At 71.8% G+C, this 230,686-nt stretch carries 199 protein-coding genes, 7 tRNA genes, 3 rRNA genes, 4 pseudogenes and 1 riboswitch (2 of these 214 cut by a window edge); of the genes and pseudogenes, 148 read left to right on the top strand and 65 right to left on the bottom strand.

Features of this window, described 5'->3' with window-relative positions; genetic code table 11:
* The 3 genes and pseudogenes from pheT to ABR738_RS08770 all read left to right on the top strand — a co-directional run.
* Nucleotides 1–1,438 carry the 3' portion of a phenylalanine--tRNA ligase subunit beta gene (gene pheT / locus ABR738_RS08780; RefSeq protein ID WP_350229408.1) on the top strand. The gene continues 1,091 nt to the left of window position 1, outside the view, so only the last 1,438 of its 2,529 coding nucleotides appear in the window; its start codon lies off the left edge, out of view; it ends in the stop codon at nt 1,436–1,438.
* A gap of 322 nt (nt 1,439–1,760) precedes the next feature.
* Complete coding sequence (locus ABR738_RS08775) at nt 1,761–3,101, top strand: NsdA family TPR-like regulatory protein (RefSeq protein WP_350229407.1); 1,341 nt, start codon at nt 1,761–1,763, stop codon at nt 3,099–3,101.
* Between the two features lie 51 nt (nt 3,102–3,152).
* Nucleotides 3,153–3,688, top strand: a pseudogene (locus ABR738_RS08770) (NUDIX domain-containing protein).
* Between the two features lie 16 nt (nt 3,689–3,704).
* Here the strand turns inward: ABR738_RS08770 and ABR738_RS08765 are convergent.
* Both ABR738_RS08765 and ABR738_RS08760 read right to left on the bottom strand, forming a co-directional pair.
* Nucleotides 3,705–3,962, bottom strand: a complete 258-nt coding sequence (locus tag ABR738_RS08765) for a hypothetical protein (RefSeq protein WP_350229406.1) — start codon at nt 3,960–3,962, stop codon at nt 3,705–3,707.
* Nucleotides 3,963–4,153: 191 nt separating this feature from the next.
* Nucleotides 4,154–5,014 (bottom strand): 3-hydroxybutyryl-CoA dehydrogenase, encoded by an 861-nt coding sequence (locus tag ABR738_RS08760; RefSeq protein ID WP_120725057.1) that lies wholly within the window; start codon nt 5,012–5,014, stop codon nt 4,154–4,156.
* A 163-nt stretch (nt 5,015–5,177) separates the two neighbouring features.
* On the opposite strand from ABR738_RS08760, the gene ABR738_RS08755 reads away from it, so the two are divergent.
* Entirely contained in the window at nt 5,178–6,389 is a 1,212-nt protein-coding gene (locus ABR738_RS08755) for a glycoside hydrolase family 10-like protein (RefSeq protein WP_502964053.1), read from the top strand.
* A 9-nt stretch (nt 6,390–6,398) separates the two neighbouring features.
* Here the strand turns inward: ABR738_RS08755 and ABR738_RS08750 are convergent, their stop codons facing one another.
* Nucleotides 6,399–7,328: a DMT family transporter gene (locus tag ABR738_RS08750; RefSeq protein ID WP_350229404.1), complete on the bottom strand. Its 930-nt coding sequence runs from the start codon at nt 7,326–7,328 to the stop codon at nt 6,399–6,401.
* On the opposite strand from ABR738_RS08750, the gene ABR738_RS08745 reads away from it, so the two are divergent.
* Entirely contained in the window at nt 7,327–8,763 is a 1,437-nt protein-coding gene (locus ABR738_RS08745) for an aminotransferase-like domain-containing protein (RefSeq protein ID WP_350229403.1), read from the top strand. The two genes, ABR738_RS08750 and ABR738_RS08745, sit on opposite strands and share 2 nt — an antisense overlap.
* Before the next feature lie 109 nt (nt 8,764–8,872).
* Complete coding sequence (locus tag ABR738_RS08740; protein ID WP_350229402.1) at nt 8,873–9,304, top strand: GNAT family N-acetyltransferase; 432 nt, start codon at nt 8,873–8,875, stop codon at nt 9,302–9,304.
* A 91-nt stretch (nt 9,305–9,395) separates the two neighbouring features.
* On the opposite strand, the gene ABR738_RS08735 is transcribed toward ABR738_RS08740, so the two are convergent.
* Together ABR738_RS08735 and ABR738_RS08730 are read right to left on the bottom strand one after the other, a co-directional pair.
* On the bottom strand, nt 9,396–9,836 hold the full coding sequence (locus ABR738_RS08735) for a VOC family protein (RefSeq protein WP_350229401.1): 441 nt from the start codon (nt 9,834–9,836) through the stop codon (nt 9,396–9,398).
* A 203-nt stretch (nt 9,837–10,039) separates the two neighbouring features.
* Entirely contained in the window at nt 10,040–10,630 is a 591-nt protein-coding gene (locus ABR738_RS08730; RefSeq protein ID WP_350229400.1) for a TetR/AcrR family transcriptional regulator, read from the bottom strand.
* A gap of 69 nt (nt 10,631–10,699) precedes the next feature.
* On the opposite strand from ABR738_RS08730, the gene ABR738_RS08725 reads away from it, so the two are divergent.
* From ABR738_RS08725 to ABR738_RS08715, 3 genes are all read left to right on the top strand, one after another.
* On the top strand, nt 10,700–11,593 hold the full coding sequence (locus ABR738_RS08725; RefSeq protein ID WP_350229399.1) for an NADP-dependent oxidoreductase: 894 nt from the start codon (nt 10,700–10,702) through the stop codon (nt 11,591–11,593).
* Between the two features lie 184 nt (nt 11,594–11,777).
* The gene (locus ABR738_RS08720; RefSeq protein WP_350229398.1) at nt 11,778–12,911 is read left to right on the top strand and encodes a serine hydrolase domain-containing protein; all 1,134 of its coding nucleotides are present in this window, start codon (nt 11,778–11,780) and stop codon (nt 12,909–12,911) included.
* Complete coding sequence (locus tag ABR738_RS08715; protein WP_350229397.1) at nt 12,908–13,684, top strand: MerR family transcriptional regulator; 777 nt, start codon at nt 12,908–12,910, stop codon at nt 13,682–13,684. Before ABR738_RS08720 ends, ABR738_RS08715 begins: the two co-directional genes overlap by 4 nt.
* 30 nt (nt 13,685–13,714) lie before the next feature.
* On the opposite strand, the gene ABR738_RS08710 is transcribed toward ABR738_RS08715, so the two are convergent.
* Together ABR738_RS08710 and ABR738_RS08705 are read right to left on the bottom strand one after the other, a co-directional pair.
* Nucleotides 13,715–14,245, bottom strand: a complete 531-nt coding sequence (locus ABR738_RS08710; protein WP_350229396.1) for a VOC family protein — start codon at nt 14,243–14,245, stop codon at nt 13,715–13,717.
* Between the two features lie 305 nt (nt 14,246–14,550).
* Nucleotides 14,551–15,399 (bottom strand): helix-turn-helix domain-containing protein, encoded by an 849-nt coding sequence (locus tag ABR738_RS08705; protein WP_350229395.1) that lies wholly within the window; start codon nt 15,397–15,399, stop codon nt 14,551–14,553.
* A 125-nt stretch (nt 15,400–15,524) separates the two neighbouring features.
* Here ABR738_RS08705 and ABR738_RS08700 point away from each other — a divergent pair, with 125 nt between their 5' ends.
* On the top strand, nt 15,525–16,526 hold the full coding sequence (locus ABR738_RS08700; RefSeq protein ID WP_350229394.1) for an alpha/beta fold hydrolase: 1,002 nt from the start codon (nt 15,525–15,527) through the stop codon (nt 16,524–16,526).
* A 183-nt stretch (nt 16,527–16,709) separates the two neighbouring features.
* Here the strand turns inward: ABR738_RS08700 and ABR738_RS08695 are convergent, their stop codons facing one another.
* On the bottom strand, nt 16,710–16,931 hold the full coding sequence (locus tag ABR738_RS08695) for a hypothetical protein (RefSeq protein ID WP_350229393.1): 222 nt from the start codon (nt 16,929–16,931) through the stop codon (nt 16,710–16,712).
* 504 nt (nt 16,932–17,435) lie between these two features.
* On the opposite strand from ABR738_RS08695, the gene argC reads away from it, so the two are divergent.
* The 5 genes from argC (at nt 17,436) to ABR738_RS08670 (ending at nt 22,522) form a co-directional block, all read left to right on the top strand.
* Nucleotides 17,436–18,467: an N-acetyl-gamma-glutamyl-phosphate reductase gene (gene argC / locus ABR738_RS08690; protein ID WP_350229392.1), complete on the top strand. Its 1,032-nt coding sequence runs from the start codon at nt 17,436–17,438 to the stop codon at nt 18,465–18,467.
* A 178-nt stretch (nt 18,468–18,645) separates the two neighbouring features.
* Complete coding sequence (gene argJ, locus ABR738_RS08685; RefSeq protein ID WP_350229391.1) at nt 18,646–19,818, top strand: bifunctional glutamate N-acetyltransferase/amino-acid acetyltransferase ArgJ; 1,173 nt, start codon at nt 18,646–18,648, stop codon at nt 19,816–19,818.
* Between the two features lie 49 nt (nt 19,819–19,867).
* Nucleotides 19,868–20,779 (top strand): acetylglutamate kinase, encoded by a 912-nt coding sequence (gene argB / locus ABR738_RS08680; RefSeq protein ID WP_350229390.1) that lies wholly within the window; start codon nt 19,868–19,870, stop codon nt 20,777–20,779.
* A 35-nt stretch (nt 20,780–20,814) separates the two neighbouring features.
* The gene (locus ABR738_RS08675) at nt 20,815–21,972 is read left to right on the top strand and encodes an acetylornithine transaminase (protein WP_350234484.1); all 1,158 of its coding nucleotides are present in this window, start codon (nt 20,815–20,817) and stop codon (nt 21,970–21,972) included.
* 7 nt (nt 21,973–21,979) lie between these two features.
* On the top strand, nt 21,980–22,522 hold the full coding sequence (locus ABR738_RS08670; RefSeq protein WP_350229389.1) for an arginine repressor: 543 nt from the start codon (nt 21,980–21,982) through the stop codon (nt 22,520–22,522).
* A gap of 47 nt (nt 22,523–22,569) precedes the next feature.
* Here ABR738_RS08670 and ABR738_RS08665 read toward each other — a convergent pair whose 3' ends face one another.
* Nucleotides 22,570–23,259: a L,D-transpeptidase family protein gene (locus tag ABR738_RS08665; protein ID WP_350229388.1), complete on the bottom strand. Its 690-nt coding sequence runs from the start codon at nt 23,257–23,259 to the stop codon at nt 22,570–22,572.
* A 93-nt stretch (nt 23,260–23,352) separates the two neighbouring features.
* The gene (locus ABR738_RS08660; protein WP_350229387.1) at nt 23,353–23,940 is read right to left on the bottom strand and encodes a pyridoxamine 5'-phosphate oxidase family protein; all 588 of its coding nucleotides are present in this window, start codon (nt 23,938–23,940) and stop codon (nt 23,353–23,355) included.
* Between the two features lie 172 nt (nt 23,941–24,112).
* Here ABR738_RS08660 and argH point away from each other — a divergent pair, with 172 nt between their 5' ends.
* The 3 genes from argH (at nt 24,113) to ABR738_RS08645 (ending at nt 27,695) form a co-directional block, all read left to right on the top strand.
* Nucleotides 24,113–25,540 carry an argininosuccinate lyase gene (gene argH / locus ABR738_RS08655; protein WP_350229386.1) on the top strand — a complete coding sequence of 476 codons (1,428 nt, stop codon included), beginning with the start codon at nt 24,113–24,115 and terminating at the stop codon, nt 25,538–25,540.
* Nucleotides 25,541–25,608: 68 nt separating this feature from the next.
* Complete coding sequence (locus ABR738_RS08650; protein WP_350229385.1) at nt 25,609–26,160, top strand: TetR/AcrR family transcriptional regulator; 552 nt, start codon at nt 25,609–25,611, stop codon at nt 26,158–26,160.
* Complete coding sequence (locus ABR738_RS08645) at nt 26,157–27,695, top strand: MFS transporter (RefSeq protein WP_350229384.1); 1,539 nt, start codon at nt 26,157–26,159, stop codon at nt 27,693–27,695. Before ABR738_RS08650 ends, ABR738_RS08645 begins: the two co-directional genes overlap by 4 nt.
* Nucleotides 27,696–28,003: 308 nt before the next feature.
* Here ABR738_RS08645 and ABR738_RS08640 read toward each other — a convergent pair whose 3' ends face one another.
* Nucleotides 28,004–28,624 (bottom strand): lysophospholipid acyltransferase family protein, encoded by a 621-nt coding sequence (locus ABR738_RS08640; protein ID WP_246033685.1) that lies wholly within the window; start codon nt 28,622–28,624, stop codon nt 28,004–28,006.
* A gap of 313 nt (nt 28,625–28,937) precedes the next feature.
* Here ABR738_RS08640 and ABR738_RS08635 point away from each other — a divergent pair, with 313 nt between their 5' ends.
* Genes ABR738_RS08635 through ABR738_RS08625 form a run of 3 tightly spaced genes read left to right on the top strand, consistent with a single transcriptional unit; the run spans nt 28,938 to nt 31,230 of the window.
* Nucleotides 28,938–30,107 carry a glycerophosphodiester phosphodiesterase gene (locus ABR738_RS08635; protein WP_350229383.1) on the top strand — a complete coding sequence of 390 codons (1,170 nt, stop codon included), beginning with the start codon at nt 28,938–28,940 and terminating at the stop codon, nt 30,105–30,107.
* A 23-nt stretch (nt 30,108–30,130) separates the two neighbouring features.
* Nucleotides 30,131–30,682 carry a sigma-70 RNA polymerase sigma factor region 4 domain-containing protein gene (locus ABR738_RS08630; protein ID WP_502964052.1) on the top strand — a complete coding sequence of 184 codons (552 nt, stop codon included), beginning with the start codon at nt 30,131–30,133 and terminating at the stop codon, nt 30,680–30,682.
* Nucleotides 30,683–30,726: 44 nt separating this feature from the next.
* The gene (locus ABR738_RS08625) at nt 30,727–31,230 is read left to right on the top strand and encodes a GNAT family N-acetyltransferase (RefSeq protein WP_350234482.1); all 504 of its coding nucleotides are present in this window, start codon (nt 30,727–30,729) and stop codon (nt 31,228–31,230) included.
* Here the strand turns inward: ABR738_RS08625 and ABR738_RS08620 are convergent, their stop codons facing one another.
* Complete coding sequence (locus ABR738_RS08620) at nt 31,231–31,668, bottom strand: hypothetical protein (protein WP_350229382.1); 438 nt, start codon at nt 31,666–31,668, stop codon at nt 31,231–31,233.
* A gap of 2 nt (nt 31,669–31,670) precedes the next feature.
* Nucleotides 31,671–32,030: a hypothetical protein gene (locus ABR738_RS08615; protein WP_350229381.1), complete on the bottom strand. Its 360-nt coding sequence runs from the start codon at nt 32,028–32,030 to the stop codon at nt 31,671–31,673.
* Nucleotides 32,031–32,626: 596 nt separating this feature from the next.
* On the opposite strand from ABR738_RS08615, the gene ABR738_RS08610 reads away from it, so the two are divergent.
* From ABR738_RS08610 to ABR738_RS08575, 8 genes are all read left to right on the top strand, one after another.
* A complete protein-coding gene (locus ABR738_RS08610; protein WP_350229380.1) occupies nt 32,627–33,682 on the top strand; it encodes a methionine ABC transporter ATP-binding protein in 1,056 nt (351 codons plus the stop codon).
* Complete coding sequence (locus ABR738_RS08605) at nt 33,679–34,347, top strand: methionine ABC transporter permease (RefSeq protein WP_350229379.1); 669 nt, start codon at nt 33,679–33,681, stop codon at nt 34,345–34,347. Before ABR738_RS08610 ends, ABR738_RS08605 begins: the two co-directional genes overlap by 4 nt.
* Before the next feature lie 73 nt (nt 34,348–34,420).
* A complete protein-coding gene (locus ABR738_RS08600; protein ID WP_350229378.1) occupies nt 34,421–35,269 on the top strand; it encodes a MetQ/NlpA family ABC transporter substrate-binding protein in 849 nt (282 codons plus the stop codon).
* A gap of 184 nt (nt 35,270–35,453) precedes the next feature.
* Nucleotides 35,454–36,110 (top strand): GNAT family N-acetyltransferase, encoded by a 657-nt coding sequence (locus ABR738_RS08595; protein ID WP_350229377.1) that lies wholly within the window; start codon nt 35,454–35,456, stop codon nt 36,108–36,110.
* A 96-nt stretch (nt 36,111–36,206) separates the two neighbouring features.
* Entirely contained in the window at nt 36,207–37,421 is a 1,215-nt protein-coding gene (cbiE, locus tag ABR738_RS08590; protein WP_350229376.1) for a precorrin-6y C5,15-methyltransferase (decarboxylating) subunit CbiE, read from the top strand.
* 340 nt (nt 37,422–37,761) lie between these two features.
* The gene (cobT, locus tag ABR738_RS08585; RefSeq protein ID WP_350229375.1) at nt 37,762–41,670 is read left to right on the top strand and encodes a nicotinate-nucleotide--dimethylbenzimidazole phosphoribosyltransferase; all 3,909 of its coding nucleotides are present in this window, start codon (nt 37,762–37,764) and stop codon (nt 41,668–41,670) included.
* 159 nt (nt 41,671–41,829) lie between these two features.
* A complete protein-coding gene (gene cobA / locus ABR738_RS08580) occupies nt 41,830–43,050 on the top strand; it encodes a uroporphyrinogen-III C-methyltransferase (protein ID WP_350229374.1) in 1,221 nt (406 codons plus the stop codon).
* 113 nt (nt 43,051–43,163) lie between these two features.
* Nucleotides 43,164–43,982 carry a TrmH family RNA methyltransferase gene (locus ABR738_RS08575; protein WP_350229373.1) on the top strand — a complete coding sequence of 273 codons (819 nt, stop codon included), beginning with the start codon at nt 43,164–43,166 and terminating at the stop codon, nt 43,980–43,982.
* Between the two features lie 32 nt (nt 43,983–44,014).
* On the opposite strand, the gene ABR738_RS08570 is transcribed toward ABR738_RS08575, so the two are convergent.
* Nucleotides 44,015–44,617 (bottom strand): TetR/AcrR family transcriptional regulator, encoded by a 603-nt coding sequence (locus tag ABR738_RS08570; RefSeq protein WP_350229372.1) that lies wholly within the window; start codon nt 44,615–44,617, stop codon nt 44,015–44,017.
* 184 nt (nt 44,618–44,801) lie between these two features.
* On the opposite strand from ABR738_RS08570, the gene ABR738_RS08565 reads away from it, so the two are divergent.
* Nucleotides 44,802–45,743 (top strand): alpha/beta hydrolase family protein, encoded by a 942-nt coding sequence (locus ABR738_RS08565; RefSeq protein ID WP_350229371.1) that lies wholly within the window; start codon nt 44,802–44,804, stop codon nt 45,741–45,743.
* A 55-nt stretch (nt 45,744–45,798) separates the two neighbouring features.
* On the opposite strand, the gene ABR738_RS08560 is transcribed toward ABR738_RS08565, so the two are convergent.
* A complete protein-coding gene (locus ABR738_RS08560) occupies nt 45,799–47,106 on the bottom strand; it encodes a serine/threonine-protein kinase (RefSeq protein ID WP_350229370.1) in 1,308 nt (435 codons plus the stop codon).
* 194 nt (nt 47,107–47,300) lie between these two features.
* On the opposite strand from ABR738_RS08560, the gene ABR738_RS08555 reads away from it, so the two are divergent.
* Together ABR738_RS08555 and ABR738_RS08550 are read left to right on the top strand one after the other, a co-directional pair.
* The gene (locus ABR738_RS08555) at nt 47,301–47,606 is read left to right on the top strand and encodes a DUF8836 family protein (protein ID WP_350229369.1); all 306 of its coding nucleotides are present in this window, start codon (nt 47,301–47,303) and stop codon (nt 47,604–47,606) included.
* Nucleotides 47,607–47,804: 198 nt separating this feature from the next.
* The gene (locus ABR738_RS08550; protein WP_350229368.1) at nt 47,805–48,014 is read left to right on the top strand and encodes a hypothetical protein; all 210 of its coding nucleotides are present in this window, start codon (nt 47,805–47,807) and stop codon (nt 48,012–48,014) included.
* A gap of 287 nt (nt 48,015–48,301) precedes the next feature.
* Here the strand turns inward: ABR738_RS08550 and ABR738_RS08545 are convergent.
* The 5 genes from ABR738_RS08545 to ABR738_RS08525 form a co-directional block, all read right to left on the bottom strand.
* Nucleotides 48,302–48,376, bottom strand: a tRNA-Val gene (locus ABR738_RS08545).
* 47 nt (nt 48,377–48,423) lie between these two features.
* Nucleotides 48,424–48,495 (bottom strand) — tRNA-Val (locus tag ABR738_RS08540).
* A gap of 47 nt (nt 48,496–48,542) precedes the next feature.
* A tRNA-Val gene (locus ABR738_RS08535) sits at nt 48,543–48,614 on the bottom strand.
* Between the two features lies 1 nt (nt 48,615).
* A tRNA-Cys gene (locus ABR738_RS08530) sits at nt 48,616–48,689 on the bottom strand.
* Between the two features lie 38 nt (nt 48,690–48,727).
* A tRNA-Gly gene (locus ABR738_RS08525) sits at nt 48,728–48,800 on the bottom strand.
* Between the two features lie 192 nt (nt 48,801–48,992).
* On the opposite strand from ABR738_RS08525, the gene ABR738_RS08520 reads away from it, so the two are divergent.
* Genes ABR738_RS08520 through ABR738_RS08510 form a run of 3 tightly spaced genes read left to right on the top strand, consistent with a single transcriptional unit; the run spans nt 48,993 to nt 51,781 of the window.
* On the top strand, nt 48,993–50,048 hold the full coding sequence (locus ABR738_RS08520; RefSeq protein WP_350229367.1) for a chorismate-binding protein: 1,056 nt from the start codon (nt 48,993–48,995) through the stop codon (nt 50,046–50,048).
* Nucleotides 50,049–50,870: an aminotransferase class IV gene (locus tag ABR738_RS08515; RefSeq protein WP_350229366.1), complete on the top strand. Its 822-nt coding sequence runs from the start codon at nt 50,049–50,051 to the stop codon at nt 50,868–50,870.
* 41 nt (nt 50,871–50,911) lie between these two features.
* On the top strand, nt 50,912–51,781 hold the full coding sequence (locus ABR738_RS08510) for a GNAT family N-acetyltransferase (protein WP_350229365.1): 870 nt from the start codon (nt 50,912–50,914) through the stop codon (nt 51,779–51,781).
* A 1-nt stretch (nt 51,782) separates the two neighbouring features.
* On the opposite strand, the gene ABR738_RS08505 is transcribed toward ABR738_RS08510, so the two are convergent.
* Complete coding sequence (locus ABR738_RS08505) at nt 51,783–52,310, bottom strand: DsbA family protein (protein WP_350229364.1); 528 nt, start codon at nt 52,308–52,310, stop codon at nt 51,783–51,785.
* A gap of 208 nt (nt 52,311–52,518) precedes the next feature.
* Between ABR738_RS08505 and ABR738_RS08500 the strand changes: the two genes are divergently transcribed.
* Entirely contained in the window at nt 52,519–52,962 is a 444-nt protein-coding gene (locus tag ABR738_RS08500; RefSeq protein ID WP_350229363.1) for a hypothetical protein, read from the top strand.
* Between the two features lie 141 nt (nt 52,963–53,103).
* Nucleotides 53,104–53,277 carry a hypothetical protein gene (locus ABR738_RS08495; RefSeq protein ID WP_350229362.1) on the top strand — a complete coding sequence of 58 codons (174 nt, stop codon included), beginning with the start codon at nt 53,104–53,106 and terminating at the stop codon, nt 53,275–53,277.
* A gap of 19 nt (nt 53,278–53,296) precedes the next feature.
* On the opposite strand, the gene ABR738_RS08490 is transcribed toward ABR738_RS08495, so the two are convergent.
* Both ABR738_RS08490 and ABR738_RS08485 read right to left on the bottom strand, forming a co-directional pair.
* Nucleotides 53,297–53,854 (bottom strand): CGNR zinc finger domain-containing protein, encoded by a 558-nt coding sequence (locus ABR738_RS08490; protein WP_350229361.1) that lies wholly within the window; start codon nt 53,852–53,854, stop codon nt 53,297–53,299.
* Nucleotides 53,855–54,048: 194 nt separating this feature from the next.
* On the bottom strand, nt 54,049–54,465 hold the full coding sequence (locus ABR738_RS08485) for an SsgA family sporulation/cell division regulator (protein WP_053723613.1): 417 nt from the start codon (nt 54,463–54,465) through the stop codon (nt 54,049–54,051).
* A gap of 199 nt (nt 54,466–54,664) precedes the next feature.
* Between ABR738_RS08485 and ABR738_RS08480 the strand changes: the two genes are divergently transcribed.
* The 4 genes from ABR738_RS08480 to ABR738_RS08465 all read left to right on the top strand — a co-directional run bounded on the left by ABR738_RS08480 (nt 54,665) and on the right by ABR738_RS08465 (nt 55,851).
* Nucleotides 54,665–55,066, top strand: a complete 402-nt coding sequence (locus ABR738_RS08480) for a TIGR02611 family protein (protein WP_350229360.1) — start codon at nt 54,665–54,667, stop codon at nt 55,064–55,066.
* 52 nt (nt 55,067–55,118) lie between these two features.
* Nucleotides 55,119–55,190, top strand: a tRNA-Val gene (locus tag ABR738_RS08475).
* Nucleotides 55,191–55,293: 103 nt separating this feature from the next.
* Complete coding sequence (locus tag ABR738_RS08470) at nt 55,294–55,740, top strand: SRPBCC family protein (protein WP_350229359.1); 447 nt, start codon at nt 55,294–55,296, stop codon at nt 55,738–55,740.
* 39 nt (nt 55,741–55,779) lie between these two features.
* Nucleotides 55,780–55,851, top strand: a tRNA-Val gene (locus ABR738_RS08465).
* A gap of 72 nt (nt 55,852–55,923) precedes the next feature.
* On the opposite strand, the gene ABR738_RS08460 is transcribed toward ABR738_RS08465, so the two are convergent.
* The gene (locus ABR738_RS08460) at nt 55,924–56,649 is read right to left on the bottom strand and encodes a 3'-5' exonuclease (protein ID WP_350229358.1); all 726 of its coding nucleotides are present in this window, start codon (nt 56,647–56,649) and stop codon (nt 55,924–55,926) included.
* 191 nt (nt 56,650–56,840) lie between these two features.
* On the opposite strand from ABR738_RS08460, the gene ABR738_RS08455 reads away from it, so the two are divergent.
* From ABR738_RS08455 to ABR738_RS08435, 5 genes and pseudogenes are all read left to right on the top strand, one after another.
* Entirely contained in the window at nt 56,841–57,419 is a 579-nt protein-coding gene (locus tag ABR738_RS08455) for a DUF4365 domain-containing protein (RefSeq protein WP_350229357.1), read from the top strand.
* Nucleotides 57,419–58,612, top strand: coding sequence for a hypothetical protein (locus tag ABR738_RS08450; RefSeq protein ID WP_350229356.1), 1,194 nt, complete (start codon nt 57,419–57,421; stop codon nt 58,610–58,612). The genes ABR738_RS08455 and ABR738_RS08450 overlap by 1 nt, the downstream gene beginning before the upstream one ends.
* A gap of 99 nt (nt 58,613–58,711) precedes the next feature.
* Nucleotides 58,712–60,694 (top strand): threonine--tRNA ligase, encoded by a 1,983-nt coding sequence (gene thrS, locus ABR738_RS08445; RefSeq protein WP_350229355.1) that lies wholly within the window; start codon nt 58,712–58,714, stop codon nt 60,692–60,694.
* Nucleotides 60,695–60,797: 103 nt separating this feature from the next.
* Nucleotides 60,798–61,355 (top strand): HIT family protein, encoded by a 558-nt coding sequence (locus tag ABR738_RS08440; protein WP_350229354.1) that lies wholly within the window; start codon nt 60,798–60,800, stop codon nt 61,353–61,355.
* A 123-nt stretch (nt 61,356–61,478) separates the two neighbouring features.
* Nucleotides 61,479–61,961 (top strand): annotated as a pseudogene (locus ABR738_RS08435) (GNAT family N-acetyltransferase).
* Here ABR738_RS08435 and ABR738_RS08430 read toward each other — a convergent pair.
* Nucleotides 61,945–62,553: a TetR/AcrR family transcriptional regulator gene (locus ABR738_RS08430; protein ID WP_350229353.1), complete on the bottom strand. Its 609-nt coding sequence runs from the start codon at nt 62,551–62,553 to the stop codon at nt 61,945–61,947. The pseudogene ABR738_RS08435 and the gene ABR738_RS08430 sit on opposite strands and share 17 nt — an antisense overlap.
* 91 nt (nt 62,554–62,644) lie before the next feature.
* On the opposite strand from ABR738_RS08430, the gene ABR738_RS08425 reads away from it, so the two are divergent.
* Nucleotides 62,645–63,091, top strand: a complete 447-nt coding sequence (locus tag ABR738_RS08425; protein WP_350229352.1) for an anthrone oxygenase family protein — start codon at nt 62,645–62,647, stop codon at nt 63,089–63,091.
* Nucleotides 63,092–63,109: 18 nt separating this feature from the next.
* Complete coding sequence (locus ABR738_RS08420) at nt 63,110–63,670, top strand: nucleoside/nucleotide kinase family protein (RefSeq protein ID WP_350229351.1); 561 nt, start codon at nt 63,110–63,112, stop codon at nt 63,668–63,670.
* Nucleotides 63,671–63,685: 15 nt separating this feature from the next.
* On the opposite strand, the gene ABR738_RS08415 is transcribed toward ABR738_RS08420, so the two are convergent.
* Both ABR738_RS08415 and ABR738_RS08410 read right to left on the bottom strand, forming a co-directional pair.
* The gene (locus tag ABR738_RS08415) at nt 63,686–65,359 is read right to left on the bottom strand and encodes an AbeC-like domain-containing protein (RefSeq protein ID WP_350229350.1); all 1,674 of its coding nucleotides are present in this window, start codon (nt 65,357–65,359) and stop codon (nt 63,686–63,688) included.
* Nucleotides 65,360–65,555: 196 nt separating this feature from the next.
* Entirely contained in the window at nt 65,556–67,751 is a 2,196-nt protein-coding gene (locus tag ABR738_RS08410) for an elongation factor G-like protein EF-G2 (RefSeq protein ID WP_350229349.1), read from the bottom strand.
* Between the two features lie 274 nt (nt 67,752–68,025).
* Between ABR738_RS08410 and pgsA the strand changes: the two genes are divergently transcribed.
* The 15 genes from pgsA to ABR738_RS08335 all read left to right on the top strand — a co-directional run bounded on the left by pgsA (nt 68,026) and on the right by ABR738_RS08335 (nt 83,671).
* A complete protein-coding gene (pgsA, locus tag ABR738_RS08405) occupies nt 68,026–68,691 on the top strand; it encodes a phosphatidylinositol phosphate synthase (protein WP_350229348.1) in 666 nt (221 codons plus the stop codon).
* Entirely contained in the window at nt 68,688–69,584 is an 897-nt protein-coding gene (locus tag ABR738_RS08400) for a phosphatidylinositol mannoside acyltransferase (protein ID WP_350229347.1), read from the top strand. The genes pgsA and ABR738_RS08400 overlap by 4 nt, the downstream gene beginning before the upstream one ends.
* A complete protein-coding gene (locus tag ABR738_RS08395; protein WP_350229346.1) occupies nt 69,581–70,741 on the top strand; it encodes a glycosyltransferase family 4 protein in 1,161 nt (386 codons plus the stop codon). Before ABR738_RS08400 ends, ABR738_RS08395 begins: the two co-directional genes overlap by 4 nt.
* A 443-nt stretch (nt 70,742–71,184) precedes the next feature.
* Nucleotides 71,185–71,730: a LemA family protein gene (locus tag ABR738_RS08390; protein WP_350229345.1), complete on the top strand. Its 546-nt coding sequence runs from the start codon at nt 71,185–71,187 to the stop codon at nt 71,728–71,730.
* Nucleotides 71,731–71,897: 167 nt separating this feature from the next.
* Nucleotides 71,898–72,818: a pyridoxal 5'-phosphate synthase lyase subunit PdxS gene (gene pdxS / locus ABR738_RS08385; protein ID WP_350229344.1), complete on the top strand. Its 921-nt coding sequence runs from the start codon at nt 71,898–71,900 to the stop codon at nt 72,816–72,818.
* A 6-nt stretch (nt 72,819–72,824) separates the two neighbouring features.
* On the top strand, nt 72,825–73,412 hold the full coding sequence (pdxT, locus tag ABR738_RS08380) for a pyridoxal 5'-phosphate synthase glutaminase subunit PdxT (protein WP_350229343.1): 588 nt from the start codon (nt 72,825–72,827) through the stop codon (nt 73,410–73,412).
* A gap of 110 nt (nt 73,413–73,522) precedes the next feature.
* Complete coding sequence (locus tag ABR738_RS08375; RefSeq protein ID WP_350229342.1) at nt 73,523–74,275, top strand: YebC/PmpR family DNA-binding transcriptional regulator; 753 nt, start codon at nt 73,523–73,525, stop codon at nt 74,273–74,275.
* Between the two features lie 119 nt (nt 74,276–74,394).
* The gene (gene ruvC / locus ABR738_RS08370; protein WP_350229341.1) at nt 74,395–74,925 is read left to right on the top strand and encodes a crossover junction endodeoxyribonuclease RuvC; all 531 of its coding nucleotides are present in this window, start codon (nt 74,395–74,397) and stop codon (nt 74,923–74,925) included.
* Complete coding sequence (gene ruvA, locus ABR738_RS08365; protein ID WP_350229340.1) at nt 74,922–75,527, top strand: Holliday junction branch migration protein RuvA; 606 nt, start codon at nt 74,922–74,924, stop codon at nt 75,525–75,527. The genes ruvC and ruvA overlap by 4 nt, the downstream gene beginning before the upstream one ends.
* A 104-nt stretch (nt 75,528–75,631) precedes the next feature.
* Nucleotides 75,632–76,732, top strand: coding sequence for a Holliday junction branch migration DNA helicase RuvB (gene ruvB / locus ABR738_RS08360; protein ID WP_350229339.1), 1,101 nt, complete (start codon nt 75,632–75,634; stop codon nt 76,730–76,732).
* Nucleotides 76,733–76,895: 163 nt separating this feature from the next.
* A complete protein-coding gene (yajC, locus tag ABR738_RS08355; protein WP_350229338.1) occupies nt 76,896–77,384 on the top strand; it encodes a preprotein translocase subunit YajC in 489 nt (162 codons plus the stop codon).
* A gap of 144 nt (nt 77,385–77,528) precedes the next feature.
* Nucleotides 77,529–79,292 (top strand): protein translocase subunit SecD, encoded by a 1,764-nt coding sequence (gene secD, locus ABR738_RS08350; RefSeq protein WP_350229337.1) that lies wholly within the window; start codon nt 77,529–77,531, stop codon nt 79,290–79,292.
* 1 nt (nt 79,293) lies between these two features.
* Nucleotides 79,294–80,421, top strand: a complete 1,128-nt coding sequence (gene secF, locus ABR738_RS08345; RefSeq protein ID WP_350229336.1) for a protein translocase subunit SecF — start codon at nt 79,294–79,296, stop codon at nt 80,419–80,421.
* Nucleotides 80,418–80,969: an adenine phosphoribosyltransferase gene (locus ABR738_RS08340; protein WP_350229335.1), complete on the top strand. Its 552-nt coding sequence runs from the start codon at nt 80,418–80,420 to the stop codon at nt 80,967–80,969. Before secF ends, ABR738_RS08340 begins: the two co-directional genes overlap by 4 nt.
* Before the next feature lie 194 nt (nt 80,970–81,163).
* Nucleotides 81,164–83,671, top strand: coding sequence for a RelA/SpoT family protein (locus tag ABR738_RS08335; protein WP_350229334.1), 2,508 nt, complete (start codon nt 81,164–81,166; stop codon nt 83,669–83,671).
* A 363-nt stretch (nt 83,672–84,034) separates the two neighbouring features.
* Here ABR738_RS08335 and ABR738_RS08330 read toward each other — a convergent pair whose 3' ends face one another.
* Together ABR738_RS08330 and ABR738_RS08325 are read right to left on the bottom strand one after the other, a co-directional pair.
* A complete protein-coding gene (locus tag ABR738_RS08330) occupies nt 84,035–85,264 on the bottom strand; it encodes a DUF349 domain-containing protein (RefSeq protein WP_350229333.1) in 1,230 nt (409 codons plus the stop codon).
* Nucleotides 85,265–85,478: 214 nt separating this feature from the next.
* Entirely contained in the window at nt 85,479–86,261 is a 783-nt protein-coding gene (locus ABR738_RS08325; protein WP_350229332.1) for a peptidylprolyl isomerase, read from the bottom strand.
* 153 nt (nt 86,262–86,414) lie between these two features.
* Here ABR738_RS08325 and ABR738_RS08320 point away from each other — a divergent pair, with 153 nt between their 5' ends.
* From ABR738_RS08320 to ABR738_RS08305, 4 genes are all read left to right on the top strand, one after another.
* Nucleotides 86,415–87,125 (top strand): MBL fold metallo-hydrolase, encoded by a 711-nt coding sequence (locus tag ABR738_RS08320; RefSeq protein WP_350229331.1) that lies wholly within the window; start codon nt 86,415–86,417, stop codon nt 87,123–87,125.
* A gap of 14 nt (nt 87,126–87,139) precedes the next feature.
* Nucleotides 87,140–88,402: a histidine--tRNA ligase gene (hisS, locus tag ABR738_RS08315; protein ID WP_350229330.1), complete on the top strand. Its 1,263-nt coding sequence runs from the start codon at nt 87,140–87,142 to the stop codon at nt 88,400–88,402.
* A gap of 169 nt (nt 88,403–88,571) precedes the next feature.
* Nucleotides 88,572–89,210 carry a vitamin K epoxide reductase family protein gene (locus ABR738_RS08310; RefSeq protein WP_350229329.1) on the top strand — a complete coding sequence of 213 codons (639 nt, stop codon included), beginning with the start codon at nt 88,572–88,574 and terminating at the stop codon, nt 89,208–89,210.
* A 55-nt stretch (nt 89,211–89,265) separates the two neighbouring features.
* Entirely contained in the window at nt 89,266–90,621 is a 1,356-nt protein-coding gene (locus ABR738_RS08305) for a replication-associated recombination protein A (RefSeq protein ID WP_350229328.1), read from the top strand.
* A 165-nt stretch (nt 90,622–90,786) separates the two neighbouring features.
* On the opposite strand, the gene ABR738_RS08300 is transcribed toward ABR738_RS08305, so the two are convergent.
* Nucleotides 90,787–91,467 carry a DUF2470 domain-containing protein gene (locus ABR738_RS08300; RefSeq protein WP_350229327.1) on the bottom strand — a complete coding sequence of 227 codons (681 nt, stop codon included), beginning with the start codon at nt 91,465–91,467 and terminating at the stop codon, nt 90,787–90,789.
* A 231-nt stretch (nt 91,468–91,698) separates the two neighbouring features.
* On the opposite strand from ABR738_RS08300, the gene rpsD reads away from it, so the two are divergent.
* Nucleotides 91,699–92,313: a 30S ribosomal protein S4 gene (gene rpsD / locus ABR738_RS08295; RefSeq protein WP_053723667.1), complete on the top strand. Its 615-nt coding sequence runs from the start codon at nt 91,699–91,701 to the stop codon at nt 92,311–92,313.
* Between the two features lie 21 nt (nt 92,314–92,334).
* Here the strand turns inward: rpsD and ABR738_RS08290 are convergent, their stop codons facing one another.
* Nucleotides 92,335–94,605: an ATP-binding protein gene (locus ABR738_RS08290; protein ID WP_350229326.1), complete on the bottom strand. Its 2,271-nt coding sequence runs from the start codon at nt 94,603–94,605 to the stop codon at nt 92,335–92,337.
* A gap of 175 nt (nt 94,606–94,780) precedes the next feature.
* Between ABR738_RS08290 and ABR738_RS08285 the strand changes: the two genes are divergently transcribed.
* The 14 genes from ABR738_RS08285 to nusB all read left to right on the top strand — a co-directional run bounded on the left by ABR738_RS08285 (nt 94,781) and on the right by nusB (nt 108,798).
* Nucleotides 94,781–95,218 (top strand): DUF948 domain-containing protein, encoded by a 438-nt coding sequence (locus tag ABR738_RS08285; protein ID WP_350229325.1) that lies wholly within the window; start codon nt 94,781–94,783, stop codon nt 95,216–95,218.
* A gap of 7 nt (nt 95,219–95,225) precedes the next feature.
* Nucleotides 95,226–95,597 carry a DUF6167 family protein gene (locus ABR738_RS08280; protein WP_350229324.1) on the top strand — a complete coding sequence of 124 codons (372 nt, stop codon included), beginning with the start codon at nt 95,226–95,228 and terminating at the stop codon, nt 95,595–95,597.
* Complete coding sequence (alaS, locus tag ABR738_RS08275) at nt 95,597–98,266, top strand: alanine--tRNA ligase (RefSeq protein WP_350229323.1); 2,670 nt, start codon at nt 95,597–95,599, stop codon at nt 98,264–98,266. Before ABR738_RS08280 ends, alaS begins: the two co-directional genes overlap by 1 nt.
* Nucleotides 98,266–98,730 carry a Holliday junction resolvase RuvX gene (gene ruvX / locus ABR738_RS08270; RefSeq protein WP_350229322.1) on the top strand — a complete coding sequence of 155 codons (465 nt, stop codon included), beginning with the start codon at nt 98,266–98,268 and terminating at the stop codon, nt 98,728–98,730. Before alaS ends, ruvX begins: the two co-directional genes overlap by 1 nt.
* Before the next feature lie 101 nt (nt 98,731–98,831).
* On the top strand, nt 98,832–100,637 hold the full coding sequence (gene mltG, locus ABR738_RS08265; RefSeq protein ID WP_350229321.1) for an endolytic transglycosylase MltG: 1,806 nt from the start codon (nt 98,832–98,834) through the stop codon (nt 100,635–100,637).
* Nucleotides 100,618–101,460 (top strand): shikimate dehydrogenase, encoded by an 843-nt coding sequence (locus tag ABR738_RS08260; protein ID WP_350229320.1) that lies wholly within the window; start codon nt 100,618–100,620, stop codon nt 101,458–101,460. The genes mltG and ABR738_RS08260 overlap by 20 nt, the downstream gene beginning before the upstream one ends.
* A 352-nt stretch (nt 101,461–101,812) precedes the next feature.
* A complete protein-coding gene (aroC, locus tag ABR738_RS08255) occupies nt 101,813–102,997 on the top strand; it encodes a chorismate synthase (RefSeq protein ID WP_350229319.1) in 1,185 nt (394 codons plus the stop codon).
* A gap of 35 nt (nt 102,998–103,032) precedes the next feature.
* Nucleotides 103,033–103,515, top strand: a complete 483-nt coding sequence (locus ABR738_RS08250) for a shikimate kinase (RefSeq protein WP_350234481.1) — start codon at nt 103,033–103,035, stop codon at nt 103,513–103,515.
* Nucleotides 103,512–104,606 carry a 3-dehydroquinate synthase gene (aroB, locus tag ABR738_RS08245; RefSeq protein WP_350229318.1) on the top strand — a complete coding sequence of 365 codons (1,095 nt, stop codon included), beginning with the start codon at nt 103,512–103,514 and terminating at the stop codon, nt 104,604–104,606. The genes ABR738_RS08250 and aroB overlap by 4 nt, the downstream gene beginning before the upstream one ends.
* Nucleotides 104,603–105,052, top strand: a complete 450-nt coding sequence (aroQ, locus tag ABR738_RS08240; RefSeq protein ID WP_350229317.1) for a type II 3-dehydroquinate dehydratase — start codon at nt 104,603–104,605, stop codon at nt 105,050–105,052. The genes aroB and aroQ overlap by 4 nt, the downstream gene beginning before the upstream one ends.
* A gap of 132 nt (nt 105,053–105,184) precedes the next feature.
* Nucleotides 105,185–106,111, top strand: coding sequence for a Pro-rich N-terminal domain-containing protein (locus tag ABR738_RS08235; protein WP_350229316.1), 927 nt, complete (start codon nt 105,185–105,187; stop codon nt 106,109–106,111).
* Between the two features lie 513 nt (nt 106,112–106,624).
* On the top strand, nt 106,625–107,731 hold the full coding sequence (locus ABR738_RS08230; RefSeq protein WP_350229315.1) for a M24 family metallopeptidase: 1,107 nt from the start codon (nt 106,625–106,627) through the stop codon (nt 107,729–107,731).
* A gap of 69 nt (nt 107,732–107,800) precedes the next feature.
* Entirely contained in the window at nt 107,801–108,367 is a 567-nt protein-coding gene (gene efp / locus ABR738_RS08225; protein WP_350229314.1) for an elongation factor P, read from the top strand.
* A gap of 2 nt (nt 108,368–108,369) precedes the next feature.
* Nucleotides 108,370–108,798: a transcription antitermination factor NusB gene (nusB, locus tag ABR738_RS08220; RefSeq protein WP_350229313.1), complete on the top strand. Its 429-nt coding sequence runs from the start codon at nt 108,370–108,372 to the stop codon at nt 108,796–108,798.
* A 1,084-nt stretch (nt 108,799–109,882) separates the two neighbouring features.
* Here nusB and bldD read toward each other — a convergent pair.
* On the bottom strand, nt 109,883–110,383 hold the full coding sequence (gene bldD / locus ABR738_RS08215; protein WP_093894511.1) for a transcriptional regulator BldD: 501 nt from the start codon (nt 110,381–110,383) through the stop codon (nt 109,883–109,885).
* Nucleotides 110,384–110,679: 296 nt separating this feature from the next.
* Here bldD and pyrR point away from each other — a divergent pair, with 296 nt between their 5' ends.
* The 14 genes and pseudogenes from pyrR to ABR738_RS08145 all read left to right on the top strand — a co-directional run bounded on the left by pyrR (nt 110,680) and on the right by ABR738_RS08145 (nt 127,533).
* A complete protein-coding gene (gene pyrR, locus ABR738_RS08210) occupies nt 110,680–111,282 on the top strand; it encodes a bifunctional pyr operon transcriptional regulator/uracil phosphoribosyltransferase PyrR (RefSeq protein WP_350229312.1) in 603 nt (200 codons plus the stop codon).
* A 94-nt stretch (nt 111,283–111,376) separates the two neighbouring features.
* Nucleotides 111,377–112,360 carry an aspartate carbamoyltransferase catalytic subunit gene (locus ABR738_RS08205; protein ID WP_350229311.1) on the top strand — a complete coding sequence of 328 codons (984 nt, stop codon included), beginning with the start codon at nt 111,377–111,379 and terminating at the stop codon, nt 112,358–112,360.
* Nucleotides 112,361–112,362: 2 nt separating this feature from the next.
* The gene (locus tag ABR738_RS08200) at nt 112,363–113,649 is read left to right on the top strand and encodes a dihydroorotase (protein ID WP_350229310.1); all 1,287 of its coding nucleotides are present in this window, start codon (nt 112,363–112,365) and stop codon (nt 113,647–113,649) included.
* Nucleotides 113,646–114,272, top strand: coding sequence for a PH-like domain-containing protein (locus tag ABR738_RS08195; RefSeq protein ID WP_350229309.1), 627 nt, complete (start codon nt 113,646–113,648; stop codon nt 114,270–114,272). Before ABR738_RS08200 ends, ABR738_RS08195 begins: the two co-directional genes overlap by 4 nt.
* A complete protein-coding gene (gene carA, locus ABR738_RS08190) occupies nt 114,269–115,423 on the top strand; it encodes a glutamine-hydrolyzing carbamoyl-phosphate synthase small subunit (protein WP_350229308.1) in 1,155 nt (384 codons plus the stop codon). The genes ABR738_RS08195 and carA overlap by 4 nt, the downstream gene beginning before the upstream one ends.
* Complete coding sequence (gene carB, locus ABR738_RS08185) at nt 115,416–118,724, top strand: carbamoyl-phosphate synthase large subunit (protein ID WP_350229307.1); 3,309 nt, start codon at nt 115,416–115,418, stop codon at nt 118,722–118,724. The genes carA and carB overlap by 8 nt, the downstream gene beginning before the upstream one ends.
* Before the next feature lie 81 nt (nt 118,725–118,805).
* The gene (locus ABR738_RS08180) at nt 118,806–119,918 is read left to right on the top strand and encodes a quinone-dependent dihydroorotate dehydrogenase (protein ID WP_350229306.1); all 1,113 of its coding nucleotides are present in this window, start codon (nt 118,806–118,808) and stop codon (nt 119,916–119,918) included.
* Nucleotides 119,915–120,748, top strand: coding sequence for an orotidine-5'-phosphate decarboxylase (gene pyrF / locus ABR738_RS08175; protein WP_350229305.1), 834 nt, complete (start codon nt 119,915–119,917; stop codon nt 120,746–120,748). Before ABR738_RS08180 ends, pyrF begins: the two co-directional genes overlap by 4 nt.
* Nucleotides 120,749–121,116: 368 nt before the next feature.
* The gene (locus ABR738_RS08170; protein WP_053724505.1) at nt 121,117–121,440 is read left to right on the top strand and encodes an integration host factor; all 324 of its coding nucleotides are present in this window, start codon (nt 121,117–121,119) and stop codon (nt 121,438–121,440) included.
* Between the two features lie 38 nt (nt 121,441–121,478).
* Nucleotides 121,479–122,072 (top strand): guanylate kinase, encoded by a 594-nt coding sequence (gmk, locus tag ABR738_RS08165; RefSeq protein ID WP_350229304.1) that lies wholly within the window; start codon nt 121,479–121,481, stop codon nt 122,070–122,072.
* An 82-nt stretch (nt 122,073–122,154) separates the two neighbouring features.
* Nucleotides 122,155–122,427 (top strand): DNA-directed RNA polymerase subunit omega, encoded by a 273-nt coding sequence (gene rpoZ / locus ABR738_RS08160; RefSeq protein WP_005319902.1) that lies wholly within the window; start codon nt 122,155–122,157, stop codon nt 122,425–122,427.
* 123 nt (nt 122,428–122,550) lie between these two features.
* Nucleotides 122,551–123,750 (top strand): annotated as a pseudogene (gene coaBC / locus ABR738_RS08155) (bifunctional phosphopantothenoylcysteine decarboxylase/phosphopantothenate--cysteine ligase CoaBC); the annotation flags it as partial.
* Between the two features lie 263 nt (nt 123,751–124,013).
* Nucleotides 124,014–125,222 carry a methionine adenosyltransferase gene (gene metK / locus ABR738_RS08150; RefSeq protein WP_350229303.1) on the top strand — a complete coding sequence of 403 codons (1,209 nt, stop codon included), beginning with the start codon at nt 124,014–124,016 and terminating at the stop codon, nt 125,220–125,222.
* A gap of 172 nt (nt 125,223–125,394) precedes the next feature.
* Complete coding sequence (locus tag ABR738_RS08145; protein WP_350229302.1) at nt 125,395–127,533, top strand: primosomal protein N'; 2,139 nt, start codon at nt 125,395–125,397, stop codon at nt 127,531–127,533.
* Nucleotides 127,534–127,722: 189 nt separating this feature from the next.
* Here the strand turns inward: ABR738_RS08145 and ABR738_RS08140 are convergent, their stop codons facing one another.
* Complete coding sequence (locus tag ABR738_RS08140; RefSeq protein ID WP_350229301.1) at nt 127,723–128,271, bottom strand: hypothetical protein; 549 nt, start codon at nt 128,269–128,271, stop codon at nt 127,723–127,725.
* 402 nt (nt 128,272–128,673) lie between these two features.
* Between ABR738_RS08140 and fmt the strand changes: the two genes are divergently transcribed.
* The 4 genes from fmt to ABR738_RS08120 all read left to right on the top strand — a co-directional run bounded on the left by fmt (nt 128,674) and on the right by ABR738_RS08120 (nt 133,156).
* A complete protein-coding gene (gene fmt, locus ABR738_RS08135) occupies nt 128,674–129,618 on the top strand; it encodes a methionyl-tRNA formyltransferase (protein WP_350229300.1) in 945 nt (314 codons plus the stop codon).
* 38 nt (nt 129,619–129,656) lie between these two features.
* Complete coding sequence (locus ABR738_RS08130) at nt 129,657–131,123, top strand: RsmB/NOP family class I SAM-dependent RNA methyltransferase (protein WP_350229299.1); 1,467 nt, start codon at nt 129,657–129,659, stop codon at nt 131,121–131,123.
* A 207-nt stretch (nt 131,124–131,330) separates the two neighbouring features.
* Complete coding sequence (rpe, locus tag ABR738_RS08125) at nt 131,331–132,014, top strand: ribulose-phosphate 3-epimerase (protein ID WP_350229298.1); 684 nt, start codon at nt 131,331–131,333, stop codon at nt 132,012–132,014.
* A 92-nt stretch (nt 132,015–132,106) separates the two neighbouring features.
* Nucleotides 132,107–133,156: a sugar-binding transcriptional regulator gene (locus ABR738_RS08120; protein WP_350229297.1), complete on the top strand. Its 1,050-nt coding sequence runs from the start codon at nt 132,107–132,109 to the stop codon at nt 133,154–133,156.
* Between the two features lie 52 nt (nt 133,157–133,208).
* Here the strand turns inward: ABR738_RS08120 and ABR738_RS08115 are convergent, their stop codons facing one another.
* From ABR738_RS08115 to ABR738_RS08105, 3 genes are read right to left on the bottom strand one after another with little or no spacing between them, the layout of a single operon-like run.
* Nucleotides 133,209–134,297: an amidohydrolase family protein gene (locus ABR738_RS08115; RefSeq protein WP_350229296.1), complete on the bottom strand. Its 1,089-nt coding sequence runs from the start codon at nt 134,295–134,297 to the stop codon at nt 133,209–133,211.
* Nucleotides 134,298–135,647 carry a type I glutamate--ammonia ligase gene (locus ABR738_RS08110; protein WP_350229295.1) on the bottom strand — a complete coding sequence of 450 codons (1,350 nt, stop codon included), beginning with the start codon at nt 135,645–135,647 and terminating at the stop codon, nt 134,298–134,300.
* A gap of 4 nt (nt 135,648–135,651) precedes the next feature.
* Nucleotides 135,652–137,235: an ATP-dependent DNA ligase gene (locus ABR738_RS08105; protein WP_350229294.1), complete on the bottom strand. Its 1,584-nt coding sequence runs from the start codon at nt 137,233–137,235 to the stop codon at nt 135,652–135,654.
* 71 nt (nt 137,236–137,306) lie between these two features.
* Here ABR738_RS08105 and ABR738_RS08100 point away from each other — a divergent pair, with 71 nt between their 5' ends.
* The 3 genes from ABR738_RS08100 to ABR738_RS08090 all read left to right on the top strand — a co-directional run bounded on the left by ABR738_RS08100 (nt 137,307) and on the right by ABR738_RS08090 (nt 139,656).
* Nucleotides 137,307–137,735 carry a guanyl-specific ribonuclease gene (locus ABR738_RS08100; protein ID WP_350229293.1) on the top strand — a complete coding sequence of 143 codons (429 nt, stop codon included), beginning with the start codon at nt 137,307–137,309 and terminating at the stop codon, nt 137,733–137,735.
* Nucleotides 137,732–138,109, top strand: a complete 378-nt coding sequence (locus ABR738_RS08095) for a barstar family protein (protein ID WP_350229292.1) — start codon at nt 137,732–137,734, stop codon at nt 138,107–138,109. The genes ABR738_RS08100 and ABR738_RS08095 overlap by 4 nt, the downstream gene beginning before the upstream one ends.
* 65 nt (nt 138,110–138,174) lie before the next feature.
* Nucleotides 138,175–139,656, top strand: coding sequence for a GuaB1 family IMP dehydrogenase-related protein (locus ABR738_RS08090; RefSeq protein WP_350229291.1), 1,482 nt, complete (start codon nt 138,175–138,177; stop codon nt 139,654–139,656).
* A 59-nt stretch (nt 139,657–139,715) separates the two neighbouring features.
* Here ABR738_RS08090 and ABR738_RS08085 read toward each other — a convergent pair whose 3' ends face one another.
* Nucleotides 139,716–140,756, bottom strand: coding sequence for a GDSL-type esterase/lipase family protein (locus ABR738_RS08085; RefSeq protein WP_350229290.1), 1,041 nt, complete (start codon nt 140,754–140,756; stop codon nt 139,716–139,718).
* A gap of 361 nt (nt 140,757–141,117) precedes the next feature.
* On the opposite strand from ABR738_RS08085, the gene ABR738_RS08080 reads away from it, so the two are divergent.
* The 4 genes and pseudogenes from ABR738_RS08080 to ABR738_RS08065 all read left to right on the top strand — a co-directional run bounded on the left by ABR738_RS08080 (nt 141,118) and on the right by ABR738_RS08065 (nt 146,198).
* Entirely contained in the window at nt 141,118–142,611 is a 1,494-nt protein-coding gene (locus ABR738_RS08080; RefSeq protein WP_350229289.1) for an amino acid permease, read from the top strand.
* Nucleotides 142,598–143,052, top strand: a pseudogene (locus tag ABR738_RS08075) (Lrp/AsnC family transcriptional regulator). Before ABR738_RS08080 ends, ABR738_RS08075 begins: the two are co-directional and overlap by 14 nt.
* A 587-nt stretch (nt 143,053–143,639) precedes the next feature.
* On the top strand, nt 143,640–144,437 hold the full coding sequence (locus ABR738_RS08070; protein WP_350229288.1) for a carbon-nitrogen hydrolase family protein: 798 nt from the start codon (nt 143,640–143,642) through the stop codon (nt 144,435–144,437).
* A 69-nt stretch (nt 144,438–144,506) separates the two neighbouring features.
* A complete protein-coding gene (locus ABR738_RS08065; RefSeq protein ID WP_350229287.1) occupies nt 144,507–146,198 on the top strand; it encodes a flavin monoamine oxidase family protein in 1,692 nt (563 codons plus the stop codon).
* Between the two features lie 6 nt (nt 146,199–146,204).
* On the opposite strand, the gene ABR738_RS08060 is transcribed toward ABR738_RS08065, so the two are convergent.
* The 3 genes from ABR738_RS08060 to ABR738_RS08050 form a co-directional block, all read right to left on the bottom strand.
* On the bottom strand, nt 146,205–146,846 hold the full coding sequence (locus ABR738_RS08060) for a DUF5995 family protein (RefSeq protein ID WP_350234480.1): 642 nt from the start codon (nt 146,844–146,846) through the stop codon (nt 146,205–146,207).
* Nucleotides 146,847–147,081: 235 nt separating this feature from the next.
* Nucleotides 147,082–148,470, bottom strand: coding sequence for a uracil-xanthine permease family protein (locus ABR738_RS08055; RefSeq protein WP_350229286.1), 1,389 nt, complete (start codon nt 148,468–148,470; stop codon nt 147,082–147,084).
* Nucleotides 148,471–148,678: 208 nt separating this feature from the next.
* A complete protein-coding gene (locus tag ABR738_RS08050) occupies nt 148,679–149,881 on the bottom strand; it encodes an MFS transporter (RefSeq protein ID WP_350229285.1) in 1,203 nt (400 codons plus the stop codon).
* 124 nt (nt 149,882–150,005) lie between these two features.
* Here ABR738_RS08050 and ABR738_RS08045 point away from each other — a divergent pair, with 124 nt between their 5' ends.
* Nucleotides 150,006–151,145, top strand: a complete 1,140-nt coding sequence (locus ABR738_RS08045; protein WP_350229284.1) for an ROK family transcriptional regulator — start codon at nt 150,006–150,008, stop codon at nt 151,143–151,145.
* Between the two features lie 94 nt (nt 151,146–151,239).
* On the opposite strand, the gene ABR738_RS08040 is transcribed toward ABR738_RS08045, so the two are convergent.
* Nucleotides 151,240–153,648 (bottom strand): chitinase C-terminal domain-containing protein, encoded by a 2,409-nt coding sequence (locus tag ABR738_RS08040; protein ID WP_350234479.1) that lies wholly within the window; start codon nt 153,646–153,648, stop codon nt 151,240–151,242.
* Between the two features lie 265 nt (nt 153,649–153,913).
* Nucleotides 153,914–154,044, top strand: a riboswitch (FMN riboswitch).
* Nucleotides 154,045–154,208: 164 nt separating this feature from the next.
* Between ABR738_RS08040 and ribD the strand changes: the two genes are divergently transcribed.
* The 10 genes from ribD to ABR738_RS07990 all read left to right on the top strand — a co-directional run bounded on the left by ribD (nt 154,209) and on the right by ABR738_RS07990 (nt 162,789).
* Nucleotides 154,209–155,297, top strand: coding sequence for a bifunctional diaminohydroxyphosphoribosylaminopyrimidine deaminase/5-amino-6-(5-phosphoribosylamino)uracil reductase RibD (gene ribD / locus ABR738_RS08035; protein WP_350229283.1), 1,089 nt, complete (start codon nt 154,209–154,211; stop codon nt 155,295–155,297).
* Nucleotides 155,298–155,299: 2 nt separating this feature from the next.
* Nucleotides 155,300–155,908: a riboflavin synthase gene (locus ABR738_RS08030; protein ID WP_350229282.1), complete on the top strand. Its 609-nt coding sequence runs from the start codon at nt 155,300–155,302 to the stop codon at nt 155,906–155,908.
* 5 nt (nt 155,909–155,913) lie between these two features.
* Nucleotides 155,914–156,558 carry a nicotinamide mononucleotide transporter family protein gene (locus ABR738_RS08025; RefSeq protein ID WP_350234477.1) on the top strand — a complete coding sequence of 215 codons (645 nt, stop codon included), beginning with the start codon at nt 155,914–155,916 and terminating at the stop codon, nt 156,556–156,558.
* The gene (locus ABR738_RS08020; RefSeq protein WP_350229281.1) at nt 156,555–157,853 is read left to right on the top strand and encodes a bifunctional 3,4-dihydroxy-2-butanone-4-phosphate synthase/GTP cyclohydrolase II; all 1,299 of its coding nucleotides are present in this window, start codon (nt 156,555–156,557) and stop codon (nt 157,851–157,853) included. The genes ABR738_RS08025 and ABR738_RS08020 overlap by 4 nt, the downstream gene beginning before the upstream one ends.
* Nucleotides 157,854–157,902: 49 nt before the next feature.
* Nucleotides 157,903–158,388 carry a 6,7-dimethyl-8-ribityllumazine synthase gene (ribH, locus tag ABR738_RS08015; RefSeq protein WP_350229280.1) on the top strand — a complete coding sequence of 162 codons (486 nt, stop codon included), beginning with the start codon at nt 157,903–157,905 and terminating at the stop codon, nt 158,386–158,388.
* A 35-nt stretch (nt 158,389–158,423) separates the two neighbouring features.
* Nucleotides 158,424–158,714 (top strand): phosphoribosyl-ATP diphosphatase, encoded by a 291-nt coding sequence (locus tag ABR738_RS08010; protein WP_350229279.1) that lies wholly within the window; start codon nt 158,424–158,426, stop codon nt 158,712–158,714.
* A gap of 61 nt (nt 158,715–158,775) precedes the next feature.
* Nucleotides 158,776–159,633 carry an ATP phosphoribosyltransferase gene (gene hisG, locus ABR738_RS08005; protein WP_350229278.1) on the top strand — a complete coding sequence of 286 codons (858 nt, stop codon included), beginning with the start codon at nt 158,776–158,778 and terminating at the stop codon, nt 159,631–159,633.
* A gap of 46 nt (nt 159,634–159,679) precedes the next feature.
* Nucleotides 159,680–160,159, top strand: coding sequence for a PH domain-containing protein (locus tag ABR738_RS08000; protein WP_350229277.1), 480 nt, complete (start codon nt 159,680–159,682; stop codon nt 160,157–160,159).
* Between the two features lie 183 nt (nt 160,160–160,342).
* Nucleotides 160,343–161,680: a hemolysin family protein gene (locus ABR738_RS07995; protein ID WP_350229276.1), complete on the top strand. Its 1,338-nt coding sequence runs from the start codon at nt 160,343–160,345 to the stop codon at nt 161,678–161,680.
* A complete protein-coding gene (locus ABR738_RS07990) occupies nt 161,677–162,789 on the top strand; it encodes a hemolysin family protein (protein ID WP_350229275.1) in 1,113 nt (370 codons plus the stop codon). Before ABR738_RS07995 ends, ABR738_RS07990 begins: the two co-directional genes overlap by 4 nt.
* 3 nt (nt 162,790–162,792) lie before the next feature.
* Here ABR738_RS07990 and ABR738_RS07985 read toward each other — a convergent pair whose 3' ends face one another.
* Together ABR738_RS07985 and ABR738_RS07980 are read right to left on the bottom strand one after the other, a co-directional pair.
* On the bottom strand, nt 162,793–164,679 hold the full coding sequence (locus ABR738_RS07985; RefSeq protein WP_350229274.1) for an AAA family ATPase: 1,887 nt from the start codon (nt 164,677–164,679) through the stop codon (nt 162,793–162,795).
* A 332-nt stretch (nt 164,680–165,011) separates the two neighbouring features.
* Nucleotides 165,012–165,671 (bottom strand): uridine kinase family protein, encoded by a 660-nt coding sequence (locus tag ABR738_RS07980; RefSeq protein ID WP_350229273.1) that lies wholly within the window; start codon nt 165,669–165,671, stop codon nt 165,012–165,014.
* Nucleotides 165,672–165,962: 291 nt separating this feature from the next.
* Here ABR738_RS07980 and ABR738_RS07975 point away from each other — a divergent pair, with 291 nt between their 5' ends.
* Nucleotides 165,963–167,348, top strand: a complete 1,386-nt coding sequence (locus tag ABR738_RS07975) for a C39 family peptidase (protein ID WP_350229272.1) — start codon at nt 165,963–165,965, stop codon at nt 167,346–167,348.
* A 118-nt stretch (nt 167,349–167,466) separates the two neighbouring features.
* A complete protein-coding gene (locus tag ABR738_RS07970) occupies nt 167,467–167,631 on the top strand; it encodes an SCO1431 family membrane protein (protein WP_267054282.1) in 165 nt (54 codons plus the stop codon).
* Nucleotides 167,632–167,647: 16 nt separating this feature from the next.
* Here ABR738_RS07970 and ABR738_RS07965 read toward each other — a convergent pair whose 3' ends face one another.
* Nucleotides 167,648–168,922: a DUF6114 domain-containing protein gene (locus ABR738_RS07965; protein WP_350229271.1), complete on the bottom strand. Its 1,275-nt coding sequence runs from the start codon at nt 168,920–168,922 to the stop codon at nt 167,648–167,650.
* On the bottom strand, nt 168,913–169,527 hold the full coding sequence (locus ABR738_RS07960) for a DUF6230 family protein (protein WP_350229270.1): 615 nt from the start codon (nt 169,525–169,527) through the stop codon (nt 168,913–168,915). Before ABR738_RS07960 ends, ABR738_RS07965 begins: the two co-directional genes overlap by 10 nt.
* Nucleotides 169,528–169,646: 119 nt before the next feature.
* On the opposite strand from ABR738_RS07960, the gene ABR738_RS07955 reads away from it, so the two are divergent.
* From ABR738_RS07955 to ABR738_RS07940, 4 genes are all read left to right on the top strand, one after another.
* Nucleotides 169,647–170,273 (top strand): TetR/AcrR family transcriptional regulator, encoded by a 627-nt coding sequence (locus ABR738_RS07955; RefSeq protein ID WP_350229269.1) that lies wholly within the window; start codon nt 169,647–169,649, stop codon nt 170,271–170,273.
* 248 nt (nt 170,274–170,521) lie between these two features.
* On the top strand, nt 170,522–171,694 hold the full coding sequence (locus ABR738_RS07950) for an acyl-CoA dehydrogenase family protein (protein ID WP_350229268.1): 1,173 nt from the start codon (nt 170,522–170,524) through the stop codon (nt 171,692–171,694).
* A gap of 554 nt (nt 171,695–172,248) precedes the next feature.
* On the top strand, nt 172,249–173,370 hold the full coding sequence (locus ABR738_RS07945; protein ID WP_350229267.1) for an Rv3169 family protein: 1,122 nt from the start codon (nt 172,249–172,251) through the stop codon (nt 173,368–173,370).
* Nucleotides 173,371–173,426: 56 nt separating this feature from the next.
* Nucleotides 173,427–174,521 (top strand): phosphotransferase family protein, encoded by a 1,095-nt coding sequence (locus ABR738_RS07940; RefSeq protein WP_350229266.1) that lies wholly within the window; start codon nt 173,427–173,429, stop codon nt 174,519–174,521.
* A gap of 79 nt (nt 174,522–174,600) precedes the next feature.
* Here ABR738_RS07940 and ABR738_RS07935 read toward each other — a convergent pair whose 3' ends face one another.
* Nucleotides 174,601–175,023 carry a hypothetical protein gene (locus tag ABR738_RS07935; RefSeq protein WP_350229265.1) on the bottom strand — a complete coding sequence of 141 codons (423 nt, stop codon included), beginning with the start codon at nt 175,021–175,023 and terminating at the stop codon, nt 174,601–174,603.
* A 203-nt stretch (nt 175,024–175,226) separates the two neighbouring features.
* Between ABR738_RS07935 and ABR738_RS07930 the strand changes: the two genes are divergently transcribed.
* The 4 genes from ABR738_RS07930 (at nt 175,227) to fxsA (ending at nt 179,380) form a co-directional block, all read left to right on the top strand.
* On the top strand, nt 175,227–175,667 hold the full coding sequence (locus tag ABR738_RS07930) for an Lrp/AsnC family transcriptional regulator (protein WP_350229264.1): 441 nt from the start codon (nt 175,227–175,229) through the stop codon (nt 175,665–175,667).
* A gap of 10 nt (nt 175,668–175,677) precedes the next feature.
* Entirely contained in the window at nt 175,678–177,324 is a 1,647-nt protein-coding gene (locus ABR738_RS07925; protein ID WP_350229263.1) for an amidohydrolase, read from the top strand.
* A gap of 577 nt (nt 177,325–177,901) precedes the next feature.
* Entirely contained in the window at nt 177,902–178,669 is a 768-nt protein-coding gene (locus ABR738_RS07920; RefSeq protein WP_350229262.1) for a polyprenol monophosphomannose synthase, read from the top strand.
* 126 nt (nt 178,670–178,795) lie between these two features.
* Complete coding sequence (gene fxsA, locus ABR738_RS07915) at nt 178,796–179,380, top strand: FxsA family membrane protein (RefSeq protein WP_350229261.1); 585 nt, start codon at nt 178,796–178,798, stop codon at nt 179,378–179,380.
* 154 nt (nt 179,381–179,534) lie between these two features.
* On the opposite strand, the gene ABR738_RS07910 is transcribed toward fxsA, so the two are convergent.
* From ABR738_RS07910 to yczE, 4 genes are all read right to left on the bottom strand, one after another.
* Nucleotides 179,535–179,909, bottom strand: coding sequence for an RNA polymerase-binding protein RbpA (locus tag ABR738_RS07910; protein WP_053724453.1), 375 nt, complete (start codon nt 179,907–179,909; stop codon nt 179,535–179,537).
* Between the two features lie 254 nt (nt 179,910–180,163).
* On the bottom strand, nt 180,164–181,585 hold the full coding sequence (locus ABR738_RS07905) for an MFS transporter (RefSeq protein ID WP_350229260.1): 1,422 nt from the start codon (nt 181,583–181,585) through the stop codon (nt 180,164–180,166).
* Nucleotides 181,586–181,633: 48 nt separating this feature from the next.
* Nucleotides 181,634–182,398 (bottom strand): glycerophosphodiester phosphodiesterase family protein, encoded by a 765-nt coding sequence (locus ABR738_RS07900; RefSeq protein ID WP_350229259.1) that lies wholly within the window; start codon nt 182,396–182,398, stop codon nt 181,634–181,636.
* Nucleotides 182,395–183,093 carry a membrane protein YczE gene (gene yczE / locus ABR738_RS07895; RefSeq protein WP_350229258.1) on the bottom strand — a complete coding sequence of 233 codons (699 nt, stop codon included), beginning with the start codon at nt 183,091–183,093 and terminating at the stop codon, nt 182,395–182,397. The genes ABR738_RS07900 and yczE overlap by 4 nt, the downstream gene beginning before the upstream one ends.
* A gap of 100 nt (nt 183,094–183,193) precedes the next feature.
* On the opposite strand from yczE, the gene ABR738_RS07890 reads away from it, so the two are divergent.
* Complete coding sequence (locus ABR738_RS07890) at nt 183,194–184,696, top strand: SCO1417 family PLP biosynthesis transcription factor (protein ID WP_350229257.1); 1,503 nt, start codon at nt 183,194–183,196, stop codon at nt 184,694–184,696.
* Between the two features lie 213 nt (nt 184,697–184,909).
* Here ABR738_RS07890 and ABR738_RS07885 read toward each other — a convergent pair whose 3' ends face one another.
* Nucleotides 184,910–186,514: a hypothetical protein gene (locus ABR738_RS07885; protein ID WP_502964051.1), complete on the bottom strand. Its 1,605-nt coding sequence runs from the start codon at nt 186,512–186,514 to the stop codon at nt 184,910–184,912.
* A 72-nt stretch (nt 186,515–186,586) separates the two neighbouring features.
* Nucleotides 186,587–186,781, bottom strand: coding sequence for a hypothetical protein (locus ABR738_RS07880; RefSeq protein WP_328314020.1), 195 nt, complete (start codon nt 186,779–186,781; stop codon nt 186,587–186,589).
* 308 nt (nt 186,782–187,089) lie between these two features.
* Here ABR738_RS07880 and ABR738_RS07875 point away from each other — a divergent pair, with 308 nt between their 5' ends.
* Nucleotides 187,090–187,482, top strand: coding sequence for an ankyrin repeat domain-containing protein (locus ABR738_RS07875; RefSeq protein WP_350229256.1), 393 nt, complete (start codon nt 187,090–187,092; stop codon nt 187,480–187,482).
* A 266-nt stretch (nt 187,483–187,748) separates the two neighbouring features.
* A complete protein-coding gene (locus ABR738_RS07870) occupies nt 187,749–189,176 on the top strand; it encodes a HEAT repeat domain-containing protein (protein WP_350229255.1) in 1,428 nt (475 codons plus the stop codon).
* A gap of 530 nt (nt 189,177–189,706) precedes the next feature.
* Here the strand turns inward: ABR738_RS07870 and ABR738_RS07865 are convergent.
* From ABR738_RS07865 to ABR738_RS07850, 4 genes are all read right to left on the bottom strand, one after another.
* The gene (locus ABR738_RS07865; RefSeq protein WP_350229254.1) at nt 189,707–190,609 is read right to left on the bottom strand and encodes a 5-oxoprolinase subunit C family protein; all 903 of its coding nucleotides are present in this window, start codon (nt 190,607–190,609) and stop codon (nt 189,707–189,709) included.
* Entirely contained in the window at nt 190,606–191,235 is a 630-nt protein-coding gene (gene pxpB / locus ABR738_RS07860) for a 5-oxoprolinase subunit PxpB (protein ID WP_350229253.1), read from the bottom strand. Before pxpB ends, ABR738_RS07865 begins: the two co-directional genes overlap by 4 nt.
* Nucleotides 191,232–192,005 (bottom strand): LamB/YcsF family protein, encoded by a 774-nt coding sequence (locus tag ABR738_RS07855; protein ID WP_350229252.1) that lies wholly within the window; start codon nt 192,003–192,005, stop codon nt 191,232–191,234. The genes pxpB and ABR738_RS07855 overlap by 4 nt, the downstream gene beginning before the upstream one ends.
* A gap of 95 nt (nt 192,006–192,100) precedes the next feature.
* Nucleotides 192,101–193,390 carry an MFS transporter gene (locus ABR738_RS07850; protein WP_350229251.1) on the bottom strand — a complete coding sequence of 430 codons (1,290 nt, stop codon included), beginning with the start codon at nt 193,388–193,390 and terminating at the stop codon, nt 192,101–192,103.
* Between the two features lie 192 nt (nt 193,391–193,582).
* Here ABR738_RS07850 and ABR738_RS07845 point away from each other — a divergent pair, with 192 nt between their 5' ends.
* The 4 genes from ABR738_RS07845 (at nt 193,583) to ABR738_RS07830 (ending at nt 202,044) form a co-directional block, all read left to right on the top strand.
* The gene (locus ABR738_RS07845) at nt 193,583–194,320 is read left to right on the top strand and encodes a GntR family transcriptional regulator (RefSeq protein WP_502964050.1); all 738 of its coding nucleotides are present in this window, start codon (nt 193,583–193,585) and stop codon (nt 194,318–194,320) included.
* A 79-nt stretch (nt 194,321–194,399) separates the two neighbouring features.
* Nucleotides 194,400–195,926 carry a hypothetical protein gene (locus tag ABR738_RS07840; RefSeq protein WP_350229250.1) on the top strand — a complete coding sequence of 509 codons (1,527 nt, stop codon included), beginning with the start codon at nt 194,400–194,402 and terminating at the stop codon, nt 195,924–195,926.
* Nucleotides 195,927–196,485: 559 nt separating this feature from the next.
* A complete protein-coding gene (locus tag ABR738_RS07835) occupies nt 196,486–197,343 on the top strand; it encodes a hypothetical protein (protein WP_350234475.1) in 858 nt (285 codons plus the stop codon).
* Nucleotides 197,344–197,406: 63 nt separating this feature from the next.
* The gene (locus tag ABR738_RS07830) at nt 197,407–202,044 is read left to right on the top strand and encodes a hypothetical protein (RefSeq protein ID WP_350229249.1); all 4,638 of its coding nucleotides are present in this window, start codon (nt 197,407–197,409) and stop codon (nt 202,042–202,044) included.
* Between the two features lie 150 nt (nt 202,045–202,194).
* On the opposite strand, the gene ABR738_RS07825 is transcribed toward ABR738_RS07830, so the two are convergent.
* Entirely contained in the window at nt 202,195–202,617 is a 423-nt protein-coding gene (locus tag ABR738_RS07825) for a hypothetical protein (protein ID WP_502964049.1), read from the bottom strand.
* A gap of 395 nt (nt 202,618–203,012) precedes the next feature.
* Between ABR738_RS07825 and ABR738_RS07820 the strand changes: the two genes are divergently transcribed.
* Genes ABR738_RS07820 through ABR738_RS07805 form a run of 4 tightly spaced genes read left to right on the top strand, consistent with a single transcriptional unit; the run spans nt 203,013 to nt 207,358 of the window.
* Nucleotides 203,013–205,865 (top strand): nitrate- and nitrite sensing domain-containing protein, encoded by a 2,853-nt coding sequence (locus ABR738_RS07820; RefSeq protein ID WP_350229247.1) that lies wholly within the window; start codon nt 203,013–203,015, stop codon nt 205,863–205,865.
* Nucleotides 205,862–206,308: a roadblock/LC7 domain-containing protein gene (locus ABR738_RS07815; protein ID WP_350229246.1), complete on the top strand. Its 447-nt coding sequence runs from the start codon at nt 205,862–205,864 to the stop codon at nt 206,306–206,308. The genes ABR738_RS07820 and ABR738_RS07815 overlap by 4 nt, the downstream gene beginning before the upstream one ends.
* An 11-nt stretch (nt 206,309–206,319) precedes the next feature.
* On the top strand, nt 206,320–206,772 hold the full coding sequence (locus ABR738_RS07810; RefSeq protein ID WP_502964210.1) for a DUF742 domain-containing protein: 453 nt from the start codon (nt 206,320–206,322) through the stop codon (nt 206,770–206,772).
* Nucleotides 206,753–207,358: a GTP-binding protein gene (locus ABR738_RS07805; RefSeq protein WP_350229244.1), complete on the top strand. Its 606-nt coding sequence runs from the start codon at nt 206,753–206,755 to the stop codon at nt 207,356–207,358. Before ABR738_RS07810 ends, ABR738_RS07805 begins: the two co-directional genes overlap by 20 nt.
* Nucleotides 207,359–207,443: 85 nt before the next feature.
* On the opposite strand, the gene ABR738_RS07800 is transcribed toward ABR738_RS07805, so the two are convergent.
* The 4 genes from ABR738_RS07800 to ABR738_RS07785 all read right to left on the bottom strand — a co-directional run bounded on the left by ABR738_RS07800 (nt 207,444) and on the right by ABR738_RS07785 (nt 210,584).
* Nucleotides 207,444–208,634: a lipid-transfer protein gene (locus ABR738_RS07800; RefSeq protein WP_350229243.1), complete on the bottom strand. Its 1,191-nt coding sequence runs from the start codon at nt 208,632–208,634 to the stop codon at nt 207,444–207,446.
* Nucleotides 208,631–209,059 (bottom strand): Zn-ribbon domain-containing OB-fold protein, encoded by a 429-nt coding sequence (locus tag ABR738_RS07795; protein WP_350234474.1) that lies wholly within the window; start codon nt 209,057–209,059, stop codon nt 208,631–208,633. Before ABR738_RS07795 ends, ABR738_RS07800 begins: the two co-directional genes overlap by 4 nt.
* 138 nt (nt 209,060–209,197) lie before the next feature.
* Nucleotides 209,198–209,545, bottom strand: coding sequence for an Mpo1-like protein (locus ABR738_RS07790; RefSeq protein WP_350229242.1), 348 nt, complete (start codon nt 209,543–209,545; stop codon nt 209,198–209,200).
* A 199-nt stretch (nt 209,546–209,744) separates the two neighbouring features.
* Nucleotides 209,745–210,584, bottom strand: coding sequence for a M15 family metallopeptidase (locus tag ABR738_RS07785; protein ID WP_350229241.1), 840 nt, complete (start codon nt 210,582–210,584; stop codon nt 209,745–209,747).
* A gap of 107 nt (nt 210,585–210,691) precedes the next feature.
* Here ABR738_RS07785 and ABR738_RS07780 point away from each other — a divergent pair, with 107 nt between their 5' ends.
* The gene (locus tag ABR738_RS07780; RefSeq protein WP_350229240.1) at nt 210,692–211,240 is read left to right on the top strand and encodes an NUDIX domain-containing protein; all 549 of its coding nucleotides are present in this window, start codon (nt 210,692–210,694) and stop codon (nt 211,238–211,240) included.
* A gap of 19 nt (nt 211,241–211,259) precedes the next feature.
* Here ABR738_RS07780 and ABR738_RS07775 read toward each other — a convergent pair whose 3' ends face one another.
* Nucleotides 211,260–213,614: a glycoside hydrolase family 31 protein gene (locus tag ABR738_RS07775; protein WP_350229239.1), complete on the bottom strand. Its 2,355-nt coding sequence runs from the start codon at nt 213,612–213,614 to the stop codon at nt 211,260–211,262.
* Nucleotides 213,615–214,201: 587 nt separating this feature from the next.
* On the opposite strand from ABR738_RS07775, the gene ABR738_RS07770 reads away from it, so the two are divergent.
* Nucleotides 214,202–216,190 (top strand): acetoacetate--CoA ligase, encoded by a 1,989-nt coding sequence (locus tag ABR738_RS07770; RefSeq protein WP_350229238.1) that lies wholly within the window; start codon nt 214,202–214,204, stop codon nt 216,188–216,190.
* Here the strand turns inward: ABR738_RS07770 and ABR738_RS07765 are convergent, their stop codons facing one another.
* Nucleotides 216,191–217,510 (bottom strand): aminotransferase class I/II-fold pyridoxal phosphate-dependent enzyme, encoded by a 1,320-nt coding sequence (locus tag ABR738_RS07765; protein ID WP_350229237.1) that lies wholly within the window; start codon nt 217,508–217,510, stop codon nt 216,191–216,193.
* A gap of 45 nt (nt 217,511–217,555) precedes the next feature.
* Between ABR738_RS07765 and ABR738_RS07760 the strand changes: the two genes are divergently transcribed.
* Complete coding sequence (locus ABR738_RS07760; protein WP_350229236.1) at nt 217,556–218,824, top strand: MFS transporter; 1,269 nt, start codon at nt 217,556–217,558, stop codon at nt 218,822–218,824.
* 24 nt (nt 218,825–218,848) lie between these two features.
* Nucleotides 218,849–219,733, top strand: a complete 885-nt coding sequence (locus tag ABR738_RS07755) for a DUF8829 domain-containing protein (RefSeq protein ID WP_350229235.1) — start codon at nt 218,849–218,851, stop codon at nt 219,731–219,733.
* Between the two features lie 146 nt (nt 219,734–219,879).
* Here ABR738_RS07755 and ptsP read toward each other — a convergent pair whose 3' ends face one another.
* The gene (gene ptsP / locus ABR738_RS07750; protein ID WP_350229234.1) at nt 219,880–221,550 is read right to left on the bottom strand and encodes a phosphoenolpyruvate--protein phosphotransferase; all 1,671 of its coding nucleotides are present in this window, start codon (nt 221,548–221,550) and stop codon (nt 219,880–219,882) included.
* A gap of 80 nt (nt 221,551–221,630) precedes the next feature.
* Nucleotides 221,631–222,080 (bottom strand): PTS sugar transporter subunit IIA, encoded by a 450-nt coding sequence (locus tag ABR738_RS07745; RefSeq protein WP_350229233.1) that lies wholly within the window; start codon nt 222,078–222,080, stop codon nt 221,631–221,633.
* A 678-nt stretch (nt 222,081–222,758) separates the two neighbouring features.
* Between ABR738_RS07745 and ABR738_RS07740 the strand changes: the two genes are divergently transcribed.
* From ABR738_RS07740 to ABR738_RS07720, 5 genes are all read left to right on the top strand, one after another.
* A 16S ribosomal RNA gene (locus ABR738_RS07740) occupies nt 222,759–224,284 on the top strand.
* A 288-nt stretch (nt 224,285–224,572) separates the two neighbouring features.
* Nucleotides 224,573–227,696 (top strand): 23S ribosomal RNA (locus ABR738_RS07735).
* 90 nt (nt 227,697–227,786) lie between these two features.
* Nucleotides 227,787–227,903 (top strand): 5S ribosomal RNA (rrf, locus tag ABR738_RS07730).
* The 16S, 23S and 5S rRNA genes sit together here, the layout of an rRNA operon.
* Nucleotides 227,904–228,102: 199 nt before the next feature.
* Nucleotides 228,103–228,711 carry a cardiolipin synthase ClsA gene (clsA, locus tag ABR738_RS07725; RefSeq protein ID WP_350229232.1) on the top strand — a complete coding sequence of 203 codons (609 nt, stop codon included), beginning with the start codon at nt 228,103–228,105 and terminating at the stop codon, nt 228,709–228,711.
* Between the two features lie 114 nt (nt 228,712–228,825).
* Nucleotides 228,826–230,686: the 5' portion of a sugar phosphate nucleotidyltransferase gene (locus ABR738_RS07720; protein WP_350229231.1), read on the top strand. It continues 635 nt past the right edge of the window; only the first 1,861 of its 2,496 coding nucleotides appear in the window; its start codon is at nt 228,826–228,828; its stop codon lies off the right edge, out of view.

Below are 230,686 nucleotides of genomic sequence, written 5' to 3'. Positions count from 1 at the left end.
CCGCACCGCCCGGCGCCACAAGCTGTCCTCCGAGGCGTCCAAGCGCTTCGAGCGCGGCGTCGACCCGCAGGCCGCGGCCGCCGCCGCCCAGCGCACCGTCGATCTGCTCGTGCTGCTCGCGGGCGGCACGGCCGAGGCCGGCGTCACCGAGCTCGTCTCGCCGTCCGCGCCGCGCACCATCAAGATGGCGGCCGATCACCCGGACCGCGTCGCGGGCATCGCGTACGGCCGCGAGACCGTCGTGCGCCGCCTCCAAGAGGTGGGCTGCGACGCGTACGGGCAGGACGAGCTCGTCGTGACCGTGCCGTCCTGGCGCCCCGACCTGACCGAGCCGAACGACCTGGCCGAAGAGGTCATCCGCCTGGAGGGCTACGCCAACCTGCCCTCCACGCTGCCCAGGCCGCCGGCCGGGCAGGGTCTGACGGAGCGTCAGCGACTGCACCGCAGGGTCGGCCGCGCGCTCGCCGGGGCCGGATTCACCGAGGCGCCGAGCTACCCGTTCGTCGCCGAGTCGGTCTTCGACCAGCTCGGTCTGGACGCGGACGACGCCAACCGCTCCGTGGTGACGCTGGTCAACCCGCTCAGCGACGAGGAGCCGGCGCTGCGCACCACGCTCCTGCCGGGCCTGCTGGCCACGCTGCGCCGCAACGCCGGGCGCGGCAGTCACGACCTGGCGCTCTTCGAGACGGGTCTGGTCTTCCACCCCTCGACGACGCCGGGTGTCGCCGCCCGGCTGCCCGTCGACCGCCGCCCCACCGACGAGGAGATCGCCGCCCTGGACGCCGTGCTGCCCGCGCAGCCGCGGCACGTGGGCGCCGTCCTCGCCGGCGCGCGCGAGCAGGCCGGCTGGTGGGGCAAGGGCCGCCCGGCCGACTGGGCCGACGCGGTGGAGGCCGCGCGGACCGTGGCCCACGAGGCGGGGCTCGAACTCGCCGTGGAACAGGGCCAGTACGGCCCCTGGCACCCGGGCCGCTGCGCCGAGCTGTATGTGTTCCCCGAGGGCGTCAAGACCCTCGTCGGACACGCAGGTGAGCTGCACCCGCGCGTCGTCAAGTCGTTCGGCCTGCCCGCCCGCAGCTGCGCGATGGAGCTGAACCTCGACGTCCTTGAGCGGGCCGGCGAGGGCGTCGTGCGGGCGCCGTCGATCTCCACCTTCCCGGTGGCCACCCAGGACGTGGCGCTCGTCGTCGACGCCGGGGTACCGGCCGCCGCCGTGGAGAACGCGCTGCGTGTCGGCGCCGGTGAACTCCTTGAGTCCATCCGCCTGTTCGACGTCTACAGCGGCGAGCAGACCGGCGAGGGCAAGAAGTCGCTCGCCTACGCGCTGCGCTTCCGCGCCGCCGACCGCACCCTGACCGTCGAGGAGGCATCGGCCGCCCGCGACGCGGCGGTGGCCCACGCGGCCGACGTCACGGGCGCGGTGCTGCGCGGGGCGTAGCCCGCGGCAGAACGCACCGGGAGGGGCGCACCGGGAATCCCGGCGCGCCCCTCTCGTCGTATGCCGTCATGGACGCCGAGGGCGCCGCCGCCCTGCCGGGAGTGCCGGGCGGCGCGGACAGGGCGGCGGCGCCGGGAACGAGCCGCCGCACTGTGTCGTGGGGGGCCGGCGGCCCGGTTGCCTCGGGGAGAGGCGTCAATGAGTCAACCGAGCGCGGGCGCCGGTGGGCAGAGGGCGCGGCGCACCAATGCGGGTACTCGCTTCACACCCCGTGTGAACCGGGCTCGCTTACGCTGGTGCCACCGAGCCAACGGAGGGCCCCATGCAGCCCAATACCCTGCTCGACGCCCTGGTGGACGAAGCGGGGATCTCACACGCCGGGCTCGCGGCCCGGGTCAATCAGGCGGGGCGGGCCAGAGGCGTCGCCCTCAGATATGAACACACCGCCGTGGCGCGGTGGTTGAAGGGCCAGCGCCCGCGTGGCCAGGTGCCCGACCTGATCTGCGAGGTGCTGGCCGGGCGGCTGCGGCGCCGGGTCACCCTGGACGACATCGGCCTCGGCGTGCCGGGCGAGCCGGCGCCGGCGCACGGCTCGCCGCTCGCCGGATTCGTCGAGCGGGCCACCGCCCTGTGGCGCTCCGACGAACAGCAGCGAACCCACATCCTCGACGCCCCGGCCGTCACCGGCACCCCGGCCGTCATGCCCGTATGGGAGTGGGAGAACCCGCCGGAGGACACCGATGTCTCCCGCGACGGGCAGACGGCGGTGGGGGAGTGCGACATCGAGATGCTGCGCTCGGCGCGCGAGCACTACGAGCTGATGTACCGCAAGGCGGGCGGCATCGCGACGCGCTCGCGAGTCGTCGGCTTCCTCAACGCCGAGACCGCCCCGCTGCTGCGCGGCGGCTACACGGACGCGACCGGCCGCCAACTGCACCGTGCCACGGGCGGGTTGGTGGCCATCGCGGGCATCTGCGCCTACGACTCCAACGCCCAGGGCCTGGCCCAGCGCTACTTCCACCAGGCGCTGCGGCTCGCGAAGGCCAGTGGCGACAGGGGACTTGGCGCCTATGTCATAGCCCTCCTGGTCAACCAGTCGCTGTTCATGCGCGACTACCGCCAGTCGGTCGCCTTCGCTGAGGCGGCGCTGCGGGCCGCGGGCGCCCGGCTGAGTCCGGCGCTCGCATCCGATCTGCACGCCATGCAGGCCAAGGCCTACGCGCATCTGGGCGACGGCCAGAGCGCGTTGTCCTCGATTCTGAGCGCCGAGGCGGCCGCCGGACGCGTCCGGCCGGGCCAGGAGCCGGCCGAGACCGGCTACGTCCAGCCCGGTCTCGTCAATGTGCAGGTGGCCGAGGCCCTGCTGAGCCTCGGTGATCTGACGGCGGCGCGCGAACAGGCCGCGCTCGCGGCCGACGAGCCCTCCCACGACCGGGGCAGGGTGCACCGCCTCGCGATGCTCGCGCAGATCGAGCTGCGTCAGGGCGACGCCGACCGGGCCGTGGCCACCGCGGTCGAAATGACGGAGCGGGCCCGGGGGATGGAGTCGCAGCGATTGCGTGACCGGTTGCGCGTGGTGCGCGAGCACCTGGTCGCGTCCGGCTGCGCCGGCGCGGCCGAAGCCGCCGCACTGATCGACGGGGCGCTCCGCGTTCCCCTGTGACCGTCAGCCTGCTGCGATATTGCCATCTACTTGTCGGAAGGTGGCAGAAACGTGCAGTGGACGAACCTGAGCGAACAAACGGTGTACGAGAATCGCTGGTTCCGGGTCAACCTCGCGGACGTGGTGCTCCCGGACGGGCGGCACCTGGACCACTTCCTGATCAGGCTGCGGCCGGTCGCCGTGGCCACCGTCGTCAACACCGCCAACGAGGTGCTGCTGCTGTGGCGGCACCGCTTCATCACCGACAGCTGGGGCTGGGAGCTGGCCGCCGGAGTCGTCGAGGACGGCGAGGACATCGAGGCGGCGGCCGCCCGTGAGATGGAGGAGGAGACCGGCTGGCGGCCGGGACCGCTCAAACCGCTGCTCACCGTCGAGCCGGCCAACGGGCTCATCGACGCCCGGCACCATCTGTTCTGGTCCGAGTCGGCCGAGTACATCGGCCACCCCGAGGACGACTTCGAGTCCTCGCGCCGCGAGTGGATCCCCCTCAAGCTGGTGCCCGACCTGGTCGCCAGGGGGAGGTCCCGGCCGCCAACATGGCGGCCGGACTCCTGCTCCTGCACCATCTCCGCCTGGGCGAGGGCTGACCCGCCCGGCGCGAAGTCAGCGACCGAGTGCCTGCCACGCGGCGAGCGTCAGCGCGCCGAGCGCCGTCAGCGCGGTGAGGGCGGGGAGCGGCCATCGCAGATGTTCCAGGGCCGCGACCCGTCCCACCACCTCGGTCACTTCTCGCTCGGTCTGCTCACCCCGCAGGGCGAGCAGCGCGAGCTGCCCGTCCACGCGGGCCATGGCGACGTCCACTTGGCGGCGTAACTCCGCCAGTTCGTCGACGGTGGTCGGATGTCCCGGGTCCCTGGACACGGTTGGCTCCTTATCCCTGTTCCGGAGGTGCCACTGATGTGTTGGCGCAGAGTCAACTCGTCGTGTTCCAGGGGCGGGAGCGTGTGCGATGGGCATATGCGGGCTCGCCGCGCACACCCGGTGTGCGCGGCACGAGCCCGGCTCATGCCTTTCAGACGTACGCCCGCGTATACAGACGTACGCCTTTTTACTCAGGCGTACGAGTAGAAACCGGACCCGGTCTTGCGGCCCAGGCGTCCCGCGTCGACCATGCGCTGGAGCAGCGGGGGAGCGGCGTACAGGGGCTCCTTGTACTCGTCGTACATCGAGTCGGCGACCGAGGCGACCGTGTCGAGACCGATGAGGTCGGACAGCTTCAGCGGGCCCATCGGGTGGGCGCAGCCGAGCTCCATGCCGTTGTCGATGTCCTCACGGCTCGCGATGCCCGACTCGAACATCCGGATCGCCGAGAGGAGATACGGGATCAGCAGCGCGTTGACCACGAAGCCCGAGCGGTCCTGGGCGCGGATCGCGTGCTTGCCGAGCACCTTCTCGACCAGGACCTGGGCGCGGCTGATGGTGCCCTCGGAGGTGGTGAGGGCGGGGATCAGCTCGACCAGCTTCTGCACCGGCGCGGGGTTGAAGAAGTGGATGCCGATGACCTGGTCGGGGCGCGAGGTGGCGACCGCGAGCTTGACCAGCGGGATCGAGGAGGTGTTGGACGCCAAGATCGCGTCCGGGCGGGTCACCACTTGGTCGAGGATCTGGAAGATCTCCGTCTTGACCTGCTCGTTCTCCACGACGGCCTCGATCACGAGATCGCGGTCCGCGAACTCGCCGAGGTCGGTGGTGAAGCTCAGGCGGGCGAGCGTCGCGTCGCGCTCCTCCTCGGAGATCTTGCCGCGCTCGGCGGCCTTCGAGAGGGAGTTGTGCAGCCGGGTGCGGCCGATCTCCAGGGCCTCGCCGGTGGTCTCGGCGACCATGACGTCCAGGCCGCTGCGGGCGCACACCTCCGCGATGCCCGCGCCCATCTGGCCACAGCCCACAATTCCGACGCGTTCGATGTCGGTCACATCGTGCCTTTCGCTCTACAGCAGTCCCCGGCAGGCCCCCCGTGTGATTCCGGCGCCCGCCTCCGGCCCCAGACGTTACTCCGAACGCGCGCGTGCTCGTGGGGGCGGGGCGGGCACGCTGTCCGGTAGACCTGGGCGCATGCGACCTGAGCGAGGGGCGAACGTGGGACGAATCACGCGGCGGGGCTTCGTGGCGGGCACGGCGGGGGCGCTGAGCGGGCTGATCACGGCGGCCCCCGCGTCCGCAGGGCGCGGCCGCGGTCATGGACGGGACTTCCGGGGCGTGTGGCTGGCCACCGTCGCCAACCGGGACTGGCCCTCGCGCCCGGGCCTCGGCGCCGCCGAGCAGCGCGCGGAGCTCCTGGCCCACCTGGACAAGGCCGTCGAGCGGCGGCTGAACACCGTGGTCCTCCAGGTCCGCCCGACCGCCGACGCGCTCTGGGACTCGCCGTACGAGCCGTGGTCCCAGTGGCTGACGGGGACGCAGGGCCAGGACCCGGGCTGGGATCCGCTGGGCACCGCCGTCGAGGAGGCGCACCGGCGCGGTCTCGCCCTGCACGCCTGGTTCAACCCCTACCGGGTCGCCAACCACACCGACCCCACGCGCCTCGTGCCCACCCACCCCGCCCGCATCCACCCGGACTGGGTGGTCCCCTACGGCGGGAAGCTCTACTACAACCCCGGCCTGCCGCAGGTCCGGCACTTCGTCGAGGACGCCATGCTGGACGCGGTACGCCGCTACGACGTCGACGGCGTCCACTGGGACGACTACTTCTACCCCTATCCGGTGGCGGGCGAGAGCTTCGACGACGACGACGCCTACGCCCGGTACGGCGGTGACTTCCCCGACCGTGCCGCCTGGCGGCGCGACAACATCGACCTCCTGGTCCGCGAGACGGGAGCGCGGATCAAGGAGATCAGGCCCCGCGTCCGGTTCGGGATCAGCCCCTTCGGGGTGTGGCGCAACGAGGCGAGCGACGCGCGGGGCTCGGCGACCACGGCCGGCGCCCAGACCTACGACGACCTGTACGCCGACACCCGCGGCTGGGTGCGCGAGGCGCTGATCGACTACATCTGCCCGCAGCTGTACTGGAACATCGGGCTCGCCGCCGCCGACTACGCCGTCCTGGTGCCGTGGTGGGACGAGGTGGCCCGGGGCACCGGCGTCGATCTCTACATCGGCGAGGCCCTGTACAAGGCGGGCGACCCCGCCCAGCCCGCCGCCTGGCAGGACCCGGCGGAACTCTCGCGCCATCTGACCCTGGCGCACCGGTACGCCACCGTACGCGGCCACTGCTTCTTCGCCGCGAAAGAGGTCACCGAGGACCGTATCGGAGCCATGGCGCGTGTCGTGGCCGACCACTGGGGCGGATGAGCGAGGGCGTCACGACCGGGCGCGCTGGGTCACCGCGATGCACACCAGGACGCCCGCGGCGGCCACCGGGGCGGCCGGGCTCAGATGTTCGCCGAGCAGCAGCACCGACCAGACGAGCGTCGCGAGCGGCTGCGCCAGCTGGAGCTGACTGGCCCGGGCGACGCCGATCGCGGCCATGCCCCGGTACCAGAGGTAGAGGCCGAGGAAGGTCGAGGCCGAGGCCACCCAGAGCAGCCCGGCGACGCCGTGGACGGTGAGGTGCCAGGGTTCGAGGCTCAGGCCGAGCAGCGCGCCCACCAGGGCGAGCGGGACACAGAGCACCAGGGCCCAGCCGACCACGTGCCAGCCCGGCATCAGGCCCGAGAGCCGCCCGCCCTCGGTGTATCCGGCCGCGCACAGGAGCAGCGCCCCGAACAGGTAGAGGTCCGCCCGCGTGAGCGCGCCGCCGCTCTGCTGGACCGTGAAGGCGACGACCACGGCGGCGCCGGCGAGCGCGGCCGCCCAGAACGCGCGCGAGGGCCGGCGCCGGGTGCGCACGGCGGCGAAGACGGCGGTGGTGAGCGGCAGCAGACCCACCACGACGGCCGCGTGGGAGGTGGTCGCGGTTCCGAGCGCCAGCGTGGTCAGGACCGGGAAGCCGATCATCACGCCCCCGATCACCACGGCGAACCCGGCCCAGTGCGCGCGGTCGGGGAAGGGCACCCGGCCCCGCCACAGGAAGACCCCGGCCAGGAGGGCGGCGACGAGCAGCCGCAGCGACACCATCGACCACGGGCCGAAGCTCTCCAGAGCCCACGCGGTGCTGGGAAAGGTCAGCGAGAAGGAGAGCACCCCGAGCGCGGCGAAGAGGGTTCCGCGCGGGGACGGGGCGCCGGCGCGGCGGACCGGGGCGCCGACCGTTATCGAGGTGGGAGCAGTAGCGCTATCCTGTGCTGTCATGCATGAGCGTAGCAGTGTGGCCGAGCTGGCGGACTTCCTGCGCAAGGAAGTCGACCGCTACCCGGTGGGTGGAAAGCTGCCGTCGAGCCGGGCTCTCGTCGACCGTCACCGGGTCTCCCCGGTGACGGTCTCGCGCGCGCTCGCCCAGCTGGTCGCGGAGGGCCTGGTCGTCACCCGCCCCGGCGCGGGCGCCTACCGGGCCGAGCCGCGGACCGCCGCCGCCCGCGCCGGGGACACCTCCTGGCAGGAGGTCGCGCTCAGCGCCGACGGCGCCACAGACCCGGCGCCGCGCGCGGTCGACGCCGCCGGAGTCCTCGGCGCGCTCGCCATCCCGCCGACCGGCGTCATCGACCTCAGCGGCGGCTACCTGGACCCCGGGCTCCAGCCCGAGCGGGCCATGGCGGCGGCGCTGGGGCGGGCCGGGCGCCGCCCGGGGGCGTGGAGCCGCCCGCCCGTGGACGGGCTCACCGACCTGCGCGCCTGGTTCGCCCGCGAGATCGGCCCCGCCGTTGGCGCCGCCGACGTCCTGATCACCTCGGGCGGCCAGACCGCCCTGACCACCGCGCTGCGCGCGCTCGCCGCGCCCGGCGCTCCCGTGCTGATGGAGTCGCCCACCTATCCCGGCATCCTCGCCGTGGCCCGCGCGGCGGGACTGCGGCCCGTTCCGGTCCCGGTCGACGCCGACGGCGTACGCCCCGAACTGCTCGCCCGCGCCTTCCGGGCCACCGGCGCCCGCGTCCTGTGCTGCCAGCCCCTCTTCCAGAATCCGACCGGCGCGCTGCTCCCCGCCGAGCGCGGCCGCGAGGTGGTCGCCATCGCCCACTCCTTCGGCGCGTTCGTCGTCGAGGACGACTTCGCCCGCCGCCTCGCCCACGAGGACGCGGGCCCACTGCCCGCGCCGCTCGCCGCCGACGATCCCGACGGCGTCGTCGTGCACGTCTCCTCCCTGACCAAGGCGACCTCGCCGAGCCTGCGGGTGGGCGCGCTCGCCGCCCGGGGGCCGGTGCGCGAACGCCTGCGCGCCATCCAGGCCGTCGACTCCTTCTTCGTGCCGCGCCCCCTTCAGGAGACCGCCCTCGAACTCGTCGGCTCCCCGGCCTGGAACCGTCATCTGCGCGCCGTCTCGGCCGAGTTGACGGCCCGCAGGGAAACGCTGGCAGCCGCCGTCCTGCGGCACCTGCCCGAACTCGCCCTGCCCCAGATCCCCTCCGGCGGCTACCACCTCTGGGTCCGCCTGCCCGACGGCACCTCCGAGGACGCTCTCGTCCCGGCCGCGCTGCGTGCGGGCGTCGCCGTCTCGCCGGGCCGGCCCTACTTCGGCGCGGAGCCACCGGCGGGCCATCTGCGGCTGAGCTTCGCGGGGGTGACGGGCCGCGCGGAGATCACCGAGGCGGTCCGCAGGCTGCGCGTCGCGCTTGACGGCGTTGCGCGTTGACGGCGTCGAGTGTTGACGGCGTTGCGCGTTTGACGGGCCCGGCTCCTGCCGGGCGCGGAAGGTGGCCTTCGCCACTGACACGCGGGCCGTCACCTGCCAGGCTCGCGCCATGAGCGAAACGATCTTCCGCGAGTACGCGATCTCGAGCGACCCCGCCCGCCTGGAACCGGCCCGGATCCATCACTGGCTCTCCACCGACGCCTACTGGGCGCTCGGCCGCACCCGCGAGAAGCAGGACGCCGCGATCGCCGGATCGCTCAACTTCGGTGCCTACGACGCCGGTTCAGGGGCCCAGGTCGCCTATGCCCGGGTCGTCACCGACCGCGCCACCTTCGCGTGGCTCTGCGATGTGTACGTCGATCCGGCGGTACGCGGCAAGGGGCTCGGCACGGCGCTCGTGGCCGCCGCGCGCGACCACCTGGAGCCGTACGGTCTGCGCAGGATCCTGCTGGCCACGGCCGACGCCCACGGCGTCTACGAGAAGCTGGGCTTTCGGCCCCTGGAGAACCCGGCCAAGTGGATGGCGCTCGGCCTCCAGTAGCCGGCCCGGGCGGCCGGGCCGGTCTGTTCGCCGCCGTCAAGGGCGACGCCCCGGCCGGGGGCCCCGGCCGCCCGCCTGGCCCGCCCCGCGCTCAGGAGGCCGACGGCGGGGGCTGCTCGCCGAAGACCCACGGTGCCAGGACGACGAGCCAGCCGTCCGGGTCCTCGAAGACCACCGCGCCGCGTTCTGGCCAGTACGGATTCGCGGCAGGGACCGGGCTGTGCCCGTGCTCGCCCAGCCTGCGGGCGGCCGTGGCGACGGCTTCGGGGCCGCGCAGATAGAGCACGAGCTGGTTCTCCGGGTCGGGCTCGGGAATCCGGGGCGGATCGCCGTGCTGGAGGAGTTCCATGTGCACCGGGGTGCCGGGCAGGCCGAGCACGACACCGTCGTAGCCGTGGTGGCCGCGCCATTGCGCGAGTACCGGCAGTCCGAGCACGTCCCGGTAGAAGACCAGGACGTCGTCGTACTTGGCGGTCGGCCGAGCGAACCGGACCGCTCCTACATCGAGATGGCTGGGCCATGAGTGCGACATGCCGCCATGCTGACAGACCCGCACCGGGGCCGGATCGGGCTTTGGGCCTACGCCGCAAGACGGGCGGCGGCGACGCCGGGCCTCGGGAGGGTCAAGGGCGCGGACCTGGCGGTACGGACCGGGCGGGGGCCGCTGAGGGTCGCCGGGGTGGCGGACGCCCCGCCCGTAGGCGGACACGCGCTCACCCGGCCCGGCGAGGGCGGCTACGGGGTGGGGTCGGAAGGTGACGCCGCGGCCCAGGCCGCCTCGATCATCGCGAAGATCTCGTCCAGGGCGGCCACCGGATCCGCCGCCTCACGGGCCACCGCGTACGCGTCGATCACGAACCGCGCGATCGTCCGGGACGCCGTCGCCGACTGCGGCAGGCCCCCGTCCTCGACGATGGCCGCCGCCAGCGACTCCGCGTGGCGCAGCCGCATCGACTCCTCGTACTCCCGCAGAGCCGACGACCCCTCGATCATGTGCCAGACCGGAGCCGCACCCTGTGCCGTGCAGTGACGCACCAGGGCCTCGACCTCGTGGCGCAGGACGGGGATGAGCGGCTGGTGCGGCGCGCGCGCGGCGACCGCCCCCGTCAGGCGCTGCTCGAAGTCGTCGTCCCGCTCGAACACCAGGGCCTCTTTCGAGGCGAAGTGGGAGAAGAGCGTGGTCACCGCCACGTCGGCCTCGGCGGCGACATCACGGATGCCCACCGCGTCGTATCCGCGCTCCAGAAAGAGCCGCAGCGCGGTGTCGGCGATCTTCTGGCGGGTCGCGGCCTTCTTGCGCTCGCGACGCCCGGGAGGAGCGGTCATGAGGGGACGCTATCAAATATGGCCTCGTAACCGTTCTAAAAAGCTAACGGTTAGTGCTATGTTCTCGGCATGAAGAAAGTGAGCTTCGAAGAGTTCGGCGGCCCGGACGTCCTGCGCCTCATCGACGCCGAGGAACCCCACGCGGGCCCCGGCCGGATACGCGTCGCCGTGCGGGCGGCCGGTGTCAACCCCGTGGACTGGAGGATTCGGGAGGGCCAGGTCCTCGGCGCCCACCCGATCACGCTGCCTTCCGGGGTGGGCATCGACGCCGCGGGGATCGTGGACGAGGTGGGGGAGGGTGTCGAAGGGGTCGTGATCGGCGACCGCGTGTTCGGAGAAGGGGTGGACACCTACGCCGAGTTCGCCGTGCTGTCGGCGTGGGCCCCGATGCCCGAGGGTCTGACGTTCGAGGAGGCGGCGGGGTACCCCTCGGTGGTGGAGACCGCGCTGCGGATCATCCGCGAGAGCGGGGTGCGGCCCGGGCAGACGCTGCTGGTCAGCGGCGCGTCCGGAGGGGTTGGTTCCGCGGTCCTGCACATCGCCCGCGAGCGCGGCATCAGAGTGATCGGCACGGCGGGGGCCGCGAACCAGGACTACCTGCGCACCCTGGGCGCCGTCGCGACGACGTACGGCGAGGGCTGGGTCGAGCGCGTCCGGCTGCTCGGCCCGGTGGACGCGGCGCTCGATCTGGCCGGCTCCGGCGTGCTCCGTGAACTCGTCGCGCTGACGGGGGACCCGGGCAAGGTGGTCTCCATCGCCGACCTCGCAGCGCCGGAGTTCGGCGTCCGCTTCTCCGGAGTGGCCGGAAGCGTGCCGGAAGCGCTCGCCGTGGCCGCCGAGCTCATCGCGCGGGGAGAACTGCACATCCCGGTCGAGAAGGCGTACGCCCTCGCGGACGCGGCGGCGGCGCACATCGACAGCCAGGCGGGACACACGCGGGGCCGCCGGGTGCTGGTGATCTGAACCGGGGCCTTGAACCCGGGGTCGCGGCTCGGCTCCCATGAACTCCCATGAAGCTGGGGCCCGAACAACCGTGTCCCACATCACAGTTGAGGTTGACCCCGGGTCAGGGTCGAGGCTCATCGCATCGGCAGGACGCCGACCCGGCCGGGAGGCCGGAAACGACGATGTGAAGGAGCCCGTAACCATGAGCACCCCTGTCCACGCCACCGCCAACTCCCCCTTTTTCGCCACCACTTCGCGCCCGGGCCGGGACTGTCCGCATCTGCGCAAGGTGCTCGACGAGGTGACCGCGGGCGGTTTCCTCGGCGTCCAGCTCCGGGTGCGCGACGAGCGGGGCGAATGGGTCGCGGGGGCGGGGGCGGGCGGGCTGGACGGGAGCGCAGGACCGGTGACGGACGGCCACTTCCGTATCGGCAGCACCACCAAGAGCTTCGTCGCTACCGTGGTGCTGCTGCTGGTCGCCGAGGGCAGGATCGGTCTCGACGCCCCGGCCGCCGACCACCTCCCCGAGTTCGGTCTCGACCGGCGGATCACCGTACGCATGCTGCTGCGGCACACCAGCGGCATCTTCAACCACACCGGCGAGCTCTACGAGGACGGCACGATCGTGCTCGGGGTGCCCTGGCAGGGCAAGGAGTGGGTGGAGAAGCGGTTCGCGACGTACCGGCCGGAGGACCTGGTGCGCCTGTCGCTGTCCAAGCCGGCCCGGTTCGCACCCGGTACGGGCTGGAGCTACGCCAACACCAACTACGTCCTGGCCCGGCTGGTGATCGAACGTGTCACGGGGCGTACGTTCGCCGAGGAGCTGAGCCGGCTCGTCCTGCGTCCGCTCGGGCTGACCGGCACGCTCGCGCCGGGCGACTCCCCGGAGATCCCCGCGCCGCACAACCACGGTTACTACCGTTACGAGGACGCCGGTCAGGAGCGGATCGTGGACGTCACCCGGCAGAACCCGTCCTGGGTCGGAGCCGGCGGCGACATGATCTCGACCACCGGGGACCTCGCCACCTATTTCTCCGCGCTGATGGGCGGCAGGCTGCTTCCGGCCGGGCTGCTGGCCGAGATGCGCACGCCGGAGGCGACCGTCGGTTACGGCCTCGGGGTCTTCGCCCAGGAGACGGGGAGCGGCACCGTCTTCCACCACAATGGCGCCACCATGGGCTCGGCGGCGCTGATGTACGCGAGTGCCGACGGCCGTACGGTCCTGACGGCCGGGCTGACGTGGGTCGACGACGCCGATCTGACGATCGCGCCGGCCTTCCGGGCCGCTCAACAGCGCTTCGTGGAGGCGGTGTTCTCGGGCAGACTGGCCGGATGAGCAACGGGGTCACGATCGGGCAGGCGGCGTCGTTCGCCGGCGTCACCGTCAAGACGGTGCGGCACTATCACAAGCTAGGCCTGGTCGCGGAGCCGGAACGGGACAGCTCCGGCTACCGGCGTTACGGGTCGAGGGAGTTGCTGCACCTGGTGCAGGCGCGGACCCTGGCCGGCGCGGGGGTGCCGCTGGCCGAGATCGCGCCCATGCTCGACGCCGACGCGGCGCGGTTTCGTACCGCGCTCGCCGACGTCGAGCGCCGGCTCACCGAAAGCATCGCGGAGCTGACCGCGCGGCGCGACACCCTGCACCGGCTCGCCGACGGCGACCGGGCGCTGCTGCCCGACCGGGCCTGCGCGCTGCTGGAGCGGATGGCGGACCTCGGCTTCGGTCCGAACTACGTGGCCGCGCAACGCGAGGCCATGGTGCTGGCCCGCGCGCTGGTGCCCGCGGGGTTCGAGGGATTCCTGGCCCAGCTGGAGACCGGGCTCGACGACCCCGAGTACGTCGATCTGACCAGGCGGGCCCAGGAGGCGGAGGCCTGGGACCCGGACGATCCGCGCGTCGAGGAGCTGGCCGGCGCCCTGGCGAACCGCTACCTCGCCAACGCCGCCCCGCGCGAAAACGACGCGAGCCTGCGGGCGTGGGCGAAGGCCTCGGCCCAGTACCAGCTGATCAACACCCACCGCGCCGACCAGGCACCGGTCGCGGCCCGCCTGACCGCCCTCACCGAAGCCAAGCTCCGCGCGGCGGGAGTGCCGCTGCCCAGGCGGTGACGCGCGTCTGCCAGCACAGGGCGGGTGCGCTCAGCGCCAGTGGTTGTTGCTGGTGTGGTCACCCGCGAGCCAGCGGGCGAGGTCGGCGTGTGCCGTGGCGCGCCGCTCGGCGTCGATCTTCTCCACGTCGGGGTGATCGACCGCGAACTCCAATATCAGCCCGTTCGGGTCGGTGATGTACAGCGAGACGCAGAAGCCGTGGTCGATCACGTGCGCGTTCGCCTCCGCGACGCCGGCCGCGGCGACGCGCTCGCGCAGGGCGTCCTGGGTCTCGGCCTCGACCTTGAAGGCGATGTGACGCAAAGGGGTCGCGTGGATGCTGGTCTTGAACTCCGCCTGGTCCTTGGGGTCGGCGAACTGGAAGAAGGCCAGCGCGCTGCCGTCGGCCAGCCCGTAAAGAGCGTGGCTGTAGGCGCGCTCGGCCCCGGACAACACCTCACGCTCGGTCCACGTGGCCACCAGCGGCAGCCCGATGACGTCTTCGTAGAAGCGCCGGTTGGCCTCCTGGTCGTCGGTGATCCAGGCGTGGTGGTGGAGGCGGAGGGGGAGTGCCAGTGTCATGTCAGGTCATCTCCGTTGCCTAGGTGGGGCGTTGGGGGTACCGGGCCGGACCTCCGGGAGGCCGTCGGCTCTGTGACCAGCATGCCGTCGAAGTAGGTTGAATATTAAATCAATTCGAGCCATGTTCACGGGCAGAGATGGGGGGAGTGGTGGTGGCCCGGTCGCCGGATGTGAGTGAGCGCTCCAGGTGGCGGATGAGCGCCTCAGTTGGCGGGGCTGAGCAGTTGAGTCGGCGGATGCATGGGTCGGCTGAGGCCGCACCTGACGTCGACGGGCGCGGCGGGGTGACGGCGGAGCCAAGGGCTTCAGGCCGGTCCGCCCCGAGTTGGCCAGGCTGTGTCGTCGACAGCCAGCCACGGTTCGTTCGCGGCGGCGCTGGGGGGTGTCCCGGTGAACGCGCGGACCTCGTGATGGAGGTGGGACTGATCGGAGTACCCACAGTCCGCGGCCACCTGCGCGGGTGTGTGCCCCTGGGCCAGGCGGTGGACGGCCTGATCGAAGCGCACCAGCATGCCGACGCGTTTGGGCGCCAGGCCGATCTGCGAGCCGAAACGTGACCACATACGCTGGCGACTCCACCCGGTCCCGGCCGCGAGGTCACGCACGCGAACTCGGCCATGGCTTGCGACGATATGGCGCCAGGCCCAGGCCACCTCGGGATCGGCCACCTTGCCGGCGTGGAGCCGGGTCAACAGCTCTGTGTCGATCAGCGCGAAGCGCTCCGGCCATGTGCGCGCCTGGTGAAGCCGCTCCCGCAGGCGCGTCGCGTCGCGGCCCCACAGGTCGTCGAGTCCGATGACGCCCGCGCCCAATTCGCCGAGGGGCAGCCCGAGTACGGGGTACGCGACAAGCGGAGACAGGCGTATCTGCACACACGCGATGGCCTCGGCTTGTATCCGGAACACGCTGAAGGACAGCCCGGCGGCCAGGCTGCCCGACCGTACGGGGCCGCCCGCGCCGTCGATGTCGAACGGGCGGTCACCGAACTCGACGGCCACCGTGACGGCGGGGTGCGGGATGGCTCGCAGTTCGGTCGAGCCGTCGCCGCGAATACGGAAGCCCGCCATGTCGACACCGGGCAGCGCGGTGGCCCGCGCCGGGCGCTCGATCTCCCAGGTGGCGGTGGGGCTTGCCGTCCCGCGAACTGGCCGCACGCCACGACGGTACGAGCGGCTTGGTGCCGGAAGCAACCCAGCGCGCAGCGCGGACATTTCTCCAAGACGCGTCGCGTCGGACGGGAGGAGGGTGAAGGCGCCACGAACCGAGCGACGGAGGAGCCATGGATGAGACGACCACCCCACAGAGCCGGCACACCCTCGGCCACGGAGACGCGACGCCGCGCGTCGCGCACGGCCGACGGACGGGGGGCAGACGGCGGCGGATCGCGCTGCTGACCGTCGCCGTGCTGGTCGTCCTCCTCGCGGGGAACACGGTGTCCGTGCGCACGGAGACGGCCCAAGCCTCCGGCGAGCAGATCATGCGCGTTCCCGGCGGGGACATGCACGTCGTGCGGACTGGTCCGCCCGGCGCGCCCACCGTCGTCCTCCTGCACGGCCTGGCCGGCTCCACGGCATGGTGGGACCCGCTGCTCCCGGCGTTGGGGAACCTGCGCGTGGTGCGGATGGATCTGCTCGGGCACGGCAAGTCCGCCAAACCGGCCGATGGTTACGGCATCGCGGACCAGGCACGCCGGGTCGGTGCCGTACTGGACAAGCTGGGGGTGCGCCGCGCGATCGTCGTGGGGCATTCGACCGGGGGCACTGTCGCCACGTCGCTGGCCGAGCAGCGCCGCGACCTGGTGGCGGCCATCGCGCTGATCGATACCGGCCCGCGGGTGGACGCGTTCCTCGGCGACAGCGTCGCCGGCCGCCTGATGACGACGCCGGTGCTGGGGGAACTGCTCTGGCGGCTGCGTACCGACAGCTTGATCCGTGACGGGTTGGACACCGCCTTCACCCGCAAGGTAAGGATCCCCCATCAGATGATCGCCGACATCCGGGGCATGACGTACCGCGGCCTCACCGCGACCCAAGAGGCGTCCACCGCGTATGTGAAGGAGCAACCCATCCCTGACCGGCTCGCCGGTCTCGGCCTGCCCACACTGGTCATCTTCGGCTCCCAGGACCGGCGATGGCAGCCGGCCTCCGCCCAGGACTACCGCCGAGTCCCCCACGCCCGAATCGAGATCCTGGACGGTGTCGGTCACACACCCATGCTGGAGGACCCCGACACGACCGGTAACCTCCTGCGCGGCTTCGCTCTCGAATCCGCTCCGCACTGACCAGGCATCAGCACGCGTTCTGCCCGACCACCGCGCCTGACGAGGCCCGACGTCGACCGGCTACGCCCTCTTGTCCCGCAGCACGACTGTCAACGAGATCGCCACCGCTGTCGGTGCGGCGGCGATCCACCATGTCCGCGTAAGTGGGTCTGTAAAACGAGCGGTGCAACTGGGGTGGTTGGGTTACCGGCGTACGGGATCGTCCAGGGTGGAGGGGGTCTCCACCGGCCGGGCGGCGATCTGCTCCGGGAACAGACTCGCCGCCGTGCGCGCTGACGCATCCGCGTACACCCGCCCGCACGCCGCGATCTCCTCCGCGTCGACGAACGCGCCCCTCACGTCCAGCGGTTCCCGCTCCAGGTCCGAGGGCTCCAGGCCCTGGACCTGCCGGGCGGCGGCGTGCATGGCCGCGCCGGCCAGATGGTGCGCGACCGGCCGCGGGCGATACGCGTCTCCGCCCGCGACGCCTTCGGCTCGTCCCCCAATCGGCCCCGCAACCGGTCGGGACGCTCTTGGGACGTGGACGCGAGCTTGATCATAAAGACTCCCCGGGTGGACACACCGGGGCGTGACACACGCCCCGCGTCAACCTGGGACGACCGCTGACCCCTCACCCACGGAACGTAACGACACGGCCGGTCTCGCAGGTCAAAGGCCTGGTCCCAGCCCGGCGCCCGGTGCCAGGGCGCGGTCGCCACCTCCGCATCGGCTCGCCACGCCCATCGACGTCAGGTGCGGCCTCGGCCGACCCGTACATCCGCCGGCTCAACTGCTCGGCCCCGCCGACTGAGGCGCTCATCCGCCACCTGGAGCGCCCAGTCGCACCGGATCGCTGGGCCCGGATCGAGCATTTCTTTGCATAAAGCTGCATCGGTACGTATAGTCATGCCATCACCGAGGAGGATTGCGATGGCGGCGGTACGTGCGGCAGTGGCGGGGGCCAGTGGGTATGCGGGCGGGGAACTGCTCCGGCTGCTCGTCGGGCATCCCGGGGTCGAGATCGGGGCGCTGACCGCGAACTCCAACGCCGGGCAGGTGCTCGGCGCGCTCCAGCCGCAGTTGGGTCCGTTGGCCCACCGGGTCCTGGAGCCGACCACCGCCGAGGTGCTGGCCGGGCACGACGTCGTATTTCTCGCGCTGCCGCACGGACAGTCCGCGGCGGTCGCCGAACGGCTCGGTGACGACGTCCTCGTCGTGGACATGGGAGCCGACTTCCGCCTTCGTGACGCCGGGGACTGGGAGAAGTTCTACGGCTCGGCGCACGCCGGGACCTGGCCCTACGGGCTGCCCGAACTGCCGGGCGGGCGGGCCGCGTTGGAGTCGGCGCGGCGGATCGCGGTGCCGGGCTGCTACCCGACCGCCGTCTCGCTCGCCCTGTTCCCCGCCTACCGGGACGGGCTCGTCGAGCCCGACGCGGTGATCGTCGCGGCCACCGGCACCTCCGGCGCGGGCAAGGCGCTCAAGCCCCATCTGCTGGGCAGCGAGGTGATGGGCTCGATGTCCCCCTACGGCGTCGGCGGCGGCCACCGGCACACCCCCGAGATGATCCAGAACCTGAGCGCGGTGGCCGGCGAGGACGTCACCGTGTCCTTCACGCCCACCCTCGCGCCGATGCCCCGCGGCATCCTCGCCACCTGTTCCGCCAAGGCGAAGCCCGGCGTCGGCGCCGAGAGCGTACGGGCGGCGTACGAGAAGGCCTTCGCGGACGAGCCGTTCGTGCGTCTGCTGCCCGAGGGGCAGTGGCCCGCGACCGCGTCCGTGTACGGGTCCAACGCCGTCCACGTGCAGGTCGCGTACGACGAGAGCGCCGGCCGCGTCATCGCGATCAGCGCCATCGACAACCTCACCAAGGGCACCGCCGGCGGCGCGGTGCAGAGCATGAACATCGCCCTCGGGCTCGAGGAGGGCCTGGGCCTGCCGACGGTCGGAGTCGCACCGTGAGCGCCGCGCGCGCGGCCACCGGGCCGAAGAGGACGGCGAAAGCCGTGCGGGCGCGCCGCGTGGACCCAGAAATGAACGAGAAGACGCCGTGAGCGTCGCGCGCGGCCGCCGGGCCGTGGATGACGACGAAAGCCGAGCGGGCGCGCCGCGCGGGCCCAGAAGCGAACGAGGAGACACAGTGAGCGTGACGGCAGCCAAGGGATTCCAGGCGTCGGGCATCGCCGCCGGGATCAAGCAGAACGGCAACCCGGACCTGGCCGTCGTGGTCAACACCGGGCCCCGCGTCGCCGCCGCGGGCGTCTTCACCTCCAACCGCGTCAAGGCGGCCCCGGTCCTGTGGTCCGAGCAGGTCCTCAAGGGCGGCGAGGTGCGCGCGGTGGTCCTCAACTCCGGTGGCGCCAACGCCTGTACGGGCCCCCAGGGCTTCCAGGACACGCACGCCACGGCCGAGAAGGCCGCCGCCGCCCTCGACGCCGCCGGGTACGACGAGACCGGCGCGGGCACCGTCGCCGTCGCCTCCACCGGCCTCATCGGCACCCTGCTCCCCATGGACAAGCTGCTGCCCGGCATCGACAAGGCCGTGGCCCAGCTCAGCGACCACGGCGGCGAGAAGGCCGCCATCGCCATCAAGACCACCGACACCGTGCACAAGACGAGCGCCGTCACCCGGGACGGCTGGACGGTCGGCGGCATGGCCAAGGGCGCGGGCATGCTCGCGCCCGGGCTCGCCACCATGCTCGTCGTGCTCACCACCGACGCCGATCTCGACGCGGCCACCCTCGACAAGGCGCTGCGCGACGCCACGCGGCAGACCTTCGACCGGGTGGACTCCGACGGCTGCATGTCCACGAACGACACGGTGCTCCTGCTCGCCTCCGGCGCGTCCCAAGTGGCGCCCGCCTACAGCGAGTTCGCCGAGGCGGTGGTGGCCGTCTGCGACGACCTGGCGCGCCAGCTCATCGGCGACGCCGAGGGCGCATCCAAGGACATCCGCATCGAGGTGATCAACGCCGCGAGCGAGGACGACGCCGTGGAGGTGGGCCGCTCCATCGCCCGCAACAACCTCCTCAAGTGCGCCATCCACGGCGAGGACCCCAACTGGGGCCGGGTGCTCTCCGCGATCGGCACCACGAAGGCGGCCTTCGAGCCGGACCTGCTCAACGTCGCCATCAACGGCGTGTGGGTCTGCAAGAACGGCTCCGTCGGCGAGGACCGCGACCTGGTCGACATGCGCTTCAGGGAGGTCAGGATCACCGCCGACCTCGCCGCGGGCACCAGCGAGCCCGTCGTCATCTGGGCCAACGACCTCACCGCCGACTACGTCCACGAGAACAGCGCGTACAGCTCATGAGCGCCCACCCGTCTCCCACCACCACCCTTCCAAGGAATGGGCCGCACTCATGAGCACGCGCAAACACACCGCCCTGCCCAAGGCGCAGATCCTCATCGAGGCGCTGCCCTGGCTGACCCGGCACCACGGCAAGACCGTCGTCATCAAGTTCGGCGGCAACGCCATGGTCGACGAGGAGCTGAAGCGCGCGTTCGCGCAGGACGTGGTGTTCCTGAGGCAGTCGGGCCTCAAGCCCGTCGTCGTGCACGGCGGGGGACCACAGATCAGCGCGCAGCTCGACAGGCACGGCCTGGTCAGCGAGTTCAAGGCGGGCCTTCGGGTCACCACCCCCGAGGCCATGGATGTGGTGCGCATGGTGCTCGCCGGGCAGGTGCAGCGCGAACTGGTCGGGCTGCTCAACGAGCACGGGCCGCTCGCGGTCGGCATGACCGGCGAGGACGCCCACACCATCACCGCCACCCAGCACCGGCCGGAGATCGACGGCGAGCTCGTCGACATCGGCCGGGTGGGCCAGATCACCGCGATCGACCCGGGCGCGATCACGGCGCTCCTGGACGACGGCCGCATCCCGGTCATCTCCTCGATCGCCCGCTCCCAGGACGACGGACATGTCTACAACGTCAATGCTGATACGGCGGCTGCGGCACTTGCGGCTGCGCTGGGCGCCGAGACCCTGATGGTCCTCACCGACGTCGAGGGCCTGTACGAGGACTGGCCGAACAGCGACGAGGTGATCAGCAAACTGACCGCCACGCAGCTGGAGAAGCTGCTGCCCGAGCTCTCCAGTGGCATGGTCCCCAAGATGGAGGGCTGTCTGTTCGCCGTGCGCAACGGGGTCAACACCGCGCGCGTGATCGACGGCCGGGTCCAGCACTCGATCCTGCTGGAGATCTTCACGGATGAAGGCATCGGCACGATGGTCGTGCCGGACGCACGGGGAACCCGAGGGGGAACGCGGTGAGCAACCAGGAACTGGCGCGGCGCTGGCGGCACGCCATGACGGACAACTACGGCACGCCGAAGCTCGCGCTCGTACGCGGTGAGGGCGCCACGGTGTGGGACGCGGACGGCGCCGCCTACACCGACTTCGTGGGCGGCATCGCGGTCAACGCGCTCGGGCACGCCCATCCGGCCGTCGTGCGGGCGGTCTCCGAGCAGATCGCGACGCTCGGCCATGTCGCCAACCTGTATGCGGCGGAGCCTCCCGTGGCGCTCGCCGAACGCCTCCTTCAGCTCTTCGGGCGGCCCGGACGCGTCTTCTTCTGCAATTCCGGCGCCGAGGCCAACGAGGCCGCGTTCAAGATCGGCCGGCTGACCGGGCGCACCCGGATGGTCGCCACCCACGGCGCCTTCCACGGCCGGACGATGGGCGCGCTCGCGCTGACGGGGCAGCCGGGCAAGCAGGAGCCGTTCCGGCCGCTGCCCGGCGACGTCACCCATGTGCCGTTCGGCGACGTCGAGGCGCTGCGGGCGGCCGTCACCGAGGAGACCGCCCTCGTGGTCATCGAGCCGATCCAGGGCGAGATCGGCGTGGTCGTCCCGCCGGCCGGCTATCTGCGGGCCGCCCGTGAGATCACCCGCGCCACCGGGACGCTGCTCGTCCTGGACGAGGTCCAGACCGGCATCGGCCGGACCGGCGCCTGGTTCGAGTACCAGCGGCACGAGGGGGTCGAGCCGGACGTCGTCACGCTCGCGAAGGCGCTCGGCGGGGGGCTGCCCATCGGCGCCACCGTCGCGTTCGGCCCGGCGGCCGATCTGCTGGAGCCCGGAATGCACGGCACCACCTTCGGTGGCAACCCCATCGCCTGCGCCGCGGGTCTCGCCGTACTCGACACCCTCGCGGCCGACCGCGTACTCGACCAGGTCAAGCGGACCGGCGAGAAGCTGCGGGAGGGAATCGAGGCGCTGGCGCACCCGCTGGTCTCCCATGTCCGTGGTGCGGGGCTGCTGCTGGGTATCGTGCTCAACGAGCCCCTCGCACCTCAGGTGCAGCAGGCGGCTCAGGGTGCCGGCTTCCTGGTCAACGCGCCCGCGCCCGATGTCGTACGGCTCATGCCGCCGCTCGTCATCGGCGACGCGGAGGTGGATGCGTTCGTCCGGGCGCTGCCCGGCATCCTTGGAGCAGCAGGCGGGGACGGACGATCCGGAGAATGAGACGACGATGACCGACGAGGCGCAGGACTTCGAGCCGGGCGGCCCCGCCGTACCGCAGACCCGCACCGCCCGCCACCGCCGGATCGTGGACATCCTCAACCGGCAGCCGGTGCGGTCCCAGAGCCAGCTGGCCAAGCTGCTAGCGGACGACGGGCTGAGCGTCACCCAGGCCACGCTCTCGCGCGACCTCGACGAACTGGGCGCGGTGAAGATCCGCAACACGGGCGGCGAGCTGATCTACGCGGTGCCCAGCGAGGGCGGTTTCCGCACGCCGAAGGCGCCGCTGGGGGAGTCGGCGAAGGAGGAGCGGATGCGCAGGCTCTCCGCCGAGCTCCTGATCTCCGCGGAGGCCTCCGCCAACCTGGTGGTGCTGCGCACCCCGCCCGGCGCCGCCCAGTTCCTCGCCTCGGCCATCGACCAGGCCGAACTGCACGACATCCTCGGCACGATCGCGGGTGACGACACCCTGATGCTGATCAGCCGTGACCCCACGGGCGGCCAGGCGCTGGCCGACCATCTGCTGCGCCTGGCGCAGAACGACCACCGCTGAGGGGAGTTGGGGGCCCGGCCCTCAACTGCCGTCAGGCGAAGACCGGTTCAGTACCCGGTGATGGCGGTGGGGCCGGTGTCCGTGCCGATCGCGATGTGCGGGGAGCGGACCGGATCGGCCCAGGCGAGCACCTGGTCCATCGCCTCTGCGGGCACCGACACACAACCGGCGGTCGCGCCGCCTCCGTTGACGTGCAGAAAGATCCCGGCGCCGCGGCCGCGCACCGGCCGCTCGTAGTTGTACGCGATGACGAGCGCCCGGGCGTACTGGCCGGCGAACGCCGTCAGATGCTCCGACTCCGACGCCCGGCAGTCCTTGGGCAGTCCCTCCACCCAGCGGTTGTAGGAGCGGGACTCGTTGTCCTCGCACCACCAGGAACGGTCGGTGGCGCGCCGGTAGGGATAGCGGATGCCGGGCGGCGCGGCGGCCACCCCGAAGGCGTACGGAAGCGCGTACAGGCCGGTCGGCGTCGTGTTGGTGCCCTGCACGCGCGTCTCGCCGTCGGCCAGGCCCTTGGCACCGAACCTCGCGGGCGCGGACCCCGCCGCCACCCAGTGCCCCTCGCGCAGGTCCCACCAGGTGAGCCGCCCGGTGGTCGAGCCGAGCTCGGCCGCCTCTGCGGTCAGCAGCTGGCTGCCTCCGCCGGTGCGGGCAAGCCGCTCGGGCAGCGGCGCGGGAGGCGTCGGCGCGGCGAGCGGGACCAGCAGGGAGGCGATGAGCAGCGTGGCGATGCGCATGCTCGTGACCGTATGCGCCGCCGGTGGCGACGGCCGCCCGAACCGGCCCGGGTTGCTCCGTAAGCGGGACGCGCCCGCGCCGCCGCCCGTCCGTCAGCCCGCGCGTCCGGGCAGCGGGAGCGGGAGCCCTGGCAGGCCGTCGATGCTGGTGGCGATGTGCTCCTTCTTCGCGAAGTACGCGCTCAGACTGGCGTCGTCCTCCCGCGCGAAGCGTTTGGCGTGCAGGTCGCGGTCCTCGTCGTACGACAGGAACGGCACCGCGTATCCGCAGGTGTCGCGGATGAGTTCGGCGGTGACGACCACGACGGCGCGCAGTCCGTGCGGGGCCGGGTCGACGCCGGGGAAGCGGGCCACGAGATCCTCGAAGCGCGGGTCGTCACGGAAGACCGGCTCGCCCCTGCCGTGCACCCGCACGATGTTCGGCGGTCCCTGGAAGGCGCACCACATCAAAGTGATGCGGCCGTTCTCTCTCAGGTGCGCGATGGTCTCGGCGTTGCTGCCGGCGAAGTCGAGATAGGCCACGGTCCGCTCGTCGAGCACCGCGAAGGAGCCGGCGACACCCTTGGGGGAGAGATTGATGGTCCCCTCCTGGCCGAGCGGGGCGGTGGCGGTGAAGAAGAGAGGCTGGTTCTCGATGAAGGTCCTGAGGCGGCCGTCTATGCGGTCGTACGTCTTTCCCATGGGCCGGATTATCCGCCGCCGCCCGGGCGGTCACCGAAAATTCCGGTCCGTGGACAGAGCCCGCACGTCCGCGCCCACCGAGCGCTTTGACAAAACATGCAGAGCTCTGCATAGTTATGCCAACGATGAGATCGCCGCCGGGCGGCCCACCCACTTCTGAGGAGCTTGAGCTGTGAGCAGCAACAACGGTGACGTCCGGCTCTGGGGTGCCCGGTTCGCCGACGGTCCCGCCGAGGCGCTGGCGAAGCTGTCCGCGTCGGTCCACTTCGACTGGCGGCTCGCCCCCTACGACATCGCGGGCTCGCGCGCCCACGCCCGTGTGCTGCACGCGGCCGGCCTGCTCACCGCCGACGAGCTCCAGCGGATGCTCGCGGGCCTCGACCAGCTGGCGAGCGACGTCGCCGACGGCTCGTTCGTCGGCACCGTCGCGGACGAGGACTGCCACACCGCCCTTGAGCGCGGCCTTCTGGAGCGCCTCGGCCCCGACCTCGGCGGCAAGCTGCGGGCCGGGCGGTCCCGCAACGACCAGGTGGCCACGCTCTTCAAGATGTACCTGCGCGACCACGCCCGGATCATCGGCGGCCTGATCGCCGACCTCCAGGACGCCCTGATCGGCCTCGCCGAGGCGCACGCGGACGTGGCCATGCCCGGCCGTACGCACCTCCAGCACGCCCAGCCGGTCCTCTTCGCCCACCATGTGCTCGCCCACGTGCAGTCCCTGTCCCGGGACGCCGAGCGCTTGCGGCAGTGGGACGAGCGGACCGCCGTTTCGCCCTACGGCTCCGGGGCGCTCGCGGGCTCCTCGCTGGGGCTCGACCCGGAGGCCGTCGCCGCCGAGCTCGGCTTCGAGCACGGCTCGGCGGGCAACTCCATCGACGGCACGGCCTCGCGCGACTTCGTCGCCGAGTTCGCCTTCATCACCGCGATGACCGGCGTGAACCTCTCGCGGATCGCCGAGGAGATCATCATCTGGAACACGAAGGAGTTCTCCTTCGTGACCCTGCACGACGCCTTCTCGACCGGCTCGTCGATCATGCCGCAGAAGAAGAACCCGGACATCGCCGAGCTGGCGCGTGGCAAGTCGGGCCGGCTCATCGGCAACCTCACCGGCCTGATGGCGACCTTGAAGGCGCTCCCGCTCGCCTACAACCGCGACCTCCAGGAGGACAAGGAGCCCGTCTTCGACTCCTGCGACCAGCTGGAGGTCCTGCTTCCCGCCTTCACCGGCATGATGGCCACGCTCACCGTCAACCGGCAGCGGATGGAGGAGCTGGCCCCCGCCGGGTTCTCGCTCGCCACCGACATCGCCGAGTGGCTGGTCAAGCAGGGCGTGCCGTTCCGGGTGGCGCACGAGGTCGCGGGGGAGTGCGTCAAGGAGTGCGAGGCGCACGGAATCGAGCTCGGCCAGCTCACCGATGAGCAGTTCGCGAAGATCTCCGAGCATCTGACGCCCGAGGTCCGTACGGTGCTGGACGTCAAGGGCGCGCTCGCCTCCCGCGACGGGCGCGGCGGCACGGCCCCCTCGGCCGTCGCCGTCCAACTGGCCGAACTGAAGGCCGACTTGGCGGTCCAGCGCGCCTGGGCCGACGCGAAGAAGTAACGTCCGGGCGGACCGGGCTCCCTCGCCCCGGTGAGACATGCGTGTCTCACCGGGGCTAGAGTTGTCTCATGACCGTGGACCGAGACCAGGTGCTCCGCACCGCCGCAGCCCTCCTCACCCGCAAAGCGACCGCCACCATGGACGAGGTCGCCCGCGCCGCCGGCATCGGCCGGGCCACCCTGCACCGCCACTTCGCGGGCCGGGAGGCGCTGGTCAGAGCGCTGGAGGAGCTGGGCATCCGGGAGCTGGAGGGCGCCCTGGACGCCGCCCGTCTGGAGGAGGGCCCGGCGACGGACGCACTGCGCCGGATGGTCGCGGAGGTCGAACCCGTCGCGGGCCTGCTCGCCTTCCTCGTCACCGAGAACCAGCTCTTCGAGGGCGAGGAGATGAACGCGGGCTGGGCCCGCATCGACACCCGGGTCTCCGCGCTCTTCCGGCGCGGCCAGGAGCGGGGCGAGTTCCGCATCGACCTCACGCCCGCCTGGCTCACCGAGGCGCTGTACGGGCTGATCGGCGCCGGGGCCTGGGGCGTGCAGGACGGCCGGGTCGCCGCCAAGGACTTCCAGTACATGATCGTCGAGTTGCTGCTCGGCGGTGTACGGCGGAGCGTGGAGAAGTGACCGCGACCCAAGCCCGCCCGCCCCAGGCCGTCGGCCCCACGGGCCGCTGGCTCGCGCTGGCGGTACTCGTCCTGGCCGTCCTGCTCGTCGCCGTCGATGCGACCGTGCTCGGCCTCGCCACGCCCTTCCTGAGCGAGGACCTGAAGCCGTCCGGCACCCAGCTGCTGTGGATCGGCGACGTCTACTCGTTCGTCATCGCCGGGCTCCTGGTCTCCATGGGCAGCCTCGGTGACCGCATCGGCCGCAAGAAACTCCTGCTCTGCGGCGCGGTGGCCTTCGGCGCGGTGTCCGTGCTCAACGCCTACGCGTCGAGCCCAGAGATGATGATCGTGGCCCGGGCGCTGCTCGGCGTCGCGGGCGCGACCCTCATGCCCTCCACGCTCGCCCTGATCCGCAACATCTTCCACGACCCCAGGGAGCGCAGCCTCGCCATCGGCATCTGGGGAGCCGCCGCCTCCGCCGGCACTGCGGTCGGGCCGGTCGTCGGCGGATTCCTCCTGGAGAACTACTGGTGGGGCTCGGTCTTCCTCATCAACCTGCCGGTCATGGCCGTCCTCGTCCTGGTCGGCATCAAGCTGCTGCCCGAGTCCCGCGACCCCGCCCCGGGGCCCTGGGACCTCATCAGCGTCGGGCTCTCCCTGGTCGGCGTGGTCGCGGTCGTGTACGCGGTGAAGGAGGCCGCGGTCAACGGGTTCCGCTGGGACATCCTGGCCTCGGCGGTCCTCGGCATCGCCGCGCTGGTCTGGTTCGTACGGCGCCAGCGCCGGCTCGACTCGCCGCTCCTGGACATCCGCCTCTTCCACCACCGGGGCTTCTCCGGGGCCGTCCTGGCCGACCTGCTGACCATCCTGGGCCTCTCGGGCCTTGTCTTCTTCCTCTCCCAGTTCCTCCAACTGGTCCAGGGACGCTCGCCGTTGGAGGCCGGGCTCATCGAACTGCCCGCCGCCGTCGGCGCGGTGGGGTCGGGGCTCGCGGCCGGTCCCATCGCCCGGCGGACCTCGGTGCGAGCCGCGGTGTCGGGCGGTCTCGCGGCCGTCGGTGTCGCCCTCGCCGCCTGCGTCCTGCTCGGCGCGGACACGGACATCGTCTCGCTCGGCATCGCCCTGTTCGTGGGCGGTCTCGGCGCGGGTCTCGCCTTCACGGTGACGGCGGACGTCATCCTCTCCAGCGTCCCCAAGGAGCAGGCGGGCGCGGCGTCGGCGGTCTCCGAGACGGCGTACGAACTGGGCGCGGCCCTGGGCATCGCGCTGCTCGGCTCGGTGGTGACCGGGATCTACCGGGGCTTCGAGGTGCCGTCCGGGGTGCCCGCCGATGTCGCGGCCGAGGCCCACGATTCGCTCGGCGGGGCGGTCGAGGCGGCGGTACGGCTGCCGGGCGATCAGGCGCGCGCGGTCCTGGCATCGGCCAAGGACGCGTTCACGCAGGGGTTCCAGACGGCGGCGGGGGTGGGGGCGGTGGTGCTGTTCGCCACGGCGACGGTGGCGTTCTTCCTGCTCCGGGGCCAGCGCCTGCCCGAAAGCCCCGAGCACCACTGACCCTGCCGGGGGCTGAGCGGGGCGCCTCTCGCGGGTGCCCTGCCTGCGTGCGCTGCCGTTTGCGGGTGCCGGGCGTACGTGCTGACAGGGGCGCGGGGAACTGCGCGACCGGCCACGACGGATCCGCACCCGAACGATCCGCACCCGAACGATCCGCCCCCAGGACGCCGTGCACGTCAAAGCGCGGACCGCGAAGGGCTGGTCGCGCAGTTCCCCGCGCCCCTGACGGGGCCGCCCCGGGCCGTGCGAGGGTTCGGCGGGGCCGGGGCGCGCGCAGGGCGGAATCTGCCCGGGCCGGGGCGGTAGAGCTACGCCGCCTTCGCCTTGGTGGCGTACATGTCGACGTACTCCTGCCCGGACAACCGCATGACCTCGGCCATCACCGAGTCCGTGACGGCCCGCAGGACATAGCGGTCCCGGTCCATGCCCTCGTAGCGCGAGAACTCCATCGGCTCACCGAAGCGCACCGTCACCTTGCCGGGGCGCGGCATCCCCGCACCGCCCGGCTGGAGCTTGTCCGTGCCGATCATCGCGAAGGGGACGACCGGCGCGCCCGTCATCAGCGTCAGCCGCGCCACGCCCGTACGGCCGCGGTAGAGACGGCCGTCGGGGGAGCGGGTGCCCTCCGGGTAGATGCCGAACATCTGGCCGTTCTCCAGGACGCGGCGGCCGGTCATCAGCGCCGCGACACCACCGTTCGCGCCGTCCCGGTCGACCGGGATCATGCCGACGCCGGTGAAGAACCAGGCCATCAGGCGGCCCTTGAGCCCCTTGCCCGTGACGTACTCGTCCTTGCCGATGAAGGAGACCTGCCGGTCGCACACGATGGGCAGCACGATCGAGTCGATGAACGTCACGTGGTTGCCGGCGAGGATGACTGGACCGGTGCCCGGGATGTTCTCGGCGCCTTCCACCTGTGGGCGGAACATCAGGCGCATGATCGGTCCGAGCACTGCCTTGATGAGCGCGAAGCGGGACAACGGGCCCTCCGGGGTCGTCTGGGTGGATGTCGGTTGTCTGTGCAGGTGAGGACGATACTCGCGGCGCACGTCCGATCGCACATCGGGTTCACGCAGTGGATACGCGTTCTTGACGCGTGTTCGCGCCGGATTTGGTCCTCATTCACCCCCGAGTACCCCGTAAACATCCCGCTCTTCAGCTCGGTCCGCCTACGCTCGTGCCTCCCGGCGGGCAGCCGCGGGACAGGTGCGACACCAGTGGCATCCAGACGAAGGAGAGTTCATGAGTGAGGGTGAGCGGATGAGCCCCGGACGGCGCGCCGTGCTCGGTGCGGCGGGCGTGGCGGGCGCGGCCGTGTTCGGCTCGGCTGCCGTCGGCCTGACGGCCGGGGAGGCCGAGGCCGCGCCGCGACGGGGAGGCGGCCCGGCCGGATACCGCGACCTGCCCGTCCCGTACGTCATCGGGCACCGGGGCACCGCCGGATACCGGCCCGAGCACACCTTCGGCTCCTACCAGCACGCCCTCGACCTCGGCGCCCACGTCATCGAGCAGGACCTGGTCCCCACCAAGGACGGGCATCTGGTGTGCCGTCACGAGAACGACATATCGGCCACCACCGACGTCTCCGCGCACCCCGAGTTCGCGTCCCGCAAGACCACCAAGAGCATCGACGGGACCGCCGTCACCGGATGGTTCACCGAGGACTTCACTCTCGCCGAGCTCAAGACGCTGCGCGCCAAGGAGCGCATCCCGGGCAACCGGCAGCACAACACGCTCTACGACGGCCGCTGGGACGTGCCCACGTTCGAGGAGGTGCTGCGCTGGGCCGAGGATCAGGGGCGCCGTCTGGGCCGCCGGATATGGCTGCACTCCGAGACCAAGCACCCCACCTACTTCCGGGGCATCGGACTGCCCCTGGAGAACCGGCTCGCGACGCTGCTGCGCCGCTACGGCCGCCACCGCGCCGACTCCCCGCAGTTCCTTGAGTCCTTCGAGCCCAGCAGCATCCAGCGCCTGTCGAAGCTGGTGGACACCCCCGCCGTGGTGCTGCTGTCCAACGCCGGCACCAAGCCCTGGGACTTCGTCGTCAGCGGCGATCCGCGCACGGTGGACGACCTGGTCAAGCCGGCGGGCCTGCGGTGGATCGCCTCCTACGCCCAGGGCATAGGACCCACCCTCGACCTGATCATCCCCAAGGACGCGGACGGAAAGCTGACCCGGCCGACCACCCTCGTCCGTGACGCGCACGCCCAGGGCCTGATCCTGCACCCCTACACGATGCGCGACGAGAACACCTTCCTGCCCGCCGAGTACCGGCGCGGCAGCGACCCCAACGCCTACGGCGACGCGTTCGGTGCCTTCAGGACGTACTTCGCGACCGGCATCGACGCGGTGTTCTCCGACAACGCCGACACCGCGCTTCTCGCGGCGGCCGACTTCAGGGGACGCTGAGCTCCGCCCCGTACGAGTGACAAGTGTCCGCCGGGGAAACCGGCTTCCCCGGCGGGCGCGTCCCGCCCGGCATGGATCTCGTCACAGAGCTCAGCCCGCTCCTCGCCGCCGAAGCGGCGGCCGAGGCCTGCGGTACCGGTGTCGACGCCGCCGATCTCGAACAGGCCGTCTGGCTGCGGCTGTTGGAGCGCCGGCCGTCGGACCTGCCGCTCCCGGCACGCTGGGTGCGCAGCGCCGTACGGGCCGAGGCGCGCCGGGCCCGCCGGCTGCGGCGCCAGGAGAGTCCCTACGCCGGTGAGCGCGCGCCCGATCCGGGCCCGGGGCCCGAACTGGCCGCGCTCAGCGCCGAACGGCGGCGTGTCCTGCGCGCGGCGATCGCCCGCACGCCGGGCAGCTGCCCCCGTCTGCTCACCGCGCTGCTCTCACCGAAGGACCCCACCTACCGGGAAATCGCAGGGGAGTTGGATATCTCACAGGGCAGCCTGGGGCCGACGCGTTCCCGTTGCCTGGGATGCCTGCGCAGAATGCTGGCGGCGGAGGTTGCCGCTCCTGAACGTGGGGGAAAGGAGCGGTAGCCCGGTAGAACACCGGGGACCAGTTGAGCGAGAGGCATGCGCACATGGGCATGAGCGTGACCATCTCTGCGGCCGGCGCACAGGATGCCGAGCAGATACTGAAGCTGCAATACCTGTGCTACCAGAGCGAGGCCGAACTCTACGGCGACTACTCGATCGAGCCCCTGACGCAGACCCTTGAGGAGCTGCGCGGTGAACTCTCCACGGGATACGCCCTGGTGGCCCGGCTCGGCGACGAGGTGGTGGCCTCGGTGCGGGGCCGGGTGGACGCGTCGGGCACCGGCCGCATCGGAAAGCTCATCGTCCATCCCCGGATGCAGCGGCACGGTCTGGGCGGCCGGCTCCTGAGCGCCATCGAGGCCCACTTCGCCGCGGAGTTCGCCGCCAAGCGCTTCCAGCTCCTCACCGGCCACCGCAGCGAGTCGAACCTGCGGCTGTACCGCAGGCACGGTTACGCGACCGTCGCCACGGAGCCCGTGAGCGCGCGGCTCTCCCTGATCACCCTCGAAAAGGCCGCGGCGGCTCAGGAGTTCGTGGCCAGCGCCTAGCTATGGGCGCTTGGCGCGCCTGAGCCACAGCATGCCGAGGACCGGCAGGATCACCGGGATGAAGAGGTAGCCCATGCCGTAGTCGGACCAGACCGTCTTGTCGGGGAAGGCCGAGGCGTCCACCAGCGTCCAGGTGCCGACGATCAGGACGAACAGGAGCTCCGCCGCGCAGCACACCAGGGCCGCGCGGCGGGCCCGCTCCCCGCCGCGCACCAGCGAGTACGTGATGAAGCCGTACACGCAGGCCGCGATCGCGGACAGTACGTACGCCAGCGGCGCCCTGCCGAAGTCCAGGACCGACTGGACGATCGAACGGGACGCGGCGGCCACGGTGAACACCCCGTAGAACCAGACGAGCACCCGGCCGGGCCCGGTGCCGATCTTCTCGGCGGGCGTGGTGTCGTCGGCGGGCGTGATGTCAGTGGCGGACTCGGTCACGGTCAGCCTCCCCAGATGTCGTAGAGACGCACTTCGAGCACGGCGAGCACCACGGCGCCCGCCGACACCGTCACCGAGCCCCACTTGGTCCGCTCGGACAGCGAGAGGAAACCCGCCGCCGGGACGGCCGCGAACGCTCCGGCCAGATACGCGATGAAGATCGCGACACCCTGTTCGGGCCGCTCGCCCCGGCCGAGCTCCACCAGGCCGACGACCAGCTGGGCCAGCGCCAGGACGGCGACCACGGCCATGCCGATGAAGTGCCAGTCCTTGGTGGCCTGGTCCCGGTATGCGGCATATCCGCACCAGGCGGCGAGGGCGAGCGCGGCGGCGGCGACCGCGACCGTCAGGGCATCGAGCATGGGGTCGAGGGTATTACGGTCCGAAAGGCCCGATGCGCTCACCCCCGCCGGGCGAGGAGCGTGGCACCGCCACCGTCGCGGCACGGGGGCGAGGCGGTCCGGGCGATCGTGGCCTTGACCACAGCGCCCCCGGCCGATGTGCCCGGATGGGCTGCGGTCGCCGTCGCATCCCCGGCCGTGTCCGCGCAGGTCACAGCGGGTGGCGTTGGGGTAGGCGCGGCGGAGGGAGTCCGTCCGTATTGCCGTCCAGGCGTGTCCGCTATTCGGACATCTCCCAGGGGCGCCGGGCCGGTTCTGCTTTACTTGCCGACATGACCACGACGAGCAGCCGCACCCTTGCGACCGAGGCGAAGATGACGCCCGGTGCTCGTTGTATGTGTCGAATGTGCGCCTTCTGAGGGCCCCCGCCTGAGCCTCGCGCCCCGAAGCGAGACCACGACGGCCGCGCCCGGTTCCGTACCCGATCCCACGGACCCGGCCTGCCCCGCGCACACCGCGCCCCCGGTATCCACCGCGGGGGCCGAGCCGCGCCCCGAACACGTTTGCCCCGTGCCCGGCATACCCCGCGCCGCGCACTCGACAGTGACGGAAATCCTGTGATCACCACAACGGGCCTGACCAAGGTCTACCAGTCGCGCGGACGAGATGTCACCGCGCTCGACGGCGTCGACCTGCACGTCCGCGAGGGCGAGGTGTACGGCGTCATCGGCCAGAGCGGCGCCGGCAAGTCCTCTCTCATCCGCTGCGTCAACCTCCTGGAGCGCCCCACGTCGGGCACCGTGAGCGTCGACGGCGTCGACCTCACCGCGCTCGCCGGGCGCGGCCGCCGGGCCGGCAAGGACCTGCGCCGGGCCCGCTCCCGCATCGGCATGGTCTTCCAGCACTTCAACCTGCTGTCCTCGCGCACCGTGCGGGACAACGTCGAGCTGCCCCTGGAAATCCTCGGAATCTCCGGCGCCGAGCGCACCCGCAAGGCCCTGGAACTGCTCGACCTGGTCGGCCTCGCCGACAAGGCCAAGGCCCACCCCGCCCAGCTCTCCGGCGGCCAGAAGCAGCGCGTCGGCATCGCCCGCGCCCTGGCCGGCGACCCCAAGGTGCTGCTCTCCGACGAGGCGACCAGCGCGCTCGACCCCGAGACCACCCGCTCGATCCTCCAGCTCCTGCGCGACCTCAACCAGCAGCTCGGCCTCACCGTCCTGCTCATCACGCACGAGATGGACGTCGTCAAGACGGTCTGCGACTCGGCCGCGCTGATGCGCGAGGGACGGATCATCGAGTCCGGCACGGTGAGCGAACTGCTGGCGACGCCCGGCTCCGAACTCGCCGCCGAACTGTTCCCGGTGACCGGCGCCGCCACCGGCCCCGAACGCACCGTCATCGACGTCACCTTCCACGGCGAGGCCGCCACCCAGCCGGTCATCTCGCAGCTGTCGCGGACGTACAACATCGACATCTCGATCCTCGGCGCCGCGATGGACACCGTCGCCGGCAAGCAGATCGGCCGGATGCGGATCGAACTGCCAGGGCGTTACGAGGAGAACGTCGTCCCCGTCGGCTTCCTGCGCGAGCAGGGCCTCCAGGTGGACGTCGTGGACGACAGCGCCGAGGCCGAGGCCCAGACGGCCGGTCTCGTGAAGGAAGGTGCCAAGTGACCTGGTCGGAGATGCAGCCGCTGCTGTCGCAGGGCACGTACGACAGCCTCTACATGGTGCTGTGGGCGACCGTCGTCACCATCGCGGCCGGCCTGCCGCTCGGCGTGCTGCTCGTCCTCACCGACAAGGGCGGACTGCTCCAGAACCGCCCGGTGAACAAGGTCGTCGGCGTGATCGTGAACATCGGCCGCTCGCTGCCCTTCATCATCCTGCTGATCGCCCTGATCCCGTTCACCACCTGGGCCGTCGGCACGTTCATCGGTCCGAGCGCGATGATCGTGCCGCTCTCCATCGGCGCCATCCCGTTCTTCGCGCGTCTGGTGGAGACCGCCGTGCGCGAGGTCGACCACGGGCTCGTGGAGGCCGCGCAGTCCATGGGCGGCGGCATCCCCACCATCGTGTGGAAGGTGCTGCTCCCGCAGGCGCTGCCCTCGCTCGTCTCGGCGGCCACCACCACCGTGATCACGCTGGTCGGCTACTCCGCGCTCGCCGGCGCGGTCGGCGGCGGCGGACTCGGCTCGGTCGCCATCACCTACGGCTACCAGCGCTTCGAGACCACCTTCATGCTCATCACGGTCGCCGTCCTGATCGTGATCGTCACCGTGGTCCAGCTGCTCGGCGACGGCATCGGGCGCCTGCTCGCCCGCCGCGGCCGGGCCTCCTGAACCCCCCTTGAGAAAAGCGGCCCGCACTCCTTGTCCGGGCGTCACACCGCACCACCGGAAAGAGGCACTTTTCGTGCGTAAGAACACCAAGATCACCGCTGCCGCCCTCGCCACCGCCGCGCTCGCCGTCGGCCTCACCGCCTGCGGCTCCTCCTCCGACCCCAAGCCGGCCGGCAAGGCCGACGAGTCCAAGGCGCTGGTCGTCGCGGCGTCCCCGACCCCGCACGCCGACATCCTCAAGTTCGTCAAGGACAACCTGGCCGCCAAGGCCGGACTGAAGCTGGAGGTGAAGGAGTTCACCGACTACGTCCTGCCCAACACCGCCACCGAGCAGGGCCAGGTCGACGCCAACTTCTTCCAGCACAAGCCCTACCTGGACGACTTCAACAAGAAGAACGGCACCCACATCGTGCCCGTCGTCGACGTGGAGCTTGAACCGCTCGGCCTCTACTCGCACAAGGTCAAGTCGCTCAAGGACCTTGCCGCCGGCCAGACCGTCGCCGTCCCCAACGACACCACCAACGAGGGCCGCGCGCTCCAACTGCTCGCGTCCAACGGCCTGATCACCCTCAAGGACGGCGTCGGCTCCGGCGCCAAGCTCTCCGACATCAAGGACAGCAAGGGCCTGAAGTTCAAGGAGCTGGAGGCCGCCACGCTGCCCCGCGCCCTCAATAACGTGGACGCCGCCGTCATCAACGGCAACTACGCCATCGAGGCGAACCTCAAGCCCGCCAAGGACGCCCTCGCCCTGGAGAAGGCCGAAGGCAACCCCTACGCCAACTTCCTCGCCGTCAAGAAGGGCAACGAGAACGACCCGCGCATCCAGAAGCTCGCCAAGCTCCTGAACTCCGACGAGGTCAAGAAGTTCATCACCGACAAGTACGCGGGCTCCGTCGTCCCCGCGTTCGGTCCCGCCAAGTAGCCCTGCCCGTACGGCAGGACGAAGGTCCCGGACACCGCGTCAGGTGTCCGGGACCTTCGTCGTCACCGCCACCCGGCCATGCGCGCCGAGGTCCCCATGCTGCATGCTGTGCCTTTACGGTCCTCACAGGTTGACGGGCCACGCGGCCCCCGGGGCCGGCGCGGTCCCCAAGGCGGTCCACGGCATGGAGCGGCACATGACTACCCACCTTCCGGTGTTCCCGGACATCTCCATCAGCACGGACCGGCTGGTGCTGCGCCCCTTCGAGGACGCCGACGGCTCCGCGCTCATCGAGATGATGAACGACGAGCAGGTGGTCGCCTGGACCGCGGTGCCCCACCCCTACACCGCGCGCGACGCCGACGACTGGGTCCGCCACATCGCCCCGCGCGAGCGCTTGGAGGGCCGGGGAATCGTTCTGGCGGTCACCGAGTTCCTGACCCAGCGCCTGGTGGGCATCGTCCACCTCCAGCACACCAACTGGCGCACCCTGGCCACCGAGGTCGGCTATGTGGTGGCGCCCTGGGCCCGCGGCGAGGGCTACGCCACCGAGGCCGTGCTCGCCACGGCCCAATGGCTCTTCAGGGACCAGCGGTTCGAGCGCCTGGAACTGCGCACCGCCGCCGACAACACCGCCTCCCAGCAGGTCGCCCAGAAGATCGGCTGCGTCAGCGAGGGAGTCCTGCGCAACGCCTGGATAGCGCGTACGCAGACGGAGGACGGCGGCTGGACGGACATCCGCACCGACCTCATCGTCTGGAGCCTGCTCCCCGAAGACCTCGACGGCGTCGCCGACCAGCTCACGGAGGCCGGATACGCCTCCTACCCCGACTGGAACTGATCCGGGGCCGGCGGCCGCTCCCCTTTCCGGAGCTACCCTCAAGTCCGTACCCGGCGCACCCGCCGCCCGACCTGCCACCCCTGGAGTCTGACGAAGATGGCCGACCGCGTCACGGTGATCGGCTGGGACGGCTCGCCCCTCACCCCCGCGGCCACCTCCGCCCTGACCGCCGCGACCCTGGTCGCCGGCGCCGCCCACCACCTCTCGCTCCCCGAAGTGCCCGCGGGCGCCGAACGCATCCGGCTCGGCAGCGTGAGCCTGGCCGCCCGGCGCATCGCGGGGCACCGGGGGAGCGCGGTCGTCCTCGCCGACGGCGACCCCGGGTTCTTCGGCGTCCTGCGCACCCTCAGGGACCCCGAGCACGGCCTTGAGGTCGAGGTCGTGCCGGCCGTCTCCGCCGTCGCCGGAGCCTTCGCCCGGGCCGGCATGCCCTGGGACGACGCCCGGATCGTCGTCGCCCACCCCCGCACCCTGCGCCGCGCCGTCAACGTCTGCCGCGCCCACCCCAAGGTCGCCGTCCTCACCTCGCCGGGCGCGGGACCCGCCGAACTCGCGCTGCTCCTCGAAGGCGTCCACCGCACCTTCGTCATCTGCGAGGAACTGGGCAGCGACCGTGAACAGGTCACCGTCCTCACCTCCGAGAGCGCCGCCGACCACGCCTGGCGCGACCCCAACGTCGTCATCGTCCTGGGCGGCGGCCCGGCGGGCGAAGGCGAGGGCTGGCTCGCGGGACCCGCCCCCGGCTACCCCTCGGCGCCGCGCGGCTGGGCGCTGCCGGCCCGCGAGTACGACGCCGGCCTCGGCACCGGTGAAACCGCCGAGCTGCGCGCCGCCCAACTCGCCAGGCTCGGGCCCAGGGTCGGCGACCTCGTGTGGGACATCGGCTGCGGCAGCGGCGCCCTGTCGGTGGAGGCGGCGCGGTTCGGCGCCGCGGTGATAGCCGTCGACGAGGACGCGGGGGCCTGCTCGCGCGCCGAGTCCACCGCCCGCCGCTTCGGCGTGCAGCTCCAGGTGGTCAGGGGCCGGGCCCCGCACATCCTGGAGACGCTGCCCGAGCCCGACGTCGTACGGATCGGGGGCGGCGGGGCCGGCGTGGTGGAGGCGTGCGCCGACCGCAGGCCCGAGCGCATCGTCACGCATGCCTCGACACGGGACGAGGCGGAGGCCGTGGGAGCCGTTTTGAGCGCCGGCGGATACGACGTCGAGTGCGCGCTCCTCCAATCGGTCGACCTCGACACGCGTGCCTGGTCGGAGCGCGAACGCTCGGTCGCCTTCCTGCTCTGCGGACGGCGAAAAGAAAGATCCCTGTGACGGTCGCGGCGCGTCGCAAAGGGTAGGCTGGCCGATCGTTGTACCGCACCCGGCCGTTCGCGGCGCCGCTCGCCAAGGGCCGGACAGGGGAACCGATTGGGGGACCCGTGGTCGGTACGGCACATCCGGGGGACGCGCAACGTGGCGCAGCCCACACGGTCCGTGGCCGAGACTGACCGCCACGGCGGCGAAGGCCCGCGACAATGCATGGTGTCGTTGACACCCGCGGGCCGTTCGCAACCGCGCGGCGCACACGTCCTGAGCGACGGGTGCCGCGAGCCGAGCGTGTGTGGTCCCGGGCGCAGGCCGAAGGAGCACTACAGATGGGCGAGGGGTACGCATGACTGACACCGGCCAGGTCCCGGGCGAGGGACTGCCGGAGAACGCAGGCATGGTGGAACAGCCGGGCGTCCCCGCTCCCGGCGCCTACACCTTCCTCGACCCCTCCGACAACGCGGCGACCGCCATGGACGACGACGACCTCCTCCTGATGCCCGGCGCCCAAGGTGCCTGGATCGACCCGCAGTCGGCGGCCGCCGCTGCCCCTGTCGCCGCCCCGGCGCCGCCCGCTCCCGGCCCGTCACCGGAGCCCGGCGCGCACGAGACCGGCGGCCGCGACACGGGCTCGGTCGACCTCGGCGGCGCCCGCGCCGCGCAGGCGCCCGCGAACCCCACTCCGCCACCGGCCCGTCGCCCCCTGCACCTCGGCCCCCAGGTGCCGGACACCTCCTCCGGCGTCGTACGCTCCCTCGCCGACCGGGGCCCGGCCGGCGCCCCCGCGAACCCGATGCCCGTCCGGACGCAGGGGCCGCCCACCGTCGGCCCCGAGTACCTGGACGTCCCGCGTGAGGAAGCCGCTCCGCAGCCTCCGGCGCCCCAGCCCGGGCACGTGCAGCCGGGGGGAGGCATGGCATGGACGCCTCAGCAGCGTTCCGCGCCGCAGACGTCACTCAACACGCCCGTGGCCCCTGCAGAAACGGTCGTCCCGGAGGGCGCCGAAGCGCACGCGGCGGTTCAGACCGTACCGGCCCAGGCATCGTCGCAGGCGGCCCCGCACATGGCGCAGCCCGCGCCGATGCTCCTGGTCGACCAGCTCGTGGCGCAACAGGGCGGACAGCCGCAACAGGGTGGACAGCCGCAGCCGGTGGGCCAGTTCGTGCCCGTGGAGGGCTCGGTCCCGACCGGACCGCACCTCGCGCCCGCGCAGGACGCGCCCGCGCAGGACGCGCCCGCGCAGGACGCGCCCGCGCAGGACGCGCCCGCGCAGGACGCGCCCGCGCAGGACGCGCCCGCGCAGGACGCGCCCGCGCAGGACGCGCCCGCGCAGGACGCGCCCGCGCAGGACGCGCCCGCGCAGGACGCGCCCGCGCAGGACGCGCCCGCGCAGGACGCGCCCGCGCAGGACGCGCCCGCGCAGGACGCGCCCGCGCCCGAGGTGGGCAGCGCGCAGGAGGTGCCGCAGCCGGCACCCGAGGCCGTCGCTGTGGTCGCGCAGCCGGAGCCGGCCGCCGCGGCCGAGCCCGTGGCTCCGGACGCCGCCGCGCCCGTGACGCCCGAACCGGCCGTGGCCGAGCCCGCCGCCGAGCCCGTCGCGCCCGCCCCCGAGGCGTCGGCCGCCGCGACGCAGGTTGCGCATGCGGGGGCCGCCGAGCAGACCCAGGCTCCGCAGGCCGTTGCCGAATCCGCCGTGGCCGGACCCGCCGCGCCTGATGCGGTCGTGTCCGATGCGGTCGCGCCGGAGGCCATCGGGCCCGAATCCGCCGCGCCCGCATCCGTCGCACCTGAGGCGGTCGCTCCCCAACCCGTCGTCGCCCAGCCCGTCGTGGCCGAGGCCGTCATGCCGGAGCCCGCCGCGCCCGAGCCCGCCGCGCCCGAGGCCGCCGAGTCCGCGCCCGCCGCGCCCGACGCGGTCGTCGCGCCGCTGCCCACCGAGTCCCAGGCGGCCGGACCCCAGGCAGCCGAAGCTCAGACGGCCCAGCCGCTTCCCGCCGAGCCGGCCGTGACCGAGCCCGTCGTCGAGCCGGCCGTCGCCGAGGCGGGCTCGGTCACGGCCGCGCCCGCCGCCGAGCCCGCGCCCGCCGCCGAGCCCGCGCCCGCCGCCGAGCCCGCGCCGGTCGCGGTCGCGCCGGACCAGGCGCCCACGCATGTCGCCGTCCCCGTGCCGCAGATCGTGGCCGAGGAGCAGGTCCCGGGACAGCCCGGCGTCCCCGAGGCGGCGGCCGCCGCCGTCGCGCCCGAGCCCGTCCAGGCATCCGAGCAGGTCCAGGCCCCCGAACCCGTGCAGGCCCCCGAGCCCGTCCTCGTACCGCGGCAGGACCAGGGCGCGGCCCAGCCCGCCGGACCGGTCCAGGAGGTCGCCCCGGCGGCGCCGGTGGCCGAGGCCGTCGCCGCGCCGGTGACTCCTGAAACGGCCGCCGCGCCGCGGCCGGTCGAGACTCCGGAAGCGGTCGTGCCGGCCGCCGGGGAGGCGGAGGCGTCCGAGCGGGCCGATGAGGTGGCCGAAGTCCTGGAGCAGGGACCCGCCGCGCCCGGGTACGACGACGCCGAGCGGGAGGCCGTCCTGCGCGTCATGCGTGAGCGCCGCGACATCCGCAACGGCTTCCGCTCCGACCCCATCCCGCACGAGGTGCTGCTGCGCGTCCTCGAGGCGGCCCACACCGCGCCCAGCGTCGGGCACTCCCAGCCCTGGGACTTCGTGGTGATCCGGTCCGCCGAGACCAGGCGCACCATGCACGAACTGGCCGAGCGCCAGCGCGAGGCCTACGCCAAGTCGCTGCCCAAGGGCCGGGCCAAGCAGTTCAAGGAACTGAAGATCGAGGCCATCCTCGAAACCCCGGTGAACATCGTGGTCACCGCGGACCCGACGCGTGGCGGCAGGCACACCCTGGGCCGCTACACGCAGCCGCAGATGGCCCCGTATTCCTCGGCGCTCGCCGTCGAGAACCTGTGGCTCGCCGCCCGCGCCGAAGGCCTCGGTGTCGGCTGGGTCTCCTTCTTCGACGAGCGCGAGATGGTCCGCGCCCTCGGCCTGCCCGAGCACCTGGAGGTCGTCGCCTACCTGTGCGTCGGCTACGTGGACGAGTTCCCGGACGAGCCCGAGCTGATGCAGGCCGGCTGGTCCAAGCGCCGCCCGCTGTCGTGGGTCGTGCACGAGGAGACGTACGGCCGGCGCGCGCTGCCCGGCGAGGACCCGCACGACCTCCTTCAGGAGACCATCGCCGGGATCCGCCCGCTCGACGCCAAGGCGCTCGGCGAGGCCTGGGAGCGGCAGAAGCGGATGACCAAGCCTGCGGGCGCGCTCGGCATGCTGGAGATCATCTCCGCGCAGCTGTCCGGGCTGTCGCGCAAGTGCCCGCCGCCGATCCCCGAGCCGGCCGCCGTCGCGATCTTCGCCGGTGACCACGGGGTGCACGCGCAGGGCGTCACCCCCTGGCCCCAGGAAGTCACCGGCCAGATGGTCGCCAACTTCCTCGGCGGCGGCGCGGTCTGCAACGCCTTCGCCGGCCAGGTGGGCGCCGAGGTCTGCGTGATCGACGTGGGCGTGGCCAGTGAACTGCCGGCCACCCCCGGCCTGTTGCCCCGCAAGGTGCGCCCGGGTACGGGCGACATGACGGCCGGGCCCGCCATGACCCGCGAGGAGGCGATCGCCGCCATCGAGGTCGGCATCGAGACCGCCCGCGACCTGGTGGCGGCCGGCAACAAGGCGCTCCTGACCGGTGAGATGGGCATCGCCAACACCACCGTGTCCGCCGCCCTCATCTCGCTCTACACGGGCGTCGACCCGGTGGAGGTGACCGGACGCGGAACCGGCATCAACGACGAGACGCACGCCCGCAAGGTCGATGTCGTGCGCCGTGCCCTGGAACTGCACCGGCCCGACCCGGCCGACCCGATCGGCGTCCTCGCCGCGATCGGTGGTCTGGAGCACGCGGCCCTGGTCGGTTTCCTGCTCGGTGGCGCGTCGCTGCGTACGCCGGTGATCCTCGACGGCGTCAGCACGGGAGCGGCCGCCCTGGTCGCCCGCGCGATCGCCCCCGAGGTGCTGTCCGCCTGCATCGCCGGACACCGCAGCGCCGAGCCCGGGCATGTGGCCGCCCTCAACAAGCTGGGCCTTCGCCCGCTGGTCGACCTGGACCTGCGCCTCGGTGAGGGCACCGGTGCGCTGCTCGCCCTGCCCCTGGTGCAGAGCGCGGCCCGCGCCATGCACGAGGTCGCCACGTTCGACTCGGCGGGCGTCACCGAGAAGTAGTCCGTACGCGTCGGCGGGGGCCGGGGCAGGCGACCCCGGCCCCCGCCGACGCCGCCCCCGCCCTTTAGGCTGTCGGCGGGGGCGCGTACCCCTCCCACCAGCCGCTTCACCGCCGCAGCGGCCCATCGCACGCCAGCCCGCCCGAGGAGCACCGCCACCATGGTCGAACACCCCGCGTACCCGGTGGGCCTTCGCCTCACCGGCCGCCGCGTCGTCGTCGTCGGCGGCGGCCAGGTCGCCCAGCGCCGCCTGCCGGCCCTCGTCGCCGCCGGGGCGGACGTCACCCTGATCTCCCCGAGCGCCACCCCCTCCGTCGAGGCGATGGCCGACGCGGGCGAGATCCGCTGGGAGCGCCGCCGCTTCCAGGACGGCGACCTCGCGGACGCCTGGTACGCGCTCGTCGCCACCGCCGACACCGCCTCCAACGAGCGGATCTCCGCCGAGGCCGAGCGCTTCCGCGTCTGGTGCGTACGCTCCGACGACGCGAGCGCCGCCACCGCCTGGACCCCGGCCACCGGCCGCTCCGAGGGTGTGACGGTCGCCGTCCTCACCACCGACACCCCCGACCCGCGCCGCTCGGCCGCGATCCGTGACGCGGTCGTCGAGGGTCTGCGTGACGGCACGCTGGTCGCCCCGCAGCAGCGCACGCGCACCCCGGGCGTCGCCCTGGTCGGCGGCGGCCCCGGCGACCCGGACCTCATCACCGTGCGCGGCCGCAGGCTGCTTGCCGAGGCGGACGTGGTCATCGCCGACCGGCTCGGCCCGCGCGATCTGCTCGACGAACTGCCGCCGCACGTCGAGGTCATCGACGCGGCGAAGATCCCCTACGGCCGCTTCATGGCCCAGGAGGCCATCAACAACGCGCTGATCGAGCACGCGAAGGCCGGCAAGGCCGTCGTGCGGCTCAAGGGCGGCGACCCCTACGTCTTCGGGCGCGGCATGGAAGAGCTCCAGGCGCTCGCCGATGAGGGCATCACCTGCACCGTGGTGCCCGGCATCTCCAGCTCCATCTCGGTGCCGAGCGCGGCCGGCATTCCCGTCACGCACCGGGGTGTGGCGCACGAGTTCACCGTGGTCAGTGGCCATGTGGCCCCGGACGACGAGCGCTCGCTCGTCGACTGGAAGTCGCTGGCCCAGCTGCGCGGCACCCTGGTGATCCTCATGGGCGTCGACAAGATCGGCGCGATCGCGCGGGCGCTCATCGCGCACGGCAAGAGCCCCGAGACCCCCGTCGCGCTCGTCCAGGAAGGCACCACCGCCGCCCAGCGCCGCGTGGACGCCACTTTGGGAAGCGTGGGCGAGGTCGCCAGGGCCGAGGAGGTCAAGCCTCCGGCCGTCATCGTCGTCGGCGAGGTCGTCAGGGTGAACGCGCGCCCCTGATCCCCGCGAACGCCCACCGCCCGCTCACTCCCGGTGACGCGGTCCCCGCACCTCAGTGACGGAGCCGCGTTCCAGCCGTTGGCACCTCACTCAGGACAAGGCAGTATCACCCTGTGGCCGATCTCATCACCGTCGACGACCCCGACGATCCCCGTCTGCGCGATTACACGGGCCTGACCGACGTGGAACTGCGGCGCCGCCGCGAACCCGCGGAAGGCCTCTTCATCGCCGAGGGCGAGAAGGTCATCAGACGGGCCAAGGACGCCGGGTACGAGATGCGCTCGATGCTGCTCTCGGCCAAGTGGGTCGACGTGATGCGGGACGTCATCGACGAACTGCCCGCGCCCGTCTACGCGGTGAGCCCCGACCTCGCCGAACGCGTCACCGGCTACCACGTGCACCGGGGGGCGCTCGCCTCGATGCAGCGCAAGCCGCTGCCCGCCGCCGAGGAACTGCTCACCGCCGCGCGCCGCGTGGTGGTCATGGAAGCCGTCAACGACCACACGAACATCGGCGCGATCTTCCGGAGCGCAGCCGCCCTGGGCATGGACGCGGTCCTGCTCTCACCGGACTGCGCCGACCCGCTGTACCGGCGGTCGGTGAAGGTGTCGATGGGCGCGGTCTTCTCGGTCCCCTACGCCCGGCTCGACTCCTGGCCCAAGGGGTTGGAGACGGTCCGCGCGGCCGGCTGCAAGCTGCTCGCGCTCACCCCGGCCGAGCAGGCCTCCAGCATCGACGATGCCGCCCCGCACAAGCTCGACAAGGTGGCCCTCATGCTGGGCGCGGAGGGCGAGGGGCTGTCCCGTCAGGCGCTGGTCGCCGCCGACGAATGGGTACGCATCCCGATGGCCCACGGCGTCGACTCGCTCAACGTGGGCGCGGCGGCGGCCGTCGCCTTCTACGCGGTGGCCACCGGCAGGCCGACGACCTGACCGCGCCAAACTCCGGCGCTCAGCTCGGGCGCTCAGCTCCGGGCCGCCGGGTCCTTTCGCAGTCCCGCGAGGAGCAGAGCGACCAGGCGGCGCGCGTCATAGCGCGGGTCGTCCTCGGCGCCTGCGCACAGGTTTCCGATGCCCCGCATGAGCTGATACGCGTCGAGGTCGGAACGTATCTCCCCTGACTCGGCGGCGGCGCCCAGGAGCGCGGCGCACACCGGCAGGAGCCGGTCGAGGAAATAGGTGTGCAGCGGCTCGAAGCCGCTGGTGTCGGCCCGCAGCGCCGCGGCGAGGCCGTGTTTGGTGACCAGGAAGTCGACGAACTGGTCGACCCACTGTTCCAGGGCGGTTTGGGGTGAGGGCGCCGCCGTCAGCAGGGCGGGTCCCGCCTCGGCGCAGGCGTCCACCTGATGGCGGTAGACCGCGACGACGAGGTCCGCCCGGGTGGGGAAGTGGCGGTAGATGGTGCCCACGCCGACACCGGCTTCGGCGGCGATGTCCCGGACCGGCGCCTCCACGCCCGACTGGACGAAGACCGCGGCCGCGGCCTCCAGCAGCGTCTGCTGATTGCGCCGGGCGTCCTTGCGCCGGGACCCGGCCGAGCTCGCCGTCCCCTTGCCGCTGTCGCTCACGCGGCACTCCCTTCCCTTTTTCCGCACCGCCGGGCGGTGTTCGGCGATCACCTCTCGCGATCACCCGGATTCACCCTTGTAAAACGGAACACGGTTCCGTATCTTAAACGGAACAAGGTTCCGCTTCACTCATGATGGCAGACCGGACCCCGGCCCGCCATCGCCGTCAAGGGAAGGCACCTCCATGTCCGACTCCAACACCCTCGCCGCGCGAAACGTGCGGGGCGTCCCCGCCACGGTGGTCTCCGCGAAGCCGGTCCTCCTGCCCGCCCCGGGCCGCGGCGAGGACCTTCAGGTCCGCGTGTCCGCCCCCGCGACCGGCGGCGATCTGCCCGTCATCGTCTTCTCGCACGGCGCCGGCTCCACGATGAACGGCTACGGCCCGCTGGCCGACCACTGGGCCGCGCACGGCTTCGTGGTCGTGCAGCCCACCCACCTCGACTCCCGCACCCTCGCCCTGTCCGCCGACGATCCCCGCACGCCGGGCATCTGGCGCGTGCGCGTCGCGGACCTGGTGCGCGTGCTGGACGAACTCGCCGTCCTGGAAGCGGCGATACCGGGCCTGGCCGGCCGCGTGGACCGCGCCCGGGTCGCCGTGGCGGGGCACTCCTGGGGAGCCCAGAGCGCGAGCATGCTGTTGGGGGCGCGCGTCCTCGGCCCGGACGGCGCGCCCGGAGAGGACATGTCCGATCCCCGCGTGATGGCGGGCGTGCTGCTCGCCGCGCCGGGCCTCGGCGACGAGCTGACGCCGTTCGCGCGGGAGCACCTTCCCTTCATGACGCCGTCCTTCGCCTCCATGACGCCGCCCACGCTCGTCGTCGCCGGGGACAACGACCACTCCCGGCTGACCACGCGCGGGCCGGACTGGTTCACCGACCCCTACACCCACAGCCCGGCCCCCAAGAGCCTGCTCACCCTGGCCGGCGGGGAGCATTCGCTGGGCGGCGTCGCCGGATACGAGGCCGCCGAGACGACGGATGAGAACCCGGCACGCGTCGCCCTGCTCCAGCGCCTCACCACGGCGTTCCTGCACAGCGCCCTCCACCCGGGCGACCCCTCCTGGAAGGCGGTGATGAGCGAACTCGAGACGGACCCCGACCCCCTGGCCACGCTGCGGACCAAGTAGCGGCAGCCACCCGCGGCGCGTGAGCACCGAGAGGTCCGCCCGCCTTGAGAACTGCTCAGAACTGCTTGACCGCCGCGATACCCAACAGCACGATCAAGGTGACCAGCACGAACACGGTGAGCCGCTGCCGCAGCAGCCGGGGGTTGGCGGGCCGCAGCCCCCCGCCCGACGTGCGCGCCCCGGGCCGCGTGCCGGGACGCCCCCCGGGACGGGAGGCACCCCCGCGCGGCCCACCCGGACGCGAACCACCGGTGCGCGAGGAAGAGCCGCCGGTCCGCGACGAGGAGCCACCGGTACGAGGCGCCGAGCCGCCCGTACGCGGCGCGGAACCGCCCGTACGGGATGACGAGCCGCCCGTACGGGACGCGGAGCCGCCCGTGCGCGCCCCGGGGCGGGACGCGGGGGAAGGGACGTCACGGCTCGCCTCGGTGTAGCGCTGGGTGCGCTCGTCGACCCGTCCCGTGGGCCGTTCCACCTCGGCACGGTCGCGCTGCACCGGGGGACGCACATCCGCGCCCGGTGCGTGCGAGCCGCCCTGCGCCTCCCGTGCGGCGATCTCCTTGAGCCGCATGGACAGCTGCAAGGTGCTCGGCCGTTCCTCGGGGTCCTTGGCCAGACACGCCTGGACCAAGGGGGCCAGCGCGTCGGGCACACCGCGCAGCTGCGCCTCCTCGTGGACCACGCGGTAGAGCATCACCTCGGAACTGCCGTGTCCGAACGGCGAGTCACCCATCGCGGCGTACGCCAGGGTCGCGCCGAGCGAGAAGACATCGGTGGCCGGCGTGACCGCGGCGCCGCGCACCTGCTCGGGGGCGAGGAAGCCGGGGGAGCCCACGGCCGTGCCGACATGGGTCAGCGTCGAGGCGCCGGTGGCCCACGCGATGCCGAAGTCGATGATCCTCGGCCCCTTGGGGGACAGCAGGATGTTGGACGGCTTGAGGTCGCGGTGGACGACCCCGGCCTCGTGCACCGCGACCAGGCCCTCGGACAGGGCGGCCCCGATCGCCGCGGTGTCGGCGGCCGTCAACGGGCCCTCCTCGGCGACCTTGTCGTGCAGTGAGGGCCCCGGCACGTACTGGGTGGCGAACCAGGGGCGCTCCGCCTCCAGGTCGGCGGCGACCAGCCGGGCCGTGCACCCGCCACGGATCCGGCGCGCCGCCGAGACCTCACGGGCGAACCGCGACCTGAACTCCTGGTCCTCGGCGAGGTCGGGCCGGATCACCTTCAGCGCCACCCGCTGCCCGCGCCGGTCCGAACCGAGGTACACCACCCCCATGCCGCCGGCGCCGAGACGCCGGTGGAGCCTGAACGAGCCGACGACACGCGGGTCCTCGCGCCGGAGCCGCATCATCGCCATTTTCATCCCCGCTGCCAGTCCTGTTGACGTGGCACAGCTTACGTACCCGTCGCCCGGTGTGCTCATAGGCCGCGCCCTCACGGCCCGACCGATTGTCAGTGCCCGGTGGGAGACTTGAAGAGTGGTCAGCGAGCCGTGGAGCCCTGGCGGCTGGCCCGTGCGAGATCTCAATGGGCAGTCAGAGAACGGGGTTTGGGTCCATGAAGGGTGACCGCGTGGAGATAGTGGTGGACGCCGGAGACACGACGCGCACCTATGAAGTGGTGGCGAGCAGGGCGGGGCGCAGGGTCGAGACGGCGGTCCGTCGCGGTGTGGTCGAAGTGAGCGAAGTCACCCGCAGCGGCACCGTCGTGCGCACCGCCCGCTTCATGGCGACGCGGGTGCTCGCCCTGGTCGAGCAGCCCGTCCCCAGGGAGGACGCGGGGGAGAGGGAGAGCCACCCGGGGCCCCGTCCCCTCCGGGAAGACCCCAAGAGGCAGGAGGCTCGTCTCCACCCAGGGGAGTAGGCGCGGGGGTGACGGCTCATCCCCTGGGAGGCCGGCCAAGCGGTACGAGGGCATGACGTGCGGCGCCGCGCGCCTGCCTACTGTGGGAGTCAAGCGGCGGGTGGCGCACTCGTCCCCCGAGGCCAGACACCCGCCGCTGCCGAGCACGACGCTTGGCAGCGGGAACGAAGAACACCTTGAACCGGACAGGAGAGGACCATGGCGCACACGGTGACGCGGCCAGTCGTCCGCGCGCGGGGACGCGCGGCGCACGGCATCGCGTTCGGCGCCCGTCGTTCCGGCCCGCGCCACCCCCTGGTGGCGACGGCCATGGTCCTTCCCCTGGCGGCCCTGCTCGTAGTCGTCTTCGGCGGCTGGGACGCGGTGGTCACACAAGCGTCGTCCGTGGGCGTGATGCTGGGGCGCTGAGCGGCGCCCCGGACCCGGTAGAGCGGACCGGGTCGGGACATCCGGCCATATCAGCCCCGTGGGGACGGGGGTGCGGCGGACGGCAGTAGAAGGCGTGGCCCGATCGGCTGGGGAGCCGGTCGGGCCACGCCTTTTCCTTGCCGTTTCCACGCTCGTTCTGCGGCACGTTCCACGGCTCGTTCGACGGCTCGGTCCCCGACTCGGCGCTCCCGCAAGGGCGTTGAGCCGCCGGGCCGACGGTCCGAACGACGAAACCCCCGGCCTTCGAGAAGGCCGGGGGTCCCGGGTGGTGCGCGATACTGGGATTGAACCAGTGACCTCTTCCGTGTCAGGGAAGCGCTCTCCCGCTGAGCTAATCGCGCGGGAACGGCCCCAAACCTTACCGGGCCGGTTACTTCGTGTTACTGCGTGCGCGATACTGGGATTGAACCAGTGACCTCTTCCGTGTCAGGGAAGCGCTCTCCCGCTGAGCTAATCGCGCGGGAACGGCCCCAAACCCTACGGGACCGGTTACTTCGTGTTACTGCGTGCGCGATACTGGGATTGAACCAGTGACCTCTTCCGTGTCAGGGAAGCGCTCTCCCGCTGAGCTAATCGCGCCTGGAGGTGGAGACGGGATTTGAACCCGTGTAGACGGCTTTGCAGGCCGTTGCCTCGCCTCTCGGCCACTCCACCAGGAGTGCATATGAGGGTCGGGAAGATCCCCCACATCGAGCGGACGACGAGATTCGAACTCGCGACCCTCACCTTGGCAAGGTGATGCTCTACCAACTGAGCCACGTCCGCTTGTCGTTTCCGTTCCGCTTGCGCGTCCCGGCGACGTGTTGAACTCTAGCGGATTCCCGGGCCAGTACAAAAACGCGTTTGTGCAGCGTGCTGCGGTGCGTCCGGTCCGTGCCCCCGCCAGGGACGACGCCCGGCGTTCGCCTCCACGTCACCCAGGGGCACCCCACCCGCACCCGCTCTAGACTCACCAGCGTGCACGCACTCACTCCGCTGGCCCGTTTCGGCCGCCTCGTCGCCACTGACCTGCGTGATGTCACCAGTGACCCCGCGGCCCTCGACTCCGCGGGTTTCTGGGCCGTCTCGGCCGACTTCGAGGGACGGCTCGTCTGCGCCCGGTTCGCGGACGTCCGCACCCTGCCCGTCCCCGAGCCCGTACCGGGCGCCTGGTGCGGGCCCGCCGCCGAGGACTGGACGACCTCCCTCGACCGCGCCGCCTATATGGCGGGCGTACGCCGCATCCGCGAGCACATCGCGGCCGGCGACGTCTACCAGGTGAACCTCTGCCGGGTACTGAGCGCCCCGCTGCCCGAGCCGGCGACGGCCGACGTGGACGCGCTCACCGCGCTGCTCGCCCGGGGCAACCCCGCCTCGTACGCGGGAACGATCCGCCTGCCCGCCCACGGGGTCGAGATCGCCACCGCCTCACCCGAACTCTTCCTGCGCCGCGCCGGGCGGACCGTGGAGTCCGGACCCATCAAGGGGACCGCGCGCACCGAGGCGGACCTGCTGGAGAAGGACCACGCCGAGAACGTGATGATCGTGGACCTCGTCCGCAACGACCTGGGGCGCGTCTGCGCCACCGGCACGGTGAGCGTGCCGGAGCTGTGCGCGGTCCAGGAGTACCCGGGGCTCGTCCACCTCGTCTCCACCGTGCGCGGCGAACTGCGCGAGGGGGCCGGCTGGCCGGAGCTGCTTGCCGCCGCCTTCCCGCCGGGCTCGGTCACCGGGGCACCGAAGACCAGCGCGACGCGGATCATCGAGGCGCTGGAGACCGAACCCCGCGGCCCCTACTGCGGCGGCATCGGCTGGGTCGACGCCGACCGGGGCACCGCGGAGATCGCCGTGGGTATACGCACGTTCTGGCTCGACCGGCCGCACGGAATGCTGCGGTTCGGCGCGGGGGCGGGCATCACCTGGGGCTCCGACCCCGAGGGGGAGTGGCGCGAGACCGAGCTGAAGGCCTCCAGGCTGCTCGCGATAGCGTCGGGCGACCGGGCCCACAGCGGGCACAGGGGAAGGACCGCGTAAATGCAGATCTGGGTCAACGGCGCCCTGCGCGACGCCGGCGCAGCGCAGGTGTCGGTGCTCGACCACGGGCTCACCGTGGGCGACGGCGTCTTCGAGACGGTGAAGGCCACCGGCGGGAGGCTCTTCGCGCTCACCCGCCATCTGGACCGGCTGACGCGCTCGGCCCGCGGCCTCGGCCTGCCCGACCCCGACCTCGACGAGGTGCGGCGGGCCTGCGCGGCCGTCCTTGACGCCAACCCCATGCCGCTGGGCCGGCTGCGGATCACCTACACCGGCGGCATCTCACCGCTCGGCTCCGACCGGGGCGACGACCGGCCGAGCCTGGTCGTCGCGCTCGGCGAGACCGCGCGCCGCCCCGACACCACCGCCGTGGTCACGGTGCCCTGGACCCGCAACGAGCACAGCGCGGTGGCGGGCCTGAAGACCACCTCGTACGCGGAGAACGTCGTCGCCCTCGCCAGGGCGCACGCGGCCGGGGCGTCGGAGGCCCTGTTCGCGAACACCGTCGGCCGGCTGTGCGAAGGCACCGGCTCCAATGTGTTCGTGGTCGTCGAAGGCCGCCTGCACACCCCGCCGCTCGCCTCCGGCTGCCTCGGCGGGATCACCCGCGCGCTGACCGTGGAGTGGACCGGCGCGTACGAGAGCGAGCTGGACCTGGACGTCCTGGAGCGCGCCGAGGAGATCTTCCTGACCTCCACCCTGCGCGACGTCCAGGCCGTGCACCGGGTCGACGGGCGGGTTCTGGGCACGGCGCCCGGCCCGGTCACGGCGAAGGCCATGCGGATCTTCGAGGAGCGGGCCGGATCGGATCTGGACCCGTAAACCCCGTGACGGGCGGCGCCGGGGCAGGTACAACGGCCTTGATGACCACCACCATTCGGCCGACCGGGCCGCTCCAGCAGGGTGCCGACGGCGCCAAGTCACGTACCTACGACGTGTGTGTGAACAGCCGGCACGTCGGACGGATCCAGATCGCCACCGACCCGCGGTTCGGGCCCGCCGTGGGCCGGATCGAAGGACTGCGGATCGAGGAGCCCGACCGGGGGCGCGGCCGGGGCACCGTCGCCGCGCTCGCCGCCGAGGAGGTGCTGCGCGGCTGGGGCAGCGGCGAGGTCCGTGTCACCGTCCCGGCGGAGGCCGAGGCGGCGCTCAGGATGGCGGGCGCCCTCGGATACGTCGATCGCAGCCGCACCATGGTCAAGCGACTCCCGCCCGTACCGCCGGAGTTGCCCGCCGGGACGACCGGCAGGCCCATGACCGCCGACGAGTACGCGCGCTGGCGCGCGAAGGCGGTGGAGGGCTACGCGCGGGACTGGATCGAGCGGGGCACGGACGAGGCGCGGGCCCGGGCGATGTCCGAGCGCGAGCACGGTGAGCTGCTGCCCGGGGGAGCCGCGACCGAGGGGACGCACCTGATGGTCCTCGAGGAGCGGGGCAGGGCGGTCGGGAGCCTCTGGGTGGCCCGGGCGCCCGCGTCCGCGCCGACCGAGGAACGCGAGGAACCCGGGGAACGGGGGGGAGGCGGCTACATCTACGACGTCCTGGTCGCCGACGAGCACCGGGGGCGCGGTCACGGGCGCTCGCTGATGCTGCTGGCGGAGCGGGTGGCGCTGGCCGACGGCATGACCACGATCGGGCTGCACGTCTACGCCGACAACACCCCGGCGGCGCGCCTGTACGACTCCCTCGGCTACCGCGCCACCCGCCACCACCTCGTCAAACGGCTGCTCTGAGCTAGCGGGCGAGCAGTCGGTCCACGATCTCCTCGACGCGCTCGCGCAGCCCTTCCTGGCTCTTGCCGCCGTCCAGGCGCTCCTCGCCGATGACGTACGTCGGTGTGCCCGTCACCCCGATCGCCTTGCCCTCGGCCTGGTCGGCGTCGACGATCAGCATGTGCCGCCCGTCGATGAGGGCGGTCTCGAACTCGTCGGTGTCCAGGCCGAGTTCGCCCGCCGTCTCCACCAGCGTGCGCTCGCCCTGGGTGGCCAGGCGCTCGGTGCGCGCGAGCACGGCCTCCACGTACGGCCAGCCCTGCCCCTGCTCGAAGGCTTCCTCGGCGGCCTGGGCGGCGGCGAAGGCGTGCTGGTGCTTGTCCAGCGGGAAGTGCCGCAGCCGGATGTCGAGGCGGTCGCCGTAGCGGGCGCGCAGGGCGCGGATGTCGTCCAGGGCGGTGTGGCAGTCGGGGCACTGCAACTCGCACCACACATCGAGGACAGGGGCGTCGGTGGGGCCGGTGGTGCCGGAGGGGGCGGTGTCGCTCATGGGTCCAGTCTCCCAGCAACCGGCACCTGGGGAGGATCTGGCCCCGGAGATGTCCCTGAGGTCGAGGCCGGGCGTGGCCCGAGGGCCACGTTCCGGTGCAGGATGGAAGGAGCGTCACCACCCATTTCGCCCCACCGCCCATTTCGCCCCACCGTTCGTTTCGCGCCACCGTTCATTTCGCCCCGCCGCTCCCGCCTGGAGGAACCGGATGCTTGCCGAGACCGTCTGCTCCGCCGTTTCCGCGGCCGGCCTGGGCATCGCCGCCATCACGGCGTACCGCAGGCGCTTTCTGGCGGCCACGCGCGTCGCCGCCTACTCGCTGGTCCCTGTCGGTCTGGTCATGACGGGCGTCGTGCAGTGGGTGTCCGGCATCGTCTTCAAGCCCAGCGTCTGGATCGGCTTCGGCCTGCTCGGGGCCGCGTGGCTGCTGTTCATGGCGACCCGCGCCGTAGAGCGGCGCGGTGGTGGGACCCGTAAGGAGCGCAAGGCGGCAGCGGCCGCCCGGCGTGAGGCGGTGGCGCCGGAGGCGTCAGCCCCCTCGCTCGGCGCGGGCCGCGCCCCGGCTCAGCCGGCCGCACGGCCCCAGGGCAAGCCGGCGGCGAACGAGGACTTCAGCGATATCGAGGCCATCTTGAAGAAGCACGGCATCTGAGGCAGCCCGGCCGCCGCGCGCGCTTGAGTGCGCCGGCCCGTGCGACTGTTCTCGTACGCGCCGCAAGATCGAGTGAACTCCCGCTGAATATGGCCGCGTTGGTATATGCATGCGGCGCGGCTGGGTCATCATCACCCCGAGATGCTGGACACTTCCCAGGGCCCCGTCCCTGCACCCACCGACGAGCCGAGCGCCCCCGACCCCCAGGCGCGGGGCTGCCTCTTCGCGCTCTCCCAACCACCCCTGATGATCTTCTTGGGGGTGATCGGCGCCCTGTTGCTCATGGCGGCCGTACACGATCTGTTCCTGCTCTGAGGCCCGCCGCCGGGACGGCTCAGCCGGCGGCTTCCTTGCGCCGGGCCCGGTAGGCGGCCACGTGCAGCCGGTTCCCGCAGGTGCGGCTCGAGCAGTAGCGGCGGGAGCGGTTGCGCGAGAGATCCACGAAGGCCCGCCCGCAGTCCGGCGCCTCGCACCGGCGCAGACGCTCCTGCTCCCCGGTGACGACGATGAAGGCGAGCGCCATGCCGCCGTCGGCCGCCAGGTGGTCGGCGACCGAGGCGCCCGGCGCGAAGTAGTGCACGTGCCAGTCGTAGCCGTCGTGGTCGGTCAGCTGCGGGGTGGTGCCGGCGGCCGCGACGAGCTGGTTGACCAGCGCGACCGCGCTGCGGGCGTCGGGCGCGGCGAAGATCTCGGCGAACCGGGCGCGCACCTGCTTGACGCCCAGGAGGTCGCCGGGGGAGAGCCGTTCCACGCCGCTGACGCTGTGGTCCTTGACGAAGGCGTACAGCGCGTCGACGTCCGCGAGACGGTCCCTGGCCTCGCTCTCCGGTGCGGTGTTCACCAGATCGACCACCATGTCGAGCGCGATCCGGGTGTCGTGAGGGATCAGCACGATTCGCTCCCTGGCCTGCGGCGGGCGGCGCCCGTCGGATGCTGGCCGACTCTAGCGGCTCGTGCCGGACGCGCACCGGCGCCGTCCCCCACGACGGCTTCGTGGGGGACGGCGCCGGTGGCTGCCGCTCCGTGGTTGTCCGCGCGGCGCCGTCGCCCCGAGTCGGACGGCGCCGTGCGGCTCTCTGCCTGGCCTCAGTTGTTCTCGGCCAGGATGTGCGAGAGTTCCGTGTCGAGATCGAAGTGACGGTGCTCGGTGCCGGGCGGCACCGCGGCGTCGGTCCGCTTGAGGAACGACTCCAGGGCCCGCGCGGGGGCTTCGAGCAGGGCTTCTCCTTCCGGCGAGCTCAGGGCGATACAGACGACGCCCTGGCCGTGACTGCGTGACGGCCAGACTCTGACGTCGCCGGTTCCGGTGGGCCTGTGCAGGCCCTCCGCGAGGAGGTCGCGAGCGAAGACCCACTCGACGGTTTCCTCGGCTCCGGTGTGGAAGGTGGCGTGCACGGCATAGGGATCGGCCGTGTCATACCGCAGGCCCGCGGGTACAGGCAGTGAGGACTCGCTCGACACAACGAGGCGCAGGTGCAGCTCGCAGCTGACCGTGGTGTTCATAAGCGCCAGGGCCTTTCGCTCAGTGTGCGCTCGGGGATTCGCACGTCGGCGAAATCGACATGCCACCTACGGTGCCGTTGTAAACCCCTCTGACCGTTTTGAAGGGGTTCGCGTAGCTCGTATGGCCGAGTATTACTTTAGGTTATACGCCCATTTCGGTGAACCCGTTTCGAGACACCCGTCCGGTACGTTGGGGAGCATGGATACGGGGAGTGACGAGCAGGGCACCACGGCGCTCGGGTCGCGGGCGCCCGCGTTCGTCAGGGCGTCGAAGCCGCTGCACCTGAGCTGGCAGGTCGGCGTTTTCGTGGTGGGTCTCGCGGTCGTGGCCGGGGGCGTGGTCATGCTGCCGCTGCCGGGCCCCGGCTGGCTGGTGATCTTCGGCGGCATGGCGATCTGGGCGACCGAATTCGTCTGGGCCCAGCTCGTGCTGCGCTGGACGAAGCGGAAGGTCACCGAGGCGACGCGCAAGGCGCTCGACCCCAAGGTGCGGCGGCGCAACATCATCGTGATCACGGTCGGCCTGGTGATCGCCGCCGCCCTCGTGGGCGTCTATGTGGGGAAGGTCGGCATGGTGGCGCCATGGAAGATCAACAACTGACGGTGCGTGGTCAAAGGCCCCGCTGACATGCGGTAATGTTGGCGCTGCGCCCGGGCGATTAGCTCAGTGGGAGAGCGCTTCGTTCACACCGAAGAGGTCACTGGTTCGAACCCAGTATCGCCCACCCGGACCGAAGGCCCCGGAGATCGTCACGATCTCCGGGGCCTTCGGCGTTCCCGCCCCGGGGCGCCCGCCCGCCGCCTCGCCACCCCGCGCACACTGGCCGCATGAACTGGAGCCACTACCGCTTCCGCAGCGTCTGGGACCTGCCGGCCGCCCCTGCCGCCGTCTACGCCGTCCTGGAGCGCCACGAGGAGTACCCCCACTGGTGGCCCGAGGTCCGCGAGACGGTCCCGCTCGACGAGCGCACCGCCACCGCCCGGTTCCGCGCGCTCATCCCGTGCGACCTGGTCGTCACCGCGCGCGAAACCCGGCGCGATCCGGTGGCGCTGGTCCTGGAGGCCGCGCTGAGCGGCGACCTCGAAGGCATGGCGCGCTGGACGCTGAGCGCGCACGGCGCCGGCACCCGCGTCGTCTACGAGCAGGACGTCGAGGTCGTCCGGCCGCTCCTGCGCCGCCTCGCCGTGCCGGGCCGCCCGCTGTTCCGGGCCAACCACGCCCTGATGATGCGCTCCGGACGCCGTGGCCTTCGCCGGCGCCTGGGCGCGGTTTGAAAGCGGGGCCACAAGGCCTGTATGGTTCAGTCCGTTCCCGGGCGATTAGCTCAGTGGGAGAGCGCTTCGTTCACACCGAAGAGGTCACTGGTTCGAACCCAGTATCGCCCACCGGGAAAGGCCGGTCCGTCCCAGACGGACCGGCCTTTTTGCTGCCCGCCTCCACCGTCGGCCCGCCAACGCTCAGGCGGCCGCCGGGAGTTCGGGCCGCAACGGCCACGCGGTGTCCACCAGCTCCGGGGTGCCCTGCTTGCTGAACCAGGCCTGAAGGCCCCGCGCCTGGGCCGCGTGCCAGGTCGCCTGGAGCGCGTGCAGCTCGGTGGGGGTCAGCCGTTCCAGGCGGCCCGCGAACCTGCGCCCGAGGGCCCGTACGACCTCGAGGGCGGCCAGCGCGTCGGCGGCCGCGTCGTGCGCGCCCTCCAGCGTCACGCCGTAGTGCTCGCACAGATCGGTCAGGGTGCGCCGGCCCTTGCGGTAGCGGTCCAGATGCTTGTCCAAGACCCGGGGATCCAGCACCCGCAGCGGATTGCGGCCCAGGTAGTGGCCGAGGGAGGCCGCGCGGTGGCGGCGCAACTCCCGGTCGAGCAGCGTCAGGTCGAACGGCGCGTTCATGATGACCAGCGGGCGCCCCGCCGCGCACTGCTCGGCCAGCGCCTTGGCGACCTCCTCCATCACCGGCGCCGGCCAGCGCCCGTTCAGCCGCAGGTGCTCGTCGGTCAGGCCGTGCACGGCGGTCGCGCCCGCCGGGACGGGTATGCCCGGGTTGATCAGCCAGCGCGTCACCCGAGGCCGCCCGCCCGGGCCGTCCTGCACGACCAGCGCGGCCGACACCATGCGGTCCCCTTCGACGTCCACCCCGGTCGTCTCCGTGTCGAACGCCGCCAGGGGACCCTCGTACCAGCACGTCATGTCTACTCAACTCCTCGCGCACTCCTGGCAGATGGCGTGCTTTCCCTGCCCGATTGCGTGATACCCGTGCTGTTTGCGTCATACGCCGTTTGCGGGCCGTGGGCTGCGGAGACAACACAGATGACGGGCCAGGGTGTTGACGGGCCGTCATGAGTAATGGTTCGGCACCGCCCGGAAGGCATACGGCAGCCATGGCGCTCGCGCAGCCCGATCCGGCCGCGCCCGGCCACGGTCTGCTGTCGGGGCGGATCGCACCGCTGCGCGGCTCACTCGCCACCACCGCCTGCATGGAGACCCTTCAGGTGGGCTACCTGCACGCGGTGGCGGCGGCAGCGGGTTGCTCGCTGTCCCAGCCCTTCCCCGACAACGGGATCGACTGGCACGTGAGCCACAGCGCCGCCGGCCATGTCGTCGACGACGAAGTGACGATCAAGGTGCAGCTCAAGTGCACCTACCAGATCCCGCCGCACCCGCCGGGCGGGGTCTTCTCCTTCACGCTGGACAACGACCACCTGGTGAAGCTGGCCCGCACACCCGTGTCGGTCCACAAGATCCTGGTCGTGATGCTGGCGCCGAGGAGCCGGGACGAGTGGCTGCGCGCGGGCCACGACCGCTTGGCCCTGCGCCACTGCTGCTACTGGATCAACCTGGCCGGACACCCGGTGACCGGCCGGCGCAGGACCACGGTGCGGATACCGACCTCGCGGATCTTCGACGACCGCGCGCTCTGCGAGATCATGACGCGGGTCGGAGCGGGAGGGAGACCCTGATGCGCCGGCCCGACGAAGAACCCGGCTCGATCCCGCCGGTCCCCGGCCCGGTCGACCCGGCCGTCCTCGGCGCGCTGCTGCGCCGGCACGGCTGGCACCGGCGCGGCGGAGCTCCGGGGCGCTACGCGCGCTGGACGCCGCCGGGCGCGGCCGGCCCGGGCACCAGCCTGCTGGTCCCCGAAAGCCGTGCCTACCCCGACAGCGACGACCTGATCGGCGAAGCCCTGACCGCGCTCGCGCGCAGCGCCGCGCCCTCGGCACGCGACGTGCTCGTCTCGCTCGCCGTGCCGAGCGACGAGGTGCGCTGGTGGCGCGAGGTGCCCGAAGGACCGGCCGGCACTGCCTCCTGGGCCGAGCAGGAACACCTGCGCGGCGCCGCCCACCGAATGCTGCTCGCGGGAGCCCTGGCCGCGCGCGGGCCCGCAGGCCACCACGGGGCGCGCCACCGCCGCCAGGCCCTTGCCTGCCTCGACGGCGTCCTGGTGGAACCGGCGAGGGGCGGCGGGCTCACCGCGTTCGTGCCCGCGGCCACCGCGCGAGCGGCCGTGGTCCAGCTGTACGCGGCGCTGAACGCGGTCCGCGACGCGGTGGACTACCAGCGCACCACCGGCGGCATGGAGGCCTTCGACGCCGCCGTGAACGCGGGCGTCAGCAGGGAGCTGACCGAGTCCCTTGTCGCCCTGGTGCGGGGCAGCGAGGGAGCGCGCGTCGCCCTGGCCTGGGCGCCCGGCGCCGGAGTGCCCGAAGGCTGCGCGGCCCGGCCCGAACCCGTCGACTTCTCACCCGGCGACCTGCCCGCCCTGCGCGCCGCCGGCGGCCGCTACCTCGGTGGTGAACCGTCGGTATCGGTGCGCGTCACCGGCGCCGTGGTGCGCCTGCGCCGGCCGGAGCCGCGCGGTCCGGGGCTCGTACGGCTGCGGGTGCTGGCCGGGGCCGAGGTCGCGCACGTGCGCGTGGAGCTGGACGAGGAGGCGTACCGCATCGCCGGGCACGCGCACCTGGTCGGGCTGCCGATCCGGGTCGTGGGGCGCCTGGAGAGCCGGGACGGGTTCCGGCGGATCCGCGGCGCCCATGACGTGGCGCCGGTCCAGGTGGACGACGCCGAGCGGGACCGGCTGATGAAGTCGCTCCAGGAGAACGTCGACTTCTTCGAGGAGGCCTGCGGCACGGAAGCGGGGCCCGCTCCCCAGTGAGCGCCGCGATATCCATTTCGCGACGTACCCCACCGGCTCGGTAGGATCGTCCCGCGTACGCGAGAAGCGCTGCGCGCCCCCTACGGCAGGAGAAGTCCGGTGTCAGACGTCCGTGTGATCATCCAACGCGATTCCGAGCGGGAAGAGCGCGTGGTGACGACGGGCACTACGGCGGCCGAGCTCTTCGCCGGTGAGCGCACCATCGTCGCGGCCCGCGTGGCCGGCGAGCTGAAGGACCTCGCGTACGAGGTGAAGGACGGCGAGGAGGTCGAGCCCGTCGAGATCTCCTCCGAGGACGGCCTCAACATCCTGCGCCACTCCACCGCGCACGTCATGGCCCAGGCCGTGCAGGAGCTGCACCCGGAGGCGAAGCTCGGCATCGGCCCGCCGGTCCGGGACGGTTTCTACTACGACTTCGACGTCGAGAAGCCCTTCACTCCCGAGGACCTGAAGGCCATCGAGAAGAAGATGCAGGAGATCCAGAAGCGCGGCCAGCGCTTCTCGCGCCGCGTCACCACCGACGAGGCGGCCCGCGTCGAGCTCGCCGAGGAGCCGTACAAGCTGGAGCTCATCGGCCTGAAGGGCAACGCGGCCCAGGCCGCGGACGGCGCGGACGCGGAGGTCGGCTCCGGCGAGCTCACCATCTACGACAACCTCGACGCCAAGACCGGCGAGCTGTGCTGGAAGGACCTCTGCCGGGGCCCCCACCTGCCGACCACCCGCAACATCCCGGCGTTCAAGCTGATGCGCTCGGGCGGCGCCTACTGGCGCGGCAGCGAGAAGAACCCGATGCTCCAGCGCATCTACGGCACCGCGTGGCCGACCAAGGAAGAGCTCAAGGCGCACCTGGAGTTCCTCGCCGAGGCCGAGAAGCGCGACCACCGCAAGCTCGGCGCCGAGCTCGACCTGTTCTCCATCCCCGAGGAGCTGGGCTCCGGTCTCGCGGTCTTCCACCCCAAGGGCGGCATCGTCCGGCGGGAGATGGAGGCGTACTCGCGCCAGAAGCACGAGGCCGCCAACTACGAGTTCGTGAACACCCCGCACATCTCCAAGGAAGAGCTCTTCGTCACCTCGGGCCACCTGCCGCACTACGGCGAGGGCATGTTCCCGCCGGTGGAGTTCGACGGGCAGAACTACCGCCTCAAGGCGATGAACTGCCCCATGCACAACCTGATCTTCAAGGCGCGCGGCCGCTCCTACCGTGAACTGCCGCTGCGGCTCTTCGAGTTCGGCACGGTCTACCGCTACGAGAAGTCCGGCGTGGTGCACGGCCTGACCCGCGCGCGGGGCTTCACGCAGGACGACTCGCACATCTACTGCACCAAGGAGCAGATGCCGCAGGAGCTCGACTCGCTCCTGACCTTCGTGCTCGACCTGCTGCGCGACTACGGCCTGGACGACTTCGAGCTCGAACTGTCCACCCGTGACCCGGAGTCCGACAAGTTCATCGGCACCGACGAGGCCTGGGAGGAGGCCACCGAGGCGCTGCGTCTGGCGGCCGAGAAGCAGAACCTCCCGCTGGTTCCCGACCCGGGCGGCGCCGCGTTCTACGGCCCGAAGATCTCGGTGCAGGCCAAGGACGCCATCGGGCGGTCCTGGCAGATGTCGACCATCCAGGTCGACTTCAACCAGCCCGAGCGCTTCGGCCTCGAGTACACCTCGTCCGACGGCACCAAGCAGCAGCCGGTCATGATCCACCGCGCGCTGTTCGGCTCCATCGAGCGCTTCTTCGCGGTGCTCCTGGAGCACTACGCGGGCGCGTTCCCGGCGTGGCTGGCCCCCGTCCAGGCGGTCGGCATCCCGATCGGTGACGCGCACGTGGAGTACCTTCAGGACTTCGCCCGCCAGGCCAAGGACCAGGGGCTGCGGGTCGAGGTCGACGCCTCGTCGGACCGCATGCAGAAGAAGATCCGCAACGCGCAGAAGCAGAAGGTCCCGTTCATGATCATCGCGGGTGACGAGGACATGGCCGCGGGCGCCGTCTCCTTCCGCTACCGCGACGGTTCGCAGGAGAACGGCATCCCGGTGGCCGAGGCCATCGCGAAGATCGAGAAGGTCGTGGCGGAGCGGACCCAGGTCTGAGCCCCGCCCCACGCCGCGGGCCCCCGGGAAGCGCGCCTTCCCGGGGGCCCGCGCGTGTTCCGTGACGGGTGACCCGGACGACGTGCCGAGGCACCGAAGTCCTATGCTTTTCCTCATGACGAGTGAGCCGGAGCAGCAGATCGGAGTGGGTGTCCAGGACGCGTTCCAGCGCCTGTGGACGCCTCACCGGATGGCCTACATCCAGGGCGAGAACAAGCCGACGGGACCGGAGTCCGGCGACGGGTGTCCGTTCTGCTCGATTCCGGCGAAGTCGGACGAGGACGGGCTGATCGTCAAGCGGGGCGAGCACGTGTACGCGGTGCTCAACCTGTACCCGTACAACGGCGGGCACCTCATGGTCGTCCCCTACCGGCACGTCGCCGACTACACCGAGCTCGACGCGGCCGAGACCCTGGAGCTGGGCGAGCTCACCAAGCGGGCGATGACCGCGCTGCGCGCGGCGTCCGGCGCGCACGGGTTCAACATCGGCATGAACCAGGGGTCGGTGGCCGGTGCCGGGATCGCCGCCCATCTGCACCAGCACATCGTGCCCCGCTGGGGCGGGGACACCAACTTCATGCCGGTCGTCGGCCACACCCGGGTGCTGCCCCAACTCCTCGCGGACACCCGCACGATGCTCGCAAACGCCTGGCCCGCCTAGGGCACCGAGGGGCCGGCGGGTCCGCACGTCTTGATCGCTGCCGAGCCCGCTGGCCGGCTGGCAGCCATGACTGATCCCGGATCCGTTTGACGGGCGTCCGCACCGATCAGGACCGAGAGGCTCATGCTGCGTGAGTCCGAGGCGCGGGACCGTGCGGCGTTCATCGAGCTGCCGGCATCGCCTCAGGTGCACACTTACCTCGGTGTGCCCCGTCGGCGGGACGAGCTGGAGCGGACTGTGCCCGAGGTGCCCGAGCGGTGGCCGGGAGCTTCGTCGTCGGTCTCGGCGGGACGATGGCCGGCCGCATCCTGCTCAGGAGGGCGGCGCAGGACCATCGGCCCGCGGCCGTGGGGAAAGGTCGAGCTCGGCTACCTGTTCCTGCCGCGAGCGTGGGGGTTCGGGTAGGCCGCCGAAGCGTGCGCGGCGGCGCTCGACTGGTTCGACAGTGTCCTCCCCGGTGTGCCGGTGGTGCTCGCCACCCAGACCGCCGACGCCGCCTCGATGCGCCTCGCGGCAAAGCTGGGGTTCACCGGGGCGGAGCGGTACCGGGCCTCGGGTGCCGCTCAGTGGCTCGGTGTGCGGGACTCGGTCACGCCCCGCCGTTGAGCCCGCCCTCGGCGGCGTGCACAGGGAGCCGGTCCACCAGCAGCCGCACCCTCGCCTCGGTGTCCTCGGGCGGGAGCCGTCCGGACCGGGTCAGGGTCGCCACTCCGTGCAGGGACGCCCAGAACACCTCGGTGAACAGTCCCAGGGCGACGCCGTCCCCCGTGACCTCGCCCAGGCACTCCAGTAGCGCGGCGAAAGCGTCCTTGAGGGGTTCCGGGGTCTCCTCCTGTGCGTACGCGAGGCCGCCGTCGAGCTGGAAGATGGCGTCATAGACCGCCGGGTTGCGTTCGGCGAAGTCGAGGTAGGCGCGGGCGAGGGCGTACACCCGGGCGCGCGGCCCGTTCGCGGCGGCGGTCGCGGCCCGCACCGCCGCGGCCATCTCGGTGGAGCCCTGGAGGGCGACGGCGCCGATGATCTCGCGCTTGCCGCGGAAGTGGCTGTAGAGGACCGGCTGGCTGTACTCGATGCGTTCGGCGAGCCGGCGGGTGGTGACCGCGTCCCAGCCCTGCTGCTCGGCGAGTTGGCGGGCCGTCGCCACGATCAGGCGCTCGCGCTCCGCCCGGTCGCGTTCCTTGCGTTCCTGTACCGACATGATCCGATCCTAGCATCGCTAGACAATCGAGCGGCAGTAGGTCTAGCGTTGCCTCATCGCCTAGCGGCGCTAGATTCTAGGAGGGGTCGTCATGTTCCAGGCACTCGAGGTCTTCACCACTGTGGTGGTCGGCGTGCTGGTGGGGGTGGAGTTCGCCGTCCTCGTCGTCATGAGCCGGATCCTCGACGCCCTCCCGGAGGACAGCGCCCAGCAGGGCCACGCCCATGGGGGCCGGATGCTCGGCGCCGTGATGCCGTTCTGGTACATCGGCTCGTCCGTCCTCGTCGCGGCCTGGGCCGTCACCTGCCGGCACCACCGCGGCGCCGGCCTGGTCGTCACCGCGGGCGCGCTGCTGATTCTCAGCGTGATCATGTCGATCCTGCTGCTCGTCCCGATCAACAACCGGAACAAGACGTGGACCCCCGAGGACCGGCCCGCCGACTGGAGAGAGCAACTGGACCGCTGGCAGCGCTTCCACTACGTCCGCGTCGCCGTCATCATCGCCGCCTTCGCCACCCTGGTCACCGCCCTCACCTGAGCCGTCGGCCGCTGACGTGTGATCTTCCCGGCCGTCGAACCGGCCGATAGTTCCCTCCATGAGATCACCGCGGCCAGGCGTCCAGCATTCGGCTTCGTCCTGGCGGCAGCCCTGCCCGCCGGAAGCCTCCGCCGAGCGCAGCACGCTGGTGAGGGGTACCACCGGAACGCGTACGACTACGAAGCGGTCAAGCGCCTGCTGCTGGACCCCTGCCGGTCATCGCGAGCGACGACGGGTGCGCTGTGCGGCATCGACCCACTGGCCCAGCGCGACCACTCATCCGAAGTGACGCCGCTCGGGGCGGACTCGGTGCTGATCGTGGACGGGGTTTTCGCCTTCCGTCCCGAGATCAACGCTTACTGGGACTTCCGTGTGTGGTTGCGGGTGGACGCGGAACTGTCCGTCCGGCGGAGTGCCGAGCGGGACCAGGACTGGGCTGGGGCCGAGGCGGATACGCTGCGCCGCACCAGGTATCCGGCCGCCGAGCGCGTCTATCTGCGGGAAGTCGACCCGTTGCCGATGATGGACGTCGTCATCGACAACTCGGTGTTCGCGCGCCCGCGGGTCGTGACACCGTGACACCTGGAACAGGGTCTACGCGTCGTACACGTCGGCCTTCCTGGGGGCCGGGTCCTGGACCAGGCCGCTGAGGATCATCGAGCGGTTGGTGAAGCGCTCGGTGTTCACCCCGTGCTCGTCGAGCACCTTCATGGCCGCGGCGTGCACCACCCGCAGGACGGGTGTAGCCGCGCGCATCGCGTCGTCCGCCATGAAGCGGTGGCGCCAGGGCTTGTCCGCCCAGGCGTGCCGCAGGCCGAAGGGCTCGGGCAGCGCTATTCTGCCGCCCAGATGGTCGAGGACCGGCGGGTACCAGGTCAGCGGAGCGCGGGCGGTGAGCCGTACCACTTCCGCGGCGTCGACCAGGGGCAGCTGGACCGTCTTCTTCTCCCAGAACTTGAAGGTCTTGTCGACCTCCTTGGTCTTGGGGGAGGGCTTGGTGGTGAACAGGGGGTGCACCGGGCCGAGCGCGTGCCCGGTCACCTCGATCCGCAGCGTCTCGTGCAGCACGGTGACGGTGACCATCATGGTGATGACCAACTGGCCGTCCCACAGGGTGAATTGGATGCCGAGGTAGTGCCGGTTCCCGCTGGAGAACTGCTGCTCGTTGCAGATGCGCTGTATCTCGTGCTGGCGCACCTGGAAGTTGTCGATGTCCTGGCCGCTGGGGCGTGACACCTCCTTGGCGCCCTCACCGATGGGGGAGACCACCCAGTTCTTGATGGAGGGGGTGGGGAAGCCGCCGGTGTGCAGCGGGCCGCGCTCCAGGAGCTGGAGGCGGTCCTGGATGGCCCGTATGACGTCCCAGCTGCGAAAGCCGTGGATCTCCTTGCCGGGCTCCTTGGGTTCAAGCTCCTCGGCGAGCTGCCAGCTGCCCCAGCGGGTGCCCATGCCCAGTATCCCCTTGGGCCCGGCGTAGAAGACGACGTTGCTCTGGTCCTCGGCGGCCAGCTTGACCAGGGACTGGCGCAGCTGCTCGGCGGAGCCGGCCGCCGCGCTCTTGGGCACCGCCTCGGGGATCTTGGCTCCTATGCCGCCGCCGCCGAGCAGGCTGTCCCAGCGCGAGCGCAGGTCGCGCGCGGTCTTCTCGCAGATCACCTTGGCCCAGAACCAGCCGATGACCGGGGCCACGATCATCGCGCGCAGATAGAGGCCGAGGAAGCCGTGGAAGGGCAGTTTGATCAGGAAGAGCACGGCCAGGCCCGCGGCCGCCACGAGCAGGATGGTGCCGAGCGCCCCGGCGCGGCGGTCCTTGGCCCCGGCCAGGGTGCGGCGCAGCTGGAAGAGACCGAGCCAGAGCAGCATGCCGGGCAGGAAGAGCAGCCCGAAGACGGCCATGACCAGGGTGAGTTTGGTGTCGCGTTCCTTGCGGATGCGGATCGAGGCCAGGCAGTGCTCGACGATGGTGCCGGGCTCGGTGCCGAAGGACTGGATGATGCCCTTGCGGGTGGCGCCGAGCATCCGGGACTGCACGGCGCGCGAGAAGGCCTCGCCGAGGTTGGGTTCCAGGAGGGACAGTTTGCCCTTGGTCACCACGGACTCGTGCCACTCGCTGTTGGCCATGAGTATGTCCTGGACCGGGCTGTCCCGGTACGCGGCCGAGGCGAGGGCCTGGGTCGCCGCCGTCTGGCCTGCGGAGCCCTGCAACGGCACCTGTGGCCTGGGCAAGAAGTCGAAGAATGGCTCTTCCGTGGTCACTGCCGCCCCCATCGCCGCACGCCGTCCTGCGCGGCCTGTTCCCGGCCGCCGCCCCGCGCACACCATCTGATCTGCGACCCCAGCGTATCGGGGAGGCGGCCCGCCCGTCAGGTGACGTCGTGATGCCGCCCCTCGAGCGGAGGCACGCGCCGGGCGCGCTCCTGACGCTACGTCAACTAGCGTGCGCCTTCCCGCCCTTGTCTCCCCCTCACTTCCCTTCGTCCTGTGCGCGCATCTTGTCGGCGAGCTGGGGTGGCATCGGCTCGTGCCGCGCGTATCTGCGGCTGAACTGTCCGGTGCCGTGCGAGAGCGACCTGAGGTCGAGGGCGTAGCGTCCGATCTCGATCTCGGGGATCTCGGCCCTGACCAGGGTGCGCCCCGGTCCCGCCTGTTCGGTGCCCACCACCCGGCCCCGGCGTCCCGACAGGTCGCTCATGACCGGGCCCACGTAGTCGTCGGCGACCATGACCTGGACCTCCGCGACCGGTTCGAGCAGATGGATGCGGGCCTCGGCGGCCGCCTCGCGCAGGGCGAGCGCCCCGGCGGTCTGGAACGCGGCGTCGGAGGAGTCCACCGAGTGCGCCTTGCCGTCCAGGAGTGTGACGCGCACGTCCACCAGCGGATAGCCCGCGGCCACACCCTTGGCGGCCTGGGACCGTACGCCCTTTTCGACCGAGGGGATGAACTGGCGCGGCACGGACCCGCCGACCACCTTGTCGACGAACTCGATGCCGCTGCCCGGTGGCAGGGGCTCCACCTCGATCTCGCAGATCGCGAACTGCCCGTGCCCGCCCGACTGTTTGACGTGCCGGCCGCGCCCGGCCGAGCGCGCGCCGAAGGTCTCCCGCAGGGACACCTTGTGCGGCACGACGTCGACCTGGACGCCGTACCTGGTGCGCAGGCGCTCCAGGGCGACGTCTCGGTGTGCCTCACCCAGGCACCACAGCACCAACTGGTGGGTGCCCGGGTTCTGTTCGAGCCGCATGGTCGGGTCCTCGGCCACCAGACGGGCCAGGCCCTGCGAGAGCTTGTCCTCGTCGGCCTTGCTGTGGGCCTCGATGGCGAGGGGGAGCAGCGGGTCGGGCATGGCCCAGGGCGCCATCAGGAGCGGGTCGTCCTTGGCGGACAGGGTGTCGCCGGTCTCGGCCCGCGCCAGCTTCGCCACGCACGCCAGGTCGCCCGCGACGCACTGCGTGAGGGGGCGCTGCTGTTTGCCGAAGGGCGACGACAGGGCGCCGACGCGCTCCTCGACGTCGTGGTCCTCATGGCCCCGCTCCGCCATGCCGTGACCCGAGACGTGCACCGTCTCGTCGGGGCGCAGGGTGCCCGAGAAGACCCGTACCAGACTGATCCGGCCCACGTACGGGTCGGACGAGGTCTTGATCACCTCGGCGACCAGGGGCCCATCGGCGGTGCGGGCCGGGGCCGGGCGGGGCTTGCCCTCGGGGGTCGTGAGGTCGGGCGTGGCCCGCTCCAGGGGCGAGGGGAAGCCCCCGGTGATGAGTTCGAGCAGTTCGATGGTGCCGAGGCCGTGCCGGGCGCCGTCGGCGGCGGGCGCCGCGGCCAGGACGGGGTGGAAGGTGCCGCGCGCCACGGCTCGCTCCAGATCGGCGACCAGCGACGTGAAGTCGATGTCCTCGCCGCTCAGGTAGCGGTCCATGAGGGTTTCGTCCTCGCTCTCCGCGATGATCCCCTCGATGAGCCGGTTGCGGGCCTGTTCGATCAGCGGGAGCTGGCCCGCGTCGGGCCCGATCTCCTTGCGCTCACCCGATGAGTAGTCGAACACCCGCTGCGAGAGCAGGCCGATGAGCCCGGTCACCGGGACGTGCCCGTCGGGGCCAGGCGCGCCGTGCGCCGGCAGATAGAGCGGGAGTACGGCGTCGGGGTCGTCGCCGCCGAAGGCGCCCGCGCAGATCCCGGTCATCGCGTCGAAGTCGGCGCGGGCCGCCTCAAGGTGCGTGACCACGATGGCCCGCGGCATGCGTACGGCCGCGCACTCCTCCCAGAGCATCCGGGTGGAGCCGTCCATGCCGTCCGCCGCCGAGACGACGAACAGGGCCGCGTCCGCCGCTCGCAGACCGGCCCTGAGTTCCCCGACGAAGTCGGCGTATCCGGGGGTGTCCAGTAGGTTGATCTTGAAGCCGTCCCAGGCGATCGGGACCAGCGACAGCTGTACGGAGCGCTGCTGGCGGTGCTCGATCTCGTCGTGGTCGGAGACGGTCCCGCCGTCCTCGACCCGGCCCGCGCGGTTGACGGCCCCCGCCGCCAGTGCGAGGGCTTCCACCAGCGTGGTCTTTCCTGAGCCGCTGTGGCCGACCAGCACCACATTCCGTACCGATGCGGGGTGGCCGGCCGTCGTGGCCCTGCCGGCGGCCCCGGGGTGTGCGTTCGCCTTGTCGCCCATGTCGGTTCCTCTCGGTCCTCCCGCTCGTGACGCGCGGTGAGGTGGTGTGAGGGCGCGGACACGCGGACTGCGCGTGCCGAGGCGGCAGCTGCGACGCCCGCGGTAATTCGAGCTTTCCACTCCGGTCACGGTGCGTCCATACGTCGTACGTGACACACGCCGCCCGGGCGCCGCCTGGCGGGTGCCCGGCGGTGGCGCCCGCCAGTCGTGGCTACGATGGGTCGGCCGGTGGCCAGCAGGGGCCGCGCGGCCACACCGACCCCTCGGGAAGGCCATGCTGAACAAGTACGCGCGTGCATTCTTCACGCGTGTCCTCACGCCGATCGCCGCGTTTCTGCTCCGCCGAGGAGTCAGCCCCGACGCGGTGACCCTCGTCGGCACGGCCGGAGTGATGGCGGGTGCGCTGGTCTTCTTCCCCCGCGGAGAGTTCTTCTGGGGCACGATCGTCATCACCCTGTTCGTCTTCTCGGACCTGGTCGACGGCAACATGGCCCGCCAGGCCGGGATCTCCAGCCGCTGGGGCGCCTTCCTCGACTCCACGCTCGACCGGGTCGCCGACGGCGCGATCTTCGGCGGCTTCGCGCTCTGGTACGCCGGGCGCGGCGACGACAACATTCTGTGCGCGGTCGCCATCTTCTGCCTGGCCAGCGGCCAGGTCGTCTCCTACACCAAGGCGCGCGGCGAGGCGATCGGTCTCCCGGTCGCGGTCAACGGCCTGGTGGAGCGCGCCGAGCGCCTGGTGATCTCGCTGGTCGCCGCGGGCCTCGCGGGACTGCACGGCTTCGGCGTGCCGGGCATCCAGGTGCTGCTGCCCATCGCGCTGTGGATCGTCGCCGTGGGCAGCCTGATCACGCTGATCCAGCGCGTGGTGACGGTCCGCCGTGAGTCCGCCGAGGCGGACACGGCCGCCGCGCGGTCCGCCGGCGAGGCGGGCGCATGAAGGACAGGCTGAGCGACGCGCTGTACGGCCTCGGCTGGGCCACGGTCAAAAAACTGCCCGAACCCGTCGCGACCGGTCTTGGCCGGCGCATCGCCGACCAGGTGTGGAAGCGGCGCGGCAAGAGCGTGCTGCGCCTGGAGGCCAACCTGGCGCGCGTCGTCCCCGACGCGGGCCCCGACCGGCTCGCCGAACTCTCCCGGGCCGGCCTGCGCTCGTACATGCGGTACTGGATGGAGTCCTTCCGGCTGCCCGCGTGGAGCAAGGAGCGGATGAGGAACGGGTTCGAGGGCGAGGGCATCCACCACCTCGTCGACGGTCTCGCCTCCGGGCGCGGCGTCGTCGTCGCCCTGCCGCACATGGGCAACTACGACCTCGCGGGCGCCTGGGTCACCACCCGCCTGGACACCCCCTTCACCACGGTCGCCCAACGCCTCAAGCCCGAGACGCTGTACGACCGCTTCGTCGCCTACCGCGAGGGCCTTGGCATGGAGGTGCTGCCGCACACCGGCGGCGCGGCCTTCGGCGCGCTGGCCCGGCGGCTGCGCGCGGGCGGCCTGGTCTGCCTGGTCGCCGACCGCGACCTCTCGGCCTCCGGCGTCGAGGTCACGTTCTTCGGCGAGACCGCCCGCATGCCGGCGGGCCCGGCGCTGCTGGCCCAGCAGACCGGCGCGCTGCTGCTGCCGGTGACGCTCTGGTACGACGAGACGCCCGTCATGAAGGGCCGGGTGCACCCGCCCATCGAGGTGCCCGAGACAGGTGACCGGGCCGCGAAGACGTCCGTCATGACACAGGCGCTGGCGGACGCCTTCGCCGGCGGAATCGCCGACCACCCGGAGGACTGGCACATGCTGCAACGGGTGTGGCTCGCGGATCTGGAGGAACGACGGGCGTGAAGATCGGCATCGTCTGCCCGTACTCCTGGGATGTGCCGGGCGGCGTCCAGTTCCACGTCAGGGACCTGGCGGAGCACCTGATCCGGCTGGGCCACGACGTGTCGGTCCTCGCGCCGGCCGACGACGAGACCCCGCTGCCCCCCTATGTCGTCTCGGCGGGCCGTGCCGTGCCGGTGCCCTACAACGGCTCGGTGGCGCGGCTCAACTTCGGGTTCCTCTCGGCGGCGCGCGTGCGGCGCTGGCTGCACGAGGGCACCTTCGACGTCATCCACATCCACGAGCCCGCCTCGCCCTCGCTCGGCCTGCTCTCGTGCTGGGCCGCGCAGGGCCCCATCGTGGCGACCTTCCACACCTCCAACCCGCGCTCGCGGGCCATGATCGCGGCGTACCCGATCCTCCAGCCGGCCTTGGAGAAGATCAGCGCGCGCATCGCGGTCAGCGAGTACGCGCGCCGCACCCTGGTGGAGCACCTGGGCGGCGACGCGGTGGTCATCCCCAACGGGGTCGACGTCGAATTCTTCGCGCGGGCGGAGCCGAACAAGGAGTGGCAGGGCCAGACCCTCGGCTTCATCGGCCGCATCGACGAGCCCCGCAAGGGCCTGCCGGTCCTGATGAAGGCGCTGCCGAAGATCTTCGCCGAGCGCCCTGGCGCCCGGCTGCTCGTGGCGGGACGGGGCGACGAGGAGGAGGCGGTCGCCTCCCTGCCGCCCGGGCTGCGCTCCCGGGTGGAGTTCCTTGGCATGGTGAGCGACGAGGACAAGGCGCGGTTGCTGCGCAGCGTCGATGTGTACGTCGCGCCCAACACCGGGGGCGAGAGCTTCGGGATCATCCTGGTCGAGGCACTGTCGGCGGGCGCCGCGGTCCTCGCCAGCGACCTGGACGCGTTCGCGCAGGTGCTCGACCAGGGGGAGGCGGGCGATCTGTTCGCCAACGAGGACGCCGAAGCACTGGCGTCGGCCGCGGTGCGGCTGCTCGCCGACCCCGGGCGCCGCGCGGGCCTGAGCCGGCGCGGCTCGGCCCATGTGCGGCGCTTCGACTGGTCGACGGTGGGTGCGGACATCCTCGCGGTGTACGAGACGGTGACGCACGGCGCGGCGGCGGTCGCGGCCGACGAACGCCCGGGCTTCCGGGCCCGCTTCGGCCTGGCCCGCGACTGAACCCCGGCGACGGTATGCCCATGCGGGCCAGGATTGGATGCTCCAAGCGGGCCGAGGACGCCCATGCGGGCCCTCTCGAGCCCCGCCAGGGGCGGGGAACCGCGCGCCCAGCCACCCACGGTCCGCAGCCGGGACCCCTGTGGCTCCGCCCCAGACCCCGTTCGGACCTGAAGGGCCCTCGTCCTCAATCTCCCCCAAGGCCTTGAGGGCCAGGGGGCACCCCCGCGACGGGCTGACCACGCCTGTGCGGGCCAGGGTTGAATGCTCCAAGCGGGCCGCGGATGCCGGCGTGGGCCCGCACGAGCCCTGCCGGGGGCGCGGGGAACTGCGCGGGAAGCGAGCACGGTCCCGAGCCGGGGTCCCTGGGGCTGCCCCAGACCCGGGTTCGGCCTGCACGGCGTTCGTCCTCAACCGCCGGACGGCTGCCGGTAGCCTTGCGGCCCGTGACCGTAACCCTCATCTGGATCGCCGTCGCCCTCGTCGCGATCGGCCTCTACCTCAGCTGGACCGCAGGCCGCCTCGACCGCCTGCACGCCCGCATCGACGCGGCCAGGGCGGCCCTCGACGCCCAACTGGTGCGCCGCGCCTCGGTCACCCAGGAAATCGCCACCAGCGGCGTGCTCGACCCGGCCGCCTCCATCGTGCTCTACGAGGCCGCGCACGCCGCGCGCCAGGCGGAGGAGGAGCACCGGGAGGTCGCCGAGAGCGAGCTCAGCCAGGCGCTGCGCGCCGTCTTCACCGAGCCCGCGCAGGTGGACGCCGTCCGCGCCGCGCCCGGTGGTGTGGAGGCCGCCGAGGAGCTGGCTCAGGCGGCGCGCCGGGTGCCGATGGCGCGGCGCTTCCACAATGACGCCGTCCGCGCGGCCAGGGCGCTGCGCAGGCACCGCACGGTGCGCTGGTTCCGGCTCGCGGGCCACGCGCCGTTCCCGCTCGCGTTCGAGATGGACGACGAGCCGCCGACGGCGCTCGCCGACCGGCCGGGGAGCTGAGCCCGGCGGAGCCCGGGCGGAGCGTCAGGCGCCCGCTCGCGGGGCCGATGACCCGCTCCAGCAGGAAAAACGATCCACCGGGTGCGCATTGGCCCTTGATGTGGCCCACCCCGCCGGGGTTGTCTCGGGACAGCAGAATCCCATCTTCACCCCCGTGAGGTCGCTCCGTGTCCAGCACCCCTTCCAGCACCCCCCACGCCGACAGCCCCGCCGTCGGCACCGCACGCGTCAAGCGCGGCATGGCCGAGCAGCTCAAGGGCGGTGTGATCATGGACGTGGTCAACGCCGAGCAGGCGAAGATCGCCGAGGACGCGGGCGCCGTCGCCGTCATGGCCCTCGAGCGGGTTCCGGCCGACATCCGCAAGGACGGCGGCGTGGCCCGGATGTCCGACCCGAACATGATCGAGGAGATCATCGGCGCGGTCTCCATCCCGGTGATGGCCAAGTCCCGCATCGGCCACTTCGTCGAGGCCCAGGTCCTTCAGTCGCTCGGCGTGGACTACATCGACGAGTCCGAGGTCCTGACCCCGGCCGACGAGGTCAACCACAGCGACAAGTTCGCCTTCACCACGCCGTTCGTGTGCGGCGCCACCAACCTGGGCGAGGCCCTGCGCCGCATCGCCGAGGGCGCGGCCATGATCCGCTCCAAGGGCGAGGCCGGCACCGGCAACGTGGTCGAGGCCGTCCGCCACCTGCGCCAGATCAAGAACGAGATCGCCAAGCTGCGCGGCTTCGACAACAACGAGCTGTACGCCGCCGCCAAGGAGCTGCGCGCGCCGTACGAGCTCGTCAAGGAAGTCTCCGAGCTCGGCAAGCTCCCGGTCGTGCTGTTCTCCGCAGGTGGCGTGGCCACCCCCGCCGACGCCGCCCTGATGCGCCAGCTCGGCGCCGAGGGCGTCTTCGTGGGTTCGGGCATCTTCAAGTCGGGCGACCCCGCCAAGCGCGCCGCCGCCATCGTGAAGGCCACCACCTTCTACGACGACCCGAAGATCATCGCGGACGCCTCCCGCAACCTCGGCGAGGCCATGGTCGGCATCAACTGCGACACGCTGCCCGAGACCGAGCGCTACGCCAACCGCGGCTGGTAGTCCCTCATGAACAACCCCCCCGTCATCGGCGTCCTCGCGCTCCAGGGCGACGTACGGGAGCACTTGATCGCCCTGGCCGCGGCGGACGCCGTGGCCAGGCCGGTCAGGCGCCCCGAAGAACTCGCCGAGGTGGACGGCCTCGTCATCCCCGGCGGCGAGTCCACCACCATCTCCAAGCTGGCCGCCCTGTTCGGCATGCTGGAGCCGCTGCGCGAGCGGGTCCGCGCGGGCCTGCCCGTCTACGGCACCTGCGCCGGCCTGATCATGCTCGCCGACAAGATCCTCGACCCGCGCTCGGGCCAGGAGACCATCGGCGGCATCGAGATGATCGTGCGCCGCAACGCCTTCGGCCGCCAGAACGAGTCGTTCGAGGCGACCGTGGAGGTCGCGGGCGTGGGCCCCGTGGAAGGCGTGTTCATCCGCGCGCCCTGGGTGGAGTCCGTCGGCGCCGGGGCCGAGGTGCTGGCCGAGCACGGCGGCCACATCGTCGCCGTACGCCAGGGCAACGCGCTGGCGACCTCGTTCCACCCCGAACTCACCGGCGACCACCGCATGCACGCGCTCTTCGTCGACATGGTGCGCGCCGCCGGCTGACAAGCGCGCGCCCGGCACCCGCGACGCGGGGGCCGGGCGACGGGTGGGCCGGGTCCCGGTAGGATCTCTGCCGAACGACGCAGAATGGGTTACGCGAAGGAGACAGGCAGATGTCCGGCCACTCTAAATGGGCTACGACGAAGCACAAGAAGGCCGTGATCGATGCCAAGCGTGGCAAGCTCTTCGCGAAGCTGATCAAGAACATCGAGGTCGCGGCCCGCACCGGGGGCGCCGACATCGACGGCAACCCGACCCTCTTCGACGCCGTGCAGAAGGCGAAGAAGCAGTCGGTGCCCAACAAGAACATCGACTCCGCGCTCAAGCGCGGCGCCGGTCTCGAAGCGGGCGGCGCCGACTACGAGACGATCATGTACGAGGGTTACGGCCCGAACGGTGTCGCGGTGCTCATCGAGTGCCTCACCGACAACCGCAACCGTGCCGCGTCCGACGTCCGCGTCGCGATGACCCGCAACGGCGGCTCGATGGCCGACCCGGGCTCCGTGTCGTACCTGTTCAACCGCAAGGGCGTCGTCGTCCTGCCCAAGGGTGAGCTCTCCGAGGACGACGTCCTGGAGACCGTGCTGGAGGCGGGCGCCGAGGAGGTCAACGACCTCGGTGACTCCTTCGAGATCATCTCCGAGGCCACCGACATGGTCGCGGTCCGCACGGCGCTCCAGGAGGCCGGCATCGACTACGACTCGGCCGAGGCCAACTTCGTCCCGACCATGCAGGTCGAGCTGGACGAAGACGGCGCGCGGAAGATCTTCAAGCTGATCGACGCGCTGGAGGACAGCGACGACGTGCAGAACGTCTTCGCCAACTTCGACGTCTCCGACGAGGTCATGGAGAAGGTCGACGCCTAGCGTCACCGTGAGCCGAGCGGTTGTGGCGGGCCGATGGGACACGTCCCATCGGCCCGCCGCCGTTGTCAGTGCCGCCGGTTAGCCTGGCGGAAGGTCGAAGATCGTCGAGGGGAGGGGCCGTGCGCGTACTGGGGGTGGACCCCGGCCTCACGCGATGTGGCGTGGGCGTCGTCGAGGGGGTCGCGGGCCGGCCGCTCACCATGCTCGGCGTCGGTGTCGTGCGCACACCGGCGGACGTGGAGCTGGGCCACCGGCTCGTCGCCATCGAGCGCGGCATCGAGGAATGGCTGGATACGCACCGGCCCGAATTCGTCGCCGTGGAGCGCGTGTTCAGCCAGCACAACGTGCGTACGGTGATGGGCACCGCCCAGGCGAGCGCGGTCGCCATGCTGTGCGCGTCCCGGCGCGGCATCCCCGTCGCCCTGCACACCCCCAGCGAGGTCAAGGCCGCCGTCACCGGCAGTGGCCGCGCCGACAAGGCCCAGGTCGGCGCGATGGTCACACGCCTGCTGCGGCTCGACGCACCGCCCAGGCCGGCCGACGCCGCGGACGCGCTCGCCCTGGCCATCTGTCACATCTGGCGAGCCCCCGCGCTCAACCGGCTCCAACAGGCCCACGCCCAGCACTCCGTCCGGAAGGTCACCCGATGATCGCCTTCGTCAGCGGCCCGGTCGCCGCCCTCGCTCCCGACACCGCGGTGGTCGAGGTCGGCGGCATCGGCATGGCCCTCCAGTGCACGCCCAACACCCTGGCCGAACTGCGCGTGGGCCAACACACCAAGCTCGCCACGTCGTTGGTCGTGCGGGAGGACTCGCTGACCCTGTACGGCTTCGCCGACGACGACGAGAAGCAGGTGTTCGAACTGCTCCAGACCGCCAACGGCGTCGGCCCCCGGCTCGCCCAGGCCGTCCTGTCCGTGCACACTCCCGACGCGCTGCGCCGCGCCTTCGCCTCCGGTGACGAGAAGGCGCTCACCGCCGTGCCCGGCATCGGCAAGAAGGGCGCCCAGAAGCTCCTCATCGAGCTGAAGGACCGGCTGGGAGCGCCCGTCGGCAGCGCCCCCGCCGTCGGGGCACCCGTCACCTCGGGCTGGCGCGACCAGCTGCACGCCGCCCTCATCGGTCTCGGCTACGCCACGCGCGAGGCCGACGAGGCGGTCGCCGCGGTGACCCCCCAGGCCGAGGCCTCCAGCCCGCCGAACGTGGGCGCGCTGCTCAAGGCCGCCTTGCAGACACTCAACCGCGCCCGCTGAGCCAGGGGCGCCCGGCGGCCACCGAGCGCCCCCGACCCGCCCCCCCACGCCCCCCGCCTGCGCCCCCGCACCGCGACCACCCACCACGATCCGAGGCACACGTCATGAACTGGGAAGACAGCTCCGGCACCGCGGATCTGTCGGCGACCGCCGACGGCCCCGGCGACCGCCTGGTGGGGGCCGCCGCCGACGGCGAGGACACCGCGGTCGAGGCCGCCCTGCGCCCCAAGGACCTGGAGGAGTTCGTCGGCCAGGAGAAGGTCCGCGAACAGCTGGATCTGGTCCTGCGCGCGGCACGGGCCCGGGGCGCGACCGCCGACCACGTGCTGCTCTCGGGCGCCCCCGGCCTCGGCAAGACCACTCTTTCGATGATCATCGCGGCCGAGATGGGCGCCCCGATCCGCATCACCAGCGGCCCCGCCATCCAGCACGCGGGCGACCTCGCCGCGATCCTCTCCTCCCTCCAGGAGGGCGAGGTCCTGTTCCTCGACGAGATCCACCGGATGTCGCGCCCCGCCGAGGAGATGCTGTACATGGCGATGGAGGACTTCCGGGTCGACGTCATCGTCGGCAAGGGCCCCGGCGCCACCGCTATCCCGCTGGAACTGCCCCCCTTCACGCTGGTCGGCGCCACCACCAGGGCGGGCCTCCTGCCGCCCCCGCTGCGCGACCGGTTCGGCTTCACCGGCCACATGGAGTTCTACGAACCCGCCGAGCTGGAGCGCGTCATCCACCGCTCCGCCCGGCTGCTGGACGTGGAGATCGACACCGCGGGCGCCGCCGAGATCGCCGGCCGCTCCCGTGGCACCCCCCGCATCGCCAACCGGCTGCTGCGCCGCGTGCGCGACTACGCCCAGGTCAAGGCGGACGGCGTCATCACCACCGAGATCGCGTCGGCCGCGCTCGGGGTGTACGAGGTCGACGCGCGCGGCCTCGACCGCCTGGACCGGGCGGTGCTCCAGGCCCTGCTGAAGCTGTTCGGCGGCGGCCCGGTGGGCCTGTCCACCCTGGCGGTCGCGGTGGGGGAGGAGCGCGAAACGGTGGAGGAGGTGGCCGAGCCCTTCCTCGTGCGCGAGGGTCTGCTCGCGCGCACCCCGAGGGGCCGGGTGGCGACGCCCGCCGCCTGGGCCCACCTCGGCCTCGTACCCCCGCGGCAGGGCGGCGGCCCGGCGGGAAGCGGACAACCGGGGCTCTTCGGGGCGTGACGGCGCGGAGGATCGTACGCGGAGGAACCCCGGTGGGATGCTGGGCGTTGTTCCATCTGTGCGGACTCGCTTAGACTCCGCCGATGCCGCCCTTCCAGGCCGGCGTACCCACCCCCAGATCAGGCCGCGCTTTCGTGTGGTCATGCGAAGGAAGTTCCGTCCCGTGAGCCCTATCACCCTCCTCCCCTTGGTTTTGCTTATCGGGGCCATGTTCCTGATGACGCGGTCGGCCAAGAAGAAGCAGCAGGCCGCCGCGGCCATGCGCGAAGAGATGCAGCCCGGCACCGGTATCCGCACGATCGGGGGCATGTACGCCACGGTCAAGGAGATCGGCGACGAGACGGTCCTCCTGGAGGTGGCGCCCGGCGTCCACGCCGTCTACGCCAAGAACGCGATCGGCGCCGTCCTCAGTGACGCGGAGTACAACCGCATCGTGCACGGCGACACCGACGACACCGACGTCGAGCTCCCGGAGGTGCCGGACGACGCCTCGTCGCTGACCGGCGCCACCGAGGTCGAGGCCGGGGCCGACGACAGCAAGGACGCCAAGATCGACCTGGGCAAGAAGGACGAGGCGCAGAACGCGGCCCTGCCCACGGACGACACGAACGGCAAGGACGGCAAGGCCGACGGCGGGGCCGAAGCGAAGTAGTCACGCGCCGGGACCGCACGGCGCCCGACCGGCGCCGGCGGCCCCCGAGCGGGCCGACTTCCGCGGGGGACGTCCCCACAACACTTCGTGGCCGCCCACGCGCATTACCCGGCGCCGGGCGGTTGGACAGGGAGAAACGACAAGGTGGCAGCACCGAACAAGGGCCGAAGGCCGGCGGCGGGGGGTCAGAGCAAGCCGGGCCGTGCCCTGGCCTTCATCCTCATCGCCATGGTCGCGCTCACCGGTGGGATGTTCATTTCCCACACCACCACCCCGAGGCTGGGCATCGACCTCGCCGGCGGCACGAGCATCACGCTCAAGGCCAAGGCGGAGCCCGGCCAGGAGTCGGCGATCAACAAGAAGAACATGGACACGGCGGTCCAGATCATGAACCGCCGTGTCAATGGTCTCGGTGTCACCGAAGCCGAGGTTCAGACCCAGGGCAGTGACAACATCATTGTCAACATCCCCAAGGGTACGAACTCCGAGCAGGCCCGCCAGCAGGTCGGCCAGACCGCCAAGCTGTACTTCCGGCCGGTCCTGACCGCCCAGCCGACCGCGGCGCCCACCCCGAGCGCTTCTCCGAGCGCCACCGGCAAGGCCACCCCCTCGGGCGCCCCGAGCGCGACCGGCAAGCCCGCGCCGAACGCCTCCGCCAAGGGCACGCCGAACGCGGGCAAGCCGAGCTCCGGCAGCACGCCCCAGGGCCGCGCCCTGACCGACGCGCTCAAGGCCTCCACCTCGCCCACGCCGGGCGCGAGCAAGCCGGCCGGCCCCGCGCCCGACCCGTCGGCCTCAGGTGACGCGGCCGCCGCCAAGCTCCAGGCCCAGTTCGCGGCGCTGGACTGCTCCACCAAGGAGGCCCGTTCCAAGGCCGGCCAGGGCGCCAAGTCCAGCGAGCCGACCATGGCGTGCGACAAGGACGGCGCGGAGAAGTACATCCTCGGCCCGGCCGAGGTCGACGGCACCGACGTCTCCAAGTCGCAGGCCGTGATCAACCAGAACGGTCAGTGGATCGTTCAGATGGACTTCACCAGCGGCGGCTCGAAGAAGTTCGCGGCGATCACCGGGAAGCTCTCGCAGCAGCAGTACCCGAACAACCGCTTCGCGATCGCGCTGGACAACCAGGTCGTCTCGGCCCCGACGGTGAGTTCCACGCTCAGCGGCTCCGCCGAGATCTCCGGCAACTTCAACCAGACGAGCGCCCAGGACCTGGCCAACGTGCTGTCCTACGGCGCGCTGCCGCTCTCCTTCCAGGAGCAGAGCGTCACCACCGTGACCGCGGCCCTCGGCGCCGACCAGCTGCACGCCGGTCTCATCGCCGGTGCCATCGGCCTCGCGCTGGTCATCATCTACCTGGTGGCCTACTACCGGGGACTGGCCACGATCGCCATCCTCAGCCTCGTCGTCTCGGCGATCCTGACGTACACGATCATGACGCTGCTCGGCCCCGGCATCGGCTTCGCGCTGAACCTGCCCGCGGTCTGCGGCGCCATCGTCGCCATCGGCATCACCGCGGACTCGTTCATCGTGTACTTCGAACGCATCCGTGACGAGATCCGCGAGGGCCGCACCCTGCGTCCCGCCGTCGAGCGGGCCTGGCCGCGCGCCCGGCGCACCATCCTGGTCTCCGACTTCGTGTCGTTCCTGGCCGCGGCGGTGCTGTTCATCGTGACGGTCGGCAAGGTCCAGGGCTTCGCGTTCACGCTGGGCCTGACCACTCTGCTCGACGTCGTCGTCGTCTTCCTGTTCACCAAGCCGGTGATGACGCTTCTGGCCCGCCGGAAGTTCTTCGCCAGTGGCCACCCGTGGTCCGGCCTCGACCCGAAGCGGCTCGGCGCCAAGCCCCCGCTGCGCCGGGCCCGCCGCACCACCTCCGCCCCCGTCGACAACCCGAAGGAGGCGTGAGATGTCGAAGCTCGGCACTCTCGGCGCCAGGCTGTACCGCGGTGAGGTCGGTTACGACTTCGTCGGCAAGCGGAAGATCTGGTACGGCATCTCGATCCTGATCACCATCACGGCCATCGTGGGCCTGGCGGTGCGGGGTCTGACGATGGGCATCGAGTTCGAGGGCGGGGCGGTCTTCACCACCCCGAAGACCTCCCTGTCGGCCTCACAGGCGGAGAAGTACGCCGAAGCCGCGTCGGGCCACGACGCGATCGCCCAGAAGCTCGGCGACAACACCATCCGCATCACCATCGGCGGCGTCGACACCGCGAAGTCCGACCAGATCAAGCAGGACCTGGCCAAGAACCTCAAGGTCGACGCGAACAACATCAACGCCGACCTGGTGGGCCCCAGTTGGGGCCAGACGATCGCCAACAAGGCCTGGACGGGCCTGATCATCTTCATGGTCCTCGTCGTGCTCTACCTGGCGATCGCCTTCGAGTGGCGGATGGCGCTCGCGGCCCTGGTCGCCCTGATCCACGACCTCACGATCACGGTCGGCATCTACGCCCTGGTCGGTTTCGAGGTCACCCCGGGCACCGTGATCGGTCTGCTCACGATCCTCGGTTACTCCCTCTACGACACCGTCGTCGTCTTCGACGGACTCAAGGAGGGCCAGAAGGGGATCACCAAGCAGACCCGGGTCACCTACAGCGAGATGGCGAACAAGAGCCTCAACGGCACCCTGGTCCGTTCCATCAACACCACGGTCGTGGCGCTGCTCCCGGTGGCGGGCCTGCTGTTCATCGGTGGCGGCGTCCTCGGCGCCGGCATGCTGAACGACATCTCGCTCTCGCTGTTCGTCGGTCTCGCCGCCGGCGCGTACTCCTCGATCTTCATCGCCACTCCGCTGGTCGCCGACCTGAAGGAGACCATGCCGGAGATGAAGGCGCTCAAGAAGCGGGTGCTCGCCAAGCGCGCGGCGGCCGCCGCGAAGGGCGAGCCGGACGAGGGAGCGCGGGACGAGAGCGCCTTCGCGCAGGACGGCGCGGACGGCGAGGACGACGACACCGACGCGGCGCAGACCGCGGGCGCGGTCGTCGGCCAGCGCCGTCAGCCCAGCCGCAACAACCGGGGGAAGCGCCGATGACCAGCGTCTCCACCGAAACCGTCGGGCTGCTGCTCAGCCGCATCCGTGACGTGCCGGACTATCCGAAGCCGGGCGTGATGTTCAAGGACATCACCCCGCTGCTCGCGGACCCGGAGGCGTTCACGGCCCTCACCGACACCCTCGCCGCACTGTGCGTCCAGCACGGCGCGACGAAGATCGTCGGACTTGAGGCGCGCGGCTTCATCCTGGCGGCGCCCGTCGCCGTCCGCGCCGGGGTCGGTTTCATCCCCGTACGCAAGGCGGGCAAGCTGCCCGGGGCCACGCTCAAGCAGGCCTACGAGCTGGAGTACGGCACCGCGGAGATCGAGGTGCACGCCGAGGACCTGAGCGCGGGCGACCGCGTCCTGGTCATCGACGACGTGCTGGCCACCGGAGGCACCGCGGAGGCGTCCCTCGATCTGATCCGCCGCGCCGGGGCCGAGGTCGCGGGCGTCGCGGTCCTGATGGAGCTCGGCTTCCTCGGCGGCCGTGAGCGCCTGAGCGCCGCCCTGGCAGGCGCCCCGCTCGACGCCCTGATCACCATCTGAGCCGGTCGCAGAGACCGCCGAAGGCGGGCCCGGAGGAATCCGGCGCCCGCTTTCGGCGTTGATCGGGGCAGAGCGCTCGCACCCGGCCGGGGGCGAGCGCGGGGCCCTGGCTCGATACCATGTACTTCCGGGCCTGACCGGGGGACCCGGACCCTCCCCCAGACACCGTCCGGGGGGACCCCAGAGGAGCGCTCTTGCCAGACGAGGCCCAGCCACTCTCCGCCGCGCAGCCCGACGAGCCCGACCACACGGCCGAAGAGCCCGCGGCGGCCCCGGCCGCGCCCTCCGAGCCCGCGGCCGAGGCCAAGCCCGCCGCGCCCGGAAAGGCCGAGAGCCCGGCCCCGCCGGCCAAGGCTCCTGCGCCCGTCGCGAAGCCGGTCGTGCCGGCCGGGGCGGTGTCGCGCTCCGGCGGCTCCTCCAACCGGGTGCGCGCCCGCCTCGCCCGCCTGGGTGTGCAGCGCTCGTCCGCGTACAACCCGGTGCTCGAACCGCTGCTGCGGATAGTGCGCGGCAACGACCCCAAGATCGAAACGGCCACGCTGCGCCAGGTCGAGAAGGCCTACCAGGTCGCCGAGCGCTGGCACCGGGGACAGAAGCGCAAGAGCGGCGACCCGTACATCACCCACCCCCTCGCGGTGACCACGATCCTCGCCGAGCTCGGCATGGATCCGGCCACCTTGATGGCGGGCCTGCTGCACGACACCGTCGAGGACACCGAGTACGGCCTGGACACCCTGCGCCGCGACTTCGGCGACCAGGTGGCCCTGCTCGTCGACGGCGTCACCAAGCTCGACCGGGTGCAGTTCGGCGACGCCGCGCAGGCCGAGACCGTACGCAAGATGGTCGTGGCCATGGCCAAGGACCCTCGCGTCCTGGTCATCAAGCTCGCCGACCGCCTGCACAACATGCGCACCATGCGCTACCTCAAGCGCGAGAAGCAGGAGAAGAAGGCGCGCGAGACCCTGGAGATCTACGCGCCGCTCGCCCACCGCCTGGGCATGAACACCATCAAGTGGGAGCTGGAGGACCTCGCCTTCGCGATCCTCTACCCCAAGATGTACGACGAGATCGTGCGGCTCGTCGCCGAGCGCGCGCCCAAGCGCGACGAGTATCTGGCCATAGTGACCGACGAGGTCCAGTCCGATCTGCGCGCGGCCCGCATCAAGGCGACCGTCACCGGCCGCCCCAAGCACTACTACAGCGTCTACCAGAAGATGATCGTCCGCGGCCGTGACTTCGCGGAGATCTACGACCTGGTGGGCATCCGCGTCCTGGTGGACACGGTCCGCGACTGCTACGCGGCGCTCGGCACGGTGCACGCGCGATGGAATCCGGTCCCCGGCCGGTTCAAGGACTACATCGCGATGCCCAAGTTCAACATGTACCAGTCGCTGCACACGACGGTGATCGGCCCCAACGGCAAGCCCGTCGAGTTGCAGATCCGCACGTTCGACATGCACCGCCGCGCCGAGTACGGCATCGCCGCGCACTGGAAGTACAAGCAGGAGGCCGTCGCAGGCGCCTCCAAGGTGCGCACCGACGTGCCGCGCAAGACCGGCAAGGACGACCACCTCAACGACATGGCGTGGCTGCGCCAGCTCCTGGACTGGCAGAAGGAGACCGAGGACCCCAGCGAGTTCCTTGAGTCGCTGCGCTTCGACCTGTCGCGCAACGAGGTCTTCGTCTTCACGCCCAAGGGCGACGTCATCGCGCTCCCGGCCGGCTCGACACCCGTCGACTTCTCCTACGCGGTGCACACCGAGGTCGGCCACCGCACCATAGGCGCGCGGGTCAACGGCCGGCTCGTACCGCTCGAATCCACCCTGGACAACGGCGACCTGGTGGAGGTCTTCACCTCCAAGGCGGCCGGCGCGGGGCCCTCACGGGACTGGCTCGGCTTCGTCAAGTCGCCGCGCGCCCGCAACAAGATCCGGGCCTGGTTCTCCAAGGAGCGCCGCGAAGAGGCGATCGAGCAGGGCAAGGACGCGATCGCGCGTGCCATGCGCAAGCAGAACCTGCCGATCCAGCGGATCCTGACCGGTGACTCGCTGGTCACCCTCGCCCACGAGATGCGCTACCCCGACATCTCCTCGCTGTACGCGGCGATCGGGGAGGGCCATGTCGCGGCCCAGGGCGTCGTGCAGAAGCTGGTGCAGGCGCTCGGCGGCGAGGAGGCCGCCAACGAGGACATCGCCGAGTCGGCGCCGCCCTCGCGGGGCCGCAGCAAGCGCCGCAAGAACGCCGACCCGGGCGTGGTCGTCAAGGGCGTCGACGACGTGTGGGTCAAGCTCGCCCGCTGCTGTACGCCCGTTCCCGGCGACCCCATCATCGGTTTCGTCACGCGGGGCAGCGGCGTCTCGGTGCACCGGGCGGACTGTGTGAACGTGGACTCGCTGTCCCAGCAGCCCGAGCGGATCCTGGAGGTGGAGTGGGCGCCGACGCAGTCCTCGGTCTTCCTGGTCGCCATCCAGGTCGAGGCGCTTGACCGCTCGCGGCTGCTGTCCGACGTCACGCGGGTCCTGTCCGACCAGCACGTCAACATCCTCTCGGCGGCGGTGCAGACGTCTCGCGACCGGGTCGCGACGTCACGGTTCACCTTCGAGATGGGGGATCCCAAGCACCTGGGGCACGTGCTCAAGGCGGTTCGGGGCGTGGAGGGTGTGTACGACGTGTACCGGGTCACGTCGGCGCGCCGCCCGTAGCCTGCGGCGCGCTGGAAATCTGCCCGAGTTCCGCTCGGGCCGGGTTTCCCGGGCCCTGCCCCTGCGGCCCGCTTCCACGTGCGGGTCGTGGTGGGCTGGTCGCGCAGTTCCCCGCGCCCCTGGCCACCTGGTGTCGGCCCGCACGGGGGCTTCGGCTCGGCCGACGCAGTTCCCCGCGCCCCTGGCGGGGTCGGTGCCGGCCAGCATGGGCATGGTCGGGTCCGGGCGGGGCCGGGGGTGAGGGCTGAGCCCCACTCGTGTGCGGGCCGTGGCGCGGCTCCCCAGGGCTGGGGCCGCGTACATGGGCAGGGCCCCGGAACCCTAGGGTTCCGGGGCCCTCGCCGCGGGGATGCGGCGGGCGGCTCAGCCGCCGAATTCCTCCAGGCCCTTGAGGGCCTGGTCGAGGAGGGCCTGGCGGCCCTCCAGCTCGCGGGCCAACTTGTCCGCCTTGGCGTCGTTGCCGGACGAACGGGCCGCGTCGATCTGCCGGTGCAGCTTGTCGACGGCGTCCTGGAGCTGACCCGTGAGCCCGGCCGCACGGGCCCGCGCCTCCGGATTCGTGCGACGCCACTCGGCCTCCTCGGCCTCCTGGATCGCCCGCTCCACGGCGTGCATCCGCCCCTCGACCCTGGGACGCGCGTCCCGCGGCACGTGACCGATGGCCTCCCACCGCTCGTTGACGGAGCGGAACGCGGCCCGCGCCGCCTTCAGATCGGTCACCGGGAGGATCTTCTCGGCCTCGACGGCCAGTTCCTCCTTGAGCTTCAGGTTCTCGCTCTGCTCGGCGTCGCGCTCGGCGAAGACCTCACTGCGCGCCGCGAAGAAGACGTCCTGTGCGCCGCGGAAGCGGTTCCACAGCTCGTCCTCCGCCTCGCGCTGCGCACGCCCCGCGGCCTTCCACTCCGCCATCAGATCGCGGTAGCGCGCGGCGGTCGGCGCCCAGTCCGTGGACCCGGACAGCGCCTCCGCCTCGACGACCAGCTTCTCCTTGACCTTGCGGGCGTCCTCACGCTGCGCGTCGAGCGACGCGAAGTGCGCCTTGCGGCGCTTGGAGAACGCCGAGCGGGCGTGCGAGAAGCGGTGCCAGAGCTCGTCGTCGGACTTGCGGTCCAGGCGCGGCAGCCCCTTCCACGTGTCCACCAGGGCCCGCAGCCGCTCGCCCGCCGAGCGCCACTGCTCGCTCTGCGCCAGCTCCTCCGCCTCGGCGACCAGCGCCTCCTTGGCGTGCTTGGCCTCGTCGGTCTGCTTGGCCTTCTGGACCTTGCGCTCCTCGCGACGCGACTCGACGGTCTTCACGAGCTGGTCGAGGCGCCCCCGCAACGCGTCGAGGTCACCGACCGCGTGGTGCTCGTCCACCTGCGCGCGCAGATGGTCGATCGCGGCCCCCGCGTCCTTCGCCGACAGGTCGGTGGTTTTCACCCGTCGTTCGAGGAGGCCGATCTCGACGACCAGGCCCTCGTACTTGCGCTCGAAGTAGGCCAGGGCCTCCTCCGGGGAGCCCGCCTGCCACGATCCGACGACGACTTCGCCCTCGGCTGTACGCACATACACGGTGCCCGTCTCATCGACGCGGCCCCACGGGTCGCTGCTCACAGCGCCTCCTCCACATGATGCCTGCGCGGGGGGTCCTGCCCCCCGGGGCATCGTCCACAGTTTCCCGGCGGGCCTCGCCCGCCCTCCACGGCGCGGTTCACGAGCCCGCGCCGCACAACGCCAATCTAGGCGACCGGCCACCCGGCTGTCCGCACTCAGCGCGGCCGAATTCAGCGGTTCACGCTCGCTGCCGGGCGCCGGGCGCCGACCGGAGTCACTGCTTGGTGACGGTGGCCTTCTCGACGGTGACGGCCTTCTTCGGCGCACCGTCGCCCGCGCCACCCTCGACGCCCTCCTTGGCGACGTCCTGGACGGCCTTGAGACCGGCGGCGTCGATCGTGCCGAACGGCGTGTAGGTGGGCGGCAGTTTGCTGTCCTTGTACACCAGGAAGAACTGGCTGCCGCCGGTGTGCGCCTGGCCGGTATTGGCCATCGCGACGGTGCCCGCCGGATACGTCACCGTGCCGTCCGCGCCCGCCTTGCCGAGGCCGGTCAGGTTCTCGTCGGGGATCGTGTAGCCGGGACCGCCCGAGCCGGTGCCCTGCGGGTCGCCGCACTGGAGCACATAGATGCCCTGCGTGGTCAGACGGTGGCACTTGGTGTTGTTGAAGAAGCCCTTGTCGGCGAGGTACTTGAACGAGTTCACCGTGTGCGGGGTCTTCGCGGCGTCCATGGCGAACGTGATGTCACCGGCGTTCGTCTTGAGGGCCATGTCGTACTTCGCCTTGGCGTCGACGGCCATCTTCGGCTCGGCCGAGGCACTTGCGGAGGGCGAGGGGCTGCTCGACGGGGACGCGGCGTCGCTCGTCTTGTCGCCGTCGCCGGAGAACACACCCGTCGCGTAGGCGGCGCCGCCCGCGGCGACGATCACCGCGAGGGTGGCCGCGATGACGGTGTTGCGGCGCCTGGCCCTGCGCCGGGCTGCCTCCCGGCGCTGCTGCTGCCGCTCGAACTTCTCGCGCGCGAGCTGGCGCCGACGCTGTTCGCTGCTGACCACCGGTCGTCTCCTTGTGCGGTCTCATGAGGTTGCGGGTACGTGCGTACGAGCTGACTGTGCCCCGTACCGTATATGGGTTCGCTGTGATCGGAGCAGCGCCGGTAGGCTCTGAACAGCCGTAATCACCCGCCGCGCAAGAAATCGAGGACGATCGTGCTGATTGCCGGGTTCCCCGCCGGGGCCTGGGGGACCAACTGCTATCTGGTCGCCCCCGCCGCAGGCGAGGAATGCGTGATCATCGACCCCGGCCACCAGGCCGCCCAGGGCGTCGAGGAAACGCTGAAGAAGCATCGGCTCAAGCCCGTCGCCGTCGTCCTCACCCACGGCCACATCGACCACTGCGCCTCGGTCGTCCCGGTCTGCGGAGCCCACGACGTACCCGCCTGGATCCATCCCCAGGACCGCTTCATGATGAGCGACCCGGAGAAGGCGCTCGGCCGCGCCTTCGGCGCCCAGCTCCTGGGCGAGCTGACGGTGGGGGAACCCGACGACGTCAAGGAGCTCACCGACGGCGCCAAGCTGGCGCTCGCGGGCATGGAGCTCACCGTGTCGCACGCGCCCGGCCATACCAAGGGGTCGGTGACGTTCGGGCTGCCCGAGGCGGAGGACATCCCTCCGATCCTGTTCTCGGGCGACCTGCTCTTCGCCGGCTCCGTCGGACGCACCGACCTGCCCGGCGGCAGCCACGGGGAACTGCTCGAGTCGCTGGGCCGCGTGTGCCTGCCGCTCGACGACTCCACCGTGGTGCTGTCCGGCCACGGCTCCCAGACGACCATCGGCCAGGAGCGCGCCACCAATCCGTATCTGCGGCAGGTGGCCGCCGGCCAGGGAGAGGGCATCGCCTCTCCCCGACGAGGAATGTGACGAGAAGTCTTCCCATGAGTACCTTCCAGGCCCCCAAGGGCACCTACGACCTGCTCCCGCCGGACTCCGCGACGTTCCTCGCGGTCCGCGAGGCGATCGCCGCGCCCCTGCGCGGTTCCGGCTACGGCTACATCGAGACGCCCGGCTTCGAGAACGTCGAGCTGTTCGCGCGTGGGGTCGGTGAGTCCACCGACATCGTCACCAAGGAGATGTACGCCTTCGAGACCAAGGGCGGCGACCGGCTCGCGCTGCGCCCCGAGGGCACCGCCTCCGTGCTGCGCGCGGCCCTCGAGGCCAACCTGCACAAGGCGGGCAACCTGCCCGTCAAGCTCTGGTACTCCGGCTCGTACTACCGCTACGAGCGCCCCCAGAAGGGCCGTTACCGCCACTTCTCGCAGGTCGGCGCCGAGGCGATCGGTGCGGAGGACCCGGCGATCGACGCCGAGCTGATCATCCTGGCGAACGACGCGTACCGCTCGCTCGGCCTGCGGAACTTCCGCATCCTGCTGAACTCGCTCGGCGACAAGGAGTGCCGCCCGGTCTACCGGGAGGCCCTCCAGTCCTTCCTGCGCGGCCTCGACCTCGACGCGGAGACGGTCCGCCGCGCCGAGATCAACCCGCTGCGGGTCCTCGACGACAAGCGCCCCGATGTGCAGAAGCAGCTCGTGGGCGCGCCGGTGCTGCGCGACTACCTGTGCGACGCGTGCAAGGCGTACCACGAGGAGGTGCGCGCCCTGATCACGGCGGCGGGCGTCGCCTTCGAGGACGACGAGAAGCTGGTGCGCGGCCTGGACTACTACACGCGCACGACCTTCGAGTTCGTCCACGACGGCCTCGGCTCGCAGTCCGCGGTCGGCGGCGGCGGCCGCTACGACGGGCTCTCGGAGATGATCGGCGGCCCCGCGCTGCCGTCGGTGGGCTGGGCGCTCGGCGTGGACCGTACGGTCCTGGCCCTGGAGGCCGAGGGCGTCACCCTCGAACTCCCCTCCACCACCAGCGTGTTCGCGGTCCCGCTGGGCGAGGAGGCGCGGCGCGTGCTGTTCGCCAAGGTGACCGAGCTGCGCCGGGCCGGCATTTCGGCCGACTTCAGCTTCGGCGGCAAGGGCCTGAAGGGCGCCATGAAGAACGCCAACCGCTCCGGCGCCCGCTTCGCCCTGGTGGCGGGTGAGCGCGACCTCGCGGAGGGCGTGGTGCAGCTGAAGGACATGGAGTCCGGCGAGCAGACGCCGGTGGGCCTCGACGACGTCCTGAGCTCCCTTCAGGAGCGGTTGGCCTGAGACGGGACGGAACCGGGGGAGCCGCCCGTCACAAGGCACCCCCGGCGCCCGGCTTCCGCGCCCCGAAGCGGCTTCCTTATCCGCATCGAACGGTGGACAGCGCGCCCCGTACGGCAGAATGAGGCGGCGGCAGCACAGGACGACGATGACGGGATGACGGACCGGCGCTATGACGACAACACTTGACGACGTCTCCTCCGACTCCGGCAACCGGGAGGTGAGCAGCGAGGGGACGATCGGCGCCGGCCGCGCCTTCGCCTGGCTGCTCGTGATCACCGGCGCCGCCGGTGTACTGGCGGCCTGGGTCATCACGCTCGACAAGTTCAAGCTGCTGGAGAACCCGAACTTCGTACCGGGGTGCAGCCTCAACCCGGTCGTCTCCTGCGGCAACATCATGAAGAGCGACCAGGCGGCGGCCTTCGGGTTCCCGAACCCGATGCTGGGCCTGGTCACCTACGGCATCGTCGTCTGCGTCGGCATGAGCATCCTGGCGGGCGGCCGTTTCCGCCGCTGGTACTGGCTGACCTTCAACGCCGGCACTCTCTTCGGTGTCTGCTTCGTCAGCTGGCTCCAGTTCGAGTCGCTGTACCGCATCAACTCGCTCTGCCTGTGGTGCTGCCTGGCATGGGTCGCCACGATCCTGATGTTCTGGTACGTCACCTCCTTCAACCTGCGCAAGGGCCTGCTGCCCGCGCCGCGCTGGATGAAGAACTTCCTGTCCGAGTTCACCTGGGTGCTTCCGGTGCTGCACATCGGGATCATCGGCATGCTGATCCTTACGCGCTGGTGGGACTTCTGGACCAGCTGACCGACGTCGCCGCTGCCCGGCGGCGTTGTCAGTGGCGTGCCCTAGGCTCGTTGACGTGGAACCCGATCTCTTCACCGCAGCCGCAGAGGACCGCCAGGAGAAAGACCCGGCGGGCAGCCCTCTTGCCGTACGGATGCGCCCGCGCGTCCTGGACGAGGTGGTCGGCCAGCAGCACCTCCTGAAGCAGGGCTCGCCGCTGCGGCGCCTGGTCGGCGAGGGCGCGGGTGGCCCCGCCGGGCCGTCCTCGGTGATCCTGTGGGGGCCGCCGGGCACGGGCAAGACGACCCTGGCGTACGTGGTGTCCAAGGCCACCAACAAGCGGTTCGTCGAGCTCTCGGCGATCACCGCTGGGGTCAAGGAGGTCCGCGCGGTCATCGACGGCGCGCGCCGCGCCATCGGTGGCTTCGGCAAGGAGACCGTCCTCTTCCTCGACGAGATCCACCGCTTCTCCAAGGCCCAGCAGGACTCCCTGCTCCCCGCGGTCGAGAACCGCTGGGTCACCCTGATCGCGGCGACGACGGAGAACCCGTACTTCTCGGTGATCTCCCCCCTGCTCTCGCGCTCCCTGCTGCTCACGCTCGAACCGCTCACCGACGACGACCTGCGGGCCCTGGTGCGGCGGGCGCTGGTGGAGGAGCGGGGTCTGGGCTCCGCGGTCACGCTGCCGGCGGACGCGGAGGCGCATCTGCTGCGCATCGCGGGCGGTGACGCGCGCCGGGCGCTGACCGCGCTCGAGGCGGCGGCCGGCTCGGCGCTGGCCAAGTCGGAGCAGGAGATCACGCTCCAGACGGTGGAGGAGACCGTCGACCGGGCGGCGGTGAAGTACGACAAGGGCGGCGACCAGCACTACGACGTGGCGAGCGCCCTGATCAAGTCGATCCGTGGCTCCGACGTGGACGCGGCGCTGCACTATCTGGCCCGGATGATCGAGGCGGGCGAGGACCCCCGCTTCATCGCCCGGCGTCTGATCATCTCCGCGAGCGAGGACATCGGCCTGGCCGATCCGACCGCGCTGCCCACGGCCGTCGCGGCGGCCCAGGCCGTGGCCCTCATCGGCTTCCCGGAAGCGGCCCTGACCCTGAGCCACGCCACGATCGCGCTGGCACTGGCCCCGAAGTCCAACTCCGCGACGACGGCGATCGCCGCCGCGATGGAAGACGTACGCAAGGGTCTGGCGGGCCCGGTCCCGCCGCATCTGCGGGACGGCCACTACAAGGGCGCGGCCAAGCTGGGGCACGCCCAGGGCTATGTCTATCCGCACGACGTGCCGGGCGCGATCGCCCCCCAGCAGTACGCACCGGACGCGGTGGCCGACCGGCGCTACTACGAGCCGACGCGGTACGGAGCGGAGGCGCGGTACGCGGATGTGGTGGAGAAGGTGCGCGAGCGCCTCCGGCGGGGCGAGGACTGACGCCCTCGGCGGGGCGCGGGGTGCCCTGCCGGGCGGGCCGCGATGTCGGTCTGGATCGCCACGCCGGGGCGCGTCCCGTGTTCCGGGTGCGGGCCGTCGGTGGCTGGGCGCGCAGTTCCTCGCGCCCCTTGGCGGGTGTGGAAGCCCTCGCGCTCTCGGCGGCTCCTAGCCGGCCGCAGCCTCGAAGAGCTGACGCATGGCGCGGCGCAGGCCCGTGATGTCGGCCACCGGCTCGGGGAAGTCGAAGCGGGCGTCGAAGGTGTGGCCGTCGTCCAGGGCGAACCGCACCCGCAGACCGAAGCGGTCCAGGGCCAGCGGCGTGGCCCCTGTCACACCCTCGCGTCCCACGAGTGAGCACAGCAAATCCATCTGTTCGCCGTGGGCCGAGGCCAGGTGCTGGAGGATTTCGGTCTCGTGGCGCAGCAGGGGATCGGGGGCGGCCCGCGCGAAGTCCTCGGGGTCCACCGGGCCGGCGCCCCACAGATCGTCCACGCCGGCTTCGCCCACGTCCAGGCGCAGCGTCATGCGCCCGGGCCCGGCCTGGCCCGGCGCCGGGGTCAGCCGGCCGGAGACCCAGGCCCGCCCCCGGATCCGGCGGGGGACGGAGACCGGAGCCACATCCGTGATCTCCAGCACCGCCCGGACCTCGTCGTCCTGGGCACGGGTCGCGGCCCGTACGGCCGGGGAATCGGCGGGGAAGTCGAGGAAGACATCGCCGTCGGGTCCCACGGTGCGGAGGTCGGCGACGAGCTGGTCGGGCCGGGCCGCCGTGAGGCCCGGTACGAGGAGCACCGCCGAGCAGGTACTATGTACGAGAGTTCGTGTGCGCTCGGCTGCTGACGGCATCCGAGCGATTTCAAGTCCGCTGGGACGCGGCTGACCACGATCTGATCGGACCTCCGTCACGTGCCCGGCCCCATGCTTCGACTGGGGGCCGGAGGAGTCGACCTCTCCCGAGGGAGCAGGGTCGGCCTTCTTCGTGCTGTCCGTGATGTGACTGGTGTTCCCCGGACGCGACATGCGATCTCCTTGAGTAAGGTGAGCCTAACCTAACCCAACCATGGAGGTTTGGAGAACGTGCCTAACCAGTCGCGTCCCAAGGTCAAGAAGTCCCGTGCGCTCGGCATCGCGCTGACGCCGAAGGCCGTCAAGTACTTCGAGGCCCGCCCCTACCCGCCGGGCGAGCACGGCCGTGGCCGCAAGCAGAACTCGGACTACAAGGTCCGTCTGCTCGAGAAGCAGCGTCTGCGCGCCCAGTACGACATCAGCGAGCGCCAGATGGCGCGTGCCTACGACCGCGCCAAGAAGGCCGAGGGCAAGACGGGCGAGGCGCTGGTCGTCGAGCTCGAGCGCCGCCTCGACGCGCTGGTCCTGCGTTCGGGCATCGCCCGCACGATCTACCAGGCCCGCCAGATGGTCGTGCACGGTCACATCCAGGTCAACGGTGGCAAGGTCGACAAGCCGTCGTTCCGCGTCCGTCCCGACGACGTCGTGACGGTCCGCGAGCGCAGCCGCGAGAAGGTCCCCTTCCAGGTCGCCCGCGAGGGTGGCTACGCCGGCGAGGGCGAGACCCCGCGCTACCTCCAGGTGAACCTGAAGGCCCTGGCCTTCCGCCTGGACCGCGACCCGAACCGCAAGGAAATCCCGGTCATCTGCGACGAGCAGCTCGTCGTCGAGTACTACGCCCGCTGATCACGGCGTAGCACCGGAGCCTCAGCGCTTCAGCCCGCCGTCCCCCCGCTCCGCACGGAGCGGGAGGCGGCGGGCTTCCGCTTGTCCGGACCCTGCTTGTCCGGACTCCGTGTGCCCGGACCGCTCGTGTCCAGGCCCCTCGTGCGTCCCCCGCGGGTCGTGCTCCTCGCGCGGCTGGTCGTCGCCGGCCTGCCCCGCGCGCGCCGCCCGCGCCTCGCGCGCCGGCGCCAACTCCCGTACGCCGCCCGTCCCTTGGCCGCGTCCCAGCGCCCGCTCGACGGCCGCGTCCGCGTCGATCCGGGCGCCCCGGCGGCGGTGCTCCTCATATCGCGCGTCGCCCAGCAGCTCCCGGGTCCGCTCCTCGCAGCGGACGTGCGCGGCGTAGAAGTACGCCGAACCGAACAGGGGCAGCCCCACCGAGGGCCAGATCCGCTCGGCGGCCCCCTGGAGCACGGCCGCCTCCACCGGATCCCCGGCGTCCACCGCCACCAGCGCCAGCATCTCCAGGGTGAGCACCGTGCCCACCAGGTCGTGGAAGGCGTGGTGGACGGCGAGCGTCTCGCGCAGCAGCGCCCGGGCGCGGTCGCCGTCGCCGCCGCACCAGGCCGCGTACGCCAGGACGTACAGCGCGTAGGCGCGGGCCCAGCGCTCGCCGTGGTCGTCGCAGATCGCCACCGTGCGTTCGCACATCGCCACGGCCTCGTCGAGACGGCCGCGGAAACCCACCGCCATCGCCAGCTCCACCTGCCCCATCAGCACATTGCTGTTGAGCTCGCCGACCTCCTCGTATCCGGCGAGCGCGGCCGCCAGCAGTTCCTCGGCGCGCGGCATGTCGTCGGTGACCAGGGCCAGACATCCCGAGCGGTGCACGGCGTACGCCGCCGCGACCCGGTCGCCGCGCAGTTCGGCCTCCTCGCGGCACTCCTGGAGCGCGGCGATCGCCGCCACCGCGTCCCCCTGGAGCACGGCCACATAGCCAAGGACCCACAGCGCCTTCAGGCGTGAACTGCCGTGCTCGGCCGAGGCGTCGAGAACCTGGGCCAGCCAGTGCCGCCCCTCGGCGAGGCGCCCGCAGCCCACCCAGCAGAACCAGAGCGTGCCCGCCAGGTACTGGGCCAGGTGCGCGTCCTCGCGCGAGGCGAGCGAGAACTCCATCGCGGCCCGCAGATTGGGCAGTTCGCCCTCGATCCGCGTCGCGACCTCGGCCTGGCGCGGGCTGAACCAGTCCAGCTCGCACCAGGTGGCGAGCCCGAGGAACCAGTCGCGGTGGCGCCGGCGCAGCCGCTCCGCGTCGCCCGTCTCGGCCAGCCACTCCGCGCCGTACTCCCGCACCGTGTCCAGAAGCCGGTAGCGGACGCCGCCCGGGCCGTCCTCGCGCACCACGAGCGACTGCTCGAGCAGCGCCCCGAGGACGTCCATGACCTCCTCCTGGGGCAGACCCGAGCCCACACAGATGTACTCCACGGCCTCCAGGTCGAAGGTCCCGGCGAACACCGACAGCCGCGCCCACAGGAGTCGCTGGCCCGCCGTGCACAGCTCGTGGCTCCAGCCGATGGTCGTGCGCAGGGTCTGGTGGCGGGGCAGCGCGCCCCGGCCACCGCCGGTAAGCAGCCGGAACCGGTCGTCCAGGCGCTTGAGCAGTTGCTCCACCGAGAGCGTGCCGAGCCGCCCGGCCGCAAGCTCCAGGGCCAGCGGGATCCCGTCGAGGCGCCGGCACAGCTCGGCGGCCGCGGCCTGCTGCCCCTCGGCCGGCCGCTCCCCGGCATGGGCCGCGGCCGCGCGCTCGGTGAACAGCAGCAGCGCGTCCTCCTCGGACATCGGCGCCAGCGCGAACACCCGCTCGCCGTCGATCCTCAGGGGCAGCCGGCCGGCGGCGAGCACCCGAAGTCCGGGGCAGCCCCTGAGGAGTTCGCGTACGAGCTCGGCGCAGGCGTCCACCACCTGCTCGAATCCGTCGACCACCAGCAGGAGTTCGCGCTCACCGAGGTGGTCGAGGAGCAGCCGGCGGGGAGTTCGCGCCGTGTGGTCGGTCAGGCCAAGGGCCTCGACGACCGCGTGGTCGAGCAGGGCGGGATCGTTGAGACACGACAGTTCGACCAGCCGCACGCCGTCGCAGTACCGTTCCTGCTCGGCCGTGGTGGCCGCGGCCCGCAGCGCGAGCCGGGACTTGCCGACGCCGCCGACGCCGGTCACGGTGACCATGCGCGCCTCGGTGAGCAGGCGGTCGAGGCGGGCCAGATCTCGGTCTCGCCCGACGAAACGGTTCAACTCTGCGGGCAGATGGGAGCGCATGGAACACGCAGCGTACTCAAGGGTATGCACTGCGTACAATCGGCTTGCGCGACTCCGCTTGTGACGGGCCGTGACGCGGTTCGGGAAGCGATGCCCGGCGCGATAGGCTCAGGGGGCTGAATTTTTCGATTTTCCGAGGTTTTCGAGTTCCGACGGGTTGCGGGGAGCGGTGCAAGTGTCCGGTGGTGAGGTGGCCGGGATCCTGGTGGCCGTCTTCTGGGCGATCCTGGTGTCCTTCCTCGCGGTCGTTCTCGTGAGGCTGGCCCAGACGCTCAAGGCGACGACCAGACTGGTCGCGGACGTGACCGACCAGGCGGTGCCCCTGCTCGCGGACGCCTCCACCGCGGTGCGCTCCGCGCAGACCCAGCTGGCCCGGGTCGACGCCATCGCCTCCGACGTCCAGGAGGTCACCTCCAACGCCTCCGCGCTCTCCACCACCGTCGCCTCCACCTTCGGCGGCCCGCTGGTGAAGGTGGCCGCCTTCGGATACGGGGTGCGCCGGGCGATCGGACGCAAGGGCGCCGCCGCCGAGGGACCCGCTCGGGAGAGCCGACGAACCGTGATCGTCGGGCGGACCGTGCCGTCCGCGCGGCGCTCCAAGCGAAAGGGCTGACGCCGCGATGTTCCGCCGTACGTTCTGGTTCACCGCGGGCGCGGCCGCCGGCGTCTGGGCCACCACCAAGGTCAACCGCAAGCTGAAACAGCTCACCCCTCAGAGCCTGGCCGCGCGCTCCGCCGACAAGGCGGTCGAGGCCGGCCACCGGCTCAAGGACTTCGCCCTCGACATCAAGTCCGGCATGGCCCAGCGCGAGGCCGAACTCAACGACGTCCTGGGCATCGGCGAGAGCGAGGCCCGCGAACTTCCCGCGCAGCGCCGCCTCGTCGCGCTCGAGACCGCGCACGAGCGGTACGGCAAGCAGCAGGACAGCAAGCAGCAGTACCCCCAGCAGCAGAACAGCACGCATTCGTACAACCGGAATGAGGACCACTGATGGAGTCGGCCGAGATTCGCCGCCGCTGGCTGAGCTTCTTCGAGGAGCGCGGGCACACCGTCGTCCCTTCGGCGTCGCTCATCGCGGACGACCCGACTCTGCTGCTCGTCAACGCGGGCATGGTCCCCTTCAAGCCCTACTTCCTCGGCGAGACCAAGCCGCCCGCCCCGCGCGCCACCAGCGTGCAGAAGTGCGTGCGCACCCCCGACATCGAAGAGGTCGGCAAGACCACCCGCCACGGCACGTTCTTCCAGATGTGCGGCAACTTCTCCTTCGGCGACTACTTCAAGGAAGACGCCATCAAGTACGCCTGGGAGCTGCTGACCAGCTCCGTGGCGGACGGCGGCTACGGCCTTGAGCCCGAGAAGCTGTGGATCACCGTCTACCTCGACGACGACGAGGCCGAGACGATCTGGCGCGACGTGATCGGCGTGCCCTCCGAGCGCATCCAGCGCCTGGGCAAGAAGGACAACTTCTGGTCCATGGGTGTGCCGGGACCGTGCGGGCCCTGCTCCGAGATCAACTACGACCGGGGTCCCGAGTTCGGTCCCGAGGGCGGTCCGGCCGTCAACGACGAGCGCTACGTGGAGATCTGGAACCTGGTCTTCATGCAGTACGAGCGCGGCGCCGGTGAGAACAAGGAGGACTTCCCGATCCTCGGGGACCTGCCCTCCAAGAACATCGACACCGGCCTCGGCCTCGAACGCCTCGCGATGATCCTTCAGGGCGTGCGGAACATGTACGAGACCGACACCCTGCGCGTCGTCATGGACAAGGCCACCGAACTGACCGGTGTGCGCTACGGCGACCAGCACACCTCCGACGTCTCGATGCGCGTGGTCGCCGACCACATCCGTACGTCCGTGATGCTCATCGGCGACGGTGTGACCCCGGGCAACGAGGGCCGCGGCTATGTGCTGCGCCGCATCATGCGCCGCGCCATCCGCAACATGCGCCTCATGGGCGCCACCGGCCCGGTCGTCCAGGACCTCATCGACGTCGTGATCAAGACGATGGGCCAGCAGTACCCGGAGCTCGTCACCGACCGCAAGCGCATCGAGACGGTCGCGCTCGCCGAGGAGGCCGCGTTCCTCAAGGCGCTGCGCGGCGGCACCAACATCCTCGACACCGCCATCACCGAGACCAAGGCCACCGGTGGCACCGTCCTCGCCGGCGACAAGGCGTTCCTGCTCCACGACACCTGGGGCTTCCCGATCGACCTCACCCTGGAGATGGCCGCCGAACAGGGCCTTTCCGTGGACGAGGACGGCTTCCGCCGCCTGATGAAGCAGCAGCGCGACCAGGCCAAGGCCGACGCGCGCGCCAAGAAGACCGGCCACGCCGACCTGTCGGCCTACCGCGAGGTGGCCGACGTCTCCGGCGCCACCGACTTCACCGGCTACACCTCCACCGAGAACGAGTCGACCATCGTCGGCCTGCTCGTCGACGGCGTGCCCTCGCCGGCCGCCACCGAGGGCGACGAGGTCGAGGTCGTCCTCGACCGCAGCCCGTTCTACGCCGAGGGCGGCGGCCAGCTCGCCGACCAGGGCCGCATCAAGCTCGACAGCGGCGCGGTCATCGAGATCCGCGACGTACAGAAGCCGGTCCCCGGCGTGCATGTGCACAAGGGGGTCGTGCAGGTCGGCGAGGTGACGGTCGGCGCGTCCGCCTACGCCGCCATCGACACCAAGCGCCGGCGCGCCATCGCCCGCGCCCACTCCGCCACCCACCTCACCCACCAGGCGCTGCGCGACGCGCTCGGCCCGACGGCCGCCCAGGCCGGCTCCGAGAACTCCCCGGGCCGCTTCCGCTTCGACTTCGGCTCGCCCGCCGCCGTCCCCGGCACGGTCCTCACCGACGTCGAGCAGAAGATCAACGAGGTCCTGGCCCGCGAGCTCGACGTGCAGGCCGAGGTCATGTCGATCGACGAGGCCAAGAAGCAGGGCGCCATCGCCGAGTTCGGCGAGAAGTACGGCGAGCGGGTCCGCGTGGTCACCATCGGCGACTTCTCCAAGGAGCTGTGCGGCGGCACCCACGTGCACAACACCGCCCAGCTAGGCCTGGTCAAGCTGCTCGGCGAATCGTCCATCGGCTCCGGCGTGCGCCGCATCGAGGCCCTGGTCGGCGTCGACGCGTACAACTTCCTGGCCCGTGAGCACACGGTCGTCGCCCAGCTCCAGGAGCTGGTCAAGGGCCGTTCCGAGGAGCTGCCGGAGAAGATCTCCGCAATGCTCGGCAAGCTGAAGGACGCCGAGAAGGAGATCGAGAAGTTCCGCGCGGAGAAGGTGCTCCAGGCCGCCGCCGGTCTCGTCGACTCCGCCAAGGACGTCCGCGGCACCGCGCTCGTCACCGGTCAGGTACCGGACGGTACCTCCGCCGACGACCTGCGCAAGCTGGTCCTGGACGTCCGGGGCCGCATCCCTGGCGACCGCCCGGCCGTCGTCGCGCTGTTCACCACGGCCAACGGCCGCCCGGTCACCGTCATCGCCACCAACGAGGCCGCCCGCGAGCGCGGTCTGAAGGCCGGCGAACTGGTCCGTACGGCGGCCAAGACCCTCGGCGGTGGCGGTGGCGGCAAGCCGGACGTCGCCCAGGGCGGCGGCCAGAACCCGGACGCGATCGGCGACGCCATCGACGCCGTCGAGCGCCAGGTCGCCGAGACCGCCTGATGCGCAGAGGACGCAGACTGGCGATCGATGTCGGTGACGCCCGGATCGGGGTCGCCTCGTGCGACCCCGACGGGGTGCTCGCCACGCCGGTGGAGACCGTGCCGGGACGCGATGTCCCGGCCGCCCACCGGCGGCTGCGGCAGCTGGTCGAGGAGTACGAACCGATCGAGGTGATCGTCGGACTGCCCCGCTCCCTCAACGGGGGCGAGGGTCCGGCCGCGGCCAAAGTCCGGCGTTTCGCCCAGGAGTTGGCGCGCGGCATCGCCCCGGTCGGGGTCCGGCTCGTCGACGAGCGCATGACGACCATCACGGCGACCCAGGGTCTGCGGGCCTCGGGCGTGAAGTCGAAGAAGGGCAGATCGGTCATCGACCAGGCCGCCGCCGTGATCATCCTTCAGAACGCCCTTGAGGCCGAACGGGTGTCGGACACGGAACCGGGCGAAGGCGTCGAAGTGGTTATCTGATCGCGATACGGTAACGTTCCGGCCGATGCGGAGGCATTCGAACAGTCGCCGCACAGCAAAAGAGGCGGACCGTCCGGATGCCTCGCGGCTCTAGGGGACCGATGACTGAGTATGGCCGGGGCCAAGGCTCCGAACCGTGGCACCCAGAGGACCCCCTCTACGGGGACCAGGGGTGGGGAGAGCGCCAGGCTGCCTCCGGTCAGGCTCTGTACGCCGGCCAGGACGAGCAGTACCAGCAGCAGCCTCAGCAGCAGTACCACCCGCAGCAGTCGCAGGATCCGTACGGACAGCAGCAGCCCCAGGCGCACTACGCCGAGCAGCAGCAGCCCGGGCAGCACTACGCCCAGCAGCAGCCTCAAGCGCACTACGCCGAGCAGCAGTACCAGCAGGGGTACGCGGAACAGCCCCAGCAGGGCTATCCGCAGCAGCACGTGGACCAGTACGCCGGCCAGTGCGCGCCGCAGCCCTCCCAGCCCCAGCAGTTCAGCGGTGGCTGGGACACGGCCACCGGCGAGCAGGCCGCGATGCCGTACGGGGGCCAGCAGCCCGATCCGTACCACAACGGCTACGGCGCCGAGGGGCACGACCCCTACCGGACCGAGGAGGCGTTCCCGCCGCCGCAGCCCCCCGGCCAGCGCAAGGCACCCACCGTGCCCGAGGTGCCCGGGCAGGGCGAGGAGTGGAACGCCGATGCGCAGGAGGAGAACCACCCGTTCTTCACCGGCGTTGGCGACAGCGAAGGCGAAGGCGAAGGCGAAGAGCCGCGCGAGTCCGGGCGGGCCGCGGACGGCGGCGCCGGACGCGACCGGCGCAGCAAGCCGAAGAAGAAGGGCAAGAGCGGGCGCGCCTGCCTCGTGCTCGCGGTGATCTTCGCCGTGGGCGCCGGCGGCATCGGCTACGTGGGGTACGACTTCTACCAGAAGAAGTTCGGCGCGGCGCCCGACTATGTGGGTGAGGGCAGCGGCGACACGGTCACCATCGAGGTGCCGGCCGGCGCGGGCGGCTCCGAGATCGGCCAGCTCCTCAAGCAGGCCGGTGTCGTCAAGAGCATCGACGCCTTCGTGCAGGCCCAGAACGACGACCCCAAGGGCAAGACGATCCAGGCCGGCGCCTACACGATGAAGAAGGGCATGTCGGCGGCGAACGCGATCAAGCTGATGCTCAATCCGAGCAGCCGCAACGCGCTCATCATTCCCGAAGGCAAACGAAATGCCTGGGTGTACGACCAGATCGACAAGCGGCTCGGCGTGGCGGCGGGGACGACCAAGGGCGTCGCGCTCAAGGACGCGGGCAGCATGGGCCTGCCCGACTGGGCCAAGAACCACAAGGACGTCAAGGACCCGCTGGAAGGATTCCTCTACCCGGCGAGCTACCCGGTCGCCAAGGGCATGAAGCCGGAGGACGTCCTGAAGAAGATGGTCGACCGCGCCACCTCGGAGTACGGCAAGCAGGACCTGGCCGCCGAGGCCAAGAAGCTCAAGCTGGACGGCCCCTGGCAGCTCATCACGGTGGCGAGCCTGGTGCAGGCGGAGGGCAAGACGCCCGACGACTTCCGCAAGATGTCGGAGGTCATCTACAACCGCCTCAAGCCGGACAACTACCAGACCAACCAGAAGCTCCAGTTCGACTCGGCGTACAACTACCTGACCAATCAGAGCAACATCAAGATCGGCCTGTCCGAGATCAACAGCAACCCGGACCCGTACAACACCTACAAGTGGCGGGGCCTGACCCCCGGGCCGATCGGCAACCCGGGCAGCGAGGCGATGGCGGCGGCGCTGGATCCCACGAAGGACGGCTGGATGTACTTCGTGGCCACCGACGGCAAGCACAAGACCGAATTCGCCAAGACGCTCGCCGAGTTCAACAAGCTGAAGGAAGAGTTCAATGCCCAGTCCGGCCAGTGAGGGAGCGCGCCGGGCGGCCGTCCTCGGGTCGCCCATCGCGCACTCGCTGTCCCCGGTCCTGCACCGGGCCGCGTACGCCGAACTCGGCCTCGGCCACTGGTCCTACGACCGGTTCGAGGTCGACGAGGCGGGACTCGCGGGCTTCTTCGCGGAGCTCGACACGTCCTGGGCGGGGCTCTCGCTCACCATGCCGCTCAAGCGCGCGGTCATCCCGCTGCTCGACGCGGTGAGCCCCACCGCGGCGCTGGTGGAGGCGGTCAACACCGTCGTCTTCGCGGACGACGGCCGCCGCCTGGGCGACAACACCGACATCCCGGGCATGGTGGCGGCCCTGGGGGAGCGTGGGGTGACCCGGGTGGAGTCCGCCGCCGTCCTGGGAGCGGGCGCCACCGCGTCCTCGGCGCTCGCCGCGCTCGCCCGGATCTGCACGGGTCCGGTCACCGCGTACGTACGCGGCGAGACGCGCGCGGCCGAGATGCGCGGCTGGGGCGAACGCCTCGAGGTCGACGTCCGCACCGTCGACTGGTCGCGGGCGGCGGAAGCCTTCGCTGCGCCGCTCGTCGTCGCCACCACCCCGGCCGGCGCCACCGACGCCCTGGCCCGCGCCGTCCCCGACCAGGGGGGCACCCTCTTCGACGTGCTGTACGAGCCCTGGCCGACCGCGCTGGCGGCCGCCTGGGCGGAGCGCGGGGGAGCGGTCGTCGGCGGCCTCGACCTGCTCGTCCACCAGGCCGTGCTCCAGGTCGAGCAGATGACGGGCTGCGCGAGCGCGCCGCTGGACGCCATGCGCAAGGCGGGCGAAACAGCCCTGGCAGGGCGCTGAGCCGCCACTCGGCCAGGGGGGCGGGACATTTGTGCCTCCGCCGCACAGGCGCGACCTGAACTCGGGTGAGCTGCACGCTCGGGTGAGCTGCACGCTCGGGGGTGCGCCACCTGCGGGGGCACCGGGAACCGCGCGAGCTACAGGGACGCGGGGAACTGCGCGAGCTAAGGGGACGCGGGGAACTGCGCGAGCAACCCACAACGGCCCGCACTGGACGAGATCACAGTCCGCCAGCTGGACTACGTCCCGGCCCACCATCTTGGACGTGGGAGGATCAGTGGTGGCGGGCCAGGGCCGCGCACCCCGGCCGCGCCGTCGGATTACCAGGACGCGCGAGCAACGAGGAGCACCGTTGAGCAGGCTGCGCTGGCTGACCGCTGGGGAATCCCACGGACCCGCACTTGTCGCGACGCTGGAGGGTCTTCCCGCCGGCGTACCGATCACCACGGAGATGGTGGCCGACCACCTGGCCCGGCGGCGGCTCGGCTATGGACGCGGCGCCCGCATGAAGTTCGAGCGGGACGAGGTGACCTTCCTCGGCGGCGTACGGCACGGCCTGTCCATGGGTTCGCCGGTCGCGGTCATGGTGGGCAACACCGAGTGGCCCAAGTGGGAGCAGGTCATGTCGGCCGACCCGGTGGCCCCCGAGGTGCTGGCCGAGCAGGCCCGCAACGCGCCGCTGACCCGACCCAGGCCCGGCCACGCCGACCTCGCCGGCATGCAGAAGTACGGCTTCGACGAGGCCCGGCCGGTCCTGGAGCGCGCCAGCGCCCGCGAGACCGCCGCCCGCGTCGCGCTCGGCGCGGTGGCCCGCTCCTTCCTGAAGGAGACGGCCGGCATCGAGATCGTCAGCCATGTGGTGGAGCTGGCCGCGGCCAAGGCTCCCTACGGCGTGTACCCGACGCCCGCCGACGTCGAGAAGCTGGACGAGGACCCGGTGCGCTGCCTGGACGCGGACGCGTCGAAGGCGATGGTCGCCGAGATCGACCAGGCCCACAAGGACGGCGACACCCTCGGCGGGGTCGTGGAGGTCCTTGCCTACGGCGTGCCCGTCGGTCTCGGCTCGCACGTGCACTGGGACCGCCGCCTGGACGCGCGCCTCGCCGCCGCCCTCATGGGCATCCAGGCGATCAAGGGCGTCGAGGTCGGCGACGGCTTCGACCTGGCCCGGGTGCCCGGGTCCCAGGCGCACGACGAGATCGTCAACACTCCGGATGGCGTCAAGCGCACCTCCGGCCGCTCCGGCGGCACCGAGGGCGGTCTGACCACCGGTGAACTGCTGCGGGTGCGCGCCGCGATGAAGCCCATCGCGACCGTGCCGCGCGCGCTCGCCACCATCGACGTCGCCACCGGCGAGGCCGCCAAGGCCCACCACCAGCGCTCCGACGTGTGCGCCGTGCCGGCCGCCGGCATCGTCGCCGAGGCCATGGTCGCGCTCGTCCTCGCGGACGCGGTCGTCGAGAAGTTCGGCGGCGACAGCGTGCCCGAGACCCGCCGCAACGTGCGCTCCTACCTCGACAACCTCCAGATCCGGTGAGCGCCACCGGACCCCTGGTCGTCCTGGTCGGCCCGATGGGCTCGGGCAAGTCCACCGTGGGCGCGCTGCTGGCCCAGCGGCTCGGCGTGCCCTACCGGGACACCGACGCCGACATCGTGGCCGCCGAGGGCCGCGCCATCTCGGACATCTTCGTCGAGGACGGCGAGGAGCACTTCCGCGCCCTGGAGCGAGACGCCGTACGCGCCGCGCTGGCCGGGCACACGGGCGTCCTCTCGCTCGGCGGCGGCGCCATCCTCGACGAGGGCACTCGGGCGCTGCTCGCGCCGCACCCCGTGATCTACCTCTCGATGGACGTCGAGGCGGCCGTCAAGCGCGTCGGCCTGAACACCGCCCGCCCGCTGCTCGCCGTCAACCCGCGCCGGCAGTGGCGCGAACTGATGGACGCGCGGCGCCATCTGTACACCGAAGTCGCCCGTGCGGTCGTCGCGACCGACGAGCGCACCCCCGAAGAGGTCGCCCAGGCGGTCCTCGACGCACTGGAGTTGAAGGACGCATGACGGAGCAGGCACCCACCCGGATCCAGGTCGGCGCCGCCGCCGGCACCGACCCGTACGACGTGCTCGTCGGCCGCAACCTGCTGGGTGAACTGGCCGGACTCATCGGCGACAAGGCGAAGCGGGTCGCGATCATCCACCCCGAGGCCCTGGCCGGCACGGGGGACGCGATCCGCGACGACCTCGCGGGCCAGGACTACGAGGTCATCGCGATCCAGGTGCCCAACGCCGAGGAGGCCAAGACCGCCGAGGTCGCCGCCTACTGCTGGAAGGCGCTGGGCCAGTCCGGCTTCACCCGCACCGACCTTGTCATCGGCGTGGGCGGCGGCGCCACCACCGACCTCGCGGGCTTCGTCGCGGCCACCTGGCTGCGCGGGGTGCGCTGGATCTCGGTGCCGACCACCGTGCTCGGCATGGTGGACGCGGCCGTCGGCGGCAAGACCGGCATCAACACCGCCGAGGGCAAGAACCTGGTGGGCGCCTTCCACCCGCCCGCCGGCGTCCTGTGCGACCTGGCCGCGCTGGACTCGCTGCCCGTCAACGACTACGTGTCGGGCCTGGCCGAGGTCATCAAGACCGGCTTCATCGCCGACCCGGTCATCCTCGACCTCATCGAGTCCGACCCGGCCGGCGCCCGCACCCCCGAGGGCCCGCACACCGCCGAGCTCATCGAGCGCTCCATCCGGGTCAAGGCCGAGGTGGTCTCGGGCGACCTGAGGGAATCGGGCCGGCGCGAGATCCTGAACTACGGCCACACCCTCGCCCACGCGATCGAGAAGAACGAGCGCTACAAGTGGCGCCACGGCGCCGCCGTCTCCGTCGGCATGGTCTTCGCCGCCGAACTCGGCCGCCTGGCAGGGCGGTTGGACGACGCGACCGCCGACCGGCACAGCGCGGTCCTCAAATCGGTCGGGCTTCCGCTGACCTACCGGGGCGACCAGTGGCCCAAGCTCGTGGAGAACATGAAGCTCGACAAGAAGTCCCGGGGCAACCTGCTCCGCTTCATCGTCCTCGACGGCCTCGCCAAGCCGACCGTCCTGGAAGGCCCCGACCCGGCGATGCTGCTCGCCGCCTACGGCGAGGTCTCCGCGTGACCCGGCGCGTGTTCGTCCTCAACGGCCCCAACCTCGGGCGCCTCGGCTCGCGCGAGCCCGACGTGTACGGCGCCACCAGCTACGCCGGCCTCGTCGAGGTCTGCGAGATGCTGGGCAAGGAGCTCGGCTTCGAGGTCTCGGTGCGCGAGACCAACGACGAGGGCGAACTCATCCGCTGGCTCCACGAGGCAGCGGACGGGCGCGTTCCGGTCGTCATCAACCCGGGCGCCTTCACGCACTACTCGTACGGAATGCGCGACGCGGCCGCTCAGCGCACCGCGCCGCTCATCGAGGTGCACATCTCCAACCCGTACGCGCGGGAGGAATTCCGCCACACCTCGGTGATCGCACCCGTGGCCACCGGCACCGTCGCGGGCTTCGGCATCGGGTCCTACCGGCTCGCCCTGCGCGCGCTCGCCGACGAACTGGCCGCGGAAACCGGCTGACGGGGCACGCTTGACGCCTCCCGGCCGTTCACACTGTGGCGGCCGGGGAAGGTACGGTTCTGCACCGGGCCGCCCCACACCGACGGGCGTCCCACCAGCGCCAGTTGCCTGTACGAGACGGAGTGGCACCGGATGCAGCACGCAGGGGGGGCTCCACTGCCGCCGCCCCACGCCCCGGGGCAGCCCCCGCACGAGTGGGCCCAGGGCATCGAGCCGGAAGGCACGGCTCCACTGCGGCCGGCCGCGCCCTTGGCCGGCGCCTCGCCGTCCTACCAGCCGGGCCCCGCGCCGGGAGCCGGTCCCGCCGGGCCGCCGGCCCGCCTTCCGGCCCCGCCGGCCCAGGCCCCGCACCACCCCGCCACCCAGCAGCCGCCCGGCCAGGGCTGGCACGGCCCGGCGCCGCAGCACGCCTCGGTGCGGCCGCCCTCCCTCGACACCACCGGGCACGTCGCCCTGCCGCCCGGCGGGCCCGTGCCGCTGCCCCAGGCACCCGAGGGCACCGGCGCCACCACGCTCGCCGTGCTGCTCATCGGCCCGGCGGGCGCGGGCAAGACGACCGTGGCCCGGTACTGGGCGCAGCACCGCCAGGTGCCCACCGCGCACATCAGCCTCGACGACGTACGCGAGTGGGTGTGCTCGGGGTTCGCCGACCCCCAGTCAGGCTGGAACGACCACTCCGAGGCCCAGTACCGCCTGGCCCGGCGCACCTGCGGCTTCGCCGCGCGCAACTTCCTGGCCAACGGCATCTCCTGCATCCTGGACGACGCGGTCTTCCCCGACCGGCCGGTCGTCGGCCTCGGCGGCTGGAAACGGCACGTGGGGCCCGGGCTGCTTCCCGTCGTGCTCCTGCCCGGCCTCGAAGTGGTCCTCGAGCGCAACGCGGAGCGCAGCGGCAACCGGCGCCTTTCCGACGAGGAAGTGGCGGGCATCCATGGGCGCATGGCCGGCTGGTACGGCTCGGGCCTGCCGATCATCGACAACTCCCAGTACGACGTCCCCACCACGGCCCGCCTCCTGGACGACGTCCTGGCCCGCACCATCGCGAGCCCCCCGGCCTGATAGCCCCGGCCCCTGCCCCTGGGGCGAAGCCCCAGGCAACCAGGCTTTCGTCTGTGAACCGTGCCGGTGCCCCCGACGGGGGCTGGCCTCGGCGGTATGCCCAGGATCGGCATCCTCAGCCACTCCGGCTTTCCGGTGCGGACCGGGCCTATTTGCCCGCGCAGTTCCCGGCGCCCCTGAACTACTCGGTGCCGGGCCACGTCGGCATCCTCGGCCCGTCCGGGGTGTGCGGAGGGGCCGAGGCCCCAGGCACCCCCCGTTTCCGTCTGCCAATCGTGCTCGCGTCTCGCGCAGTTCCCCGGGACCCTGGCGGTACTGGTGCCGGGCAGCATGCACACCCACAGCCAGTCAGGCGTTCGAGGCCTCGGGCGGGGCCGACGTCGGTGGCATGCCGGGCATCGGCAACCTCAGCCCGTCCGGCGATCGAGGAGGAGGACGGACCGACCACCGGGGCGGCCCCCGGTCGGACGCGCAGAAACGGCCGAACACCGGCCCCGCTCATACGCTCGGGGCATGTCAGAGGTGTTCGCGGTGCGCCGCGCCTGGCTGCGGGACCGCTGCGCGGCCGCAGGCAGCGCGGCCGCCCTGGTCTCGCGCCCGGCCAACGTCCGCTACCTCGCGGGCGGCGCCCCGCCGGGCGCGGTCCTGCTGATCGGCCCGGCCGAGGACGTCCTGCTGTGCCCGCGCACGCCCTCGGGCGACCTCATCGAGGGCCATCTCGATGAACAGCTGCGGCTCACCGTGCTGCCGGCCCCCGGCGGCGACCCGGCCGTGGCGGCCGCCGACCTCGCCCAGGCAAGCGGGGCCGACTCGCTCGCCGTGGAGGAGCACCACCTGTCCGTGGCCCGTCACCGCGCCATCGGCTCCGTGGCGCCGCACCTGCTCCTGGGCGACCTCGCGGGCGCGGTGGAACAGCGCCGCCTGGTCAAGGACGAGGAGGAGATCGCCTGTCTGCGGATCGCAGCGGAGATCACCGACCAGGCCCTGGGCGAACTCCTCGAGTCGATCCTGGTGGGCCGCACCGAACGCCACCTCGCCCTGGAGCTGGAACGCCGCCTGGTCGACCACGGCGCCGACGGGCCCGCCTTCATGACCTCGGTCGGCACCGGCCCCAACTCCGGCCGCGCGGGCCACCGGCCGGCCGACCGCAGGGTCGAGGAGGGCGACTTCCTCTCGGTCTGCCTGGGCGCCACCTATCGCGGATACCGCTGCGAGATCGGGCGTACGTTCGTGATCGGCACGACCCCGGCCGACTGGCAGATCGAGCTGTACGACGCCGTCTTCGCAGCCCAGCGGGCCGGCCGGGAGGCCCTGCTGCCCGGCACCGAGTACCGCGCGGTGGACCGTGCGGCCCGTCAGGTCCTGGACGCGGCCGGCCACGCGGAGGCCGTCGGACCGCTCACCGGACACGGGGTCGGGCTCGAAATCGACGAGGAGCCGCAGCTCGCACCTGGAGCCATGGGTAAACTGGACACTTGCGTGCCGGTCACCGTCGAACCGGGGGTCCACCTCCCGGGCCGGGGCGGCGTCCGGATCGATGACACGCTCGTCGTACGCCCCGAGGCGGACGGCGGCCCCGAGCTACTCACCATCACGACCAAGGAGCTGCTAGCGCTCTAGCACGCGTACGCGCACCGCGCGCGTACCCTCGGTCGTCCACCAGCTTTCAGTCCAGGAGATTCCGCAACCGTGGCTTCCACGAACGACCTCAAGAACGGCCTGGTGCTCAAGCTCGACGGAGGCCAGCTCTGGTCCGTCGTCGAGTTCCAGCACGTCAAGCCCGGCAAGGGCCCGGCCTTCGTGCGCACCAAGCTCAAGAACGTGCTCTCCGGCAAGGTGGTCGACAAGACCTTCAACGCCGGTGTGAAGGTCGAGACGGCCACCATTGACCGGCGCGACATGCAGTTCTCGTACATGGACGGCGACTACTTCGTCTTCATGGACATGGACACGTACGACCAGCTGATGGTCGACCGCAAGGCTGTCGGCGACGCCGCCAACTTCCTGATCGAGGGCTTCACCGCCTCGGTCGCGCAGCACGAGGGCGAGGTGCTCTACGTCGAGCTGCCGGCCGCCGTCGAGCTGACCATCCAGCACACCGACCCGGGCGTCCAGGGCGACCGCTCCACCGGCGGCACCAAGCCGGCCACCCTGGAGACCGGTTACGAGATCGGCGTCCCGCTCTTCATCACCACCGGTGAGAAGATCAAGGTCGACACCCGCACGGGCGACTACCTCGGCCGGGTGAACAGCTAACCGTGGCTGCCCGGAACAAGGCCCGCAAGCGCGCCTTCCAGATCCTCTTCGAGGCCGACCAGCGCGGTGAGACCGTGCAGACGGTCCTCGCGGACTGGGTGCGGCACTCGCGGTCCGACGACCGTCAGCCTCCGGTCAACGAGTACACGATGCAGCTCGTCGAGGGGTACGCGGAGTACGTGGACCGCATCGACGACCTGATCTCCACCTACGCGGTGGACTGGACGCTCGACCGGATGCCGGTCGTCGACCGGAACATCCTGCGGCTCGGCACCTACGAGCTGGTCTGGGAGGACGAGACGCCCGACGCGGTCGTCATCGACGAGGCCGTCCAGCTGGCCAAGGAGTTCTCCACGGACGACTCCCCGGCCTTCGTGAACGGAATGCTCGCCCGCTTCAAGGATCTCAAGCCCAGCCTGCGCCGCGACTAGCCTCCGGCGGTACAGGAGCCAACGAAGGGCCCGCGGCACACGCCGCGGGCCCTTCGGCATCCCGGGGAGGCCCCCGGACCGCCGGACCCCTCGGAACCCGGGACCCTCGGCAACCCGGCCCGGGACCGCCGGACCCCTCGGAACCCGGGACCCTCGGCAACCCGGCCCGGGACCGCCGGACCCCTCGGAACCCGGGACCCTCGGCAACCCGGCCCGAGACCGCCGGACCCCTCGGAACCCGGGACCCTCGGCAACCCGGCCCGGGACCGCCGGACCCCTCGGAACCCGGGACCCTCGGCAACCCGGCACCCCCGGGATCCCGGAGACTCTGGGGGCCCGGTCCCCGGAGGCCGAGGTCCGGCCTCGGCATCCGGGACATCTCGGGGACTTGGGAAGCCCCAGAGCCCGATCTCGGGATCCCGGATCTTTCGGACACTCGGGGGGCCCGTGGTCCCTCGACCTCGGGGCCCGGGTCCCCCGAGTACTAGGGGGCCTGGGACCCGACCTCGGGGTCCCGGATTCTTCGGGCACTCGGGGGGCCCGTCCGGCTTCGGGATCCTGGCTCCCCGGGAACTCCGGTGGCCCCGGGGCCTGCCTTCGGAATTCCGAGTCCCCTGGGCGTTTGGGAGGCCCGGAGTCCGGCCATGGGGTCCCGGATTCTTCGGGTACTCGGGGGCCGTCCGGCTTCGGGATCCTGGTCCCCGCGGGAACTCCGGTGGCCCCGGGGCCTGCCTTCGGAATTCCGAGTCCCCTGGGCGTTTGGGAGGCCCGGAGTCCGGCCTCGGGGTCCCGGATTCTTCGGGTACTCGGGGGGGCCGGCCTGGAGCCCGGCCTCGGGATTCCTGGGCGCCCCGGAGCCCCGAGCACTACCGGCATCCTCGGGCACGCGGGCGGCCCTGGAGCCGGCCTTGGGAACCCGGGTCCCACGGGAACTCGGGAGGCCCCGGGGCCCGCGACCCGGGGTTGCGGATCTCTCCCGGAGCCCCGGGCACCCCGGAGCCCCGAGCGCCTCCCGAAATGCCGGCGGGCCCGGTGGGAGCCATTGCTCCCGCCGGGCCCGGCGGCACGTTTCTGCTTAAGGCCGTCAGGCCTCTTCGTGGGCGACGGCGCGGCGCGCGTCCGCGTCCAGGACGCCCCAGCTGATCAGCTGCTCGGTGAGGACCGAGGGCGACTGGTCGTAGATGACGGCGAGGGTGCGCAGGTCGTCCTGGCGGATCGAGAGCACCTTGCCGTTGTAGTCGCCGCGCTGCGACTGGATGGTCGCCGCGTAACGCTGGAGCGGGCCGGCCTTCTCCGGCGGCACGTGCGCCAGCCGCTCAAGGTCGAGGACGAGCTTCGGCGGCGGCTCGGCGGCCCCGCCCGGCGTGGTGCCCGGCAGCAGCTCCTGCACCGGGACCCCGTAGAAGTCCGCCAGCTCGGCGAGGCGCTGAACGGTCACGGCGCGGTCGCCACGCTCGTACGACCCGACCACGACGGCCTTCCAGCGGCCCTGGGACTTCTCCTCCACACCGTGCAGGGACAGGCCCTGCTGGGTGCGGATGGCGCGGAGCTTGGCCCCGAGCTGTTTTGCGTATTCGCTGGACATATAGCTCCCCGGACGCTGTGACAACGTGCGGCTCCGCCGCGCGGCTGTAACTCACTGTGAGGTTACGCAGCGTTACTTGGCCGAGTCAAGCCGAATGGTCCACACCCCCGCCCCGCAGGAGTGACACGCTCCGGGCGTGGCGCGCCCCTCCTGGTCACGGCGATCGTCCCGGCCCGTTCACCCGTCCGAGTGAGGGGCCGGTACCGGGCGGGCCTCGGCCCCTGGTAACGTGGGGGTCGCAATTTCGACGTCCTTTAAGGTCCGTCCCGTGAGGCGGAGAAGGAGGTCCGTTTCATATGGACACGCAGCACCCGCAGAACCAGCAGGATCCGGCGCATCCCGATGCGGCGCGGCCCGTTCTCGAAGGCCCCGACATCGCCCGCGTCCTGACCCGCATCGCCCACGAGATCGTCGAACGCGCCAAGGGCGCCGACGACGTGGTGCTCCTCGGCATCCCGACCCGAGGCGTCTTCCTCGCCGAACGGCTCGCCGTGAAGCTCGAAGCCATCACCGGGCGCAAGACCCCCGTCGGCTCCCTCGACATCACCATGTACCGCGACGACCTGCGGATGAAGCCCGCCCGCGCGCTCGGCCGCACCGAGATCCCCGGCGACGGCATCGACGGCCGCCTGGTCGTCCTGGTGGACGACGTCCTGTTCTCCGGCCGCACCATCCGCGCCGCCCTGGACGCCCTCGGCGACCTCGGCCGCCCCCGCGCCGTCCAGCTCGCGGTCCTCGTCGACCGCGGCCACCGCGAACTGCCCATCCGCGCCGACTACGTCGGCAAGAACCTCCCCACGTCGCTGCGGGAGACGGTCAAGGTCCAGCTCGCCGAGGAGGACGGCCGCGACGCCGTGCTGCTCGGTGTCAAGCAGACCGCTCCGGCCGGCGAGCAGTAGCTCCCCGCACCCCCGTACGGCCCCTCGGACCCGCACGGGCTGCTTCTGCGCGCCCGCACGCCCCCACCCTCCATCCCACCTGGAGAACCCCCCGATGATGCGTCACCTCATCTCGGCCGCCGACCTCACCCGCGACGACGCCGTCCTCGTCCTCGACACCGCCGAGGAGATGGCCCGGGTCTCCGACCGGCCCATCAAGAAGCTCCCTGCCCTGCGCGGCCGGACCGTCTGCAACCTGTTCTTCGAGGACTCCACCCGCACCCGGATCTCCTTCGAGGCCGCCGAGAAGCGCCTGTCGGCCGACGTCATCAACTTCGCCGCCAAGGGCTCCTCGGTCTCCAAGGGCGAGTCCCTGAAGGACACCGCGCAGACCCTGGAGGCGATGGGCGTGGACGCCGTCGTCATCCGCCACAGCGCGTCCGGCGCCCCCTACCGCCTGGCCACGTCCGGCTGGATCGACGCGCCCGTCATCAACGCCGGCGACGGCACCCACCAGCACCCCACCCAGGCGCTGCTCGACGCGTTCACCATGCGCCGGCGCCTGGTCGGCGAGGACGCGCTCGGCCAGGACCTCTCCGGCAAGCGCGTCACCCTGGTCGGCGACGTGCTGCACAGCCGCGTCGCCCGTTCCAACGTCGACCTTCTGCACACCCTGGGCGCCGAGGTCACCCTGGTGGCCCCGCCCACCCTGCTCCCGGTCGGCGTCGAACACTGGGCCTGCGACGTGTCGTACGACCTGGACGCCGTGCTGCCGAAGTCCGACGCGGTGATGATGCTGCGTGTGCAGCGCGAACGCATGAACGCCGCCTTCTTCCCGACCGAGCGCGAGTACTCGCGGCGCTACGGACTCGACGGCGACCGCATGGCCAAGATGCCCGAGCACGGCATCGTCATGCACCCCGGCCCGATGGTGCGCGGCATGGAGATCACCGCCGAGGTCGCCGACTCCGACCGCTGCACGGTCGTCGAACAGGTCGCCAACGGCGTCCACACCCGTATGGCGGTCCTGTACCTGCTCCTGGGCGGCAACGAGCCCGCCGTCAGCCACGCCCGCCCCACCGATGCGGAGAACAAGTAACCATGAGCACGATCCTTATCCGTGGTGCGAAGGTCCTCGGCGGTGACGTCCAGGACGTACTGATCGACGGCGAGACCATCGCAGCCGTCGGCACCGGCCTCGACGCCGGGGACGCGACCGTCGTCGACGCCACCGGCCAGATCCTGCTGCCCGGCCTCGTCGACCTGCACACCCACCTGCGCGAGCCCGGCCGCGAGGACTCCGAGACCGTCCTGACCGGCACCCGGGCGGCCGCGAGCGGGGGCTACACCTCCGTGTTCGCCATGGCCAACACCTTCCCCGTCGCCGACACCGCGGGCGTGGTCGAGCAGGTCTGGCGGCTCGGCAAGGAGTCCGGCTACTGCGACGTGCAGCCCATCGGAGCCGTCACCGTGGGCCTTGAGGGCAAGCAGCTCGCCGAGCTCGGCGCCATGCACGAATCCGCCGCCGGCGTCACCGTCTTCTCCGACGACGGCAAGTGCGTCCACGACGCGGTGATCATGCGCCGCGCCCTGGAGTACGTGAAGGCCTTCGGCGGCGTCGTCGCCCAGCACGCCCAGGAGCCCCGCCTGACCGAGGGCGCCCAGATGAACGAGGGCGTCGTCTCGGCCGAGCTCGGCCTCGGCGGCTGGCCCGCCGTCGCCGAGGAGTCGATCATCGCCCGCGATGTGCTGCTCGCCGAGCACGTCGGCTCCCGCGTGCACATCTGCCACCTCTCCACGGCCGGCTCGGTCGAGATCGTCCGCTGGGCCAAGTCGCGCGGCATCGACGTCACCGCCGAGGTCACCCCGCACCACCTGCTCCTGACCGATGAGCTGGTCCGCTCCTACAACCCGGTCTACAAGGTCAACCCGCCGCTGCGCACCGAGAAGGACGTCATGGCGCTGCGCGAGGCGCTGGCCGACGGCACCATCGACATCGTCGCCACCGACCACGCGCCGCACCCGCACGAGGACAAGGACTGCGAGTGGGCCGCCGCCGCCATGGGCATGGTCGGCCTGGAGACGGCGCTCTCGGTCGTCCAGCACACGATGGTCGAGACCGGGCTGCTCGACTGGGCGGGCGTCGCCGACCGCATGGCGCACAAGCCCGCCGAGATCGGGCGGGCCACCGGCCACGGCCGACCCGTCTCGGCAGGCGAACCCGCCAACCTGACCCTGGTGGATCCGGCATACCGTGGTGAGGTGAACCCCGCGGGCTTCGCCTCCCGCAGCCGCAACACCCCCTACGAGGGCCGCGAGCTGCCCGGGCGCGTCACGCACACCTTCCTGCGGGGCCGGGCAACGCTCGTGGACGGGAAGCTGGCGTGAGGTACGCACCACTGATCAATCTGGCCGCCGAGGAGAAGTCCGCCGAGGTGACCAACTGGGGCGGGCGCATCGGCTGGCTGGTCGGCCTCGCGCTCTTCGTGGCCCTCGTCTACTGGCTGATGCGCCAGGGCTGGCAGTGGCGCCGCCGCCTCCAGTCCGACCTTCCCGCCCTCCCCGCCGCGCCGCAAGAGCCCGGCGAGGTGAAACTGAGGCTGAGCGGCCGCTACCACGGCTCCACCACCGCCGGGCAGTGGCTCGACCGCATCGTGGCGCACGGCCTCGGCGTGCGCAGCAAGGCGGAGCTCACCCTGACGGACGCGGGCCTGGTCGTCGTACGCCCCGGGGCGAACGACTTCTTCGTCCCGGCCGCACAGCTCCACGAGGCCCGGCTCGACAAGGGCATCGCGGGCAAGGTCCTCACCGAGGGCGGGCTGCTGGTCGTCACCTGGCACCACGGCGACCGGCTGATCGACTCGGGCTTCCGCTCCGACCGGGCCGAAGAGCACCCGGCCTGGGTCGCGGCCATCAACTCCATGCCCGAGCCCGCTCGCGCCGCTCAGGCCGCTCGCGCCACTCAGACCACTGAACAACCCACCACCACGACGGAAGGCGCCGCACGATGACGACCTCCACCCGGGGAATCGCCCCCTCAGGAAAGGCGACTCCCGCCGTACTCGTCCTGGAGGACGGCCGCATCTTCCGCGGCCGCTCCTACGGGGCCGTGGGGGAGACCTTCGGCGAGGCCGTGTTCTCCACCGGCATGACCGGCTACCAGGAGACCCTGACCGACCCGTCGTACCACCGCCAGGTCGTCGTGATGACCGCCCCGCACGTCGGCAACACCGGCGTGAACGACGAGGACCCCGAGTCCGCGCGGATCTGGGTGGCCGGCTACGTCGTGCGCGACCCCGCCCGCATGCCCTCCAACTGGCGCTCGCGCCGCACCCTGGACGACGAACTCGTCCAGCAGGGCGTCGTCGGGATCTCGGGAGTCGACACCCGCGCCCTCACCCGCCACCTGCGCGAGCGCGGCGCCATGCGCGTCGGCATCTTCTCGGGCGAGGCGGTCGCGGACGACGCGACCCTGCTGGCCCGCGTGAAGGAAGCGCCCCAGATGGTGGGCGCGAACCTCTCCGCAGAGGTCGCCACCAAGGAGACGTACGTCGTCCCCGCCGTCGGGACCAAGAAGTTCACCGTCGCCGCCGTGGACCTCGGCATCAAGGGCATGACCCCGCACCGCATGGCCGAGCGCGGCATCGAGGTGCACGTGCTGCCCGCGACCGCCACCGCCGAGGACGTGTACGCGGTCGGCCCCGACGGCGTGTTCTTCTCCAACGGCCCGGGCGACCCGGCCACCGCCGACGGTCCCGTCGCCGTGATGCGCGCCGTACTCGAACGCAAGACACCGCTGTTCGGCATCTGCTTCGGCAACCAGATCCTCGGCCGCGCGCTCGGCTTCGGCACCTACAAGCTGAAGTACGGCCACCGGGGCATCAACCAGCCCGTGCAGGACCGCACCACCGGCAAGGTCGAGGTCACCGCGCACAACCACGGCTTCGCCGTGGACGCGCCGCTCGACGAGGTCTCGCAGACGCCCTACGGGCGCGCCGAGGTCTCCCACGTCTGTCTGAACGACCAGGTCGTCGAAGGCCTCCAGCTGCTCGACCAGCCGGCCTTCAGCGTCCAGTACCATCCCGAAGCCGCCGCGGGCCCGCACGACGCCGCGTACCTCTTCGACCGCTTCGTAGAGCTCATGGAGGGCCAGCGTGCCTAAGCGCTCCGACATCCAGTCCGTCCTGGTCATCGGCTCCGGCCCGATCGTCATCGGCCAGGCAGCCGAGTTCGACTACTCCGGCACCCAGGCCTGCCGCATCCTCAAGGCCGAGGGCCTGCGGGTCATCCTGGTGAACTCCAACCCCGCGACGATCATGACCGACCCGGAGATCGCCGACGCCACGTACGTCGAGCCGATCACCCCCGAGTTCGTCGAGAAGATCATCGCCAAGGAGCGCCCCGACGCCCTCCTGCCCACCCTCGGCGGCCAGACCGCGCTCAACACCGCGATCTCCATGCACGAGCAGGGTGTGCTTGAGAAGTACGGCGTGGAGCTGATCGGCGCCAACGTCGAGGCCATCAACAAGGGCGAGGACCGCGACCTGTTCAAGGGCGTCGTCGAGGCCGTCAAGCAGAAGATCGGCTACGGCGAGTCCGCCCGCTCGGTCATCTGCCACACCATGGACGACGTCATCGCCGGCGTCGACACCCTCGGCGGCTACCCCGTCGTGGTGCGCCCCTCCTTCACCATGGGCGGCGCGGGCTCCGGCTTCGCGCACGACGAGGAGGAACTGCGCCGCATCGCCGGCCAGGGCCTCACGCTCTCGCCGACCACCGAGGTGCTTCTGGAGGAGTCCATCCTCGGCTGGAAGGAGTACGAGCTGGAGCTGATGCGCGACAAGAACGACAACGTCGTGGTCGTCTGCTCCATCGAGAACTTCGACCCGATGGGCGTGCACACCGGCGACTCCATCACCGTCGCCCCGGCGATGACCCTGACCGACCGCGAGTACCAGCGCCTGCGCGACATCGGCATCGCGATCATCCGCGAGGTCGGCGTCGACACCGGCGGCTGCAACATCCAGTTCGCGATCGACCCGGCCGACGGCCGCGTCATCGTCATCGAGATGAACCCGCGCGTCTCGCGCTCCTCCGCGCTCGCCTCCAAGGCCACGGGCTTCCCGATCGCCAAGATCGCGGCCAAGCTGGCCATCGGCTACACGCTGGACGAGGTCCCCAACGACATCACCGAGAAGACGCCGGCCTCCTTCGAGCCGACGCTCGACTACGTCGTGGTGAAGGCCCCGCGCTTCGCCTTCGAGAAGTTCCCCTCCGCCGACTCCACCCTCACCACCACCATGAAGTCGGTGGGTGAGGCCATGGCGATCGGGCGCAACTTCACCGAGGCGCTGCAAAAGGCGCTGCGCTCCCTGGAGAAGAAGGGCTCGCAGTTCGACTTCACGAGCCCGACCGGTGACAAGGACACCCTGCTGGCCGAGGCCAAGCGCCCGACCGACGGCCGCATCAACACGGTCATGGCGGCGATCCGCGCCGGCGCCACCCAGGAAGAGGTCTTCGACTCCACGAAGATCGACCCCTGGTTCGTCGACCAGCTCTTCCTCATCAAGGAGATCGCCGACGAGCTGGCCGCCGCCGACAAGCTCGGCCCCGAGCTGCTGGCCCAGGCCAAGCGCCACGGCTTCTCCGACGCCCAGATCGCCGGCATCCGGGGTCTGCGCGAGGACGTGGTGCGCGAGGTCAGGCACGCGCTCGGGGTGCGCCCGGTCTACAAGACGGTCGACACCTGCGCCGCCGAGTTCGCCGCCAAGACGCCGTACTTCTACTCCTCCTACGACGAGGAGAGCGAGGTCGCCCCGCGCGAGAAGCCCGCGGTCATCATCCTGGGCTCCGGCCCCAACCGCATCGGCCAGGGCATCGAGTTCGACTACTCCTGCGTCCACGCCTCCTTCGCGCTGAGCGACGCGGGCTACGAGACCGTGATGGTCAACTGCAACCCGGAGACCGTCTCCACCGACTACGACACCTCCGACCGCCTGTACTTCGAGCCCCTGACGCTCGAGGACGTCCTGGAGATCGTCCACGCCGAGACGCTTGCCGGACCGGTCGCGGGCGTCGTCGTCCAGCTCGGCGGGCAGACCCCGCTGGGCCTGGCGCAGGCGCTCAAGGACAACGGCGTCCCCGTGGTCGGCACCTCGCCCGAGGCCATCCACGCGGCCGAGGACCGGGGCGCCTTCGGCCGGGTGCTCGCCGAGGCCGGCCTGCCCGCGCCCAAGCACGGCACCGCCACCACCTTCGCCGGCGCCAAGGCCATCGCCGACGAGATCGGCTACCCCGTCCTCGTACGCCCCTCGTACGTGCTCGGCGGACGCGGCATGGAGATCGTGTACGACGAGGAGCGCCTGGCCTCCTACATCGCCGAGTCCACCGAGATCAGCCCGACCCGGCCGGTCCTGGTCGACCGCTTCCTCGACGACGCGATCGAGATCGACGTGGACGCCCTCTACGACGGCACCGAGCTCTACCTCGGCGGCGTCATGGAGCACATCGAGGAGGCCGGCATCCACTCCGGTGACTCGGCGTGCGCGCTGCCCCCGATCACGCTCGGCGGCCACGACATAAAGCGCCTGCGCGCCTCGACGGAGGCCATCGCCAAGGGCGTCGGCGTCCGCGGTCTGATCAACATCCAGTTCGCCATGGCCGGCGACATCCTGTACGTCCTCGAAGCCAACCCGCGCGCGTCGCGCACCGTGCCCTTCACCTCGAAGGCGACCGCGGTGCCGCTCGCCAAGGCCGCGGCCCGCATCTCGCTGGGCGCCACCGTCGCCGAACTGCGCGCCGAAGGCATGCTGCCCAGGGAGGGCGACGGCGGCACGCTGCCGCTGGACGCGCCGATCTCCGTCAAGGAGGCCGTGATGCCGTGGAGCCGCTTCCGCGACGTCCACGGGCGCGGCGTCGACACGGTGCTCGGCCCGGAGATGCGCTCCACCGGTGAAGTCATGGGCATCGACTCGGTGTTCGGCACCGCGTACGCCAAGTCGCAGGCGGGCGCCTACGGTCCGCTGCCGACCAAGGGCCGCGCGTTCATCTCGGTGGCCAACCGGGACAAGCGCACGATGATCTTCCCGGCGCGCGAACTGGTAGCCCACGGCTTCGAGTTGTTGGCCACCTCCGGCACCGCCGAGGTGCTGCGCCGCAACGGCATCAACGCCACGGTCGTGCGCAAGCTCAGCGAGGGCGAGGGCCCGAACGGCGAGAAGACGATCGTCCAGCTCATCCACGACGGCGAGGTGGACCTCATCGTCAACACGCCGTACGGCACCGGTGGCCGCCTCGACGGCTACGAGATCCGCACGGCGGCGGTCGCCCGCTCCGTGCCCTGCCTGACCACGGTCCAGGCGCTCGCCGCCGCCGTCCAGGGCATCGACGCCCTCAACCACGGTGACGTGGGCGTACGTTCCCTCCAGGAACACGCGGAACACCTGACCGCGGCCCGCGACTAGCAGACGGGGAAGCAGGGGGACACCGCAACCGGTGTCCCCCTCTTCATGAGCCCTCTCCCCGAGCCACCGAGGACACCGACCATGTACAAACTCTTCTTCCACCTCGTCTTCAAGCGCATGGATCCCGAGCAGGCCCACCACATGGCCTTCCGCTGGATCCGCCTGGCGGCCCGCGTCCCCGTTCTGCGTACGTTCGTCGCCGCCGTGCTCGCACCCCGCTACAAGGAGCTGCGCACCGAGGCGTTCGGCCTGCGCATGCACGGCCCGTTCGGCCTCGCGGCCGGCTTCGACAAGAACGCCGTCGCGGTCGACGGCATGGCGATGCTCGGCTTCGACCACATCGAGATCGGCACCGTCACCGGCGAGCCCCAGCCCGGCAACCCGAAGAAGCGCCTCTTCCGCCTCGTGCAGGACCGCGCGCTGATCAACCGCATGGGCTTCAACAACGAGGGTTCGGCGGCGGTGGCGGCCCGTCTGGCGGCCCGCACAGCGGTGTTCAAGACCGTCGTGGGCGTCAACATCGGCAAGACCAAGGTCGTGCCCGAGGCCGATGCCGCCGCCGACTACGTGAAGTCGACCGAGCGCCTGGCCCGCCACGCCGACTACCTCGTGGTGAACGTCTCCTCGCCGAACACGCCGGGCCTGCGCAACCTTCAGGCCACCGAGTCCCTTCGCCCGCTCCTGACCGCCGTGCGCGAGGCCGCCGACCGCGCCGTCCAGGGCCGCCGCGTCCCGCTGCTCGTCAAGATCGCGCCCGATCTGGCCGACGCGGACATCGACGCGGTCGCCGACCTCGCTCTCGAGCTCGGCCTCGACGGCATCATCGCCACCAACACCACCATCGCCCGCGACGGTCTCGGCCTGACGTCCCCGGCCGGTCTGGTCAAGGAGAGCGGCGGCCTGTCCGGCGCTCCGCTCAAGGAGCGCTCCCTGGAGGTCCTTGGCCGGCTGTACGCCCGCGTGGGCGACCGGCTCGTCCTGATCGGGGTCGGCGGCATCGAGAACGCCGAGGACGCCTGGCAGCGCATCCTGGCGGGCGCCACCCTGGTCCAGGGCTACAGCGCCTTCATCTACGAGGGCCCCTTCTGGGCCCGCGCGATCCACAAGGGCCTCGCGGCCCGGCTCGCGACCTCCCCGTACGCCACCCTCGCCGAGGCCGTCGGCGCCGAGACCCGGAAGAAGGCAGCGGCATGATCCCCTTCGGTACCCGTCTGCGCGAGGCGATGGACACCCGTGGCCCGCTGTGCGTCGGCATCGACCCGCACGCCTCCCTGCTCGCGGACTGGGGTCTGAGCGACGACATCGCGGGCCTCGAACGCTTCACCCGCATCACCGTCGAGGCGCTGGCCGACCGGGTGGCCGTGCTCAAGCCGCAGTCGGCGTTCTTCGAGCGGTTCGGCTCGCGCGGCGTCGCCGTCCTGGAGAAGGCGGTCGAGGATGCCCGGGCGGCAGGCGCCCTGGTCCTGATGGACGCCAAGCGCGGCGACATCGGTTCCACCATGGCGGCGTACGCGGCCACCTACCTGGACCCCGCCTCGCCGCTGTTCTCGGACGCGGTGACCCTCTCGCCCTACCTCGGCTTCGGCTCGCTGCGCCCGGCGCTCGACCTCGCGGCCGCGTCCGGCTCGGGTGTCTTCGTGCTCGCTCTCACCTCCAACCCGGAAGGCGCGCAGGTGCAGCGCTCGACGGCCGCCGACGGCCGCTCCATCGCCCAGCTGATGCTGGACCACATGAGGGCCGAGAACGCGGGCGCCGACCCGCTCGGATCCGTCGGCGCGGTGGTCGGCGCCACGCTCGGCGACGCGGGCGTGGACCTCGCCATCAACGGCCCCCTCCTGGCCCCCGGCATCGGCGCCCAGGGCGCGACCCCGGCCGATCTGCCCGGGGTCTTCGGCTCCGCCGTGCGCGACGTGGTCCCGAGCGTCAGCCGCGGCGTCCTGCGCCACGGCCCCGACGTCGCCGCCCTGCGCGAGGCGGCCGCCCGCTACGCGGACGAGGTCCGCGCGGCCCTCCTGGCGGGCTGATCCCGCACGGCCCGGGTGTGACATGCGTCCCATCCGGGCCACGCGCGCGGACCCACCGCCCGGACCTGGCGCGGGCGCCGGGGGAACGGGGAAAGCGCCCCGCGCGGAAGCCATGGGGTGCGTGCACACGGAACGTTGACAAATTCCTTACGTAAAACCAGGGTGTTTTGTCTGAAAAGTCCTGATCAGCTGAGGCTGACCAGGACTTTTCGCTTGTTCTCGCTGACTGGAGCGGCCTTGGCCGCTAGTCTCCGACGAGAGCAGACGAGCACGTGCGCGAGTACGGAGGACGCTGCTCACCTGGTGTGGAGCGATCAGGTTCCTCACCGGTCCGTATCCGACAGTTCGACATCCGAGGTGACGTAGGCGTGGCTCTTCCGCCCCTTACCCCTGAACAGCGCGCAGCCGCGCTCGAAAAGGCCGCCGCGGCTCGCCGGGAGCGGGCCGAGGTCAAGAATCGACTCAAGCACTCCGGCGCCTCGCTCCACGAGGTCATCAAGTCGGGCCAGGAGAACGACGTCATCGGGAAGATGAAGGTCTCCGCCCTCCTTGAGTCCCTGCCCGGCGTGGGCAAGGTCCGTGCCAAGCAGATCATGGAGCGGCTCGGCATCTCCGAGAGCCGCCGCGTGCGGGGGCTCGGCTCCAACCAGATCGCGTCCCTTGAGCGCGAGTTCGGCGGCTCCGGGGCCTGACGTCTCGGGCATACCCGAGAAGCTGGAATAATCGCCGCATGGCAGCAACACTCCGGGGGACCACCCCCGTACCCCCGGACGCACGTCCGCGGCTGACCGTGCTCTCCGGCCCCTCCGGGGTCGGCAAGAGCACGGTCGTCGCTCATATGCGCAAGGTCCACCCCGAGGTCTGGCTCTCGGTGTCGGCGACGACCCGCAAGCCGCGCCCCGGCGAGCGCCACGGCGTGCAGTACTTCTTCGTGGACGACGAGGAGTTCGACAAGCTCGTCGCCAACGGTGAACTCCTGGAGTGGGCGGAGTTCGCGGGCAACCGCTACGGCACCCCGCGCGCGGCCGTCCTGGAACGCCTCGAAGCGGGTGAGCCGGTCCTCCTGGAGATCGACCTCCAGGGCGCCCGGCTCGTCCGCGAGTCGATGCCCGAGGCCCAGCTCGTCTTCCTCGCGCCGCCGAGCTGGGACGAACTGGTGCGCCGGCTCACCGGCCGGGGCACCGAGGCGCCCGACGTCATCGAGCGCCGGCTCGCCGCCGCGAAGGTGGAGCTGGCCGCCGAGGCCGAGTTCGACACCACGCTCGTCAACACCTCGGTCGAGGACGTGGCCCGCGAGCTGCTAGCCTTGGTGCGAGTTGTTTGATCGAGTCGTATGACGTCACCTACGTGACGCCGGCCGGCTCGCTCACCGCCTCACATCTTCGATCCCCATCGGAAGGCAGAGAGTGTCCTCTTCCATTACCGCGCCCGAGGGCATCATCAACCCTCCGATTGATGAGCTCCTTGAGGCAACCGACTCGAAGTACAGCCTGGTGATCTACGCGGCCAAGCGTGCCCGCCAGATCAACGCGTACTACTCGCAGCTCGGTGAGGGCCTGCTCGAGTACGTCGGCCCGCTGGTGGACACCCACGTCCACGAGAAGCCGCTCTCGATCGCGCTGCGCGAGATCAACGCCGGTCTGCTGACCTCGGAGGCCATCGAGGGCCCCGCCCAGTAGGCGGCGCGCAAGCGAAAGAACGTTCCACCACAGGCCCGGCAGCGCGACTGCCGGGCCTGTGGTGTGTCATGGGTACACACACGCAGTCAAGGTGACAGCGCGCGGGGAGAGGCGAGTTTTGCGATGGCCGAGCCGAAGGTCGTTCTGGGGGTCAGCGGCGGCATCGCCGCCTACAAGGCGTGCGAACTGCTGCGCAGGCTGACCGAGTCGGGCCACGACGTACGGGTGGTGCCGACCGCGTCGGCGCTCCACTTCGTCGGGGCGGCCACCTGGTCCGCGCTCTCGGGCCACCCCGTCTCCACCGAGGTGTGGTCGGACGTCCACGAGGTGCCGCACGTGCGCATCGGACAGGGCGCCGACCTCGTGATCGTCGCGCCGGCCACCGCCGACATGCTCGCCAAGGCCGCCCACGGCCTCGCCGACGACCTGCTCACCAACACGCTGCTGACCGCGCGCTGCCCCGTCGTCTTCGCGCCCGCGATGCACACCGAGATGTGGGAGCACCCCGCCACCCAGGAGAACGTGGCCACGCTGCGCCGCCGGGGCGCGGTCGTCGTGGAGCCCGCCGTGGGGCGCCTGACCGGCGTCGACACCGGCAAGGGCCGGCTGCCCGACCCGGGCGAGCTCTTCGAGGTGTGCCGCCGGGTACTCGCCCGGGGGAGTACCGAGCGCGACCTGGCCGGCCGGCACGTGGTGATCAGCGCGGGCGGCACGCGCGAGCCGCTGGACCCCGTGCGCTACCTCGGCAACCGCTCCTCCGGCAAGCAGGGGTACGCCCTCGCGCGGACCGCCGTCGCCCGGGGGGCCCGGGTCACCCTGATCGAGGCGAACACCCGGCTTCCCGACCCGGCGGGGGCCGACGTGGTCCGCGTCGGCACCGCCGTAGAGCTGCGCGAGGCGGTCCTGACGGCGGCGGCGGACGCCGACGCCGTCGTGATGGCGGCCGCGGTCGCGGACTTCCGGCCCGGGACGTACGCCGCCGGAAAGATCAAGAAGAAGGACGGCGAGGAGCCCGCCCCGCTCACACTGGTGCGCAATCCGGACATCCTGGCCGAGATCTCCGCCCACCGGGCCCGCCCGGACCAGGTGATCGTCGGTTTCGCCGCCGAGACCGACGACGTCCTGGCCAACGGCCGCCTCAAGCTCCGGCGCAAGGGCTGCGACCTGCTCGTCGTCAATGAGGTCGGCGAGCGCAAGACGTTCGGCTCCGAGGAGAACGAGGCCGTCATCCTGGGCGCCGACGGATCGGAGACGCCGGTGCCGTACGGTCCGAAAGAGGCGCTTTCGGACCTGGTGTGGGATGCGGTGGGCCCGCGTTTCGGACAATCCGGGGACACGCCCCAGGACCGTCTCAGCCCCTCGCGACCCGGTGTCGGGCCGGGCCTCCCGGGCCTTGCGGGCACCGGACCGCGTCCGCGCGAGCTCCCGGGACGACCAGATTCGGAGATTGCCGGACTCCACAGAGCGAGACACGTGGTCCAACGGACAGAACCGACCGATAAACTGGTCCCGGAACGCCGCCGGGCGCAGCTCCCGGCGCGACCTACCATGATCAGCCAGCAGCCGCTGCAACCCCAGGGAGCGTTGTGTCCCGTCGTCTCTTCACCTCGGAGTCAGTGACCGAAGGTCACCCCGACAAGATCGCTGACCAGATCAGCGACACGATCCTCGACGCGCTCCTGCGCGAGGACCCGGCCTCGCGCGTGGCCGTGGAGACCCTTATCACCACGGGCCAGGTGCACGTGGCCGGAGAGGTCACCACCAAGGCCTACGCGCCGATCGCCCAGCTGGTCCGCGACAAGATCCTGGAAATCGGCTACGACTCCTCGAAGAAGGGCTTCGACGGCGCCTCCTGCGGCGTGTCGGTATCCATCGGTGCCCAGTCCCCTGACATCGCCCAGGGTGTCGACACCGCGTACGAGAAGCGCGTCGAGGGCGACGAGGACGAGCTGGACAAGCAGGGCGCGGGCGACCAGGGCCTGATGTTCGGGTACGCCTGCGACGAGACGCCCGAGCTGATGCCGCTGCCGATCCACGTGGCGCACCGGCTCTCGCGCCGCCTGACCGAGGTCCGCAAGAACGGCACCATCCCCTACCTGCGCCCCGACGGCAAGACCCAGGTCACCATCGAGTACGACGGCGACAAGGCCGTCCGCCTCGACACGGTGGTCGTCTCCACGCAGCACGCCAGCGACATCGACCTGGAGTCGCTGCTCGCTCCGGACATCCGCGAGTTCGTCGTCGAGCACGTCCTCAAGCAGCTCGTCGAGGACGGCATCAAGCTGGACACCGACGCCTACCGCCTCCTGGTGAACCCCACCGGCCGCTTCGAGATCGGCGGCCCGATGGGCGACGCCGGCCTGACCGGCCGCAAGATCATCATCGACACGTACGGCGGCATGGCCCGCCACGGCGGCGGCGCCTTCTCCGGCAAGGACCCGTCGAAGGTGGACCGCTCGGCCGCCTACGCGATGCGCTGGGTCGCCAAGAACGTCGTGGCCGCGGGGCTCGCGGCGCGCTGCGAGGTCCAGGTCGCGTACGCGATCGGCAAGGCCGAGCCGGTGGGCCTGTTCATCGAGACGTTCGGCACGAACACGATCGAGAACGAGAAGATCGAGACGGCCATCACCCAGGTCTTCGACCTGCGCCCGGCCGCGATCATCCGCGACCTCGACCTGCTCCGCCCGATCTACGCCCAGACCGCCGCGTACGGCCACTTCGGCCGCGAACTCCCCGACTTCACGTGGGAGCGCACGGACCGGGTGGAGGCGCTGAGGACGGCCGCGGGGCTGTAGTACACAGCACCCGAAGCAGGGCCCCGGACCGTTCGAGCGTCGAACTGGTCCGGGGCCTTCGTTTGTGCCCCGCAACAGGGCGCGGTCATGACCGGCGCCGGCCTCGGGCGGAATGATCCCGGCGGGGTCGGCGGGCATGGGGCTGTCAGTCCTGTCTGGTAGGAATTTGGCTGTGAGCGGCGAGGACGAACGGCGGGGCGGGGGCGCGGGGCCGGAGCAGCTTGCGCTCATTCGGGAGACGGTGCGCAGGGCCAAGGTGCCCAAGGCCAAGCCGCGCACCTGGCGGGGGGCCGCGCTCGCCAAGGAGCTGCCCATCGCCCGGGTCGTGGTGAACAAGGGAGTGCTGCACCTCGATCAGTTCTTCGACTACGCCGTGCCCGAGGAGCTGGACGCCGACGCGCAGCCCGGCGTGCGGGTGCGGGTGCGGTTCGGGGCCGGGGCGCGCAACGTGCGGGGCGGGCGCCGCGAGGGCGGTGGTCTGATCGACGGGTTCCTCGTCGAGCGGCGCGCCGAGACGGACTACACGGGCCCGCTGGCCGCGCTGGCCGGCGTCGTCTCGCCCGAGCGCGTGCTCAGCCCGGGCACCCTGTCCCTGGCCCGGGCCGTGGCCGACCGGTACGCGGGCAGCCTCGCCGACGTGCTCCAGCTCGCCGTGCCGCCGAGGAACGCGCGAGCGGAGGCCAAACCGTCACCCGACCCTGCCCCGCCGCCCGCCGAGCCGGCGGCCGGGACCTGGGAGCGGTACCAGCAGGGGCCCGCGTTCCTGAGCGCGCTGGCGAGCGGAGCGGCGCCCCGCGCGGTGTGGACGGCGCTGCCCGGGCCCCACTGGGCGCACGAGATCGCGCGGGCCGTCGCCGCCACGCTCGCATCGGGCCGAGGCGCACTCGTCGTCGTACCGGACGGCCGGAGCGCGAGCCGTGTGGACGCGGCGCTGACCGCGCTGCTCGGCGAGGGCCGGCACGCGCTGCTCACCGCCGAGTCCGGCCCCGAGCGGCGCTACCGGCAGTGGCTCGCGGTGAGCCGGGGCGCGGTGCGGGCCGTGGTCGGCACCCGGGCCGCGATGTTCGCGCCCGTCCAGAAGCTGGGCCTCGTCGTGGTCTGGGAGGACGGCGACGCCAGCCACAGCGACGACAACGCCCCCTTCCCGCACGTACGGGAGGTCCTTGAACTGCGGGCCACCCAGGACAAGTGCGCCTTCCTGCTGGGCAGTACGAGCTGCACGGTCGAGGCCGCGCAGCTGGTGCAGAGCGGATGGGCCGCGCCCCTGGCCGCCGACCGCACGGTGGCGCGGGCGGCGGCCCCCCTCGTGCGCACTGTCGGCGACGGGGAACTGGCCCGCGACGAGGCGGCGCGCGCGGCCCGGCTGCCGAGCCTCGCCTGGCAGGCCGTCAGGGAGGGCCTGAAGAGCGGGCCCGTCCTCGTGCAGGTGCCGAGAAGGGGATACGCGCCGCGGCTGGCCTGCGCCCGCTGCCGGACGCAGGCCCGGTGCGGCCGCTGCGCGGGCCCCCTGGAGGCGCCGGACGAGCACGCGCTGCGGTGCGCCTGGTGCGGCACGGCGGAGGCCGACTGGCACTGCGCGGAGTGCGGCGCGACCCGGCTGCGGGCCCAGATCGTCGGCGCCCGGCGCACCGCCGAGGAGCTGGGCCGCGCCTTCCCCGCCGTACCGGTGCGCACCTCGGGGCGCGACCACGTCCTGGACGCGGTGCCCGCACAGCCCGCGCTCGTGGTGTCCACCCCCGGCGCCGAGCCGGTCGCCGAGGGCGGCTACGCGGCGGCGCTGCTCCTGGACGGCTGGGCGATGCTGGGCCGGCCCGACCTCAGGGCAGGCGAGGACGCCCTGCGACGCTGGATCACGGCGGCCTCGCTTGTGCGCGGACAGGACGAGGGCGGCACGGTGGTCGTGGTGGCCGAGCCCACGCTGCGCCCCGTGCAGGCGCTGGTCCGCTGGGACCCGGTGGGCCACGCCCTGCGCGAACTGGCCGAGCGGGCCGAGCTCGGGTTCCCGCCGGTCTCGCGGATGGCCGAGGCCATCGGCCGCCCCGAAGCGGTCGAGGCGTTCGTGCGGTCGGCCCAACTGCCGCCCGACGCGCAGGTGTTGGGTCCGGTCCCGCTTCCGCTCGCCGACCCCGGCCGGCCGCGCAGGCCCGGCGATCCGCCGGTGGGGGAGCAGTGGGAGCGGGTGCTGCTGCGGGTGCCGCCGGGCAGCGGCGCGGCCCTGGCCGCCGCCCTCAAGGCCGCCCAGGCCGCCCGGCTCGCCCGGGGCGGTGGCGACCCGGTCCGCATCAGGATCGACCCGCCGGACATCGGCTGAGGCTGAGCGAGCGGCCCCCAGCGGGCCGTCGCCGCCGTCCGGGCCCCGCCGACCGCTGCCAAGTCCCCGCGCCCCCGCCAGGCCACCGCACATGGCTGTGCCCTCGCGAAGGCGCGTACGGACGCGAGGGCACGAAGGGGCGGAAGGCGCAGGGCGTAGGAGGCAGGGGGCTAGGGGGTAAGGAGCGGATCAGCCGTTGCGGGGGCCGGGGAACGCGCTGGTGCGGACCTCCTCGCGGAGGGCCTGGCTGCCCGCCGTGGGCTGCGGCGGCATCGAACGGGCGGCGGGGACCGCGGGCATGGGGGACATCGGGGGCAGCGGCGGCAGGGTGCGGGTCACCGAGGTCTCGTCCGGGCGCTCCGCCTCGGCCTGGGCCGCCGCGGGGGCGGTCGCCCGGCGGGACCCGTAACGGCGGTGCACCGCCTGCTTGGTGACGCCGAGCGCGGAGCCCACCGCGTCCCAGGAGAAGCCGAGGGAGCGGTCGAAGTCGACGGCGGCGGTCACCAGCGTCTCGACGCTGTCCCGCAGCTCCTGGGCGAGCCGTACGGTCGGCGCGGGGGCGCGCCCGTACACGACGAAGCCCGTGGAGGGGCCGGAGCGGCGCGGGCGGTAGACGTTGCCCAGCTGCGCGGTGAGGGTGCGCAGTGCGTCCACCTGCCGGCGGACCCGCTCGATGTCCCGCACCAACAGGTGCAGGCTGGCCCGCGCTTGGGCGTCGTGGGTTGCGTGGTCGGCCATGAGCAAGCCTCTCGAACCGGCGATGAAAAGGGAGGATGGAAATGGTGTAAACGGCGTGAACGTACTGATACCGAGTAGTGCGGAGTTGTGCCGTGTTGACGTGGAGCGGGTGCTGAACGGTCGCCGGGCCGCACATGCGGCCCGGTCGGGGTCAATCTCTCTTGACCAACGCGCTACCCGCTGTTGTGGTCACGCTGCGGGGGCGTATGGGCATATGCACAGGGCGCACGCGTACTCATGCGCCCCTGCCCGGCGGAACGACCCCGCCCGCCGGCCGCCCCGGCCGGCACCCGCGTGGCGCCCGCGCGTCCACCCGGGCCCGGGCCGGCACCTGCGCGTCCGCCCCCACGCCACCGGCCCATAGACTGAGACGCTGCTCTCGACAAAGCGAGGTAACCCCCAGTGAAGCTCGTCTTCGCAGGCACCCCCGAGGTCGCCGTCCCCGCCCTGGACGCCCTGATCGCATCCGGCCGGCACGAGGTCGCCGCGGTCGTCACCCGGCCCGACGCTCCCGCCGGCCGCGGCCGGCGTCTGGTGGCGAGCCCGGTCGCCGAGCGGGCCGAGGAGGCCGGCATCGAGGTGCTCAAGCCCGCGAAGCCACGGGACGAGCAGTTCCTGGCCCGGCTGCGGGAGATCGCGCCGGACTGCTGCCCGGTCGTGGCCTACGGCGCGCTCCTTCCCCGGGTCGCCCTGGACATCCCGGCGCACGGCTGGGTCAACCTGCACTTCTCGCTGCTGCCCGCCTGGCGCGGCGCGGCGCCCGTGCAGCACGCCGTCATGGCCGGTGACGAGATCACCGGCGCGGCCACCTTCCTCATCGAGGAAGGGCTCGATTCGGGGCCGGTGTACGGCACGGTCACCGAGGAGGTGCGGCCCACCGACACCAGCGGCGACCTGCTCACCCGGCTCGCGTTCGCGGGCGCGGGCCTGCTCGCCGCCACCATGGACGGCATCGAGGACGGCTCTCTGAAGGCCGTGCCCCAGCCCGCCGAGGGCATCTCGCTCGCCCCGAAGATCACCGTGGAGATGGCGCACGTCGACTGGGCGGCGCCCGCGCTGCGCGTGGACCGCGTGGTGCGCGGCTGCACCCCCGCGCCCGGCGCCTGGACCGTCTTCCGCGGCGAACGCCTCAAGCTGATCCAGGCCGCCCTGGTCACCGATCGCACCGACCTCGCCCCCGGCGAACTGTCCGCCGCCAAGAACAACGTGTACGTCGGCACCGGCTCGCACGCCGTGGAACTGCTCTGGGTCCAGCCGCAGGGCAAGAAGCCGATGCGCGGCGCCGACTGGGCGCGGGGGGTGCGCATCGCCCCGGGTGAGCGCGTGGGGGCGGCGGACGTACGCTGAGGGGGTTCGCCCCATCTGATCAGCGGAGCACCTTTCACGTGAACGATTCGCCACGTAGCAGCGCCCGGCCCAAGGCGGCCAAGGCCGGCAAGCCCTACCGCCGGCCGAAGAAGGACCCGGTCCGCATCCTCGCGTTCGAGGCGCTGCGCGCCGTGGACGAGCGCGACGCCTACGCCAACCTGGTCCTGCCCCCGCTGCTCCGCAAGGCGCGCGAGGGCGGGGACGGCAACACCTTCGACAGCCGGGACGCGGCGCTCGCCACGGAGCTGGTCTACGGGACGCTGCGCCGCCAGGGCACCTATGACGCGATCATCGCGGCCTGCGTGGACCGGCCGCTGCGCGAGGTCGACCCGCCGGTGCTCGACGTGCTCGCGCTCGGCGCGCACCAGTTGCTCGGCACCCGGATCCCCACGCACGCCGCGGTCTCCGCGAGCGTGGAGCTGGCCCGGGTGGTCCTCGGCGACGGCCGCGCCAAGTTCGTCAACGCGGTGCTGCGCAAGATCTCCGCGAACGATCTCGACGGCTGGCTCGAGAAGGTCGCGCCGTCCTACGAGGAGGACGCGGAGGACCATCTCGCCGTCGTCCACTCGCACCCGCGCTGGGTGGTCTCGGCCCTGTGGGACGCGCTCGGCGGAGGCCGGGCCGGCATCGAGGACCTGCTTGAGGCCGACAACGAGCGCCCCGAGGTGACCCTGGTCGCCCGCCCGGGCCGCTCCACCACCGCCGAACTCCTCGACGCGCTCGGCGAGGAGGCCGCGCTGCCGGGCCGCTGGTCGCCGTACGCGGTGCGCATGGCAGAGGGCGGCGAGCCGGGGGCGCTCGACGCCGTACGGGAGGGCCGGGCCGGCGTCCAGGACGAGGGCAGCCAGCTGGTCGCCGCCGCCCTGGCGGCCGCGCCGATCGAGGGCCGCGACGAGCTCTGGCTCGACGGCTGCGCGGGTCCCGGCGGCAAGGCCGCCCTGCTGGCGGCGCTCGCCGCCGGGCGCGGCGCGGCCCTGCTCGCCTCCGAGAAGCAGCCGCACCGGGCCCGCCTGGTCGAGCGCGCGCTCGCAGGCAACCCGGGCCCCTACCAGGTCGTCGCGGCCGACGGCACCCGCCCGCCGTGGCTGCCCGGTTCCTTCGACCGGGTCCTGATGGACGTCCCATGCTCGGGCCTCGGCGCCCTGCGCCGCCGCCCCGAAGCCCGCTGGCGCCGGCGCCCCGAGGACCTGGACGGCTTCGCCCCGCTCCAGCGCGGGCTGCTGCGCGAGGCCCTTTCGGCGGTCCGCGTCGGCGGCGTCGTCGGGTACGCCACCTGCTCGCCGCACCTGGCCGAGACCCGGATCGTCGTCGAGGACGTCCTCAAGGGGCGCGGCGGCGCCGAGCCAGTCGAGGCCGAGTGGATCGACGTACGCCCCCTGATGCCCGGGGTCGCGGGCCTGGGCGAGGGCCCCGACGTCCAGCTGTGGCCGCATCTGCACGGCACGGACGCGATGTACCTGGCGCTGCTGAGGCGCACGGCCTGAGCCGGGCCGCGCGCGGCCGGTGGGGGCGGTGGGGGAGGGGAGACTCGTTTCCCTCCCCCACCGCCCCGATCCGAACCCCCCGCCCCGATCCGAACCGCCCGCCCCGATCCGAACCGCCCGCCCCGATCCGCGCCCCCGCCCCGATCCGCACCGGCTGGGGCCCGCACCGTGGCAGGCAAGTCGCCCGGGGCATGGGAGGCTTGGGGCATGGCTCAGATCAACCCCAGCATCCTCTCCGCGGACTTCGCCAGGCTGGCCGACGAGGCCCGGGCGGTCGAAGGCGCCGACTGGCTCCATGTCGACGTGATGGACAACCACTTCGTGCCCAACCTCACGCTGGGGGTGCCCATCGTGGAATCCCTGAGCAGGGCCACCAGCACGCCGCTCGACTGCCACCTGATGATCGAGGACCCCGACCGCTGGGCCCCGCAGTACGTGGAGGCCGGTGCCGGTTCGGTCACCTTCCACGCGGAGGCCGCGGCCGCCCCCGTACGCCTGGCCCGTGAGATCCGCGCCAAGGGGGCCCGCGCCTCGATGGCGCTGAAGCCCGCGACGCCCATCGAGCCGTACGAGGACCTGCTCCCCGAACTCGACATGCTGCTGATCATGACGGTCGAGCCCGGCTTCGGCGGCCAGGCCTTCCTCGACATCATGCTGCCCAAGATCCGCCGGACCCGTGAGCTGATCGTCAAACACGGACTTGAACTGTGGCTCCAGGTCGACGGCGGCGTCTCGGCCGCCACGATCGAGCGCTGCGCCGAGGCCGGGGCCGACGTCTTCGTCGCGGGATCGGCCGTCTACGGCGCCGACGACCCCGCCGAAGCGGTGCGGTCGCTGCGCTCCATGGCTGAACGGACGACGGCGGCCGCGCCCTGGGCGTGCGCACACTGAGCCGCCACTGAATGAACGGAACCCTCCGGGGCTGATCAAGGACCGTCGCATCTGACAGGATGAACAGCGAGTCCGGTGCGTGAACAGCAGTTGTGAACAGCAGTGAGGAGATCGCGGTGTCTGCAATGTCGGCGGGTCGGTCAGCCCTGCGGATGGGACCCGCGGAGCTGGTGCAGGCGGCGGCCATGGCCCGCCGCTTCTACCTGGAGGGGAAGTCCAAGATCCAGATCGCCGAGGAGTTCGGCGTGAGCCGCTTCAAGGTGGCCCGGGTCCTGGAGACCGCCCTGGAACGCGATCTCGTACGGATCGAGATCCGCGTGCCGGCCGAACTGGACGCGGAGCGCTCCGACGCCCTGCGCGCCCGGTACGGGCTGCGGCACGCGGTCGTCGTGGAGTCCCCGGCCGAGGGCGAGGAGACCTCGCCCGACCCGGAGAACCTGGGGGAGGTCGCCGCCGATCTGCTCGGTGAGCTGGTCAGCGAGGGCGATGTGCTGGGCCTGGCCTGGGGCCGCTCCACCATCCACATGGCCGCCGCCCTCGACCGGCTTCCGCCCTGCACGGTGGTCCAGCTGACCGGGGTCTACGACGCGGGCACCGCCGAGCGCGGCTCCGTCGAGGCGGTGCGCAGGGCCGCCCAGGTCTCCGGCGGCGAGGCCCACCCCATCTACGCCCCGATGCTGCTTCCCGACCCGGCGACCGCCGCCGCGCTGCGCAACCAGACCGGGATCGCCCGCGCCTTCGAGTACTTCGACAAGGTCACGGTCGCGGCGGTCTCCATCGGCTCCTGGGAGCCCGGCATCTCCACCGTGCACGACATGCTCAGCGACGAGGAGCGGGCGCACTACGCCTCGCTCGGTGTCGCCGCCGAGATGTCCGCACACCTCTTCGACGCCCAGGGCCGCCGGGTCGGCCGTGACCTGGGGGAGCGCTGCATCACCGTCGAGGCCGACCGGCTGCGCCGCATTCCCGAGGTCGTCGCCATCGCCGGGGGCCAGCGCAAGGCGGCAGCGATCGACGCGGTGCTGCGCTCGGGCCTGGTCACCAGCCTCGTCACCGACACCGCCGCCGCCGACTTCCTCCTCAACGAGACCGGTCCCAAGCCCCGGCCCGCCCTGGACCGCGCGGACCCGGACGGCGTCTGAGCCACCGGGGGCGCCGCGCCCCCGGTGTGCTCACGCCTCGGCCGCCGTGGCCTCAGCCGCCGTAGACGCGCTCGGCGTTGCCCGCCGACACCAGGGCGGCCACCCGGTCGGCGTCCGCCTCCGACCACGCCCCCGACCCCGTCCAGCCGTTCAGGAGCTGGTCAAGGGCGTCCCGGTAGAGCCGGGCCCCCACCACGTACAGCTCGGCGAGGCCGTACGCGTCCGTCGAGAACAGCAGCTTGCCGAACGGGGCCAGCTCCAGGAACTCGGCGAGGACCGCCGTGGCCCGCGTCCCGGTGTGGCCGAGCGAGAGCCCCACGTCCGCGTACACATGCGGGTATACGTGGGCCAGATAGCCCGCGGCCCGGTGGTAGGGGTAGCCGTGCAGCAGGATCAGCCGGCAGCCCGTGGGGCGCACCGCGCGGATGAAGTCGGTGAGCAGCAGTGGATCGCAGCGGTGCAGCCTGAGGTCCGGGTCGCCGAACCCGGTGTGGATCTGGAGCGGCAGCCCGGTCCCGGCCGCCGACCAGAGCAGATGGCGCAGAAGCACGGGGTCGGTGATCCGCCCGGCCCCGCCGGACAGCCACGCGGCGGTGGCCGCCCGGAGCTCGGCGCCGCCCGGCGGTTCGGGCGCGAAGTCCAGGCCGTACCGGTATCCGACCACCGATTTGAACCCGGCGGCCGTGCCCGCCGCCGCACCGATCGCGTCGTCCAGCACCGCCAGAAACTTGTCCGGATCACGCTCCTTGTCACCGGTGCGTTCCGCGAGGTGTTCCAGGCGTACGATCTCGCGCGCGTCCGCCCCGCCGAGCCGGGCCAGCTCGTCCGGGGTGGTCAGATCGCCGGGCAGGCCGGTGTCCACCAGATAGGTGCCGATCCCGGTGGAGGAGAGCAGCAGGCGGTTGGCCTCCTCGGCGCCGAGCTCGCGGCGACGGGCCAGATAGCGCCCCGGCGGGCAGTGCGGTTCGAGCCCGAGCAGCGGCGGGCACCAGCGGCGCACCGCGAAGCCGAGCTGGGTGTCGAAGAAGCTGGTGCCGTTCGCCGCCGGGGCGTCGGATTCGGTCAGGAACGCCTCGAAGGCGGCGTCGTCGGGGTCGCGGCGCAGCACGCCGTGACAGTGGTGGTCCACGAGCGGCAGCACTCAGTACCTCCCGCGCGTGGCTTCGGCGATCTCGCGCGGTGTGCGGCCGTCGAAGAGCTTCGTGTCGCCCTGGCGTACCGCGACGATCGCCTCGAAGAGCGCGTCGCCCAGGGCCTCGCGCAGGGTCGCCGACTCCATGAAGTGGTCGACGGCCTCGGGCAGTGAGCCGGGCAGCCGCCTGGCGCCTTCGGCGTTGACGGGGTCGCCCGCGACCGGGTCGGGCAGCCGCAGCCCCGCGTCCACTCCTGCCAGGCCCGCCGCGATCACCGCGCCCGTCACCAGATAGGGGTTGGCGGCCGGGTCGAACGACTTGACCTCCGCGTTGGCGGCGTCCTCGGCGCCGGGCGGGCCGGGCACGAAACGCAGCGCCGCCTCCCGGTTCTCGGGCCCCCAGCACTGGAAGGCACCCGCCCAGCGCGAGGGTGCGAGGCGCAGATAGCTCGCCGGGCTCGGGGCGCCGATGGCGAGCAGCGCGGGCAGCGCGTCCAGGACGCCGGCGAGGAAGGACTCGCTGGTCGCGGTCATCCCGGACGGGCCGTCGCCGCCCCGGCACAGGTTGCGGCCGTCCTGCCACAGGCTGAGGTGCAGATGGGCGCCGTTGCCGACGCCCTCGGGGTCGATGACGGGACCGAACCACGGGGTCAGGCCGTGCTGGAGGGAGACCGCCCGGATCGTCTCGCGCACCAGCACCGCGAGATCCGCCGCGCCCACCGGATCGGCCGGGGCCACCGACACCTCGAACTGGCCGGGCGTGTACTCCGGGTGGATCTGCAACACCTCGACGCCCTGCGCCTCGAGTGCGCCCAGCACATCACCCACGTACTGCGAACGTTCGACGATCCGCGCCATCCCGTAGGCCGGCCCCGCGAGCGGCGGGTCGACCACCCACTCCGTCTCGAAGCCCATCCGCAGCCCGATGCCGCGCTCGGCGGCCCGCTCGGTCATGCGGCGGGCGAACTGGCGCTGGCAGGCGGTGTGGGGCCGTCCCGACTGCTCGAACCGGTCGGCCGGCGCCCACGCCCAACCCGGCTGCGCGGCGAGCACGGTGAGCCGGTCGAGGTCGGGGATCAGGCGCAGATCGCCGTCGGGGCCGCCGATGTGGGGGCTCGTGGTGACCGAGTCGTCCACCAGATACACGTCGAAGACGGGGGACATGCCCACGCCGTACGCCGCGACCTGCGCGAGCCGCGTGGTCGGCACCACCTTGACGCGGGTGAGGCCCGCCACGTCCACCCAGGTCAGCGCGACCGCCCGGACCCCCTCCGCGGTCAGCCTGGCAGCCGCGAGCCCGGCCTCCTGTGCCCGCCGTTGTGCCTGCTCCCGCTGTCCAGCGCCGTGACCCTGCTCCACCGCTTCATTCCCTTCCGTCGCGAGGGGGCTCCTCCCTGTCCGGGCCGAGCCGGGAACCTGAAAGAGCGGTCACCGTCGCGACCGTGTCCGCGTCCGAGGCGTCTTTGTCCTCGCGATAGCGCACTACCCGTGCGAACCGCAGTGTCACCCCTTCCGGGTAGCGCGATGATCTCTGTACGCCGTCGAAGGCCACCTCGACGACGAGTTCCGGCCGCACCCGCACCCCCCAGGGCTCCTCGGCCACCGCCAGTTCCCGCAGCCGTCCGGTCTGCCAGGCGAGCAGCGCGTCGGTGAGCCCCTTGAACGTCTTGCCGAGCATGGCGAACGTGCCGTCCTCGCGGCGCGCCCCCAGATGGAGATTGGAGAGCAGGCCGGTGCGCCTGCCGTGGCCCCACTCCGCCGCCAGGACCACCAGGTCCAGCGTGTACACGGGTTTGACCTTGAGCCAGGACGCGCCGCGCCGCCCCGCCGCGTACGCCGAGTCGAGCGCCTTGAGGACCACGCCCTCGTGCCCCCGCTCCAGCGTCCGGGCGGCGAACTCCTCGGCCGCGCGCCGCTGACCGGGATCGGCCGGATCCTCCACCACGTACCGCCGCACCCGGCGGGGCTCGGGTGCGACGCGGACCAGTTCGGCGTGCCGCTCGCGCACGGACAGATCGAGCAGGTCCCGCCCGTCCACCGACAGGAGGTCGAAGAAGACGGGGACGAGCGGCAGCCGGTCCTGGGCGCCCGCGACATCGAGTCGCGACCCGACGCGTCCTGCGATGTCCTGGAAGGAGCGCGGGCGTCCGTCCGTCCCCAGCGCGATCACCTCGCCGTCCAGTACGGCATGGTCGGCCGCCAACTCCCTTGCCGCCTGCACCACTTCGGGCAGCCGGGCGCCGATCTCGTCGAGGGTGCGGGTGAACACCCGCACCGTCTCCCCGTCCTTGTGCACCTGGGCGCGGATGCCGTCGAGCTTCTCCTCCACGGCGCACGGGCCGAGCCGGTCGAGCCCTTCGGCGACGTCCTTCGCGCTGTGCGCGAGCATCGGCAGGACGGGCCGCCCCACATCGAGGCGGAACGCGGCGAGCGCGGCGGGCCCTTCGGCCAGCAGGGCCCGGGCCACGGTGCCGAGCGAGCCGCCCAGCATCACCGCGCGCCGCACATCGGCCGCAGCCGCGCCGGAGGCCGCCGCGAGCCCTTCCACGGCGGCCGCGTCCAGCGCGCCCTGGCGCACCTCACCGACGATCAGCGCGACCAGGAAGTCCTGCTCCACGGCCGTGGCCGCCGCCATCAACTCCCCGGCCAGCCGCCTGCGTTCGCCCTGGGCGCCCTTGCCGGCCACCGCCGAGATCGCGTCAAGCCGCTCGTCCACCTCCCGCACGGTCAGCGAGGGCGATGCGGCGGGCGGCGGGCGGTCCTTCAGGGCGCTCCAGCCGAGCCCGGTGCGCCGCTGCGGGAGCCGGCCCGCCAGGTAGGTCACCACCAGGGGCGCCTCGTTCGGCGCGGTGGCCGAGAAGAGCCGGGCGAGCAGTGCGGACTTCTTCGAGCGCGAGGCGGTGGCGGCGATGTCGGCCGAGGCCGTGGCCACGTCGGCGAGGAGCATGACTCCATCGTGACCCGGAAACATCACTCCACGCATTCGCTCGCGGCGCCTTCGGATGGGAGCATCACCACATGATCAACAGGTTGGCCCGGTTCGTCCTCGCCCCGCTCCTGGTGTGTCTGGCGGTACTCCTGGCCGGGTGCGCGGGCAAGGACGCGGCGACATCGTCAAGCTCCACGCACCCCGCGCCCGCCTCCGCGCCGGCGCCCGCCTGGGCCAAGGGCATGGCCACGGTCGCGGCGGCCTCGCTGCCGCCCGAGGCGCGCCGGACGCTGGGGCTCATCGACAAGGGCGGCCCCTTCCCGTACAGCAAGGACGGCGTCGTGTTCGGCAACTACGAGAAGGCGCTGCCGCAGCGCGGGCGCGGCTACTACCACGAGTACACCGTCGACACCCCGGGCTCCCGTGACCGGGGCGCCCGCCGGCTCATCACCGGGCAGGGCGGGGAGTTCTACTACACCGGGGACCACTACAAGACGTTCAAGGCGGTGCTGCGATGACGGCCGAACCGTACGGCTCCTTCGACTCCCTGCGGGCCACCGGGTGGCTGGTCGATGTCGTCGACCTCGAAGGGGTGCTGAGCAAGGCCGCGTTCATGGACCGCGTGGCCACCGCCCTGGTGCTTCCGGAGTGGTTCGGACGGAACTGGGACGCCCTCGCCGACTGCCTGGGCGATCCTGACTGGGGCCCGGCCGACCCCGGCCGCCTCCTGGTCCTGACCCACTGGCGCCCGTACGCGGCCGAGCGGCCGGACGAGTGGGCCATCGCCCTGGACGTGCTGGGCGAGGCGGCCGGAACGGGCCCGCACGGAACCCTGGCCGTGCACCTCGCGCTCGGAGGATCGCACCAGGCCCGGCGCCCCGGTCCTGGATGATCGGCCCGGGCGGCGCAATCGTATGAACATGGGACAATGAACTACGTGCTTTTCCCCTGGCTGAAATGCCTGGGGCCACCTCGAACGACTGGGATGTTCAGCACGTGCGTTTCCTCAACGACATCAAGCCGCCGTACGACCTGACGTACGACGATGTGTTCATGGTGCCGAGCCGTTCCGCGGTGGGCTCCCGCCAGGGCGTCGACCTCGCCTCTCCCGACGGCACGGGCACCACCATCCCGCTGGTCGTCGCCAACATGACCGCGATCGCCGGGCGCCGCATGGCGGAGACCGTGGCGCGCCGCGGCGGTATCGTCGTGATCCCCCAGGACATCCCGATCGAGGTCGTCACCGAGGTGATCTCCTGGGTCAAGACGCGCCACCTGGTGCTCGACACCCCGATCGTCCTCTCCCCGGCCCAGACCGTCGCCGACGCGCTGGCCCTGCTGCCCAAGCGGGCCCACAACGCTGGCGTCGTGGTCGACGCCGACCACCGGCCGGTCGGAGTCGTCACCGACGCCGACCTGACGGGCGTGGACCGCTTCACCCAGCTCTCCGAGGTCATGGCCAAGGACCTGCTGCTCCTGGACGCCGACATCGACCCGCGCGAGGCCTTCAACAGGCTCGACGGCGCCAACCGCCGCTACGCCCCCGCCGTGGACAAGGACGGCCGCCTGGCCGGCATCCTGACCCGCAAGGGCGCCCTGCGCGCGACGCTCTACACCCCCGCCACCGACGCTCAGGGCAAGCTGCGCATCGCGGCCGCCGTCGGCATCAACGGCGACGTGGCGGGCAAGGCCAAGCAGCTCCTGGACGCAGGCGCCGACACCATCGTCGTGGACACCGCGCACGGTCACCAGGAGTCGATGATCGCCGCGGTCAAGGCCGTGCGCGGCCTCGACCCCCAGGTGCCGATCGTCGCGGGCAACATCGTCGCCGCCGAGGGCGTGCGCGACCTGATCGAGGCCGGCGCGGACATCATCAAGGTCGGTGTGGGCCCCGGCGCCATGTGCACCACCCGCATGATGACCGGCGTGGGCCGCCCGCAGTTCTCCGCCGTCCTGGAGTGCGCCGCCGAGGCCAAGAAGTTCGGCAAGCACGTCTGGGCCGACGGGGGAGTGCGCCACCCGCGCGACGTCGCCATGGCGCTGGCCGCCGGCGCCTCCAACGTCATGATCGGTTCCTGGTTCGCCGGTACGTACGAGTCCCCCGGCGACCTGCACATGTCGGCCGAGGGCAACCTGTACAAGGAGTCCTTCGGCATGGCCTCCGCCCGCGCGGTCAAGAACCGTACGAGCGAGGAGTCCGCCTACGACCGGGCCCGCAAGGCCCTGTTCGAGGAGGGCATCTCCACCTCGCGCATGTTCCTCGACCCGGCCCGCCCGGGCGTCGAGGACCTGATCGACTCGATCATCGCGGGCGTCCGCTCCTCCTGCACCTACGCCGGTGCCTCCTCGCTCGCCGAGTTCGAGGAGAAGGCCGTCGTCGGCATCCAGTCCGCCGCCGGTTACGCCGAGGGCAAGCCGCTGCACGCCAGCTGGAGCTAGCCTCCCACCGCGCCGCATCGCGCGGTGCCGCACCGAGCCCCCGTGAGCCCTTTTACGTTTCAGGGTCGCGGGGGCTCCGGCATGTGCGGGGCGAGCGCGCGTGCCACCGCCGCCCCGAGCAGGGCGTGTCCCTCGTCGGTGGGGTGCAGCCCGTCCGCGAGGTGGTCCGGGGTCAACAGGCCGTGCCCGGGCAGGAGTTGGAGATGGCCGTCGCCCCGCGCCATCAGCTCGCGGGCCGCGTCCTCCATGGCGCCGCGCAGCTGAGCGAGCGTCGCGCCGAGCGCGTTCGGGGTCTCCTCCGCCTCCGGGTGGAGCAGCGGGGAGACCAGGAGCAGCGGGGTGCTCGGATGCCCGCGCCGTACGAGCCGCACGAAGGCGAGCAGCGTCTCGTACATCAGGGGGGCCGAGAACGGCGCCGACCAGCAGTTGGTGCCGAAGGCGAGCGTGAGCACATCGGCGCGCAGGCGCGCGAGCTGTTCCGCGATGGGCAGTTCGCCCCGGCCGCCGCCCGCGTAGCCGAGATTCACCGTGTCCAGGCCCAGCCTGCGGCCCGCGACGAGCGGCCAGGCGTGTGCGGGCCGGGTGGACCACCAGCCCTCCGTGATGGAGTCCCCGTGCACCAGCCAGCGCGGCCGGGCGCACGCCGGCGCGATGGCGCCGCCCACGCCCCGCACCCCGACGACCACCGGCGCCTGCGATTCGGGCGGATGGATGGTGAACGGCCCGGGGGAGCGGGGCAGTTGGATCCGTACGCGCCCCTCCTCGTGCGGCGCCACCGTGGTCTCGGCCACGCAGTGCTCGCCCTGCCAGAGCGCGAAGGTGTGGGCCAGCTCGCGCAGCGCCTCACCTCTGCCCGGCACCCTGGCGCGGTAGCGCAGCTCCACCGAGGTGGCCCCGCGCGCGACGAACTCGATCCGCGTCCCGATGGGCAGCGCGGCCCGCTCCCCGGTGTCCCACGGCAGCCGCATCACATCGTCCGGGTCCGCCCGCACCGGCCGTCCCCCGGCATCCAGCCAGGCCACCCCGCGCAGGAAGGGAGCGGGGTCGAGCCAGCCCGTGGCCGGCTGCCCGGCGGTCGTCTGCGGTATGTGCGCCTCCATGGGGCGCGACCCTGCAACAGGGCTGAGGTGGTGTCAAGGCGGCCCCGTGACCAGAGCCACTGCGCGGGCCCGTCGGCAGGGCCCTGAGCAGGGCGTACGCACGGATCGAACGTTGATGTGCAACAAATGTCCACCTGTCGCACTCGCGCGCAATGATCGGCCATCGATGCGCAAGGTTGCTGCATTACGACCGGGAAGAAGAACCCCATAAGGTTCTCGCCGTACGTGGAGTGGCGGGGACCGCCTGCTCGGCGGAACCGGCCACGGGATGGCTTCATGCTGCCCGGAATGTCCCCTCGTGCGGGAGGCCGGTCCGTCGCGGTCGCCCGTCGTCCGATGGCAGCGATAAGGAGCCACCTCAGTGCTGGATCAAGGCGCAGCGCCACCCTCGACCGATGCCCCCGCCGCCCGGGGCCCGCGCCCCGGTCGTGGCCTGATGCGGCGCAAGCCGGTGGAAGCGCTGGTCGCGGAGGGTGGCCAGGGTGAGGGCGGGTCTCTCAAGCGCTCGCTCGGCATGTGGCAGCTGACCATGATCAGCATTGGTGCGACGCTCGGCACCGGCATCTTCGTGGTGCTGGGCGAGGCCGTTCCCAAGGCCGGGCCCGCCGTCACGATCTCCTTCGTGCTCGCCGGCATCACGGCGCTCTTCTCCGCCCTTTCCTATGCCGAGCTGGCGGGCTCCATCCCCGTCGCGGGCTCCTCGTACTCCTACGCATACGCAACGCTCGGCGAACTGGTCGCGTGGATCTGCGGCTGGTGCCTGATCCTTGAGTACGGCGTCTCCGTGGCGGCGGTCGCCGTCGGCTGGGGGCAGTACCTCAACGAATTCCTCGACGGCACGATCGGCGTGACCATCCCCGACGCGCTGTCCGCGCCGCCCGGCACGGGCGGGATATTCAACCTGCCCGCGCTGATCGTGGTGATCCTCGCCATGGGCCTCCTGCTCGGCGGCGCCCGTGAGTCCGCCCGCATCAACACGATCATGGTCGGCGTGAAGATCGCCGCGCTTGTGCTCTTCTGCGTGATCGGCTTCATGGGCTTCAAGTCCGGCAACTACGCCCCCTTCATGCCGCTGGGCACGGCCGGGGTCAGCGGGGCGGCCTCCTCGCTGTTCTTCTCCTACATCGGCTTCGACGCGGCCTCCACCGCCGGCGAGGAGGCGAAGGACCCCAAGAAGGACCTGCCCCGCGCGATCATGCTGTCCCTGTTCATCGTCACGGCGCTCTACGTGCTCGTCGCGTTCGTCGCCGTCGGCGCCCGCCCCTGGAAGAAGTTCGAGGGCTCGGAGGCGGCGCTCGCCGGGATCATGAAGGACGTCACCGGGCACTCCTTCTGGGCCACCCTGCTCGCGGCCTGCGCCGTGATCGCCATCGCGAGCGTCGTCCTGACCGTGCTGTACGGCCAGACCCGCATCCTGTTCGCGATGTCCCGCGACGGCCTGGTCCCCAAGGTGTTCGCCAAGATCGGTCCGCGCAGCGGGACGCCGGTCGTCAACACCATCGCGGTGTCGCTCTTCTGCGGCGTCCTCGCCGCCGCCGTGCCGCTCGGCAGCCTCGCCGACGCCACCAGCATCGGCACGCTCTTCGCCTTCGCGCTGGTCAATGTGGCCGTCGTCATCCTGCGCCGCACCCGGCCCGACATGCCGCGCACCTTCCGCGTGCCACTCGGCTGGCTCATCCCGGTCCTCGGCTTCCTCACCTGCGCCTACCTCATGTGGAACCTCGACGGGGTCACGTGGGAGTACTTCGGAGGCTGGATGGCCGCCGGTCTCGTGATCTACTTCGGATACGGCCGCCGCCGTTCCAGGCTGGCCCCCGCCTCACAGAAGCGATCCACCCGCAGTGCGACTCAATGACCTCGATGAACGCATCGTCCACGCGCTCGCCGAAGACGCCCGCCGCTCCTACGCGGACATCGGCTCGCTGATCGGCCTGTCCGCGCCCGCCGTCAAGCGGCGCGTGGACCGGCTGCGGGCCGAGGGCGCGATCACCGGGTTCACCGTGCGGGTGGACCCGGCGGCGCTGGGCTGGGAGACCGAGGGGTTCATCGAGATCTACTGCCGGCGCAACACCTCGCCCGACGCGATCAGGCGGGGGCTTGAGCGGTATCCCGAGGTTGCCTCCGCGTCCACCGTGACCGGTGAGGCGGATGCGATCGTGCAGGTCTTCGCGTCCGACATGCGGCACTTCGAGCGGGTGCTTGAGCGGATTGCGGGCGAGCCGTATGTGGAGCGCACGAAGTCCGTCCTGGTCCTCTCCCCCTCCTGCGCCGCTACACCTCAGGCAGCCCAGCCTGACCCCCCTGGGGCTCCCCCCGAGGTATGCCCATGCGGGCCAGCACCGACCCCGCCAGGGGCGCGGGGAACTGCGCGACCAGCCACGCACGGTCCGCAGCCGGCACTCCTGGGGCTCCGCCCCAGACCCCGTTCGGCCTGAACGGCCTCGTCCTCAATCTCCCCCAAGGCCTTAAGGGCCAGGGGGGGGACCCCCATGACAGGCTGGGTATGCCTGGGCATGAGCCCTGTCAGGGGCGCGGGGAACTGCGCGCCCGGCCACGCACGGTCTGCAGCCGGGACTCCTGGGGCTCCGCCCCAGACCCCGCTCGGCCTGAAGGGCCTCGTCCTCAATTTCCCAAGGCCTTGAGGGCCAGGGGGACCCCATAACGGGCCGAAATTGCCGATGTGGGCCAGCACGCACCCACCCAGGGGCGCGGGGAACTGCGCAAACGGCGTGCGGGGCCCGCGCAACGAATCGCCGCCCGCGCGCAATCTTCCGCAACGATTCACGCGGCCACACGCAACGCTGCCGCCTTGTCCGCCCCGAACAGCGGAACGTACCGTCTAGTGACCCCACCCCGCACTCCCGCCCCACCCGAGGACCGCCCATGCCCGCGTTGCGCACCGCCCTGCTCCAGAGCTCCGGCAGTCTCTCGGACGTCGCCGCGAACCTGAAGGCGCTGGACGAAGCGGCGGGCCGGGCGGCCGGGACCGGTGCCGGGCTCATCGTCTGCCCCGAGCTGTTCCTCACCGGGTACGCCATCGGCGACGACATCGCCAAGCTCGCCGAACCCGCCGACGGCCCCTCCGCGCGGGCCATCGCGGACATCGCCGTACGCCACGGCCTGGCCGTCGTCTACGGCTACCCCGAGCGCGAGGGCGACGCCGTGTACAACGCCGCCCAGCTCATCGGCCCCGACGGCACCCGCCTCGCGAACTACCGCAAGACCCACCTCTTCGGCTGCTTCGAGCAGGAGGCCTTTACCCCGGGCGACCAGGCCGTCGTCCAGGCCGACCTGCACGGCCTCCGCGTCGGCATGATGATCTGCTACGACGTGGAGTTCCCGGAGAACGTACGGGCCCACGCGCTGGCCGGCACCGACCTCCTCCTGGTCCCCACCGCCCAGATGCACCCTTTCCAGTTCGTCGCCGAGTCCGTCGTGCCGGTGCGCGCCTTCGAGAACCAGCTGTACGTCGCGTACGTGAACCGCACCGGTCCCGAGGGCGAGTTCGAGTTCGTCGGGCTCAGCTGCCTGGCCGGCCCCGACGGCGCCGCCCGGGCCCGCGCCGGGCGCGGCACCGAGCTGGTCGTCGGTGACGTCGACCCCGAGTTCCTGACCGCCTCGCGCGCGAACAACCCCTACCTGCGCGACCGCCGCCCCGGCCTCTACGCCTCCCTCATCTGAGCCCCGGGCCGCCGGGCCCCGCCGCTCCTCCCCCCTCAACTTCCGTACTGCGCAAGGAGTCCGTACCCCATGACGTCCACGGTGCCCACCGCCGTCCAGCACATCGACGAGCAGCCGCCCGTCACGATGTTCGGGCCGGACTTCCCCTACGCGTACGACGACTTCCTCGCGCACCCCGCCGGGCTCGGCCAGATACCCGCGACCGAGCACGGCACGGAGGTCGCGGTCATCGGCGGCGGCCTGTCCGGCATCGTCGCCGCGTACGAGCTGATGAAGATGGGCCTCAAGCCCGTCGTGTACGAGGCCGACCAGATCGGCGGCCGGCTGCGCACCGTCGGCTTCCCGGGCTGCGATCCCGAGCTCAGCGCCGAGATGGGCGCCATGCGCTTCCCCCCGTGCTCCACGGCGCTCCAGCACTACATCGACCTGGTGGGTCTTGAGACCAAGCCGTTCCCCAACCCGCTCGCACCGGACACCCCCTCCACCGTCGTCGACCTCAAGGGCGAGTCGCACTACGCGACCTCTGTCGACGAGCTGCCGGCGGTGTACCGCGAGGTCATGGACGCGTGGAACGCCTGCCTGGAAGAGGGCGCCGACTTCTCCGACATGAACCAGGCCATCCGCGAGCGCGACATCCCGCGCATCCGCGAGATCTGGGCCAAGCTCGTCGAGAAGTTCGACAACCAGACCTTCTACGGCTTCCTCTGCGACTCCGAGGCCTTCAAGTCCTTCCGTCACCGCGAGATCTTCGGCCAGGTCGGCTTCGGCACCGGCGGCTGGGACACCGACTTCCCCAACTCCATCCTGGAGATCCTGCGCGTCGTCTACACCGAGGCCGACGATCTCCACCGCGGCATCGTCGGCGGCTCCCAGCAGCTGCCGCTGCGCCTGTGGGAGCGCGAACCGCAGAAGATCATCCACTGGGCGCAGGGCACCTCGCTCTCCTCGCTGCACGACGGCGCGCCCCGGCCCGCCGTCACCCGGCTGCACCGCACCGCCGGCAACCGCATCACGGTGACGGACGCCGACGGCGACATCCGCACCTTCCGCGCCGCGATCTTCACCGCGCAGTCCTGGATGCTGCTCTCCAAGATCGCCTGCGACGACTCGCTCTTCCCGATCGACCACTGGACCGCGATCGAGCGCACCCACTACATGGAGTCCTCGAAGCTGTTCGTGCCGGTCGACCGGCCGTTCTGGCTGGACAAGGACGAGGAGACCGGCCGTGACGTCATGTCGATGACGCTCACCGACCGCATGACGCGCGGCACCTACCTGCTGGACAACGGTCCGGACAAGCCCGCCGTCATCTGCCTCTCCTACACGTGGTGCGACGACAGCCTCAAGTGGCTCCCGCTGTCGGCGAGCGAGCGCATGGAGGTCATGCTCAAGTCGCTCGGCGAGATCTACCCGAAGGTCGACATCAGGAAGCACATCATCGGCAACCCGGTGACGGTGTCCTGGGAGAACGAGCCGTACTTCATGGGCGCGTTCAAGGCGAACCTGCCCGGGCACTACCGCTACCAGCGCCGCCTGTTCACCCACTTCATGCAGGACTCGCTGCCCGAGGACAAGCGGGGCATCTTCCTCGCGGGCGACGACATCTCCTGGACGGCCGGATGGGCCGAGGGCGCCGTGCAGACCGCCCTGAACGCAGTGTGGGGCGTCATGCACCACTTCGGCGGCGCGAGCGACGCGAGCAACCCCGGCCCGGGTGACCTCTACGACTCGATCGCCCCGGTCGAGCTGCCCGAGGACTGAGGCCGCTCAGCGCGCGGCGGGGAGCGGGGTCAGCAGGCACCGGGTCACCAGGCCCACCCCCGCGTCCAGGCGCTGCGTGAACTCCTCGGCCAGGGAGGGGAGTTCACGCAGCTGCCACAGCACCTTCGCCGCCGACCACGACGCGTCCCTGGCCCGATCCAGACTCCAGGACGCCAGCAGATGCGTCATGGGGTCGGCCACCTGGAACAGGTCGGGCCCGGGCATCAGCTCTTCCCTGATCCGCTCCTCCAGCAGGGTCAGCGCGTCGCCCACCCGGTCGAAGTCCCGTTCCAGGAGCGCCGGTTCGCAGTCCAGGACCCGGCAGCTGTCGACCAGGGCGAGCGTCAGGTCGTGCCCGATGTGCGCGTTGATCCCGGCCAGCGCGAACTGGAGCGGGCGCACACCGGGGTGGCGGCGGTACTGGAAGAGCGGGCGCCAGCAGTCCGGTGGGCGCCGGCCCCGCGCGGCCGCCTCCACGGCCGCGAGGTAGCGCCCGGCGAACAGCACGTCCAAGGTGGCCGCCGCGTGCGGATCGGCGAAGCCGCCATGGGCGATGAGCCGGGAGATCTCCTCGGTCACCGTCAGGTAGACGCGGTTGAATACCGCGATGCCGTCCCGGGCCGGCAGATCGGCCCGCAGCGCCCGCATCCGCCGGACCACGGGATCGAGCGGCCCGCCGAAGCGGCGGGCCTGCTCGACGGGTCCGGTCGGTGTCCATCCCGTCGGCGTCCATTCGGTCTGCGTCATGGGGGCAGCGTCCCAGCCCGCCGCCGCGCCGAGCACCGCCGGAAGAGGGCATGACCGGAAGGGATGAACGGGCAACCCCGGCGCGCCCCGCCGGGGCGGCGGGGCGCTATGGCCGCCGAGGCCCCGGGGCCGGGACCTAGCTCCGCTCCCCGTGCTCTCCTTCGTAGGAGGAGGTGCCCGAATCGAGCAGCGGTTCCTGCTGCTTGAGGTGGGCCGGGGCCAGCGCGCGCAGCACGTGGTAGCCGGTGATGACGACGATCGTGCCCAGGGCGATGCCGCTGAGCTGGAAGTTGTCGGTGAACTTCAGCGTGACGTTGCCGATGCCGATGATGATGCCCGCAGCGGCCGGCACCAGGTTCAGCGGATTGCGCAGGTCGACCTTGGCGTTGATCCAGATCTGCGCGCCGAGCAGCCCGATCATGCCGTACAGGATGACGGTGATGCCGCCGAGCACACCGCCCGGGATGGCCGCGACGACCGCGCCGAACTTGGGGCACACGCCGAAGAGCAGCGCGAATCCGGCGGCGGCCCAGTAGGCGGCGGTGGAGTAGACGCGGGTGGCGGCCATGACGCCGATGTTCTCGGAGTACGTGGTGTTCGGCGGGCCGCCCACCGCGGTCGACAGCATGGAGGCGGCGCCGTCGGCGGCGATCGCGGTGCCGAGCTTGTCGTCGAGGTCGGTGCCGGTCATCTCGCCGACCGCCTTCACATGCCCGGCGTTCTCCGCGATCAAAGCGATGACGACGGGCAGCGCGACCAGGATCGCCGACCACTGGAAGCTCGGCGCGTGCAGGCCGGGAAGCCCGATCCAGTCGGCCTTGCCGACGCCGGACAGGTCAAGGCGCCAGTGGTCGACGGCGCCCGGGCCGCCGTGCACCGAGTGGATCTTGCCGAAGACGCGGTCGAGCAGCCATGACATGCCGTACCCGAAAATCAGCCCGAGGAAGATCGCGATGCGCGACCAGAAGCCGCGCAGACACACCACGGCGAGCCCGGTGAACAGCATCACCATCAGGGCCGTCCACTGGTCCTGGGGCCAGTACGTCGAGGCGGTCACCGGCGCCAGGTTGAAGCCGATCAGCATGACGACGGCGCCGGTGACGACGGGCGGCATCGCGGCGTGGATGATCCGCGCGCCGAACCGCCGCACCGCGAGTCCCGCCAGGAAGAGCACCACGCCCACCACGAAGACCGCGCCCGTGACGGTGGCGCTGGTGCCCCCGGTGGCCCGGATCGCGGCCGCGACGCCGACGAAGGAGAGCGAGCAGCCCAGGTAGCTGGGCACCCGGCCCGCGGTGGCGAGCAGGAAGATGACCGTCGCGATGCCGGACATCATGATCGCGAGGTTGGGGTCGAGACCCATGAGGACCGGTGAGACGAAGGACGCCCCGAACATGGCCACCACGTGCTGGGCGCCGAGTCCGATCGTGCGCGGCCAGGAGAGCCGTTCGTCGGGGCGTACGACGGCTCCGGGAGCGGGGGTCCGCCCGTCGCCGTGCAAGGTCCAGCGCACGCCGAGGCGCATGGTCGCTCCAGTTCGTCCGTAGGGGAGGGGTGTTGCGGGTGCGGATGCGGGCGATCGGCTGCCGGGACGCGGCCCGCCCGATCGAAAAGTCCCGGCCAAATGTTAATGCCGCACCCGGCCCCGCCCTCGCCTCGGGACCCGGCACCCCCGCGTGGCGGGACCCGGCACCCCCGCGTGGCGGGACCCGGCACCCCCGCGGCGCGCCGCCTCAGGCCTGGGTGACCCGCGCCGCGCCCGCGGCCTTCTCGGGGCGCGCCCCTGCCCGCAGCACCCGCGCCCCCGCCACCAGGCCGAGCGCGAGCACGGTCACCAGGCCGAAGGAGACCACCAGGGAGGTCAGGTCGGCGATGCCCCCGATCGCGGACGGCGCCACGAGGCCCGAGGTGTACGTGATCGTCGCGACGCCCGCGATGGCCTGGCTGGGGTTGGGGCCGCTGCGGGCGGCGGCCGCGAAGGCGAGCGGCACCACCACCGCGACGCCCAGACCGATGAGGCCGAATCCCGCCATGGCCACGGCGGGCCCCGGCGCCGTCACCACCAGCACGCCGCCCAGGGTGGCCAGGACGCCGCCGCCGCGCACCGTGCGCACCGCCCCGAAGCGGTCCACGCCCTTGTCGCCCACGAGCCTGGCCACGGCCATGGTCAGCGTGAACGCGGTGGTGCAGGCCGCCGCCGTACCGGCCGAGGTGTCCAGTACGTCGCGCAGATAGACCGCCGACCAGTCCAGGCTCGCGCCTTCGGCGAACACCGCGCAGAACCCCACCATGCCGATGATCAGCGCCGACCTGGGCGGCGCCGCGAACCGGGGCGGCGCCGCCTCGCCCGGCGCGCTGCGCAGATCCAGGACGCCCTGGCAGGCGACGAGTCCGAGCAGGGTCAGCACGCCCGCCGCCACCGCGTGGTGCAGCCGCGCGTCGGCGCCGAGGTGCGCGGCGAGGGTGCCGGCCGCCGAACCGATCAGGGCGCCCGCGCTCCACATGCCGTGCAGCGAGGACATGATCGAGCGGCCGAGCCGGTTCTCCGTCTCCACCCCCAGGGCGTTCATCGCCACGTCCGCCATCCCCGAACTCGCCCCGTAGACGAACAGGGCGCCGCACAGGGTGTAGATGTTGGGCGCGAGCGCGGGCAGGACGAGCGCCAGCGTCCACAGGGCGAGCAGCCCGCGCAGCGCGGCACGCGCCCCGAAGCGGTGGGTGATCGCGGCGGACAGCGGCATGAGCAGCGACGAGCCGATCGCCGGAAAGGCGAGGGCGAGCCCGAGCTGTCCCGCCGAGACCCCCGCGTGTTCCTGGATCCAGGGGACGCGGGTGGCGAAATTGCCGGTCACCGCGCCATGGACGCAGAACACCGCGGCGACCGCGATCCTCGCCCGCTTCAACTGCCGCTCATCCAGAGCTGGTTGGTGATCCATCGGCCGAGTTCCCCTTCCCTCCGGGGCGGCTTCCGCGACCGCCCGGGCGTAAGCTATCAGGAACCCTGCCTGATAAATAGGACGGGTGCGATCCCGCCACCGTCGATCTGGAAGGATTCCCGGCATGCCCGCATCCCCGAGCACCGCCCGGGCCATCAACGACCGGCTCGCCCTGCGTCTACTCCAGGACGAGGGCCCGTTGACGGCAGGCCAGCTGAAGACCCTCACCGGACTCTCCCGGCCCACCGTCGCCGACCTCGTCGAACGGCTCCAGGGATCAGGCCTGGTCCATGTCGTGGGGGAGTCGGGCGCCGAGCGGCGCGGCCCCAACGCGCGGCTGTACGCGATCGTCGCCGACCGGGCCCACCTCGCGGCCCTCGACGTGCGCACCCACGGAGTCTCGCTCGTGGTCGCCGACCTGCTCGGCGCCGCGCTCGCGCAGGCGAGGCTGCCGGTCGAGCCGGGGACGGGGACCGGGCCGGCCGTCGAGCAGGTCGTGGCCCTGCTGGAGCGCACCGCGAAGGAGGCCGGCGCGGAGCGGCTGCACAGCGTCGTCGTCGGCGCCCCTGGCCTCATCGACCCGGCCGCCGGTGAACTGCGCGACACCACGGGACTGCCCGCATGGCACCGCGAACTCGTCCGCGCGCTGGCCGAGCGGCTGCCCGCCGCCGTGCTCGTCGAGAACGAGACCAACCTGGCCGCGGTGGCCGAGCAGCGGCTCGGCGCGGCGCGCGGGCGGGACACCTTCGTCCTGCTGTGGCTCGGGCAGGGCATCGGCGCGTCCCTCGTCCTGGAGGGGAAGCTGCGCAGGGGCGCCTCCGGCGGCGCGGGCGAGATCGGCTTCCTGCCGGTGCCCGGCACCAGCGGCCTGCCGTCCGCGACCAGCTGCGACGGCGGCTTCCACGACCTGGTGCACACGGGCGCGGTGGCGCGCCTCGCCGCCCGGCACGGCAGGACCCTTGGCGTTCAGGAGGCGGTGCGCGACGCGGACGGGCCCTTCCTCGACGCGCTGGCCGAGCGGATCGCGATCGGCGCGGCGAGCGTCGTCGCCATCCTCGACCCCGGATTGATCGTGCTCGGCGGCGAACTGGGCCACGCGGGCGGCCGGTCGCTCGCCGCCCGCGTCCAGCGCGCGCTCGCCGCCCTCACCCCACTGGCCACCGAGGTCCGGCCCAGCGAGCTCGGCGACGGCGCGGTCCTCGGCGGGGCCCTCCTGACCGCGCGGGACGCCGCCCAGGATGAGATCTTCGCCCCAAAGCCCTGACGCCGTAAGTCGCCTGATGGCACGTCAGAAAGCGGGACCCGGCGGCGGCCAAGGGCCGGGAGACCGCCGCCGGGCGTCTTCGGGAGGAGCCGGATCAGCAGGCGCCGAGATCCTGCCAGACCCCCCAGTCACCGGTAGTACCCGGTTCTTCGCCCTTGGTCCACCACTTGGACTTCCACGTGTGCGACTTGTACGCCACCGTCGTGCCGCCGCCGTAGGAGGTTCCCGCCGTCCACAGGGGCGCGGCGCAGGCGCCACCGGGGGCCGTCGGCGTCGGCGAAGGGCTCGTCGAACCGGAGGCGGTCGGTGTCGGCGTCGGCGTCGACGTCGGCGTCTGCGTGGGCGTCTGTGTGGGCGTCGCCGTCGGGGAGGGGGACGCCGGGCCCGGGTCGCTCACGACCGCCCCCCGGGTGTGGTCGCCGGTCAGCGCGTAGGTCCTGCCGCCGAAGGTCACCGTCCAGTTCGAGGGCGTGGAGACCGGCAGGTAGTACACGAAGTCCAGCGTGACCGACGCGCCCGGCGCCAGCGTCTGCCAGCTCGGCAGCTTCAGCGAGACGCGGTTGAAGTCGCCCTTGAGTCCGCCGATGTTGTTCGCGGCCGTGTGGCCGGCCCGCACGATCGCCGTGCCGAACCCGGACTGGTCCTTGGCGTTGGCCGGGGCGGAGGTGCCGTAGTCGAACTGGAACTCCGTGCCGCCCGGCAGCGTCGCCGCGGTGTTGTTGGTGATCGTCACCTTGGGGCTGATGGGGTAGTTGGAGTCGCCGAGCGGGAACTGCCCGAAGTCCACGCCGATGTCCAACGCCTGGGCGGGCAGGTCGACCGCGGAGCGCTTGTTGCCGTACGGGGTGGCCGACTTGAACTTGTCGTACATCTCGCTCGTCAGCGTGGAGCCCTGCTCGTACTGGCCCTTCGCCGCGTTCCATCCGTAGTCGCCCGCCAGCTCCCACACCATGGTGCCGCCGATGCCCTTGTCCACCACGTAGTCGGCCTTGGCGCCCACCGACTGCTCGTCCTCGGTGGAAAGGAACACCTTCTTCTGGTCGTTCCACAGCCAGGGCGCCACCAGCGTCGAGTCGTATTCGCGCACATAGGTGCCGGTCAGCTTGGTGGTGGCGGAGAAGCCGTACCTCGTGACGTAGTCGCCGACGATCCCCTTCTCCAGGTTCTTGGCGTGCCACATCGGGTTGGAGCCGGCCGGGGCCTCCTTGCCGTTCGCGTCCAGGTCGTGCCAGAGGTTGTCGATGCCGACCGCGCCGTCACCGCAGGTGGTCAGGCCCGCGCCGGCCGGGCAGGCGGTCGAGGGCGCCTTGCCCCACAGCCCGTTGGTGCCGCCCTGTACGTTCTCGAAGCCACGGGTGTAGTACGGCAGACCCATGTTGATGCGGCCGGCCGGCATCGAGCCGCGGAAGTAGTGGTAGGCCCAGTCGGCGTTGAGGTAGCCGATCCCGCCGTACTGCGAGGTCGAGTACACCCCGGCGGCCGCGAGTTCCGCGTCCTTGCCGTCGTCGAAGAGGGAGGCGTTGGGGCCGACGTACTGGTTCCAGGCGCCGTGCAGGTCGTAGGACATGATGTTGACGTAGTCCAGGTACTGCTGGACCTGGAACGTCTCCATGCCGCGCAGCAGATAGCCCGAGGACGGCGCGGCCACCGAGAGCAGATAGTGCCTGCCGTCGGCCGCCCCCGCGCGGTCGAGTTTTTCGCGCAGCGACTTCATCAGGGCCGCATAGCCCTTGACCAGGCCCGCCCTGCGGGCGTTGGAGATGGTCAGGTCCAGCGGGTTGCCCGCGTCCTTCATCGTGGTGGGGTACTCGTAGTCGATGTCGACGCCGTTGAAGCCGTACTTCTTGATGAAGGCGACCGCCGAGTCGGCGAAGGTGTCGACGCCGGCCTGGTTGACGGAGCCGTCCGCGTTGGTGGCCATGGCGTAGAAGCCGCCGGAGTCCACGCGCTTGCCGTCGTCACCGAAGTAGCCGCCGGTCTCGGCCCAACCGCCCACGGAGATCAGGGTTTTGACGTCGTGCTGCTTCTTGAACTTGTTGAGCAGGTTGAAATGGCCCTTGTAGGGGAGCGAGGGGTCCATCTCCGCGCCCGCGACGCCCGGCCAGGTCATGCCGGTCGCGGCGTTCTTCTCGCTGTCGCTCCCGACGGAGATCTTGTTGTCGGCGCCGACGTGCGCGAAGGCGTAGTTGATGTGGGTCACCTTGTCCCACGGGATGTCGGATGCGAGATAGGCGGGCGTCCCGTCCTGGCCGGTGCGCCAGCCGGTGAAGTAGCCGATGACGCGGCGCTGGTGGTCGGCGCCCATCTTCTCGCGGCCCGCGGTGTCGTACACCGAGCAGTACGGGACGTCGACGCCCGGGGTCTTGTACAGGCCGTCGGGACGACAGGCCTCGTTGTCGACGGCGGCCTGCGAGACGCCGGTGGACAGCGAGCCGAACAGCAGCCCCGCGACCACGGTGGCGGTCGTGAGCAGCGCGGCCCGTCTGCGGGTGGGGGAGAGCACGAGCGGTTCCTCCTGGGAGGTGGGGCGGAACACGGCGAACAGGGCGGTGGTCGTGCGTGGCCCCGGCGTGCGCACACCGGCGGCCCTCTCCTCGGAGGTGACGCAGAGATTAAAAGGACTAGACCAGTGCGTCAATAGGTATGGACCAAAGGCGGGGTGGCCCGGCGGGCCAGGGCCCCGGCGCACGGTGATCTGTGAGCCAGGCCACATCGCCTCACCCGCATGGCCTCCGGGAGGTCGTGGCACACTGGCCCTGTACCAGCAGCAGCGCACTCCGGGGTCGGTGTAATTCCGAACCGGCGGTTATAGTCCGCGACCCGTCCGCATCCAGCGGCCGGTTGATCAGGTGAAATTCCTGGACCGACGGTGAAAGTCCGGATGGGAGGCAGTGCGCGGCGGGCGGACCGTTCCACGGTCACGCCGGCCGTCTGTTACCGGTCGCCGTTCACGGCACCGGTCTCCATTCGGCCGTGGCGTGAGCTGTGCGCGACGGCTCTTTCCCGCTCTCTGTCGTCATCGACAGGCCCCGGAGTCCGTGCCCCCAGAGGCAGGAGGACCCGGTGGCCACCGCAGCCGACGCAGACGCCATGCGCCGAGCCATTGAGCTCGCAGCGCGCGGACTCGGCTCCACCAGCCCCAACCCCGTCGTCGGGTGCGTCATCACCGACACCTCGGGCGCCGTCGTGGGCGAGGGCTACCACCAGCGCGCCGGCGGCCCGCACGCCGAGGTCCACGCGCTGCGGGACGCGGGCGAGCAGGCCCGTGGCGGCACCGCGTACGTCACCCTGGAACCCTGCAACCACACCGGCCGCACCGGCCCCTGCGCCCAGGCGCTGCGCGCCGCCGGTGTCGCCCGCGTCCACTACGCCGTCGCCGACCCCACCCCGCAGGCGACCGGGGGAGCGGACACCCTGCGCGCGGCCGGCATCGAGGCCGAGCAGGGGCTGCTGAGCGAGGAGGCCGAGGCGGGCAACGCCGCCTGGCTCACCTCCGTGCGCCTCGGCCGTCCGTATGTCACCTGGAAGTACGCGGCCACGCTCGACGGCCGGATCGCCGCTGCCGACGGCACCAGCCGCTGGATCACCTCCGCCGAGGCCCGCGCCGATGTCCACCGGCTGCGCGCCGAGTGCGACGCGGTCCTGGTCGGCTCGGGCACCGCCCGCGCCGACGACCCGCACCTCGCCGTCCGGGGCGCGGCGGGAGCGACCCAGCCCCTGCGCGTGGTGGTCGACACCAACGCCACCGCCGTCAAGCCCGGCGCCCGCGTCCTCGACGACGCGGCGCCCACGCTGATCGCGGTCGCGCGGGACGCCGACGCCGCCCACCTGCCCCAGGGCGCGCTCGTCCGCCTGCCGCGCGCCGCCACCGGCCTCGACATCCCGGCGCTGCTGGGGGACCTTCACGGCCGGGGCGTGCGCTCCGTACTGCTGGAGGGCGGTCCCACCCTGGCCGGCGCCTTCGTCGCCGCGGGCGCCGTCGACCGCGTCATCGGCTATCTCGCCCCCGCCCTGCTGGGAGCCGGTCCCACCGCGCTCGCGGGAGCGGGCATCACCACCATCACCGAGGCGTTGCGGCTCACCGTCACCGAGGCCGTGCGCCTCGGTCCGGACCTGCGCGTCACCGCCACCCCACTCGCCAAGGAGCGCTGAACGTGTTCACCGGAATCGTCGAAGAGCTGGGCGAGGTCGCCGCCATCGAGACGCTGGGCGACGCCTCCCGCTTCCGCCTGCGCGGCTCCCAGGTCACCGAGGGCGCGAAGCACGGCGACTCGATCGCCGTCAACGGCGTGTGTCTGACGGTCGTGGTGTCCGGCGACGGCGAGTTCACCGCCGATGTGATGGACGAGACGCTGAAGCGCTCCAGCCTCGGCGCCCTCCAGGTGGGCTCCCGGGTCAACCTGGAGCGGCCCATGGCCGTCGGCGGCCGGCTCGGCGGGCACATCGTGCAGGGCCACGTGGACGGCACCGGCACGGTGCTCGCCCGCACCCCCTCGGAGAACTGGGAGATCGTCAAGATCGCCCTGCCCGACGACCTGTCCCGGTACGTCGTGGAGAAGGGCTCCATCACCGTGGACGGCGTCAGCCTCACGGTCGTGGAGGCCGCCGCCGACTACTTCACCATCAGCCTCATCCCGACCACCCTCGCCCTGACCACGCTCGGCATCAAGCAGCCCGGCGACCCGGTCAACCTGGAGGTCGACGTCATCGCCAAGTACGTCGAGCGGCTGCTCGGCGCGGGCCACGGGGGGAACCGCAAGTGAGCGCAGTGAACTGGCTGAACGGCGAGGCCTTCACCCTCTTCGGGCAGCACATCAAATGGTCCGACATGACCGGCAACACGATCGGTCTCATCGCGCTCGCGCTCGGCTGGCGCCGCTCGATCTGGACCTGGCCCGCGCAGTTCGTCTCGGGCCTGATCCTGTTCGTGGCGTTCGCCGCCGGGCACCTGTCCGGCAGCGCGGGCAAGCAGGTCGTGGTGATGGTCGTGGCGACCGGCGGCTGGCTCGCCTGGACCCGGGGCAGGCAGCGGGCGCAGGACGGCTCCATCGCGGTACGGTTCGCCACCTGGCGCGAGCGGGCCGTCCTGCTGGGCGGCGCCGCGCTCGGCACGGTCGCCGTCGCGGGCCTCTTCACCGCCTACCCCGCTCTCTCCTGGGACCCGTGGCCCGACGCCTACGTCTTCGTCGGCACGATCGCCGCCATGTACGCCCAGGCCCGCGGCATGGTCGAGTTCTGGTTCGCCTGGCTCCTGGTCGACCTGGTCGGGGTCCCCCTCAACTTCGCCAACGGATACGCCTTCTCCGGCTTCGTCTACGTCATTTACGGCGCGCTCGTCCTGTGGGGCATGCGCGACTGGTGGCTGCGCTCGCGCACGAGCGTCAAGCCCGCCCTGGAAGGAGCGACGGCATGACCACGCACGCACCCACCTTGCACCCGGGCGAGCACCGCGAGGAGTTCTCCCTCGACCCCGTCGAGCAGGCCATCCGCGACATCGCGGCGGGCCGGCCCGTGGTCGTCGTGGACGACGAGGACCGCGAGAACGAGGGCGACCTCGTGGTCGCCGCCGAGAAGGCGACCCCCGAGATCGTCGCGTTCATGATGAGCGAATGCCGGGGCCTGATCTGCGCGCCCATGGAGGGCGACGACCTCGACCGGCTCGGCCTGCCGCAGATGGTCGAGCAGAACACCGAGTCGATGAAGACCGCCTTCACCGTGTCCGTCGACGCGAGCGCGGCGCACGGCGTGAGCACCGGCATCTCCGCCGCCGACCGCGCCACCACCCTGCGCCTGCTCGCCGACGGCCGTTCCGCCACCGACGACTTCGTCCGCCCGGGCCACGTCTTCCCGCTGCGCGCCAGGCCCGGCGGTGTGCTCGCGCGGGGCGGCCACACCGAGGCCGCGGTCGACCTCGCCCGGCTCGCGGGGCTCGCCCCGGCCGGCGCCATCGTCGAGATCGCGGGCGAGGACGGCGTCATGCTGCGCCTGCCCGAGCTCATCCCCTTCGCCCGCAAGCACGGCCTGACGATCATCTCGATCGAGGACCTGATCGCCTACCGGCGCTCCGCCGAGCCCACCGTGCGGCGCGAGGCCGAGGTCCATCTGCCCACCGCCACCGGCGAGTTCACCGCGTACGGCTACCGCTCCACCGTCGACGGCGTCGAGCACGTGGCCCTGGTGCACGGCGACATCGGCGACGGCCAGGACGTCCTGGTGCGGGTCCACTCCGAGTGCCTGACCGGCGACATCTTCCACTCGCTGCGCTGCGACTGCGGCCCCCAGCTCCAGACGTCCATGGAGCGCGTCACCGAGGCCGGCCGGGGCGTCGTGGTCTATCTGCGCGGCCACGAGGGGCGCGGCATCGGCCTGCTGTCCAAGCTGCGGGCCTACGAACTGCAAGAGCGCGGCCGCGACACCCTGGACGCCAACCTGGAGCTCGGCCTGCCCGCCGACGCCCGCGACTACGCCGCAGGCGCCCAGATCCTGACCGACCTCGGCGTGCGCAGCCTGCGGCTCATGACCAACAACCCTGACAAGATCACCGCGTTGACGCGGCACGGTCTGACGGTGTCGGGCCGGGAGGCCATGCCCGTCACGGCCGGCGAGCACAACCTGCGCTACCTGCGCACCAAGCGGGACCGCATGGGCCACGACCTGCCCTGGCTGGACGGCGCCCCGGCGCCGATGTCGGCCTGCGGCAACCAGTAGCCAGGACCCAAGACAGCACCAGCACACCGAAACACCTCAAGGAGAGCACGTGAGTGGCAAGGGCGCACCCGAACTGTCCGTACGCAACTGCGGGGACCTCCGTGTCGCCGTGATCGCGGCGCAGTGGCACGAGAAGGTGATGGACGGACTCGTCGACGGCGCCCTGCGCGCGCTGCACGAGCTCGGCATCGACGAGCCGACCCTGCTGCGCGTCCCGGGCAGCTTCGAACTCCCGGTCGTGGCGAAGGTCCTCGCGGGGCGCGGTTACGATGCCATCGTCGCGCTCGGTGTCGTCATCAGGGGCGGCACCCCGCACTTCGAGTACGTGTGCCAGGGTGTCACCAACGGCCTCACCCAGGTCACCGTGGACACCGGCGTACCCGTCGGATTCGGCGTGCTGACCTGCGACACCGAGGAGCAGGCCCTGGACCGGGCGGGCCTCGAAGGGTCGAACGAGGACAAGGGGCACGAAGCGGTCACCGCCGCCGTCGCCACCGCGACCACGCTGCGCACGGTCAGCGAACCCTGGCGCTGAGCGACCGCAACCCACCCCTTACCCTAAGAAGCATCATGGCGAACAAACCCTCCGAACCCTCCAAGACGTTTGAAGAGCTCTTCACCGAGCTCCAGCTCAAGGCCGCCACCGGCGACCCGGCCACCTCCCGCACCGCCGAGCTGGTGGACAAGGGCGTGCATGCCATCGGCAAGAAGGTCGTCGAGGAGGCCGCCGAAGTCTGGATGGCCGCCGAGCACGAGGGCAAGGAAGCCGCCGCCGAGGAGATCTCGCAGCTGCTGTACCACGTCCAGGTGATGATGGTCGCGCGCGGGATCTCCCTCGAGGACGTCTACGCCCACCTCTGAGCAACCCGAGCCCGGCACACCGCCCGCACCACACCTCCGCACACACAAGGAAGCTGACCTCATGCTGCGCATCGCCGTCCCCAACAAGGGTTCACTGTCCGGACCTGCGTCGGCGATGCTCCATGAGGCCGGCTACCGGATGCGCAAGGAGTCCAAGGAACTCGTCACCGTCGACCCCGTCAACGAGGTCGAGTTCTTCTACCTGCGCCCCAAGGACATCGCGATCTACGTGTCCGCCGGCAAGCTCGACATCGGCATCACCGGCGAGGACCTGCTGATCGACTCCGGCGCCGACGCCGAGGTCATCCTGCCGCTCGGCTTCGCCCGCTCCACCTTCCGCTTCGCCGCCAAGCCCGGCACCGTCACCTCCCTCCAGGACCTCGCGGGCAGGACGATCGCCACCTCCTACGAGGGCATCGTCGCCAAGCACCTGGCCGAAGCCGGTGTCGACGCCTCCGTGGTGCACCTCGACGGCGCCGTGGAGACGGCGATCGAGCTGGGCGTCGCCCAGGCCATCGCCGACGTCGTGGAGACCGGCACCTCGCTGCGCAACGCGGGCCTCGAGGTCTTCGGCGAGCCGATCATGAAGTCCGAGGCGGCCGTCATCCGCCGCACGGGCGCGGGCGCGGACGGCGCGACGCAGCTGAAGGTCGAGCAGTTCCTGCGCCGCCTCCAGGGCGTCCTGGTGGCCCGCAGCTACGTGATGATGGACTACGACTGCCGCGCCGAGCACCTGGAGCGCGCCGTCGCGCTCACCCCGGGCCTGGAATCGCCCACGATCTCCCCGCTGCACAACGAGGGCTGGGTCGCCGTCCGCTCGATGGTCCCGGCCAAGGACTCCCAGCGGGTCATGGACGACCTGTACCAGCTGGGCGCCCGCGCGATCCTCACCACCGCCATCCACGCCTGCCGCCTCTGACCCGGCGCCGAAGGCGACGACCACAGCGACGAAAGCGAACGACACCGTGTCCGCCCCCGCGCCCCAACCGCCCGCCCTGCCGGTCACGTTCAGGCCGACCGTCACCCGGGCGGTCCTCCTCACCAGCGCGGCCGCGATGTTCATCGCCATGACGGTGATGTCGCTGCTCCTTGAGACCCTGAGCGGGGGCGAGCGCGGCAGCTTCATCCTGATGGCCGCCCTGTTCGCCGGGGTGCTCGTGCTGCTCAGCCGCCCCAAGGTCGTCGCCGACGACCACGGCGTCACCGTGGTCAATCTCACCGGCACGCGCCGTCTGGCCTGGCCCGAGATCCTGCGCGTGAACCTCCGCCAGGGCGACCCCTGGGTCTTCCTCGACCTCAGCGACGGCACCAGCCTGCCCGCCCTCGGCATCCAGCCCGCGAGCGGCAGGGCGCGGGCCATCCGTGACGCCAGGGCGCTGCGCGCACTCGCCGAGAGCCACGGCACGCCCTCCGATTCACCCGGCACGGCTCACGACAACGGCTGAGCCCGCTGCCCCACCCGGCTCCCTCTTGATTACCCTGATGTCGGCGGCGCCGAGCGCGCCCCGCCCCGCACACAGGCCCGCACCACCGGCCGCGGGGCACCTGCGACCCGAGGAGTGACTCCCTCCAGCAATGGACGGATCGTCCGGTAGTACCTGCGCCGCCCCCTCCCAGGAGGCGGCGGCATGACCATCTCACTCGTGCTGCTCAGCGCGGCATTCCTTCTCATCCTCGCCAACGGCTTCTTCGTCGCGGCCGAATTCGGTCTGATCACCGTCGACCGGCCGGACGCCGAACGCGCCGCCGCCGAGGGCGACCGCAGGGCGGCCGCCGTGGTGCGCGCCCTGCGCGAGCTGTCCTTCCAGCTCTCGGGCACCCAGCTCGGCATCACGATCACCTCGCTCGTCGTCGGCATGCTCGCCGAGCCCGCGCTCGCCGGCCTGCTCGACGGGCCGATCGGCGCCACCGGCCTGCCCGAGCGCGCCGCATCCGGCATCAGCGTCGTGCTCGGCATGCTGCTGGCCGCCGCCGTGCAAATGGTGATCGGCGAGCTCGTACCGAAGAACTGGGCGGTCTCCAAGCCGCTCCAGGTGGCCCGCTTCGTGGCCGGGCCGCAGGACCGCTTCTCGCGCCTGTTCCGGCCGGTCATCGCGCTGCTCAACACCGTCGCCAACCGGCTGGTGCGGGCGCTCGGGGTGGAGCCCGCCGACGAGCTGGCCTCGGCCCGCACCCCCGGCGAACTGGTCTCCCTCGTCAAGCACTCGGCCCAGGCCGGCGCCCTGGAACAGGACACCGCCGACCTCTTCGTACGGACTCTCTCGCTCGGCCACCTCACCGCCGAGAACGTGATGACCCCGCGCGTCAAGGTCAGCGCCCTTCAGACCACCGCGACCGCCGCCGACGTCCTGAACCTCACCCGCGCCACCGGCCTCTCCCGCTTTCCCGTCTACCGGGAGCGGATCGACGAGGTCGTCGGCATGGTGCACCTCAAGGACGCCCTCGCGGTGCGGCCGCAGGAGCGGCTGCGCACCGCGGTCGGCCTGATCGCGGTGGCGCCGCTGCTCGTCCCACAGACACTGCCCGTGCAGCAGCTCCTTGGGCGCCTGCGCAGCGAGCAGCCGATAGCCGTCGTCGTCGACGAGTACGGCGGCACGGCCGGCGTCGTCACCCTGGAGGACATCGTCGAAGAGCTCGTCGGCGAGGTCCGTGACGAGCACGACGGCGTGGACGCCGGCCGGCCCGAACTCGCCATGGTGGCGGGCGAGGACGGCAGGCCCGCCTGGGAGGCCGACGGCAGCTGCCGCGTCCTGCACCTGGGCCGGATCGGCCTGGACGCGCCCGAGGGACCGTACGAGACCGTCGCGGGGCTCGTCGCCGATCTGCTCGGCCGCATCCCGGTCCCCGGCGACCGGGTCGAGCTGCCGGGCTGGCGGATCCAGGTCCGCCAGGTCGAGCGCTACCGCGCCGAGCGGGTGCGCTTCGTGCGCGCCGCCGAGGCGCCCGTGGCGGAGGCGGCCCGATGAGCGTGCTCCAGCTTCTGTTCGCGCTGCTTCTCGTGCTGGCCAACGGCTTCTTCGTCGGCGCCGAGTTCGCCCTCGTCTCCGTACGCCGCAGCCAGATCGAACCGCTCGCCGCCTCGTCCGCGCGGGCCCGCCAGGTGCTGCACGGCCTGGAGAACCTGCCGCAGATGATGGCCGCCGCCCAATTCGGCATCACCGTCTGCTCGTTGACGCTCGGCGCGGTCGCCGAGCCGACCGTGGCCCGGCTCCTGGAGCCCGTCTTCCACGCGATCGGGCTCCCCGACGGCCTGGTCCATCCGCTCGGCTACGTCATCGCGCTCGCGCTGGTGGTGTCGCTGCACCTGGTCATCGGCGAGATGGTGCCGAAGAACCTGGCGATGGCGGCGCCCGAGCGGACCGCGCTCTGGTTCAGCCCGGGCCTGGTGGCCTTCGCCCGGATGTGCAGGCCGGTGACCGTGGCGCTTGGCGCCTGCGCGCGCCTGATCCTGCGCCTGTTCCGGGTCGAGCCCAAGGACGAGGTGGAGGCCGTCTACACCAGCGTTCAGCTCGGCCGCCTCGTGGAGGACTCCGGCCAGGCCGGCCTCCTGGAGCCCGAGGCGCAGGAACGCCTGGAGGACGCCCTGGAGCTGGGCAGCCGCCCGGTGACGGACGTCATGCTCGACCGGTCGTCGCTGGTCACGGTCGGCTGCGCGGTGACGCCGAGGGAACTGGAGGAGCTGACGGTGCGCACCGGGTTCTCCCGCTTCCCGGTGTGCGCCGAGGGCGGCGCCTTTATGGGGTTCCTGCACGTCAAGGACGTACTCGACGTGGAGGAGCGGGAGCGTGCGGTGCCCCAGCAGCTGTGGCGCCCGCTCGCCACGCTCCGGGCGGAACTGCCCCTGGACGACGCGCTCACCGTGATGCGGCGCGCGGCGGCCCACCTCGCCCAGGTCACCGACGGATCCGGGCGGGTGCTCGGCCTCGTCGCCCTGGAGGACATGCTGGAAATGCTGGTGGGTGAGGTCCGTGACCCCGCGCATCGCGAGGAGCCCGCTCCGCTGACCCGGCTCGCCGAGCCGCGTGGCGAACAGGCGCAGCAGGCGCTGGCGGGCTGGCGGGCTCTGGCGGGCTGACGGTTAAAGGGGATCCTGCGGGTCGCGGCGGACGGGGCCGCGGCCCGACAGGACCTCTCCGTAGGCCTGCATCAGATCGGGCAGCCGCAGCGTGGACAGATCGTCCCTGGTCGGGGTCGAGGGATACATCGAGAGCCGCAAGTCCCGGTAGGCGCAGCTCTTCTCGTACAGGGTGCGCAGGAAGCGGCCGTTGCCGAGCTCGTCGATCCAGCCCTGATCGACGACGTGCCCGCTGATGGAGCGCAGCTCCTCAAGGGCCTCCTCGTCCCACGCGTCGCCGTTCTCGCCGGCCAGCACCTCACCGATCGAGGTCAGTTCGAGGGGGCGGTAGGAGGGGAAGTCGACGCGGGTGGTGAAGCGGGAGGACAGGCCCGGGTTGGCGGCCAGCAGCCGGTCCATGCCCTCGGGGTATCCGGCCAGGATGACCACCAGGTGGTCCCGGTTGTCCTCGGCGCGCTTGAGGAGCACCTGAAGGGCCTCGTCGCCGTAGGCGTCGCCCTTGCTGTAGCCGGAGTTGGAGAGCGAGTACGCCTCGTCGACGAAGAGCACGCCGCCGAGCGCCGAGTCGATGAGATCGTTCGCCTTGACGGCCGTCTGGCCCAGGAACTCGCCCACCAGGTCGGCCCGTTGGGCCTCCACTAGGTGATCGCCGCCGAGCAGCCCGAGCGCGTAGAAGACCCGGCCCAGGATGCGGGCCACGGTGGTCTTGCCGGTGCCGGAGGGGCCCGAGAAGACGAAGTGACGTTTGGGCGGCTGGACCGGTAAGCCCTGACTGGCCCGGAGCCGGGCCATGTTGAGCTGCGCGGAGAGCGCTTTGACCTGGCGCTTGACCGGTTCGAGTCCGACCATGCGCTCCAGCTCGGCCAGCGCCTCGGCGAGCAGCACGGCGTCGGTGGGGCCGGCCGGGAAGCGCGGGGGCCCCGGCTGCGCGGGGACGCCCGGCTTGTCCCGTACGCCGTCGAGGGCCGCGCCGGCCGGCGACGGCGGCTCCCCGGCCAGTCTCAGCTCGCGCCCCTCTGGCGGCGGGTCGAACCCGACGGCGGACTCCGCCTCCGCCTCCACGGTGTCGCCGAAACCCGACAGGGCGACGGCGGCGAGGTCGGGGGAGTCGTCGGAGCCGTCGAACCCGTCGTTCTCGGTGATCGCGGTGAGCCGGGCCGCGGTGTCCATGAACGCCGGGTCCACGCGGTGGACCGCCCGGTACAGAGGCAGGGCGGCGGCGGAGCGGCCGGTGCCCTCGTGGGCACGGGCCAGCCAGTAGCGCAGCTCCTTGCGCTGGGGCTGTTCGCTGCGGCAGCGCATCAGGGCCGCCGAGAGCAGCGGTTCGGCCTGGCCGAACATGTCCAGGCGCACCCGGGCCATGCCGCCGAACAGGCCGGCTTCGATGCCGAGCAGCGGATCGTCCACCAACGGCTCGGTGTGGCGCACCAGTTGTTCCCAGTCCTTGACCAGATAGGCGCGGCAGGCGTGCAGGAAGCGGACCTGGGGATCGGTGTCCACGGGCGGCAGGCCGGCCAGGGCCCGGTCGAGCTCGGGGACATGACGTCCGTCGAGCCAGTGCGAGGCGTGGGCGAGCAGCAGATCACGGGGGCTCTCCAGGACCGGCTGGACCCACCAGCCCAGCCAGTACCAGGAGTTGAGGGTCCTGCGGTGTCCCGTGCGCTGTTCGCCGAAACGTTCGCGGTGGCGATACATCCGCAGCAGCGCGGTGGTCGTGTCCACGCGCAGGGCGTGCAGGCCGAGCCAGCCGTCCGCCATCGAGGGGTCGAGCCGCACCGCCGTGCGGAACTCCTCCTCGGCCTGCGGATACGCGCCCATGGTGTACGCGTCCACACCGCGCAGCCAGGCGAGATCGGCCGGGGCGTGCGCGCCCGTAGTGCCGAAGTCCATCACGTCCCCCACACCGTGCCCCGTGCTGAACCGCCAATTCGCCCAAGGGAATTGGCGGGAGTTGACCGCACCGAGGGCATCGTACCCGCGGGGAGGCCCGCTGCCGTAGAGGGCGCGGAGGGGGCATTGACGGTGACCCAGGGTGAGCGAAACGCGCTGTCGCATGGCGCGGAAGGGGCCAAAGGGACAGAACGAAGCCCCCGATCACGGGGGAACAACCGGGGGCTTCGTGTCCGCGGCGACTTCGAAAAGCCGCACAATGAGAACGTAAGACCTGTATGGCCCCCGGGTCAAGCAGAGTTGAGGTACTGAGTGGGCTGTTTTGCGCCTGTTCAGCAAGGTGGGGTGAGGCCGTCACGCTGGGTGAGCGAATGAGGCGTGTGTCGTGTCGCACCGGGCCCCGTGAGCCACTCGTAACTCTTGGGTCCCTTGGTTCCCTGCCGTACCAGCGCGTCCGCGAAGGGGCGCGAGGGGTCGTCCGCGAAGTGGCGCGTCTCCGCCCGCGTCCAGGCGTCCCAGAAGGCGGAGAGCGCCGCCCCGTCGCGGCGCCGGCCCCGCGCCCAGGAGGCTTCCGGGTCGAGGTCCATCCACACCAGCAGGGCGAGCGAGGGCCGCAGCGCGCGCCGGCCGGCTCCCACGCCCTCGATCAGGACCACGGGCGCGGCCTCCAGGGTGCGCGCGTGCGTGAAGCGCCGCAGATGCCAGTCGTACGGTTCGTACCGGGCACTCTCACTCCGCGCGAAGGGGGCCAGGACCTGTTCCCGCAGCCGTCCGGTCCAGCCGAAGAACTCCTCATGGGTGGCCAGGTCGTCCAGGCGCAGCACCGGCGCCCCGCCCAGCTCCTGGGCGAGCAGTCCCGCGAAGGTGGACTTGCCCGAGCCCGCGTGCCCGTCCACCGCGACCAGCCGCACGGGCCCGCAGGAGGGCGCCAACCGGCTGACGTGGGCGGCCAGTTCGGGCAGCGCGGTGGGGGAGTGCGGTGTGCTGTTCATGTGTCCTGCCTGCGGGGGGTCGGGGCACGGGGTGGGTCCCGGCGGCGTTGTCGACCGTACCGGGTGCGCCACGCGGGGGAGCGCGGGCGGGCGGTGTCGCCCGGGGCCGCGCGGGAGCGGCGGGGCCCGCTCGGGGGTGGCGGGGCCCGTCCGGGTCGTGCCAGTGGTCGAGACCCATATTGGACGCGGGACGCGTGCCGAAGCGCTGGCAGAAAACCGCCTCGACCCGGGATAGTGGCCCCGCTGTCGTGCGTTCGCCACCCCTTCCGTAACCGACCGGGGGTCCTCATCATGACCAGCTCAACCCCGCGCAGAACCGTCCTCGCCGCTGCCGTCGCCCTCGCCGCCGGGGCGGTCGTCACCGCGTCCGGCGGCCCGGCTGCCGCGTCCGGCGGCCCCGAAGCCGCCCCCGGCGTGGCACCTCGACCGAGACAGGGCCCGCACCTCGTGGACAACCAGGCCTGGACCTCGCCCGCCCAGTGGCGCTCGGGCGCCGCGCACGGCGTGCGCGTCGTGGAGGGCCGCCGCCCCGGCATCGTCATCGGCCGCCCCGCCGGAACCACCGACTACACCGACCCGCACACCCACAAGAGCGCCACCTGGGAGTACGCCGTCTGGACCTCCCCGCTGCACCTCTCCACCGTCCCGGCCACCGAAGCCGTCGCGCACTGGAACGCGCACACCCCCGCCGGCACCTGGCTCCAGGTCGAACTGCTCGGCACCTACAGCGACGGGAGCGCGACCCCCGCGTACGTCATGGGCCGCTGGACGGCGGGCGACGGCGAGGCGGACATCCGGCGCACCTCCCTCGACGGCCAGGGCGACGGCAGGAGCTCCATCTCCACCGACACCTTCGCGATCGACACCCCGGCCACCGGCCTGCGCCTGGCCGCCTACCGGCTGCGGGTCACCCTCCACCGCCCGCCCGGCAGCCGGCTCACGCCGACCGTGTGGCGGCTCGGCGCGATGGCATCCGATGTCCCCGACCGGTTCACGGTGGACGCTTCGACGCCCACCTACGCGGGCGAGCTGGAGGTGCCCAGCTACTCGCAGGAGATCCACAAGGGCCAGTACCCGCAGTACGACAATGGCGGCGAGGCCTGGTGCAGCCCCACCTCCTCGCAGATGATCATCGAGTACTGGGGTCGCCGGCCGAGCCCGGCCGACCTCGCCTGGGTCGATCCCTCCTACGCCGACCCCCAGGTCCCCCAGGCCGCCCGGGGCACGTACGACTACCAGTACCAGGGCTGCGGCAACTGGCCCTTCAACGCCGCCTACGCCGCCACCTACCGCGACCTGAACGCGGTGGTGACCCGGCTGGGCTCCCTGAACGACGTGGAGCGGCTGGTCCGCGCGGGCATCCCCGCCATAACGTCCCAGTCCTTCCTGGCCGGCGAGCTGACCGGAGCGGGCTACGGCACCTCGGGGCACCTGATGGCGGTGACCGGCTTCACCGAGGACGGCGACGTGATCGCGCACGACCCGGCCGCGCCCGACGACGCCGCCGTGCGCCGCGTCTACCGGCGGCGCGAATTCGAGAACGTATGGCTGCGCACCAAGCGCCACAACGCCAGTGGGAACGTGGCGTCCGGCACAGGCGGTGTCTGCTACCTGTACTGGCCGACGGACCCCACGCCCGGACAGCGCACGGCTCTTGCGTCCGCCGGCATCCGCTGAGCCGGGCCCGGCGCCCCGGGGCCGTGATGAACGTCTCTACCCCCGGGGCCCGGTCCGCTGGCACTGTGGAACGGTCACCGGGGGGACCGCGCACCACCACAGGACCGAGTGAGTTCTCATGACCCTGCCTGCCACCACGCTCGACGACCCCCGCGCCCTGGCCGAGCTCCGGGCCCGCACCGGCGGCCCCAAGGACACCGGGCCCAAGATCCTTGAGCACGTCCTCGGCTGGACCCTCGTGGTCGTCATCGCGATGCTCGTCACGCAGGCGGGGCTGCTGTAGTCACGGGCCCGCCCTCTTACGACGCCCCCAGGGTCAGGCCGTCCGCGACGATCGAGTCCGAGGTGACCAGCGCCTGCTCGGCGCTCACCCGGGTCATGAAGACGAACGGCGGGACGACCGGCGGCACCGGAAGGGTGCTGGGGTCGAACGTGAGGCAGAGCAGGCCCTCCAGACAGCCGCTGAACTTGCTGAGGTAGAGCGTCACCCGGCCGCTGAGGTCCAACGAGCTTGCTCCCAGGGCGAGTTCGCCGTGCCCGTCGTGGGTGGTGAGGCGGTAGTCGGTGAGCGAGGCCGATGTCATCCTGAGGACCATGACCTTCAGCGGGCCGCGCGCGGTGGGCACGGTCGTCACTCCGGCGAGCAGGAAACCGTGCGGTGAGAACCGGGCCGTGGTGACCGTGGGCGGCACGGCGGGCGCGATGACGGGCCCGTCCTGACCGGGTCGCCGCACGGACCGCTCCCGCCGGAGTTGCCGTAGGGCGGCGTCCTGTGCGGCGCTGTCTTGCGCGGCGGCGTCCTGTGCGGCGCTGTCTTGCGCGGCGGTGTTCCGGACGGCGGTGTCCCGTACGGCGCTCTCCTGTACGACGGCGTCCCGTGCGGCGCTGCCCTGCCCGGGCTGCCCCATGGCGCCGCCCTGCCGAGGCTGCTCGACGGGGTGGCCGCCGAGCGTCAGGAGCAGGGCCACCGGCAGGGCGGCGGCGAGCGTGCGCTGGGTGCGCGGCGAGTTGCGCCGGGTGCGCGGATTCGTTCCGCGCCGCGTCGGGGCGGTCTCCTTCTTCGGCGTCCAGCCGAACCCCATCGCACTGCCCGCGATGCCGAGCGCCATCCCGGCCAGGAATCCGCCAAGGTTGGTGGCCGCGAAGGAGAGCACCGACAGGATCAGGGCGTTGATCGACACGTAGTGGCGGGTGTGCGGCAGCAGCCACAGGAAGAGACCGGCGACGACGAGCGCGATCCCGATGCCGATGGCGGCGATGCCGCCGAGCCCGAGGCTGAGCAGGATGGTCAGCGGTGCCAGCGGCACCAGCAGCAGTTCGAGGCCGCCGAGTACGAGCAGGAGCCCCGCCCAGAACGGCCGCGTCCGCCGCCAGGCCCGCAGTGCCGCGCGTGCCTCGACGAGGGGCAGCCGCTCGTCGAGCCACCGCCGGCGCGCCCGGCCGCCCACCGGCGCGTACGCCTGCTCGTCGTGCGGTGTCAGGCCCGGCTGCCCGCCGGAGCGGCGAAACCGGGGCAGGCCCCGGGGCAGGCCCCAAGCCAGGCGCCGAGCCAGGCCCCGGCGCCTCAGAAGCACTTCTTGCCGCCGAGGCTCACATCGACCCTCATCCCCTTCAGGCGGAAGTTGCCGCCGGTCGCCGACCAGGCATGCGACCTCACGCCGTCCACCTCGATGTCACCGGCCTGAAGGCCGAACTTGCCCGCCTCGCCCTGAACTCCCTTGACCGCGTCCAGAGTTGAGGCGTCGCGTCCGATCTCGGCGGTGCCGAACCGGGCGTCGCCCACCAGGTCCTCGCCGTCGATGACGAGATTGCTGGCCGTCACCTCGCCCGCGTCGCCGCCCGCCGTGAGTTTGAAGACCACCGTGCCGAGCGGAGTGCCCACCTCGGCGGACTGGCAGATGTCGCTGAGCTTCGCGTCGCCGATGCCGAGCAGCGCCACCGGGTGGCCCTTGCCGTCGACGGACTTGTCGGTCCCCACGAACGAGGAGAGCCCCGAACTTGTCAGCTTCCCCGACGCGACCTGGAAGCTGGTCCCGGAGACCGCGAACGACGCGGCCAGCGCGCCCTCGGCCATCGCCCCCGCCATGATCCCGACCGCGAGGACTGCGGGCAGGGCGACGGCGGCGGTCTTCCTCCACGCGGTCCTGCCCTCGGCCAACGGCCTTGTGGCTGCGCTCACTTGGTCCTCCCGTACGATCCGGCTGACGCTCGAAAGCTCGAAAAGGCGGTGCAGGGGGGTGCGCGCGCAGGTCTGCCATACTGCGGGCATCCTGCGGCAGTTGGAGACTAGGGCCGAATTTGAATAATAGTCAACAGGGCGGAACGACCGAGCGATCCCAGGCGCGCCGCTCCGAACTCATCGCGACGGGGCGGAAGTTGTTCGCCGACACCTCCTACGACGCGCTGTCGATGGACGACATCGCCAAACATGCGGGCGTCGCCAAGGGCTTGATCTACTACTACTTCAAGTCCAAACGGGGCTACTACCTGGCCATCGTCGAGGACTCCGTCGCCGACCTGGTGTCGCGCGCGGGCAGCGACACCGACCTGGCCCCCGCCGAACGCGCGCACCGAACCGTCGACGGCTATCTGCGCTACGCCGAGCACCACCAGGCGGCGTACCGGACCATCGTCACCGGTGGCGTCGGCTTCGACACCCAGGTGCAGGCGATCCGAGACGCGGTGCGCGAGGAGCTGATCGCCACCATCGCGGAGGGCGCCTACGGCACCCGGCAGATACCGGCGCTCGCCCGGCTCGCACTGCTCGGCTGGCTCGGCAGCGTGGAGAGCGTCACCCTGGACTGGCTCACCGCCCTCGACCCGCCCCGCGACACCGTGCGCGAGCTCCTGGTACGCCTGCTGCGGCGCACCCTGGACACCATCGAGGACTTCGAACCGTCCTGTCCTGCGCCCGATCCGTCCTGAGGACGGAGCCGGGGGTGGGAGCGCACGGTTTCAGGGGGCCGACGGCGCGTGCGGACCGGTGGAAATCGTGATCTTGGAGCCAGTGACGGGACGCGCCCGATCGGGCATACTCACAGCGCCACGGCCGCCCGCCCGCTACTTCCGAGACCCGGAAGGGAAGGTAGGGGCCGTAGAGCAGAGTCACCGGCGGCGCCGCCTCACCCTGCGCGCGCGTCCGCCGCAGCGCCCGACAGGGAGGAGAGCGCGCCATGCCCGACCGTGCCCCGCAGCCGGTGGAACGACAGCTGCCCACCGAAGAGGCCCGGGACCTTGTCACGCTCGTGCGCGACATCGTCCAGCGGGAGATCGCGCCGGGGGCCGCCGAGCAGGAGGACGCCGGCCGCTTCCCTCGCGAGATCTTCACCTTGCTCTCCGAGTCAGGACTGCTCGGCCTTCCCTACGACTCCGAGTTCGGCGGCGGAGACCAGCCCTACGAGGTCTACCTCCAGGTGCTGGAAGAGCTCGCGTCGGCCCGGCTCACCGTCGGCCTCGGCGTGAGCGTCCACTCGCTCGCCTGCCACGCGCTGGCCGGCTACGGCACCAAGGAGCAGCAGTCCGAGCACCTGCCCGCGATGCTCGGCGGCGGGCTGCTAGGCGCGTACTGCCTCTCCGAGCCGGCCTCGGGCTCGGACGCCGCCTCGCTGCGCACCAAGGCGGTGCGGGAGGGCTCCGACTGGGTCATCACCGGCACCAAGGCCTGGATCACCCACGGTGGGATCGCCGACTTCTACACCGTCCTGGCCCGCACCGGCGGCGACGGCGCCCGGGGCATCACGGCGTTCCTGGTCCCCGGCGACGCACAAGGGCTCTCGCCCGCCGCGCCCGAGAAGAAGATGGGCATGAAGGGCTCGCCCACCGCCCAGCTCCACTTCGACGGCGTACGGGTCACCGACGCGCGCCGCATCGGCGAGGAGGGCCAGGGTTTCGCGATCGCGCTCTCCGCGCTGGACTCCGGGCGGCTCGGCATCGCGGCCTGCGCGATCGGCGTCGCCCAGGCCGCGCTCGACGAAGCGCTCGCCTATGCCACCGGGCGACGGCAGTTCGGGCGGCCCATCGCCGACTTCCAGGGCCTGCGCTTCATGCTCGCGGACATGGCGACCCAGATCGAGGCGGGCCGCGCGCTCTACCTCGCGGCGGCGCGGTTGCGGGATGCCGGGCGGCCCTTCTCGCGCCAGGCCGCGATGGCCAAGCTGTTCTGCACGGATGCGGCGATGAAGGTCACGACGGACGCGGTCCAGGTCCTTGGGGGGTATGGGTACACGGCCGACTTCCCGGTCGAGCGGTTCATGCGGGAGGCGAAGGTGTTGCAGATCGTGGAGGGCACGAATCAGATTCAGCGCATGGTTGTCGCGCGCCACCTCGCGGGTCCGGAGACCCGCTGACCCGTCTCCGCTCAGCGGCCCCGGTCCGGCCCCGATCCGGCCTGCCCGGTCGGCCCGTCCCGGTTGACCCGTCCCGGTCGACCCGGGTCCGTCTTCGGGCCGGCGTGGTTCGGCCGTCGCCCGGGTCGCCCGGGGGCCGGGTCCCTTCCTGCGCGTGGGGGTCCGGCCCCCCTTTTTTGGCCCCTCCCCGCCCCTTCCCTAAACCCTCCGGGGGTGGGTGGGAATGTGCGGGGCTGTGGGTGGCTGGGCGCGCAGTTCCCCGCGCCCCTTGCGCAGTTCCCTGCGCCCCTTGCGCAGTTCCCTGCGCCCCTTGCGGGGTGGGGTGGTCGGGTGGGTGGGAATGTGCGGGGCTGTGGGTGGCTTGGCGCGCAGTTCCCCGCGCCCCTTGCGCAGTTCCCCGCGGCCCTTGCGGGGTGGGGCCGGTCGTGGGCAACGTGTGGGGCTGTGGGTGGCTGGGTGTGCCGTTCCGCGCGGCCCTTGCGGGGGTGGGTGGTATGGCGGGGTGGCGGGGGCTGTCGTACCGTCAGGTTTCTTCTGGCGTACGGAGGTTGCTGATGGCTCAGGATCGGCCCATCCCTCTCGACGAGTACCCCGTTCATCAGGCCCCGCTCTCGATGGCGCACGTCGTCACCGGTGATCGCAACGCCTACGACCGCTGCATCTTCCACGTCTTCGACCACCAGGGCCGCGCCTTGCTCATCGTGGGGCTCGGGGTCTACCCCAACACCGGGGTCATCGACGCCTACGCCACCCTGCGCGTGGGGGACCGGCTGCACGCGGTCAGGGCGTCCGACGCCCTCACCGACGACCGCATGAACCTGAGCGTCGGCCCGCTGCGGATCACCGTGGACACCCCGTTGCGCCGTCTCGCCCTGCACTGCGCACCCGATCCCGGCGACCCCGATTCACTCGCCTACGACATCGCCTGGACCGCGGACTTCCCCGCGTTGTGGGAGCCCCACCACGTGCAGCGCAAGGGCGGCCGCCTCACCCTCGAAGGGCGGCGGTTCGTGCAGGCGGGCCACTGCGCCGGCGTGATCCGCGTCGGCGGCCAGGAGATACCCGTCACGGCGCGGGGATGGACCGGGACCCGCGACCGCAGCTGGGGGGTGCGGCCGATCCCCGGCGAGGAGGCCGGGCGGGGCGACGAGTACCGGCCCGAGGGGTTCCACTGGCTCTGGGCGCCGGTCCGCTTCGACGACCGGTTCGTCATGGTCGTCGTCCAGGAGGACGCCGACGGCTACCGCACCCTCAACGACGCCGTGCTCGTGCGCGAGGGCCACCCCGACACCCAACTCGGCTGGCCCCGGGCCGACATCACCTACCGGCCCGGCACCCGCCACCCCGAGCGCGCGGTCGTCCACCTCGCCGGCCCGTCCGGCAAGCCCCTCGAACTCGGCGTGGAAATCCTTGCCTCATCGCCCCTCGCCGTCGGCGCCGGCTACCCGCCCGCCGACGGCTGGCAGCACGGCACCTGGCAGGGGCGCGGCTGGACGGACCGCCAGGTCTACGACCTCAGCGACCCGGCCGCCCACCCGATGGCCGCGTACGGCGTGAGCGACCACGCCGCCCGCTTCACCCTCGACGGGCGCACCGGACACGGCATCTTCGAGCACGGCAGCTTCGGCCGCCACGACCCCAGCGGCTTCGCCGACCACACCTCGGTCGCGCCCTGAGCGCCCGGCGCCCCCTGAATGCCCGTGACGCGCCCACCCGCGAAGGGAGCACCCCCATGGCCACCGCGCCCCGCCCCCGCACCTCCACCCGCGACCCCGAGGACGTGGGACGCCGCCTCGCCACCTGGCTCGGTGCCCGGCTGCCCGGCGCCCGGGTCACCGGCATCCGGGTGCCGTCCTCCAACGGCATGTCGAGCGAGACCCTGCTCTTCGACATCGAGCACCCGGACACCCCGGTGCGCGCCTGCGCCCTGCGGCTCGCCGCCGACCTGGACGCGTACACCGTCTTCCCCGTGTACGACATGGCCCGCCAGTACCGCGTCATGCGTCTGGTCGCCGAGCACACCGACATACCGGTGCCCCGTGTGCGCTGGCTGGAGGAGGACCCGGCGCCGCTCGGCGCGCCGTTCTTCGTGATGGACCGCGTGGCGGGAAGGGTGCCGCCGGACGTCATGCCCTATACGTACGAGGGCAATTGGCTGCACGCGGCCACCGAAGACGAACGGGCCCGCCTCCAGGAGGGCACCCTGTCCGTGCTCGCGCGCCTGCACGGTCAATTCCCGGCTCGGGAGGCCGAGTTCCTGCTGGCGGAGGGCGAGGGCTCGCCGCTGCGCCGCCATGTGGAAGCCCAACGGGAGTACTACGCCTGGGTGGTTGACGGCCTGCCGCGCTCACCGCTCATCGAGGCGGCGTTCGACTGGCTCGACGCGCACTGGCCGAAGGACGAGGGCCCCGCGGTCCTCAGCTGGGGTGACGCCCGCATCGGCAACATCATCTACGACGGGTTCACGCCGGCGGCCGTCCTCGACTGGGAAATGGCCGCCTGTGGACCGCGCGAACTCGACCTCGGCTGGCTCGTCTATCTCCACCGCTTCTTCCAGGATCTCACGGTGAGTTTCGGCCAACCGGGCCTGCCGGACCTCCTGCGGCGCGACGACGTCGAGCGGCGGTACGCCGAACTGACCGGCCACACCCCGCGTGCCATGGAGTTCCACACTCTCTACGCCGCCCTGCGGCACGCGGTGGTCATGCTGCGCATCGCGCACCGGCAACTGCGCTTCGGCGAGACCGAGCCGCCCGACGACCCGGACGCGCTGATCCTGCACCGGGACAGCCTCGCGGCCATGGTGGCGGGGGCGTACTGGACGTGAGCGGCCGTCGGCCGGGCGCCCCCCAGTGGCGTCCGGTCGCCGGCGCGGCGCGGTGTGTCCGCGCGGATCCCGCGTGCGCTCAGGCGGCGCGGCGCATCTGCGGCACCCGCACCGGACGCGAGCCCGGGCCGCCGACGTGCGAGAACGGCTGGGTGCGCCAGTCGAGCTCGCTCGGCAGGGTGAGCAGCAGCGCCGTGTCCTGTTCCTGGACTTCCAGCGAGGCGTCGGCCGCCTCCGCCTGCCCGGCCGGCCGCCCGGTCCCCGCGCACACGGTCAGCACGAACGGGTTCCACGGGCTCGGGCACAGCGCGTGCTCGGGCAGGACGTCCTCGTCGGCGAGCAGCGCGATCGGCTGCGCGCAGTCCGGGCAGAGCACCCGGTACATCTCGAAGGTGTCGTAGGCGTCGAGCGAGTCGTCCTCGTCGAAAAATTCGGCGATATCGACGGGCTCCGGTTCGCCACGTTCACGTTCCGCACGTCCGGTGCGCTTGGGATTCTGCATTGGGACACTCCCCCTCGGGTGGGCCGGCATTGCGCCGCGGCCGCGACCAAAACAAGCACTTCCCGCCGGGCCGCGGCGATAACCGCGCACCTCCCGACGAGCCGTCGGCAAACCTGTGGTGTTGGTCACATGCCGCCCGCAGATGCCCTTTCGGGCCCTCTCCGGCTGTGCCGGACCCGACCCGGGGCCATAGGTTGAGCGGCATGGAGGAGCTGGACCGTCAGATCGTGGATCTGCTCGTCAAGGACGGGCGGATGAGCTACACCGACCTGGGCAAGGCCACCGGCCTGTCCACATCGGCGGTGCACCAGCGGGTACGCCGTCTCGAACAGCGCGGCGTCATCCGTGGATACGCCGCCGTCGTGGACCCCGAGGCGGTGGGCCTGCCGCTGACCGCGTTCATCTCGGTCAAGCCCTTCGACCCCAGCGCCCCCGACGACATCGCGGAGCGCCTCGCGGACGTGCCGGAGCTGGAGGCCTGCCACAGCGTGGCCGGTGACGAGAACTACATCCTCAAGGTCCGGGTGGCCACCCCGCTGGCCCTTGAGCACCTGCTGACCCGCATCCGCACCCAGGCGGGCGTCTCGACGCGTACGACCGTCGTCCTGTCCACCCCGTACGAGGCACGGCCGCCGCATATCTAGGCTGTCCTCCATGAGTTCCGCGAGTTCCGCCCCCGAAGCAACCGCCCACCGCACCGTCCTGCTGCGCGGTGGCGACGTGCACAGCCCCGCCGACCCCTTCGCCACCGCGATGGTCGTCGAACGCGGGCACGTCGCCTGGGTCGGTTCGGAAGGCGCCGCCGACGCGTTCGCCGGCGGGGTGGACGAGATCGTGGACCTCGAAGGCGCTCTGGTCACCCCCGCGTTCACCGACGCGCATGTGCACACCACCGCCACCGGTCTCGCCCTGACCGGGCTCGACCTCTCCTCGGCCCGTACGCTCGCCGAGGCCCTGGACGCGGTGCGCGCCCACGCCGCCGCCCGCCCCGGGGACCGGGTGCTGCTCGGCGGCGGCTGGGACGCGGCGCGCTGGCCCGAGCGGCGCCACCCCTCGCGCGCGGAGCTGGACGCGGCCACCGGCGGCCGCCCGCTCTACCTGCCCCGCGTCGACGTCCACTCCGCCGTGGTCACCACCGCCCTGCTGGACCTCGTCCCGGGCGTCCGTGGCCTGGCCGGATACCGGGACGGCGAGCCGCTGGACGGCGCCGCGCACCACGCGGTGCGGGCCGCGGCGCACGGGGCCATCACACCGGGCCAGCGCGCCGAGGCGCAGCGCGCCGCGCTGCGGCACGCCGCCTCGCTCGGCATCGGCTCCCTCCACGAGTGCGGCGGGCCCGAGATCTCCGACGAGGACGACTTCACCTCGCTGCTCGCCCTGTCCCGCGAGGAGCCGGGGCCCCGGGTCTTCGGATACTGGGCCGAGCGCGTCGCGGGCGCCAAGGACGCCGACCGCATCCGCGAACTCGGCGCGGTCGGCGCGGCCGGGGACCTCTTCGTGGACGGCTCCCTCGGTTCCCACACCGCCTGCCTGCACGCCCCCTACGCCGACGCCCCGGGCACCGGCGCCGTCCATCTGGACGCCGCCGACGTGGCAGCCCATGTGGCCGCGTGCACCGAGGCCGGGATCCAGGCCGGCTTCCACGCCATCGGCGACGCCGCGCTCAGCGCCGTCGTCGAGGGCGTACGGGCCGCGGCCGAGCGGGTGGGGCTCGCTCGCGTCCGCGCCGCCCGGCACCGGGTGGAGCACGCGGAGATGATGACCCCCGCCACCATCGCGGCCTTCGCGGAGTTCGGCCTCACCGCCTCCGTGCAGCCGGTCTTCGACGCGCTGTGGGGCGGCGACGAGGGCATGTACGCCGAACGGCTCGGCGTCGAGCGGGCCCGCACCCTCAATCCGTACGCCGCCCTGCTGCGCGCGGGCGTGCCGCTGGCGTTCGGCTCCGACGCGCCGGTCACCCCGCTCGGCCCGTGGGAGAGCGTCCGGGCCGCCGCCTTCCACCGCACCCTGGAGCACCGCGTCTCGGCCCGGGCCGCCTTCACCGCCCACACCAGGGGCGGCTGGCGCGCGCTCGGCCGGGACGACGCGGGCACCCTGGTGCCGGGCGCCCCCGCCGACTACGCGGTCTGGCGCACGGAGGAGCTGGTGGTGCAGGCCCCCGACGACCGGGTGGCCCGCTGGTCCACCGACCCCCGCTCGGGCACCCCGGGCCTGCCCGACCTCACTCCCGGCGCCGCGCTGCCCGTCCCCCTGCGGACAGTGGTGTTCGGACAAACGGTATTCGCGCGTCCGAACGAGTGACATGGGGACATTTCGCACCGTCGGCGCAGCGCCGTCACGGCATCGCCACGACCTGCGGATCTTCGGCACTGACCTGGTCGTTTGAGGAAACGTCGCAGCTCAAACGGCTGTTGACAGAACGCGCCCGGGGGCCGGTAGGTTCGGCCGAGTCCACCACAGGACGTCCGACCGGTTAAGCCTCCACGCAGTCGTCGAACGCCGCTGGGTCATGGGGTGGTGTGTCGCACCGGCGCACCACCACTGGCAGCCAGGTTCAGCGCCCGCGCCTCGGGGGCGAGGGAAGGTTTCAGCCGGGAGGGCGTCCCCCCTGCCCCCTGCGGGCTCGCGGGTAGGTGCGACCCGGGTGGGGCCCGGACGCTCAGTAGACAACGGCTCTCGGTCGACCCGCAGCCAGCGGGCCCCAGGTCGGCCCGAAGGGCGCCGGGCCCCCGTACCGACCCACGTGCCCCAGACCCGGTATTTCCGGCGGATCTCCCCCTCCATCCGGGCGCATCCGGCACCACACACCCTCGCGGTTCGGGGCGATGGTGACCGCTCGCTATGGTGGACCCTTGCGTACGGACAATAAGGGGCAGCAGTGAACGACGGCGGTCAGAGGCGGTACGGCCCGCTGGGCAAGGCCTTGGTGATCATCCCGACCTACAACGAGGCGGAGAACATCAAGCCGATCGTCGCCCGCGTCAGGGAGGCGGTCCCCGAGGCCCACATTCTGGTCGCCGACGACAACAGCCCCGACGGCACCGGCAAGTTCGCGGACGAACTCGCCGCCGAGGACGACCAGGTGCACGTGCTGCACCGCAAGGGCAAGGAAGGGCTGGGCGCCGCCTACCTGGCCGGTTTCCGCTGGGGCATCGAGCACGACTACGGCGTCCTGGTCGAGATGGACGCCGACGGCTCCCACCAGCCCGAGGAGCTGCCCCGGCTGCTCACCGCGCTCAAGGGGGCCGATCTGGTGCTTGGCTCCCGCTGGGTGCCGGGCGGCCGGATCGTAAACTGGCCCAAGTACCGCGAGTACATCTCGCGCGGCGGCTCCACCTACTCCCGGCTGCTGCTCGGCGTCCCGATCCGCGACGTCACCGGCGGCTACCGCGCCTTCCGGCGCGAAACCCTCGAAGGCCTCGGCCTCGACCAGGTGGCCTCCGCCGGATACTGCTTCCAGGTCGACCTGGCCCGCCGTGCGGTCGCCGCCGGCTTCCACGTGGTCGAGGTGCCCATCACTTTCGTCGAGCGCGAACGTGGCGACTCCAAGATGAGCAACGACATCCTGGTCGAGGCGCTGTGGCGGGTCACCGCCTGGGGCGTGGGCGCCCGTGCCAACAAGCTCCTGGGCCGCAAGCCCTCCTGAAGTCCCGGTCCCGCCGGGCACGCTCATCCCTCGCCGGGCCGGGCGCGCCCGTACGACCCGCGATGACCAGCGCGTACTGATCTCTTCCTTACGCCGTCCCGAGCGGCGTCCAGGCACACTGGGACCATGACGACCGGCACTCAGCCCCCGACCGTTCCCAAGCGCTCGCGCGCACGCACCTTCGTACCCCTGGGGATCGCCGCCTGGCTGGTCCTGGAGATCTGGCTGCTCACCGTGGTGGCCGGCGCCACCAGCGGGCTCCTGGTCCTGCTGCTGCTCATCGGCGGCCTGCTGCTCGGCAGTGGCGTCATCAAGCGGGCCGGGCGGCGCGCCTTTCGCAATCTCTCCGAAACGGTCAGGCGGCAGCAGTCGGGGGGCGGCGGGCCGCAGGCCGCTTCCGGCGGCGGTGAGGGCAACGCCCTGATCATGCTGGCCGGGCTGCTTCTGATCATCCCCGGCTTCCTGTCGGACGCGGCGGGGCTGCTCCTGCTGATCCCGCCGGTACGCAAGTCCCTGGCGCGCCTGGCCGAACGGTCCCTCGACAAGCGCATGCGCGCCGTCGTCCCCGGCGGCTTCGGCGACGCCTTCCAGCAGGCCCGCGTCCGCCACCCGGACGGCAAGGTCGTCCAGGGCGAAGTCGTCCGCGACGACGGGCCGGCCTCCCGCCCCGCGCGCGACGACCTCGGCCCGCGCCCGCCCCTGACCCCTTGAGAGCCACGCCCGCGAGGGGCGGCCGTGGCCGCACTGGTCGCAGGGGCGGCCGTCGGGGGCCCGGTCGCCGGCCGGACAAAAGCCGAGGGCCGGCCACACCGAAATGGTGTGACCGGCCCTCGACTTTGACGCGCTGTATCGCCGAACTGCGCGATCAGGCGGACTTGCGGCTGTCGCGCGGATGCACGGCAATGTTCATGGTGCCGGAACGAAGGACCTCCAGCCTTTCGGCCAGAACCTCCTCCAGCTCCTCGCGGGTGCGCCGCTCCATGAGCATGTCCCAGTGCGTACGCGCGGGCTTGCCCTTCTTCTCCTCAGGGCCGTCGCCGTCCACCAGGAGTGCGGGGGCCCCGCAGACCTTGCACTCCCACTCCGGCGGAATCTCCGCCTCCACCGAGAAGGGCATCTCAAAGCGATGTCCCTTCTCGCATGCGTACTCCACGGCCTGGCGCGGGGCCAGATCGATGCCGCGGTCGGTCTCGTAGCTGGTCACCACGAGGCGCGTGCCGCGAAGAGCTCGCTCACTCATGAATCGTGCCTCCCGGGCTTGTCGCCCACAGGACAGGTGTCACTGTCGTCGTCATCCGGTCAACGTCCGGTCGGCGGTAAAGATTCCCGTTCTGGGTCATGCGTCGCCGTCGTGCCGCCCCTTGTTGTACCCACCAGTGACCGGTTTGTCACATCTGGCAGCAGATGTCACCCAGCGTCTTCTCTACTCGAGCACGCAGTAACGGTCCGCCTGGCAGGCCAAAGGCGTACACTACCGGCCTTTCACTTCAACGTCTAAATCCGCGCCGGAACAGGGTTCCCCGCGGCGGCCACCGCGGCCCGCACCGGCACCCGGGCCAGCAGCACGAAACCGACCGCGAAGAACACCACCAGCGAGATGATGGCATCCCGGTAGCTCCCGGTCAGCTGGTACGCGAGACCGAACACCAATGGCCCCAGCCAGCTCAGCCCCCGGTCGCTCATCTCGTAGGCCGAGAAGTACTCGGCCTCCTTGCCGCTCGGCACCATGTGTGAGAAGAGCGACCTGGACAGCGCCTGGCTGCCGCCGAGCACCGTGCCGATGGCCGCCGCCAGCACGAAGAACAGCGCGGGCCGGTGCGCGGGCAGGAAGAAGCCGACGCCAAGGATCACCGCCCAGATCGCGAGCGAGCCCAGAATCGTCCGCTTCGCGCCGTACGTCCGCGCGAGGCGCCCCATTCCGAGCGCGCCCGCCACCGCGAGGACCTGCACCAGGAGCACGGCCACGATCAGGGTGTTCTGATCCAGGCCCAGTTCCTCCGACCCGTAGATCGAGGCCTGCGAAATCACCGTCTGCACACCGTCGTTGTAGATGAGGTACGCCAGGAGGAAGGCCAGGGTAAGCGGCCGGGCCCGCATGTCCCGCAACGTCGAGACCAACTGCCGCCAGCCCGCCCCCACCCGGCCCTCGCTCACCGACACCGCCACCGCGCGGTCGCGCAGACGGCGCAGGGGTATCAGCGTGAACGCGCCCCACCACACGCCGGCCGACGCCAGGCAGATCCGCACGGCGGTCGACTCCGAGACTCCGAAGCGGTCGTGCCCCGAGTAGAGGATCAGGTTGAGCACCAGGACGCCGGCGCCCGAGGTGTAGCCGAAGGCCCAGCCGCGCGAGGAGACCCGGTCGCGCTCCTCGGGACCCGCGATCTGCGGCAGATAGGCGTTGTAGAGGACCATCGAGACCGAGAGCGCCGCGTTGGCGACGATCAAAAGCACCGCGCCGAGCAGATAGCGGTGGCCGTCGAGGAAGAACATCCCGGCCGTGGCGGCGGCGCCGGTGTAGGCGGCGGCCGCGAGGAGCGGCTTCTTGCGCCCGCCGCGGTCTGCCGCCGCGCCCACGACCGGCATGAGGATTACCGCGACGATCACCGAGGCGGACACGGCGTACGCGAACAGCGACCCGGCGCGCACCGGGATGCCCAGCGGATGGACGAACCCCTCGGCGTCCGCCGCCGACTTGGCGATGGACGTCAGATAGGGACCGAGGAACACCGTCAGCACGCTCGTCGAATAGACCGAGCACGCGAAGTCGTAGAAGTACCAGCCGCGTTGTTCCCGCCGGCGTTCGGCCGCGCCCGTCGGCGGGCCCCCGTCCGCCGCTGAGCCCCCGTCCGCCGGGGCGGCCTCGGCGGTCCCGGTCGTCTTCCCGGCGGTCTTGTTCACGATCTCAGCGCTCAACCCGCGCCCCCTCGCTCGTGCCCGTACGCGAGCGGTGGCCGCCGGGTGTCAGTGCCAGACTCCCCGGTCGGTCATGACCGTGCGCAGTGTCTCCAGATGATCGGTCATGATGCCATCCACGCCGAGGTCGAGCAGCGCCCTCATCCGGGCGGGGTCGTTGATCGTCCACACATGGACCCGCAGGCCGAGCGCGTGCGCGGTCCGCACGAAGCGGCGGTCGACGACGGGCACGCCGTGCTGGCTCACCGGGACCTGGGCGCTGACGGCGCCGGGGCGCAGCGGCGCGGGGATCCCGTAGGAGCGAAGGCGCAGCGCGGCGACGCCCCGCACTCCGTAGGAGGTGGCGAGGCGCGGCCCGGCGGCGCGGTGCGCCCGGGCGACGCGGGCCTCGGAGAACGAGCCGACGCAGACGCGGTCCCACGCCCCGGTGCGGCGGATCAGGTCGATCAGCGGGACGAGCGCAGACTCCGCCTTCAGATCGACGTTCCAGCGGGCTTCGGGGAACGCCTCCAGGAGTTCTTCGAAGAGCGGCAGCGGCTCGCGCCCGGCGACCCGGGCCCGCCGGACCACGCTCCAGGGCAGTTCGGCGATGCGGCCCCGGGCGTCGGTGACCCGGTCGAGTGTCGCGTCGTGGAACGCCACCAGACGGCCGTCGGCCGTGGTGTGCACATCGGTCTCGAAGTAGCGGTAGCCGGCCTCGGCGGCCCGCGCGAAGGCGGCGGCCGTGTTCTCGATGCCGTCCGCGGCGCCGCCGCGATGGGCGAACGGGATGACGGCGGGGTGGTCCAGATAGGGGTGGCGTACGCGAGTCACCCGGGAAGTATCGCGCGGTCCCGCGACGCCGCCGTGCGCGAGGGGGCGCACGCGGAAGTGCTGGGCGCCTGGGGGCCGGACCCCGCTGGCGCCGCGACCGCCGGAGCCGGTTCCGGCAGCGCGAAGACGCGCAGGAAGAACTGCGCGAGCGGCCCGATCGCCAGCGCGTACAAGGCCGTGCCGACGCCGAGCGAACCACCGAGCAGGAACCCGGTCGCCACCACGGCCACCTCGAGCGAGGTGCGGACGAGACGGACCGAGCGGCCCGTCACCCTGTGCAGGCCCGTCATCAGACCGTCGCGCGGGCCGGGTCCGAAGCGCGCGGAGATGTACAGACCGGTCGCGGCCCCGTTGCAGACGATCGCGGCGGCCGCCAGCGGCACTTGCGCGAGCAGCCCCCGTACATCCGGGACGACGGCGAGCGTGCCGTCCATGAAGACGCCGATCGCGAACACATTGGAGACGGTGCCGAGCCCCGGCCGCTCACGCAGGGGGATCCACAGCAGCAGCACCAGGGCGCCCACGATGATCGACGCCTCACCGATGGAGAGGCAGGCGTGCCGGGCGATGCCCTGGTTCAGCACCCCCCACGGCTGGAGCCCGAGCCCGGCGCGCACGAGCAGCCCCGAACTGATGCCGTACAACGCGAGACCGACGTACAGCGAGAGCAGTCTGCGCGGGAGGTGCGTGGACAAGGTGGTGCCCCCTGAAGGATCGTGGTGGACTGGTCATGCCACTCTGAGGCGGGGAAATGGACCCCAACCATGGCCAATTCCGGGAAGGTGGACTGACTTCATGGCGCAGTGGACCTCGGCGATCGGGCCCGCCCAGCTCGCCCGTCAGCTCAAGGCACAGCAGCCGCGCCCCGTCGGCGCGGGCCTGCGCAAGCCGCCCGCCTACCGGGCGCTCGCCGACGGGATCCGGCTGCTCGTGCTCGAGGGCCGCGTCCCGGCGGCCGCGCGACTGCCCGCCGAGCGGGAGCTCGCGCTGGCCCTCTCGGTGAGCCGCACCACCGTCGCCGCCGCCTACGAGGCGCTGCGCGGCGAGGGCTTCCTGGAATCGAGGCGCGGCGCGGGCAGCTGGACCGCCGTGCCCGCCGGCCACCCGCTGCCCGGCCGGGGCCTGGAACCGCTGCCGCCCGAATCGCTCGGCTCGATGATCGACCTGGGCTGCGCGGCCCTGCCCGCCCCCGAACCGTGGCTGACCCGGGGCGTCCAGGGCGCCCTGGAGGAGCTGCCGCCCTACGCCCACACCCACGGCGACTACCCGGCGGGCCTGCCCGCCCTGCGCCAGATGCTCGCCGAGCGCTACACGGCGCGCGGCATCCCCACGATGCCCGAACAGATCATGGTCACCACCGGCGCGATGGGCGCGATGGACGCCATCTGTCATCTCTTCGCGGGCCGGGGCGAACGCATCGCCGTCGAATCACCCTCGTACGCCAACATCCTCCAGCTGATGCGCGAGGCCGGCGCCCGGCTCGTGCCCATCGCGATGGCCGAGGGCCTGACCGGCTGGGACCTGCCGCGCTGGCGCCAGGTGCTCAGGGACGCCGCGCCCCGGCTCGCCTACGTCGTCGCCGACTTCCACAACCCCACCGGCGCGCTCGCCGACGAGGACCAGCGGCGCCAGCTCGTGGACGCGGCCCGCTCGGCCGGCACCGTGCTCGTCGTCGACGAGACGATGAGCGAGCTGTGGCTCGACGCGGACCTGGTCATGCCGCGCCCCGTCTGCGCCTTCGACCCGGCGGGCGCCACGGTGCTCACGGTGGGCTCGGCGAGCAAGGCGTTCTGGGCCGGCATGCGGATCGGCTGGGTGCGGGCGGCCCCCGACATCATCCGCTCTCTCGTGGCCGCCCGCGCGTACGCGGATCTGGGCACGCCCGTCCTTGAGCAGCTTGCCGTCAACTGGCTGATGGCGTCGGGTGGTTGGGAGCAGGCGGTCGAACTGCGCCGGGCGCAGGCGAGGGAGAACCGGGACGCGCTGGTGGGCGCGGTGCGCCGGGAGCTGCCCGACTGGGAGTTCGTCGTACCGCGCGGCGGTCTCACGCTGTGGGTCCGCACGGGCGGCCTGTCGGGATCGCGGCTTGCGGAAGTCGGGGAACGCGTCGGCGTGCGGGTGCCGTCGGGGCCGCGCTTCGGGGTGGACGGCGCCTTCGAGGGCTATGTCCGGCTGCCGTTCACGGTGGGCGGCCCGGTCGCCGACGAGGCCGCCGCCCGGCTGGCGGCGGCGGCCCGGCTCGTGGAGACGGGCGGCGGCTCGGGGAGCGCGGAACCGCCCCGGACATTCGTGGCATGAGCGGCGCCCGGCCGGAGGCGGCCCCGGTGTGACCGCCCGCTCGCTCCGGGGGACTTCTGCGTGGGGTGTGCCGGGAGGGACTGCCTTCCCCGCCGGAGGGGCTGAACCTCACCCCGGAGGAGGAAGTGGCCCGCTCAGCCCCTCCGGCGTCTGCGGAGCGGGGGTCCGGGGGCAGAGCCCCTGACGTGAGCCCACGGGGCCGGCGCGAAGCCCCTAGCCCTCGGCCGGGACGGCCTCCACAGGGGTCGCCTCCGCCGGCGCGGCCTCCGCCGGCGCCGCCGGACGCGTCCGCCCCGCTCTCGCCTCCACCGGCGCGTCGCGGGGCGGCAGCAGGTCGAGGACGGCCTCGCGGTGGGCCTCCGTCGTGGCGTCGTCGTACGGGTCCGGGGTGGCGGGCACCTGGAGGCGCAGGACGGGGCCGGCGCCGAGGCGGGCGTAGCCCCGGCCCGGCGGGACGTCGGGGGTGGGGGTGGTGTGGGGCGGGGCGCCGAGCACCGAGGCGACCTCGACGAAGGAGGCGGGGCCGAGGACCACGCGGGCCCGCGTGTGGGACCGTACGGGCTCCGACAGGTGCTCCAGGGTGTCGAACTGCTCGGCCACCACCACGGTCACCCCGGCGGCCCGGCCGTGCCGCAGCGGGACCTGGAGCAGGTGCTGGGGGTCGGGGCGGCCGTCCGCCGCCGCCAGGTCGACGAGCACGCTGGGGCGGTCGAGCAGGATCCACAGCGGGCGCTTGGTGTCCTCGGGCGCCGGACGGCCCGCCTGCCGTGCGCGGTTGGCCGAGATGAGGCGGCGCTCGGTCTCGTGGGAGGCCCACTCCAGGGTGGCGAGCGCCCCGGCGAGCCCGCACTCCACGGCGAGGACGCCCGCGCGGCCGGTGAGGCAGGCGTACTCGCCGGTTCCGGGGCCCTCCACGATGAGCACGTCGCCGTCCCTGAGCGCCTGGAGCGCGATGGAGCGCAGCAGGGTCGTGGTGCCCGTGCCGGGCCGACCCACGGCCAGGAGGTGCGGCTCGGTGGAGCGGGGGCCGGTGCGCCAGACGACCGGCGGGGCGTCGTGACTCCCGTCGTCCGAGATCACCGGGACGGTCCTGGGCACGGCGCCGGCGTCGGTGAAACCGAGCACGCTCTCGCCGGGGGAGGTCACGAAACGCTGGGCGGCGATCGAGGTGGGCAGCGCGCCCAGGACGCTGAGGTCGAGCTGGTTGCCCTCCTCGTCCCACGCGAAGTGGTACTCGCGGCCCCGGCCCGACTTGGCGTGCAGGAGCTGTTCGATACGGGCGCGCGCCTCGGGTTCGCCGTCGGTGAAGTACGCCGGGTAGCGCACTCGCAGCCGGGTGAGGCGGCCGTCGTCGTCGAAGGCGTACTCGCTGAACGCCTTGTCCCACGCGCCGCCGTGCGAGAACAGCGGGTCGGGGTCCTCCGGCACGGAGAAATAGGGCACAAGCGCCTCGTACAGGGCCTGGAGGCGGGCGAGTTCCGCGTCGTCGGGTCCGGTCTTGACGACCGGCTTCTCGCGGCCCTTCCAGGCCGCCGCGCCCATCACCGTGATCAGGGCGAGGAGCGGCCCGTACGGGATGAGCGCGACGACCAGGACCACTGCCGCCGTCAAGAACAGCGCGGGACTACGCCGTTCCTTGGGGGTGGCGGCCCACTTGCCGCGCAGGGCGGCGGTGATCAGCCGCAGGCCGCGACTGATCGTGATGAGCGGATGGAGAACGTCGGTGGCACTGTCGGCGGCCGTGCGCGCGATTTCGCGGCTGCGAACGATGGATGCGCTGCTGCTGCTCAGAATGCGGGGGAGCGGTCGCCGGGCCACGTCGTTCTCCTGGAGTTGTGTCCGCAGTGGTCTCTGCCGTGATGTCCGCCGTCGTGCGACGGACAGCGGGGGTCAGAACTTGATCCCGCCCAGCAGGCTGGCGAGGCTCGCGCCTCCGGCGGTGATGCTCGGGGCGATGGCGGTGCCCGCGAGGTAGAAGCCGAAGAGCGAGCACACGAGGGCGTGCGAAGCCTTGAGTCCGTCTTTCTTGAAGAAGAGGAAGCAGATGATTCCGAGCAGCACCACGCCTGACATGGACAGGATCATTTGGGGTCTCCTGGTTGGTGGGGACGGTCACCATGAGTTCTTCCAGGCTCACAGGAAGTATCTATGCGATAAAAGGTGCGAACGGGTGAAACTCGGCCATTTTCACTGGAGTGGCGGATATGAAGGGGCGCTTGGAGCGGGACACTGTGCGGCCGTCGAGGCCCTGGGGAGCGCCCGGGCGTCACGCGCGGTGATCTTTGCCTCGGGCGTGCCCCGTCATGTCGCCCACCGGGCAGTACCCTGTCGATTCACTCGTTCGGCTCTGTCGCCGTGCGGGTCCGTTCCGCTGCCCCTAAGGAGTTTTTCCGATGAGCGAGGATCTCGATCCCGAGGTGGTCGAGCTGGCGGCCAAGGTCTTCGAACTGGCCCGTCAGGGGGACGCCGCGACGCTGGCCGCGTACGTGGACGCCGGGGTGCCCGCGAACCTCACCAACGACCGGGGTGACTCACTGGTGATGCTGGCCGCCTACCACGGGCACGCCGACGCGGTGTCCGCGCTGCTGGCCCGCGGCGCCGAGGCCGACCGCGCCAACGACCGGGGCCAGACCCCGCTCGCGGGCGCCGTCTTCAAGGGCGAGGAGGCCGTGATCAAGGCGCTGCTCGCCGGCGGAGCCGATCCTTCCGCCGGGACGCCCTCGGCGGTCGACACCGCCCGGATGTTCGGCAAGACGGACCTGCTCGCCCTGTTCGGGGCCAACTGAGCGTCCACCAGGCGTTTACGGGGGATCCACCGAAGAGCCCGCGGAGAGGGGCGCCGTAAATGTGGTCGCGATGGCGAAATGGCTGGGTCATCATGACGTCGAACCCCTACATCGGGGGCAGGGTCCTTACATCGAGGACCGCGACGAGAGGCAGGAAGATGGTCTACACCAAGCAGAAGACGGCGGGCGACCCCTCATGTTGCTGCGCGGCCTAGGGCAAGGCACGAATCCCGGTTGCGTCGACAGCTTGATGTGAGGCTATTTCCATGTTCGATCCAGTCATAGCGCCGAGCGGCACGCTGCTCGGTCTGTTGCAGCGGGGCCGCGGCGACGGCACCCTGCACGCGCTGGCCGCCCCGCGCGACGAGGCCCTGGCGGCCCTGAACCACTGTGTACTGAGCGACCCCCGCCAGGACTGGCGGGTCGAGAACCGCTCGCTGTACTACGCGCGCCTCTTCCTGGATCTCGACGGCGAACTCGACCATGTCGAGCGCCACCTCTTCGGCGCCGAGGACGTCCTCGACCCCGAGGACTCCAGGACCGGGCTCGCGCTCGCCGTCCTCGGCCACCTCGCCTCGTACGGCAGGAGCGACGCGCTCGCGCTGCTGCGCCGCTACGCCGCGTCCGGGTCCAACTGGGCCTGGGCCCTGGACGAGCTGGCGCTGCGTGACGACGACGCGGGTCTGCGTGCTCTCGCCGCCTCCGTGCTCGCCCGCTTCCCGGCCACCGCCGAGGGCGACGCGGCGCTCGCCGCCGCCGTGCGCGACGCCTACGAGCCCCGGCCCTGGCGGCTGTGGGCCGATGATCCGCGCGACGGCGTGGGCGCCCGGGTGCGGGCGGCCCAGGAGGCCGGGTCCTTCGACCGCTGGCAGCGCCAGATGCGGCCGTCGGGACCACGGCCCGGGTGGAGTGTCCAGGCCGTCTTCGACTGGGCCGACCAAGGTCTTGAACGCGGCTCGGTCCTGCATCTGCCGGCCGCCAGGTGCCTGGGCGCCGTCGCGGGGCCCGAGGACCGGGACGCCATCATCGAGGCGGCCCGCCGGGGCAGCGACGGCGCGCGGGGCGCCGCGCTGCACTATCTCGCCGAGTCGCGCGACGCCCGGGTCCTCGACCTGATCGAGGCGGCGGTCTCGGACGGCGCGGCCGGCTCGCCTGTGGCGGCCGAGGCCGCCGTCCAGGCATTCGAACGCATGTGTGGCCCCGAGGCCGTCGAGCGGGCCCGTGGCTGGGTCGGACGCCCCGACGAGCTGGGCGCCGCCGCGGCAGGCGTGCTCGCCTCGCGCGGCGAGGCCCGCGACAAGGAGCTCGTGCTCGGCGCGCTGCGCGAGACCGTACGCTCCCACGGCCCCGACGCCGGCGTGCTGCGGGCGCTCATCGACGGAACGGCCCGGCTCGGCATCTCCTGCGCCGCGCCCGTCCTGCGGCACGTGTACCGCGAGACCTCGTCGTCGGAGCTGCGGGGCCGCATCGCGCGGGCCCTCGCCGCGACCGACCCGTCCTTCGCCACCGGGTTCGCCGTCGAGTGCCTGTGGGACTGCGAGGAGACCACCCGCGAGGTGGCCGCGCAGTACGCCGAGCTCGTCGACGCGCGGGTGGCTGAGCGGTTGCGCAGGCTCGCGGCGGATCCGGCGGAGGAGGCGGAGGTGCAGAGCGCCATCCACGACCGCCTGGGCCCAGACCCAACAGCGGTCTGACCCCCTGGGCCCCGCCCCGGACCCGGTTCGCACTGAACGGCGCTCGTCCTCAAACGCCGGACGGGCTGAGGTTGCCTGTGCGGGCCGGCGTGAGCCCTGCCCGGGGATCGGCGCACGCGGGCCGGCACGCACCCTGTCAGGGGCGCGGGGAACTGCGCGACCAGCCCCGCACGGTCCGCAGTCGAGGTCCCTGGGGCTCTGCCCCAGACCCTGTTCGCGCCTGAAGGGCGCTCGTCCTCAAACGCCGGACGGGCTGAGGTTGCCTGTGCGGGCCGGCGTGAGCCCTGCCCGGGGACCGGCGCACGCGGGCCGGCACGCACCCTGTCAGGGGCGCGGGGAACTGCGCGACCAGCCCCGCACGGTCCGCAGTCGAGGTCCCTGGGGCTCTGCCCCAGACCCTGTTCGCGCCTGAAGGGCGCTCGTCCTCAAACGCCGGACGGGCTGAGGTTGCCTGTGCGGGCCAGCATGAGCCCTGCCCGGGGACCGGCGCACGCGGGCCGGCACGCACCCTGTCAGGGGCGCGGGAGTCGTCAGCGGGTGCGTGCCTGGGGGGCCGGGGGGACAAGGGGCCAGCGCTTTGGGGTGAACCTCAGGGGGGTGCCGGGCGGGGACTGGGCCGCCGCCGCGAGCGCCGGCTCGGGGACGACCCCAATCACCGGATAGCCCCCCGTCGTCGGGTGGTCGGCGAGAAACACCACGGGACGCCCATCCGGCGGCACCTGCACCGCCCCCAACACCACCCCCTCACTGGGCAGTTCCCCCTCGACCGCCCGCCGCAGCGCGGGCCCCTCCGTGCGCAGCCCGATGCGATTGCTCGCCGCCGACACCCGGTACCTTCCCGCCGCCAGAACGGCCACCGCGTCCGCCGTGAACCAGTCGGCCCGAGGTCCCGGCAGTACCGGCAGCACGAGCTCATCCGGCACACCCGGCGCTGGCGCCCCGTCCACGTACGGACACGCGTCCCCAGGGCGGCCGAGGGGCAGCACGGCGCCGTCCTCAAGGATGGGGGGACCGAGCCCCGACAGGAGGTCGGTGGAGCGGCTGCCGAGCACCGGATCCACCTCGATGCCACCGGCGAGCGCCAGATACGAGCGCACCCCGCACGTCACCGCGCCCAGCTCGACCACCGCGCCCGCCGGCACCCGCACCGCCGCGCCCCAGGCCGCGGGACGCCCCGCCACGGTGACCGCGCAGGGCGCCCCGGTCACCGCGACGGTGAGCGCCCGATGGGGGCGTACCGCACACCCGTTGAGCGTGGCCTCAAGGACGGCCGTCCCCGGGGCGTTGCCCACCAGCCGGTTGGCGAGCCGGCTCGCGGGCAGGTCGAGCGCGCCCGAACGCGGCACCCCCAGATGCGCGTACCCGGGCCGCCCCTCGTCCTGTACGCAGGTGAGCGCCCCGGCCCGCACCACGGACAGCGCCCGCTCGCTCACCGCGCCGCCCGGGCGACGAAGCGGACCCGCGTGCCCGGGGTGAGCAGCGCGGCGGGTTCGCGGCGCTCGTCCCACAGCGGGGCGTCGGTGGTGCCGATGAGCTGCCAGCCGCCGGGTGAGGGGCGCGGGTAGACGCCGGTGTAGGGGCCGGCCAGCGCCACCGACCCCGCCGGAACGGCCGTGCGCGGCGTGCTCCTGCGAGGAACGGCGTACCGCTGCGCGAGACCGGTCAGATAGGCGAAGCCGGGCGCGAACCCGCAGAAGGCGACGCGGAATTCGGCCGAGGAGTGGATCGCCACCGCCTCCCGCTCCGAGACCCCCCAGAGCGCGGCGACATCCGCGAGGTCGGGGCCGTCGTAGCGCACGGGGATCTCCACCGTCGTATGGACGCCGGCCGCGAGCGGGGGGACGTCCCACGTGGCGAGCCGCCCGGCGAGCGCGGCCGGGTCGGCCACGCCGTCGAGCAGGACGGTACGGGCGGCGGGCACGATCTCCTGCACCACGGGCAGCGTTGCGTCCGCGCGGCGGCGCAGCAGCTCGGCGTGGAACGCCCAGGCCCGCTCACCGTCTTCGAACTCGACCAGCAGGGCGTGGTCCCCGACCGGCAGGATGCGCGGGGCGCTCATGAGAACGCCGCCACCCGCACGCCCGCCGATTCGAGCGCGGCCCGCACCCGGCGCGCCAGCTCCACCGCGCCCGGAGTGTCACCGTGCACACACAACGACCCGGCGCCGACGGCCACTTGTTCGCCGCTGCGCGCGGCCACCGTCCCGCGCACGGCCATCGCCACCGCGCGCGCCACGACCGCGTCCGGGTCGCTGATGACCGCGCCGTCCTGGCCGCGCGGCACCAGCGTGCCTTGCGCGGTGTAGGCGCGGTCCGCGAACGCCTCCGTGACGACGGGCAGCCCGGCCCGCGCGGCCGCCGCGAGGAGCCGCGAGCCCGGCAGCCCGAGGACCGGAAGGCCGTCGCCCGCGAGGAGTACGCCGTCCACGACGGCGGCCGCCTGCTCCTCGTCACGCACGACGCGGTTGTAGAGCGCGCCGTGCGGTTTGACGTAGGAGACCCGGCTGCCGGCGGCCCGGGCGAAGACCTCCAACGCGCCGATCTGGTAGGCGACTTCGGCGGCCAGCTCGGCGGACGGCACATCCATGGGGCGGCGCCCGAAGCCCGCGAGGTCGCGGTAGGAGACCTGGGCGCCGATACGTACACCCCGCTCGGCGGCCAGCGCGCAGACCCGCCGCATGATGGCGGGATCACCCGCGTGGAAGCCGCAGGCCACATTGGCGCTGGTGACCACCCCCAACAGGTTTTCGTCGTCGGTCAGGCGCCAGTGGCCGAAGCCCTCACCGAGGTCGGCATTGAGGTCGATCGCCGTCGTCGCGGGCCGGGTCATGGGCGCGGGAGCTCCTGTTCGCGTGCGGGGGTGGTCCTGTGGTGAGTGTGCCCCGGGCCGGGGCGTGGCGCGCGGCGGTGGCGGCGGGCGGCGGGCTACACCAGCTCCTGCCCGCGGGTCTCGGGCAGTCCGAGCAGGGCGAGCACGGCGATGGCGTAACCGACCGCGCCGAAGACCAGCGCGCCCCCGACGCCCCAGCTGTCGGCGAGGTAGCCGACCAGCGTGGGGAAGAAGGCGCCCACGGCCCGCCCGGTGTTGTACGTGAACCCCTGGCCGGTGCCGCGCACGGCGGTTGGGTAGAGCTCGCTGAGGAACGACCCGAAGCCGCTGAAGATGGCCGACATGCAGAAGCCGAGGGGGAAGCCGAGCACCAGGAGAAGGGTGTTCGCGCCGGACGGCAGATGCGTATAGAGCAGGATGCAGACCGCCGAGAGGACCGCGAACAGCGCGATGTTCTTCTTGCGGCCGAGTACGTCGGTGAGGTGGCCGCCGGTCAGATAGCCGAGGAAGGCGCCGGATATCAGGAACGCCAGATAGCCACCGGTGCCGACGACCGTGAGGTGCCGCTCGTTCTTGAGGAAGGTCGGCACCCAGGTGGCCAGCGTGTAGTAGCCGCCCTGGACACCCGCCGACAGCAGCACGGCGAACAGGGTCGTGCGCAGCAGCGGACCCCGGAAGATCGCCGCGAAGGTGGCGGCGCCGCTCGTCGTGCGGGCCGTGGCGAGCCGCTGCTCGGCGGCGGCCGGCGCGTCCTTGACGTTGCGCCGCACATAGACGAGCAGCAGCGCGGGCAGCGCTCCGGTCCAGAACACCACGCGCCAGGCGGTGTCAGGCCCCACCCAGTGGAAGACCAGCGTGTACACGACAACGGCCAGCGCCCAGCCGGCCGCCCACGCGCTCTGCACGGCGCCCAGGGTGCGCCCGCGATGTCGGGCCGAGGCGTATTCGGCGACCAGGATCGCGCCGACCGCCCACTCGCCGCCGAATCCGAGACCCTGGAGCGCCCGGAAGACGAGCAGCGTCTCGTAGCTGGGGGCGAATCCGCACGCCACCGTGAACAGGGCATACGTGCCGACGGTGATCATCAGCGCCCTGACCCGGCCGATGCGGTCGGCCACCACCCCGGCGACCGCGCCGCCGACGGCGGAGACCACCAGCGTCACGGTGGTGAGCAGCCCGGTCCTGGCGCTGTCGAGCCCGAAGTACGCCGAGATCGCGACCATCGTGAGCGGCAGCGTGAAGAAGTCGTACGCGTCAAGGGCGTAACCGCCGAAGGCGCCGGCGAAGGCGCGCCGGCCGCCCGGGCCCAGCGCCCGCAGCCATCCGAACGCGCCCTGGTCCAGGGGGAGTTGATCGTGGTGCGGCGTGGTCCGGGTCGTCCTCATGCGTACCTCGCGGGAGAGGGGATGAGTGGGCTGCCGAGACGGGAAGGGCGAGTTCAACGCGTTCAACGTAGAGGATTGTTGAACGATCCGACAAGAGTCCTGTCGAGACGTTCTCCTGTCCTCACGTGGACGCCCGGCTTCTACGATGGGCCCACGCGTCGGCGGGAGCGGCCGGCGGGGAGAGAGGGCGCTGTGACGACAACGGACCCCACCACCAAAGGAATTGGCGCCAACGGACTTGGCACCGACAAACTCGCCGAGGACCGCGTGCTGCTGGGGCGCACCAGTACGGCGGAACGGGTCGCGGACATCCTGCGCACCCGGATCGCCGAAGGCTTCTTCCGGCCGGGGGAGCGCCTTGCCGAGGACGGCATCGGCAAGGCGCTGGGGGTGTCCCGCAACACCCTGCGCGAGGCGTTCCGGCTGCTCACCCACGAACGGCTGCTTGTCCACGAACTCAACCGCGGGGTCTTCGTGCGGGTCCTTGCCGTCGAGGACGTGACGGACATCTACCGCACCCGGCGCCTGGTCGAATGCGCCGTCGTCCAGGGCCTCGGTGAGCCGCCCCACCGTCTCGAAGGCCTCGACGCGGCCGTCGCGGACGGCGAGCGCGCGGCCAAGGAGGGCGACTGGCGGGGCGTGTCCACCGCCAACATCCACTTCCACCGCGAACTCGTCGCCCTCGCGGGCAGTGCCCGCACCGACGAGCTGATGCGCGGCGTCCTGGCCGAACTGCGCCTGGCCTTCCATGTGGTGGACGACCCCCGCCGCCTGCACCGGCCCTATCTCGTACGCAACCGGGAGATCCTGGAGGCGCTGCGCGCGGGTGAGCGGGAAGGGGCCGCGCGGCTGCTCGCCGGCTACCTCGACGACTCACGCGCCCAGCTCGTCGAGGCGTACCGCGAACTCGTCGCGGACGTGCCCGCCTGAGGGTCCGCGCCGGGCCGGAGCGGCGGGCGGATCTGCGCCGTTTCGACCGTTGTCAGTGCGAGGACCTAATCTGTCCAGCGTGACATCGCCTGCCTCGACGGAATTCGCTCCGCCCCAGCTCAGCGCGGCGCCGCGCCCCGCGACCGGCCCGGCCGCCGACGAGGGCCTGGCGCGGCGCCTGCGCGCCCTGGCGTGCACCGCCCCGCTGCACGACCTCGACGTGCGCAAGGCCAACCTCGCGGGCGAGTACACGGTGTACGCGATGGCCGAGGTCGCCCTCGCCTCCATCGACCTCGTCACGTTGAACATGGACTTCGACACGGGCGCCGACCACGAGCAGATCGTGGCCCGGCTCGTCCCTCGCGTGGCGGCCCAGGCACCGGCGAGGCCCGCCGCCGAGCACGAGCGGGTGGCCCGCTGGGTCCTGGAGAACCTGATCAACGTGGGCAGCGTGGACCGGGGCTTTCGCGCGGTGTACGGCACGTTCGACCCGGACGGTGTGTATGTCCGCAGGGACTACGACTTCAAGCTCCTCGAAGAGGTCCCGGGTCATGACGGCGCCGTCTATCTGCGCACCACGGACGAAGCGGTCAACGTCCTGGTGGGCGCCCTGGACACCGACGTCACCAGCGCCCAGATCGCGGCCGAGGTCAAACTGGAGGTCCTGATCAGCCGGGGTCGCCTTGCCGACGCCCAGCTCGCCGCCGAACAGGCCCGCTACCGCACCGTGCAGTACGCCGAGACGCTGCGGCGCACCCTGGAGGCGACCCGGCGCAACGTCCGCGCGGTCGACTGGCTCAACGCGGTGCCGGACATGATCGCCGAAGCCCTCGACCACGTCGCCGACCGCTACCGTCACGAGAACGCGATCCTGACCAACATCCGCAAGGCGCGCGACGAGGCGGAGGACCCGGAGCACAAGCGCCGCGCCGCCGAGCTCGTCGACATCGTCAAGGACTGCATCCGCCGCCACACCCAGCTCCAGTCCCGCCTCCTTGAGGCAGGACCGCTCTTCCGCGCCGAGCAGGACCGCCAGGCCTTCGCCCGCCCCGCCGCCCGCGCAGGCCTCGACCTGTACGGCCAGCTGGTCGCCCCGCTGCTGCCGCTCCCGGTGGAAGACGCGATGCGGGTGACCGACGCGTTCTTCGCGCGCGGCACCGGCCTGCGCACCCCGGTCTCGGTCCGCGTGGGCGACCTGGTGGACATACTGCTCACGCCGCCCCAGGAGCGCGAACACCTCGGCGCCGAGATGCCCGAGCCCGATCTGATCGCCACGCCGGACGACAGCCGCTTCAGCGAGGAGCAGCTGGCCTCGGCCATGGAATTGCTCGACCTGGAGCACGACGCGCCGCGCCGCCTCTCGGGACTGCTCGCCGACGCCCGCCGCCTCGATCCCGAACTGCCCTACCTGGTCGCCCTGTTGGCCATCCACGCCGCGAGCCCGCCGGTCGGCACGGCCTACCGCCAGGGGGAGGAGCGGCTGCTGTTCGCGGTGGACGACGGCACGCGGCTGGACGACGAGGAGTTCGGCGGGGCGGATCTGATAGTGGGCACGGCGCTGCTGGACGCGGCGGGAATGGCTGCGGGCCGGACGGAGGCGGCGTGAGTTCTTCGTGCGGACCGTGCGGGCCGTGCGGGCCGAGCGTGGGCGGGCTCCGCGCAGTTCCCCGCGCCCCTGGCAGGGCCTGTGCCGGCCCGCGCGGGCATACCGAGCCCGCCATGGGGGCCCCCTCCTGGCCCTTGAGGCCTTGGGGCAGGACGAGCACCCTTCAGGCGCGGCACGAGGTCCGGGGCGTAGGCCCAGGGACCCCGGCTGCGGACCGTGGCCGGCTGGTCGCGCAGTTCCCCGCGCCCCTGACCGGGCTGGTGCCGGTTTGCCGGCTTCACCTCCGGCGGGTCCCGGGAAAGGGCGGGGTGGGGACGGCGCCCGCCGCAGACACCCGCCCCGCCGCGCCCAGCAACGTACGTACCAAGGAGACCACCCCGTGACCGACCACCACCCCGAGCCCGCGTTCGGCGACGCCGCCGAGGCGCCGGCGCCCGCCGCACCCGGCACCGACGGCGAGGACCGGCACACCTCGCCCGCGCCCGGGACGGGGGCCGACGCCGGGGCCGCCACGTCCACTGCGGCCGGGACGGGGGGCGACCTTAGGGCCGGCGCCTCCATCGCGGCCGGCGCGGGACCCGGGGGCGAAGGTCGGATCACTCCTGCCGACGCCGCCGACGCCGCTCGGCTCGTCGCCTTCGGCCTCAAGACCAAACTGCTGCCCGCCAGGGACGCGGAGTACAGCGAACTGCTGCGCCGCCACCGGGAGGACCCCGCGTTCGCACGCCTCGCGGACGCGGTCGCGGCCGGGCTCGGCCTCATCGTCCTTGAGGTGTCCCCGCGCGCCGGCATGGCCGTGACCGCCGCCGAGGACTCCGTCTTCGCCGTCCGCATGGGCGACTACGCCCGCCGCGCCGCCGCCCCCGACTCCAGCGACCGCTTCCTGCACGGCCTGGCCCACCTCGCCGTCGCCGCCCTCGCCTTCCCCCGCCCCGAAGACCTCGCCGACGACGGCTACATCGGGCGGGTCACGGTCAACGGCGTGGACGCGTTCGTCCGGCAGGCCTGCCGCCGCCTGGAGGAGCGGGCCGAGGAGACCGGCGAGAACACCGACCCCGAGACCGGCGCCCCCGGCCTGGAGGCCGCCTGGCGCATCTACGCGCGGCGCAGCTCCACCGGAGCCACCAAGGACGCGCGCAGGCTCGCCGGTTCGACCACCGGCATCGTCGCCAAGGCGGTGGCCTTCCTCACCGAATCCGGCTTCCTGCAACGCACCGGCGACGACGCGGGCGGCGCCTACCGCACCACCGCCCGCTACCAGTTGCAGGTCCGCGACATGGCGGGCAGCGCCGCCCTGACCGAGCTGATCGAGCTCGGCGTGGTCGCGGTCACCGACGGCAGCGCCACCCTTGTGCCGCCGACCGACGCCGACGGTCTGGAACTGGCGGCCGACGCCGGACTGCCCTTCCACTCCTGACGCGTCCACTCCTGACGCGATTCCCGCTCAAGCCGCCCCCCACCACCACGAGAGTCCGCCGACATGTACGAGCTGTCCCGGGTCCGCCTCTACTCCATCGGGCCCGCCGGTGCGCGCTACGCCGACACCGTGCTTGACCTGCGCGGAGTCGGCGCCCCCGTGCCCAACCCGGCCCCGACGCAGGCCGAGTTCTTCGAGGACGAGCCGGTCGGCCCGCCGCGCCGCCCGGCCCCGGCGGGCGTGCTGTTCCTGGAGAACGGCGGCGGCAAGTCCGTCCTGCTCAAGCTGATCTTCTCGGTGATGCTGCCGGGCCACCGCAACACCCTGGGCGGCGCCAGCTCCGGTGTGCTGCGCAAATTCCTGCTCGCCGACGACTGCGGGCACGTGGCCCTGGAGTGGCAGCACACCCTCACCGGCGAACTCGTCGTGGTCGGCAAGGTCAGCGAATGGCGCGGCCGCCAAGTCTCCAACGACCCGCGGAAGTTCGCCGAGGCCTGGTACTCCTTCCGGCCCGGCCCCGGTCTCAGCCTCGACTCGCTGCCGGTCGCCGAGTCCAGCGCGCTGCGCCCCTCGGCCGAAGGCGCCTCCAGCGCCCAGGGCCGGCGCCGCACCATGAAGGGCTTCCGCGACGCGATCACCGAGGCGAGCAAGGCGTACCCGCATCTGGAGGTGTACTGGGAGGAGATCCACGACCGCTGGAACGAACACCTCGGCGACCTGGGCCTTGACCCCGAACTCTTCCGCTACCAGCGCGAGATGAACGCCGACGAGGGTGAGGCCGCCGGCCTCTTCGCGGTCAAGAAGGACTCCGACTTCACCGACCTGCTCCTGCGCGCCGTCACCGACACCCGCGACACCGACGGCCTCGCCGACCTGGTGAGCGGCTTCGGCAACAAGCTCGGCCGGCGCGCCGAACTCACCGCCGAACGCGACTTCACGGCGGGCTCGGTCGACCTCCTGGGCCGCATCGTCGAAGCCGCAGAGGCACGCGGGCGCGCCCGCGACATCCACGCCGGCGCCGAACGGCGCACCCGGGCGCTCGCCCGGCGCCTCGCGGCTCGCGCCACCGACGAGCGCGGCCGCGCCGGCGACCTCGCCCAGCAGGTCACCGCCGCCGCCCACCACGTCACCCTCGCCGAGGCCGCCCGTGGCCGCAGCTCCCTGATCGCCTCCGAACTGGCCTACCGGCACGCCTCGTTGGCGCTCGGCGTCGCCGAGAAGGCCGCCACCGCCCAGCGCCGCGAACTGGCCGACGCCCGTACGCTGCACTCCGCCTGGCAGGCCGCCGAGGCGGTCCTGCGCCACCGCGCCGCCGCCGACCGCTCGGCCCGCGTGGCCGCCGCGATCCAGGAGGCCGAACGGGACGCGGCCCCCGCCCTCGCCGCCCGCGCCAGGGCCGCCGCCGACCTCGTACGGGCCCTGCACGCGGCCGCCGAGGACGGCGAGCGGGTCGCCGCCGAGGAGGAGGAGCGCTCGGCCGGTCTGCAAGAAGTCGGCGAGGCCGCCCACCGCGACGCGACCGTCGCCGCGACCGAGGCCCAGCGGGCCCGCAGCGAGGCGGGACATCTGCGCCAGCGCCTGGCGGAGGTCGAGCAGGAGACCGCCGAGGCCGTACGCGCGGGCTGGCTCGACGACAGCGCGCCCGACGCCGACCCGGCCCGCGCCGCGCTCGCCGCAAGCGATGCCGAGAAGAGTGCGGTGGCCGCCTGGGACACGGCCCGCGAGACGGCCCGTGCCGCCGCCGACAAGGCCCGCGAGGCCGCCTCGGTGGAGGCCCGCGCCGAACTGGCCGCGGCCCGCGCCGAGGACGCCGCCCGCGCCGCCGAGCACGCCCACGACGCCGAGCGCCGCGCCGCGCAGTCCCTGGCCGGGGAGGAGCGCCTGGGCGAACTGCTCAGCCTGCCCACCGGCCGCCCCGGGGTCCCCGAGCCCCGCAAGCACGACGGCGAAAGCACCCACAGCGCTCACGGCACCCAAGGCGCCCTGAGCGCCGAGGAGTTGGACCGGTGCGCCGATGAACTGCGGGGGCTTCTCGACCAGGGCGTCGCCTCCGCCGAGCGCCAGCTCTTCGAACTGCGCACGGCCGCCGCCGACGACGCGCGCATCCTCGGCGCGCTCGGTGACGGCGGGCTCCTGCCGCCGAGCCCCGATGTGCTGGCGACCGTGGAGTACCTGGGCGAACACGGCATCCCGGCGCTGCCCGGCTGGCGCTATCTGGCCCAGGCCGTCGCCCCGGCGGACCACGCGGCCGTGCTCGCGGCGCGCCCCGAGCTCGTCGACGGCGTGGTCATCACCGACCCCGCCTCGCACGCCCGGGCCCGCGAGGCCTTGGCGAACGCGGCCCTGCTGCCGCGTTCCGCCGTGGCCGTCGGCACCACCGCGGCCCTGCTCGCGCCCGTTCCGGCCGTCGACTCCGGCACCGACAGCGGCATCTTCCTCGTACCGCCGAACCCGGCGATGCACGACGAGCACGCAGCCGACGAGGAACGCCAGACGCTGCGCGCCCGCGCCACCGCCCGCGACGAGGAGATCCGGGCGCTCGCCGGGCGGCTCGCCCAGGACCGCGCGCTCGCCGCCCGGATCGGCGCCTGGCGCGCCGACTGCCCGCCCGGCATGCTCGCCGAACTCGCCACCGCCGCCCACACCGCCCGCGAGAGCGCCAAGGAAGCCGCGCGGGAGCTGGCCGAGGCCCGCACGGCGCGGGCCGAGGCGGACGAGGCGGCCGCCGAATCCGCGCGCGTACGCGAGGAGCGCCAGGAGGCCGCCCAGCGCGCCCGCCGCGCCGCCGACGCGCTCGCCGGACTCGCCTTCCGGCTGCGCGAGCGGGCGGGCTGGCAGGTCAAGCTCCGTGAACTGGCCGACGAGGCTGCCGAGTCGGAGGCCCGCGCCCAAGCGCTCCTCGAGCGCGCCAAGGCGGCCGACGAGGACCGGCGCGCCGCCCAGCGCGCCGCCGACGACGCCCACCGCACCGCCCGCGCGCTGCGCGCGGAACGCGCCGAGATCGCGGGCGCCCCGGAGAACCTGCCCGAGCCCGACGCCGACGCCCCGCGCACTTCGCTGCCGGCCCTGCGCGAGGCCTACCGCGCCGCGTCCCAGCTGTACGAGAAGGTCGGCGTCGGCGCCGACCTGCGGGCCGAACAGGCCCGCGCCGAGAGCGACGAGAGCGCGGCCCTTGCCGAGCTCGACCGGCTCACCAACAAGGTGCGCACCCGCGCCGCGACCCTGCTCGAAGGCACCGACGGCGCGGACGGCCCCTCCCGCCAGGCAGCCGCCGCCCGCGCCGAATCACTTGTGCAGATGCTGGAGACCCGTGCGTCCGCCGCGAGCGAGCAGCTGGGCCGCCTGCGCGGCGAGGCCGAGCGCCTGGCCCCCGCCGACGGCGAGCGGCACACCGACCTCCCCGACGACCAGGTGCCCGCCGACGCCGAGCAGGCCCAGGCGCTGCTGCGCACCGCGACGGCCGAACTGGCCACCCGCACCGACGCGTTGGAGACCGCGCGCGCCGCCCACAGCGAACTGCTCACCGCGCACCGGGCGGCCGAGGACGCGGCGGGCGGCTTCGACGAGACGGCGGCGCTCCTTCGCGACCTGCTGCGCGACCACAGCCAGGCCGTGGAGGAGGAGACGGCGCCCGACCCCTACCCGGGCACCCTCGAAGAGGCCCGGCAGTCGGCCACCGAGGCGCGCCGCTCCCTGCGCGGCTGTTCGGCCGATCTGTCCGCCGCCGAATCCGCCGTGCGCGAGGCGAGCGACATCCTGGTGCGCCACGCCAACGCCACCCGCTACGAACAGGTCCGCACCCCGGCCCGCCAACAGATCCGTGAACTGCCCGCCGCCTCGCTGCCCGAGCACGCCGCCGCCTGGGCGGCCGCCTTCGAGCCGAGGCTGCGTGTCCTGACCGATGAGCTGGAGCAGCTGGAGCGCAACCGCGACTCCATCGTCGACCGGCTGCGCGGCCTGGTGGAGTCCGCGCTCACCACGCTGCGTTCGGCCCAGCGCCTGTCCCAGCTCCCCGAAGGCCTCGGCGAGTGGTCGGGCCAGGAGTTCCTGCGGATCCGTTTCGACGAACCCGACCAGGCGACCCTGACCGAACGGCTCGGCGAGGTCATCGACGAGGCCACCCGCGCCGCGGTGAAGAAGAACTCCGATCTGCGCCGCGACGGCATGTCCCTGCTGCTGCGCGGCGTGCAGGCGGCCCTCGAACCACGCGGCATCGCCGTGGAGATCCTGAAGCCGGACGCGGTCCTGCGCGCCGAGCGCGTCCCGGTCGGGCAGATGGGCGACGTGTTCTCCGGCGGCCAGCTGCTCACCGCCGCGATCGCCCTGTACTGCACGATGGCGGCGCTGCGCAGCAACGACCGGGGCCGCGACAAGCACCGGCACGCCGGCACGCTCTTCCTGGACAATCCGATCGGCCGAGCGAACGCGACGTACCTCCTGGAGCTCCAGCGGGCCGTGTCCGACGCGCTCGGTGTCCAACTCCTCTACACCACGGGCCTGTTCGACACGACCGCGCTCGCCGAGTTCCCCCTCGTCATCCGGCTCCGCAACGACGCCGACCTGCGGGCGGGCCTGAAGTACATCAGCGTGGAGGAGCATCTGCGGCCCGGTCTTCCGCAGCAGGAGACGAGCGGCGAGACCGTGCACGGTGAGATCACGGCGACCCGCATGTTCAAAAAGCCCGCCGCGCAAGGGAGTTGATGTACGGACCTCGTGACGCGGGACCGGGGCCGGGGCCGGGCGGGGGCCGGCCCCTGACGCGGGCCGCCCCGCCCGGACGCGGAAGCGGCCCCCGGGCGTGAAGCGGGCGGCTCGGGCGCGGGAGCGGCCCCCGGGCGTGAAGCGGGCCGCTCAGGCGCGGGACAGACCCCGCCGCGTGCCGTCCGCGGACCGTGCCGGGGCCCTGTGGGACCGTATTCGGGCCCCGCTCCCGGCCGTGCGGGCGGCCCGCCGGGCCCGGCGCCGCTCCCGGCGCAGCTTGCGCGCCGTGCTGTTCGGCATCGACACCACACCGTTGCGTTGGTTCCACACCTGGCGGGTGACCCACACGTCCAGCACGCCCCACGTGGCAAGGACCGTGCTGCCGACGCTGCTGATCACCATCGGGAAGGCGAGCCAGGAACCGGCGAGCGTGGACAAGAACGCCACCATCGCCTGAATAAGGGTCGCCGCCACGATGATGACGGCGCGCACGGCAGCGGTGCGGACCGGATCGGGCAGCCGGGGTCGTTCGGCCGGCTCTTCCACCCACAGCGGCCGCTGCTCAACGCTCATGCCCGCATTCCTCCCCACCCGTACCGCCTCGATGCCTGCCCCGCCGCGCGGCACCGCCCTCGCGGACCGGCCCGAGGCCATCGCTTCCTGACACCCGTGTGCCCCGTAAGTACCCCACACGCACAGCGGCTCCGTACACACTGACGAACACAACTCCCGGAAGATTCCGGGCAGATGGCCGGAACGCAGAATTCCAGCCATCTGCCGCAGTGGACGAAAAGCGGCCATGACGGGTGCCCCCTGCCAGAGGCCCGGCCACCATCTCCCGGAATACCGGGACAACTCATGATCACGACGCGTCAGGGCGGCCGAAAATCGTCCGGACGTTCCTTCGAGTTGTCTCTGTGTCAGTAGTAGGCTCACGCCGTTTGTTGACGGTTGATCTGGGGGAGGCCATGCGCTTTCGCGGGAAGTCCATCCGCAGGAAGATCGTGGCGTTGCTGCTGGTGCCGCTCGTCTCCCTCACCGCGTTGTGGGGCTTCTCCACCTATCTCACCGGCCGCCAGGCCAACGAGCTGATGAACGTGGCGAACATCGTCAAAAAGGTCGGCTACCCCATCGAGGACACCGTCCGCGTCATCCAGCAGGAGCGCCGCCAGACCCTGGTCTACCTCGCCGACGAACGCCCCGCCGACGCCCTCACCGCACTGCGCAGCCGCCGGGCGGACACCGACGTCGCGATGAGCAGGATCCGCGCCGCCGCCCAGGATCGCGACGTGCGCGGCGACCTGCGCCCCGCCGCGAAGACCCACCTCAAGGCCGCCATCGCCGCCTTCGACTCGGTGCCCACGCTGCGCCAGTCCATCGAGCAGGGCACCGTCGACCGGGCCCAGGCGCTGGACTTCTACAACCGGCTCATCGACCCCTGCTACAGCTTCCTCATGAATCTCCACGCCTTGCAGAACGTGGAGATGGACAAGCAGGGCCGGGCCCTCGTCGGCCTCACCCACGCCCGCGAAATGCTCTCGCGCGAGGACGCCCTCGTCGCCTCCGCCCTGATCACCCCGAGGACGACGGCCCCCGAACTGCGCCGCATATCCGACCTGGTGGCCAACCGGAAACTGCTCTACGACACCAACCTGGAGCTGCTGCCCAGCGCCGAACGCCTCCCCTTCCAGCAGTTCTGGAGCGGCCCCGAGACCGAGTCGCTGCGCACCGCCGAATCCGACGTCATCGACGCGGGACCCGCCAAGAACCCCCACCACATCGACGCCGCCCGCTGGCAGCAGGCCGTCACGCCCGTACTCGACCGTCTGGCGCAGATGGGCACCGAGGCCGGCAACCGCTACCAGGACCGGGTCGAGCCGGTCGCCTTCAACGTGCTGATCAAGGCCGGGCTCGCCGGTGTCCTCGGCTTCCTCGCCCTGCTGATCTCCCTGTTCATGTCCGTACGCGTCGGCCGCGAGCTGGTCCGCGACCTCACCCGGCTCCGCAAGGAGGCCCACGAGGTCTCCGGCGTCCGCCTGCCGAGCGTGATGCGGCGCCTCGCCGCCGGGGAACAGGTCGACGTCGAGACCGAGGCGCCGCGCCTGGACTACGAACGCGACGAGGTCGGCCAGGTGGGCCAGGCCCTCAACACCCTGCAACGCGCGGCCGTCGAGGCAGCCGTCAAACAGGCCGACATGCGGCGCGGCGTCTCCGAGGTGTTCGTCAACCTCGCCCGCCGCAACCAAGTACTCCTGCACCGCCAGTTGACGCTCCTGGACACCATGGAGCGGCGCACCGAGGACACCGACGAACTCGCCGACCTGTTCCGCCTCGACCACCTCACCACCCGTATGCGCCGGCACGCCGAGGGCCTGGTGATCCTCTCCGGCGCCGCGCCGTCCCGCCAGTGGCGCAAGCCCGTCCAGCTCATGGACGTCGTACGGGCCGCCGTGGCCGAGGTGGAGGACTACGAGCGCATCGAGGTGCGCAGGCTGCCACGGCTCGGCGTCGGCGGCCCCGCCGTCGCCGACCTCACCCACCTCATCGCCGAACTCCTGGAGAACGCCACGGTGTTCTCGCCCCCGCACACCGCCGTCCACGTGCACGGCGAGCGGGTCGCCAACGGCTTCACCCTGGAGATCCACGACCGAGGCCTCGGCATGGTGCCCGACATGCTGCTCGACGCCAATCTGCGGCTCGCCGAGACTCCCGAGTTCGAGCTGTCCGACACCGACCGGCTCGGCCTCTTCGTGGTCAGCCGGCTCGCGCAGCGCCAGAACGTACGGGTCTCCCTTCAGCCCTCCCCCTACGGCGGCACCACCGCCGTGGTGTTCCTGCCGGCCGCGCTGCTCACCGACGCGCCAGAGACCGAGGGCACCGGCTTCCGTCTGGACCGCACGGCCGCCCGTGCCAAGGGCGGCGCTCCCGAGGCGCCGAGGCGCGCGCTGTCCCCGCTGCCCGTCGGCGTTCCCGGCCAGTCGGTCCTGGACGGTCCCGTCGAACTGGAGCCCCCGCTCGACCCGTTGGGCCTCGACACGAGCACGGCGCCCGACGAGACCGGTGTGCCCGGCGCGTACGACGCGGGGCGCGGCGGCCTGCTGCGCTCCGCCCGCCGCGCGGCCGCCTCGGGCGAGGACCGCCAGCAGCACCAGCAGACGGCCGACGAGAGGGACGAGGACACGGGCCCCGGCCCGCTGCCGCGCCGCCACCGGGTGCCGACCCTGGTCAGTGACAACGGCCGGCGCGTCGACGGCCCCGGCCGAGGCCACCCGGCGCAGGATCTTGAGCCGTCCCCCGAGGTGCGGCACGTCTTCGAGAACCGCCTGCCCCAGCGCCGCGCCGGCCAGCCACCCCGCCCCTTCGCGCCGCGCCCCGAGTCCGAGGAGCCCGGGCCCCCGCGCCCCGCGCCCCGCTCGCCGGGCCTGACACCGGTACGGCCCGGCGGCCTTGCCGGGCCCGCCGCGCCGCCGGCCGGCGCCGGACTGCCGGGCGCGCCCAGTTCCGCGCCCTCCTGGGGCACCGTGCCCGGCGCGCTCCATGACGGCGAGGGCCCGCCGGACGGACTGCCCCGCCGGGTCCGCCAGGCGAGCCTGGCCCCGCAGCTGAAGGACGCCCCCGGCGACCGGCGCGGCGCCCCGGGACGCGACGAGGGACCCGAGCCCGACCGCGACGCCGACGAGGTGCGCGACCGCATGGTCGCACTGCAACGCGGCTGGCAGCGCGGGCGGCGGCACAACGACGCACCGGACGCCGCGGCAGGACCGCCCGCGGCCCCCGGCGACAACGCACGACGAACCACACCGGAGGGGGACGGTCGATGACCGCGCCACAACACTCAGCCACCGCACGCCACGCCCAGGGGGGCACAACCGGCGAACTCAACTGGCTCCTGGACGAGTTGGTGGACCGGGTCGGCTCCATCCGCAAGGCCCTGGTGCTCTCCGGCGACGGCCTGGCCACCGGCACCTCGCGCGATTTGACCCGTGAGGACGGCGAGCACCTGGCCGCCGTCGCCTCCGGCTTCCACAGCCTCGCCAAGGGCGTCGGACGCCACTTCGAGGCGGGCAAGGTCCGCCAGACCGTCGTCGAACTCGACGACGCCTTCCTCTTCGTGACCGCCGCGGGCGACGGGAGCTGTCTGGCAGTCCTGTCCGACGCCGACTCCGACATCGGACAGGTCGCCTACGAGATGACCCTGATGGTCAAGCGGGTCGGCGTCCACCTGACCACCGCGCCACGGACCGGCCCGCACACCGGAGGGTGAGTGGGTACGTCATGGGCGGGGACGCGATGAGGGACACGGACCGGCGGGCCGGGAGCGGGACCGGGGACCCGTCGGCGGTCCCCGGCCGCCCGCTCCACTGGTTCGACGACGACGCGGGGCCCGTGGTGCGGCCGTACGCCATGACGCGCGGGCGCACCACCAGCGCCGGCCAGCACCGCCTCGACCTGATCGCCGTGGTCGTCCCGGAACCCGCCGCCGACGACCCGGGCCGCGACCAGACGCTCTCCCCGGAACACGTCGAGATCGTCGAACGCTGCGGCGACGCACCGCAGTCGATCGCCGAACTCGCGGCAGGCCTCGACCTCCCGGTCGGGGTGGTCCGGGTGCTGGTCGGCGATCTCGTCGCCGACGCCCTGGTGCACGTAACCCGACCCGTCCCGCCGGCCGAGCTGCCGGACGAGTCCCTTCTCCGCGAGGTGATCAATGGCCTTCGGGCGCTCTAGCCGCAAGAGGCGGCACGTCGATCCGGTGACGCTCAAGATTCTCGTCGCGGGCGGATTCGGCGTCGGCAAGACCACCCTGGTCGGCGCGGTGAGCGAGATCCGGCCCCTGCGGACCGAGGAACGCCTCAGCGAGGCGGGCCGCCCGGTCGACGACATCGCGGGCGTGGAGGCCAAGAGCACCACCACGGTGGCCATGGACTTCGGGCGCATCACGCTCCGCGAGGACCTGGTGCTCTACCTCTTCGGGACGCCGGGCCAGGACCGGTTCTGGTTCCTGTGGGACGAGCTGGCGCAGGGGGCGCTCGGCGCGGTCGTCCTGGCCGACACCCGCCGCCTGGAGGACTGCTTCGCCGGCATCGACTACTTCGAGCGGCGCGGCATCCCGTTCACCGTCGCCGTCAACTGCTTCGACGACGCCACCCGTTACCCCGCCGACACCGTGCGCTCGGCCCTCGACCTCGACCCCGAAGTCCCGCTCCTGCTGTGCGACGCGCGCGAGCGCGAATCGGTCAAGGACATCCTGGTGGGCGTGGTCGAGCACGCCCTCGCGATGTCCGCGAAGTCCCGCCAGCCGGCCGCCACCTGAACCCCGGACGCCCGCGCCCTGGCCCGGATCCCCTGGTTCGAAGGGCTGCGTAAGCGGAAGCGGCCGGGGCGGGGTGGCGCGCCCCTCAGCGGACCACCACCACCGCCGAGCCGTGCCCGAAAAGGCCCTGGTTCGCGGTGACGCCGACCCGTGCCCCGGGGACCTGCCGGGCTCCCGCCGTGCCCCGCAACTGCCAGGTGAGCTCGCAGACCTGGGCCAGCGCCTGGGCGGGCACGGCCTCGCCGAACGACGCGAGCCCGCCGCTGGTGTTGACCGGCACGCGCCCTCCCAGCGCGCTCGCCCCCTCCCGCAGGAGCTTGGCCCCCTCCCCGGCGCCGCACAGCCCCAGGTCCTCGTACCACTCCAGTTCCAGCGCGGTGGACAGGTCGTACACCTCGGCAAGCGACAGATCCTCGGGGCCGATGCCCGCCTCCTCGTAGGCGGCGTGCGCGATGGCGGCCCGGAACGACCGGGACGCGGGCTCGACGGCGGTGGCCGAGTCGGTGGCGATGTCGGGCAGGTCGAGCACCGCCCTGGGGTAGGTGGGGGTCACCGTGGAGAGCGCGCGGATACGGACCGGGTCGCTGACGCCGTGCCGATGGGCGACATTCATGCTGGTCAGGACCAGGGCGGCGGCCCCGTCCGAGGTGGCGCAGATGTCCAGCAGGCGCAACGGGTCCGCGACCACGGCCGATGCGGCCACCTCCTCGGCACTGACCGCCTTGCGGTAGCGGGCGTTCGGGTTGAGCGCGCCGGCCGCCGCGTTCTTCACCTTGACGCGGGCGAAGTCCTCCAGGGTGTCACCGTGCAGAGCCATGCGGCGCCGGGCGTAGAGGCCGAAGTACGCGGGATTCGTGGCGCCGAGCACCCGGAAGCGCAGCCAGTCCGGATCATCGGGACGCTCCCCGCCGGTCGGGGCGAAGAATCCCTTCGGCGCGGCGTCCGCCCCCACCACGAGCACCACGTCCGCGAGCCCGGCCAGGATCTGCGCCCGCGCCGCGCCGACCGCCTGCGCGCCGGAGGCACAGGCCGCGTACACGCTCGTGACCCGGGCGCCCTGCCAGCCGAGCGCCCGCGCGAAGGTCGCGCCCGCCACGTATCCGGGGTAGCCGCCGCGCACGGTGTCCGCGCCGACCACCGCGTCCACGTCGCACCACTCGATCCCGGCGTCGGCGAGCGCCGCCCGGGCCGCGATCGTCCCGTACTGGACGAAGCTCCGTCCCCACTTGCCCCACGGGTGCATTCCCACCCCGAGGACCGCGATGTCCTCGCTCATGCCGTCGCCTCCACGGGCCGCCAGTGCCAGGTGGTCCAGACGGTTTCCGTGTCCTCGTTCAAGACGCCGGGCACCACCTCGACCTCCATGCCGACCGCGAGGTCGGCCGTCCTGACGCCGGGTGCGGCCTGGCCGAGCACCACCATGCGCTCGGCCGCGAGCTCCACGGCGACGAGGGTGGCGGGCTCCCAGGCCACATCGGGGTCGGACACATAGGGGGCGGGGGGACGGTAGCGGCCGTCCGTGTACGACCACACACGGCCTCGCCGGGACAGGGGGACCTCCGCCAGTTCGCCGCCCGCGCAGGCGGGGTTGCGGCAGAAGGCGTCCTCGCGCGGGAAGAAGAAGGAGCCGCAGGCGGCGCAGCGGGTGCCGAGCAGCCGGAAGTCCTGGCCCCCCGCCTCGGTGAACCAGCCCGCGACCACAGGTCTGTGCGTTCGTGCGTCGGTCAAGGCCCCTCCCCATACGGCTTGCTGACGGATCGTCAGAAGTGTGCCACGGACGGCCGAGGATGGGGAGGGACGGGAGGTGCCGGGACCCGGGTCAGCGGCCGCCCCCGTGGCTCACCGGTTGTCCGCGAGCCACTTCGCGGCGATCTCACCCAGTTCGCGGTCGCGGCCGGCCAGCATCATGCGGATCATCTGCCGGTCGCCCCGCAGCGACCAGGCGGGGTGGCCGAAGGTCGCCGGGTTGTTGCCCTCGATGAACCAGTGCGCGGGCCAGGCGGTCGCGTATCCGATGAGCGGCAGCGCGAGTATCAGGCGGCCGCGTCGCCGCGCGAGCCCGTAGGCACTGATCGCGAGGCCGGTGAGGGTGCCGGTCAGATGCACCCAGCGCGTGGCGGCCCTGGAGTGCATCGCCACGTAATAGGGCCAGAATTCCTCGTACGAATCGAACCGGGGTTTGGTCATGCGGCAGAACCTAATCGCTTCGCGGAGAACCGGATACGGCTGCTTGGCGTCCGAGAGGACAGAGCGGGTGCCCGGGACCCACGGGGGTGGCTCCGGACACCCGCTCCAGCCTCATCCGGAACCGAAGGTGATACGCGCCGGAGCGGCCATGACGAGGTGATGATCCGGACTGGTCCGGCCAAGCGGAACGACCCGCGAGTCAGTGCCCCGCCACCGGCCACCACGCCACGGGAAAGTCGAAATAGGTGTCGGGGAAGGGCTCCGGCTGATACGTGAAGTGCCACCACTCCTCGGGCAGGTTGACGAAGCCCTGCGCCTCCAGGGTGCGCTTGAGGAACTGCCGGTTCGCCTTCTGGACGCCCTGGACGCGGGGATCGTCGGTATGCGCCAGGGTGTCGAAGCAGTCGAACCCGGTGCCCATGTCGAGGGAGTTGTCCGGGAACCGTTCGGCGCGCGGCGCGTAGCAGGGCGCCAGCGGCTGCCCGGGGTGGTAGGGCCGGGTGGGGAGCGCGGGCAGCCTGACGATCGTCACATCCATCGTGCTGCCCCGGCTGTGGCCGGACTTCGCGGCGATGTACCCGTCCGCGAACAGCCTCGACTTGTCGACCCGGGGGTAGAACTCCGCCTTCATCCTCTCGTCGTGAAGGTCCTTCGCCCACCGCACGAAGTGGTCGACGGCCCGCTGCGGCCGATAGCAGTCGTAGACCTTGAGGGAGTAGCCCTGCCGCAGCAGCGACTGCTGGGCCCGGTGCAGGGCCTGGGCGGCCGGCCGTGTCAGGAGGCACAGCGGCCGGCGGTATCCGTCGATCGGTTCGCCCACGAAGTCGTGCGCGGTGACGTAGCGCATCTCCTGGATGATCGTGGGATCGACCGAACTCAGCGCCACGAACTGTCTGGGCGCCTTCGGCCGCGGTGCCGCGTGCGCGGCGGGGGCGAGCGCGGTGACGGTGAGCAGCGTGGCGGCTGCGGCCATGAGCGCGCGCAGCATCCGTGACGGCGCCCGGTGGGCCGTGCCTCGTCGTCCGGTACGTAGTGTCATGTGCACACCCTTTATCAGCTCAACTCGCTTGCGGGGAAGGCGCTTGCGGGGAAGGTGCTTGTGAGGAGGGCGCTTGCGGGGAAGGACGGGTCGGCTAGAGTCCGCGCGTGAGTGCCACCCCGAAGCAGCCCCTGGCCGACTCCCACTGCGGTGCGTGCGGGACCCCGTACGAGGCGCCGCGTGGCTGGCCCCGCTCGTGCGCGTCCTGCGGCACGGTCGCCTACCGCAACCCGCTTCCCGTGGCCGTCGCCCTGCTGCCCGTCACCGGAGCGGACGGGGCCGGCCTGGTGGTCATCACCCGCACCATCGAGCCCCAACGCGGCGGCCTCGCCCTGCCCGGCGGTTTCGTCGATCACGGCGAGAGCTGGCAGCAGGCGGTGGTACGCGAACTGAGGGAGGAGACCGGCATCGAGGCGCGGGCCGATGAGGTGCGTCTCGCGGACGTGCTGAGCTCGCCCGCGCATCTGCTGGTGTTCGGCCTGCTGCCCGCGCGCGCGGCGGCGGACCTGCCGCCATCGGCAGCGACCGAGGAGAGCGCGGGCTGGGAAGCGCTGTGGGAACCGGCCGAGTTGGCGTTCCCGTTGCACACCGATGCGGTCCGCGCGTGGTTCGCGGGGAAGTACGCCCACGGCCGTGGCGGCCACCCGGCCGGCTGACCCCGGTCGGTCGGCGGGCTCAGGGCGCCACCCCGCGTACCCGCACCGGATGGCCGACCTCGGCGTCCGCGCCCGCGCCGGTCCGCTCCACCACGACCTCGCCCTTGACGACCCGCGTCGAGAACCGCTCCACCGCCGCGTGCTCCCAGCCGTCCCCCGCGTCCCGCACCAGGAGGCCGCCGCCCGTATGGCCGGCGGCGGGCGCCCACACCTCCAGCTCAAGGCCGCCGTCCTCACCTTGCACCGGGATCACCGAACCCGCCCGGGCCAGCACCGGGATACGGGAGAGGGGAGCGGGCAACAGCACCTGGCCCGGGCCCTCGTGCACCTCGCCCGTCGCGGTGTCGTACCACCGCCCGCGCGGCAGCCGCACCGGCCGCCGGTCCGCGCCGCGCTCCAGAACCGGGGCCACGAGCAGCGCGTCACCGAGCAGGAAGGCGTCCTCGCAGTCGCGCAGCGCCCGGTCGCCCGGCGCGCCCCACCACAGCGGGCGTGCGTAAGGAGCCCCGGTCAGCCGGGCCAGCTGGGCCAGCGTCATGAAGTACGGGTGCAGCCGCCGGCGTTCCGCGAGCGCGGCCCTGGCGCCTTCGAGCACCGCCGGGCCGAACTCCCACGGCTCGCGCCGCCCCGCCCACTTCGCGGCATGCGTACGGAACAGGGGCAGCCAGGCGCCGAGTTGGAACCAGCGCAGGTACAGCTCGGGCGAAGGGCTGCCGGTGAAGCCGCCCACGTCGGGCCCCGAGTACGGCACTCCGCACAGGCCGAGGCCGAGCACCAGGGCCAGCGAGGCGCGCAGCCCGGGCCAGCCCGTCGAGACGTCACCGGACCAGGTGCCGCCGTAGCGCTGCATCCCGGCCCAGCCGGACCGCGAGAACAAGAACGGCCGCTCTTCAGAGCGCAGTTCGCGCAGTCCCTCATGACCGGCCCGGGCCATGGTGAGCCCGTACACATTGTGGGCCTCGCGGTGATCGCCGCCCCGGCCCTCCAGATCGTGCCGGGCCGACCTCGGCAGCGTCGCGTCTCCGAACGGGGCGAAGGACACCGGCTCGTTCATGTCGTGCCACACGCCGGCGAAGCCCTGGTCGAGCCGTTCCTGGTAGAGGCCGCCCCACCAGGCGCGGGTCCTCGGGTCCGTGAAGTCGGGGTAGGCGCACTCGCCGGGCCACACCTGGCCGCGCACCTCGCGCCCCTGGGCGTCCTTGACGAACGCCCCGGCGGCAAGACCGCTCTCGTACACCGCGTTCCCCCGCTCGGCCTTCACCGCGGGATCCACGATCGAGACCAGCCGCACCCCGTCGCGGGCCAAGTCCTCGGCCAGGCGCGGCAGATCGGGGAACGCGCTCCGGTCCACGGTGAAGACCTGGTGGGCGTCGTAGTGGTCGATGTCCAGGTGCAGCGCGGACAGCGGCAGGCCGCGCCCGGTGTACCCGGCGACGATCCGCCGCACCTCGCGCTCACTGCCGAAACCCCAGCGGGCGTGCTGGTGGCCGAGCGCCCAGGCCGGCGGCAGCGCGGGCGCGCCGGTCAGTGTCGTCCAGCCCGCCAGGACCCGGGCCGGTGTGCCCGCCACCATCCAGCATCTCAGCGGTCCTCCTTCCATCCGCAACTCGCTGCCGCCCGGCCGGTCGTGGCCCGAGCCCGCGCCCTCCTCTCCCTCACGCAGCAGCACCCGGCCGTCCCAGGTGTTGTCGTAGAAGGCGAGATGGGTCCCCGCGTCCGCCACCACCAGCTGCACGGGCATCGTGATGTACAGCGGGTCGTCGTCGGGGCCGAAACCGCCGCCGGGATCGGTGTTCCACAGGCGGTACGAACCGTCGCGCAGCCGGGGTCCGGCCGCGCGCCCGCCCAGCCCGAAGAACCGCGCGTCGGCCGCCACCTCGGACCGCTGCACCCAGCGGGCCCGGCCGCCGCCGACCGGCTCCCACCACCGGGGCGGCAGCTCGCGGCGCAGCACCCCGCCGCCCGGGGTGCGCACCTCCACGGCTCCGTGCCGGGAGATCACCACGGTCATCCGCTCGGACACCACCCGCCAGCCGCCGTCCTTGTCCGGTTCGAGGGCCGCCCGCCCGTCCGGCTCCGGGGCCCGGCCGTCCAGGGCGTACGACGGCTCCGGCCCCGCGCCGTCCCAGCCCCAGAACACCGTGCCGCCCCCCGAGACCCGCACCTCGAGCGCGGAACGCGTGAACCGCACGACACCGCCGCCCGGCCCGGGCTCGGCCCCGGTCACCGCCCCCGGCACCCGAGCGCGCTCGGGACCGCGCGCCGGCAGGTCCCGCGCGTCCGCCCGGCGCCGCAGCAGGGCCGAGCGCAGCGCCCGCAACCCGCGCACCGAACCGACCGACTTCACCGAGCGCACCAGGCCATCGCCGTTCATGGCGCTCACCCTGCCACCCGGACAGCCCCGTGCGCGGTCTGTTCAACCGCCGTTCACCCAAGGCGCCACGCCGAACACTGACGGCGCCCCCGAAGACCGCCACCCCGGACGCGCCCGGCACACGTCCGGCGAAGGTGCCCCCGGTCAGTGGTACCCCGGAGCACCGACCGTGGTGACCTTTGGGCGCCCGACCGTGACGCCGTTCATCGGGGGGCGGCGACTCGACCCGCTCGTCTGGGGGCGGCGACTCGACCCGCGTCCGGGGCAGCGGCTCCGACCCGCGCGTCCGGTCACGCGGGCCCGCTTCCCGGGGTGGCGCCTTGGCCCGCGCGTCCACATCGCGTGCCCGTTGCCCCGGGCGGCGCCCCGAGGCCGGCGCACAGTCCGCCCCGGGCGGCGCCCCGAAGCCCGCGCACAGTCCGCCCCGGGTGGGGCGTCTCGGGCCGGGTTCGGGCCGGAGGCGGCGGCCCACCCTGGTGCGGAAGACGATCACATGGCATCGTCCCTTGCAGCCGCCTCACGCGCACACCCCCTCGCGTGTGCGCGGGAAACACGCACACCACGCGTTACAGCCCGGGAGCCGACCGATGACCTCTGCAGCGAACCCCGATCCGCAGCCCGCGCCCCTGTGGCAGCCGGACTCCGACCGCATCGCCGCCGCGCGGATCACCCGCTTCCAGGCCTGGGCCGCCGAGCGCTACGGGGCGCCCGCCGAGGGCGGATACCCGGCTCTCCACCGCTGGTCGGTCGCCGAACTCGACACCTTCTGGCAAGCCGTCGCCGCGTGGTTCGACATCCGCTTCTCCTCCCCGTACGAAGCTGTCCTTGCTGATCGAACGATGCCCGGAGCCCAGTGGTTCCCGGGCGCCACCCTGAACTACGCGGAACACGCGCTGCGCGCCGCCGAGGACCCCGCGCGGGCCGGCGAGCCCGCGCTGCTGCACGTCGACGAGATGCACGAACCCGTGGAGACCGGCTGGGCCGAGCTACGCCGCCAGGTCGGCTCGCTCGCCGCGGAGCTGCGGGCCATCGGGGTGCGGCCGGGCGACCGGGTCAGCGGCTATCTGCCCAACGTCCCGCAGGCGGTCACCGCCTTCTTGGCCTCGGCGGCCGTCGGCGCCGTGTGGACCTCCTGCGCCCCCGACTTCGGCGCCCGCAGCGTCCTGGACCGCTTCCAGCAGGTCGAGCCGGTCGTCCTGTTCACCGTGGACGGCTACCGCTACGGCGGCAAGGAGCACGACCGCGGCGACGTCGTGGCCGAGCTCCGCCGCGAACTGCCCACGCTGCGCGCCGTCGTGCACGTCCCGCTGCTCGGCACCCCGGCCCCCGAAGGCACCCTGGAGTGGTCCGCCCTGACGGCGGGCGAAACCGAACCCGTCTTCGAGCAGGTGCCCTTCGACCACCCCCTGTGGGTGCTCTACTCCTCCGGCACGACGGGTCTGCCCAAGGCCATCGTGCAGTCCCAGGGCGGCATCCTCCTCGAGCACTTCAAGCAGATCGGCCTGCACTGCGACCTCGGCCCCGAGGACCGCTTCTTCTGGTACACCTCCACCGGCTGGATGATGTGGAACTTCCTCGTCTCCGGCCTGCTCACCGGCACCACTGTGATCCTTTACGACGGCAGCCCCGGCCATCCCCACACGGGCGCGCAGTGGGGCGTGGCGGAGCGCACCGGCGCCACCCTGTTCGGCACGTCGGCCGCGTACGTCATGGCCTGCCGCAAGGCCGAGGTGCACCCGGGGCGCGACTTCGACCTGTCCCGTATCAAGGGTGTGGCGACCACCGGCTCGCCGCTGCCGCCCGACGGCTTCCGCTGGCTGCACGACGAGGTGCGCGAGGACCTGTGGATCGCATCGGTCAGCGGCGGCACCGACGTCTGCTCCTGTTTCGCGGGGGCGGTCCCGACGCTTCCCGTGCACATCGGCGAACTCCAGGCGCCCTGCCTCGGCACCGACCTCCAGGCCTGGGACGCCCAGGGCAGGCCCGTCATCGGCGAGGTCGGCGAGCTGGTCGTCACCAACCCCATGCCGTCCATGCCCACCCGTTTCTGGAACGACCCCGACGGCAGCCGCTACCGCGACAGCTACTTCGAGATGTTCCCCGGCGTGTGGCGGCACGGGGACTGGATCACCCTCACCGACCACGGCTCGGTGATCATCCACGGCCGCTCGGACTCCACCCTCAACCGCCAGGGTGTGCGCATGGGTTCGGCCGACATCTACGAGGTCGTCGAACGGCTGCCGGAGATCCGTGAGTCCCTGGTCATCGGCCTGGAGGAACCGGGTGGCGGCTACTGGATGCCCCTGTTCGTGCACCTCGCCGAGGGCGCCGTCCTGGACGACGCCCTCCGTACGAAGATCAAGCTGGCGATCCGCGAACAGCTTTCCCCGCGCCATGTCCCCGACGAGATCATCGAGGCGCCCGGCGTCCCGCACACCCTGACCGGCAAGCGCATCGAGGTGCCCGTCAAGCGCCTCCTCCAAGGCGCGGCTCTGGACAAGGCCGTCAACCCCGGTTCGGTGGACAACCTGGACCTGTTGCGTTTCTACGAGGACATCGCCCGCAAGCGCGGCTGATCACCCTCCATAGGTGGCCTCGGACTCGCTCAGCGTGTCGGCGAAGTCCGAGGCCAGCCCGGCCGCTCGTGAGGTCCCGAGGCCGGCCACGGTCACGCGTACGCCAGGCGCCGCCGCCATCCGGAAGCGGGCCCCGGCCGCCACCCACCAGCCGCGCGTGCGCAGCCCGTTGACCACGGCCGACTCGTCGCGCACCGGCACCCACACGTTCATCCCACTCGCACCGTGCGCCACGATCCCGCGCTCCGCGAGCTCCTTGACGAACGCGGTACGCCGCCGCTCATAGGCGACCTCCGCCCGCGCCACCAGGAGCTGCGCCGAGGGGTCGTCCATGAGCGTCAGCACGGCGGCCTGCAACAGATGACTCACCCATCCGGACGTGAGCAGCAGCCGCCCGTCGTGCCGCGCCAGGGTCACCGGATCACACGCGGCGGCCGCCCACCGCAGATCAGTGCCCAGGTACTTCGTCACGGTCCGCACCTGTGCCCAGCGCGTAAGCCCGCCCGTGGTGAGGGAGTTGAGTTCCGCTCCGGCGATCTCGGCGGCGTGGTCGTTCTCGATCACGAGGACATCGGGTGCCTGCCGCAGCACCTCGACCAGCTCATCGCGCCGCGCCGGCGAGAAGCACCCCCCGTAGGGGTTCTGCGCTCGCGGGCTGCACACGACGGCGCGGGCCCCGGCCCGCAGCGCGTCGCGCAGCAGGTCCGGCCGCATCCCCTCGTCGTCGACCCCGACCGCGATGGTGCGCAGCCCCATGGCTTGCAACAGGTCGAGAAGATGGTGGTATCCGGGGTCCTCCATCGCCACCGCGTCCCCGGGGCGCAGCTCCGTGGTCAGCAGCCGCGCGACGCAGTCGAGCGCCCCGTGGGCGAACGTCACGGACTCGCAGGGCACGCCGTCGGCGTCGAACCAGGCACGCACCCGCTCCTCCAGCCGCGGCAGCCGGGGCGTGGAGCGGTGCGAGCGCGGGCCGGTGGAAGGCGCGACGAGCGCAGGCGGGTCCGGCAGGAACGCCGCGTCGGGATGACCACCCGCCAGATCCCGCAGCCCTGCGGGCACCTTGGGCGGCCGCCGGGAGGCGACGGCCGGCGCGGCGGCCACCACCGTCCCGCCCCGGCCCCGGGTGACGACCACACCGCGCCGACGCAGCTCCTTGTAGGCGGTCGCCACCGTGCCCGGACTGACCGTCAGCTCCTCGGCCAGCCGCCGTACGGGAGGCAGCGCGTCACCCGGGCCCAAGTCGCCGCCCGCGACCGCGGCCTCGACGGACGCGGCAATGCCCTTGGCGGTGGTACCGGAGATCGAATATTGTGTCACCACGTTAAGAATTATGTATCGATACATAAATCTCGTCAAGGGGGACCCATGAGCTGGAGCCGCGCCGCACTGTGGGAACGCGTGCCAGGAGGCGTCGACGGCCGTCGCATGCTGTCCGTCGCCTTCGTCGACCGAACCGGCAGCGGCCTGTGGGAGGCCGTCAGCGTCCTCTACTTCAGCTACGTGGCCGGGCTCTCGCTCGCCCAGATCGGCACCCTGGTCGCCGTGTCCGGAGCCGTCGGCATCGCCGGGGCGCCCGTAGGCGGCCGCATCGCCGACCGGCTCCCCGACACACGGGTGCTCATCGGTCTTCAAATGCTGCGCGCCGTAGCCGCGTTCGCGCTCCTGACCACTCATGACTTCGCCCTGCTGCTGGTGTTCGCCTCCGCCGGAAGCTTCGGCGACCGCTCGGCCAACGTCCTCACGAAGCTGTACGCGGCCCGGATCGCCGGGCCCGAGCGCGTGCGCTACCAGGCCGTCAGCCGGACCGTCGCCAACGCGGGCTGGGCCGTCGGCGGCCTCGCCGCCGCGGGGGCCCTGGCCATCGGCTCGACCGCCTCCTACCAGTGGCTCCTGGCCGGCAACGCCGTCTCGTTCATCGGATCCGCCGTCATCACCGGCCTGTGCGCCGAACCGCAGGCACCCGGCCGCACGGTCGCCAAGTCCACCGATCCGACGGCGAAGGCGCAGCTGGCCAACCCCTGGCGCGACCGCCGCTATCTGGCATTCGTGGCCACCGAAACCGTCGTCTTCCTCGACGATGCGGTGTTCAAGATCGGCCTGCCGCTCTGGACCGTGCACGGCACCGACGCGCCGACCGGCCTCGTCCCCCTGCTCATGGTGATCAACAACGTGATGGTGGTGGGGCTCCAGGTGCCCCTGGCCCGGTTCGGCGCCACCACGCAGGCCGCGCGCCGCCTGCTGCTCCCGCTCTCCGTGGTCTTCGCCGTGGCGGGAGTGACCATCGCGGCCTCCGCGGCGCACGGCGCCACGCTCGCCGTCACCTTCCTCGTCGCCGCGACGGTCGCCTTCACCCTCGCCGAGATCATCCACGCGACCATCTCCTGGGAACTCTCGATCGCCCTCGCGGCCGACCACGCCCAAGGCGCTTACCTCGGTGTCCACGGACTCGCCCAGTCCGTTCAACGCAGCCTCGGCCCCCTCGCCGTCACCGCCGCCGTCGCGACCGGCCCCGCCGGCTGGATCGCCTTCTCCGCGGTCATCGTGGCCGGCTGTCTGACCCAGTACCGCCTGGCCCGGCCCCACCCCGACCGAACGCCACTGTCAGTGGCGCCGGTTACGCTGAGTGAGCATTGATCGACACCGTGCTCAGGGGGAAACATGGCGCACACCCAGCCCATCAAGACCGTCCGGCGGGCACTCCGCCGTGAAATGCCGGGCACCGTCGGCCTGATCGCCGACGCGCACGACTTCACGGCCATGACCCGATACCGATCCTTCACCTTCGACGACCACACCGCCTACCTGCGTCAAGTCGAAGGATTCCTGCGCTCGCTGGCCGCCCGGGGCCTGCATACGACGGTCGCGCTCTTCGACCCGGAGGAGTTCAGCGACTTCTGTACGTCACGCGGCCTCGACCCGGACACAGCGGAAAGCCGTACGCGCTTCACGGCCGAACTGGCGGCGGGCGGCGCCTGCGTGGCCTACGCGGGCCAACCCATCGACAGCCTCGTTCCGCAACTCATCAACAAGGCAGCCCGCAAGGCGACTTGGGAGTACGCGACACTCATCCTGGCCGAGGCGGGGGAGTGCGCCGACTGCGGACAGGACATCGGGCGGGCCGCCTTCGACCGGGCCTCCCAGCTCCTGCTGAACCTCCTGGAAGCAGCCGGCCCCGGCGCCCACCACCTGGTGTGCAGCATCCCCGCGCGACAGGAGCAGCTCATCACCGTCCTGCACGCCCACCGGCAGGGACATGACCCGGTGCGTCTGGAGGAGACCGACGCCGCGGAGTTCGTGACCGTCCTCGCGGCGGGCATCGCCCTGCGCGGCACCGGTGGCCTGGTCCTGCGGACGACCGAACCGGGCACCCCGGACCGGCTGTACGGCTGGCGCCTGCTGCACGACCGGCTCGATCCGCTGACCGAGGCCGAAGTCTTCAGCGCCTACTGCACCGATGCCGAGACCGGCGACCCGGTGCCCCCGGAACCCGACGTCGAATACCGCGCCGGTTTCCCCATCGAGCAGCCCGACAGCCACCACTGACTGAGGCCCGGCCGTCATCCCCGACAGTCATCAGCCATCGCTGACGGAAGACGGGCCCCGCGAAAGGAAAGGGGCTCCCCGCCGCACCCGCGACGGGAAGCCCCTCTCACACCGGTTCACACCGGTCCCCAGCCATCGGCCGGTCGTCACTCGCCGGACAGCACCGCCTGCGCGGCGCTCCGCGCGTCCTCGGCGGTGTCCGCCGCGCGAGCCGCCGACGCAGCGCGCTCGCACTGCGCCAGCGTGTGCTTCGCCAGCGTCGACCGCACATACGGAATGGACGCCGCGCCCATCGAAAGGCTGGTCACCCCGAGACCGGTCAGGACACAGGCCAACAGCGGATCGGAGGCAGCCTCGCCACACACACCACAGCTCTTGCCCTCGGCCTTCGCGGCCTCCGCCGACATGGCGATCAGGTCGAGCAGCGCGGGCTGCCAAGGGTCCTGGAGCCGGGACACCGCGCCCACCTGACGGTCCGCCGCGAAGGCGTACTGCGCCAGGTCGTTGGTGCCGAGCGAAAGGAACTCGACCTCCTGCAGAATCGAGCGGGCCCGCAGCGCGGCGGAGGGGATCTCCACCATCGCGCCGAACTTCGCGCGCAGCCCGGCCTCGCGGCACGCGTCGGCAAACGCCTTCGCGTCCGTACGGTCGGCCACCATCGGGGCCATGACCTCGAGGTAGACGGGCAGCCCCTCGGCGGCCTCGGCAAGCGCGATCAGCTGCGTGCGCAGCACCTCGGGGTGGTCGAGCAGCGAGCGCAGCCCACGCACGCCGAGCGCCGGGTTGGGCTCGTCGGCCGGAGTCAGGAAGTCCAGCGGTTTGTCGGCACCCGCGTCCAGGACACGCACCACGACGCGCCCCTCGGGGAACGCCTCAAGGACCTTGCGGTACGCCTCGACCTGCTTCTCCCGCGACGGCGCCTTGGCGGAGTCGTCGAGGAAAAGGAACTCGGTACGGAACAGACCGACGCCCTCGGCGCCCGCCTCCACCGCGGCCGGGACGTCGGCGGGACCGCCGACGTTGGCGAGCAGTGGAACCTTGTGGCCGTCCGACGTGGCACCCGGACCGGACGAGGCGGACAGCGCCGCCTTGCGCTCGGCCGCGGCCCGCTCCATCTCGGCCTGCTTCTCCTGGCTCGGGTCCACGAAAATCTCGCCCGTGCTGCCGTCGACCGCGATCAGCGTGCCCTCGGCCAGCTCACCGGCGCCCGGCAGGGCCACGATCGCGGGAACACCGAGCGCGCGCGCCAGGATGGCGCTGTGACTGGTCGGCCCGCCCTCCTCGGTCACGAAACCCAGCACCAGCGCCGGGTCGAGCAGCGCCGTGTCGGCGGGTGCGAGGTCCCGGGCGATGAGCACATACGGCTCGTCGCTGTCCGGCACACCCGGCATGGGCACGCCGAGCAGGCGCGCCACGATCCGGTTCCGTACGTCGTCGAGGTCGGCGACGCGTCCCGCCATGTACTCACCGGCACCCGCGAGCAGTTCGCGGTAGTGCGAGAAGGCGTCGTACACAGCGCGCTCGGCCGTGCTGCCGACGACGATGCGCCGGTCGACATCGGCCATCAGCTCGGGGTCCTGAGCGATCATCGCCTGGGCTTCGAGCACGGCCTGCGCCTCACCGCCGGCCAGGTTGCCCCGCGCCATCAGGTCGGCCGCCACAGCTTCCACGGCCTGGCGGGCGCGCCCCTGTTCGCGCCCGTGCTCCGATGCGGGAATCTGCTTGGCAGGCGGTTCGAGGACCGCCGTACCCATGTGCCGAACCTCGCCGATCGCCACACCGTGGCTCACGCCGACGCCTCGCAGCGTTGTCTCCATCTCACCGTCTCCGATAGGTGCGGCGGTCAGTGCCGCCGCCGTGATTGTCCGTCTGGCGCGCCGTCATGCCGGCGCCGGCGTCACCGCCAGCTGAAGAGCGCGTCGCCGGCCTTCACGTCGCCGCTCTCGACGACACCGGAGAGGGAGTCAGCGGTGGCCTCGAGAGCCACGATGGGACAGATGGGGGACTTTCCGGCGGCCTCGACGGCGGCCGGGTCCCAGCGCACGACCTCCTGGCCGCGCGTCACGGTGTCGCCCTTGTTGACGAGGAGCTCGAAGCCCTCGCCGTTGAGCTGAACGGTGTCGATTCCGAGGTGCGTCAGCACACCGTGGCCCTCGCTGTCGACGACAACAAAGGCGTGCGGGTGCAGGGACACGACGACGCCCTCCACGGGCGCCACTGCCACTGACGGCTCACGTACGGGATCAATAGCGGTGCCGGGGCCCACCATCGCGCCGGAGAAGACCGGGTCGGGCACTGCCGCGAGCCCAATGGCCTGTCCAGCAAGTGGGGACGTCACGCTAGTCATGGGGAGCCTCCCAGGGGCGGAGCTTCAAGTGTCGCCGTCACTACCTGTCCTGGACGGCGTACTGTTCAGAAGGGTAAGTCATAAGAAGTCCCGGTTCCGCACGACAGGTACTGGTTGGCGGACCTAGGTGCACACCGGAAACGATTTGCCTCAACTCCCGGTGGGCCTGTACTGTCGTACTCCTGCCTGACCCCATCACGACACTGTGATTCGGTGGTCGGCGGCACCTACCAAGTCCCGATCCTAACCCGGATTTCCGACTGCGCCTGTGTGCGGAGACGGTGGTCAGGAAGACGGAAAAGACTTGCTAGAGTCTGAATCGCCCGAAAGCCGATACGGCCGGAAAGCGAAATGCCTGCTCCAGCGGGTGGCGGAAACGAGAAATCGGGTCTGCTAAGCTGGAAACACGAAATACCGAAGGGAAGCGCCCGGAGGAAAGCCCGAGAGGGTGAGTACAAAGGAAGCGTCCGTTCCTTGAGAACTCAACAGCGTGCCAAAAGTCAACGCCAGATTGACAACCCCGTCTCCACTTCGGTGGGACGAGGTTCCTTTGAAAAGTCCTGCCGGCCCTCGTGGTCGTCAGGCGATTACACAGCGAGGACGCTGTGGACGGGCCGCCTTATTCCGGTGGTTCCGTCCCGCTCTTACGTGATGTGTGCACCCGATTGCGGGTAAACATTCATGGAGAGTTTGATCCTGGCTCAGGACGAACGCTGGCGGCGTGCTTAACACATGCAAGTCGAACGATGAAGCCCTTCGGGGTGGATTAGTGGCGAACGGGTGAGTAACACGTGGGCAATCTGCCCTTCACTCTGGGACAAGCCCTGGAAACGGGGTCTAATACCGGATAACACTCCTCAGGGCATCTTGAGGGGTTAAAAGCTCCGGCGGTGAAGGATGAGCCCGCGGCCTATCAGCTTGTTGGTGGGGTGATGGCCTACCAAGGCGACGACGGGTAGCCGGCCTGAGAGGGCGACCGGCCACACTGGGACTGAGACACGGCCCAGACTCCTACGGGAGGCAGCAGTGGGGAATATTGCACAATGGGCGAAAGCCTGATGCAGCGACGCCGCGTGAGGGATGACGGCCTTCGGGTTGTAAACCTCTTTCAGCAGGGAAGAAGCGAAAGTGACGGTACCTGCAGAAGAAGCGCCGGCTAACTACGTGCCAGCAGCCGCGGTAATACGTAGGGCGCAAGCGTTGTCCGGAATTATTGGGCGTAAAGAGCTCGTAGGCGGCTTGTCACGTCGGATGTGAAAGCCCGGGGCTTAACCCCGGGTCTGCATTCGATACGGGCTAGCTAGAGTGTGGTAGGGGAGATCGGAATTCCTGGTGTAGCGGTGAAATGCGCAGATATCAGGAGGAACACCGGTGGCGAAGGCGGATCTCTGGGCCATTACTGACGCTGAGGAGCGAAAGCGTGGGGAGCGAACAGGATTAGATACCCTGGTAGTCCACGCCGTAAACGTTGGGAACTAGGTGTTGGCGACATTCCACGTCGTCGGTGCCGCAGCTAACGCATTAAGTTCCCCGCCTGGGGAGTACGGCCGCAAGGCTAAAACTCAAAGGAATTGACGGGGGCCCGCACAAGCAGCGGAGCATGTGGCTTAATTCGACGCAACGCGAAGAACCTTACCAAGGCTTGACATATACCGGAAACGGCTAGAGATAGTCGCCCCCTTGTGGTCGGTATACAGGTGGTGCATGGCTGTCGTCAGCTCGTGTCGTGAGATGTTGGGTTAAGTCCCGCAACGAGCGCAACCCTTGTTCTGTGTTGCCAGCATGCCCTTCGGGGTGATGGGGACTCACAGGAGACTGCCGGGGTCAACTCGGAGGAAGGTGGGGACGACGTCAAGTCATCATGCCCCTTATGTCTTGGGCTGCACACGTGCTACAATGGCCGGTACAAAGAGCTGCGATGCCGTGAGGCGGAGCGAATCTCAAAAAGCCGGTCTCAGTTCGGATTGGGGTCTGCAACTCGACCCCATGAAGTCGGAGTTGCTAGTAATCGCAGATCAGCATTGCTGCGGTGAATACGTTCCCGGGCCTTGTACACACCGCCCGTCACGTCACGAAAGTCGGTAACACCCGAAGCCGGTGGCCCAACCCCTTGTGGGAGGGAGCTGTCGAAGGTGGGACTGGCGATTGGGACGAAGTCGTAACAAGGTAGCCGTACCGGAAGGTGCGGCTGGATCACCTCCTTTCTAAGGAGCACAGTACCGATTGCAGACACATGTTCTGCACGGTCAGCTCATGGGTGGAACGTTGACTATTCGGCACTTCCGGTCGACTCGGGCCGCTAGTACTGCTCTTCGGAGCGTGGAACGCGACACGGGGTGATGGGGAGGGCCGGGCACGCTGTTGGGTATCTGAAGGTACGGCCGTAAATGGTTGTGTCTTCGGTCGCCGGCCCCAGTGAACTCCACTGAATGGTGGGGGTGATGGGTGGTTGGTCGTTGTTTGAGAACTGCACAGTGGACGCGAGCATCTGTGGCCAAGTTTTTAAGGGCGCACGGTGGATGCCTTGGCACCAGGAACCGATGAAGGACGTGGGAGGCCACGATAGTCCCCGGGGAGCCGTCAACCAGGCTTTGATCCGGGGGTTTCCGAATGGGGAAACCCGGCAGTCGTCATGGGCTGTCACCCATACCTGAACACATAGGGTATGTGGAGGGAACGAGGGGAAGTGAAACATCTCAGTACCCTCAGGAAGAGAAAACAACCGTGATTCCGGGAGTAGTGGCGAGCGAAACCGGATGAGGCCAAACCGTATGCGTGTGATACCCGGCAGGGGTTGCGCATGCGGGGTTGTGGGATCTCTCTTTCACAGTCTGCCGGCTGTGAGGCGAGTCAGAAACCGTTGGTGTAGGCGAAGGACATGCGAAAGGTCCGGCGTAGAGGGTAAGACCCCCGTAGCTGAAACATCAACGGCTCGTTTGAGAGACACCCAAGTAGCACGGGGCCCGAGAAATCCCGTGTGAATCTGGCGGGACCACCCGCTAAGCCTAAATATTCCCTGGTGACCGATAGCGGATAGTACCGTGAGGGAATGGTGAAAAGTACCGCGGGAGCGGAGTGAAATAGTACCTGAAACCGTGTGCCTACAAGCCGTGGGAGCGTCGCGCGCTGAGTTTACTCAGTGCGTCGTGACTGCGTGCCTTTTGAAGAATGAGCCTGCGAGTTAGCGGTGTGTAGCGAGGTTAACCCGTGTGGGGAAGCCGTAGCGAAAGCGAGTCCGAACAGGGCGATTGAGTTGCACGCTCTAGACCCGAAGCGGAGTGATCTAGCCATGGGCAGGTTGAAGCGGCTGTAAGAGGTCGTGGAGGACCGAACCCACCAGGGTTGAAAACCTGGGGGATGACCTGTGGTTAGGGGTGAAAGGCCAATCAAACTCCGTGATAGCTGGTTCTCCCCGAAATGCATTTAGGTGCAGCGTCGTGTGTTTCTTGCCGGAGGTAGAGCACTGGATAGGCGATGGGCCCTACCGGGTTACTGACCTTAGCCAAACTCCGAATGCCGGTAAGTGAGAGCGCGGCAGTGAGACTGTGGGGGATAAGCTCCATGGTCGAGAGGGAAACAGCCCAGAGCATCGACTAAGGCCCCTAAGCGTACGCTAAGTGGGAAAGGATGTGGAGTCGCAGAGACAACCAGGAGGTTGGCTTAGAAGCAGCCACCCTTGAAAGAGTGCGTAATAGCTCACTGGTCAAGTGATTCCGCGCCGACAATGTAGCGGGGCTCAAGCGTACCGCCGAAGTCGTGTCATTCCAGCACATACCCCCAACGGGGGCTGGGATGGGTAGGGGAGCGTCGTGTGCCGGGTGAAGCCGCAGCGGAAGCTAGTGGTGGACGGTTCACGAGTGAGAATGCAGGCATGAGTAGCGATACACACGTGAGAAACGTGTGCGCCGATTGACTAAGGGTTCCTGGGTCAAGCTGATCTGCCCAGGGTAAGTCGGGACCTAAGGCGAGGCCGACAGGCGTAGTCGATGGACAACCGGTTGATATTCCGGTACCCGCTTTGAAACGCCCAATATCGAATCAGGCGATGCTAAGCCCGTGAAGCCGTTCCGGACCCTTCGGGGAAAGGAAAGTGGTGGAGCCGGTGACCCAGACTTGTAGTAGGTAAGCGATGGGGTGACGCAGGAAGGTAGTCCAGCCCGGGCGGTGGTTGTCCCGGGGTAAGGGTGTAGGACGTGCGGTAGGCAAATCCGTCGCACACATAGTCTGAGACCTGATGCCGAGCCGATTGTGGTGAAGTGGATGATCCTATGCTGTCGAGAAAAGCCTCTAGCGAGTTTCATGGCGGCCCGTACCCTAAACCGACTCAGGTGGTCAGGTAGAGAATACCGAGGCGTTCGGGTGAACTATGGTTAAGGAACTCGGCAAAATGCCCCCGTAACTTCGGGAGAAGGGGGGCCATCACCGGTGATGAGATTTACTCTCTGAGCTGGGGGTGGCCGCAGAGACCAGCGAGAAGCGACTGTTTACTAAAAACACAGGTCCGTGCGAAGCCGTAAGGCGATGTATACGGACTGACGCCTGCCCGGTGCTGGAACGTTAAGGGGACCGGTTAGTGACCTTTCGGGGTTGCGAAGCTGAGAACTTAAGCGCCAGTAAACGGCGGTGGTAACTATAACCATCCTAAGGTAGCGAAATTCCTTGTCGGGTAAGTTCCGACCTGCACGAATGGCGTAACGACTTCTCGACTGTCTCAACCATAGGCCCGGTGAAATTGCACTACGAGTAAAGATGCTCGTTTCGCGCAGCAGGACGGAAAGACCCCGGGACCTTTACTACAGTTTGATATTGGTGTTCGGTTCGGCTTGTGTAGGATAGGTGGGAGACTTTGAAGCGGCCACGCCAGTGGTTGTGGAGTCGTCGTTGAAATACCACTCTGGTCGTGCTGGATGTCTAACCTCGGTCCGTGATCCGGATCAGGGACAGTGTCTGATGGGTAGTTTAACTGGGGCGGTTGCCTCCTAAAGAGTAACGGAGGCGCCCAAAGGTTCCCTCAGCCTGGTTGGCAATCAGGTGTTGAGTGTAAGTGCACAAGGGAGCTTGACTGTGAGACCGACGGGTCGAGCAGGGACGAAAGTCGGGACTAGTGATCCGGCGGTGGCTTGTGGAAGCGCCGTCGCTCAACGGATAAAAGGTACCCCGGGGATAACAGGCTGATCTTCCCCAAGAGTCCATATCGACGGGATGGTTTGGCACCTCGATGTCGGCTCGTCGCATCCTGGGGCTGGAGTCGGTCCCAAGGGTTGGGCTGTTCGCCCATTAAAGCGGTACGCGAGCTGGGTTTAGAACGTCGTGAGACAGTTCGGTCCCTATCCGCTGCGCGCGCAGGAACATTGAGAAGGGCTGTCCCTAGTACGAGAGGACCGGGACGGACGAACCTCTGGTGTGCCAGTTGTCCTGCCAAGGGCATGGCTGGTTGGCTACGTTCGGAAAGGATAACCGCTGAAAGCATCTAAGCGGGAAGCCTGCTTCGAGATGAGTGTTCCCACCTCCTTGAGAGGGTAAGGCTCCCAGTAGACGACTGGGTTGATAGGCCAGATGTGGAAGCCCGGTAACGGGTGGAGCTGACTGGTACTAATAGGCCGAGGGCTTGTCCTCAGTTGCTCGCGTCCACTGTGTTTGTTCTGAAGCAATGAACTCCCGCATGCCCTCTGGGGTGTGTGCTGGTCGAGTTCAACTTCATAGTGTTTCGGTGGTCATAGCGTTAGGGAAACGCCCGGTTACATTCCGAACCCGGAAGCTAAGCCTTTCAGCGCCGATGGTACTGCAGGGGGGACCCTGTGGGAGAGTAGGACGCCGCCGAACAAATTGTGGGAAAAGCCCCGCACCCGATCGTAGGAATACGGTCGACGGTGCGGGGCTTTTTCGCGTTTGCCGGGCGCTTTTCGGGCGTTTTGGCGGGATTGGACCGTGCTCAGGTCTGTACCCCCTGTGCACCCGTTGGCCCGCGCTGACGGTAGGGTCAGGGGGCATCGTCGGCACATTTCCCACAGGAGGCCCCCGGGTGGAGGTCCAGGAGACTCGCGTTCAGACGGACCGGGTGCTCACCATCCCCAATATTCTCAGCATGGCGCGCCTTGTCGGCGTTCCGCTCTTCCTGTGGCTGATTCTCCGCCCCGTCTTTGGCGGGCCGAACAGCGATGGCTGGGCTCTGCTGGTGTTGGCGCTGAGTGGAGTCAGCGACTACCTGGACGGGAAGCTGGCCCGTCGTTGGAACCAGATCAGCAGTCTGGGACGGCTGCTCGACCCCGCTGCCGACCGGTTGTACATCCTTTCCACCCTGGTCGGTCTCACGTGGCGCGAGATCCTGCCGATTTGGTTGACCGCTGCCCTTTTGGCCCGCGAGTTGATGCTTCTGGTGATGGTGGGAATCCTTCGCCGGCACGGCTATCCGCCCCCCCAGGTGAACTTCTTGGGCAAGGCCGCGACGTTCAACCTGATGTATGCCTTCCCGCTGCTGCTGCTCAGCGACGGAAGCGGCTGGCTCCCCGCCCTCGCGAGGATTTTCGGATGGGCGTTCGCCGGATGGGGTACAACTCTGTATTGGTGGGCAGGAATCCTCTATGTGGTTCAGGTCCGCCGACTCGTGAAGGCGGACACACAGGCCGACTGAGCTCGGCGCCCGCAAGCCCCGGCGTAGAGCCGGCCGCAGCGCGAGGTGTCACAGGGACTGCCCGCAGGGCGAAGTCGGCAAGATCGTTATCTCTTCAAGGAGGACGCTTCCGACATGAAGGCCGTCGTGATGGCTGGTGGCGAGGGCACACGCCTTCGTCCCATGACCTCGAGCATGCCCAAGCCGCTCCTGCCGGTCGTCAACCGGCCGATCATGGAGCATGTGCTGCGGCTGCTCAAGCGGCACGGTCTCAATGAGACCGTCGTCACCGTTCAGTTCCTGGCGTCGCTGGTCAGGAACTACTTCGGTGACGGGGAAGAGCTCGGAATGGAGCTCACCTACGCCAACGAGGAGAAGCCCCTCGGTACCGCGGGCAGCGTCAAGAATGCCGAGGAAGCCCTCAAGGATGATGCCTTCCTCGTCATTTCGGGTGACGCCCTCACCGATTTCGACCTGACCGACCTCATCAATTTCCACAAGGAGAAGGGCGCCCTCGTCACGGTCTGTCTGACGCGTGTGCCCAATCCGCTGGAATTCGGCATCACCATCGTCGACGAGGAGGGGAAGGTCGAGCGCTTCCTCGAGAAGCCGACGTGGGGGCAGGTCTTCTCCGACACCGTCAACACGGGCATCTACGTGATGGAGCCCGAGGTGTTCGACTATGTCGAGGCGGACAAGTCCGTCGACTGGTCCGGTGACGTCTTCCCGCAGCTGATGAAGGAAGGCAAGCCGATCTACGGCTACGTCGCGGAAGGCTACTGGGAGGACGTCGGTACGCACGAGAGCTACGTCAAGGCCCAGGCCGACGTGCTCGAAGGCAAGGTCGACGTCGACATCGACGGCTTCGAGATCTCCCCGGGCGTGTGGGTGGCGGAAGGCGCCGAGGTCCACCCCGATGCCGTGCTCCGAGGTCCCCTCTACATCGGGGACTACGCGAAGGTCGAAGCGGACGCGGAGATCCGCGAGCACACCGTCGTGGGATCCAACGTCGTCGTCAAGAGCGGGGCCTTTCTGCACAAGGCCGTCGTGCACGACAACGTCTATATCGGCCAGCAGAGCAATCTGCGCGGCTGCGTCATCGGCAAGAACACCGACATCATGCGGGCCGCCCGGATCGAGGACGGCGCCGTCATCGGTGACGAATGCCTGGTCGGTGAAGAATCGATCGTCCAGGGCAACGTCCGGGTCTACCCCTTCAAGACCGTCGAGGCCGGAGCGTTCGTCAACACCTCGGTGATCTGGGAGTCCAGAGGCCAGGCGCATCTGTTCGGCGCGCGGGGAGTCTCCGGCATCCTCAACGTGGAGATCACACCGGAGCTCGCGGTCCGCCTCGCCGGTGCGTACGCCACGACGCTCAAGAAGGGGTCGACCGTCACCACGGCGCGGGACCACTCCCGAGGCGCCCGCGCCCTGAAGCGTGCCGTCATCTCGGCGCTCCAGGCCAGCGCCATAGACGTACGGGACCTGGAGAACGTACCGCTGCCCGTCGCGCGCCAGCAGACCGCGCGGGGCACCGCCGGCGGCATCATGATCCGTACGTCGCCCGGTGTGCCGGATTCCGTGGACATCATGTTCTTCGACGAGCGGGGCGCGGACCTCTCGCAGGCCGGGCAGCGCAAGCTCGACCGGGTCTACGCGCGCCAGGAGTACCGGCGGGCCTTCCCCGGCGAGATCGGCGATCTGCAGTTCCCCTCCAGCGTCTTCGACTCCTACACCGGCTCGCTGCTGCGCAAGGCCGACACCACCGGGATCGCGGAGGCCGGCCTGAAGGTCGTCGTCGACGCGTCCAACGGAAGCGCCGGCCTGGTGCTGCCCAGCCTGCTCGGGCGGCTCAAGGTGGATTCGCTGGTCATCAATCCGGGTCTGGACGAGTCCAGGCCGACGGAGACGGCGGAGGGCCGACGGGCCGGGCTCGTGCGGCTCGGGGAGATCGTCGCCTCGGCGCGCGCCGCCTTCGGCGTGCGGTTCGACCCCG

The sequence above is a fragment of the Streptomyces sp. Edi4 genome (genome assembly GCF_040253615.1).
GTDB lineage: Bacteria > Actinomycetota > Actinomycetes > Streptomycetales > Streptomycetaceae > Streptomyces.
This window is presented reverse-complemented; position numbering and strand designations above follow the sequence as displayed.

Coding starts and splice junctions, on each gene's coding strand:
- ABR738_RS07990 (WP_350229275.1), top strand. CDS start 161,677: ATGAGCGTGCTCCAGCTTCTGTTCGCGCTGCTTCTCGTGCTGGCCAAC.
- ABR738_RS08425 (WP_350229352.1), top strand. CDS start 62,645: ATGTTCCAGGCACTCGAGGTCTTCACCACTGTGGTGGTCGGCGTGCTG.
- ABR738_RS08235 (WP_350229316.1), top strand. CDS start 105,185: ATGCAGCACGCAGGGGGGGCTCCACTGCCGCCGCCCCACGCCCCGGGG.
- ABR738_RS08665 (WP_350229388.1), bottom strand. CDS start 23,259: ATGCGCATCGCCACGCTGCTCATCGCCTCCCTGCTGGTCCCGCTCGCC.
- pyrR (WP_350229312.1), top strand. CDS start 110,680: ATGGACACGCAGCACCCGCAGAACCAGCAGGATCCGGCGCATCCCGAT.
- secF (WP_350229336.1), top strand. CDS start 79,294: ATGTCGAAGCTCGGCACTCTCGGCGCCAGGCTGTACCGCGGTGAGGTC.
- ABR738_RS08095 (WP_350229292.1), top strand. CDS start 137,732: ATGACGGCCGAACCGTACGGCTCCTTCGACTCCCTGCGGGCCACCGGG.
- ABR738_RS08260 (WP_350229320.1), top strand. CDS start 100,618: ATGCCCAGTCCGGCCAGTGAGGGAGCGCGCCGGGCGGCCGTCCTCGGG.
- ABR738_RS08615 (WP_350229381.1), bottom strand. CDS start 32,030: ATGCTCGATGCCCTGACGGTCGCGGTCGCCGCCGCCGCGCTCGCCCTC.
- ABR738_RS07930 (WP_350229264.1), top strand. CDS start 175,227: ATGGAGGAGCTGGACCGTCAGATCGTGGATCTGCTCGTCAAGGACGGG.
- ABR738_RS08675 (WP_350234484.1), top strand. CDS start 20,815: ATGACGGACAACTACGGCACGCCGAAGCTCGCGCTCGTACGCGGTGAG.
- cobA (WP_350229374.1), top strand. CDS start 41,830: ATGGTCGAACACCCCGCGTACCCGGTGGGCCTTCGCCTCACCGGCCGC.
- ABR738_RS08050 (WP_350229285.1), bottom strand. CDS start 149,881: ATGGATCACCAACCAGCTCTGGATGAGCGGCAGTTGAAGCGGGCGAGG.
- ABR738_RS08695 (WP_350229393.1), bottom strand. CDS start 16,931: ATGCACGCCGCCGCCCGGCAGGTCCAGGGCCTGGAGCCCTCGGACCTG.
- ruvX (WP_350229322.1), top strand. CDS start 98,266: ATGCGCAGAGGACGCAGACTGGCGATCGATGTCGGTGACGCCCGGATC.
- ABR738_RS08460 (WP_350229358.1), bottom strand. CDS start 56,649: ATGACGTGCTGGTACGAGGGTCCCCTGGCGGCGTTCGACACGGAGACG.
- ABR738_RS08430 (WP_350229353.1), bottom strand. CDS start 62,553: ATGTCGGTACAGGAACGCAAGGAACGCGACCGGGCGGAGCGCGAGCGC.
- ABR738_RS07755 (WP_350229235.1), top strand. CDS start 218,849: ATGGCGCACACCCAGCCCATCAAGACCGTCCGGCGGGCACTCCGCCGT.
- ABR738_RS08205 (WP_350229311.1), top strand. CDS start 111,377: ATGATGCGTCACCTCATCTCGGCCGCCGACCTCACCCGCGACGACGCC.
- ABR738_RS07940 (WP_350229266.1), top strand. CDS start 173,427: ATGGCCACCGCGCCCCGCCCCCGCACCTCCACCCGCGACCCCGAGGAC.
- ABR738_RS08100 (WP_350229293.1), top strand. CDS start 137,307: ATGATCAACAGGTTGGCCCGGTTCGTCCTCGCCCCGCTCCTGGTGTGT.
- ABR738_RS07935 (WP_350229265.1), bottom strand. CDS start 175,023: ATGCAGAATCCCAAGCGCACCGGACGTGCGGAACGTGAACGTGGCGAA.
- ABR738_RS08670 (WP_350229389.1), top strand. CDS start 21,980: ATGACCGACGAGGCGCAGGACTTCGAGCCGGGCGGCCCCGCCGTACCG.
- ABR738_RS07950 (WP_350229268.1), top strand. CDS start 170,522: ATGCCCGACCGTGCCCCGCAGCCGGTGGAACGACAGCTGCCCACCGAA.
- ABR738_RS08020 (WP_350229281.1), top strand. CDS start 156,555: ATGACCACGCACGCACCCACCTTGCACCCGGGCGAGCACCGCGAGGAG.
- ABR738_RS08750 (WP_350229404.1), bottom strand. CDS start 7,328: ATGACAGCACAGGATAGCGCTACTGCTCCCACCTCGATAACGGTCGGC.
- ABR738_RS08595 (WP_350229377.1), top strand. CDS start 35,454: ATGGAGCGGCACATGACTACCCACCTTCCGGTGTTCCCGGACATCTCC.
- ABR738_RS08495 (WP_350229362.1), top strand. CDS start 53,104: ATGCTGGACACTTCCCAGGGCCCCGTCCCTGCACCCACCGACGAGCCG.
- ABR738_RS08415 (WP_350229350.1), bottom strand. CDS start 65,359: ATGGGGGCGGCAGTGACCACGGAAGAGCCATTCTTCGACTTCTTGCCC.
- ABR738_RS08640 (WP_246033685.1), bottom strand. CDS start 28,624: ATGTTCCGCCCACAGGTGGAAGGCGCCGAGAACATCCCGGGCACCGGT.
- ABR738_RS08480 (WP_350229360.1), top strand. CDS start 54,665: ATGGATACGGGGAGTGACGAGCAGGGCACCACGGCGCTCGGGTCGCGG.
- hisS (WP_350229330.1), top strand. CDS start 87,140: ATGAGTACCTTCCAGGCCCCCAAGGGCACCTACGACCTGCTCCCGCCG.
- mltG (WP_350229321.1), top strand. CDS start 98,832: ATGACTGAGTATGGCCGGGGCCAAGGCTCCGAACCGTGGCACCCAGAG.
- ABR738_RS08140 (WP_350229301.1), bottom strand. CDS start 128,271: ATGGCCGACCACGCAACCCACGACGCCCAAGCGCGGGCCAGCCTGCAC.
- hisG (WP_350229278.1), top strand. CDS start 158,776: ATGCTGCGCATCGCCGTCCCCAACAAGGGTTCACTGTCCGGACCTGCG.
- ABR738_RS08060 (WP_350234480.1), bottom strand. CDS start 146,846: ATGCGGGCGCTGCGGGCCGATCTGCCGGCCCGGGACGGCATCGCGGTA.
- ABR738_RS08455 (WP_350229357.1), top strand. CDS start 56,841: ATGGCGCTCGCGCAGCCCGATCCGGCCGCGCCCGGCCACGGTCTGCTG.
- pdxT (WP_350229343.1), top strand. CDS start 72,825: ATGAACAACCCCCCCGTCATCGGCGTCCTCGCGCTCCAGGGCGACGTA.
- ABR738_RS08250 (WP_350234481.1), top strand. CDS start 103,033: ATGGGCTCGGGCAAGTCCACCGTGGGCGCGCTGCTGGCCCAGCGGCTC.
- ABR738_RS08340 (WP_350229335.1), top strand. CDS start 80,418: ATGACCAGCGTCTCCACCGAAACCGTCGGGCTGCTGCTCAGCCGCATC.
- ABR738_RS08090 (WP_350229291.1), top strand. CDS start 138,175: ATGCCTGGGGCCACCTCGAACGACTGGGATGTTCAGCACGTGCGTTTC.
- ABR738_RS08280 (WP_350229324.1), top strand. CDS start 95,226: ATGTTCCGCCGTACGTTCTGGTTCACCGCGGGCGCGGCCGCCGGCGTC.
- argC (WP_350229392.1), top strand. CDS start 17,436: ATGGCGGCGGTACGTGCGGCAGTGGCGGGGGCCAGTGGGTATGCGGGC.
- ABR738_RS08400 (WP_350229347.1), top strand. CDS start 68,688: ATGAAGGACAGGCTGAGCGACGCGCTGTACGGCCTCGGCTGGGCCACG.
- ABR738_RS07855 (WP_350229252.1), bottom strand. CDS start 192,005: ATGACCCGGCCCGCGACGACGGCGATCGACCTCAATGCCGACCTCGGT.
- bldD (WP_093894511.1), bottom strand. CDS start 110,383: ATGTCCAGCGAATACGCAAAACAGCTCGGGGCCAAGCTCCGCGCCATC.
- ABR738_RS07910 (WP_053724453.1), bottom strand. CDS start 179,909: ATGAGTGAGCGAGCTCTTCGCGGCACGCGCCTCGTGGTGACCAGCTAC.
- ABR738_RS08730 (WP_350229400.1), bottom strand. CDS start 10,630: ATGACCGCTCCTCCCGGGCGTCGCGAGCGCAAGAAGGCCGCGACCCGC.
- pxpB (WP_350229253.1), bottom strand. CDS start 191,235: ATGAGCGCCCCGCGCATCCTGCCGGTCGGGGACCACGCCCTGCTGGTC.
- alaS (WP_350229323.1), top strand. CDS start 95,597: ATGGAGTCGGCCGAGATTCGCCGCCGCTGGCTGAGCTTCTTCGAGGAG.
- ABR738_RS08635 (WP_350229383.1), top strand. CDS start 28,938: ATGAGTGAGGGTGAGCGGATGAGCCCCGGACGGCGCGCCGTGCTCGGT.
- ABR738_RS07830 (WP_350229249.1), top strand. CDS start 197,407: ATGTACGAGCTGTCCCGGGTCCGCCTCTACTCCATCGGGCCCGCCGGT.
- pgsA (WP_350229348.1), top strand. CDS start 68,026: ATGCTGAACAAGTACGCGCGTGCATTCTTCACGCGTGTCCTCACGCCG.
- cobT (WP_350229375.1), top strand. CDS start 37,762: ATGACTGACACCGGCCAGGTCCCGGGCGAGGGACTGCCGGAGAACGCA.
- ABR738_RS08105 (WP_350229294.1), bottom strand. CDS start 137,235: ATGCTCCTCGCCGACGTGGCCACGGCCTCGGCCGACATCGCCGCCACC.
- ABR738_RS08045 (WP_350229284.1), top strand. CDS start 150,006: ATGCCCGCATCCCCGAGCACCGCCCGGGCCATCAACGACCGGCTCGCC.
- ABR738_RS08560 (WP_350229370.1), bottom strand. CDS start 47,106: ATGAAAATGGCGATGATGCGGCTCCGGCGCGAGGACCCGCGTGTCGTC.
- ABR738_RS08775 (WP_350229407.1), top strand. CDS start 1,761: ATGCAGCCCAATACCCTGCTCGACGCCCTGGTGGACGAAGCGGGGATC.
- ABR738_RS08230 (WP_350229315.1), top strand. CDS start 106,625: ATGTCAGAGGTGTTCGCGGTGCGCCGCGCCTGGCTGCGGGACCGCTGC.
- ABR738_RS08180 (WP_350229306.1), top strand. CDS start 118,806: ATGTACAAACTCTTCTTCCACCTCGTCTTCAAGCGCATGGATCCCGAG.
- ABR738_RS07760 (WP_350229236.1), top strand. CDS start 217,556: ATGAGCTGGAGCCGCGCCGCACTGTGGGAACGCGTGCCAGGAGGCGTC.
- ABR738_RS07775 (WP_350229239.1), bottom strand. CDS start 213,614: ATGAACGGCGATGGCCTGGTGCGCTCGGTGAAGTCGGTCGGTTCGGTG.
- ABR738_RS08740 (WP_350229402.1), top strand. CDS start 8,873: ATGAGCGAAACGATCTTCCGCGAGTACGCGATCTCGAGCGACCCCGCC.
- ABR738_RS07745 (WP_350229233.1), bottom strand. CDS start 222,080: ATGACTAGCGTGACGTCCCCACTTGCTGGACAGGCCATTGGGCTCGCG.
- gmk (WP_350229304.1), top strand. CDS start 121,479: ATGGCAGCAACACTCCGGGGGACCACCCCCGTACCCCCGGACGCACGT.
- ABR738_RS08310 (WP_350229329.1), top strand. CDS start 88,572: ATGACGACAACACTTGACGACGTCTCCTCCGACTCCGGCAACCGGGAG.
- ABR738_RS07870 (WP_350229255.1), top strand. CDS start 187,749: ATGTTCGATCCAGTCATAGCGCCGAGCGGCACGCTGCTCGGTCTGTTG.
- ABR738_RS07850 (WP_350229251.1), bottom strand. CDS start 193,390: ATGAGGACGACCCGGACCACGCCGCACCACGATCAACTCCCCCTGGAC.
- ABR738_RS07785 (WP_350229241.1), bottom strand. CDS start 210,584: ATGACACTACGTACCGGACGACGAGGCACGGCCCACCGGGCGCCGTCA.
- ABR738_RS08055 (WP_350229286.1), bottom strand. CDS start 148,470: ATGCGCCTCGGCGTGCGCTGGACCTTGCACGGCGACGGGCGGACCCCC.
- ABR738_RS08500 (WP_350229363.1), top strand. CDS start 52,519: ATGCTTGCCGAGACCGTCTGCTCCGCCGTTTCCGCGGCCGGCCTGGGC.
- ABR738_RS07925 (WP_350229263.1), top strand. CDS start 175,678: ATGAGTTCCGCGAGTTCCGCCCCCGAAGCAACCGCCCACCGCACCGTC.
- ABR738_RS08725 (WP_350229399.1), top strand. CDS start 10,700: ATGAAGAAAGTGAGCTTCGAAGAGTTCGGCGGCCCGGACGTCCTGCGC.
- ABR738_RS08710 (WP_350229396.1), bottom strand. CDS start 14,245: ATGACACTGGCACTCCCCCTCCGCCTCCACCACCACGCCTGGATCACC.
- ABR738_RS08200 (WP_350229310.1), top strand. CDS start 112,363: ATGAGCACGATCCTTATCCGTGGTGCGAAGGTCCTCGGCGGTGACGTC.
- ABR738_RS07800 (WP_350229243.1), bottom strand. CDS start 208,634: ATGAGCGAGGACATCGCGGTCCTCGGGGTGGGAATGCACCCGTGGGGC.
- ABR738_RS07805 (WP_350229244.1), top strand. CDS start 206,753: ATGGCCTTCGGGCGCTCTAGCCGCAAGAGGCGGCACGTCGATCCGGTG.
- ABR738_RS08555 (WP_350229369.1), top strand. CDS start 47,301: ATGAAGGGTGACCGCGTGGAGATAGTGGTGGACGCCGGAGACACGACG.
- ABR738_RS07890 (WP_350229257.1), top strand. CDS start 183,194: ATGGCGCAGTGGACCTCGGCGATCGGGCCCGCCCAGCTCGCCCGTCAG.
- ABR738_RS08375 (WP_350229342.1), top strand. CDS start 73,523: ATGTCCGGCCACTCTAAATGGGCTACGACGAAGCACAAGAAGGCCGTG.
- ABR738_RS08085 (WP_350229290.1), bottom strand. CDS start 140,756: ATGGAGGCGCACATACCGCAGACGACCGCCGGGCAGCCGGCCACGGGC.
- ABR738_RS08650 (WP_350229385.1), top strand. CDS start 25,609: ATGACCGTGGACCGAGACCAGGTGCTCCGCACCGCCGCAGCCCTCCTC.
- ABR738_RS08660 (WP_350229387.1), bottom strand. CDS start 23,940: ATGGGAAAGACGTACGACCGCATAGACGGCCGCCTCAGGACCTTCATC.
- ABR738_RS08485 (WP_053723613.1), bottom strand. CDS start 54,465: ATGAACACCACGGTCAGCTGCGAGCTGCACCTGCGCCTCGTTGTGTCG.
- ABR738_RS08505 (WP_350229364.1), bottom strand. CDS start 52,310: ATGAGCGACACCGCCCCCTCCGGCACCACCGGCCCCACCGACGCCCCT.
- ABR738_RS08300 (WP_350229327.1), bottom strand. CDS start 91,467: ATGCCGTCAGCAGCCGAGCGCACACGAACTCTCGTACATAGTACCTGC.
- ABR738_RS07980 (WP_350229273.1), bottom strand. CDS start 165,671: ATGAACAGCACACCGCACTCCCCCACCGCGCTGCCCGAACTGGCCGCC.
- ruvA (WP_350229340.1), top strand. CDS start 74,922: ATGATCGCCTTCGTCAGCGGCCCGGTCGCCGCCCTCGCTCCCGACACC.
- ABR738_RS07825 (WP_502964049.1), bottom strand. CDS start 202,617: ATGAGCGTTGAGCAGCGGCCGCTGTGGGTGGAAGAGCCGGCCGAACGA.
- carA (WP_350229308.1), top strand. CDS start 114,269: ATGACGACCTCCACCCGGGGAATCGCCCCCTCAGGAAAGGCGACTCCC.
- ABR738_RS08515 (WP_350229366.1), top strand. CDS start 50,049: ATGCAGATCTGGGTCAACGGCGCCCTGCGCGACGCCGGCGCAGCGCAG.
- ABR738_RS08550 (WP_350229368.1), top strand. CDS start 47,805: ATGGCGCACACGGTGACGCGGCCAGTCGTCCGCGCGCGGGGACGCGCG.
- ABR738_RS08745 (WP_350229403.1), top strand. CDS start 7,327: ATGCATGAGCGTAGCAGTGTGGCCGAGCTGGCGGACTTCCTGCGCAAG.
- aroB (WP_350229318.1), top strand. CDS start 103,512: ATGACGGAGCAGGCACCCACCCGGATCCAGGTCGGCGCCGCCGCCGGC.
- ABR738_RS08735 (WP_350229401.1), bottom strand. CDS start 9,836: ATGTCGCACTCATGGCCCAGCCATCTCGATGTAGGAGCGGTCCGGTTC.
- ruvB (WP_350229339.1), top strand. CDS start 75,632: ATGAACTGGGAAGACAGCTCCGGCACCGCGGATCTGTCGGCGACCGCC.
- ABR738_RS08450 (WP_350229356.1), top strand. CDS start 57,419: ATGCGCCGGCCCGACGAAGAACCCGGCTCGATCCCGCCGGTCCCCGGC.
- ABR738_RS07875 (WP_350229256.1), top strand. CDS start 187,090: ATGAGCGAGGATCTCGATCCCGAGGTGGTCGAGCTGGCGGCCAAGGTC.
- ABR738_RS08440 (WP_350229354.1), top strand. CDS start 60,798: ATGCTTTTCCTCATGACGAGTGAGCCGGAGCAGCAGATCGGAGTGGGT.
- ABR738_RS08565 (WP_350229371.1), top strand. CDS start 44,802: ATGTCCGACTCCAACACCCTCGCCGCGCGAAACGTGCGGGGCGTCCCC.
- fxsA (WP_350229261.1), top strand. CDS start 178,796: ATGACGACCGGCACTCAGCCCCCGACCGTTCCCAAGCGCTCGCGCGCA.
- ABR738_RS08700 (WP_350229394.1), top strand. CDS start 15,525: ATGGATGAGACGACCACCCCACAGAGCCGGCACACCCTCGGCCACGGA.
- ABR738_RS07985 (WP_350229274.1), bottom strand. CDS start 164,679: ATGGACTTCGGCACTACGGGCGCGCACGCCCCGGCCGATCTCGCCTGG.
- cbiE (WP_350229376.1), top strand. CDS start 36,207: ATGGCCGACCGCGTCACGGTGATCGGCTGGGACGGCTCGCCCCTCACC.
- ABR738_RS08625 (WP_350234482.1), top strand. CDS start 30,727: ATGGGCATGAGCGTGACCATCTCTGCGGCCGGCGCACAGGATGCCGAG.
- ABR738_RS08010 (WP_350229279.1), top strand. CDS start 158,424: ATGGCGAACAAACCCTCCGAACCCTCCAAGACGTTTGAAGAGCTCTTC.
- ABR738_RS07880 (WP_328314020.1), bottom strand. CDS start 186,781: ATGATCCTGTCCATGTCAGGCGTGGTGCTGCTCGGAATCATCTGCTTC.
- rpe (WP_350229298.1), top strand. CDS start 131,331: ATGGCTCAGATCAACCCCAGCATCCTCTCCGCGGACTTCGCCAGGCTG.
- ABR738_RS08470 (WP_350229359.1), top strand. CDS start 55,294: ATGAACTGGAGCCACTACCGCTTCCGCAGCGTCTGGGACCTGCCGGCC.
- ABR738_RS08720 (WP_350229398.1), top strand. CDS start 11,778: ATGAGCACCCCTGTCCACGCCACCGCCAACTCCCCCTTTTTCGCCACC.
- ABR738_RS07810 (WP_502964210.1), top strand. CDS start 206,320: ATGGGCGGGGACGCGATGAGGGACACGGACCGGCGGGCCGGGAGCGGG.
- ABR738_RS07820 (WP_350229247.1), top strand. CDS start 203,013: ATGCGCTTTCGCGGGAAGTCCATCCGCAGGAAGATCGTGGCGTTGCTG.
- ABR738_RS08510 (WP_350229365.1), top strand. CDS start 50,912: ATGACCACCACCATTCGGCCGACCGGGCCGCTCCAGCAGGGTGCCGAC.
- ABR738_RS07975 (WP_350229272.1), top strand. CDS start 165,963: ATGACCAGCTCAACCCCGCGCAGAACCGTCCTCGCCGCTGCCGTCGCC.
- ABR738_RS07770 (WP_350229238.1), top strand. CDS start 214,202: ATGACCTCTGCAGCGAACCCCGATCCGCAGCCCGCGCCCCTGTGGCAG.
- ABR738_RS07995 (WP_350229276.1), top strand. CDS start 160,343: ATGACCATCTCACTCGTGCTGCTCAGCGCGGCATTCCTTCTCATCCTC.
- ABR738_RS07815 (WP_350229246.1), top strand. CDS start 205,862: ATGACCGCGCCACAACACTCAGCCACCGCACGCCACGCCCAGGGGGGC.
- pyrF (WP_350229305.1), top strand. CDS start 119,915: ATGATCCCCTTCGGTACCCGTCTGCGCGAGGCGATGGACACCCGTGGC.
- ABR738_RS08065 (WP_350229287.1), top strand. CDS start 144,507: ATGACGTCCACGGTGCCCACCGCCGTCCAGCACATCGACGAGCAGCCG.
- ABR738_RS07970 (WP_267054282.1), top strand. CDS start 167,467: ATGACCCTGCCTGCCACCACGCTCGACGACCCCCGCGCCCTGGCCGAG.
- ABR738_RS08410 (WP_350229349.1), bottom strand. CDS start 67,751: ATGGGCGACAAGGCGAACGCACACCCCGGGGCCGCCGGCAGGGCCACG.
- ABR738_RS08070 (WP_350229288.1), top strand. CDS start 143,640: ATGCCCGCGTTGCGCACCGCCCTGCTCCAGAGCTCCGGCAGTCTCTCG.
- argB (WP_350229390.1), top strand. CDS start 19,868: ATGAGCACGCGCAAACACACCGCCCTGCCCAAGGCGCAGATCCTCATC.
- ptsP (WP_350229234.1), bottom strand. CDS start 221,550: ATGGAGACAACGCTGCGAGGCGTCGGCGTGAGCCACGGTGTGGCGATC.
- ABR738_RS08290 (WP_350229326.1), bottom strand. CDS start 94,605: ATGCGCTCCCATCTGCCCGCAGAGTTGAACCGTTTCGTCGGGCGAGAC.
- ABR738_RS08715 (WP_350229397.1), top strand. CDS start 12,908: ATGAGCAACGGGGTCACGATCGGGCAGGCGGCGTCGTTCGCCGGCGTC.
- ABR738_RS07945 (WP_350229267.1), top strand. CDS start 172,249: ATGGCTCAGGATCGGCCCATCCCTCTCGACGAGTACCCCGTTCATCAG.
- ABR738_RS07790 (WP_350229242.1), bottom strand. CDS start 209,545: ATGACCAAACCCCGGTTCGATTCGTACGAGGAATTCTGGCCCTATTAC.